Annotated in this window: 189 protein-coding genes, 8 tRNA genes, 2 rRNA genes and 2 pseudogenes (2 of these 201 only partly in view); 50 read left to right on the top strand and 151 right to left on the bottom strand. The window is 36.4% G+C overall.

The window, feature by feature from the left end; all coding sequences use genetic code 11:
* From B9O19_RS09075 to murJ, 4 genes are all read right to left on the bottom strand, one after another.
* Positions 1-108, bottom strand: the start of a protein-coding gene (locus tag B9O19_RS09075; RefSeq protein WP_102366115.1) for a DUF4330 family protein. It extends 375 nt beyond the left edge of the window; 108 of the gene's 483 nt are visible here — the first part of the coding sequence; it begins with the start codon at positions 106-108; the stop codon falls past the left edge of the window.
* A gap of 40 nt (positions 109-148) precedes the next feature.
* Complete coding sequence (locus B9O19_RS09070) at positions 149-1,252, bottom strand: glycosyltransferase family 4 protein (RefSeq protein ID WP_102366114.1); 1,104 nt, start codon at positions 1,250-1,252, stop codon at positions 149-151.
* A complete protein-coding gene (locus tag B9O19_RS09065) occupies positions 1,249-3,147 on the bottom strand; it encodes an O-antigen ligase family protein (RefSeq protein ID WP_158648969.1) in 1,899 nt (632 codons plus the stop codon). Before B9O19_RS09065 ends, B9O19_RS09070 begins: the two co-directional genes overlap by 4 nt.
* 61 nt (positions 3,148-3,208) lie before the next feature.
* Positions 3,209-4,783, bottom strand: coding sequence for a murein biosynthesis integral membrane protein MurJ (gene murJ, locus B9O19_RS09060; RefSeq protein WP_102366112.1), 1,575 nt, complete (start codon positions 4,781-4,783; stop codon positions 3,209-3,211).
* A 699-nt stretch (positions 4,784-5,482) separates the two neighbouring features.
* On the opposite strand from murJ, the gene B9O19_RS09055 reads away from it, so the two are divergent.
* The 12 genes from B9O19_RS09055 to B9O19_RS11735 all read left to right on the top strand — a co-directional run bounded on the left by B9O19_RS09055 (position 5,483) and on the right by B9O19_RS11735 (position 11,134).
* Positions 5,483-5,556 (top strand) — tRNA-Gly (locus B9O19_RS09055).
* Between the two features lie 44 nt (positions 5,557-5,600).
* A tRNA-Arg gene (locus B9O19_RS09050) sits at positions 5,601-5,677 on the top strand.
* Positions 5,678-5,695: 18 nt separating this feature from the next.
* Positions 5,696-5,772, top strand: a tRNA-His gene (locus B9O19_RS09045).
* A 5-nt stretch (positions 5,773-5,777) separates the two neighbouring features.
* Positions 5,778-5,852, top strand: a tRNA-Gln gene (locus tag B9O19_RS09040).
* Between the two features lie 16 nt (positions 5,853-5,868).
* A tRNA-Lys gene (locus tag B9O19_RS09035) sits at positions 5,869-5,944 on the top strand.
* 478 nt (positions 5,945-6,422) lie between these two features.
* The gene (locus B9O19_RS09030; protein WP_102366111.1) at positions 6,423-6,641 is read left to right on the top strand and encodes a hypothetical protein; all 219 of its coding nucleotides are present in this window, start codon (positions 6,423-6,425) and stop codon (positions 6,639-6,641) included.
* A 45-nt stretch (positions 6,642-6,686) separates the two neighbouring features.
* Positions 6,687-7,124 carry a hypothetical protein gene (locus B9O19_RS09025; RefSeq protein ID WP_179947304.1) on the top strand — a complete coding sequence of 146 codons (438 nt, stop codon included), beginning with the start codon at positions 6,687-6,689 and terminating at the stop codon, positions 7,122-7,124.
* Between the two features lie 18 nt (positions 7,125-7,142).
* On the top strand, positions 7,143-7,928 hold the full coding sequence (locus tag B9O19_RS09020) for a leucine-rich repeat domain-containing protein (protein WP_102366110.1): 786 nt from the start codon (positions 7,143-7,145) through the stop codon (positions 7,926-7,928).
* A gap of 25 nt (positions 7,929-7,953) precedes the next feature.
* Positions 7,954-9,057, top strand: coding sequence for a leucine-rich repeat domain-containing protein (locus B9O19_RS09015; protein ID WP_102366109.1), 1,104 nt, complete (start codon positions 7,954-7,956; stop codon positions 9,055-9,057).
* 126 nt (positions 9,058-9,183) lie between these two features.
* A complete protein-coding gene (locus tag B9O19_RS09010) occupies positions 9,184-10,113 on the top strand; it encodes a hypothetical protein (RefSeq protein WP_102366108.1) in 930 nt (309 codons plus the stop codon).
* A gap of 551 nt (positions 10,114-10,664) precedes the next feature.
* Positions 10,665-10,853 carry a helix-turn-helix domain-containing protein gene (locus B9O19_RS12295; protein ID WP_281254326.1) on the top strand — a complete coding sequence of 63 codons (189 nt, stop codon included), beginning with the start codon at positions 10,665-10,667 and terminating at the stop codon, positions 10,851-10,853.
* A gap of 119 nt (positions 10,854-10,972) precedes the next feature.
* Positions 10,973-11,134, top strand: coding sequence for a hypothetical protein (locus B9O19_RS11735; RefSeq protein WP_158648968.1), 162 nt, complete (start codon positions 10,973-10,975; stop codon positions 11,132-11,134).
* An 83-nt stretch (positions 11,135-11,217) separates the two neighbouring features.
* On the opposite strand, the gene B9O19_RS09000 is transcribed toward B9O19_RS11735, so the two are convergent.
* The 54 genes from B9O19_RS09000 to B9O19_RS11715 form a co-directional block, all read right to left on the bottom strand.
* Complete coding sequence (locus tag B9O19_RS09000; RefSeq protein WP_102366106.1) at positions 11,218-12,078, bottom strand: N-acetylmuramoyl-L-alanine amidase family protein; 861 nt, start codon at positions 12,076-12,078, stop codon at positions 11,218-11,220.
* A gap of 1 nt (position 12,079) precedes the next feature.
* Positions 12,080-12,328 carry a phage holin gene (locus tag B9O19_RS08995; protein WP_102366105.1) on the bottom strand — a complete coding sequence of 83 codons (249 nt, stop codon included), beginning with the start codon at positions 12,326-12,328 and terminating at the stop codon, positions 12,080-12,082.
* A gap of 15 nt (positions 12,329-12,343) precedes the next feature.
* Entirely contained in the window at positions 12,344-12,625 is a 282-nt protein-coding gene (locus B9O19_RS08990; protein WP_102366104.1) for a hypothetical protein, read from the bottom strand.
* Positions 12,626-12,636: 11 nt separating this feature from the next.
* On the bottom strand, positions 12,637-14,988 hold the full coding sequence (locus B9O19_RS08985; protein WP_102366103.1) for a polysaccharide deacetylase family protein: 2,352 nt from the start codon (positions 14,986-14,988) through the stop codon (positions 12,637-12,639).
* A gap of 2 nt (positions 14,989-14,990) precedes the next feature.
* Positions 14,991-15,119 carry an XkdX family protein gene (locus tag B9O19_RS08980; RefSeq protein ID WP_102364929.1) on the bottom strand — a complete coding sequence of 43 codons (129 nt, stop codon included), beginning with the start codon at positions 15,117-15,119 and terminating at the stop codon, positions 14,991-14,993.
* Complete coding sequence (locus B9O19_RS08975) at positions 15,112-15,540, bottom strand: hypothetical protein (protein WP_102364930.1); 429 nt, start codon at positions 15,538-15,540, stop codon at positions 15,112-15,114. The genes B9O19_RS08980 and B9O19_RS08975 overlap by 8 nt, the downstream gene beginning before the upstream one ends.
* 10 nt (positions 15,541-15,550) lie before the next feature.
* Positions 15,551-16,966 carry a leucine-rich repeat protein gene (locus B9O19_RS08970; RefSeq protein ID WP_102366102.1) on the bottom strand — a complete coding sequence of 472 codons (1,416 nt, stop codon included), beginning with the start codon at positions 16,964-16,966 and terminating at the stop codon, positions 15,551-15,553.
* Positions 16,967-16,968: 2 nt separating this feature from the next.
* Positions 16,969-17,517 (bottom strand): putative phage tail protein, encoded by a 549-nt coding sequence (locus tag B9O19_RS08965; protein ID WP_102366101.1) that lies wholly within the window; start codon positions 17,515-17,517, stop codon positions 16,969-16,971.
* 8 nt (positions 17,518-17,525) lie between these two features.
* On the bottom strand, positions 17,526-19,250 hold the full coding sequence (locus tag B9O19_RS08960) for a baseplate J/gp47 family protein (RefSeq protein ID WP_102366100.1): 1,725 nt from the start codon (positions 19,248-19,250) through the stop codon (positions 17,526-17,528).
* Positions 19,247-19,660, bottom strand: coding sequence for a DUF2634 domain-containing protein (locus B9O19_RS08955; protein WP_102366099.1), 414 nt, complete (start codon positions 19,658-19,660; stop codon positions 19,247-19,249). Before B9O19_RS08955 ends, B9O19_RS08960 begins: the two co-directional genes overlap by 4 nt.
* The gene (locus B9O19_RS08950; protein ID WP_102366098.1) at positions 19,660-19,983 is read right to left on the bottom strand and encodes a DUF2577 domain-containing protein; all 324 of its coding nucleotides are present in this window, start codon (positions 19,981-19,983) and stop codon (positions 19,660-19,662) included. Before B9O19_RS08950 ends, B9O19_RS08955 begins: the two co-directional genes overlap by 1 nt.
* Complete coding sequence (locus tag B9O19_RS08945; RefSeq protein WP_281254354.1) at positions 19,980-21,965, bottom strand: CHAP domain-containing protein; 1,986 nt, start codon at positions 21,963-21,965, stop codon at positions 19,980-19,982. Before B9O19_RS08945 ends, B9O19_RS08950 begins: the two co-directional genes overlap by 4 nt.
* Before the next feature lie 116 nt (positions 21,966-22,081).
* Entirely contained in the window at positions 22,082-23,332 is a 1,251-nt protein-coding gene (locus tag B9O19_RS08940) for a hypothetical protein (protein ID WP_102366096.1), read from the bottom strand.
* A 69-nt stretch (positions 23,333-23,401) separates the two neighbouring features.
* The gene (locus tag B9O19_RS08935) at positions 23,402-24,412 is read right to left on the bottom strand and encodes an N-acetylmuramoyl-L-alanine amidase (RefSeq protein WP_158648967.1); all 1,011 of its coding nucleotides are present in this window, start codon (positions 24,410-24,412) and stop codon (positions 23,402-23,404) included.
* A gap of 1 nt (position 24,413) precedes the next feature.
* Entirely contained in the window at positions 24,414-25,475 is a 1,062-nt protein-coding gene (locus tag B9O19_RS08930) for a LysM peptidoglycan-binding domain-containing protein (protein WP_102366094.1), read from the bottom strand.
* On the bottom strand, positions 25,475-28,015 hold the full coding sequence (locus B9O19_RS08925) for a tape measure protein (RefSeq protein WP_102366093.1): 2,541 nt from the start codon (positions 28,013-28,015) through the stop codon (positions 25,475-25,477). The genes B9O19_RS08930 and B9O19_RS08925 overlap by 1 nt, the downstream gene beginning before the upstream one ends.
* Before the next feature lie 200 nt (positions 28,016-28,215).
* Positions 28,216-28,635, bottom strand: coding sequence for a phage tail assembly chaperone (locus B9O19_RS08920; protein ID WP_102366092.1), 420 nt, complete (start codon positions 28,633-28,635; stop codon positions 28,216-28,218).
* Positions 28,636-28,652: 17 nt separating this feature from the next.
* On the bottom strand, positions 28,653-29,195 hold the full coding sequence (locus B9O19_RS08915) for a phage tail tube protein (RefSeq protein ID WP_172620958.1): 543 nt from the start codon (positions 29,193-29,195) through the stop codon (positions 28,653-28,655).
* Between the two features lie 13 nt (positions 29,196-29,208).
* Positions 29,209-30,543, bottom strand: a complete 1,335-nt coding sequence (locus B9O19_RS08910) for a phage tail sheath C-terminal domain-containing protein (protein ID WP_306560142.1) — start codon at positions 30,541-30,543, stop codon at positions 29,209-29,211.
* Positions 30,543-30,728 carry a hypothetical protein gene (locus B9O19_RS08905; RefSeq protein WP_102366090.1) on the bottom strand — a complete coding sequence of 62 codons (186 nt, stop codon included), beginning with the start codon at positions 30,726-30,728 and terminating at the stop codon, positions 30,543-30,545. Before B9O19_RS08905 ends, B9O19_RS08910 begins: the two co-directional genes overlap by 1 nt.
* Positions 30,718-31,152 (bottom strand): phage tail terminator family protein, encoded by a 435-nt coding sequence (locus B9O19_RS08900; protein WP_102366089.1) that lies wholly within the window; start codon positions 31,150-31,152, stop codon positions 30,718-30,720. The genes B9O19_RS08905 and B9O19_RS08900 overlap by 11 nt, the downstream gene beginning before the upstream one ends.
* Entirely contained in the window at positions 31,145-31,540 is a 396-nt protein-coding gene (locus B9O19_RS08895) for an HK97 gp10 family phage protein (RefSeq protein ID WP_102366088.1), read from the bottom strand. The genes B9O19_RS08900 and B9O19_RS08895 overlap by 8 nt, the downstream gene beginning before the upstream one ends.
* A complete protein-coding gene (locus B9O19_RS08890; RefSeq protein ID WP_102366087.1) occupies positions 31,540-31,923 on the bottom strand; it encodes a hypothetical protein in 384 nt (127 codons plus the stop codon). Before B9O19_RS08890 ends, B9O19_RS08895 begins: the two co-directional genes overlap by 1 nt.
* The gene (locus B9O19_RS08885) at positions 31,924-32,310 is read right to left on the bottom strand and encodes a hypothetical protein (protein WP_102366086.1); all 387 of its coding nucleotides are present in this window, start codon (positions 32,308-32,310) and stop codon (positions 31,924-31,926) included.
* A gap of 18 nt (positions 32,311-32,328) precedes the next feature.
* On the bottom strand, positions 32,329-33,351 hold the full coding sequence (locus B9O19_RS08880) for a major capsid protein (protein WP_102366085.1): 1,023 nt from the start codon (positions 33,349-33,351) through the stop codon (positions 32,329-32,331).
* 11 nt (positions 33,352-33,362) lie between these two features.
* Positions 33,363-33,974, bottom strand: a complete 612-nt coding sequence (locus B9O19_RS08875) for a hypothetical protein (RefSeq protein WP_102366084.1) — start codon at positions 33,972-33,974, stop codon at positions 33,363-33,365.
* A gap of 11 nt (positions 33,975-33,985) precedes the next feature.
* Complete coding sequence (locus B9O19_RS08870; protein WP_102366083.1) at positions 33,986-34,594, bottom strand: phage scaffolding protein; 609 nt, start codon at positions 34,592-34,594, stop codon at positions 33,986-33,988.
* Between the two features lie 175 nt (positions 34,595-34,769).
* The gene (locus B9O19_RS11730; RefSeq protein ID WP_154058652.1) at positions 34,770-34,961 is read right to left on the bottom strand and encodes a hypothetical protein; all 192 of its coding nucleotides are present in this window, start codon (positions 34,959-34,961) and stop codon (positions 34,770-34,772) included.
* A 223-nt stretch (positions 34,962-35,184) separates the two neighbouring features.
* On the bottom strand, positions 35,185-35,382 hold the full coding sequence (locus B9O19_RS08860) for a hypothetical protein (protein WP_102366081.1): 198 nt from the start codon (positions 35,380-35,382) through the stop codon (positions 35,185-35,187).
* Positions 35,382-36,944, bottom strand: coding sequence for a minor capsid protein (locus B9O19_RS08855; protein ID WP_102366080.1), 1,563 nt, complete (start codon positions 36,942-36,944; stop codon positions 35,382-35,384). Before B9O19_RS08855 ends, B9O19_RS08860 begins: the two co-directional genes overlap by 1 nt.
* Positions 36,931-38,424: a phage portal protein gene (locus tag B9O19_RS08850; protein WP_102366079.1), complete on the bottom strand. Its 1,494-nt coding sequence runs from the start codon at positions 38,422-38,424 to the stop codon at positions 36,931-36,933. The genes B9O19_RS08855 and B9O19_RS08850 overlap by 14 nt, the downstream gene beginning before the upstream one ends.
* A gap of 12 nt (positions 38,425-38,436) precedes the next feature.
* On the bottom strand, positions 38,437-39,663 hold the full coding sequence (locus tag B9O19_RS08845; RefSeq protein ID WP_102366078.1) for a PBSX family phage terminase large subunit: 1,227 nt from the start codon (positions 39,661-39,663) through the stop codon (positions 38,437-38,439).
* Complete coding sequence (locus tag B9O19_RS08840) at positions 39,653-40,117, bottom strand: transposase (protein WP_102366077.1); 465 nt, start codon at positions 40,115-40,117, stop codon at positions 39,653-39,655. The genes B9O19_RS08845 and B9O19_RS08840 overlap by 11 nt, the downstream gene beginning before the upstream one ends.
* A gap of 4 nt (positions 40,118-40,121) precedes the next feature.
* Positions 40,122-40,313 (bottom strand): hypothetical protein, encoded by a 192-nt coding sequence (locus B9O19_RS08835; protein WP_102366076.1) that lies wholly within the window; start codon positions 40,311-40,313, stop codon positions 40,122-40,124.
* Positions 40,314-40,436: 123 nt separating this feature from the next.
* Positions 40,437-41,105 carry a queuosine precursor transporter gene (locus B9O19_RS08830; protein ID WP_102366075.1) on the bottom strand — a complete coding sequence of 223 codons (669 nt, stop codon included), beginning with the start codon at positions 41,103-41,105 and terminating at the stop codon, positions 40,437-40,439.
* Entirely contained in the window at positions 41,102-41,743 is a 642-nt protein-coding gene (locus B9O19_RS08825) for a tRNA guanosine transglycosylase family protein (RefSeq protein WP_154058650.1), read from the bottom strand. The genes B9O19_RS08830 and B9O19_RS08825 overlap by 4 nt, the downstream gene beginning before the upstream one ends.
* Positions 41,744-41,862: 119 nt before the next feature.
* On the bottom strand, positions 41,863-42,333 hold the full coding sequence (locus B9O19_RS08820) for a ParB N-terminal domain-containing protein (protein ID WP_102366073.1): 471 nt from the start codon (positions 42,331-42,333) through the stop codon (positions 41,863-41,865).
* A 167-nt stretch (positions 42,334-42,500) separates the two neighbouring features.
* Entirely contained in the window at positions 42,501-42,944 is a 444-nt protein-coding gene (locus B9O19_RS08815) for a hypothetical protein (RefSeq protein ID WP_102366072.1), read from the bottom strand.
* A gap of 204 nt (positions 42,945-43,148) precedes the next feature.
* A complete protein-coding gene (locus B9O19_RS08810) occupies positions 43,149-43,358 on the bottom strand; it encodes a hypothetical protein (RefSeq protein WP_102366071.1) in 210 nt (69 codons plus the stop codon).
* Entirely contained in the window at positions 43,342-43,659 is a 318-nt protein-coding gene (locus tag B9O19_RS08805) for a DUF3850 domain-containing protein (RefSeq protein WP_102366070.1), read from the bottom strand. Before B9O19_RS08805 ends, B9O19_RS08810 begins: the two co-directional genes overlap by 17 nt.
* On the bottom strand, positions 43,659-44,087 hold the full coding sequence (locus tag B9O19_RS08800; protein WP_154058648.1) for a hypothetical protein: 429 nt from the start codon (positions 44,085-44,087) through the stop codon (positions 43,659-43,661). The genes B9O19_RS08805 and B9O19_RS08800 overlap by 1 nt, the downstream gene beginning before the upstream one ends.
* A gap of 5 nt (positions 44,088-44,092) precedes the next feature.
* On the bottom strand, positions 44,093-44,626 hold the full coding sequence (locus tag B9O19_RS08795; RefSeq protein WP_102366068.1) for a hypothetical protein: 534 nt from the start codon (positions 44,624-44,626) through the stop codon (positions 44,093-44,095).
* Positions 44,616-44,882 carry a hypothetical protein gene (locus tag B9O19_RS08790; protein ID WP_102366067.1) on the bottom strand — a complete coding sequence of 89 codons (267 nt, stop codon included), beginning with the start codon at positions 44,880-44,882 and terminating at the stop codon, positions 44,616-44,618. Before B9O19_RS08790 ends, B9O19_RS08795 begins: the two co-directional genes overlap by 11 nt.
* Before the next feature lie 105 nt (positions 44,883-44,987).
* Entirely contained in the window at positions 44,988-45,362 is a 375-nt protein-coding gene (locus tag B9O19_RS08785) for a hypothetical protein (protein ID WP_102366066.1), read from the bottom strand.
* Positions 45,352-45,492, bottom strand: a complete 141-nt coding sequence (locus B9O19_RS11725) for a hypothetical protein (protein WP_158648966.1) — start codon at positions 45,490-45,492, stop codon at positions 45,352-45,354. The genes B9O19_RS08785 and B9O19_RS11725 overlap by 11 nt, the downstream gene beginning before the upstream one ends.
* Before the next feature lie 116 nt (positions 45,493-45,608).
* Positions 45,609-45,971 (bottom strand): RusA family crossover junction endodeoxyribonuclease, encoded by a 363-nt coding sequence (locus B9O19_RS08780; RefSeq protein ID WP_102366065.1) that lies wholly within the window; start codon positions 45,969-45,971, stop codon positions 45,609-45,611.
* The gene (locus B9O19_RS08775; protein WP_102366064.1) at positions 45,971-46,810 is read right to left on the bottom strand and encodes a helix-turn-helix domain-containing protein; all 840 of its coding nucleotides are present in this window, start codon (positions 46,808-46,810) and stop codon (positions 45,971-45,973) included. Before B9O19_RS08775 ends, B9O19_RS08780 begins: the two co-directional genes overlap by 1 nt.
* A gap of 13 nt (positions 46,811-46,823) precedes the next feature.
* Entirely contained in the window at positions 46,824-47,249 is a 426-nt protein-coding gene (locus B9O19_RS08770) for a single-stranded DNA-binding protein (protein ID WP_320691049.1), read from the bottom strand.
* A gap of 313 nt (positions 47,250-47,562) precedes the next feature.
* Positions 47,563-48,117, bottom strand: coding sequence for a hypothetical protein (locus B9O19_RS08760; protein WP_102366062.1), 555 nt, complete (start codon positions 48,115-48,117; stop codon positions 47,563-47,565).
* Positions 48,114-48,737: a hypothetical protein gene (locus B9O19_RS08755; protein WP_102366061.1), complete on the bottom strand. Its 624-nt coding sequence runs from the start codon at positions 48,735-48,737 to the stop codon at positions 48,114-48,116. The genes B9O19_RS08760 and B9O19_RS08755 overlap by 4 nt, the downstream gene beginning before the upstream one ends.
* A 1-nt stretch (position 48,738) precedes the next feature.
* Positions 48,739-49,005 (bottom strand): hypothetical protein, encoded by a 267-nt coding sequence (locus B9O19_RS08750; protein ID WP_102366060.1) that lies wholly within the window; start codon positions 49,003-49,005, stop codon positions 48,739-48,741.
* Between the two features lie 41 nt (positions 49,006-49,046).
* Positions 49,047-49,400 (bottom strand): hypothetical protein, encoded by a 354-nt coding sequence (locus B9O19_RS08745; protein WP_102366059.1) that lies wholly within the window; start codon positions 49,398-49,400, stop codon positions 49,047-49,049.
* A gap of 182 nt (positions 49,401-49,582) precedes the next feature.
* Positions 49,583-49,759, bottom strand: a complete 177-nt coding sequence (locus B9O19_RS11720) for a hypothetical protein (protein WP_158648965.1) — start codon at positions 49,757-49,759, stop codon at positions 49,583-49,585.
* 68 nt (positions 49,760-49,827) lie between these two features.
* Positions 49,828-49,992 (bottom strand): hypothetical protein, encoded by a 165-nt coding sequence (locus tag B9O19_RS11715; protein WP_158648964.1) that lies wholly within the window; start codon positions 49,990-49,992, stop codon positions 49,828-49,830.
* Positions 49,993-50,114: 122 nt separating this feature from the next.
* On the opposite strand from B9O19_RS11715, the gene B9O19_RS08740 reads away from it, so the two are divergent.
* The 6 genes from B9O19_RS08740 (at position 50,115) to B9O19_RS08715 (ending at position 55,295) form a co-directional block, all read left to right on the top strand.
* Complete coding sequence (locus B9O19_RS08740; RefSeq protein WP_102366058.1) at positions 50,115-50,474, top strand: helix-turn-helix domain-containing protein; 360 nt, start codon at positions 50,115-50,117, stop codon at positions 50,472-50,474.
* Positions 50,475-50,543: 69 nt separating this feature from the next.
* Complete coding sequence (locus B9O19_RS08735) at positions 50,544-50,897, top strand: helix-turn-helix domain-containing protein (RefSeq protein ID WP_102366057.1); 354 nt, start codon at positions 50,544-50,546, stop codon at positions 50,895-50,897.
* A gap of 310 nt (positions 50,898-51,207) precedes the next feature.
* Positions 51,208-51,681 carry a helix-turn-helix domain-containing protein gene (locus B9O19_RS08730; RefSeq protein ID WP_102366056.1) on the top strand — a complete coding sequence of 158 codons (474 nt, stop codon included), beginning with the start codon at positions 51,208-51,210 and terminating at the stop codon, positions 51,679-51,681.
* Positions 51,682-51,755: 74 nt separating this feature from the next.
* On the top strand, positions 51,756-52,538 hold the full coding sequence (locus tag B9O19_RS08725; RefSeq protein ID WP_102366055.1) for a hypothetical protein: 783 nt from the start codon (positions 51,756-51,758) through the stop codon (positions 52,536-52,538).
* A gap of 191 nt (positions 52,539-52,729) precedes the next feature.
* The gene (locus B9O19_RS08720; RefSeq protein WP_102366054.1) at positions 52,730-54,295 is read left to right on the top strand and encodes a recombinase family protein; all 1,566 of its coding nucleotides are present in this window, start codon (positions 52,730-52,732) and stop codon (positions 54,293-54,295) included.
* A gap of 574 nt (positions 54,296-54,869) precedes the next feature.
* On the top strand, positions 54,870-55,295 hold the full coding sequence (locus B9O19_RS08715; protein WP_102366053.1) for a VOC family protein: 426 nt from the start codon (positions 54,870-54,872) through the stop codon (positions 55,293-55,295).
* Between the two features lie 407 nt (positions 55,296-55,702).
* Here the strand turns inward: B9O19_RS08715 and B9O19_RS08710 are convergent, their stop codons facing one another.
* The 4 genes from B9O19_RS08710 to B9O19_RS08695 form a co-directional block, all read right to left on the bottom strand.
* Positions 55,703-55,978 (bottom strand): zinc ribbon domain-containing protein, encoded by a 276-nt coding sequence (locus B9O19_RS08710; protein WP_102366052.1) that lies wholly within the window; start codon positions 55,976-55,978, stop codon positions 55,703-55,705.
* 34 nt (positions 55,979-56,012) lie between these two features.
* Positions 56,013-57,863 carry a serpin family protein gene (locus tag B9O19_RS08705; RefSeq protein WP_102366051.1) on the bottom strand — a complete coding sequence of 617 codons (1,851 nt, stop codon included), beginning with the start codon at positions 57,861-57,863 and terminating at the stop codon, positions 56,013-56,015.
* 81 nt (positions 57,864-57,944) lie between these two features.
* Positions 57,945-59,777: a 1,4-alpha-glucan branching protein GlgB gene (gene glgB / locus B9O19_RS08700; protein WP_102366050.1), complete on the bottom strand. Its 1,833-nt coding sequence runs from the start codon at positions 59,775-59,777 to the stop codon at positions 57,945-57,947.
* A gap of 1,196 nt (positions 59,778-60,973) precedes the next feature.
* Complete coding sequence (locus tag B9O19_RS08695) at positions 60,974-61,333, bottom strand: hypothetical protein (protein WP_102366049.1); 360 nt, start codon at positions 61,331-61,333, stop codon at positions 60,974-60,976.
* Between the two features lie 129 nt (positions 61,334-61,462).
* On the opposite strand from B9O19_RS08695, the gene B9O19_RS08690 reads away from it, so the two are divergent.
* From B9O19_RS08690 to B9O19_RS08675, 3 genes are all read left to right on the top strand, one after another.
* Positions 61,463-61,786 carry a helix-turn-helix domain-containing protein gene (locus B9O19_RS08690; RefSeq protein WP_102366048.1) on the top strand — a complete coding sequence of 108 codons (324 nt, stop codon included), beginning with the start codon at positions 61,463-61,465 and terminating at the stop codon, positions 61,784-61,786.
* 319 nt (positions 61,787-62,105) lie between these two features.
* Positions 62,106-62,363 (top strand): helix-turn-helix domain-containing protein, encoded by a 258-nt coding sequence (locus tag B9O19_RS08680; RefSeq protein WP_102366047.1) that lies wholly within the window; start codon positions 62,106-62,108, stop codon positions 62,361-62,363.
* 607 nt (positions 62,364-62,970) lie between these two features.
* Entirely contained in the window at positions 62,971-63,780 is an 810-nt protein-coding gene (locus B9O19_RS08675; RefSeq protein WP_102366046.1) for a class I SAM-dependent methyltransferase, read from the top strand.
* A gap of 270 nt (positions 63,781-64,050) precedes the next feature.
* Here B9O19_RS08675 and B9O19_RS08670 read toward each other — a convergent pair whose 3' ends face one another.
* The 7 genes from B9O19_RS08670 to B9O19_RS08640 all read right to left on the bottom strand — a co-directional run bounded on the left by B9O19_RS08670 (position 64,051) and on the right by B9O19_RS08640 (position 69,367).
* Positions 64,051-64,272: a hypothetical protein gene (locus tag B9O19_RS08670; protein ID WP_102366045.1), complete on the bottom strand. Its 222-nt coding sequence runs from the start codon at positions 64,270-64,272 to the stop codon at positions 64,051-64,053.
* Positions 64,273-64,423: 151 nt separating this feature from the next.
* On the bottom strand, positions 64,424-64,717 hold the full coding sequence (locus B9O19_RS08665) for a helix-turn-helix transcriptional regulator (protein WP_102366044.1): 294 nt from the start codon (positions 64,715-64,717) through the stop codon (positions 64,424-64,426).
* 294 nt (positions 64,718-65,011) lie between these two features.
* Positions 65,012-66,217 carry an MSCRAMM family protein gene (locus tag B9O19_RS08660; RefSeq protein WP_102366043.1) on the bottom strand — a complete coding sequence of 402 codons (1,206 nt, stop codon included), beginning with the start codon at positions 66,215-66,217 and terminating at the stop codon, positions 65,012-65,014.
* Positions 66,218-66,526: 309 nt separating this feature from the next.
* Positions 66,527-66,676, bottom strand: a complete 150-nt coding sequence (locus B9O19_RS08655) for a FeoB-associated Cys-rich membrane protein (protein ID WP_102366042.1) — start codon at positions 66,674-66,676, stop codon at positions 66,527-66,529.
* Between the two features lie 10 nt (positions 66,677-66,686).
* Positions 66,687-68,858 carry a ferrous iron transport protein B gene (gene feoB, locus B9O19_RS08650; RefSeq protein WP_102366041.1) on the bottom strand — a complete coding sequence of 724 codons (2,172 nt, stop codon included), beginning with the start codon at positions 68,856-68,858 and terminating at the stop codon, positions 66,687-66,689.
* Positions 68,859-68,911: 53 nt separating this feature from the next.
* Complete coding sequence (locus B9O19_RS08645) at positions 68,912-69,133, bottom strand: FeoA family protein (RefSeq protein WP_102366040.1); 222 nt, start codon at positions 69,131-69,133, stop codon at positions 68,912-68,914.
* Positions 69,134-69,154: 21 nt separating this feature from the next.
* A complete protein-coding gene (locus B9O19_RS08640; RefSeq protein ID WP_102366039.1) occupies positions 69,155-69,367 on the bottom strand; it encodes a FeoA family protein in 213 nt (70 codons plus the stop codon).
* A gap of 447 nt (positions 69,368-69,814) precedes the next feature.
* On the opposite strand from B9O19_RS08640, the gene B9O19_RS08635 reads away from it, so the two are divergent.
* On the top strand, positions 69,815-70,105 hold the full coding sequence (locus tag B9O19_RS08635) for a hypothetical protein (RefSeq protein ID WP_102366038.1): 291 nt from the start codon (positions 69,815-69,817) through the stop codon (positions 70,103-70,105).
* Positions 70,102-71,013, top strand: a complete 912-nt coding sequence (locus B9O19_RS08630; RefSeq protein WP_102366037.1) for a site-2 protease family protein — start codon at positions 70,102-70,104, stop codon at positions 71,011-71,013. Before B9O19_RS08635 ends, B9O19_RS08630 begins: the two co-directional genes overlap by 4 nt.
* 6 nt (positions 71,014-71,019) lie before the next feature.
* Here B9O19_RS08630 and B9O19_RS08625 read toward each other — a convergent pair whose 3' ends face one another.
* The 7 genes and pseudogenes from B9O19_RS08625 to B9O19_RS08595 form a co-directional block, all read right to left on the bottom strand.
* On the bottom strand, positions 71,020-72,096 hold the full coding sequence (locus tag B9O19_RS08625) for a 6-phosphofructokinase (protein WP_102366036.1): 1,077 nt from the start codon (positions 72,094-72,096) through the stop codon (positions 71,020-71,022).
* A gap of 61 nt (positions 72,097-72,157) precedes the next feature.
* On the bottom strand, positions 72,158-72,841 hold the full coding sequence (locus B9O19_RS08620; protein ID WP_158648963.1) for a TIGR03936 family radical SAM-associated protein: 684 nt from the start codon (positions 72,839-72,841) through the stop codon (positions 72,158-72,160).
* Positions 72,834-74,702, bottom strand: a complete 1,869-nt coding sequence (locus tag B9O19_RS08615) for a TIGR03960 family B12-binding radical SAM protein (RefSeq protein WP_102366034.1) — start codon at positions 74,700-74,702, stop codon at positions 72,834-72,836. The genes B9O19_RS08620 and B9O19_RS08615 overlap by 8 nt, the downstream gene beginning before the upstream one ends.
* A gap of 8 nt (positions 74,703-74,710) precedes the next feature.
* Positions 74,711-76,238 (bottom strand): annotated as a pseudogene (locus B9O19_RS08610) (helicase HerA-like domain-containing protein).
* 219 nt (positions 76,239-76,457) lie between these two features.
* On the bottom strand, positions 76,458-76,922 hold the full coding sequence (locus tag B9O19_RS08605; protein WP_102366033.1) for a superoxide dismutase family protein: 465 nt from the start codon (positions 76,920-76,922) through the stop codon (positions 76,458-76,460).
* Between the two features lie 336 nt (positions 76,923-77,258).
* Positions 77,259-79,658, bottom strand: coding sequence for an HAD-IC family P-type ATPase (locus B9O19_RS08600; protein ID WP_102366032.1), 2,400 nt, complete (start codon positions 79,656-79,658; stop codon positions 77,259-77,261).
* Positions 79,659-79,739: 81 nt separating this feature from the next.
* Positions 79,740-83,474, bottom strand: a complete 3,735-nt coding sequence (locus B9O19_RS08595; protein WP_102366031.1) for a response regulator — start codon at positions 83,472-83,474, stop codon at positions 79,740-79,742.
* Between the two features lie 708 nt (positions 83,475-84,182).
* Here B9O19_RS08595 and nrdD point away from each other — a divergent pair.
* The 7 genes from nrdD (at position 84,183) to B9O19_RS08560 (ending at position 88,811) form a co-directional block, all read left to right on the top strand.
* The gene (gene nrdD / locus B9O19_RS08590) at positions 84,183-86,303 is read left to right on the top strand and encodes an anaerobic ribonucleoside-triphosphate reductase (RefSeq protein WP_102366030.1); all 2,121 of its coding nucleotides are present in this window, start codon (positions 84,183-84,185) and stop codon (positions 86,301-86,303) included.
* 3 nt (positions 86,304-86,306) lie between these two features.
* On the top strand, positions 86,307-86,795 hold the full coding sequence (gene nrdG, locus B9O19_RS08585; protein WP_102366029.1) for an anaerobic ribonucleoside-triphosphate reductase activating protein: 489 nt from the start codon (positions 86,307-86,309) through the stop codon (positions 86,793-86,795).
* A gap of 22 nt (positions 86,796-86,817) precedes the next feature.
* Positions 86,818-87,330, top strand: coding sequence for a dUTP diphosphatase (gene dut, locus B9O19_RS08580; protein WP_102366028.1), 513 nt, complete (start codon positions 86,818-86,820; stop codon positions 87,328-87,330).
* A gap of 30 nt (positions 87,331-87,360) precedes the next feature.
* On the top strand, positions 87,361-88,116 hold the full coding sequence (locus B9O19_RS08575) for an AzlC family ABC transporter permease (RefSeq protein WP_102366027.1): 756 nt from the start codon (positions 87,361-87,363) through the stop codon (positions 88,114-88,116).
* Entirely contained in the window at positions 88,103-88,414 is a 312-nt protein-coding gene (locus B9O19_RS08570) for an AzlD domain-containing protein (protein ID WP_102366026.1), read from the top strand. The genes B9O19_RS08575 and B9O19_RS08570 overlap by 14 nt, the downstream gene beginning before the upstream one ends.
* Before the next feature lie 118 nt (positions 88,415-88,532).
* A tRNA-Ser gene (locus B9O19_RS08565) sits at positions 88,533-88,619 on the top strand.
* Between the two features lie 100 nt (positions 88,620-88,719).
* Positions 88,720-88,811: transfer RNA gene (locus tag B9O19_RS08560), tRNA-Ser, on the top strand.
* A 180-nt stretch (positions 88,812-88,991) separates the two neighbouring features.
* Here B9O19_RS08560 and B9O19_RS08555 read toward each other — a convergent pair.
* Positions 88,992-92,366: a cellulase family glycosylhydrolase gene (locus tag B9O19_RS08555; RefSeq protein WP_102366025.1), complete on the bottom strand. Its 3,375-nt coding sequence runs from the start codon at positions 92,364-92,366 to the stop codon at positions 88,992-88,994.
* A 245-nt stretch (positions 92,367-92,611) separates the two neighbouring features.
* Here B9O19_RS08555 and B9O19_RS08550 point away from each other — a divergent pair, with 245 nt between their 5' ends.
* From B9O19_RS08550 to B9O19_RS08540, 3 genes are all read left to right on the top strand, one after another.
* Positions 92,612-93,430 (top strand): AraC family transcriptional regulator, encoded by an 819-nt coding sequence (locus B9O19_RS08550; protein WP_102366024.1) that lies wholly within the window; start codon positions 92,612-92,614, stop codon positions 93,428-93,430.
* Between the two features lie 36 nt (positions 93,431-93,466).
* A complete protein-coding gene (locus B9O19_RS08545; RefSeq protein ID WP_102366023.1) occupies positions 93,467-94,261 on the top strand; it encodes an AraC family transcriptional regulator in 795 nt (264 codons plus the stop codon).
* 446 nt (positions 94,262-94,707) lie between these two features.
* Positions 94,708-97,314, top strand: a complete 2,607-nt coding sequence (locus B9O19_RS08540; RefSeq protein ID WP_245862911.1) for a PAS domain-containing hybrid sensor histidine kinase/response regulator — start codon at positions 94,708-94,710, stop codon at positions 97,312-97,314.
* A 455-nt stretch (positions 97,315-97,769) separates the two neighbouring features.
* Here B9O19_RS08540 and B9O19_RS08535 read toward each other — a convergent pair whose 3' ends face one another.
* The 14 genes from B9O19_RS08535 to B9O19_RS08475 all read right to left on the bottom strand — a co-directional run bounded on the left by B9O19_RS08535 (position 97,770) and on the right by B9O19_RS08475 (position 119,976).
* The gene (locus tag B9O19_RS08535) at positions 97,770-98,801 is read right to left on the bottom strand and encodes a hypothetical protein (RefSeq protein ID WP_102366022.1); all 1,032 of its coding nucleotides are present in this window, start codon (positions 98,799-98,801) and stop codon (positions 97,770-97,772) included.
* A 416-nt stretch (positions 98,802-99,217) separates the two neighbouring features.
* Positions 99,218-99,910 carry a hypothetical protein gene (locus tag B9O19_RS08530; protein ID WP_102366021.1) on the bottom strand — a complete coding sequence of 231 codons (693 nt, stop codon included), beginning with the start codon at positions 99,908-99,910 and terminating at the stop codon, positions 99,218-99,220.
* Between the two features lie 24 nt (positions 99,911-99,934).
* Positions 99,935-100,186: a hypothetical protein gene (locus B9O19_RS08525; RefSeq protein ID WP_102366016.1), complete on the bottom strand. Its 252-nt coding sequence runs from the start codon at positions 100,184-100,186 to the stop codon at positions 99,935-99,937.
* Between the two features lie 299 nt (positions 100,187-100,485).
* Positions 100,486-102,186 carry a stalk domain-containing protein gene (locus B9O19_RS08520; protein ID WP_158648962.1) on the bottom strand — a complete coding sequence of 567 codons (1,701 nt, stop codon included), beginning with the start codon at positions 102,184-102,186 and terminating at the stop codon, positions 100,486-100,488.
* A gap of 18 nt (positions 102,187-102,204) precedes the next feature.
* A complete protein-coding gene (locus B9O19_RS08515; protein ID WP_102366019.1) occupies positions 102,205-104,460 on the bottom strand; it encodes an RHS repeat domain-containing protein in 2,256 nt (751 codons plus the stop codon).
* 275 nt (positions 104,461-104,735) lie between these two features.
* Positions 104,736-105,752 carry a hypothetical protein gene (locus B9O19_RS08510; RefSeq protein WP_102366018.1) on the bottom strand — a complete coding sequence of 339 codons (1,017 nt, stop codon included), beginning with the start codon at positions 105,750-105,752 and terminating at the stop codon, positions 104,736-104,738.
* Positions 105,753-106,167: 415 nt separating this feature from the next.
* Positions 106,168-106,857 (bottom strand): hypothetical protein, encoded by a 690-nt coding sequence (locus B9O19_RS08505; RefSeq protein ID WP_102366017.1) that lies wholly within the window; start codon positions 106,855-106,857, stop codon positions 106,168-106,170.
* A gap of 39 nt (positions 106,858-106,896) precedes the next feature.
* Entirely contained in the window at positions 106,897-107,148 is a 252-nt protein-coding gene (locus B9O19_RS08500; protein WP_102366016.1) for a hypothetical protein, read from the bottom strand.
* 379 nt (positions 107,149-107,527) lie between these two features.
* A complete protein-coding gene (locus B9O19_RS08495; RefSeq protein ID WP_102366015.1) occupies positions 107,528-108,892 on the bottom strand; it encodes a stalk domain-containing protein in 1,365 nt (454 codons plus the stop codon).
* A 1-nt stretch (position 108,893) separates the two neighbouring features.
* Entirely contained in the window at positions 108,894-114,722 is a 5,829-nt protein-coding gene (locus B9O19_RS08490) for an RHS repeat domain-containing protein (RefSeq protein WP_102366014.1), read from the bottom strand.
* The gene (locus tag B9O19_RS08485; RefSeq protein ID WP_102366013.1) at positions 114,715-115,719 is read right to left on the bottom strand and encodes a hypothetical protein; all 1,005 of its coding nucleotides are present in this window, start codon (positions 115,717-115,719) and stop codon (positions 114,715-114,717) included. Before B9O19_RS08485 ends, B9O19_RS08490 begins: the two co-directional genes overlap by 8 nt.
* 12 nt (positions 115,720-115,731) lie before the next feature.
* Complete coding sequence (locus B9O19_RS08480; protein WP_102366012.1) at positions 115,732-118,809, bottom strand: RCC1-like domain-containing protein; 3,078 nt, start codon at positions 118,807-118,809, stop codon at positions 115,732-115,734.
* Between the two features lie 374 nt (positions 118,810-119,183).
* The gene (locus B9O19_RS11710) at positions 119,184-119,345 is read right to left on the bottom strand and encodes a hypothetical protein (RefSeq protein WP_158648961.1); all 162 of its coding nucleotides are present in this window, start codon (positions 119,343-119,345) and stop codon (positions 119,184-119,186) included.
* A gap of 22 nt (positions 119,346-119,367) precedes the next feature.
* Positions 119,368-119,976, bottom strand: a complete 609-nt coding sequence (locus B9O19_RS08475; RefSeq protein ID WP_158648960.1) for an accessory gene regulator ArgB-like protein — start codon at positions 119,974-119,976, stop codon at positions 119,368-119,370.
* A gap of 333 nt (positions 119,977-120,309) precedes the next feature.
* On the opposite strand from B9O19_RS08475, the gene B9O19_RS08470 reads away from it, so the two are divergent.
* Both B9O19_RS08470 and B9O19_RS11705 read left to right on the top strand, forming a co-directional pair.
* Entirely contained in the window at positions 120,310-120,999 is a 690-nt protein-coding gene (locus B9O19_RS08470) for a LytR/AlgR family response regulator transcription factor (RefSeq protein WP_102366010.1), read from the top strand.
* 527 nt (positions 121,000-121,526) lie between these two features.
* Positions 121,527-122,291 carry a sensor histidine kinase gene (locus tag B9O19_RS11705; protein ID WP_158648959.1) on the top strand — a complete coding sequence of 255 codons (765 nt, stop codon included), beginning with the start codon at positions 121,527-121,529 and terminating at the stop codon, positions 122,289-122,291.
* Between the two features lie 320 nt (positions 122,292-122,611).
* On the opposite strand, the gene B9O19_RS08460 is transcribed toward B9O19_RS11705, so the two are convergent.
* Positions 122,612-123,448, bottom strand: coding sequence for an undecaprenyl-diphosphate phosphatase (locus B9O19_RS08460; protein WP_102366008.1), 837 nt, complete (start codon positions 123,446-123,448; stop codon positions 122,612-122,614).
* A 233-nt stretch (positions 123,449-123,681) separates the two neighbouring features.
* On the opposite strand from B9O19_RS08460, the gene B9O19_RS08455 reads away from it, so the two are divergent.
* Positions 123,682-124,434, top strand: coding sequence for a class I SAM-dependent methyltransferase (locus tag B9O19_RS08455; protein ID WP_102366007.1), 753 nt, complete (start codon positions 123,682-123,684; stop codon positions 124,432-124,434).
* Between the two features lie 546 nt (positions 124,435-124,980).
* On the opposite strand, the gene B9O19_RS08450 is transcribed toward B9O19_RS08455, so the two are convergent.
* The 21 genes and pseudogenes from B9O19_RS08450 to B9O19_RS08350 form a co-directional block, all read right to left on the bottom strand.
* Positions 124,981-130,980: a pectinesterase family protein gene (locus B9O19_RS08450; protein ID WP_102366006.1), complete on the bottom strand. Its 6,000-nt coding sequence runs from the start codon at positions 130,978-130,980 to the stop codon at positions 124,981-124,983.
* A gap of 1,187 nt (positions 130,981-132,167) precedes the next feature.
* A 5S ribosomal RNA gene (gene rrf / locus B9O19_RS08445) occupies positions 132,168-132,284 on the bottom strand.
* A 133-nt stretch (positions 132,285-132,417) separates the two neighbouring features.
* Positions 132,418-135,270 (bottom strand): 23S ribosomal RNA (locus B9O19_RS08440).
* 882 nt (positions 135,271-136,152) lie between these two features.
* Positions 136,153-136,806 (bottom strand): fructose-6-phosphate aldolase, encoded by a 654-nt coding sequence (gene fsa, locus B9O19_RS08435; protein WP_102366005.1) that lies wholly within the window; start codon positions 136,804-136,806, stop codon positions 136,153-136,155.
* Between the two features lie 35 nt (positions 136,807-136,841).
* The gene (gene argH, locus B9O19_RS08430) at positions 136,842-138,209 is read right to left on the bottom strand and encodes an argininosuccinate lyase (RefSeq protein WP_102366004.1); all 1,368 of its coding nucleotides are present in this window, start codon (positions 138,207-138,209) and stop codon (positions 136,842-136,844) included.
* Positions 138,210-138,256: 47 nt separating this feature from the next.
* On the bottom strand, positions 138,257-139,471 hold the full coding sequence (locus B9O19_RS08425; RefSeq protein ID WP_102366003.1) for an argininosuccinate synthase: 1,215 nt from the start codon (positions 139,469-139,471) through the stop codon (positions 138,257-138,259).
* Between the two features lie 536 nt (positions 139,472-140,007).
* On the bottom strand, positions 140,008-140,691 hold the full coding sequence (locus tag B9O19_RS08420) for a GntR family transcriptional regulator (protein ID WP_102366002.1): 684 nt from the start codon (positions 140,689-140,691) through the stop codon (positions 140,008-140,010).
* Positions 140,692-140,837: 146 nt separating this feature from the next.
* Entirely contained in the window at positions 140,838-142,448 is a 1,611-nt protein-coding gene (locus tag B9O19_RS08415) for a mannitol dehydrogenase family protein (RefSeq protein WP_102366001.1), read from the bottom strand.
* Positions 142,449-142,459: 11 nt separating this feature from the next.
* Positions 142,460-143,520 (bottom strand): annotated as a pseudogene (uxuA, locus tag B9O19_RS08410) (mannonate dehydratase).
* Positions 143,521-143,603: 83 nt separating this feature from the next.
* On the bottom strand, positions 143,604-144,911 hold the full coding sequence (locus B9O19_RS08405; protein ID WP_102366000.1) for a TRAP transporter large permease: 1,308 nt from the start codon (positions 144,909-144,911) through the stop codon (positions 143,604-143,606).
* A gap of 2 nt (positions 144,912-144,913) precedes the next feature.
* Positions 144,914-145,468, bottom strand: coding sequence for a TRAP transporter small permease (locus B9O19_RS08400; RefSeq protein WP_102365999.1), 555 nt, complete (start codon positions 145,466-145,468; stop codon positions 144,914-144,916).
* Positions 145,461-146,483: a TRAP transporter substrate-binding protein gene (locus B9O19_RS08395; RefSeq protein WP_102365998.1), complete on the bottom strand. Its 1,023-nt coding sequence runs from the start codon at positions 146,481-146,483 to the stop codon at positions 145,461-145,463. The genes B9O19_RS08400 and B9O19_RS08395 overlap by 8 nt, the downstream gene beginning before the upstream one ends.
* Before the next feature lie 1,675 nt (positions 146,484-148,158).
* Entirely contained in the window at positions 148,159-149,181 is a 1,023-nt protein-coding gene (locus tag B9O19_RS08390; protein WP_102365997.1) for an NAD(P)H-dependent glycerol-3-phosphate dehydrogenase, read from the bottom strand.
* 1 nt (position 149,182) lies between these two features.
* Entirely contained in the window at positions 149,183-149,812 is a 630-nt protein-coding gene (gene plsY, locus B9O19_RS08385; protein WP_102365996.1) for a glycerol-3-phosphate 1-O-acyltransferase PlsY, read from the bottom strand.
* 20 nt (positions 149,813-149,832) lie between these two features.
* Positions 149,833-151,155: a ribosome biogenesis GTPase Der gene (der, locus tag B9O19_RS08380; protein WP_102365995.1), complete on the bottom strand. Its 1,323-nt coding sequence runs from the start codon at positions 151,153-151,155 to the stop codon at positions 149,833-149,835.
* A gap of 121 nt (positions 151,156-151,276) precedes the next feature.
* Positions 151,277-151,456 (bottom strand): 50S ribosomal protein L32, encoded by a 180-nt coding sequence (gene rpmF, locus B9O19_RS08375; RefSeq protein WP_102365994.1) that lies wholly within the window; start codon positions 151,454-151,456, stop codon positions 151,277-151,279.
* 93 nt (positions 151,457-151,549) lie between these two features.
* Positions 151,550-152,065 carry a YceD family protein gene (locus B9O19_RS08370; protein ID WP_102365993.1) on the bottom strand — a complete coding sequence of 172 codons (516 nt, stop codon included), beginning with the start codon at positions 152,063-152,065 and terminating at the stop codon, positions 151,550-151,552.
* A 114-nt stretch (positions 152,066-152,179) separates the two neighbouring features.
* Positions 152,180-152,386 (bottom strand): DUF1858 domain-containing protein, encoded by a 207-nt coding sequence (locus B9O19_RS08365; RefSeq protein ID WP_102365992.1) that lies wholly within the window; start codon positions 152,384-152,386, stop codon positions 152,180-152,182.
* A gap of 106 nt (positions 152,387-152,492) precedes the next feature.
* Positions 152,493-153,050, bottom strand: coding sequence for a hypothetical protein (locus B9O19_RS08360; protein WP_102365991.1), 558 nt, complete (start codon positions 153,048-153,050; stop codon positions 152,493-152,495).
* Positions 153,051-153,119: 69 nt separating this feature from the next.
* Positions 153,120-154,217: an acyltransferase gene (locus B9O19_RS08355; protein WP_102365990.1), complete on the bottom strand. Its 1,098-nt coding sequence runs from the start codon at positions 154,215-154,217 to the stop codon at positions 153,120-153,122.
* 39 nt (positions 154,218-154,256) lie between these two features.
* Complete coding sequence (locus tag B9O19_RS08350; RefSeq protein ID WP_102365989.1) at positions 154,257-154,745, bottom strand: acyl-CoA thioesterase; 489 nt, start codon at positions 154,743-154,745, stop codon at positions 154,257-154,259.
* A gap of 181 nt (positions 154,746-154,926) precedes the next feature.
* On the opposite strand from B9O19_RS08350, the gene nspC reads away from it, so the two are divergent.
* Both nspC and B9O19_RS08340 read left to right on the top strand, forming a co-directional pair.
* Entirely contained in the window at positions 154,927-156,051 is a 1,125-nt protein-coding gene (gene nspC / locus B9O19_RS08345; RefSeq protein WP_102365988.1) for a carboxynorspermidine decarboxylase, read from the top strand.
* 20 nt (positions 156,052-156,071) lie between these two features.
* Positions 156,072-156,761 carry a 4Fe-4S double cluster binding domain-containing protein gene (locus tag B9O19_RS08340; RefSeq protein ID WP_102365987.1) on the top strand — a complete coding sequence of 230 codons (690 nt, stop codon included), beginning with the start codon at positions 156,072-156,074 and terminating at the stop codon, positions 156,759-156,761.
* Positions 156,762-156,765: 4 nt separating this feature from the next.
* Here the strand turns inward: B9O19_RS08340 and B9O19_RS08335 are convergent, their stop codons facing one another.
* The 11 genes from B9O19_RS08335 to speD form a co-directional block, all read right to left on the bottom strand.
* Complete coding sequence (locus B9O19_RS08335) at positions 156,766-157,452, bottom strand: response regulator transcription factor (RefSeq protein ID WP_102365986.1); 687 nt, start codon at positions 157,450-157,452, stop codon at positions 156,766-156,768.
* Positions 157,453-157,471: 19 nt separating this feature from the next.
* Positions 157,472-158,608, bottom strand: coding sequence for a sensor histidine kinase (locus B9O19_RS08330; RefSeq protein ID WP_102365985.1), 1,137 nt, complete (start codon positions 158,606-158,608; stop codon positions 157,472-157,474).
* 33 nt (positions 158,609-158,641) lie between these two features.
* The gene (locus B9O19_RS08325) at positions 158,642-159,388 is read right to left on the bottom strand and encodes an ABC transporter permease (protein ID WP_102365984.1); all 747 of its coding nucleotides are present in this window, start codon (positions 159,386-159,388) and stop codon (positions 158,642-158,644) included.
* Positions 159,385-160,152 carry an ABC transporter ATP-binding protein gene (locus B9O19_RS08320; RefSeq protein WP_102365983.1) on the bottom strand — a complete coding sequence of 256 codons (768 nt, stop codon included), beginning with the start codon at positions 160,150-160,152 and terminating at the stop codon, positions 159,385-159,387. The genes B9O19_RS08325 and B9O19_RS08320 overlap by 4 nt, the downstream gene beginning before the upstream one ends.
* A gap of 49 nt (positions 160,153-160,201) precedes the next feature.
* The gene (locus B9O19_RS08315) at positions 160,202-161,353 is read right to left on the bottom strand and encodes a hypothetical protein (protein WP_102365982.1); all 1,152 of its coding nucleotides are present in this window, start codon (positions 161,351-161,353) and stop codon (positions 160,202-160,204) included.
* Between the two features lie 255 nt (positions 161,354-161,608).
* Positions 161,609-165,607, bottom strand: a complete 3,999-nt coding sequence (locus B9O19_RS11700) for a rhamnogalacturonan lyase family protein (RefSeq protein ID WP_207655124.1) — start codon at positions 165,605-165,607, stop codon at positions 161,609-161,611.
* A gap of 493 nt (positions 165,608-166,100) precedes the next feature.
* A complete protein-coding gene (locus B9O19_RS08305; protein ID WP_102365981.1) occupies positions 166,101-167,318 on the bottom strand; it encodes a saccharopine dehydrogenase family protein in 1,218 nt (405 codons plus the stop codon).
* A gap of 22 nt (positions 167,319-167,340) precedes the next feature.
* Positions 167,341-168,219, bottom strand: a complete 879-nt coding sequence (gene speB / locus B9O19_RS08300; RefSeq protein ID WP_102365980.1) for an agmatinase — start codon at positions 168,217-168,219, stop codon at positions 167,341-167,343.
* Positions 168,212-169,060 carry a polyamine aminopropyltransferase gene (speE, locus tag B9O19_RS08295; RefSeq protein WP_102365979.1) on the bottom strand — a complete coding sequence of 283 codons (849 nt, stop codon included), beginning with the start codon at positions 169,058-169,060 and terminating at the stop codon, positions 168,212-168,214. The genes speB and speE overlap by 8 nt, the downstream gene beginning before the upstream one ends.
* A gap of 23 nt (positions 169,061-169,083) precedes the next feature.
* Entirely contained in the window at positions 169,084-170,538 is a 1,455-nt protein-coding gene (locus B9O19_RS08290; protein ID WP_407937705.1) for an aminotransferase class I/II-fold pyridoxal phosphate-dependent enzyme, read from the bottom strand.
* A complete protein-coding gene (speD, locus tag B9O19_RS08285) occupies positions 170,534-171,316 on the bottom strand; it encodes an adenosylmethionine decarboxylase (RefSeq protein WP_102365978.1) in 783 nt (260 codons plus the stop codon). Before speD ends, B9O19_RS08290 begins: the two co-directional genes overlap by 5 nt.
* A gap of 119 nt (positions 171,317-171,435) precedes the next feature.
* On the opposite strand from speD, the gene B9O19_RS08280 reads away from it, so the two are divergent.
* A complete protein-coding gene (locus B9O19_RS08280) occupies positions 171,436-172,416 on the top strand; it encodes a calcium/sodium antiporter (RefSeq protein ID WP_102365977.1) in 981 nt (326 codons plus the stop codon).
* A gap of 102 nt (positions 172,417-172,518) precedes the next feature.
* Here the strand turns inward: B9O19_RS08280 and B9O19_RS08275 are convergent, their stop codons facing one another.
* From B9O19_RS08275 to B9O19_RS08245, 7 genes are read right to left on the bottom strand one after another with little or no spacing between them, the layout of a single operon-like run.
* Positions 172,519-173,541: a glycosyltransferase family 2 protein gene (locus tag B9O19_RS08275; protein WP_158648958.1), complete on the bottom strand. Its 1,023-nt coding sequence runs from the start codon at positions 173,539-173,541 to the stop codon at positions 172,519-172,521.
* Between the two features lie 20 nt (positions 173,542-173,561).
* The gene (locus B9O19_RS08270) at positions 173,562-174,587 is read right to left on the bottom strand and encodes a glycosyltransferase family 2 protein (RefSeq protein WP_102365975.1); all 1,026 of its coding nucleotides are present in this window, start codon (positions 174,585-174,587) and stop codon (positions 173,562-173,564) included.
* Positions 174,588-174,602: 15 nt separating this feature from the next.
* A complete protein-coding gene (locus tag B9O19_RS08265; protein WP_102365974.1) occupies positions 174,603-175,451 on the bottom strand; it encodes a metallophosphoesterase in 849 nt (282 codons plus the stop codon).
* Positions 175,452-175,487: 36 nt separating this feature from the next.
* Positions 175,488-178,130 carry a GGDEF domain-containing protein gene (locus B9O19_RS08260; RefSeq protein WP_102365973.1) on the bottom strand — a complete coding sequence of 881 codons (2,643 nt, stop codon included), beginning with the start codon at positions 178,128-178,130 and terminating at the stop codon, positions 175,488-175,490.
* Positions 178,127-179,563: a YveK family protein gene (locus B9O19_RS08255; RefSeq protein ID WP_102365972.1), complete on the bottom strand. Its 1,437-nt coding sequence runs from the start codon at positions 179,561-179,563 to the stop codon at positions 178,127-178,129. The genes B9O19_RS08260 and B9O19_RS08255 overlap by 4 nt, the downstream gene beginning before the upstream one ends.
* A gap of 40 nt (positions 179,564-179,603) precedes the next feature.
* Positions 179,604-180,977 carry an O-antigen ligase family protein gene (locus tag B9O19_RS08250; RefSeq protein ID WP_102365971.1) on the bottom strand — a complete coding sequence of 458 codons (1,374 nt, stop codon included), beginning with the start codon at positions 180,975-180,977 and terminating at the stop codon, positions 179,604-179,606.
* Positions 180,978-181,021: 44 nt separating this feature from the next.
* Positions 181,022-182,191, bottom strand: coding sequence for a CDP-glycerol glycerophosphotransferase family protein (locus tag B9O19_RS08245; RefSeq protein WP_102365970.1), 1,170 nt, complete (start codon positions 182,189-182,191; stop codon positions 181,022-181,024).
* 264 nt (positions 182,192-182,455) lie between these two features.
* Between B9O19_RS08245 and B9O19_RS08240 the strand changes: the two genes are divergently transcribed.
* Positions 182,456-183,481, top strand: a complete 1,026-nt coding sequence (locus B9O19_RS08240) for a glycosyltransferase family protein (RefSeq protein ID WP_102365969.1) — start codon at positions 182,456-182,458, stop codon at positions 183,479-183,481.
* Positions 183,482-183,520: 39 nt separating this feature from the next.
* On the opposite strand, the gene B9O19_RS08235 is transcribed toward B9O19_RS08240, so the two are convergent.
* The 13 genes from B9O19_RS08235 to B9O19_RS08175 all read right to left on the bottom strand — a co-directional run bounded on the left by B9O19_RS08235 (position 183,521) and on the right by B9O19_RS08175 (position 209,942).
* Positions 183,521-184,738 (bottom strand): glycosyltransferase, encoded by a 1,218-nt coding sequence (locus B9O19_RS08235; protein ID WP_102365968.1) that lies wholly within the window; start codon positions 184,736-184,738, stop codon positions 183,521-183,523.
* 26 nt (positions 184,739-184,764) lie between these two features.
* Positions 184,765-185,898, bottom strand: a complete 1,134-nt coding sequence (locus B9O19_RS08230; RefSeq protein ID WP_306560309.1) for a glycosyltransferase family 4 protein — start codon at positions 185,896-185,898, stop codon at positions 184,765-184,767.
* 17 nt (positions 185,899-185,915) lie between these two features.
* A complete protein-coding gene (locus tag B9O19_RS08225; RefSeq protein ID WP_102365967.1) occupies positions 185,916-187,526 on the bottom strand; it encodes a lipopolysaccharide biosynthesis protein in 1,611 nt (536 codons plus the stop codon).
* 109 nt (positions 187,527-187,635) lie between these two features.
* The gene (locus tag B9O19_RS08220; RefSeq protein WP_245862908.1) at positions 187,636-189,171 is read right to left on the bottom strand and encodes an HD domain-containing phosphohydrolase; all 1,536 of its coding nucleotides are present in this window, start codon (positions 189,169-189,171) and stop codon (positions 187,636-187,638) included.
* Between the two features lie 30 nt (positions 189,172-189,201).
* A complete protein-coding gene (locus tag B9O19_RS08215) occupies positions 189,202-189,549 on the bottom strand; it encodes an Hpt domain-containing protein (RefSeq protein WP_102365966.1) in 348 nt (115 codons plus the stop codon).
* Between the two features lie 19 nt (positions 189,550-189,568).
* Positions 189,569-190,738: a nucleotide sugar dehydrogenase gene (locus tag B9O19_RS08210; protein WP_102365965.1), complete on the bottom strand. Its 1,170-nt coding sequence runs from the start codon at positions 190,736-190,738 to the stop codon at positions 189,569-189,571.
* Between the two features lie 27 nt (positions 190,739-190,765).
* Positions 190,766-191,464, bottom strand: a complete 699-nt coding sequence (locus B9O19_RS08205) for a sugar transferase (RefSeq protein ID WP_102365964.1) — start codon at positions 191,462-191,464, stop codon at positions 190,766-190,768.
* Positions 191,465-191,799: 335 nt separating this feature from the next.
* Positions 191,800-192,396 (bottom strand): signal peptidase I, encoded by a 597-nt coding sequence (lepB, locus tag B9O19_RS08200; RefSeq protein WP_102365963.1) that lies wholly within the window; start codon positions 192,394-192,396, stop codon positions 191,800-191,802.
* 146 nt (positions 192,397-192,542) lie between these two features.
* A complete protein-coding gene (locus tag B9O19_RS08195) occupies positions 192,543-192,923 on the bottom strand; it encodes a hypothetical protein (RefSeq protein ID WP_154058646.1) in 381 nt (126 codons plus the stop codon).
* A 381-nt stretch (positions 192,924-193,304) separates the two neighbouring features.
* Positions 193,305-194,555 carry an SPFH domain-containing protein gene (locus B9O19_RS08190; RefSeq protein WP_102365961.1) on the bottom strand — a complete coding sequence of 417 codons (1,251 nt, stop codon included), beginning with the start codon at positions 194,553-194,555 and terminating at the stop codon, positions 193,305-193,307.
* A gap of 15 nt (positions 194,556-194,570) precedes the next feature.
* Positions 194,571-195,557: a TIM44-like domain-containing protein gene (locus B9O19_RS08185; protein ID WP_102365960.1), complete on the bottom strand. Its 987-nt coding sequence runs from the start codon at positions 195,555-195,557 to the stop codon at positions 194,571-194,573.
* Between the two features lie 826 nt (positions 195,558-196,383).
* Positions 196,384-205,260: a pectinesterase family protein gene (locus B9O19_RS08180; RefSeq protein ID WP_102365959.1), complete on the bottom strand. Its 8,877-nt coding sequence runs from the start codon at positions 205,258-205,260 to the stop codon at positions 196,384-196,386.
* Positions 205,261-205,652: 392 nt separating this feature from the next.
* Positions 205,653-209,942 (bottom strand): pectinesterase family protein, encoded by a 4,290-nt coding sequence (locus B9O19_RS08175; RefSeq protein WP_102365958.1) that lies wholly within the window; start codon positions 209,940-209,942, stop codon positions 205,653-205,655.
* A gap of 430 nt (positions 209,943-210,372) precedes the next feature.
* Here B9O19_RS08175 and ruvA point away from each other — a divergent pair, with 430 nt between their 5' ends.
* From ruvA to B9O19_RS08150, 5 genes are all read left to right on the top strand, one after another.
* On the top strand, positions 210,373-210,963 hold the full coding sequence (gene ruvA / locus B9O19_RS08170; protein WP_102365957.1) for a Holliday junction branch migration protein RuvA: 591 nt from the start codon (positions 210,373-210,375) through the stop codon (positions 210,961-210,963).
* Positions 210,964-211,034: 71 nt separating this feature from the next.
* The gene (ruvB, locus tag B9O19_RS08165; protein WP_102365956.1) at positions 211,035-212,054 is read left to right on the top strand and encodes a Holliday junction branch migration DNA helicase RuvB; all 1,020 of its coding nucleotides are present in this window, start codon (positions 211,035-211,037) and stop codon (positions 212,052-212,054) included.
* Between the two features lie 53 nt (positions 212,055-212,107).
* Complete coding sequence (gene metG / locus B9O19_RS08160; RefSeq protein WP_102365955.1) at positions 212,108-214,039, top strand: methionine--tRNA ligase; 1,932 nt, start codon at positions 212,108-212,110, stop codon at positions 214,037-214,039.
* Between the two features lie 134 nt (positions 214,040-214,173).
* Complete coding sequence (locus B9O19_RS08155) at positions 214,174-215,208, top strand: zinc ribbon domain-containing protein (RefSeq protein WP_102365954.1); 1,035 nt, start codon at positions 214,174-214,176, stop codon at positions 215,206-215,208.
* A 1,493-nt stretch (positions 215,209-216,701) separates the two neighbouring features.
* Positions 216,702-217,166, top strand: coding sequence for a copper amine oxidase N-terminal domain-containing protein (locus tag B9O19_RS08150; protein WP_158648957.1), 465 nt, complete (start codon positions 216,702-216,704; stop codon positions 217,164-217,166).
* 57 nt (positions 217,167-217,223) lie between these two features.
* Here the strand turns inward: B9O19_RS08150 and B9O19_RS08145 are convergent, their stop codons facing one another.
* The 6 genes from B9O19_RS08145 to B9O19_RS08120 form a co-directional block, all read right to left on the bottom strand.
* Positions 217,224-217,793: an ANTAR domain-containing response regulator gene (locus B9O19_RS08145; protein ID WP_158648956.1), complete on the bottom strand. Its 570-nt coding sequence runs from the start codon at positions 217,791-217,793 to the stop codon at positions 217,224-217,226.
* Between the two features lie 36 nt (positions 217,794-217,829).
* A complete protein-coding gene (locus B9O19_RS08140) occupies positions 217,830-219,128 on the bottom strand; it encodes a glutamine synthetase family protein (protein ID WP_102365951.1) in 1,299 nt (432 codons plus the stop codon).
* Between the two features lie 526 nt (positions 219,129-219,654).
* Positions 219,655-222,063 carry a SpoIIE family protein phosphatase gene (locus tag B9O19_RS08135; protein ID WP_102365950.1) on the bottom strand — a complete coding sequence of 803 codons (2,409 nt, stop codon included), beginning with the start codon at positions 222,061-222,063 and terminating at the stop codon, positions 219,655-219,657.
* Between the two features lie 157 nt (positions 222,064-222,220).
* Positions 222,221-222,421, bottom strand: coding sequence for a hypothetical protein (locus B9O19_RS08130; RefSeq protein ID WP_102365949.1), 201 nt, complete (start codon positions 222,419-222,421; stop codon positions 222,221-222,223).
* Positions 222,422-222,447: 26 nt separating this feature from the next.
* Entirely contained in the window at positions 222,448-223,419 is a 972-nt protein-coding gene (locus tag B9O19_RS08125; protein ID WP_102365948.1) for a calcium/sodium antiporter, read from the bottom strand.
* Positions 223,420-223,465: 46 nt separating this feature from the next.
* Positions 223,466-225,208, bottom strand: a complete 1,743-nt coding sequence (locus tag B9O19_RS08120) for a right-handed parallel beta-helix repeat-containing protein (RefSeq protein ID WP_102365947.1) — start codon at positions 225,206-225,208, stop codon at positions 223,466-223,468.
* Between the two features lie 186 nt (positions 225,209-225,394).
* Here B9O19_RS08120 and pheS point away from each other — a divergent pair, with 186 nt between their 5' ends.
* The 5 genes from pheS (at position 225,395) to B9O19_RS08095 (ending at position 229,770) form a co-directional block, all read left to right on the top strand.
* On the top strand, positions 225,395-226,414 hold the full coding sequence (gene pheS, locus B9O19_RS08115) for a phenylalanine--tRNA ligase subunit alpha (RefSeq protein WP_102365946.1): 1,020 nt from the start codon (positions 225,395-225,397) through the stop codon (positions 226,412-226,414).
* Positions 226,415-226,416: 2 nt separating this feature from the next.
* Positions 226,417-226,944: a P-loop NTPase family protein gene (locus tag B9O19_RS08110; protein ID WP_102365945.1), complete on the top strand. Its 528-nt coding sequence runs from the start codon at positions 226,417-226,419 to the stop codon at positions 226,942-226,944.
* A gap of 12 nt (positions 226,945-226,956) precedes the next feature.
* The gene (gene pheT / locus B9O19_RS08105; RefSeq protein ID WP_102365944.1) at positions 226,957-229,308 is read left to right on the top strand and encodes a phenylalanine--tRNA ligase subunit beta; all 2,352 of its coding nucleotides are present in this window, start codon (positions 226,957-226,959) and stop codon (positions 229,306-229,308) included.
* Between the two features lie 38 nt (positions 229,309-229,346).
* Positions 229,347-229,604, top strand: a complete 258-nt coding sequence (locus B9O19_RS08100) for an IreB family regulatory phosphoprotein (RefSeq protein ID WP_102365943.1) — start codon at positions 229,347-229,349, stop codon at positions 229,602-229,604.
* 90 nt (positions 229,605-229,694) lie between these two features.
* Positions 229,695-229,770 (top strand) — tRNA-Thr (locus B9O19_RS08095).
* A gap of 39 nt (positions 229,771-229,809) precedes the next feature.
* On the opposite strand, the gene B9O19_RS08090 is transcribed toward B9O19_RS08095, so the two are convergent.
* Positions 229,810-230,686, bottom strand: the 3' end of a protein-coding gene (locus B9O19_RS08090; protein WP_102365942.1) for an ATP-binding protein. It continues 1,988 nt past the right edge of the window; 877 of the gene's 2,865 nt are visible here — the last part of the coding sequence; the start codon falls outside the window, past its right edge — the gene reads right to left on this strand; its stop codon occupies positions 229,810-229,812.

Genomic DNA, 230,686 nt, shown 5'->3' with positions numbered 1-230,686 from the left:
GCTTGTTCCGCCGCCCATAGTGGACACCAAGTAGTAAGAACCGACTGCAATAATCGCGGCAATGACCAAAATAATTATAAAGTCTATTGCGTTAAACTTTGCTTTCATATCTCTTTCCTCCAATATATAATAGTTAATTTTATACCGTTTAATTAAGCAATTTCAAATAGATATCTTCAATCCTTTTGGTGTTCACCTCGGCGGTAAAACACTCGTTATATATCTCTAAACTTCTCTTGCTCATACTTTCATACAAACTCTCGTCCGTCATCAGCTTATGCAAAGTGTCAGCCATAGCGGCAGGGTCCTTTATAGGAACCATAAACCCGTTTTCACCATCCCGTATAACACCGGGATTACCGCCGAAATCAGTAACAACCGCCGGCTTTCCCAAACTCATTCCCTGGAGCAGTGAAAGACTGGTAGCTTCTGTACCGAATGAACAATTAGCCTGAATATCCATAGCGTTCATCAAAGGCTCAACATCATTTAAAAATCCCAGCATCTTGACAGTTCCAATCAAGCCCTCGTTTTTAATCTGACGTTTCAGCGCCTCAGCTGTATCTCCTGTACCGGCTATAAGAAATTTTGCTTTAACTCCGCGCTTTTTCAAAATCTTTGCGGCTTCAATAAAATATCTGTGCCCCTTGACCTCGGTCAGTCTCGCAACAATCGCAACCGCTTTTTCATCCGGCTCAATCCCAAATCCCGACCTGACTTTTTGTATATCCGCCGCCGGCTTCAACGCTTCAACGCCGTTTAATACAACGTCTATTTTATCAGCGCTGACGCCCGTGGCGGTCAGATTATCCTTTGCCGCCTCGGCAACAGCTATTATCCTGTCCGCGGTATGATTATTAATCCAGCCGTTTACCGCTTTGCCGGGGCCCTGAGAAATTTTCCTTGACGGCTCAAACACGCTGTGCCTGGTATAGACTGTTTTTATACGGCACTGTTTGGCCGCTATCCTGGCGGACATGCTTGCGTGAGTATGCACAATATCAGGCTTTATTTCCTTAAACAATTTTTTCAGGCTTCCAATAGCCTTCATATCCAGCGATTTTTCGGCCAGGTTGTCCATTTCATAAACCTTAACCCCCAAAGCTTCCGCCTCCGGCTTCAGCAGTGAGTTCTTAGGCAGGACAACAGAAACGTCAAACTGCTTTCTGTCAAAATATTTGAGAAAAGTTATTATACACTTTCCCGCTCCCCCGATATTCGAGTCAGAGGACACCTCTACCACTTTTATCACTCTTCCTCCACCGCCTTTACTGCTGATTCCTCTTTTTCGCCTTTAGCGATATACACGGCGGCGATACCAAGAGCGAGCACTATCCAAAATATTAAGAATACGCGGTAATTATAGAAGCAGTTATCAAACATTCCCTGAACACAGAACCCGGCAACTCCTGCGCCGATTGCTACAATCATTGCGCCCAGCTTACTGCCTTTGCCGGATGTTGACTGATAACCGTTAATCAGCTTCTTAAAGAACATAACAATAGTGGTTAAGAAAACGCCTATCCCCACTATACCTGACTCGACTAAAATCTGCAGGAACATATTATGTGAGTGAGGAGCAACGATACCGCTGTATGAATAGAACGGATATACCGACTTGAACGCCTGAGTTCCGGGGCCTATGCCCGAAGCCCAAAAATCTTTTACCATTGCCAGCGAGCCATACCAAATATATACTCTATACGAGGTTGACGAATCTTTCATATCTCCTACGCTGGCAATTCTGTTAATAATACTTTCCGGCAAAACCATAGGCAGGAACGGCAAAGCTATCAGCGCCAATCCCCAAATCTTTCCGCATACAAACGTAACGAACAGACCTGCGGTTATCATGAAACCAATCCAGCATCCGCGCGAGAACGTTAATATCAGAGTTGCAAACATAATGCCTGCCATGGCTATATATACCAGCTTAGCAAGTTTTTTCGGCTTCTGCCAAACTAAGCCTATGCAGACCGGCAGAACCAAAAGGATATACTCACCCAAAACATTCGGGTTTTCAAGAGTTGAATAAACTCTCATTTTTATATCGCTGAACATTTCCTCATCAACCCATGCGGCAGACGTATCCCAGCCGAAAATATACTGGGCAACGCCATAAAGGCAGACCAAGGCGCCTGACACAGCAAACACTGTCAGCACGTCAAACAACTGTTTCCTGGTCTTAACAGTGTTTATAACAACAAAATAAAACGCCATAAACAACAGATAAATTCCAAAAATACTCAAACTGTTAATCACAGCAAAAGAATTCAGGCTGGCAAACAAATATACAGCCAGGAACCCAAGCATCAAAAAGCCTACGCCTTCAAAACGCCATTTAAAGTTTCGGTCTGACACAGCCTTAACAAGAACTGAGAACAGACAAAGTCCCACAAGACCAACTATAGCCATAGTAGGCATGAGCGGCGCAAGAAATACAGTCAGATAAACTCCGGCCTGAACCGACCTGAGAATGAGAAAGACAACAAACAAGCCTCCAAGTATAACTATTGTATTAAGCGGGCTTGTAAATCCCCCTGCAACTCCGGCGGCAAATCCAATCACGGCTGCAAGCCACAAACGTCCGTTTGACTTTGTAACGTCCTTTTCAAAAATGTCATACTTAAAATCAATTCCGCTGAGATGCTCAATTATTCTCATTATCCAGGAACCCGACAGGAACTCGGTTAAATTAGCATTGGCGACAGACAAAACAGCTCCTAATATCAGCAGTGCATATACCAGCAGATTTGTCTGCTCTCCTCCTGCTATCGCAGGAACAACGGCTCCCAGTGTTATTCCGACCAGTAAAATACCGATGAATCTGGTATTAAGCGCCAAAATATTCTTTAGATAACAGTCGCAGGCTCTTACTATACAGCTTGTCTCTATCTTATTTTTCAGTTTTTCACAATACTTTCTTTGAAGCCAAGCGAAAAACGTAAACGGAGACCTCAAAATCCTTGCCGCAGCACCGTTCCCTAAAACATCCGAAGAAAAATGCTGGTTACGAAAAAAGTTGGTTATTCTGCTTCTTTTCCAAGCGCCCGAAATACCGTCGTACACTTTACGGAGGATTTTATAAACAAAGCTCTGCTTTATGTAACCCCAAATGAACAACCAAAAGGATTGAAAATATCCCATTTCATTCATGTCCTATTACCATTCCTTTCTTTATAAAGTATTTTTATTAAAACAAATCCCTCTAATCATGTTTTCTTCCAAAAATAAACTTCATTCCTATCATCATCTCCGTCACTTTAAGAATCCGAGCCAAGCCAAAATATACAACACATGCAGGCAGTGAAGCAACACACAGTTTAACTAAAGTCATTACCATACCCGTTCCCAATACGCCGTCGACAGCAAGGAATACATATTTGGCTGTTATAAACGCGAGCACACCGCAGATGAAAGTTTTCAGCAGGTTCAGCATAAAAGTGCCTGTTATCACGCCTTCACGCCTCTTGTTTATCATTATAAGCAATGCTGCGGCGATTGCCGTTGAGCTTATAGCGCTAGCCAGGGCCAGCCCTTCTATTCCTATATCAAAAACTAGAACAAATAAAGCGGCGCACCCGATATTGACTACAACCCCAAAAATTGATGTGAACATTGGCGTCTTTCCGTCCTGAATGGCGTAAAAGCTCTTATTCAAAACCTCGCATATAGAGTAACCGACCATTCCGAATGAGTAAAAGAATAGTGCAGACGCAGTTATACCGGTAGATTCAGCGGTAAACGCTCCGCGCTCAAATACGACTTTAATGATAGGGCTTGAAAGTGCAAGAAACAAGGCTGATACTATAGTGATTATAAAAACTATCCAGCCGACCGACGTTCTTGTTGTTGACGCAAAGGCTTCATTATTGTCATCAGCGTTAAGCCTTGATAACTTAGGAAAAATAAAATTCGTTATCGCGTAAGCAAACACTCCAACCATTATAATATATATCTTGTTTGCCCAGTTTAGAGCGGACACAGCGCCGTTTCCGAGACTTGAACCAAACGACATATTTATAACGTTGCAAAGCGGCTGAACCCAGGAGCTTATAAGAACCGGAAGCGCCAAAAGCGCTACCTCTTTCATGCTCCCATCTTTAATATTCCACCGAGGTTTATACCTATATCCGGTCTTAATCAGCCATGGAATTTGGAAAAACAATTGAAGAGCCCACGCCGCCAGCATTGATACAGCCACGCCCATAAGCCCCAGCTTGTCCCCAAATATAAGCAGATATGCTATCATAACACCGTTTGATACAACGCTTATCAAGGACGGAATAGTGAACTCACCATGCGACTGCAAAATTCCGACAACCACATAGGCAATAGCAGTGAAAGCTATAGACGGAAAAAGGACACGAAGCAATCTGGCAGTTTCTTCAACCTTACCCGGGACTTCAGCATAGCCGGGCACCATCATTTTAACTATAGGCTGGGCAAATACCGACCCCAAAATTGCGGCAAGAACTGCAACAGCCCCCACTATAGTGATAAAATTATTAGCAAAAGCGTCAGCGCCGGATTTTCCCACCTTTTCTAAATTTTTGTTATAAATCGGAACAAAGGTGGATAAAATTGCCACGCCCAGCACCATATCAAAAAATAAAAGCGGAATTTGGGTCGCGCTGTTGATAACATCGGAAGCATAGCCCTGACCATAAATCCCGGCAATAAGCATCTCTCTGAACAGACCCATAAATTTTGCAAGAAGTATAAGCACCGCCATAATACTGATTGACTTAACTGCCTTTCCGCCGCTTTCGCTCTTCGTCATATAAAATTCTCCAATTCAAATTAATACTAAAATATAAACAGTAGACCTAAATCAGTCTACCGTCATACATTATATACCAGAATTGCCTCAAAGTCAATATAACCCATCACAAAAACACATACTATAAATACGTTATGCTTCTATTTACTGAGATTATACTGTTTTTATTTTGCTGATTTGTTTTATTGAAGTATTTTAAAGAGAGACTAAATTTTTAATTGTTATCATTTATAAAACAAATCAATAACAAAAACATTAAGTTTGATATTATGAGCTTTATTGATTATTATATTGTTATTATTTTAAAGCTTTATAACAAAAAGAAAAACTTTTAATACATTTTTTTATTTTAAGCCTGTTTTAATTATTTCAATTTTTTTAGTATAATGAAGTATTAAAAGTTTAAAATCCGACTAGACTAAAATGAGATTTCAATAGTAGGTTAAATTCGAATTTTATCAGAATGTATTAAACAGAAAATATAAGAAACTGTATTACAATTACAAACTGTAATCAAAATTCTTTAAAGAAACCCATAAAAAAGTCGTCAAAAGTTATAGTAATTGCACAAACAACATTTTATTTTCTACACCCAAATTGTTTATAATGTTAATTTATAAAAAAAATAAAATTTTTTGAAAATTTTTCTTGACAAATTATTATATAGTTGATATAATATCAAAGTCGCAAAAATTGAACGCGGGTGTAGTTCAATGGTAGAATCTCAGCCTTCCAAGCTGATTGCGTGGGTTCGATTCCCATCACCCGCTCCACCTTTATAACCGCTTCCACAATCAAGCGGTTATAACAATTTTATGCGCCTGTAGCTCAGCTGGATAGAGCAACTGCCTTCTAAGCAGTGGGCCAGGGGTTCAAGTCCCTTCAGGCGCGCCAGCTTTTTATTTAAATATGGTGGGTATAGCTCAGTTGGCTAGAGCGCTAGATTGTGGCTCTAGAGGTCAAGGGTTCAATTCCCTTTACCCACCCCAAATACTGGGCCGTCGTCAAGCGGTAAGACACAGCACTTTGACTGCTGCATTCGTAGGTTCGAATCCTGCCGGCCCAGCCATTAAAAAACTAAATATGACTCATTAGCTCAGTTGGCAGAGCACTTGACTTTTAATCAAGGTGTCCGGAGTTCGAATCTCCGATGGGTCACCAAATCAATTAACATTCGAACAATTATTTTTTATTGATACTAGATTATTTTGTCAAATAATATGTATGTTAAAAAATAATTAGTTCCTGAGACACGTATAATGCGTGTCTCTTTTTTATGTTTAGAATATAAAATAAATTTATTTACTCTTTAAAATCGGGTAGACATAATTAGATTAATATGCTATATTTTATATATCTTAATTATTAATTTTTGGGGGGAAAATAATATGAATATTAAAAAAGACTTTCATTATATTAATATATAATAACACAAAATAAAAAATATGGAGCCATTTAACTTTGGCTCCATTTTCGCTTTATAATAGTTTATAACAAACATTTGTTAAAAATATACAAAATACATGTTTGTTTTTTGTGCAGTATTTTCAAATAAAAGTATTGACTTGTTTACAACTATATAGTATAATGTATTTGTAAACAAGAGAGAACAGAATAAAAATATAAAGGAGAAATAAAAATGAAAGTAATTTTTAAAAACAAGGAATACACACTAACGCAAGAAGCATATATAGCAGGAACTAATGAAAACAAATATTATGAAGCTGCTGCTATTGATGAAAATGGAAACAAATATATTGTTGTCTGGAACATATTAGATAATTATAGCCCAGAAGACGGAGATGATGAAGGTTGGGCTTGTGATTGGGAAGCTCCAACTAATGTTTATTCTATTTAAATTAACGGGTGGCTTATAGCCACCCTTACGCTAGGAGGTTAAAAAATGAAAAAAATAATTAATTCTAAAAAATATGATACAGAAAAAGCCAAAAAAATAGGTACCTATTGGTATCTAGAACCTGGAAATATAAACCATATATCTGAAACTCTTTATCGGAAGAGAACAGGTGAGTTTTTTCTGCATTGCTACGGAGGCGCTAACACGAAATATGCAGTATGTGTTATGTCTAATGAGTGGACTGGCGGAGAAACTATACTTCCGATAAGTTACGAAAACGCTAAAACCTTTGCTTCTCAAAAATTGACAGCTGAGGAATATGAATCAATTTTTGGGGAGAACGATGAATCAGAAATAATAAAATCCATACGTTTAAGTAAATCCACATCGTCCAAGTTGGACGATATAAAAGCAAGAACCGGGAAAAACTATGGTGATATTATATCGGATTTATTATCACTTTTAGAAAAAAATAAAAAATAAATTTAAAGGAGCAAAAACATGATAATAGAAAACAATATTTTAAAAAAAGTTTTTTATGAAGATATAGAAAACGGAACAGTAATAATTCCTGACAATGTTACAGAGATAGGCAGTGATGCGTTTGAAGGTCGCAAAAATTTAACATCTATTGACATTCCTAATAACGTTAAATATATTTGGAGCGGCGCATTTGCAGAATGCAACTTTTTAAAATCAGTACACATACCTGATGGGATCACATATATAGATAACTGGACATTCCGACATTGCACAGATTTAGAATATATAAATATTCCTAATAGTGTGAAACGAATCGGTGATTTAACGTTCGACGGTTGCACAAATTTGCAATCACTAATTATTCCTAACGGTGTTACAGAAATTGGAGCATGTGCGTTTTCTAATTGTGAAAATTTAAGTTCAATAAATATCCCAGATAGCATAAAACGCATAGGTGACAGCGCATTTGTTCATTGTGAAAACCTAATAAAAAAAGGAAATTTCAAAGCATGTGATATTATATGCGATGAAAATAAAATAACTTATTCATATCGTGATACGGAGTACGACATAGGCAGACAAATGCCTATTATTGATAATATAAAATGTTTTAGAAGAGGATATCATTATGTTAAAAATCTATACGATGTATTTAATTATTGGCATGGCAATTTAAGTAATATTGCTTTATTTGAGGTTGAACCGGGTGATATTATTGAAAAGGAGTTAATTGATGATATATATGTCACTAATACTATTAAATTGGTAAGACGTATTTCATGGAACGAAGCTTTGAAGATGTAAATAAAAATTAAAAGGAGGATTTATAATGAAAATAGAAAACAATATTTTAATTGAAGTAGACGATGAGGATATAATAAATGGAACATTTGATATTCCAGATAATGTTACCGAAATTAAGAATCATGCTTTTTGGGTTCGCACAAGTTTAGAAAGCATAACAATTCCTGATAGCGTTATCAAAATAGGAGATTGTGCATTTGAAACTTGTTATAATTTAAAAAGCATTAAACTTTCAGAAAACTTAGAAGAAATTGGAGATTATGCTTTTCAATTTTGTGAAAGTCTAGAAAGCATAGTACTTCCTGATAGTATAATCACAATTGGGTATCGTTCTTTCAAAGATTGCGAAAATCTAAAGAAAATTACGTTGCCTGAGGGATTAGCCTTGATAGGCGGTGAAGCGTTTAGAGGTTGTGAGAATCTTGTTAATGTAATACTCCCTGATAGTCTTAATTATATATCAGGCGGTACATTTCGAGAATGTACAAGCTTAAAAAACATAACTATACCTGATTGTATAGAATACATAGGGCGTGGTGCTTTTGAAAATTGTGAAAGTCTAGAAACGATAAACATACCAAAAAAAGTAACATGGATTGGGGATTATGCTTTTCAAGATTGTACAAATCTCAAAAGTATAAAAATTCCCAACGTAACAGTGATAGAACACTGTACATTTAGTGGCTGTATTAGTCTGACTAGTATAGTTATTCCACATAGTGTAATCTCAATAGAATCTTCCGCTTTTAGTGATTGTACTAGTCTGACTAGTGTAACCATGTCAAACGAAACGGAACGGATTGGGGATTATGCTTTTAAAAATTGTTATAATTTACAAACAATAATAATTCCTAATAATATTACCGAAATTGGAGAATATGCTTTTTGGTTTTGTAAAAGATTAGAAAGCATAATAATTCCTGATAGCGTTATCACAATTGGATTCGCCGCTTTTGCGGATTGCACCGGATTAAAAACATTAAAGATTTATAATAGCGAAACAGAGATTAAAAATCGTGTTTTCGCTGGTTGTAAAAATCTTAAAAATGTATCCGTTCCCGACAACATTAAAATCAACACTGACAAATTACCATATTATTGTTATGATTGTTTTAATTGTTTTGATTAATTTCAATATAGTATAGGGGTAGTTTTATGCTACCCCTTTTTTATAATATTTTAAAAAACTATCGACATAACTAATGTAATATTGTATAATAATAACATAATTAATTTTATTGAAAGGAAACTTTAAATGAAAAAATATACAATAGAAGATATTAAAAAATTAGAAAAAAACGAATATGGTATTATTGAATGTCCCAAGGGTGATTACAGCAGTATCAAGTTTAAAAAAGAGATTCTACCCCAAGACGCTATATATGTTTTTGAAGACGGCTGTGCTTTCGGGGACGGTAATGACTTTTCGGGTTATAAATTCAAAAATTATTGTTTTTTTTGCTCAGATAATAACTTTGGTAGTGGCTCAATATTCGGTTGCCATTGTACCTTTGGCAATAATAACACATTTAATAAAAACTGTACATTCGGAAGCAATTGTTCAGCTGGCGCTAATTGCACAATTGACAATAAGCCTGTGGATAATGAGTTTTTTCTACAGATTAATAAATATTTAGAAGATTTTGACAATTTTGAATGGGATTTTGAAGAACCATGTAAATCAGAATCTATAATATTTATGGTAGACCAAAATATTATAGAAAAAGAATTAATTCCAAAAATAGAAACGGAATTAAAATATTGGGATTATATAGACAAATCCTACGAAAACTCATTAGATAATTTTGTAAAAATAATTCTAAAAAAATTATCTATTCCATATAAAACACTAGATAAAAAATATAATCCGAAAATAAGACTTGACCAAAAGATATTTATATTTCAATTATGCGATTTTAATAGTCCGGATAATGTGCAATCAATTTCAAGTCTTGAAATATTTTGCGAAAGTTATGCAAAATACCATTCGGATAAAACAATAGGTGATATAGTATTAAAACACCTTGACAGCGATGTTTTTGGACATAGATTTATAAATAGTAATATATTACATGAATTTATAAATAACAATATATTATTCATAAATGGAAAGGATACAATTACGGAAAATTATTTTGAAGAAAACCGCAAAGCATTACAAAAAATATATGATTATAGCCAATAATATGTATATTAAAAAAATAATTAGTTAGTGAGACATGTATATCATGTCTCACATTTATTTTGTTCAATTTACATAAAATAAATGCGATATTTTTGTGCAGTATTTTCAAAATAAAACATTGACATTACACGCATTGCGTGCTATAATATAGACATACCAAAAGAAAGGAGGTAAAAAATTGTGGGATATAATTGAGAAGGTAGCCAAAATCTTAGCTTCAATCCTCGCTGGAATTTATAGCATGATAAAGATTATTGACTACCTCGAAAAGAAAAAGTAATACTTTTTCAAAAGGATTTGGGAGCTAAAGGCTCCCTCATCCTTACTAAATTTTATCACACAAAAACAATATGGTCAAGTTTTTAAAGAACAATTTACAAAGTATTTTTACTGTTATTTTAATGATATTATTCATTTCTGATACTAATTTTAAAAATATTAAAATTATAGACTATATTATTATAATTATGTCAGCAATAACACTGACATTTACTATCATAGAAATAATTTTAAGAAATAAGAAATAATAATTCATTAAAAGACAAAAAGGAGTGATTATAATAAATATAAAGGAGACCCGAAAAAAAGTAGGGCTATCACAAGTAGAAGCTGAAAAATATATTGGCGTTCCTCATCGCACATGGCAAGATTGGGAGCTCGGGAAAAGAACCCCTCCTGACTATGTCGAACGTTTAATAATTGAAAAGTTACTAAGATACAAAAGCGAAGATAAAAAGTAGACAAAAAATGAAGCTTTAATTTGTGCAATATTTTCAAAATAAAACATTGACATTGCACGCATCGCGTGCTATAATATAAGTAAGATAAAGAAATAAATAAATCTTAAGGAGATATTGAAATGTATAATAAAATATTTAAAACAACAATGAAAGTTTTCGGCAAAGAACAGGAAGTAACGATAAAAGTAAAACATAACGGTTTCGGGGAAGTATATGATTGTGAAGGATATTATGTTGGTTCGCTTAATGTTTACAAAACATTATTAATTTGTAATAAATAAAAAATTAAATTTTTTATGGTAATATTTATCTAATTGAAAAATAGGGCGGAGCTATTAAAAGCCTCGCCCTATTTTTCGTTTAATTACTTCCCATAAACCCCGGCGCGGTCGTTAATTATTAACATTCTCATCAAGTCATAAGTAAGCCCCAGCTTGCCCTCTTCATCACCTTTTAAAAATCCCTTGTCAACCAACTTTTGTATTGTCGGTCTAGCCCATTCCGGCATATTGTCGTCCACGTAATCATAAATTACAGATTTTGCAGTGTTTCTCAATTCTTCAAGTTCTGTTCCCATTTGGTTAATTATGTCATTCTGACGGTCGTTTTCTGCCTTTAATTCTTCATATTCTCTGCTCATTAGTTCGTCCTCGCTTTCCAATTTATATTCTATTCCTAAATAGTCGCATATACCTTTATATATCGCAACCGCACATTTATATTTTCCGTCCTCACTTGCTAAAAATCTGTTATCGTCATAATTGTCTATAAATGCAGTTTCTACCAGTATAGCAGGCATGTTCGTGTGTCTTATAACCGCAAAATTAGCGGATTTGACACCTCTGTTATACCTTTCCGTCTCCGCGGCCATATGCGGCTGTACGCACTCAGCTAACGCCCTGCCCTGAGTACTGCCTGTACAGTAATATGTCTCACAGCCATACGCTTTTGTATTTGCCGCATTGCAATGAATTGAGACAAATATATCGGCGTTCCAGCTATTGGCGGCGTTGTACCTACCTGCAAGACTGGCGTTTAACTCATGCGCTACCGTATCAGTTATATTTTCACGGCTCATTTTTACCGTTTGTCCGCTGTTAATCAGCATATTTCTAAGTAATACTCCAATTTGCACAGATACGTCTTGTTCTTTTAGTCCGTAACCTACGGCTCCCGTATCGTTTCCGGTTGGGTTGTGCCCTGGGTCTATGTATATCTTTGCCATTTTAATTATTCCTTTCTTTTATATTTTCTTTATATTCGTCTGCTTTTATAGCCGCCTGCGAAAAACTGTTATTCTTCCACCACGCTACAGCAGACGCACTAACTGTAAATATTATACTGACAATCTGATATATATCATCGTCCGCTATATTAAGCACCTGCTTACCGCTCATCGCTAATACCTGATTTGCCAGTGCCAGCAATAATACTATGGTTCTTGCTATTGTTCCGGCTGTTATGTTATTACTCATGTTCTTTTACCTCCTTTATTTTAATAAATTTGTAATTGCGAACCCTACAAATCCGCTTATAGTCGCCGTTATTAGTGCTGTAATTATAACCGTTAGAATCTGTGACGGTCGTCCGGCTATAACGTCTATTTTTTCTTTAACATCGGAAATATCTTCTTTTAGATATTTTGTTTCAACTGCCAAAGATTTAACCGATTGGGTCAGCTCCTCAATGTTGTCTATCCTGTGGTGAGCAGACTTAACGGAGGATTCAACCGCCGTCAGCCGCTCTCTGATTGCCGCTTCATTTTCGTCCATGTTCTGCCCTCCTAATTAGTTTTATAATATTCAATAGTTATTGTTTTCCCGGCAGTAATTCCTTTTGTGTACAAAAATAGGTATTCCGTGCCTGATTCTAACGTAAAATCACCCTCAAACGTATATATTGCGCTTGCGGCGTTAAACGTGCCTGTTGGCGCGATAAACATAACCGTGCCATTTTTATCATCTACATTATTAACTGCTGTTTTAAGCTGAAAAGTACAAGCATATTCGGCTTTCTCCACTGTTGCCCGAAAACGATACGCACCGGCTGATAAAGGAATACTGTACCATGTTCGTTCGATAGCTTCTGATTCAGAGGTGTGCTCTATTAATGTGCTGTAATTGCTTCCTATATGCAATGTTGCAATATCTGACGTTAGTGTTTCTCCTATACCGCTTGTCACGATACATCTGTATTTGCGTAAATTATGATATTGTTCCGCTATAAATTGCAATATGCTTGATGTGCCGTCTGCACAATTAGTCCATGTACCAACAGGGTTGTCGCCTCTCACATCAAGCCACTGCCATTTATAAGTCAAGCCTGTACCTTTTGCTATTATTGACATATTTGCAGTTTCGCCAACTTCTGTTGTTACATCTTGCGGCTGTTGTGTAATTTCTGCGGCTTCTGCCGCCGCTATCGCTGTTACTGTTAATGTGCAACTAAGTCCTTTATATTTTATATGATACGTATTTTCGCCCTCTGACAACGTTAAATCCGTTTCTTCTACAGCATAATCGGTTACAATGTTTTCTTTCCCGCTTGTCATCGTCACAGTTACTGTTATAAGCGACTTATCCAATGTGTCACCTGCTATGTTTTGTGTTTTTCCGTAACTTGCCGATATGCTTGCTTCCGTGTCCTCAAATAATCCTAATGCGGTAGCCCTTTGCACTATATATCTTACAGTATCATCGTCAGGCTTGCATTTTGTGTCACCATTTGGCATGACCCGGAACATATTGTCGCCATCGCCTGCGTAATACACCGGAGCCTTGAGCCTTGCGGCTTTAGAAAACGTTTCTATACGCATTTTTTTACTTATGGCATAATCAATAATATATCCCAATGTATCAGCACTGGGTTGATTTGCATTTGCGTGAGTGCATAATATAAGCCATTGCTTATTGGCAATGGCTGTGTCAATTTGAGATTTAGCACTTGCTAAACTTGTTGAACCGCTCTGCAATGTGTATCTTGATATTGCCATAGGCTCATTTATTTCATCATTTAGTCCCGTATCCCCACTAATCAACGTCATTCCATATTTGGCGTATCGTTTTGCAACCCTTTTTTTGATTGCTTGAGCCGTACCCCATGGATATACCATACAGTTATAATCAAGTCCATTTTCTCGAAACAATCTATCAGCGTCACCGAATTGATGTTCAAGTTGTTCTTCGTTTAAATTTTCGCCTGTTCGAAACACTTTAACATCATGACTATATGTGTGACTTTGCATATCAAATCCATCGTGAACAAGTTCTTTTATTTGTGTCCAGCTTAAAGCCTCGTAAGGGTCGCCGCTTGTCGTTGTACCTATTGGTGTTTCTGCTCTGCAAGCAACTACCGCAAAACTGCACCTAACACCCTTATCCTTATATATCGGTACAAAATTATTTAAAAACTCTATAGACCCATCATCGTCAACTATAGTAAGAACCGCTCCGTTATATACCTCATTGCCTATATTGTTACTATCATTCAGGTGATGATTGTATGTATTATTAATTTGTGTTTGGAGTTCCGTATTAGCAGTAGTGATTTTCGCACTGCTCCACGTGGTCTCTGATGAGGTTTCGGAATCATTTATAGCTGTTATATCTGCTCCGTCTTTGCCGTCTGCTCCGTTTATTCCGTCTTTGCCCGGCTGACCTTTTAGGCTTTCTAACCATTCACTTTCAGTTCCGTTAAATCCATTCTCTACGGCTATTTCATAAGCTGATTTTCCGTTTTTTTCTGTTCCTCCACCGCTATTATCTAATCTATCTAATATTTGCTCATATACGTTTTGTGTTGGTTCAGGTGGTGTTTCTCCCTCACAATATCCACTCTTTATAACAGATACTTTGCATGTGTTAGTTGTTATTCGCATTCCGTTATTCGTGCCATATGCAGATAAATTAAATCCAGGACTTTTTATAACTTCATGCGGCACAATCGCTATTTCGTTTTCATCCAAAAGAACATTATAGCTATATCCATCATATAAAAAAACAACTGTCTTTTTAGTGCCTTTCCATTCATCAGAAAAATTAAAACGGACAGCCAAATATTTTATGCTGTCCGCCACTATTAAATTTCTGCTGGTTCTGCGTAAAATTTGCGAATCAACTTTATAATCAATTATCATAATTATTCATTCTCCAACGCCTTAATTTTTTCTGCCTGCTTTTCCGTCAATACTCCGAGTGATATATAACGCATAAGCTGACTATTGGTTACATATCCTTTTTCGTATCTGTTTTTAATCTTTTCATACATTGCTTTCACCCCCTCCCAAAAGTTGTAATTCGAGGTCTGTTATGTATTGTCCCTGTTCGATTAATTCTAACTCTAAATCAGTCTGAGCCTGACCCAATGTTTTAATTTCATTAAGCAGATTTGCATTGTTAAGACGGGATTTTTCCAAAAGATATTTTATATATTCTGTTTCCCCCATTTCATAAGCCTGAATAATTTCTGTATCAAACGAGAACTCTTTACCGTCAAGCCAAATACAGTCTGATACATCAAGAGGAACAATCTCAGCTGGCAAGTCGCTGAGTTGCTGATGTAGTTCCAATGACTGATTAGTTTCAACCTCGTCCAAATGATAAAATTCAAGTTTTGTACCATTCTCATTTGTTACAACCGTTTTATATTTGCATATATGGCAAATACCATTTATTAGTCTGTATTCCATTTTAGACACCTCACTTTTTTAAATATGTAACTTTTAAATTAGGCAAACTTGAATCTGCTGCTATATCTCCAAATGTACCTTCGACATTATCAATATATATGTTAGTTAAATTTCCACACATAGAAAATGCGTTAGTGGCAAGAGATGTACAAGCATTAGGTATAAAGACCGTTTTAAGTCCATAACTAGCCCAAAAGCCTTGACTTTTAATTGTCTTGACTTTTGGCATGATTATTGTTGTCATGCCTGAATTATCGTCTATCGAACGTGATTCAACTGTTTCAAGATTTGGTGCATAAACAATTCCTTTTAATTTATTATCAGGATTATTATTGTCAGAGTATTGATATATTTGAGTTACAGTATCAGAAATAACGGTAATAGTGTTACCCAGCATTTCGAGTAATGGAACTATGTTAATCCCAGTATTAGCAAGCATTTGTATCAGCATTATCAAGCTATTATTTTGTTCCGTTATTTTTGATAGTAATTCAGTTGTGTTATTTTCCGCTTCATTGTCTAATTCATTAATTGCTTCAACGATGTTTGACCGATTAGTAGTATATAATCGGCTCAACCTGCCAACATCTTTCAAATAATATTCATCGTCTGTGGTATCATATCTAACTATTTTATATTTTCTAAATTGCAGACTTTCACTTTCGCTGTTACTGCCTTCGCATATTTGCACAGCATTTTGAGCCAAACTTTCCGCTACATCTCCTATTGCAACGGAATCAATCCCGGAAGCAATTGACCCATGTCCAATCGCCACACTGTCATTTGCCCCTTCTGCTCCTGCGCCAATTGCTATTCCATATTCTCCGGTGGAGCCTATACCACTTCCTATTGATATACTTCCGAGTTTTCCGGCCTCCGCTCCTCCGGCTATAAATCCGTTATTTGTAACTTTATCCGCTTTTTTTGATATTGACGTTATCAACTCATTTATCGCTGTAACGATATTTGTTTTAGCCGTTGTAGTAAGATTTGATAAATTGCCTATCTTTTGTTCTATGTTTGATATATTAGACATTGTTGCTATCGGAGAGAAATTACCCCAATTCGCCGGAACACCTAACACACCCAAACGGACCGAGACTTGATTTTCATGAAATAAAACTTGCATTACTACTGTTTCCTTTGTATCTTCTGCCGTATTAGTAGAGGAGACATCAAAAACAAAAAGCGTAAAATCTCCCTTTTGCTTCATGGACTGATTATTCCATATTCCTTTATAAAAACCTGGACTTATTCGTGTATTAAATACGCTTTCGGTGCCGTTCAGTGTCCCTATATCTTCTATTTCTGTTTTTGTATTTAAAACAGTGTCAATTTTATCAAAATTGTTATTAAAATCCATAATGTTATAAACATCTGTTAATGACGGTTTTTTTAAACCGTATATTTTTGTAGTTGTAGCCATGTCTAACCTCCCAAAACATTTTCTTTCAGCGCATAATGTGTAAATCTACCTAAATAATCATGCGTATATAATCCTAAAGTCTCATAGGTGTTATATAACAGCTTGACATCTATAATCATATTAAGCGGCACCATTTTTTCAATCATTTTTATAATTTCTGCTAATTGGTTTTTTCTGCTCAATGACAATCTGACCGTAACTTTATAATTTTTTACATCTATACTAACAGTAACATTTCCTTTGCCTACAAGCATTTCTAATCTTTCCAGCATTGTTATTTCCGTGTATGGCGTATCTCCAAAATATATAGACTTTATTCTAAATCTTCTGTCTTCTAACGTATCAGTTTCACGCATAGATATTTTTAATATGTCTTCCCAGCGTTTACACCCTTGCTCATTTAAAAAATTAAAGAAAAAGTTATTTAATAACTTTTCAATTTCTTTTTCGAGAAGCAAAAATTCAACGTCATACGTTTTGCATAATTCGGCAAAATCAATTATGTCATGAAAGAATTCAGGCAAATATTTTAATGTGTATATTTTCCCCATATTTTCACCTACTCCGTTATATATACCGCAGACACATTTTTAATATACGTTTCTATATCATTGGTATGTTGTGGATTGTCAGAAAGCTGTATATTAAGATATAATGAAGACGGGTCAACAGTTGACGGGAATCCCGTAACAATATGTTCTCTATTATTATATATACAAGTGAAATTCTGACGTGTAGTAAAATCAATTTTAAATTCTACAGTTACCCAATTTCCCAAAACTTTTTCATTTGCTATGTGCACCTTATCCACACCGTCGCTCGTCTTAGCACTACCGCCAATAATTTTTATTTCAGTTGTATTTGGTTCATAACCGCTTAACCGTCCGTATGTATATGTGTTTCCACCGTCGCTGTTTTTAATGATTTTATTACCGCTCAAATCAATATAGAAATTACCTAATCCCCTACTGTTTTCAGGCTGAAAAAGTTCAAACGAGACAGTTAAATATCCCGTTGCCTCTATGAAATCTGTTGGCTTTTTATCAAGAAGTCTAGCTATATCATAAGACCAACCGTTTCCATATACGTCTGAGCCGCATAAAAACTTAACAGCATTTCCGTTTCCTGATGGGTCTTTTGATATTTTGGCTTCTACCCCTGCATTTAACGACAACGGCTCCCAACCTGTAGAGCAATTAGAGACAAGTTTGCCGTCAGGCACCGAAAAATTATTTGTAGTCGCGTTCTCTCCATAAGGATATAATTTTATATCAACAACGTCTAAAACCCCATTCAAATTCAAAATTCTTTGTTCTATTTGTGTCATTCTAACGACTATATTATCAGGGTCTATATCTCCCCATGATTCGTTTAATTCAGCAAAATAATCTGATATAGTATTTTGATAACTTTCAGTTATATCGTTCCAGGTATAACCCTCTTGATACTCAATTTTGGAAATAACCTCTATTCCAACCGTTTCTACAGCTGATACAGTAACTCTATGTCCTATTGGTGCCATTCCAAAACCGTTGCCGCTGTTAACAACCGGGTCAATTAACGTTTGCACACTGCCAACCAACTCGTGAGACGGCTCGTTATATTCGCTGTCGCAGATAATAACGCCAACAGTACCGCCGCCTGATGGCGTTCTTATCAATCGGCAAGCTCCTACACCATTTATAGACCTGATATATCTCTTGTAGTCAGCACGGTTGCCGCCAAAAGGTGGGTTTAAAATAGTATCAAAATATCTGTTCCTAAATTTTTCCGTAGTCTCTGTGTCTGTACCATAAGTAGCAATGCCAACAATTTTAGCAACAGTTAATCCTTCTATGTCGGTTATGGGTATTAAGTTTCCGGTTTGATTGCCTTTACTCCCGGTTGTTTCACACATCATCAAATAATAATATAACCGTGCATTGTCCCCATCCCATTTGGGACTTTCAGACATTACTATATAATTTAATTCGCTGTCTTGTAAGCTGAATCGTGTTCCCTCAGGTATTTTCTTGTTAAATTCACCCCTAACAATGGCATAAGTGGCTTCATTCAGAGATAAATTTTTTATTTTTGCATGTCTCTTCAAATATTCTATGCTTGCGGTATCGGGAAAGGCTTCTTTTTCTATTGCTTGTAACATAAGATATATTTTTGCAAATTCCAAACTTGCCGGGGCTACAGCGTTATAAATCAATGAGCCTTGTCTTTTATCAATTTTGCTCGGCACTCTTTGCAACATTCTATTTGTTATATCTCCAAAATCATAGTTGCTAGTAATCATGCTTCTATCACCTCATTTATGTAGAGCGTATCTGATATTTTGTTCTTCACCGCAAAACTAACATCGTATTTGCCTCTTTCTATATGGTTAATTTTAAAATCTATAATGTCCGTTATCCTATCATCTTGTAATAATGCTTCACGTATTCTACATTGCAGTTCAGGCACAACAAAATCTTTTCTCATACCGTATAGAGGGTCAATATCTGTAGCATAATCCCAACTATATATTGGATAACGATACCTTTGAGTTAGTAAAATTAAGTGTATTGATTGCTGTAACGCTTTTACGCCGTCAATTGACCCAGCTATACGTTTGTTTTCCCAATCTATTTCATATGTTTTAGAGGGGTATATAACTACTTTAGTCTCAATAATTTTTTCTCTAGGCGTAGATATAACTGGTAACATTACACAACCCCCAATACAACATGTCTTTGACCGCCCTGCATTTTAAGCAGTGCAACTTTGTCTCCTACCTTTAGGCTGTTATCAATTTCTATTGTGTGTCTATGCGGCGGACTACCGCTGCTTGTAGTTGTATATGTTTTTTTATCAAAACATAGCGGTAGTATTATAAGACTTCCGCTTATAGGTTTTTCGTATCCAACATCTATTTGTAACGGCTCAGCAGAAACAACCGTCCCAAACACAGCGTTAGCCGGAACTGTTTCTTTAACAGCCTGAACGGCAACACGTTTTACCGCCCTTGTAAATTCTGTTATATCAATCATATAAATTGACCTCCTACTAAATGTAAATCCATAAAATGCTCTCCATTTTTAAATGTGTGTTTTGCACTAAAACATTCCATCCACTTTTTTTGAATTATGTCCCCTAAATTAAGCTCAACATATACCTGAGTTCCTCCTCTTACCGTTACATCTCCTAACGCTCCTTTTATATCAAGTTTTCTTATTTTATTAGTAGTAATTTTTATAATTTCCTCAGCTTTTTTTACTCCGTCTTCCCCCTCATCAAGGGTACTGCAATATTGCAGTACACCAAATTTAGGATATTCGGCAGACTTATCTCTGATATATACTTCTCTTGTACCTGTTTGGTCGTTGTCATAATATAGCTTAACTCTTGTATATGTACCCTCATTTATGGTTGTTGTATAATCAAAATCCTGGGCGGTAAAATCACATACAACATAATTTTTTTTGTACCAAAACTTAGGAGCCAAAACTAAAGAGCCAAAATTATCCCACAATAAAAAACGATAGCCGCCTTGTGCTACCGTATAATCTAAAGCATTTTCGATTATTTGAAAAACCTGAACATTGTCACAAACTGTAAGCGGTAACTTAATTCCGGTGTCTTCAAGTTGGCCATATGCTATTTTATAATCATTACAAATAGATTTTACTATTTCTGTAGCTGTACAGCCCTCAAATACAAAACAGTCACTATTCTTAAAATATCTTGTCTGGTCATAAGCAGTTACTTTTATATGATGTTGTTTTGTTCGTTGTTTTTGAAATATAAAACCGTAAAATGCAGGAGCACCCTTATATTTAAATATAACCTGGTCGCCCTCCTCAAAAGATATATACGCATCCTTGATAATAGTAAATTCAAGCTGTGCCGGACTTCCGTACGCTTCTGTTTCCCACGTTATTTCATCAACTACAACCGGTTTATATATAACTCCTTCTGCTCCTGATATATATAACTCTATATTATTTTGATTTAACATTTTTTTGCTGTTAAGAGGATTTTCTCTAAAATCTACACTGGCGCCTATATATGACATAGTCTGTATTGATGTTATACTTTTACCGCTATTGCTGTCAGCGACACCGCCCGTTCCGTCAAATCCAATAGCATATTCGGGATAATTAAAATAGTTTCCTAGATTGATAACTTTTAAAACCCCACCATTTGACGACGGGTTTTCATGCAATGGATTAGCTGACCAATTTGTCAAAAATTCAACAACAATTTGACCGTTTTCATGTCCCCATTTATTAGCCGGATTATTGTCCCAGTCTTCATATGTTTGACTTTTTTCATCACCTATTACAGCATTTATAACCCTACCGTCGGCACAATAAATATCTACATAATCACCAATATCCCCGAATGTGCTTGTCATTGCTACAACATAACGCTTGCCGACAAATCCATATCCCTCACCGTCAAAACTGTATTCATTGCGCTGTTTTGAAACGGTTATCAATTTCTTTTGCGCAGAATCAGAATTCCATGCAGAATATCCATGTTCCTCCCGGTTCCACGTTTCATATGTATATATTTTTCCAAGACCGCCGGGCAACTCAATAACTATTTCACGTTGCGGAGCTAAGGGAGCAGCACCAACACTAGAACCGTTAAAAGGCGGTGTCACATAACAATAATCTGAAACATTGCGGGTATTAGAAGCAACACTATTACTAGAGTTTCCCTCCACACTTGAGAAACTTCCATTTGCGGCGTCCGTTCTTACTATTCCTATATGTGAAGCCCAATCAACCCCGTTATAATCTTTTAAAAACAAATCCCCGATTTTTGGTGAATAGCCACTTCCTTTACCGTGAAATGTACCTTTTCCCTCATTTTCTGCCATGTATGCAAAAGCCGCCGCTGCGCCTTGAGTTCCATAAACACTGATTCCGGCTGTTTTTAAGCACCAAGAAACAAAATATGCACACCACGCTTGCCCGGTACTGTCATACTCTTTGTATACACCGCTATTTTCAGTGTATCCTATTTCCTTTTCTGCGATTTCTACTAACTGTTTTGCCGTAGCCAGTTTTGTTCACCTCTTTTTTCAATAAAAAAGACACCCTCTAAGGTGTCTTGAAAAATATTTATTTATAGTATATATTATAAGTAAAGTTTATCTATATTATTTTGAGCCTCTTTTATTATATCTTCTGGACTTTTACCGGGAGAAGTCGAAACAAAAACCTTTTCATAATCAGGAGAATTATTTATAGTAATATAATTACCGTTTTTTGATAGCACTATATCACTTTTTTTATACATTAAAATAGGAAACTTTTCTTGATATACAAACAAGTCATTTTCAAGGTATCTTCTACTAAACCCAATACTCATTAATAATTCTATATATGAATTAATTTGTTTTTCATTATATACATATTCATACGTAATAACACTGCTGTTAGAAACTAATTGTTTTTCGGTGTAATCAATGATTGATTCTAAATTATTTATCCCATATTTTAAACCAGAATATGCTCCATAATCAGGAGCCCAACTATTATTTCCATAATCATAATATATAATATCGTCTGGCTCTTCCCCTGAATACTCACTTGAAGTAGATACAAGAGAATCAAAACCATAAAATTTTACTGGAATAATATTGTTAAATATCGACCACCAATTTAATTCTCCAACATTTTCATTGTTAATTATATAACCAATATCTTCATGATGATAGCCACTTAAAGTTGTATTAAATTTACTCTTTCCAACAATAGTGGTAAAAACAAAATCATCAGCTGAATTCTCCCTATGTTTAAATATCCCATATTTATTATCATACATAGCTAAAGTACATGTTTCGGAACCAGCACTATAAGGAATAATAGAAGGAGTTATAAGTTCGGTAACCCTATTATTATCTATAGTTAAAATACCTAACCCATTATTAGGATAGTTCTTTGATGAAAACGCTAAATCTTGCACCCCGTCGTTATTAACATCAGTCATATAATATAATAAATCATTTACACTAATATATTCAGTTGTATCACCTGCCGGATGATTAAGAACTTCAATCTTTTCAACATTATTTAAATAATCACAATATATTTTCTTTTCATCTATTTTTAATTGTTCCGGTTGCTTATTCTCCTCTGAATACCCTTTTGACGTATCAATAATTACATTATCATTTTGAAAATCAACATTGAACTTATTCGTTGCCTGCGCTATATCTCTTAATTTAAAATAGCTATAACCGTCAATATTATAACCCTGTATCTGTTTTTGCTCTCCGTTAACATATATCGAATATGGATTATCGTATATTTGATTTACCGCATACACTCCAACTAAGCCACTTATAATTACTCCAACCAATAATCCGCAAACAAATTTTTTCAAAAAATTACCTCCCATATAATATATTGTAATTAATATATCATATGAGGAAAATATTGTCAATTACATTTATCATAACGGGATATAGTTTTCAGGTGTAGGACAATCTTTTCCGAAAATACCAGCTCGGGCAAAAATACAAATTTGACGTATCATGTCATCAGTCAACCCAAGTTCTCCGCTATCGTCTCCTTTTAAAATTAAAAATCCATTGTCAATTAAATATTCAATGGTTCCTATAGCATAAGACGGGAAATTTTTATCTATGTAATTGTATACCATTCGGCTTTCTATTTCAGACAATAATTCCTCGTTCTTCTGTATTTCGGCAAGAACTGCCTTTGCCCTGTCTTTGGCGTTATCTATGGCTGTATATGGTGTCTTATATTTATCAGGCACGTTCCCGCTTGTGTAATCCTGGTCTACCCAATATGCTATAGCCTCCGCTATATTGTCAGCTATAGCATTCCTTGTCTCTTCGTTGTATAATAATCTAGCGTCATTTGCATTATTTATTCGTCCTACGTGAGCCGTAACACCGCACATTATTTTTTCATTTTCATTTATTGGCAGATACCTTGTCAGCGTTATAGGTATTTTATATTCAGGCATATCAGTATTTTTCACAACTGTATTAAGTATAGTATCAGCTAAACTATAGCTCCATGCGTTCCACGTATCGTTATCAATACCCGGTGCATTTCTCTTTTCATAGTGACAGCTTATACCTCTTTCTGTACTGGTCTCTTTATTCCCGGACGGTTCAGAGCCTATCCCCAAATAAATGTAATAAGGTGTCTGCTCTCCTCCATCGTCCCATAGCTTTTCACTCTCATTCAGACGTATACGCAAGCTCTCCCACATATCTTCACTTTTCGTAGTTTCTTTTGTTTCCCGGCTTAAATGAGTTTCAAAAGATGAATATTTCTGTGAGTTCATAAATGTGTAATTATCAAGTGTTTCAGAAACTCTTTTTGCCACAAACCAGTTCATGTCTTGTTCACGCACTCCAAAATATGAAGCTCCTGCATTATTGCCGCTGTAATCTCTCAGAGGGTCAATGTACACTCTGCAAACACTCATATTAATCCCCCCAGTCTTTTTCATCTTCAGGGGTAGGACAGTCATTACCAAAAGCACCGGAACGGGCAAGAGCCGCTAAAATTCTAAGCATATCATCAGTTAAACCGAGTTCTCCGCTGTCATCTCCTTTTAACCAACCCTTATAATTTAAAAATCTTACTATTGGCCGAAATTCTTTCGGCATATTCTTATCAACATAGTTATATATCATATAACTGCTCATAGCGTTTAATCTGTTTTGATGTCCCATAACAGTCTGCATTATACTTTCGTATTGTGTCACTGTTAATCCCTCCTCAGTTATCTTGTTTACGTCTTCAACCTGTAACTTATTATCGCCAACATTGTTATTGGCGTTGTATTCATCGATATTCCCGAAACTGTCGTCAGTAAGTCGTATAGACATACCGGGGAATATCTGTGGTGGAGATACTCCCCTTTTTGCACATTCAGCATCTATGTTTTCTTTATTTATAGCGTATAGATAATCAATCAAATTTTGGTCTGCCCGTCCAAATTCTCTCATAGCTATAGTGGCTAAAGTGTCACCGTCTTTCACATCTACAACCCTGTTTATTCGCTTATCTGTACCCCGGACAATAGTATAATGCAATCCGTCTTCATCTTGCATAACGGTAGCGGTTGAATACTGTCTATATTTTTTAAAATTCAATTCGACTTTTACGTCTTGACCGTTAGTCGCTTCCTCGGTAACTGTATAATCTTCGAGTGTCACAGTTTCGTTCGTGTAATATGTATCTTCACCGCTAGGGAGTTCTCTATAAATATCAAGTTGGAACGGTAATAATTCGCTTTTTAAATATGCAAATAATTCTAAATAATGTAAAGGCGGAAGAAAACCATCTTCATAATTAGCGTATGGACGTTCTGTACACGGTAATTCAACCTCAAATGAAAACTCTTTCAATCCCGCTTTTTTAATAATATTTATTTCTCCGTCATCAACTAGTTCATACGTCTCATTTTTATTTACGATTTTAGTTGTAAAGGATGACGGCGGCACTGGTAATTTTGTTCCTGCCACAAAAAAAGAATAAGCCATTATGCTAATACCCCTTTCCACACAATTTCTGCGTTTTCTTCCATTCCTCTTGATAATTTCTTAATAAGATTATCAGTGCTCTCGCCATTTTGAACAACAATATCATTCTTTTGGGTTACAGTAACAGGAGCGTGAATATATGTACTGTTAGTAGTATTACTAGCTATAGTCTCACGCATTGCGCTGAAATCTTTTTTTCCTGAATAGTCCAGATTTGCTTTAAGGTCAGGCATTGAATTAGCCGTAACCACTGCACCCATATTAAGTGATGTGTTTTTGATAGCGTTTATTTGGTCTGCAAGTCCAAGATTAAATCCCTCAAATGTAAAGTTACCGAGTTCACGCATTACCTTTGACGGTGAATTTATGTTAAAGAATTGTTTTATAGCCCCAACCGCTTTTTCTCCCAACTCCTTAATCTTACTTGTAACACCGTTTATTTTATCCGCAATACCCATTATAAGACCGTCTATCATTTCATGTCCTTTTTGTAAAAATTTATCTTTCAAACCACTAAGATAATTAAGTATTTCCGTAAACTTGTCTTTGACATTGTTATATATTTCAACAACCTTATTTCTTACAGCTGAGAATATGCTGTTCCAGATACTAGAAACAGTGCTGAATATACTGCTTAATACGCCCGAAATTGCATTATATATACTGTTCCATATGCTCGACACTGCATCCCATATTGAGGACAATACGCCTGAGACGGCACTGTATATACTGTTCCATATGCTTGTTATAATGTTCCATATAGAGATTAGCACCCCTGAAACGGCGTTATATATTACGTTCCACACATTACTTATTACGTGAAATATTCCCTGCATTATGGTTGAAATTATTGTCCATATTATAGTGAATATCGTACTGATTAAATTCCATATAGCCATAACTATTGGAGAAATAGTATTCCATATAGCACCCCAAAATGTAGAAACAACAGTATACATACTGTTCCAAATGCCGACAAAAAAATTTTTTATCGTTGTAAATATCGAAACAATATTATTCCACAGACCTGTTACGCTGGAAACAATACTATTCCATATTCCTTTGAAGAAATCTGTAACATTCCCCCAAGCACTTTTAACACCTTCCCAGCAAGCACTTGCCGCATCTTTTATTTCGTTCCAATGTTCGACGACTAAAACTATCCCAGCCACTAATAAGGCTACAACTGCTATGATAGCCAAAACAATCCAGATTACCGGATTGGCATATGAAGCAATATTAAAAGCCCACATAGCTACAGTCATTGCACCAATAGCAACAGAAAGCCCAATAAAAGCCGCCTTAACTATATCTTGATGGTCTAATACCCATGTTATGACGTTCATAATTACATCACTGACCGTCACCATTGCTTCAGCTATTTTACCTATGTATTCTTCCAGCTTTCCGTTATTTGCAAGCTCGTTTATTTTTTCAAGAACTGGCTGAAACGCTTGCATAGCTCTATTTTTAAAATTTGTCCACAACTGACTAAATGTTAATGGCATACTAGCAAATTTAGCGTTTGTTTCATCAGCACACCCTAATAGTGCATTTTTTACCGTTTCAGCTGTTATTTGTCCTTCTGCTGCCATATCTCTGATGCGCCCTATTGGCACACCCATATAATTCGCTATACTTTGAATCAATGTAGGCGCTTGTTCAAATATACTGCGTAGTTCATCTCCCCTAAGAACCCCAGATGATAGTGCCTGTGTTAATTGCAATGTTGCATTTTTTGTTTCCTCCGCACTCGCACCGGATATAACGAATTGTTTATTCACTTGTTCAGCAAAATCAACGATTTGTGCAGTGTTTTCAAATGCGTCTTTTGCATTTAGTCCGAGTTTGGATACTAGGTCAGCCGTATCTTGATATGAACCTCTGGACTTTTGGGCAGAATCAAAAATTCTATCTTGCAATTCTTTAGTGCTTTGAAGTCCATCATTCATTAAATCAAGCCGAGCCTTTGTTTGAGACATGGTATCAGATAAGTTGATAATTTGTTTTACTCCCATAACAGAGCCTACAGCCGCCGCTACTTTTCCTAACACACCAACCATACCATTACCAGAAGAGGAACTTTCTTTCATTGATGTTGCAAGTTGTTTAAATTTAGATATACCAGTAGTTGTTGCGCTTACAATTTTATTTTTTACGTTCGATAGGCTTGTCACAAGACCTCTTAATCCTTGAATAGATTGAGTTGTGGCTGTAGAAAATCTTTTGGTTGAGTTTACAGCTGAATTCATAGAGCTTGAAACTCTGGATATGTTAGCTGATGATTGACCAATAGTCTTAACAGCATTTCCGGCAGATGTTGACGCTGTGTTCAACTTTTTAGCGCCCTTTTCTGCTCCGCTCAATACCGTTTTTACATTTGTTAATTCAGAACGTGCAGCGGCAATTGACTTTGTATCTACAAGATTTCCAGGCATATTCTGCATTCTCTCAAATCCGGAAATAAGAAGATTCATAGCATTATACATTGATTTAATAGGTGCGGTAACTTTATCCTGTATTTCTATTGCTGTTTTCATTGTTTTTCCTATAATAACCACCCCCTATTTCTTTTTACTGTTCTTTTTATTAATCTTTTTTATCTCCTCCTGATTTATCTCAATACACGCCGCAATGAAAGCCTGTTCTTTTCGGGACAAATTTAAATATTCTCTAGGTAAAAGGTGGAGTTCATGCAGACAGTAATAAGCATAGTTACTGTCTGCGTCTCCACCTTTTATTAGTTTTTTGCTTCTTTTACCTCATCTTCAAATATTTCATTAAAACCGTTTACATCTAATAATTTGTTAGAAAGGGCTGTGTACTCTCCGCTTGTCAACATGTTTCCCAAAACATCTTCCGCACAAGAAACGCCGTAAGCGTCCTGTATGTCAATCTCGTTCAAATCCGGCTTAACAACACATTTTGCCATCATCTTCTTTGTGTATAAAGCAGCATCTAAATCAAGACTTGACACCCCTCTTCTGCTGGAAGCTTTTTTTATCATACAATCGGTTTGCAGCAATTCGCTTTCTTTTGCCGAAAGTGCTCTAAGTTCCCATTCTAACGGATTACCGTCATCATCAACGAATCTGTTGCTCACCACGAATTTTATATTTTCAACCTTCTTAGGATTCAAAAACCCTTTTAATGTTCCCATCTTTTTACCTCCTATTATTAGTTGTTTCTATTATTGTTGTTATTGTTGTTGCTATTATTGTTTATTAAAAATCCTGTCAAAGCAGTAAAAGAATGAGTAATCTCAAAGTCCTCAAATGTGAAGTCCATATCCTCATCAAGATACCCGCCGTCAGCGTCAAATTTTGCTAGAATACCACCGTCTATATTACAGTCTTTAAGTGTTACTATTTGATACCCAGCGTCTGACGTTGGGTCACCGTTTTCAATTGTAATGTCAAAATAGACATCTTTTCCGGTATTCTTATAATCAGCCATCATTTCCCTAAATATTGAAGTGTTATAATGAAATGTTGCTGACCCTGTTCCTTTCCAGCCTGTAGATTTATTTCCTTTACCTGTTTTACCGAGTATCGGAATTTCTTCTTTTGTTTTTTCAAAGTTGGCTTCAAGGTTAATTGCTTGCATAAAGTTATAACGCTTAGTGCCATTAGTTATGGTGCATTTTCCTAAGTTAGCTTGCAAACTGTCCTTAGCTTTCATCACCACATTATTTGCTATGTTATAGTCTTTTTCATCCATTTATTTTCCCTCCTTACGAAACGTAAACAGTCATATATAGCTGTCTCATAGCTTCAATTGTTGTAATTGTATCAGTAACGATTACAGAGCCTTTTTTATCTCCTGCCTCGACTGTAACATCAGAAGATGCAAAGTTTTCAATTGCTCTTATATTTCTCAAATCCTCGTGTATTTTCACAATGTCATTTTTTAGTGAGGCTCTGCCCATATTATCATTCGGTGATATTCCCAGATATCTTGTGTTAAAAAGAACAGCTATGTCATTAGATATTTGGTCTGTTACCCGTATAGTTTGGTTGCGTTTAAAATCTTCCGACTTACCATCGGTTACAGTTACAAGACTGTTAACATCATCAAGCACACGGGTTTCGTTTCCAACTCTATGGAACGCCAAAAACCCCGACTGAATAAAGTTAGATAACTCCGTTTGTGTATAATTAGTGTCAACGGTATATTCCCCGTCATATTCAACATTTGTTAAAGAGCCATTTACACGGCACGCCGCTTCTGCTCCGCCTGTCCAGTAAACTAATTCATGCGCAGATTCAGAACCGTCAGCGACCTTGTTAGGCACTCTAATACAGCCCTCATAATCTGCCGGAATTTCATTTTCTGGGTCATGTATAACAACCTGAAATTTAATACCGTTTTCGTCTCTTAATCGCTTCACATAGTTTACATACAATCTCTTATCTGTTGTCTGTGTCAATGTGCAAATAAGAATATTAAACGAATAAGATTCTAACGAATCCAAAGCCTTTTGTATTGTGGCTCCTGACGAGGTTCCCTTAGTACCACCGGATAAAGAACTCCCAGATGTTACGGTTGGTACAACATTCTTTTTAAAATCAACATAATCATTATCAACAAGTCCGTTGTTTTCTGTGCTTGCTGATGTAATTTTTTCTATTTGCTGAACATCAACAACCGTACTGTTATAAATTGTCAAAACATTAAGACGGTTTTCATCATCTACCGATTCTTCAATTTTTATTTTATATTGATTTCCAGCTTCGCCCGGATATTTAGCTGTAGCATATGTATTTGTTGCTTTTTTGCCGCCTTCGCAGATATTATAAAAATACACAGTGTTTGCCTTGCAAAATATCTCTCGTATATTTTTCATTTTTTCTGAGTTGTACTCGTAGCCGAACAACTTTACAGAATTCTTCTGAAAATCCGCAGCTGTTACTTCAAAAACTCCTTCAGGAGAATAATCAAGCTCCATTGGTACGGCTACATAACCTCTATCAGACAAAGCCGCCGTCGCATTGCCAGTTGATATTACGTTGATATATGAACCTGGCAGAACTTTGTTCATAGTCGTGAAAGTACCTCCACCTAACATTATTTTCTACCTCCGTTCATATATTTTTTTATTGCATTTTCAACTTCCGAAATTGTATAGTATTTCTTCTCATCTAATAAGACATCAAGCAAATCACGTCTATTTTTGTATTTTGCAGACTGCAAAATAACGGATTTATTATATTTGTCTTTTACTTCCATTTCATCCGGCTTTTTAATTGCCATATTTCATACCTCCATTAATTTCTAAATTATTCATATACTCATTATCGGTCTTAACAATTTTCATCGGCACGTCATAATTGACAAAAACATGCAACACATCCTCAACAATCTGGGAGTTGATATTAGACCCATACAAATAACTTTTATCCTGTACTTGAATAAATGTAAGGTTTGTCATCAATTTATCCGCAATCTCTGACATCTCAGACTGACTGCCTGATTTTCCAGGAAAGAAATGAATATCAAATGACTGTTCGTGATTATATCTCAAACCTAGTGAAACCCTGTTTCTGACAGATAAATTGACAATATAAAAACAGGGCTTTTTCAAGTCCTGTTTTATTTCCTTAGTATATATTTTATAATTTTCTCCAAACAAGCTATACAACTTATTTGATATTCCTGCAATTGTTTCATTAGTCAAATACTTCACCTAGTTTCTGCAATAACCGTTTTTCTAGCAATTGTGGGACAATCCTTTCTATTTCTTTTTCAGCATTTGTCAGCATAAAACGCCCGGTTACCCAGCCTTTATGATTGGTTGTCCTGTGCCCATATTCAACATAGATTGCATAATCAGCTGTATTGTATATAACAGATACCCACACATTACCTTTCTTCTCTGCCGGCTCTATATTCCAAGCACGTTTTAATGTGCCAGTAGCTACAGGTGTATTTTTTTGTGTCATTCGTAACAGTCGTGCGGCAATTTCATTACAACATTCTTTTGCTAATCTGTCATATTCTGCATTTGTTAATTTATCTAGATTATCCCTAAACACTTTTAAATCATTAAAATTACAGCGTATCATTATACCCACTCCTCTACAAGAGACAATATAATTTCTTGATGATATGTGTACATTGCTGGTGTGCCGCTTTTTTCGTATGTGTTTGTTATATCGTTTTGGGTAATAACAAGCCTTGACCCCTCCGCTATTTCTATTTCAGGGGCACAGAAAAGTTTTATTTCCTGTGCAGTTTTAAATGCGCCGTCCTGTTCAGAAACTTTTGAAATTGTCTTAAAGGATATCCTGCATGGTATATCTTTGGCTAAGACTACATCATTTTCTATTTCGGTTATTTTGGTAACTTCGTTAAACACGCTTTTATTTCCGTACACAGTCATTCTGCCGTTCCACATGCTTGTAATTGCATTCTGAATCTGGATAGCTGTTGGCGTTTTAATCCTCATTTACCACACCAGCTTTCTATATCTTATCAAGCAATTGTAATCAGGGGAACGGAGTTCGTTTACCATTTTAAGAAATCTTTGCTCTGCTGTTGATGTTCCGTTAATGTTGAAATCAAGTTTTACATCTCCTTCCGAAATTGACGAACACGCTACCTCAAAATCAAAACTATCCGGCAAACTTCCGCTATTATATTTTTGATATAGGAACTCACCACATACGCTATGTATGAATGTATGTTTTAAGTCTTTAGGTATTTGAGAAATGTTGCAAAACCCTTTTATATGCTGTTCAACATTATCAATAATAAGATTTAGAATCATCTCATCAGAACCGTCAAATTCGTTGTAACCATAACTTTCAAGTGCTGTGTATATTTCATCTAACATATCCGTTCCCCTTTTCTGTTACGCTAATTTAACCTTGCTAATAATTAGGCTTTCAGGATACGGGAGAACCGGAATAAATACACCGCTCGCTTTTGTCCAAACCGCTCTCGGGTCTGGTGTCTCCCACTGCGTTAAGGTAATGTACTGCTGACTTGACTTTTCTGTATAAGGTCCCATATCCTCCTCTTCGGGAGTGGGTCCCCAAAGTCCGGTACCTATAGAACCGTCTAGACTTTGAAATAAAATAAATACATCTTCATCTATATAACGCTTTGTCTTGTATTTGTCTTTTGTGATTTTATATCTGTATCTATCATCGTTTACAGTTATTGTAAAGCCAAACATATTACTGAGCATTGTATTAAGCTGACCGAGCGAAACAAAAGTTCCAACTCCATTTACACCATACATAGCCGTCTGTACTGCCTTATTTTTGCATATCAAGGTTACTATCTTATTACTTGCAACACATCTGTTAACAGTATGACCGTTTTCTTTCGCAATATCAATCATTGACCGTATGTCCCCTAAAATATCAGCTTCGGGAGAACTCCAATCTACTGACATTCTATTTTCTTTAGGCACTCCATAATCAATGGTAAAATCAAGATTATTTTCCTTAACTGTCAGCTTACCAGTTGATAACGCTTCCATTTTTGCCACTTCAGTTCTTGTTTTTACGTTATCAGCAAGACGACCCATATCGTCAAATACATATGAAACCAATGCTTGCTCAGATACTCCGGTCTTTAGATACATTCGAGTTTTTTCAGACTGATTAATCTTTTCTTTAATCAATAATTTCTCAATTGTTACCTTTTCTAACGTCGGTCTTGTGCCTATTGCCGCTTCTGTATCAAAACCATGTACTTGCGCCATTGTTGGCAGATTAAGACCGTCAGTCAGTCTAAAATACTCAGCTTCTAAGTGCTGTGTCTTCAAATCAGGAAATAAAGTGTCCCCTAAATAGTTTCTCTGTATAGACAGATTTTGCGAAAATGACAATCTGTCTTTGTCTGAAATTAATTGTAAAATATTCATTTATAGTCCTCCTATACTAATTCTATTGGTACAGTAATCACAGCTGTATTTGTGCCGTCTGATACAGTGCAATCAACCGTTGTATTACCTGCCGTTACCTTAGTTGCTGTAACCTTATGAGTTGAAGACGACAATGCAACTGTAGCTACTGCCGAATCAGTGTTGCTGTCATCAATAGCAGTAATCGTTAGCTCACCACTTCCGTAGGCTATATCGCTACCGCTGAACGCGGTTGTTCCTGCTGTATACTCTTTGGGTTCAATTGGTTCTCTCATGATTACAGGTTCGTCAACAAAAACAAACCCCAATGCTGTAAGTGCTGTTTTTGCCGCCGAACTCAACGGAGTATGCAGTCTATTTTCTAAAACTCTTCCTGCAACCATTAGGCTGGCCGGTCTTACCCCATTGTCAGAGCCAACAGTTACGTCTACATCTTCAAAAATAAGACCTTTTGCGGTTGAATCATTCGCTGGATAAGGTGTACCGCCTTTCACCGTTTTATATCCATATTCATCAGCTTCAATATTTGCGTTGTCTACTTGTGCCGTTTTAAGCACCAAACCTACTTCCGATTCTAAAAAGTTAGGTCTAGTTTCTGTTCTTTTTATTGTTGTTAAAGCCATTACTTTCACTCCTATTCATTTTCGTTATTTGTAACGCCAAATTTAGCATTATATTTTTGTGCGTACATTGAGCCTACACTATCATCGTCAGACTGACCGCTTCCGGCACCTGGTACTTGCACAGGATTAACACCCTTAAATTTACCCTTGCTCGATTCGTCGGAACCGAAAAGAAAACTTGTTGTATCATCTTCTGCTAACGCTTTGATTTTATCGTCTATATCCTTGATATTGTCATTATCAAGTTCTAGTTCATCTAAATTAAAAAACGCCTTTACAGCCTTAATATTTTTAGCTTTAGCGTCTATCAAAGCTTTATCAAGAGCATAATCAATTTTTATATTCCTAAGTTCTTTTTCGTGATTTTCCTGTGCGGTTTTGTTTTCGTTCTTTAATGTCTCAATTGTATTTTCCAATTCCGCAACATCTACATTGTCCAACCCGTCCAGCTGGCTCTTTAATTCTTTTGCTTTTCGTTCCGCTTCCTTTTTATCCTCATTAACTGCGTTAAATCGGGAAAGCGGTACATAACTGTCCTTTATTTCCTCATTGTGAGCTTTGATAATTTTTGTTATATTTTCATCTTCTATCCCAAGCTCCTTTAAAAATGCTTTATCCATTAAACACTACACCTTTCTTGATTACATTTTTTATACGCGGTATAGTCCGCGGCTATCAGTCTTGTTCTTTTACGTCTGCAATACCAAAAAGACGAATTTTGCACATAAAAAAAGAGCCTTATGCGGCTCAATCATTATTAAATTTATTTCCAGTTGGCTCTCTTGCCATTAACTCTCAACCTCCCTTTTCGACCAATACATATTGACATACACCATCTTTATATGCTGCGCACTCTTCGCCGTCACACTTTCCAAAAGTAGAAGCGGTACACGTCGTTATTTTATTTTCTATTAGACTTCCGTCTTCGTCATAGATATATTTTGATGTTGTATTTTCAAATCTATTATCTTTATACGGGCACTTCATCTTTTGCCCCCCAAATATATAAATATTAAACAGAAAACTAGGAATATAAAGAATACAGTCAGCCAAATATAACTCGGTATGAAAACTATACTCCAACTCCAATTTAATAAATTGAACACCTTGCAGATAATAAAGACTACTTGTAAAATCGGTAACGCCCATTTAATCATAATTTCACCTCTGTTTTAAAGCATAATAAAAGCTCCGATAAATCGGAGCTTATTTATATTTCAGAATTTTGATAATAGAGGTCATCATATAGCCTTTGCAATAATATGCCCTCTTCGTTAATGTCGTAATTCTCATCAAAACCAATTTCTGTTATTTTATCATCTAAATCTAACAGGAGTTGATATATTTCAGTATATGACTTTTTCAAATATTTTTTCACAAGTTCTTTTTGTTTTTCAGTAATATTCATCACTTAAACCCCTTTCTTCTAGTTGTTGGGTTAACCTGTATTAACACTCCGGTATCAGGATTAACAGTAGCCGTTAATAAGTCGCCAATAAATCTTTGGCTTTTTCCATTCTTCAACTTTCTAATATCACCTAATCTTGCAGGATTTTGAAGCACGTCTAATACATCTTTGACATTTACGCCGTTACGCCTCTGCTCAACCGACCCTATTACTCTTGATATAAAATGCTTAGATTTATCTGTTATCTTTATTCCATTGCTTGTAATAGTGCCTATTAAGTTATCATCAATTTTTTTGCTGATACTTTTATATAATTCAAATGTAGCCAAAGGAGATAATTCACCGGATTTTATTGAACTCGAATAAGATGTAAACTGTCCCCACTCTTTTTTATTATACCTCATTTTCACAAATTCGTCAATAGTAGGCGCATTTAGTCCTAGAATTGTTACATATTTATTAAATAACTTACGGTCATTATCTGATATAGAATCCTCAACATATTTATTTTTCCATTCTGCATATTTTATATCACCCGGCACTGAGTATATATCCCCATCCTTGTCCCTCGCCGCCCTTGTTTCATTGACCGTAAATTCATCGTTAAAATACGGTATTGCAACAGTCCGGCAACGATTATGAAAAGGCGGTGCCGTAATCCCCGGCTTATACTCGGATACTAAAAAATGTGTCCCGTCTATATGTTGGCATATATCAGATGTTTTGTTATCTAAAGTTGCGTCGTTCTGATATTCTTTAACTCCCATTTCTCTAAATCCGTCCAATGTAGATTTTGATTTGAAAAATGCTGTTTCTGTCAATACAAGATTTTCGGCTTGATGTTTCTTCACCTCAAATCGTTTTGCTATCTTAGCGGCTATTTTTTTAGGCTGCTCCCCTCTGATAACTGACTGTGTTAACGTTGTTTCAAGTTCTCTCACAAGCTGGGGTCTATGAGTACCCCAAATTCTTTCACTGAAATTTTTGCCGTCGGGTGTCCAGGGCTTATGTATATAGTTTTCAATTAATTTTGTATCTAATTTTGCAAAGCTGCTCCCTACTCCAAAACCCTTTTGTATTTCAAAAATAGAACGATAATAGGTATCTTGATATATGTCAGTTATAAGATTGCTTATATCATCTAACTCATTACCCATTAATACCTCAACCTGATTCTGCATTTGTATTCTAAGGCTCTCTAGACGATTAATATGTACCCTAGCACTAACATTTTCAAGCTGTTTTACCCACTGTTTATTTAGGGCGTTTTCTTTGCCTTTCTGTATATACTCTTCCACAGTCCATTTAAATTCTTTAAGTTCTTTTGCATTTAATAATCTTTTTGCTTCTGTAAATGTTATTTTATTGTTTTCAGCAAATCGCATATACCAGTTATTTATATCGTTTGTTACCGTCTGCACAGCTTCATTGTACTGTTTTTCAAGATTGTGAAAGTATTCTATATTTTTATTACTTTGTACTTTTTCAAGATACAAAAAACGCCCCGACCAATATTCGCCGTTGCGTTTAAGTAACTTTTCTATTTTTTCATTCTTCGGCATTTCCTAAATCACCGCTTTCACCTCTCATCTGATTGACTAAGTTATTATACTCATCGTTGTTCGTTGTATTGTATTCCTCTTCAACTCTTCTCAATTCCTTTTCAACGTCATCTATCCAAGGCACTTGAGAAATTAATGTTTTTTGTGAAATTTGCACTCCTAAATTTTGAAGCATTGTCATTATTTCACTTTCGTTCATCATCATATCGCGGTTGAATACAAATTTTACTTTTTCGTTCGTAAAATCCTGACCTGTAGTATTGTATAAATACATATCAGCAAACCACAATAATTCTTTTAACGCTCTTTGAAATTCTAACTCCATACCATTAGCATCAAGGTCAATATCATTATATATGCTCTGTATATTCATTTGGTTTGCATTACCGCCAAGCCTGTCGTCTTTTGCATCATAACTCATTGCGTTTTCTATTAACGCTTTTTTTAATTGGTCTAGGATAGCTTTATAATTTTCGCTGTCCACCTTTACTTCTATAGTGCTTACATTTCCATCAATACCATTAACGGACCTTATTTTTACCGCTCCATACTGCGCAATATTATGTCGAAATTCTTCTAAATCCGCACCGTCATAATTAAGCAATACATATATAGTATTATAAGGGTCTTGAAGCATGTTATCTTCAAAATTTGACATTATTAGATTTATTGCGTCTTGTATTGATTGTACCCTTTCTATAAGCGGTTGTTCCTCGTAGTTATATTTAAATGGTATGAGCGGTATTTTATCCCAACTCAGAGATATAACATTATCATCTTTATCTTTGTATGTAAGATATGGTTCAGGTTCACGCTCAGAATCAATCACTAATTTTCCATTTTCATATATATAATATTCAATCCCCTCAGGCAAGAATATATCAACATGCTCCACATCTTTTTCGTTTTCCCCCTCATATGTTGGGATAACATATAATCTGCAAGCCATATCTATATATCTGTGCTCTTCATCTTGCCAAAATGGTAATATCTCAATACCTGAGAATATTTTGACGGAAAACTCTCCTCTATCGTTGATATACGGATATAGCCATGATATACCACAATTTAAAGCGTTTTTTGCCGTCTGTTTAAGTATTGCATGAAAATTTTCGTCAAATATCTTATTAAGTTCGTCGGTATATTTATCGTTATCCGTGTCAATTGCTATAGGGCGACCGCAAAGAAAATTAGACTTTTGGTCTACAGCTTTGCGATATTGATTATTAATTATTTTAGAATTAGGCAAATAGTGCTGTTCGGAAGCCTGACCGCCCTCTTCAATGGCAAGTCGCTTTTTTTTGAGTATCTCATGTTTTCCATCATAATAATTTATTCCTGTAAGCATTTTTTTACGCTTTTTGCTCTGCTTATATTTATTTAATTCTATTTCCGCTATTCTTTTCATAGTTGGCGCTTTATTTGCGCCTTTTGATATAATATTAATAATTCTCTGCGTTTCTTCGTAAAAATTAAACATTTTATCCTCCTGCTACTTAAAGCTAAATACATCTCCCTCTAATTTCGGGATAACCGCATATCGCATAGCGTCCATTAAGTGGTTAAACTTATCTATTGGTTTATTGATACTCTCTCCGTCTTTTTCGGCGTATGAGTAATTATTAATTTCGTTTATAAAGTTTCTGCATTTAGGGTGTATAATAAAGGTGAAATTCATAAGTTTTTGTATTCCGTACATAACCTCATGTTTGTACGCTCCCTCTATCCTTGATAATCCTAATTGCCTTAATTCTTCAATCGTTTGAGGTACAGCACTGTCACCTATTATTTTTTCTTTGCCGTAACCCATTAGTTGTATTTTTGGAGCCAATTCCATGTTGGTCAGTCCCCTTTCGTATAACTCGTCAAATACATATATCTCCTTATTTTTTTCGTCTACCAATCCGCAGAATAAAGCTGAAGGGTCGTTTGTGTACCCAAAATCAAGTCCAAACGCCGATACTACTCCAGGTCTTTTGCTAATTTCGTAAACATTAAAGAATTTCTCTACAAATTTCTTATATACGAGACCTTGAAGAACTCCCCAATTGCCTAATGTATATACATTGTGAAAATATGGGTCACTTTCGTCTTCTAACGCTTCTATATCCTGAGTTGTAAGAAATATATTATCTTTATATGTAGTCTTTAAAATAGATACTTTTTTATCTTCATATTTCTTGCAACCGTCTTCAACCTTATTGTCGAAAAAATCATTATAAATCCAATGTAATTTGAAAATAGGGTTGAAAGCCATAACAATACATTTGCTTATTTTAGACGGTCCACGCAAACGCTTCTTGAGTTGCAAATAATCATTTCTTTTGACTTCTGTAGCTTCCTCAATAAATATTCGTTCTATAACGCCCTTTCGTGGTGTTATACTCTTTAATTTCTCAACGTCATCTAATCCGGCAAAGACTATTTGCGCTTGATTTACCTTGTTTGTAATAACCATATCCGAAAAATTAAAGCTATATAAATTACTAAGTTCCATATAATTAATAGCTTTATAGATTTCATTAAAAACTGAACGTTTAATACTTTTGCCGACCGCTCTACATATAAGCCAATTACAACCATTCATATTATCAATAATAATTTTTTGACATAAAAAAAACGACTTTCCGCTTGAGGAACCGCCGTAATATATCTGTGTAAATTGTGGTTTTTGTAAATAAGGTATATATACCTTATTGACTTTTAAATTAATCTCCATAACTATCTTCCATATCGTTTGTTGTAGCCGGACTAATATTAATAATTATGTTTTGGTCTTGTGTATTGTCTTCTGTTGTTGGTTTATCTCTCCACTTATTTGGCTTACGATTTTTAAGCCAAAATATTTGTGCTGTAGTATCTCCAGGTATATGCTTTATAGTAGTTATAGTTTTTTCTCCACCTATACCATTCTCCTCAATCTTCTTTTCTTCTACTATGTAACCTAGCGCTCGTTTAAGCAGTGCATTCTCAACCTCTAAATCTACTACCTCTTTACCCTTTTTTAAGGTCTCGTCTATCTCTGCATATTTATTTTTCCACTCATACAGGGTACAACACGCTATACCCATGTTATGCGCTATTTGCTCATCAACCAATCCATCTCTAGCCCAGCCCTCTATTAATAATAAATTTTCAGGTTTCAACCATTTTTTATATTTGCCCTTTGCCATAACCTCACCATTTCCCTGCCTGCTTTAATTGCAAAATCGTTCTTAAAGCAGTTACATCCGGGGGAATATATTTTTTTGTTACTTTTATTCTCCCAGTATTTTCATTATTCTTATTTTTTATAAACTCTTTTTCTTCAATTTCAAAACCATAAGCACGTTTTTCTAACGCTTCTTTTATTTTGGTATCTATTTCCATTTGACATCGCACCTCTAAATCATGTATAATGGTGCAGGTAGCAATCTCGGCCGAGAAGGGCTATCTGCGTTAGAGGTAGGTGCTCTAGCGTAAGTGTGGGGCGTTACCAGCACCCCACACTGCCTAATTTATTTCTTTTATATTTTTTGTCAGAAAATAAAAAAACGGCGTATCAAGTGCCGCTATTATCAACTTAATTAGATACTGCCCTATCAACATACCTATTAGAGTAATCTGATTGTTAAATATCCAACCAAATCCAAATCCAAAAGCTATCGTTATAAAAATTAATGTGTCTACAAATTGGCTTGTCATTGTACTTGCATTATTCCATATCCAGCGACCACCTTTTGTACTGCCATGTTTTTTAATATACTTATCTCGCAATCTATGAAATATATGAACATCAAGATTCTGACTTACTAGATAAGCAGTTAAAGAACCAATCACGAATATCCAATTTTGTCCTAATATTTTTATATATGCTTGTTGCATTTCTGCGTCAATAAAAGGTAAATATTTCCCAATAATAATTATAATCGTAGCAGCTATCTGTGAAATAAGTCCTAATCTTACTATATGATTTGCTTCATTTTTCCCCCAAACCTCACCGACTACATCTGTAATTAAAAATGTTATAGGATAGCATAAAACCGCACAGGGTATCGTTATCACTGAACCCCAAAACGGAATACCGGTATTAATGATTTTACCTGTTATTACATTTGAAATTATTAATGATACTACAAACAATATTGTTAATATTGATAAATTCTTTTCTGTTTTTCTCATACTACTCTCCTTGTGTTTAGATATTTTTGAAATTTCACCCATTCTGAAAATGACCGCATAGCCATTATAGATAGATTTAATTTTTTCCCATTTTTTATTATGTCATATTTCATTATCTTACCGTCAAAATAATATAGATATCCTCCTCTCACAACTCCTGTGCACCAAGTTGAACTATCTACGCTATAAAATGGATAATCATATATATGCTTCATTTGCGTAAAGCCAAGACCATGAACTTTTGTTCCTCTTGCATTCGCATATTTAACCATTTTGTTTATCAACGTATATTCTGTCTTCTTTATATCACCATTCGCGAAACCGCCTATTGCTATATAATCATATTCATCGACCATTCGTTTGAAATAGTCTATACCTCTTGACTTATGCCACACAGGTATAGACTTAATACCAGTTTGGTTCTCAATTTTTTTACGCCAAATTTCAACTTTTTCAAGACCAAATATACAGTCAACATCCATCTCAAAAAAGTATCTTACATTGTATTTTTTTATATGGCAGATGTACTTTTCTATATATTCCTCCATTTGTTTTTCTGTTATAGACTTTCCATTCATATATGAAAATGCTCCACTGTCAAGAAGAAAATTATCCGTGCCAACATCATTCTGAACCATTGCGCAACATTTTTCGCCTGAATAAAAAGTCTCTAGTAAATATAATGGTCTACAACATTTTATCATTTCTTTTCTTTGTTCTTTTTTAACGCCACTAGTTGATGTAGCAAGATATATTCTCATAGTTCAAAAATTTCTCCGCAATGCGGACATTTAATAGATTTCACTTTAACATTTTTTACTGTCTCATCTGTATAAAAATCATCATCTGAAATATCCAATGTTTCTCCCAAATCAGGAAATTCAAATTCTGAAATATCTATATCTAAACTTTTTAATTCTTTTTCAAGCATTTCAAAATCCCAACTTGAATATTCTGCCGTCTTATTGTCTACCAATCTATATGCTCTTATCTGCTCCGGTGTTAAGTCATCAATAACTATACATGGTACAGATTCACAGCCTATTTTTAACGCGGCTTTATACCTTGTATGGCCTGCGACTATTACATTATTACTATCAATAATAATTGGCACCCTAAATCCGTAATCTGTTATGCTAACTGCTACTTTCTCAACAGCTTCATTATTATTTCTCGGATTATTTTCATATGGCTTAATTTCTTTTGTTGATTTATATATTATTTCCACAATTAATTACCTCCATTAACATCACAGCCGCCCACCCCTCAGCATTTATTTATGATGTATCATTCCCACAAGACCTAAAATCGCAATATAAAAAGCCGTCCCCATAAGGTAACGGCTCATAGAAAAAAATTTAAAAAGGAGAAATTTTTTATTTCCTACATTATACACTATATCACACTTTCAATGTGACATTCAAGGACATCTTTAACTTTTCGTAGCGCTTTTTCATGCAATCTCAGTATTTGTCTGTATGAATATCCAATATTTTGTGATATATTCTCCCATGTCTCGAAATTAATGTATCTTGATATGAGTATGTTTTTATAGATGTTGTTTTCAACTTTCATTATTGCATTTGTTATTTGTTTCAAGATTTCAAATAAATCTGTCTTATGACAGTCTATCTGCCTGCAGTAATCTGCGTATGTAATTAATTTATTCTCTGTTCCATTCCCGTGACTTTCCTGTACCCTTTCCGATAGTGTTATTGTCGTACCCGTCACTATGTCATAAGCGCGCATTTGCGCTTTTTCTAAAATTCTTATCGTCTCTCGTAGTTTATAACCACGATTTAACCACTGTTTTGTTTCTTCTATAGTCACACCCTGCATATTTAACACTCCTTGACTTTATCACTATTATGTGATATAATATGTTTATTATTTTTCGAGCGTCCTCGCATATGCAGGGCGTTTTTTTGTTTAAATAATATTATTTATTCATATTATCAACTAAGTTTTTACATTTAGAAATAATCTCATTTTTGTAACGCAATGCATTTGTTACCTTCTAAAACAATTTTTCATATGTAATTTCTACTCATTATTATCGCCTTTCTTTTTCATCATTTTTTGTATATTGTTCTTTTCATCTTGCTTAAGTTCGGATAATATTTCTGCATATACTTCTAGACACAATTCCACACTCGGTATTCTTAATATATCCTCTAAATTTTTGAGATTTTCTAAAGTTTGCCTTTTCAGGTCATATTTATGAGCTTGATAAAATTCATTCTGATAATCCATTTTGTGCCTCCTTGATTCTTTCGGAATTTACATAACAGTCATAGCGATTTATTTTATCACGAATTTCCAACGGTTCAAGCTGTAAAATAACATAACCTATAGTTAAGTACTTAGAATATTTTTCCACGCTAATAATATTAGCTAACGCAAAACGTCCTGTATATTCTCCATGCTTATATTCATTTAGTGCAATACAATCCCCAGCAATGTAATCTCTGTCATTTTTTCTAACTTCATATGATTTTTTCCCTTTTATTATTTTGTTAAAATATTCCGGTTCAATCTTTACTGCGTGTAACATTATTTTTCCTCCTCGCCCAAATCATCTAAACTAAAGACAATGCCTCTACAATATATTTCTCCGTCTTCCATTATATCAAATGTTTTGTGGGGTATATCGGTTAGATATGACCATGAAACATTTGACACACACCACTTAGCCCATATTATTTTGCATTTATTACGTTCCTCTTGTATGTATTTACAGTCTTCACAAGCAGGACAAATAAAATCGTCCTCCGGTGAAAATAATCCGTTGCTATTAATAAATGCTACGCCACCTTCATAACACCCTACCTCATCTTGTATTACGCCGTCAAATATCATTAAATCATCACTACGATTATAGACGATAACTATGTTATTTTCTTTAGCTAATCGTCTTGTTTCAGGTGTTACCTCGTCTAGATATTCTCTGCCATTAAGCATTTCCACTATTTTATCAATCATATTAATCACTTTTCCTCCGTTTCTTCATACGCTCCAATCCATGGCTGATAATCTCGCAAATACCAAACTAATTCTCCGTCTTTGTCCAGTTCTTCAATAGCTTGTTTGGCTATTTTTTCAGAGCTGAAATATGTAGTCCCCTCAATTTTCAATGTTCGTGACTGATTTACATCTACTTCATTATAAGTGAAGTCATAATATAAATACCATTTTGTTTTAGCGCATAGATTCCAATTCAAAGCACCTTTATTATGTTCTGCCGCAAATCGTTCTAATTTCGTTTTTATTTTTCTAGCTCTAAATCTATCTTGAGCCAATTTTTTATCCGTAGACATAAGTCCACAGTCAAAAAAAGTTTCGTCACATTTATAACCATTCCATATAAAATTGTCTATATCACCGTTACTAAAATTTACTGCATAAAACTCTTCACAAGCAACAGGTTTTTCAAGTCCTGTGCGTGTAAATAATCTATTGTATTCAGTATCAGAAATTTCATAATCAACAGTTTTCCCATTAGCTACTAATTTAACATTCATTTTCATTCTCCTTTGTCTGTATTGCATTTAGATAATCATTTATTTTTTGGTTTATTACCTTTTTAGTTTTTTTCTCAAGTTTAGGCCGTATATCATCAATGACATCATCTATTACCTCAATAACAAAATTAGGTGGTACTATATGTTCATTTAACGCATTAAAATCGCTTTCTACAGCGTTTAAAATTAAATTCTTAATCCCTTGTCTTAACTCTGTCATATCTTCTGTTGTTAATATTTCAAGTATTGCTTCCATTGTGCCTCTCCTTCCTTATATTCTCACAACAAAGATGGTCGCCTTCACCTAGCGACGTGAAATTTTCGCAACCCCAACATTCTTTTTGTTTATAATCTTTCATTTTCATATTCTCCTTATCTCCTCTATAACATTCGTCCTGGGTATATAGGTTCTATTTTGCTGTTTTTTCTCTGCTTTCCTTACATCTCCTAATAACCGTTGTAAGGACCCTATAATTGATTTATTATCTTTTACCCATATTGATATTATTTTTGTTGTTTCTGTCATATCCTTTGCAGTTCTTCTTTGGCGGCGTATAGATTGTAATTTAGTTGCTAGTCTCGCACGCTCTTTATATTTAACCGGGTCTATTTCCATTTTATGTAATATATCTTGCGTAGCTTCATCGCATTCTTTTAACATATCTCTGGCAATATCATACATTTGACATTGCTCTTCCATGTATGATAAAAAATCAGCTATTTTATCACTTATCATCTTTTGTATCCTCCTTTTCAATCACATTTTTTGCATACCACTTACAAACAAAACAATCTATTCCATCAGGAGCTTTGCCGCACAACGTAGGGCTCGGCACTTTCGGCGGCTTAGTGCATTTAGTTTTCAATTTTAACTTTCATCTCCTTTGCAAGCTGTTTTATTACGTCTCCCCCAAAACTATTTTGGGTTAACTTTATAAATTCTTGCACCGTCATTTTGTCGTTTTTAACATCAATGTTGTTATTATTCTTCGTAAATCGTAACTTCTACCCTGGGGTTTGCTTTATCAAAAGCAACCGTATCCACCAAACCCATTACATATTTCTGACTGTCGTTTGGTATAACTCCGGCGGTCTGCAGTGCGTCCAGTATATACTTTTTACCGGAGTATATATTGTCAAGGTCCCGTCGTCTGTCTTTCTCAACCCATAAAAATTCTATGTATACCGGCGTTTTTGCTTTGCCTATCCGCTGTTTCCGTATCTCAGAAATTATCTGAGTGTCAATCCGCTTCTTAAATGTCGCCGCCTTATATTTGTTGTGCCTGCATACGTTGATATAATCATTAAGGCTCGGCAGCCTGCCGCTTATCGTAAATTTTATCATCAATATTCCCCTAACATGTTATCATATAATTTCTTTTCTATTTCCTCATAATTAGTCTTGTTAGTATCCGTATAATTATTAAACTTGCTTTTAGCTACGCTGACAGTATTAGTCGTATTATTTTTAAGCGGATAGACTGACTTCCAGCTATTTTCAATTGATTGATTAAGTATTTCAATCTGTGTTTCTACGTCCCCCATTTTAGAAACTTTAGTGATGAGTAATTTTAATGCTTTGTCCGTCATAGGTGCCTTAATCATCTTTCGCATTTTTATAAATTCTCGCAATGTATCTTTTAATTCTTCATTTTCAACAAGAGAATCTATTATCTCATCATACCCGGTTTTCTTTCTTCTTTCTTTCTTTTTATTAGATGTAATATTAAATGTATTATTATATGTATTATTCTCTTTAACATTTTTGTTAATAGGTGGCGCACTTTTTTGTATAGGGGTCTTAACATTTTTGTTAACACCCCTTAACATTTCTATTGGTGGGGTATTATCATTTTTAATAATAGGGTCATAGCATTTTTGCTGAACAATTGTCTTGTTTCCAGTGATTGACAATTGTCTGCATTCAATTTCTTTTGTCCCGCTTTTATAAAAAATATTGCTTGTTAAATACCCCTTATCACAAAGCATTTTTATCCACCTAGAGACCGTAACGGTTGTTACGTTATATAAATCAGCAAAATATCTGTTTCCAGCCCAACAATAGCCTTTTTCGTTTGTCAGAGCCGTTATTTCTCCATACAATAGCTTCGCGTTGGCTGGCAACTTATCATCATACCTCACATCTGCCGGAATGATAGCATAATACGCTTTTTGTTCTTCCATTTTCTACACTCCCTTAAAATGGCAAGTCATTAGGTAAGTCGTCAAGCACCTCAAAATCATCAGCCGCCTTTTGAGGTGTTGAATTTTGTTGTTTAGGGCGACTGTAACCGTTATATTCATCTCTCGCCTTTTTTGTTTCACCAAAGTCTAGTTCATTCGCTATAACCTCAGTAACATAATTCTTTTTGCCGTCTTTCCCTTCCCATGTGCGAGTTGAAATTCGACCACCAACAATCACCATCATACCTTTATTGAAATATTTACCGAGGAACTCAGCCGCCTTGTTCCACGCTATGCAATTTATAAAATCCGTCTTTTGGCTGTCGCCATAACCGCTGGCGACAGCCACGTCAAAACTGCATACTGGCTTATTTGTGCTCGTGTATCTGAGTTCCGGGTCCCTGGTTAACCGACCCATTAATATTACTTTATTAATCATTTTTATTCTCCTTTTGAGATTTTTTTATATATAACTACAACCGAAAATTTTTCTAAAATCGTTCTCGCTCCAACCATATACTTCCATAGCCCTTATTTGGGCTATTTCTTGCAATTTAACTCTGATATAATAGTTTTGGTGTGCACTGTATTCCCCGAATATATGACATTTATTGTGGTGCAAATAAACCGTCAAACCATATTTTTCCGACGTATCACGCAGTGCACCGCCAAATATATGGTGCTTGTCTAAATGGTCTCCGCATTCGCTCATTTCGCATATATAACAATGCGATTTATCTTGTTGTATAATGCTATCCATTTATTTTTTCGGCTTCCCATAATGATTTTAGTTTTGAAATTTCGTCCGGGGTTATTGTCTGAATACCCTGTTCTCTGCAATCCTCAATTACGCTGTCTAATAATCTTGACATCTGTTTTGTATTGTATGTACTACTACCGTAGTAAAGATTTACGATTACAAAACCATCTTTATTAGATTCGTCCACCCTTTCGGCTATCCAGCCAACACCGTTCATCTGCCACCCTTTGATTAACGTATCGGCGGCACTTTCGTTAATTTCCGCAACACGATAAACGTTAGCATTTAAAATATGCTGACGGTATACAGATTCTTTGTCCACGCCTATTTTATCGGCTAATTTGCCGCATAATACCCATAGATAAGCGTTAGCATTCAGCGACCTTTTTTTACGGTGTTTTTTAAGCTCAATGTCTAATAACTTACATTGTGACAGCTCATCATAAGCGAGCTTTAAATCGTTTTTTTCATTGACGGCAAGTGTTAATTTGCACTCGCCGTCTAAAAATCCCATACTTACGTCCCTAATTGTTCCGGTCAATCTCATTTCTTATCCGCTCCAACTTTTTTAATTGACCCATCAAGCATTGTTATACATTTTTTAAAATTAGTATAATCAAATTCATTAAAATTCGAACATTTATAAAATTTAGAAATTTCCTGCTCTGTCGCATTTCTGCCGCACACGGTGTTATATTCCTCTAACTTTGCTTTTAAGGTGTTGACCGCTGCTATATTTATTGTCTTCGGCGGTTCATCAATCATATCATCAATCTGTTTTGCGATAGATTCATTCGTACGTTTTGCTGGTTTACTTTGGTTTAAAAGTGCATTTCCCAATTCTTCAGCACTGCACATACTAACATCAATACCTATCCCGAGATTGGCTAATGCTCTGCCCCAGGCGGACGTTTCGCAATTTTCTATGTATGAAGTTTTGTTAATAAAAGAACTTCCTGCGTCCTCGTAAGCATAACCCGTAGCAATCGGAAAACCGTCAGGGTTGTTAATTGTTGCACACATAACAACACGCTTTTCCGATAATTCCACGATAGTTGTTATCAATCCATAATTAGGATAATTTTTCCTGAACGCCTTTACTCGCTCATTAACAAGCACATACGGCTTGCCTTTTATATCTACAGTATTCAATTTTTCTTGTGACATATTATATTCCTCCTAATCGCTTATTTTCATATTCTTCGTCCAGCTTGTCATAATATCCATAGGGCAGTTCTTCCTCCGGCTCATCGGTCTCAACATAATTGCCACTGTAAAACAGCTCTAAAAACTCAGGAATAATCTCTTTAACAAACCAGTCAAAGTCAGGAGAATTTTCGTTGATTATCCCAATACCGCAGCGGTTCAGCGCATATGTAAGCCTATCCTCAGGCTCTATTATTTCTTTAGTTAATAAATTCTGTATCCTGTTCATATTTTCTCCTTTTCACAACTTGACAAATCTTTTATTATATGTTATATTGATATAGATTTCTTGTTATATATATTTTTTAGTCCGGTTTGTGGTTCCGCACAGCCGGACTTTTTATTTTTCTTTCTTTGATTTTTTTCTTCTACCGTTTGAGATGTTCTGCTACACTCTTCGTCAGCAAAGTCCCACTGCCGATTATCCGGCTTGATTACGACCTTGCGCACGTCCTCTTCAATAGGTGTTGTTTTTTCATAATCATCTACAACATTCAAAAAAGAAAAAAGTATCAGTATAATCGGGAATATGTAAAGTATAGGGTTAAAATCTAACGCTTTAAGCATTACTAATAACACCGTACCTACTGCCGCCGCTGATACTCTTATTATCCATTTATACATTTGACTTCACCTCCTTATAAATATTTAATATTTTAAAATTAGGGAAACTCGCTATAAATATTTGTTTCGCCTTTTCTGTTGATTTGGCGTCAACATTGCATAATCAATCTTAATCATAGGCACCCCATCATCAGGCATATAGCTATATTTAATTAGATATTTTTTCATAACCCCACCTCTTTTCATACGGCGCGATTTACTTGCCGTTTATTATTTTTTTCAATAAATTCAGGGTCTGACGATAATTTTTTATATTTTTCACAACAAAATTTAGCGAGAAAATTTATAAAATCGTCCGGTATCTTATCTATATCAATTGTATTTTCTACTACTTCAACCGATTTTTCTGTTGCTCTCATTTTTTATCACTTCTTTCTAATTCTATTTAATAAATATGTATTGAATCAACAAGCCTTTCTATAATGCCCTAAGCGGGACGATTTTCATGTTTTAAATTAATATTTTTTTTAGAATAATTTATTTTTTTTGCTTGCATTCCAGCAATAAATGTTGCAATTATAAAATTATCCTCTTCCGATGATTTTTTTATAAAATCAATTATTTCTTTTTTATAATTATCTTTGTTATACATATTGAACACCTCCATTCTCGACTTGACTAACTACATATTAACATTGATTTACTACATTGTCAAGAACTTTTTCTTGACTTACTACATTTTTTTTGATATGATAAATGCAACGAGGTGATACGATGAATTTATCAGATAGAATTAAAATTATAATTTCAGAAAACAGTTTAAAACAGAAAGAGTTTGCCAAAAGCATAAACGTCACAGAAAGTTATATTTCAAAATTACTACGTGGCGAAAGTGGGGTGTCAAACTCAACCGCTACTCTTATTGAAGAGTTATACGGTTATTCAATTGATTGGATATTGAACGGTTCCGAACCAAAGTTTAGCAAAAAAAACAATACCAAGGATTTTACGCCAATACAGAGAAAAATTATTTCTGATATAGAGCAAATGGATGAATCAGATTTAATAGCTGTAAAGGCATTTATTAAATCTTTGGATGCGTACAAAAGGTCATTTGATAAAAATGAGCAATAGTTAGCAATAAACAATATTATTTTTTAAGTATTATTATGTATATATCAATCCACGTAGGAAGGTGATATAATGACTATAAGCGAACGATTGAAATATGTCCGTAAAATGAGAGGTTTTACTCAAGAATCTTTAGCTGCCGCTATTGGAGCTTCTCGCGGTGTAATTACTAATATTGAATATGGAAAGGTTGAACCACAACCATTAGTGATACGTGCAATTTGTGAAACACTGCATATAAATGAACAATGGCTTATAAATGGAAATGGTGCAATGGAGACTCTTAACGAAACCGAAAAAAGTTCTCACATACTCTCTGAAATATATAATTCTGCTAAAGAACTGTCTAGTGAAGAACAAGACTTCATTTTAGATATGATTAAGACCTTTCAAAAACACCGTGAAAATATTACTGATGATAAGTAATAAATACCTCAATTCCATTAGAGCATAAAGAATAATATTTTTATGCTTTTTTGATATAAAAATTTGTAACCACTCCTTTATTTTTAAAATTACTCAACATATAATTTATTGTACGCATTTGTGTTTGCTTATTAAAATTATATACCCGTTTTGAGTATATGTCAATATAATAATTACTCAAATAACTTATATTATTTTTGGCAGTTTTACACAAACATACTTTTCACACTAACTTTATTATAAAAATGAGTTGACATTTACGTAAATCGAGTATATAATATTAATACCATATATATGGAGGGTGTAAAAAATGAATAGGTTAAAACAATTACGCACAGAACATGGATTAAGTATGAGGGAAGTTGCTAACCGTATTAATGTACCTTATACTACGTATGTTAATTATGAAAAGGGAATAAGAGACCCTAGCACGGAAGTATTAGCAAAGTTAGCAAAATTTTTTGAAACTACCGTTGATTATTTGTTAGGTATTAGTGATAATGTATCCGGTAATAATTTTAAACTGCCGGAAATTGAAGAAACTGAGAGCGGATTAATTTTTAGCTTTGGCGGTAATAATGAAAAAATTGAAATTTCGCCGGAAGATGCTAATAAGTTTAGAAAGATATTTGACAAAAAAATACCTAACCTTAATGATGAATATGAAGCTATTAGAATTAAAGGTGAAATTATTAAACTTCTGCAAACCGCAAATCTTAATATTCAACAGCTTAAAGATATAAAAGTTATTATAAATGCTTTAAGCAATGTGAACGAAGAATAGTTTTGGTATTTATTTCCTCTTTAAATTACATATTTTCCATGTTATAATATTATAAAAAATAGGGAGGAAATAACGTGGAAACAAATGATATTAAATCACTTAATAAGTTAGCCTACTCAATATTGAGTAAAGCTAATGTAGCAAAACTACCGGTAACAGCAGATTCAATTTTAGAAGCATATAAAATTGAATCTAAAACATACTCTGAAATAAAAGACGACAATATAAAAAATGCAATAGATTTTAATAAAAATACAACATTAATAAACAGCGGGGGAAATACAGTATTATTTTACAACGATAAAATAATACATAAAGATTACTTAATAATTAAATCTATTGCATTATTTCTTTTGGACGATAACAAAAAATTTGAGGGAATAGCTGAGATATTAACCCTTCTTATCATGACACCGCCTGTAGTTTTAACACGCATTGGAGTATTTGACGTAGAGGAAATAAGCGAACTATGCAATGTTCCGCCACATAAAATACACCAATATTATGATTTTTACAAAGACGTATATCCTGAGCCGGGAATCAAAACGTTAAAATTATTTAAGCCATTTATACGACAATGTAAAAAACAACTTAAATATAGTGTTATCCTAAAAACTTTTGCCGGGATTATAAAAAATCACGCATATAAAAAACTTCAAAACGAGACAGACCAAAAATACATAAATATGCGAGAAAAATGCGAAGTTGTCTACGTAAAGCATAAAGATAAAATATATCACGGTCACATATGTGAGAGTATAATTGACGAGATAGATGTTGATATTTCAAATCTTTACGAAGAAAAGAAGCATAAACATAGACCGTGCCCCTTATGTTTTGATTTAAGCAAAAAATAAACTAGTAAAAAGTCACATATACTCATATTATGTGACTTTTTTACTGTTTTTTTATCTAAACATTTGTATATTATTGACATAATAACTCGTTAGACTTATAATTCATTTATTGTATGTGTAATAAAAATGGGCGTGAAAATGAGTGAACAACAAGCATTTTTGAAAATATAACATAATAGGAGCGTAATACGATGTCAACAAATAGAGCCGTAATATATGCCCGATATTCAAGCAATAAGCAGACAGAACAATCCATTGAGGGACAGTTAAGGGATTGTTACTCATATGCAGAAAAACATGATATAACTATTATTGGAGAATATATTGACCGCGCTTTATCCGCTAAGACGGATAATAGACCGGAATTCCAAAGAATGATAAAAGATAGTGCAAATGGGGCGTTTAACATAATCATTGTATGGAAGTTGGATAGATTTTCACGAAACAGATATGATTCTGCTGCCTATAAAGTAAAATTGAAAAAAAACGGGGTTAAGATAATTTCAGCGATGGAAAACATATCTGATAACCCTGAAGGAATATTAGTTGAAAGTCTGCTTGAAGGTATAGCAGAATATTATTCCGCCGACCTTTCAGAAAAAGTAAACAGAGGAATGCGAGAAACAGCGTTAAAATGTCATTCAACAGGTGCCCCGGTTCCTTTAGGGTATAAAATAGAAGACAAAAAATATATAGTAAATGAAATTGAATCACCAGTAGTAAAAAAAATATTTACTATGTATGCAGATGGGTTCAGCGCAAAAGATATTTGCGATTATCTAAACGAACACGGTTTTAAAACTCGTAGAGGCGGTCAATTTAATAAAAACAGTCTACGCACCATGCTTACAAACAGAAAATATATAGGTATCTATAAGTATAAAGATATAGAAATACCTGGCGGAATACCGCAAATAATAGATAATGAATTATTTGAAAAGGTGGGAAAAATGATGATAAAAAATAAGCGAAACGCAGCCGCAAGCAAACCAAAAGAAAAATATCTATTAAGCGGAAAAGTAATTTGTGGTTTATGCGGAGACAAAATGAACGGAGAATCCGGGAAAAACAAAAGCGGTCGTGTATATAGATATTATAAATGTGGCAAGCAGAAACGCAATAAAAACGATTGTCCAAAACATACTATTGATAAATATTACCTTGAAGACACAGTAATAAATGCAGTAAGGTCAATTGTATGTAATGATAAAATAATTGATAGAATAGCAAAAAAAGCCGTAGAAGCCCAAATGTATGACGACACACCCCAAATAATAAATTCGCTTGAGCAAAAATTAAGTGAGACAGAAAAACAGATTGAAAATATATTAAAAGCAATAGAATCAGGAATCTTTACAATTTCGGTAAAAGATAGATTACTTGAACTTGAGAAAACAAAGGATATACTAAAAAGCGAAATAATAAAAGAAAAAAATGACAATCCATTTTTGGATTATGATACTATAAAATTTATTTTGTCGCAATACTCCAACGGAGATTTTAAAGATGAGAAGTTCAGGCAAAAACTTGTTGATGTGTTAATCTATAAAGTGATTGTATTTGACGATAAAATTTACATATTATACAACTTTTCGAAAGATGACAATACAAAAGACCGCTACGAAGATATTATAAAATTGATAGAAAAATCGACTGCCGCGCAAAATGGCTCACCAAATGTTAAGAGAATGAGACAAGCCCTTTGTTATTATGGAGTTTGTCTCATTTTTGTTTATTCGTTAAAATGTTTTTTATAACTTGTCAGACACCTTGATTATTTTAGGTTTTTCTACTTAATCAAGGTGTCTGTTTTTTTAGTCTTTTTTCCTTAAAATCTTAATATTATAGGAGTTAAAAAAACTGTATACATATTTATAGGCATACATCCACTAAATATTTTGTATTAAGTGGCAGCTCTCTTGCTGAACTGCAAATTATGCACAGCTCACTTGAAATGGTAAGACATAATATTAACATTTATCAACAAGCCTTAATAAAAGATTTTTTAAATTGAAATCCTTTAGATATTAATGCAAATGTTATAGAGGAAAAAAATCAATAAAAATGAAAGAAGGAAAAAATATCATAAAATATATTTTTTGTATTGTAGCAAAATAATATTTATGGTATATTTAATTTGTTGATTATTTTGTTTAGGGAAAAATTTAATAAAATAAGTTTTGTGTGCTTTGTCGGTTCAAGTTCGACCTTAAGACCATTATAAATACACAAGGTGTAAATCTTTTTATTAAGGTTTGAACCTTTTCTATTATAATTGCTTTAACACAATAGAAGTATATAAAAAATATTCTTAATTTGGAGGAACATATTATGAGCGATAAATTAAAAATTAAAATGTACGCATTTACAGTAGACTGTAAGGAACCTTACGAATTAGCAAAGTTTTATGCGGATTTGCTTAAGTGGGAAATAGTATTCAATGACGATAACTATGCTTGCGTGGGCGCTCCTGGAACGGAACAAGGCGCGTATCCCGGGATAACTTTTCAAAAAAATACCGATTATCAACCGCCTGTATGGCCGGCGGAGCCTGACGCACAGCAGACTATGGCGCATTTGGATTTCGCTGTTAATGATTTGGAAAAGTCTGTTCAATATGCGATTGATTGCGGAGCCATCCCCGCAAGCAAACAATTCTCTGATGGCTGGAGAGTTATGCTTGACCCTGAAGGACACCCGTTTTGCTTATGCCAAATGAAGTCATTAATTGAAAGCGCCAATTTTGCCTTGCTGTAAAATTTACGGTATAACAAAAACTCTTGAGTATAAATACCAATTTTAATATGTTGATATAATATCAGAGAGAAGTATGAAATTAATATATTATAAATTCTATCAGTCGGTACTCTTCTTAATTAATTGGGAAGAAACGAATTAAAGTTGTTTTATAAATAACTCACGGAGTGTTATACAATACACAATTCCGGTGTTTTATAACCTATATGTTTTTTATATAAAACATTGTTTTGCTTATGTAAAACATGAGAGTGCAGTCAAAAGTGCGGTCAAGGACAAATACTTATTTTATTTTTTGTATAATGAAAAATAAGAAAAGCCCAATTATGAGCAGAATTCAAAAAGTTAGACAAAAATCTAATAATTTGAATGCGCTTCATTTTTGGGCTTTTTCTATATTATAAAAATTAATTTTTCCAGCGTTCAAGTGTAGAAAGATAGGCTTGTAACTCTTTTCTTGCTGTGTCAGCAGTGAAATCTTCCCCTGTTTCTTTGTTCCATTCTTTGAGATATTTAAGGTTGCTTTCAATCATTTCATCAAGAGTTATATCATTTGTGAACGCTCCGTTTTGATAACAATAAGCGCAGTATTTCCGCGTTATGCTTCCGTCAGATTCAGTTCCCATTTGTTCCGGTGTTTCAAGCGGCATACCGCAGCTTTGACATATCGGAAATTCATTCATATAAAAACTCCCCTTTTATATATGCTTATTTATTTTATTCAGCCGGCACTGCCTGGTATCTTCCCATAAATAGTATGTCGCCGCTCTGATTGTCCATTATTATAAACGTAAACGGTTTATCTATTGTGAAGTCAACCGGTTCAGGCGGTAGAGCAGAACCAGCCATTCCTATTGAGGTCACAGCTGCAGCTTCGGTTCCCCTTTCATCAACATTTATAAACGTCTTATGAATTACTTCATTAACAAACACATTTGCGCCCAAAGGCAGATTTATAAACATATTTTTAAAGTCAGCCGTATTTTGGTTAAACGCCGTATTGATTCCCAGTTGTTTTAACAAGCAGTCACCGTTTGTACTGCCGATTTTCTCATCATATTCTATCTTAAATTTCGGTATAGACAGATTTATATAATTAGAACTCAGTTTTGATAGATAATTATCATAATCGATATTTCCGCCGTTATCCATACTGATATACATCGACGTTTTGTTTCCTTTGTATGGAAGCTCCACTATTTGAACATTTTCGTCGGCATATGTGTCATAATAACCTCTATCATTCATAAAATCAGTCTCGGTCCGCGTGCCGTCTGCATTGTTAAAAACAGATTTGGCTGTATTCTCAGTCATAAATTCATACTGCCATGGAGCTTTAAAGTATACGGCATTTATCAGTTCTGCCAAAAAGCCGCTGTCTTCTATTATAGTGGGTATTTTTCCATTTGTCTTTTCTGACGTCCAGCCGTTAATTCTTTCAACAGCATCATCGTTGTTTACTGTTTCAGAAGTGCCGTAATAGCTGTCTTTTACAATGGCTTCAAAGTCAGGACTAAACGCCGCGTCGCTTCCTGCGTAATAATCTTTATTCAGCCATATAGAATTTGCAATATTAAATTCAACGCTCTTGCCGTTTCTTAATTCGTTAGAAAGTTTTTTGTATTCTTCAAATTCAGCGTCGCTATAGTCACCGTTGTTTAATTTGTCAGAGAGCTCATTGTAGCGTGCATAATCAAAACCGCCGCTGTATTTTTCAATCAATGCTTTTGTTGCGGCATTAAATTCGTTTAAGTCTTTGATTTTTAGAGTGTCGAGTATTTCAGCCTTTGTTTCGCCGTCAGCGCCGTTGGCAGCCATAGCCAAAGCGGTTTTTACCGAAAGCGGCGAAAACATATAGTTCTTGCTCTTGTCCATTTTGCTGTTCATATTGTAGGCAAAAGCGTTTTGACTTTCCGGATTTGCTGTTGGAACCGGAGCGGATGAAACCACCGGGTGGTTATTAATATTCCCGTCTATAAGCAAGAGGTACATCGTTTCATTGTTTGTCAGCTTTAATCCCATCGCCAAATCTATTACAACCGACGCGTCTCTTCTTGTTATGAATTGTTCAGGCTCATAATCAGGAATCAATGATAAAAGACCAAGTTCATAAGCATTTGTCAAATACTCTTCAGGGGTTTTAGCCGTGCTGATATCCAGTCCGTTTTTATAGTCTATAAGTTTAACAGTCGCTGTGATATAATCAATAAACTTTACTTTTTCGGATTGGTTAAAGGTATTTGTGTTTGAGGCCAATATACCCAATTCATACAGGTGGTTAACAGCAGTGTCCGCATATGAGCCGTTTTGCTCTGCAGCCGTGTACGGCTTGTATCCGTCGGCGCGTGCCAAAATAACTGCCATTTCGCTGTTGATTAATTCATCGAAAGGTCTGAACGTGCCTGTGTCGTCGCCCATGATAATCCCGGAATCTGTTAGTCTTTCAAGAGCTGCATTGAGATTTGTGTCACCGTAATCAGCATCACTGAAGGTTAAGGCGAAAGCGGAAATATGTAATATTGATAACAAAAATATTACGGATAATACAGTAGAGATAAGTTTTTTCATATTATCACTCCTTAAAATTTGGTTATATATTTTAGACTCTTATAAATATATTAGGTTCCCGAAATATGGAAAATAAGCAAACTATTTTTGCCCGGTTAATTCTTTGATTTTTAATATTTGTCCTGAGAACGGCGGCATATTTACTGAAATATTTGTGTTTCTGTCTTCGGTTATTTCTGCCTTTATTTCAGTGGTTCCGGTTTTTATACTGCCGCTGTAAATATCAGCCTCAGTGTTTATTATAAGTTCTAGGCTGATTTCATTTTCTATCTCAAACTCAAATTCTTCAACGGGCACATCGGAAAAGTTGAGAAAAACAATGTATCTGCCGTCTTCGCCGCAGCCTCGTTCGTATATTGCCAGCGCTCTGTCTTTGGTTCCCATTTTGTGCCATGTGAAAGACTTGCTGTTATACTCGCTGTTATAGAGCGCAGAAGTGTTTACATATACACGGCTGATGTCGCGTATGTATCGCATAAATGAATCATGAAGAGGATATTTCTTTAAAAACCAGTCCTGTTCGCGCTTTTCATCCCATTCTCTGAACTGACCGATTTCGTTTCCCATAAAATTCAATTTCTTTCCCGGGTGGGTGTACATATACATATATAAAAGTCTTGCCTGAGGAAATTTTTGTTCATAACTTCCCCACATTTTTTGAATAATTGTAGCTTTTCCGTGAACAACCTCATCATGGGACAGAGGAAGCAAATAAAGCTCATTGTAGAAATATGCCATAGAGAATGTGAGCTTGTTTATGCTTTTTGTTCGGTATAAAGGCGGAAGTTTAAAAAATTCCAGGGTGTCATTCATCCAGCCCATGTCCCATTTGTAGTCAAAGCCAAGACCGTCATATTCAACGGGAGCGGTAACTTTAAGATAATTTGTACTGTCCTCGGCAATCAGCATTATTCCTTTATGACGTTTTTTGAGTCCCTGGTTCATTGTTTGTATAAATTTTATGGCGCACTCGTTCACGCCGCGTTTCACATCGCCGAGCCAAAATATTGCTCTTGATACCGCGTCCATTCTGAGACCGTCAAAATGGTATTCCTTCAGCCAATAATTGGCGGCGGACTGGAGAAAACTCCGAACCTCGCCCCTGCCAAAGTTGAAATTATAACTTCCCCATTCGCTGCACCCCACATGGTCGCTGGGATATTCATACAAGGCTTGTCCGTCAAATTTGCCGAGACCATATCCGTCAACCGCAAAATGGATAGGAACAAAATCTAAAATAACTCCGATATCGTTATTATGAAGGTGATTTATCATCTGCATCAGTTCCGCAGGGGTTCCGTATCTTGATGTGGGGCTGTAAAAACAGGTGTTTTGATAACCCCAGGATTCATCTGCCGGGTGTTCGGTTATTGGCATAAGTTCCACATGTGTATATCCGTTTTCTTTTAAATATGGAACCAGCATTTCTCCGGTTTCAGTATAAGTGTACCATGAACCGTCCTCTTTTTGCCGCCATGAAGCAAGATGAAGTTCATATATATTAACCGGGTTGTTATAGCCCACGTCACGCTTAGCCATCCATTCATCATCAGTAAACTTAAACTCATCCAGTTCACGTATAATAGATGCTGAACCCGGTCTTAGCTCCATGCCGAATCCGTATGGGTCAGAATGTTCAACAAATTCGTCAGGAGTGGAATAGACCCGGTATTTATACATCATATTGGGTTTTACATCGACAAAAGTTCCTTCAAAAAAATTACTGTTTTTAGGCCTTATAAGGTCGTATTCGAGCCAGCCGTTGAATTCTCCTATTAATGTCACACGCACGGCACGAGGAGCATACACTCTGAATGTATACCCTGAATCTGCTTTGTGTGCGCCCAAATATGTATAATCATCAAAGGAGTTGCCGTCATAAAAATCTTTTAGGTTAAATAATTGATTTTCCATATATATTATTTATACAGCTGTATGCTGTATTTCCTCCTCTCGCTTTTAATTATTATATAAAATTATTTTAAATTAAGAAAAGCGGAAGATACTGTGTTTCCGCTTTAGTGTGTATAAAACATGTTAAAAAAAGATAATTTTATTTATAAAAACGCCATAATAGACATTTGTCTATTATGGCTATATTATAGTATATATTTATATATTTTTCAAGCGACAATATAAATTATTTGTATATTATCGCAAAAACTGAGATATTTATTTTCAAATTTCCTATATTTATAAGTTGTTACTAAAGATATTTAATACATCATGTCCAATATCCGAAGCTCTTTGCATATAACCCCATATAATATATATTATTTTACTTATAATAGGTGTTTGAACCATTTAATTATTACTCAAAAGACTGGTGTTGTAGTGAACATCGGAAGGGCGCATTTATGCATCGCGTTAGGTGGGCTATAATCTGAACACGCAGTGTTCAATATATCAAGAAAATATTTATAAAAATTAACTTTGTATGTGACTCCATATAATATATATTATTTTACTTATAATAGGTGTTTGTACCATTTAATTATTACACAAAAGACTGGGTTTGTAGTGAACATCGGTAGGGCGCATTTATGCGCCTCGTTAGGTGAGCTATCATCTGAACACGCAGTGTTCAATATATCAAGTAAATATTCATAAAAATTAACTTTGTATGTGACCCCATATAAAAAATTTTATTATTACATAATAGGGTGTTTGAACCATTTCTTTTTCTCGCAAGAAAAAGAAACGCTTCACCAAAGAAAAAGTGCTTGCTCGCTTAGGTCGCCTGCGGCTCCAAGGGGCGCTCACACTCCGCTCATTTCACCATGAAGCATGGCTTCATGATGAAAAAAGCCCCGTAACTTCCCGTTGACTTTGTGAACTGCCGTGAATAAAGATGTTCCGAGTTCTAATTGATTTATTTATCAGAAAAGCAAGATTTTCCTTTTAAATTAATTCACAAAAAACTGGTTTTTCAGTGAACATCGGTAGGTGTGACCCCACCTGTGAAGGTGGGTGTGAGCTTTAATAACTCTTTATCCATAAACCTTCAATGTCAATAATATGAATACTCAAACGCGGCATAACCGCCTTGTTAGGTGAGCTATCATCTGAACACGCAGTGTTCAATATATAAGTCATTATATTATACTAAACTAATTATTTTTATTTTCATCTTTAAATTGTTTTTGTATTCCTAAAATATCATTAATTAAATATATCATATTATTTTGTAAGACAGGTTCTAAATTAAAGAACAATCTTATCAGTTTATCCAAGTCTTGATTTGTTGCAAAATCGTTATTTTGAAACGCAAAATAACGAGGGCATTGAGTATAATTACATTTTAAGCATTTATCTTTATAATTTTTATCAATACAACAGAGTAAAAAATCGCATTCGTTACAACAGCACGGCACAGGATTTCCGCCTTTATAAAAATATTTTCCATTCCCTAAACAATCTTTCCCTAAGTTTCCGGGGGTTAAAACTATTCCTGTTACATCAATAATCATTTGCGACACTCCATTACTTATATTTAATTCCACATGACATGACTTATATTCTACATGCCATTCCATGGCAACAAATAAAAAAATCAAATATAATATAATTAATTTAAAAGTAAATAGGGAGAAAACGAAATGTTTGAGGATTATATAAGAGAAAGAATAACAGAATTGAGAATGAGAAAAAATGTATCAGAAAGATGTATGAGTTTAGATATGGGACGTTCACAAGGATATATAAATCATATAACATCAGGAAAAGCAATGCCATCCATGAGCGAATTTTTTGAAATATGTAGATATTTGGGAATAACGCCATACGAATTTTTTAATGAAAATATAAGGTACCCTGAAAAAATACATAAAATAATAGAAGGAATAAATAAACTTAATGAAAAGGATACAGAACTGATAATTAATCTTATAGAAAGTTATAAAGATAATAATAAAAGATATTAACAAATCCGCGACTGCGCACCTAACGAGGCGCATAAATGCGCCCTGCCGATGTTTGCCAAAACAACAGTTTTATTAGAGAAAATAAATAATATATCGGAATATCTTTATTCACGGCAGTTCACAAAGTCAACGGGTAAGTTACAAGGCTTTTTTCATCATGAAGCCATGCTTCATGGTGAAATGAGCGGGGTGCGAGCGCCCCTTGGAGCCGTTAGGCGACCTAAGCGAGCAGTACTTTTTCTTTGGTGAAGCGTTTCTTTTTCTTACGAGAAAAAGAAATGGTTCAAACACCTATTATAAGTAAAATAATAAATATTATATGGGGTCATATACAAAGAAAAATAATAAGTGTATTGAATTTTCAACTGAATATAAGTATCTAGGATTATCAATATCTTATTTCAGAAAATTAAGAAGATTAACCCAACAACAGCTTGCAGATAGAATGAATATAAATTATGAGACAATAAGCAGAATAGAAAACGGATATACAGGAATTTCGTCAGATATGTTATTTTCGTTGTCGAAAGCACTTGAAGTGCCGTTAAGCGAATTGTTTGAACATGCAAAATTATAATATTAACAATTCCGCGACTGCGCACCTAACGAGGCGCATAAATGCGCCCTACCGCTGTTTGCCAAAACAACAGTTTTTATTAGAGAAAATAAATAATATATCGGAATATCTTTATTCACGGCAGTTCACAAAGTCAACGGGAAAGTAGTAGGGCTTTTTTCATCATGAAGCCATGCTTCATGGTGAAATGAGCGGGGTGCGAGCGCCCCTTGGAGCCGCAGGCGACCTAAGCGAGCAAGCACTTTTTCTTTGGTGAAGCGTTTCTTTTTCTTGCCAGAAAAAGAAATGGTTCATACACCTTATTATGTAATAATAAATTTTTTTATATGGGGTCATATACAAAGTTAATTATAATAAATAGTTTCTTTATATATTGAACACTGCGTGTTCAGATGATAGCTCACCTAACGAGGCGCATAAATGCGCCCTTCCGATGTTCACTACATACCCATTCTTTTGTGTAATAATTAAATGGTTTGGTTTTTAACATAATGGTTTAATATATTAATATTTTAGTAGAATTATAGAGTATTATAAAATCTTATATTTAATTTTTATCAAAAACATGTTATAATTATATTGAAATGTAAATAAAGGAGTGGTCATTATGTTTACCCTCGCTCATAAAATTAAATATAAGTTAACTCAATTTTTGGCCGCTCTGCCATTTGGCAGGAGACGCTGTATAATTTGCGGCAAAAAATCTCTCTATTTTTTACCTTGCGGTCAAAATGAGGATATATTTCAAAAGATAAATATTATCGGCGGCGGATGGAGAAAAAACTGTAAGTGTCCTCATTGTAAGTCTTTAGACAGATATCGGTGGACATGGTATGTTATCGTGAATTTTACAGACATTTTATCAACTGAATGTAAAGTTCTGCATATAGCCCCTGAACCGCAAATAGCCCAAAAGATAAAAAAGATAAATCCGAATTGTACTTACATAACCGGTGATTTAGCTAAAGGGCGCGCAGACTATATTATGGATATAACAAATCTTCCCGTTGAGAGTAATACATTTGACTACGTGATTATCAATCATGTTTTGGAACATATTTCTGACGAAAATGCTGCGCTCTCAGAAATAAAACGAGTATTAAAACCGGACGGAAAATTTTTGTTTTCTATTCCTATTGCGAAAGACAGAAAAACTTTTGAGGATAAAACAATCACTTCCTCCGCTTCCAGAATTAAAGCCTTTGGTCAAGACGATCATTGCCGGCTTTACGGCAATGATGTTTTAAAACATTTTGAATCTTTTGGATTTAAAATACAAATATACACCCCTCAAGAATTATTAGAACCCTCTAATATCAAGAAATTGGGCTTTCTTCCCGATGACAGGCTGTTTTCAGCGGAATTAAACAAATCAAGTGAATTTGCAGATAATAATTTTCAGAACATTTTGTTGTAATATTAAGATAAGGCAGATAAAAATAGTGATTTTGATTACAAGTCACTATATAAGTTTTTATTTAAGATATAAAACAAATTTCATATTATAAAAAACTTATTTATTAAAAGCAAATAGAAACAATATTACGGCTTCAATAATACATTTACTAAATTCTTACATCATAAAATTCATAATAAATTACTAACTGTATCTAATTTTTAAAAATAATTTTACATACCTCAACAGCAGGACAGCATATTACTGACCTGCTGTTTTTATATACACTGCTTATTTTATAATAATATCTAAAAAATCATAGATATATTTCGGTTCCATATAAAGAGCCTCGCACAACCTGGTAAATCTAAGAGCTTTTTTTGCCTCATCAAATAAATCCGGTAGGTATTCAACACAATCGCTGTCTTTATAAACCTTTACTGCATACGACGTGTAACTGCCAATGTCTATATGATGGTAGCTTTCTTTTTCATATGTATATCTATATATCATACCGCAGACTGTCCCCGCCGGCACACATTCTTATTTTTCGAGTGTATATTATGATACATAATTCTATAAATATCAAAAACATTGATGTATTTTAAATAAAACTTTAAATCAAAACTTTCTAAATACACTTACTTCGCATCCTTAGTCAACCTTAAATGTTTACAATATCCATTTCTCTGTTTGGATCCATATCCGGAACTACATAGCCGTTAGCTATTAATTTATCTACAAAATCATCTATTTTGACATCAAATATTTTTAATATATTAATAAAATTTAATACTGTTGGAACACATCTTCCATTTTCTAAATTTGCATACTGCCTGCAGGAGATTCTGCATATCTCAGCCATAACCTCCTGACTTATTTCATATTCTGACCTTATTTCATATAAAAGCCCGCCAAATGTTGATTTAACTATCTTTTCCATTTCAATATTGTTCATTAAATTCACTCCTGATAAAATATAGAATAATTTTATCAGAATTTGCCATATTTTAACAGGTAACACGTTTCAGAAAAACGCTTTTAGATAACGAAATATATTCACTTAATTTGATAAAATATATTCAAAATATATAAAAGGCAAAAATTAGTCCATTATATGAATGCAAAAAATCATTTCATTAAAAATAAGATACTATAAAAAATTTTATTTTCCCGATTAATATTTATAATATGTAAACCACAGCTAAAAGCTGTGGTTTAAAAACTTTAACTTATTTTCTCAGCCTGCATTTTATTGAATCAGAAAAAATGCGTTTTCACTCGGCGGCAAACCGGGTTCGGTTTGTTTTGCCAATATTGCGTCTCCTTTAGTAATTGTCACATTAACCGGAACATTTACACTCCAGTTTCCGCAAACATCAACTGCCGTATAAACTTGAGTTCCGTCAGAAAATGTCACTGTTATTTCAGCCCCCGGAACACCGGTGCCGTTTACACCCCTGTAACATTCACTTACAGACGTAATGACCGGACGCTGACTACGCTCCTCCCGAGTATTATAAACCTTAAAATTCTGAATCGGGAGCCCATTAACTGTTATTGAACCATTATTAGACACAATAACATCATACATCTTATTATCCAGCTTATAACCGTCAGGCGCTATTGTTTCTCTCATGGTATATATTCCCGGAACAAGTGTGCCAAAGTCTACATTGCCATTATAATCCGAAACCGCTCTTGCGCCATTTGAAAGTCTAAATTCTGCCCCTACAAGTCCTAATGTGCCGTTTTGGTCAGTCTTTTTAAAAGTTAGTCCTTCAGACGGCTGATTTTCTATTTTAAATTCACCCATAGGAATTCCATTGATTGTTATTTTACCACAATTAGATACTTCGACATAATAAATCCGTGTATTCGGCACGTATCCACCCGGGACGCTGCTTTCAACCAAGGTGTATTTTCCCGGAGACAGATTGTTAAATCTAACTGTGCCATTAATACCGGATACCGCTTTCTGACCATCAGACAACGTAAATACGGCGCCCTGTACTGGCAAACCTGTTACGGAATTAACTTTTAAAAAAGATAATGATATAAGCGGATTATTACATAACTCACCGCATTCTGAACTCTTTCCGTCTATTATTACCTTTCCGTTTGGTTCAACTATTATCTGATGAACCTTGTCATCCAACTGGTATCCGTCAGCTGCTGATACTTCCGCCAATTGGTAGCACCCCGGCATAATTGACGAAAAATTCAGCGAACCATCTGTACCTGATGTTACAGTTTCAATTACTTTTCCATTCTTGCATATTGCATAAGACGCCCCGGATATTGGTTCGCCGGTTACACAATTACGGACATAAATAGTAAACGAAACATCTTCAGGCTGGTTGCACGGATAATTGCCGCACTGACAGCATGCTTTACAGCAATGACAGTTTGGACAGCGTGCTTGACGACGATAACATACATTACAAAGTGTTGACATATTACTACCCCCTCATTTCCATATTATGTCTATCCTCCATTTTTCGTTCTTTTTTTCTTAAAAAATCTACATTATTTTATGCCATATCCATATTATAAAAAAGTAACCTATTTACTATAAAGCTCTTAGACAAATAAAAAAGAACACATTTCATGTAATGATCAATCACAAATAAAACATGTTCTTTTTATCTTTATTCTTTGCAAAATGGCTAAATTTCACATAACATAAACAAACAAAATCTGAACAGAAGAACTTTATTTTTTCATTCCCCTTTAAAAAATAACACAACTCCTCTAAACGTTAAATTCAATCCTTATGACAATATTTTGACATTCCGCAGCTGTCGCATCCACATCCGCAAGAACCTTTGCCGCGTTTTTTCTTCCTGACCAAGTGTATTACTATTGCAGACACAATGGCCAAAAGAATAATTGAAACTATTATTGTTGAAATCATAAAACCACCTCTAAACTCTCATAACTTTTCTGTTAACCTTTAAGGTATTTGATTCTTTTCCGGGTCTGAACAGCAGATATATGAATGCTGAAATAATCAATAGAGCTGTCACCGTCCACACACCAAACTCTCCGCCCGTGAACAAGTTTCCGATTTGATAAATTGCAAGGGCTGCAGTATAAGCAAATACCGTCTGGTATCCGATTGCAAACCAAGTCCATTTAGCGCTGTTCATCTCGCGCTTAATAGCTCCTATTGCTGCAAAACACGGCGCGCAAAGCAAATTAAACACTAAGAAAGAGTAAGCTGCTATCGCGGTATAGCTTGCAGCTAAGGAGCCCCAAATCTCTGCTCCGTCTTCTGCAACTTCGCCAAACCCATATAAAACTCCGAAAGTTCCGACAACATTCTCTTTCGCAATCAAACCTGTAACAGCGGCAACAGCGGCTTTCCAGTCACCCCATCCAAGAGGCGCAAATATTGGGGCGATAACTCCGCCTATCTTTGCAAGCACTGAGTTATTTAAGTCTTCTACCATTCCAAAGCTTCCATCCTCAAATCCAAAGCCCTGAAGGAACCATAGAACTATGGTTGACAGCAATATTATTGTTCCGGCTTTCTTTATAAACGACCAGCCGCGTTCCCACATACTTCTTAAAACATTTGTCACTGTCGGCAGATGATACTGCGGCAGCTCCATAACAAACGGAGCCGGATCCCCGGAAAACATCTTTGTCTTTTTAAGAATAATACCTGAAACCACAATAGCCGCTATACCAACAAAATAGGCGCTTGGTGCAACCCACCATGCCCCGCCGAACAGAGCTCCTGCTATCAATGCTATAATCGGCAGCTTAGCTCCGCAGGGTATAAATGTGGTAGTCATTATAGTCATCTTCCTGTCGCGGTCATTCTCGATAGTTCGTGAGGCCATAATACCCGGAACACCACAACCGCTTCCTATCAGCATAGGTATAAACGATTTGCCTGACAAACCAAACTTTCTAAAAATTCTATCCATAATAAATGCAATTCTTGCCATATATCCGCAGCCTTCTAAAAACGCAAGGAATATAAACAATACAAGCATCTGAGGCACAAATCCAAGAACAGCTCCGACTCCGGCAACTATACCTTCAAGGATAAGACTGTTTATCCAATCAGCGGTACCTATTGCATTTAGCAGGTTTTCCAACAAAACCGGTATTCCCGGAACCCAAATGCCAAATAAATTCCAGCCTTCGCCAAAAACACCGTCATTTGCCCAGTCAGTGGCCCAAGCACCTACAGTGGTTACCGACACATAATACACTATCAACATAACAACAGCGAAAATCGGCAGTGCCAGCCAGCGGTTTGTTACCACTCTGTCTATTTTATCAGAAGCTGTAAGCTTTTTCTTCTTATTTTTCTTATAACATCCGCCAATAATTGACGATATGTACTTGTATCTGGCGTCTGTGATAATACTTTCAGCGTCATCATCCAATTCTTTTTCAGCTTTAGACACTATATCCGAGACATCAGGAACTATATTCATTAAATTCCTAATTTTATTATCGCCCTCAAAAAGCTTTATAGCATAGAATCTCTTTTGTTCATCAGGAACATTTATACCAATTCTTTTTTCGATTTCTGACAGCCACTCTTCAAGACGGTTGTCAAAACTATGTAATATCTTAACGCCGCTGTTTCTTTTCGCTGTCTTTACAGCTTTCTCCGCGGCTTCCTTTACTCCATTTCCTTTCAAAGCCGAAACCGGAACTACTTCGCATCCCAGCTCTTTTCCCAGCTTACCGAAATCTATTGTATCGCCGCTCTTTTCAACTACGTCCATCATGTTAACAGCGACAACAACAGGAATTCCAAGTTCAATAAGCTGAGTTGTCAAATATAAATTACGCTCAATATTACTGCCGTCTACGATATTCAAAATCACATCAGGATTATCATTAATCAAATAGTTTCTAGCTACCACCTCTTCAAGAGTATACGGAGAAAGCGAATATATTCCAGGCAAATCCATAATACCTACATCTTTATGGCCTTTTAGCTTTCCCTCTTTTTTCTCAACAGTTACTCCCGGCCAGTTTCCCACAAACTGGTTCGCACCCGTAAGGGCATTGAACATTGTTGTTTTCCCGGAATTAGGATTTCCGGCAAGCGCAATTTTTATTGACATCTGCATTTACCTCCTATATTACAACCGTTTGAACCGGCTGCAACCAAATAATTTTAGTTTACTTCAATCATTTCGGCGTCTGACTTTCTGATAGAAAGCTCGTAGCCCCTAACCGAAATTTCAACCGGATCCCCCAGCGGAGCCAGTTTGCGGACAAAAACATCAGTTCCTTTAGTTATACCCATGTCCATAATTCTTCTCTTAACCGCACCTTCTCCGCGGAGCTTTGAAATTCTGACAGTCTCCCCAACTTTCGCGTCTCTTAACGTTCTCATTTTAACATCTCCTTTTAATTTTTAAACCATGATTCTGTTTGCCATTGATTTATCAATAGCTATCCTGGTATCTTTAACATTGATAATCATATTGCCTGATAACTCAGAAACGACAGTTATTTCTGCCCCCTCAACGAATCCCAGATTTTGAAGAAACCTTCTGACTTCATCCTTACCGCCCACTTTTATAACCCTCTTCTTTTCACCAATCACAGCCATAGATAAAGGCATCATGGTTCCCCTCCTTTCAAAAAATATCTTATTTTTATTATATTTAAATTGATATTAGTTAGCTAATACTAACCATACGGTATAAAATATAGTTAGCTCGCGCTAACCTCTATAAAAAGTATATCATCGCTCCATAAACCTGTCAAGCAAATTCTAATAAAAAAGTGTTTTTTTGGCTATTTGCATAATTTTGTTAAAAATAAAAGGCAAAACATAGTTAGTGTTTGCTAACTATATATAATCACCCAACAATTAATATATATATCTATAAGGCATATTATCCGATGGTTTCTGAACTATACATTTAAATATAAGATAATCTCATTACGATACCATAAAAATAAATCCAATTTAAAAGGTCATACTTGTCTCCTCAATTCAATATACTTATATATACTCAAACGGAAAGGAGGAAATAATATAACCGCACGGTTATATTATAAATATAGTATGAGAGAAGAACTGAGGAGAAGAGGTTCTTTTTCCGAGCCAAACCGCAAGAACAATATAAAGAATGACCGTTTTGAATTAAGAATGAAACTTATATTAAAACAATCTATCGCCGTGGCGGTAATAATAATCGGCGGTATACTTATAAACAGGTCGGGATTCGAGTTTGGACGAAACTGTATATCCGCTCTTGGAAGAGCTGTAAGATATAATTTTGACTTTATTGGTCTCTGGAACAGCATTTGTGGATTTTTTTCAGAAATATGGCAATTCTGGAGTGAAATATTTTGAAGAAGTTAAAAAACATTTTTTCTGCTCTCCAAACGCACCTTTGGCTTATACCAATAGGCAGTCACCTTGCAGTAAGCCCGCTGTTTTTTTTACTGGCCGCCGCTTCAATCTTAGGCGGCTACGGAAACCTTTTCTTTATTGCATATATCTCCGCTTTTCTGCATGAATTGTCCCATGTGTTTTGCGGAAAAAAACTTGGCGTATCTATCGTCAGAATCGAAATTCTGCCATTTGGAATATGCGGAAAATTAAGCGCCGGGTTCATTAAAAATCCATACAAAGAAGCTGTAATCGCCGCAGCCGGACCTGCATTCAGCGGCGCACTGGCAGCACTGCTCTATATGCTAAACAAAAATCCAATGCTGTCTGTATACAGTGAAGCTATAGACTACGGTATAAAAATAAACCTGTCTCTTATGATACTTAACCTAGTGCCGGCTCTTCCGTTAGACGGCGGACGAATAGCAAAAGCTATTATATCAATAAATTTAGGAGCCGTTCGGGCCTCAAACTTAATGCTGAAAATCAGCAGAGTGCCAATAATCGGAATGCTGCTTGTTTCAGTATGGCTGCTCCTTACCAACGACTTCAATCTGTCGCTGATACTTATAGGCGCTTTTCTGCTGGGAAACTTGAGTATTGAACAAAAAAATATATCATTAATATCACTGAAAGAAATATTGTATTACAAAACACGGCTTAAAAGAACCGAATTTTGTCAGGTTACAAGGATGGCAGCCCATGAATCAGTTCCCGCAAGACTGTTCCTGCGGAAACTGGGCTGCTATAAATATCATATAATTGACGTCATAGATGACGATGGAAAAATAACAAAAACCGTAACGGAAGGACAGCTTTTAAACGCCCTTATAAGTAAGAGCATAAGGCTGTCAATGGGTGAAATATAGAAGGTTCTAGTCTCCGAAACAGATACCTAGTTCTCTGCCTGTTACAACCTCGTTGGAACCGGGGCTGACGCATTTCAGTTTTCCGGCAACCTCGCTCAGAGGAACCGGAACAATTTCATTATTCTGCAAAGCCACCATATAGCCATATTTATTTTCGGAAATGAGCTGAGCAGCGCTGGTTCCAATCCTGGTTGTAAAGACTCTGTCATACGGACAAGGGCTTCCTCCTCTTTGAAAATGCCCGGGAACACATACGCGGATTTCGTGATTAAACTTTTCTTTTATCTCATCCGCTACACGGTAAGCAATTGAAGGCTGTACCATCTCAGCCCTTCTCTGCTTAAATTCTTTCTTTTTCAGCGCGGCCTCCTCTTTCGATATGGCGCCTTCCGCCACGGCTATAATAGAAAACTTCTTGCCTGATTTTTCTCTTTTGTTAAGCTCGGCAACCACGCTGTCTATATCATAAGGAATTTCCGGCAGCAGAATAACGTCCGCTCCTCCGGCAAGACCGGCATAAAGAGTCAGCCAGCCCACTTTGTGTCCCATAACCTCAACGATAAACACTCTGCCATGAGACGTAGCTGTAGTATGAATCCTGTCTATAACATCCGTTATAACGTTAAGCGCACTATAGAAACCGAACGTCATATCTGTTCCCCAAATATCATTATCTATTGTCTTTGGAAGACCAATGATATTTAGACCTTCCTCGCTCAGTAAATTCGCAGTCTTATGAGTGCCGTTTCCGCCCAATACGACAAGACAGTTTAAACCCATTTTCATATAGGTATCTTTCATCTTCTGAACCTTGTCTACATTGTTCTCATCAACATCCCTCATTCTCTTAAACGGCTGACGCGATGTCCCTAAAATAGTTCCTCCAATTGTCAGAATCCCTGAAAAGTCGCGGGGTTCCATTTTTTTATACTCGCCCTCTATCAGACCATAATAACCGTCCTGAATTCCATAAATCTCAACATCGTTCTGGAATCGCTCATATAAGGCTTTTCCAACAGCGCGAATGGCAGAATTCAGCCCCTGGCAATCGCCTCCGCTTGTAAGAATCCCAATTCTTCTCATAATTATTCCTCCAATTTTCTGTTAAACAGATTTAATATCATTTTCACCAAAATTCATAGATTTACTCAAATACTTTTAGACCCTCTTTTTCACTGATATAAATCTCAGTTCGGTGTATATCATAACTTATTATATTTATTTCCGTCGCTAGATAGTCCGACAACGCCTTTACCGCAATTTCAGGTTTTAAGTTTTTTTGACCTCCGGCAGACAAAATTAGTTCCATTTGCAGTATACTGCCGTCACTGCTTTCTGAATGTTCCGAAATACTGTAATCAATTATGAAATCCATTAAATTTACAGGCTGTTCGCCTTTCTTTTTGGTCTTTTTCATAATCGTATATTCCGGCATATCAAAAAATCCCTTGACTTTTTCATCGGTTATGACCTTATCCGATATAATTTTAACCTGATACTTTGCGGAAACTATATCATTAGCGCTGTCTTTTATGTCTCCCACATTTAATATCCGCATATCAGGCGGCAGATTATTATTGAGGCGCTCCATTATTTCACTGTCTTTTATTCCGTCTTCAAAATCAATGTCCACGAATTCACTGTCGCTTGTGACACCTATTGACAAAGGAAGTGAAAACGTTATCTTTTGATGAGGATTAAACCCGTTTGAGTATTTCACAGGAAGTTCCGCCCTCATAATTGAACGTGTAAAGCATCTCAGCAAATCCAAATGTGAAATATACTTAGCCATGTTTAACTTCGAAAATTTAAGACGTCTTTTACTCAAAACAGACACCTCCTCCAAAGCTGGCTGCTCCGCAGCCGCTGCACTTTTCGCGGCAGGTTGGAGTTGTCTTCTCCTCATACGCCCTCTTATGCTCCTTTATCAAGAATGATTTCGGAACTCCGATATCAGCGTAATCCCATGGCAGAATTTCATCATATCCTATACGGCGTAAAGCGTAAAACTCAGGGTCGATTCCATTTATTCTAAAGGCTTCCATCCACTTGTCAAAATCAAAAAAGTCACTCCAGCCGTCAAACTTGCAGCCAAGTTTCTGCGCAGTTATCAAAACTTCTCCCAGCCTTCTGTCACCTTTGGCAAAGACGGCTTCAAGAAGACTGATATCACTGTTATGCCAGTTATAAACAATTTTCTTTGAACCAATATGTTCTTTTAAATATTTTGCCTTTTCCTCCATTTCGGAAATCTTATTCTGAGGTTCCCATTGGAACGGAGTGAAAGGCTTCGGAACAAAAAATGAGGTACTAATCGTAACGCTTACGCTTCTGCCTTTTCTCTCCTCAACCGGTATGGAGAAGAAGCCCTCGTCAATAACTTTTTTGCCCAGTTCGGCAATCCCTAATACATCTTCATATGTTTCAGTGGGCAGACCCAGCATAAAATACAGCTTGATTCTGTTATATCCGCCTCTGAACGCTATATTGGAGGTTCGTATTAAATCACTCTCCAAAACATTTTTATTGATAACATCCCTAAGTCTTTGCGTTCCCGCCTCAGGAGCAAAAGTCAATCCGCTCTTTTTAACCTTTTGAACTTTCTTCATAAGCTCCATAGAAAAATTGTCAACACGGAGGGACGGAAGCGAAAGATTGATACGCTTGTCCACTGTTATATCCAGCAGCTTATTTGTAAGCTCGTCCAAATCGGTATAATCGCTTGTACTGAGCGATGACATTGACATTTCTTCATATCCAGTGTTTTTTATGCACTCCCCGGCAGTCTCAACCAGCTTGTCAACACTTCTTTCGCGCACCGGTCGGTATATATACCCTGCCTGACAAAAACGGCACCCTCGTATACATCCCCGGAACAGCTCCAGCATTATTCTGTCATGCACGGTCTCCATAAAAGGCACGATAAGTTTTTTTGGAACATAAGTGTTATCCATATTGAGGATTATACGTTTTCTAACCTGTTTCGGTACCCCTTCACGGTTAGGTTCAAATCTTGAGATAGTGTTGTCATCATTATATTCTACGTCATAAAACTTTGGCACATATACTCCGCCCAAAGGTATTATTGACATAAGAAAATCATCACGGTCTGTACTTCCGCTGTTTTTCCATTCTTTATACACATCCATAATCTCGCTGTTAACTTCCTCACCCTCTCCGAGGATAAAAAAATCAACAAAATCCGAAAGCGGCTCCGCATGATACGCGCATGGTCCTCCGCAGCACACAAACGGGTCACCGGCTGTTCTTTCTGCCGTGCGCAGCGGCACTCCTGCGAGGTCAAGCATATTCACTATATTAGAATAGCTCATTTCATATTGAAGCGTAAATCCTATAAAATCAAAATTTTTCACCGGAACATAACTTTCCATCGAAAGCAGGGGTATTCCCTCTTTTCTCATCTCCTGCTCCATATCGTCCCACGGAGCAAACACACGCTCACAAACGGTATCCTCACGCTCATTCAGCATATGATAAAGAATCTTCATTCCCAAATGCGACATTCCAACCTCATAAACATCCGGGAAACAAAACGCAAAAGTCAGCATATCGTCCGACCACTTCTTATGCACGCTTCCAAATTCGTTTCCGATATATCTGGCCGGTTTCTGCACGCGCTTTAAACAACCTTCATATTTGATTTTATACTCGTCAGTAAATCTGCTCATAATTCCCCCTATTTTTTTAGCGAGCCTAAAAGACCGCGAACCAAAGAATTTACAGCGGTTCGTCCCGCGGAAGTCAAAATACTTTTAGCCACCTTTTCAATCTCATTATAACGCTTTTCTCTCTGTTTTTCTTCTCTTAGCTCAGCCTTGGCTTCTTTTATAGCTTCAGCTTTCATTTTAGCCTCTGTCTCTTCCTGCTGCCTGTTTATTTTCTCTTCCTGCGCCTTATTTTCAGCAATTTCACTCTTTTCCGCTTTGGCTGAAAGTATTTCATAAGCCGATTCCCTATCTATTACAGTATTATATTTTGCACCCATATCACTGGAAGCTATCATCTGAGCCATAATATTATTGTCAACAGGTCCCATCAAACTTTGAGGAGGCAGAATGTTAGCCCGCTCCACCATAGAAGGAACGCCTTTTTCATCAAGAAATGATATTAAAGCCTCGCCGGTTCCGCACTCGGTAACGGCCTGTTCAGTATCAAACTTCGGATTTGGTCTAAACGTTTGCGCAGCAGCTTTAACCGCTTTCTGCTCGCTTGGAGAATAGGCTCTGAGAGCGTGCTGTATTCTGTTTCCGAGCTGAGATAATACCGTATCGGGTATATCTATCGGATTCTGTGTTATAAAAAATATCCCAACGCCCTTAGAACGTATCAGCCTTACCACCTGCTCTATTTTTTCCAGCAGTTCTTTTGGGGCGTCTTTAAATAAAAGATGCGCCTCGTCAAAGAAAAACACTATTTTAGGCTTGTCCATATCTCCGGCTTCCGGTAGAATCTCATACAAGTCTGAAAGCATCCACAGCATGAACGCAGAGTATAAATCAGGCTGCAAAAACAGCTTTTCGCAATTTAATACATTAATATATCCTCTGCCGCTGCCGTCAGTTTTAAACCAATCCTTAACGTCCAGTCCCGGTTCCCCGAAAAGAGAGTTTCCTCCCTCCTCCTCAAGTTTGATTAAACTGCGCTGTATAGCACCGATACTTGCTGTCGTTATATTACCATAGGTATTTTTAAAATCTGACGCGTTGTCTCCAATATATTGAACCATAGACTTTAAATCTTTCAAATCTAACAATAAAAGTTTTTGGTCATCAGCAATCTTAAATATAATATGCAGAATTCCCTCCTGCACATCATTAAGCCCCAAAACTCTGGACAGCAAAAGCGGTCCCATTTCAGAAACAGTAGTACGTATCGGAGTACCTTTGTTCCCGAACACATCCCAATAATATGTAGGATATGACTGATACTTAAAACCCGCATCGCTCAATCCAAACTTTGCTATTAACCCCTGCATTCTTTCACTGTCAGCTCCCGGCTGGCTCATACCGGAATAAGTCTCCTTTTATATCTGCGAGAAAAACAGGCACTCCGGCATCGCTAAAAGATTCAGCCATCACCTTTAATGTAATCGTTTTCCCTGTACCGGTAGCTCCGGCAATCAAACCGTGACGATTTGCCATCTGCGGAAACAGAAAAATAGGGTTTTCATTTTTACCCATCCAAATTTTATTTTGATAATACATAGCTTATGTATATGACTAAACTCGTATTTAATCATACTCCCCTTTCTTTTATATTTTCATTGATTAACCCAATGCTGCCGCCGAACCGTAAGTATGGCGGCAGCAAATTATATTCATAAAACATTATAAAAGATTATGTTTTAATTCTTTCGTTTTATTATAACATATCTTTTTAAATAATAAAACCTAAATATTTATGTTTCGATAAATTTTACATACCTATAACGCTTTTATAACGCCGCAGGCTATTTTTTCCCCTGAGTTTCCACTGGGCTGGGAATGGAAGTCATCAGGCTTAAGATGGATAACCACAGTTCTGCCAATAATTTCGGTCGCAGTAAAACGGTTGGTTAAAAATGACATATACGCATACCCGTCGTTTTCAAATAAAGGCGGCAAATCTCCCGCATGGTACGGATGCGGACAATCCCCCGGATTATAGTGTCCCTTAGTGTTTGAAAACGGTTCCTGTCCATTGCTTCCGCAGTCTTCGCCCTCGTGTATATGAAAGCCGAAAACACCGGAATCACATCCTGTTTCTCCCGTAGGCAGACCATATATATCTGCCGTGACCAGCACGCCGTTCTTCTGCTGTCTGAATATTACGCGCCCTCTTATCCCCGGATAGTTTTCGCCGCCTGATATATCGGCAGCAGAATTTGGTTTATAATTTGCTTTGAACATTTTATATTGCACCTCCTGTTAAATGTATGCCAAATACATCAAAACCAGCACAATAATAATTAATATAGAAACAAAACAATTCTGACGGATATAATCCGTCAGAACCGTAAAATTATAATAAAACTTTTATCCGCTAATATTATTAATAAAATTATATACTTAATGAAGACATTTCACTTAAAACGAGCAGTTTGTATATATATTTACATTATTAATTTATATGCTTTAAAAAGCACAGCATAGAGACAATAATATTGATATATAAAACAAATCCCGGCTAATGCATCAGCATTAGCCGGGTAATAACAAAATCTGATTTTGCTTATTTCTTAGGTTTTATCTTCTGTGCACAATGCCCAGAACTTTATCTATCTTTGAGCGCCAAAACGACTTATCAACAATCAAGCTGAAAAATCTCAGCACCGGGTCGGCAACCAGCGCAAACACTGCCAATAACATTATGCACTGAACACTCATTGCTGTTATACCAAACAATGGTCTTAAGAAAATTACACAGCCTATCCAGCCTGCTATCATAGCGATAATCAAAAGCCAGTGCCGCCAGTTCATAGGTTTTGAAATACGATACAGTATCATAAACCCAACAACGGATATAAGCACTGTGCAGGCGGTTGAAACGCTTTCCTCATCTATATTAAACATACTGCAGAACACTACTAAAGCACTGACCACTAAAAAATCGGTTATACCGGCCGGAGCAGCCTTGGTAAAAACATTCGTTAAAAACCGTCCTTTTATCAAGCTCTTGTTTGGTTCCAGTGATAAGAAAAACGCAGGTATTCCAATCGTAAACATTGCCACCAGCGAAACCTGTGAGGGTTCCATGGGGTAACCATTCACCGCAATCATTGAAAACAATGAAAGCAGCAATGAAAATATATTTTTAACCAAAAACAAACTGGCTGTTCTCTCTATGTTGTTTACAACACGCCTTCCCTCTCCTACAACTGACGGCATTTTAGAAAAATCCGAGTCCACCAAAACAAGCTGAGACACCTGAGAAGCCGCTTCACTTCCGGATGCCATGGCTATACTGCAATTCGCCTCCTTGAGCGCCAAAACGTCATTGACGCCATCTCCCGTCATTCCAACCGTTTTTCCCTGAGCTTTGAGCGCTTTCACAAACTGTCTCTTCTGCTCGGGAACAACACGTCCAAATACGTTATATTTAAGACAGGCGTCATATATGTCCTGGTCAGTTGTAAGACTAGTCGCATCAACATACTTATCCGCTTCCTTAATTCCGGCCTCCTCCGCAACTCTGGACACTGTGACCGGATTATCACCGGATATAACTTTTACATCAACTCCTTGTTCAGCGAAATACTGAAAAGTCTCCTTTGCAGTTGAACGTATCGGATTCGAAAGCAGAACAAAACCCAAAAGCTCAACATTATCCGTTAAGGCTTTGCCTGTCATTTCTCCAAGATATTTAACAAACGCTAAAACTCTATAGCCTTCCTCAGAATATTCGTATACCTCCTCGGCATAATTGTCAAATTGCTCTCTGAGCACAAACTCAGGCGCACCCAAAACATAGTTCTGACCGCCCAAAATACATCCGCTGTACTTATACTGAGAAGAAAACGAAAACACTTTTTCAGGTTCAGCTTTTGTAGTCTTTGTAAAAAATTCCTTCATGGCTTCCATAGTAATATTATCGCTGCTCATAGCGGAAACCATATTGCTTAAAAGCGCAGTAATACAATCTAAGTCCTTTCCCTCTGCCGGCACCAAGCGGCTGACTTTCATAGTATTCTCGGTTATAGTCCCGGTCTTGTCCACACACAAAACGTCAACTCTTGCCAGAGTTTCAATACACTTCATATTTCGAACCAAAACTTTTTTTCTCGCAAGACGCATAATGCTTACAACCATTGCTACACTTGCCAAAAGATATAATCCCTCAGGTATCATACCTATCACGGCGGCTACCATTCCGGTTATACTATCGCTGAATGTCGCCCCCGCAAAAAACATCTGCTGAATAAACAAAGTCAGACCTATCGGAATAATTATAATGCCTACAATCTTAACAAGCTTATCCAAAGAGCGAATAAGCTCAGATTCTTCCTCACGCTTATCTTTTGTCGCCTTTAGCGTCAACTTAGAAACATAAGACTCTTTTCCGACTTTCAGAAGTCTGCCCCTGCATTCACCGGAAACCACAAAACTGCCTGACAGCAATTCATCTCCGGCTTTTTTCGCTATCTCCTCGGATTCTCCGGTGATAAGAGATTCATTAACCTGAACGTTTCCCGAGACCACCACTGCGTCAGCCGGTATCTGACACCCTGCCGAAAATATCACTAAATCATCAAGAACAAGGTTTTCTACGGGTATCGTTTCCTGCACACCGCCTCTTATTACGGTGGCTTTCGGGTCGCTTATTATTTTCAAACTGTCAAGCGCCTTTTTAGAGCGAAATTCCTGGGCTATTCCTATCACTGTATTAAAAAATATAACGCCCAAAAACGTCATATCCTTGAAAGAGCCTACAATAAGAAGCAATAGAGCTAAAATAACAAATATCAGATTAAAATAAGTAAATACGTTACTTTTAACAATCTCCCCATATGTTCTGGTAGATGAATCCACAGATTCATTCACCGCTCCCTTCCCCACTCTCTCCCTTACCTGCTGAGGACTCAGACCATTTTCTGAATCATACTCCTCATCTTTCCAGGCAGGATCAAATACATCGGAATTCTCCATACTAACCTCCAAAAAATATTTTCTGCAACCAATAAATATTATAATTATTAATGTAATTCAGTTCTCAAAATCATTAAAACGTTACACCCGTCCTACTAAAATTTCAAGCGTCTTATAAACCTCCTCAGGTTTTATCGGCTTTGATAAATGCGCATTCATCCCTGCATTAATTGAGTTCTCTATATCAGTATCAAACGCGTTTGCCGTCATAGCAATTATAGGCACTGTTTTTGCGTCGCTTCTGTTTAGACTCCGAATTTTTTCAGCAGCTTCAAGCCCATCCATATTCGGCATCCTTATATCCATCAAAACAGCGTCATAATAACCCGGTTTGGATTTTTTAAACATATCTACAGCAATCACTCCATCCTCTGCATGCTCAACAACCATTCCGCGTTTTTCCAAAAGCTTAACGGTTATCTCTGTATTTATCGGATGATCCTCCGCAAGCAAAACTCTTCTGCCGCTTAAATCACAAGTATTCTTTGAATCTCTTTTTAAATCAATAAATTCTCTTATTTCTTCCGCTCCCGGCTCTGAAACCGGTATCTCCACAGTAAAAGTGCTTCCTTGATTTATAACGCTTTCAACTTCTATGGTTCCGCCCATTAGGCTGACCAAATTTTTCGATATCGCCAGTCCTAATCCAGTACCTTCCTGAGACGAAGAAAATTTATTTTGTTCCTGCTCAAACGGATTAAAAACACGGCTCAAAAAGTCTTTGCTCATACCCACGCCGTAATCACGGATAATAAACTTATTATATTCCTTACCGCCTCTATTCAAAGATAACGCGGTAAATTCTATCCTGCCGCCGTTATCAGAAAATTTTATAGCGTTGTTTAAGAGATTTATTAATATTTGCTGTGTACGCATAACATCAATTTTTGCATATTTTCTTTTAAATTCTGACCTGTCAAACACAAAGTCAATATTCTTTGCCTGATATAATGGTTTTATAATAGACATAATAGTAGAAAAAAACTTATCCAGCTCTGCTATTTCGGGATTCAGCTTAACTTTTTGACGTTCAATCCTGGACATATCTAAAATATCATTAATCAGTCCCAATAGATATTTCCCGGAATCATTTATCTTCTTAAAATACTCAGTCATTTCAGGATCTTTAGAATCCTCAGCGCCTAAACTTGCCAAACTTAAAACAGCATTCATCGGAGTTCTTATCTCATGGCTCATCCTTGATAAAAAGTCGCTCTTGGCAGCATTAGCTTGCTTTGCCTGTCTAAGTGCGTCTTGAAGCTGCCGGTTTTTTTCCTGTTCCTGATTAAAAACATCAGTTATATCGCTGCGTACAAAAACTATTATATCACACCGCTCATTCAGATAATAAATCCTATGTTTCACACGTCTCTTTTCATTAGGATTCCTCTTATTGTAAACCGAATGAATTATAGAAAACTCATCTTTGTTTATAAGCTCTTTTTTTATGTTTTCAACGTCGAAGGCTTTAAAACATTCCTCCTGTTCCTCCGGTGGAATCATAGCGGGTATATTTACCATATTGCTTTCCGTATAATCTCGTGGTTCAGTTCCTGGAAGAGCTACGGCGTCTTTTTTATAATTCAGCATTTTAACAATATTAGTTTTCAAATTTAAGTATGAAATAAAGTCTACTTCTTCCTCAATTGCGCTCTCAATAACTTCCTTTTTTAATATATCATCGGTTACATCATGAGTATAAACAAAAGCATAAATCTCCTTAGACCTGGGGTCTTCAGCCATACTGATATCCGCTGAATAATATTTAATTCTATCTTTCCCATCCGGCGGCGTAATGCAATAAACAACCTCATATTTTCTGCAATCATTATAATAATTATTGAGCATAGTCGTTTGATTAAACTCTTTTTTGCATATTTCTATGTCCTTATCTGACGCCATAAATTCATACATACCTGACACTGCGTCGCTTAATCTGCAATTCTGCTTAATTATATTGCGGTGACCGTTATTGGTAACCGCCTCAGCTATAGTATCCTTAGAAACATTATATGTAATACTGGATACAGAATCAGCCTCAAGGGCGCTCTTTCTTGCAAGCTCCTCTTCGAACCTTTTTTCAGCTTCTTTTTGCTTGGTAATATCTATAGCTGTGACAATAACTTTTGTCCGCTCTTCTCCTTTGCCCGGGATTGATGTAAAATTCAGCCTCTCCCAGCGGTAACCGTCTTTAAATTTATTCTTTATCTCACAGGTTCCTTCGGTTTTTCCAGCCTTAGCTTCATTATAAAAACGTTTTAAATCCTCAACGCTCTCGGGCGCGGTAATGTTCATTTCAATCCATGAGTCAGGATAATTTTCCATAATATTCTCCGCGTCAAAATCATTTTCAAACGGAGAAGTCCAGACAACGCAGCCTGTCTCCGGGAAATACTCCCATAATTTTATTTCTGAATGTCTTATTGCCTCATTCAGCATCTTTTCACTGAGTTCAAGATTTTTATATGCTTCATTAAGCTTAATACTGGCTTTCTTAGATTCATCAACATCTGAAAAAGAAACGTAAAAGACTTTTTTATCCCCGTCTTTTTCAGACAAGGTGCCGCGCATATTAATCCATTTTAAAACGCCCGGTTCGCTTGTCTCAACACGAACCGTACATTCTCCTATCTGTCCGCATTCATTTAAAGAAGCTATTTCACTTAAAATTTTCTTTTTGTCATCAGGATAAATATAGTTTAGACTATGATTTTTCTCAATACTCATAGAATCTTCCATATTCCGTCCCAGCATTTTATAATAGCCTTCATTGAGAAAAGACACCCTGAACTTGCCGTCTTCCATCTCGCATATTCCGGCGCCGCCCGGGAAATTATTAATCAGGTCATTACGCTTTTTATAAGCAAAAAAACTTTCTGTATCCTCGCTTATGTATTCAATATATGCAGGAATACCATTCCAATCTATGAGTCTGGCACTGTTGCAGTAATGCCTTGTCATATCCCTGTTAAACAATTCGCATACCAGCAGAGAGTTATAACTCAAATTTTCCTTCCGGCAGAACTCACAGCGTTCTCTGCGGCCAAAGAAAACCTCATAGCAATTTCTGCCTAAAATCTCACCGCTGTCACACAGTCCTAATCTATACATGGCGCTGTTGGCATAGAGTATTTCATCATTACTTACCGATGCTACAAAAACGCCGGTCGGAGAATCATCGATTATTTTCCGATACATTTTAGCTTCGTCCGAACCCTCCGAAAAAAGTGCGGCAAATACCGGATAACCGTTCTCCTCACGTATTCTAAACGCATTGAGGTGTATCCAAGTATGAACATTATTTTTCGTATTTAATCGAAAATTTATATTCATATTAGGATATTTATTATTTAACACTCTTTCATACATTCTCATAAACCGGGGCAAATCCCCCTTATATACACACTTTTCAATTAAGTCTCCGTCTGATACCCAATTGTCATATTCATCTTTGGTCATATCCAAAAGCTTTGGCACTCCGTCGCTGTAATACAAAGTTTCTATTCCGTCAGGCATAATCTTATACACAACAGTATTTACAAGACCGTTTAAAATCTTTTCATTTTCCATATTCTTATTAATTATTTTTTTCGTTTTAAGAAGTTTGTTTACTAGAAACACTAAACATATTAACAAGATTAAAATGACGCAGCACATCACCGTTATTAACATCAGGTTTTGGCTGTACAAATTCTGCCGCCCTGCGCCGTTAACCATTGCATAACAAAACGAACCGTTAAGCGGAAACAAAAATAAAACACTAAACATAAGTGCTTTTAGAATAACTTTTTTTATGGAACAAATTGACTTTTTCATTTGCCGTTCTCCAAAATTGCCGACAGGATATGCTTTAAAATATAACCATCAGCCTTTATTTTCTATCAAGCATTATACATTATTCAAACCTGAAAATCAAGGAATTTAATAAATGTTTCCAGTTCCTTAATAATTAAATCCAAACACTATTTATTTCTTATTTAGGTTTGGAATTATTTTATTTTTAATTTATATCTGAATTTTATCTATATTATATTTTCCTCTTGTCTTGATTTCCTGAATATGCTATAATCTTTTTTACATGTAGTTTAACGACCGGTTACAGTAACGTTACAAAAAATAATATTACCATATTTTTCATACCGAAATTTTTATTAATTGACAATATTTTAGTAGTTTCAATTAAAGTTGTATTACAAAAAGCAAATAGTTTTTATAGAAGTGCCGTTATATAACGCTTTATTGATGTTACAAAAAAGTCATGAAATAAGACAAAAAAAGCCATTGTATTTTTTTACAACATATGTTATTATACTATATGTTGTGTTAGTAAATTTACATTTAACGCAAAATGTTGTGATTCGAGAAAAATTCCCGAAATTTCAGTTTTAAGTAATAAAGCATTAGAGATTTAAATATATTGCCAAATACATATATTTAAACAACAATTTTACGTTACAGTTTTTCCGCACAAAAAGGTTTACCGGACTTAAATCCGCACAATAGTATAATTTAGGAGTGTTTTGTATGATTAAAATTATTAAGAAAGACGGAACAGAAGAAGATTACAACGTAAAGAAAGTAGTTGTCGCAGTAAAAAAATCAGCTAACCGCGCCTTAGTTGAGTTTACTGATGAAGACATACACAAAATTTGTGCCTTCGTAGACAGCAGGGTTCTTAATATGCAAAAGGATAAAATCCATATCGCCGAAATGCACAACATAGTTGAGGGCGCGCTTGATATGGTCAATCCTGTGGTAGCCAAAAGCTACAGAGACTACAGAAACTACAAACAGGATTTTGTTCACATGCTGGACGAAGTCTATCAAAAGAGTCAGGCAATTATGTACATAGGAGACAAAGAAAATTCAAACTCGGATTCAGCTTTAGTTTCCACCAAACGCTCACTCATTTTTAACCAGCTCAACAAAGAACTTTATCAAAAGTTCTTTATGACTGTTGAGGAACTCCAGGCTTGCCGCGACGGCTATATTTACGTACACGATATGTCCGCAAGGCGAGACACTATGAACTGTTGTCTGTTTGATGTTAAAACTGTTTTAAGCGGCGGTTTTGAAATGGGCAACCTTTGGTATAACGAACCCAAAACTTTAGCGGTTGCTTTTGATGTTATAGGCGACATTGTATTGTCAGCAGCAAGTCAGCAATACGGAGGTTTTACAGTTCCTGAAGTAGACAAACTTTTGGCTCCGTATGCTGAAAAAACATATGCCCAAAATAAAGCCCGCTATTTAGAAATGGGTTTGTCTGAGGAAACAGCTGAACGTGAAACTATAAAAGATGTGCAGAGAGACTATGAACAGGGCTTTCAGGGCTGGGAATATAAATTTAACACTGTTGCCTCCAGCCGCGGCGATTATCCGTTTATAACGGTCACCGCAGGTCTCGGAACAAAACGCTTTGAAAAAATGGCAACCATCTCACTCTTAAAAGTTCACAAGAACGGTCAGGGTAAAAAGGAATGCAAGAAACCTGTATTATTCCCTAAAATCGTATTTCTTTATGATGAGAATCTTCACGGACCGGGCAAAGAGCTTGAAGACGTGTTCAAGGCCGGAGTTGAATGCTCCGCTAAAACTATGTATCCTGATTGGCTGTCTCTTACAGGCGATGGATATGTTGCCGGTATATACAAGAAATATAACAAAGTCGTATCTCCTATGGGATGCCGTGCTTTCTTGTCACCGTGGTACGAAAAAGGCGGCATGAATCCCGCTGACGATAATGATAAACCGGTATATGTAGGAAGATTTAACGTAGGCGCAGTAAGCTTAAACCTTCCAATGATATACGCTAAGGCCGAAAAAGAGAACAAAGATTTCTATGAGGTCCTTGACTATTATTTGGAGCTTATAAGAAAGTTACATATACGCACTTATGAATATCTAGGAGAAATGCGGGCTTCCACCAATCCTCTCGCTTATTGTGAAGGCGGATTTTACGGAGGACATTTGGGTATTCACGACAAGATAAAGCCGCTGTTAAAGACGGCTACCGCCTCTTTTGGAATAACTGCTCTAAATGAACTGCAGCAGCTTCACAATAAAAAATCTTTGGTTGAAGACGGACAGTTTGCTATAGAAGTCATGGAACACATTAATAAAAAGGTAGCTCAGTTTAAAGAAGAAGACGGAAACCTTTATGCACTTTACGGAACGCCCGCTGAAAACTTGTGCGGTCTGCAGGTAAAACAATTCAGGAAAAAGTATGGCATAATAGAAAACGTTTCCGACCGGGAATATGTCAGCAACAGTTTTCACTGTCATGTTTCAGAAGATATTTCTCCTATCAGAAAACAAGATTTGGAAAAAAGATTTTGGGACCTTATGAACGGCGGAAAAATTCAATATGTAAAATATCCTATTGACTATAATAAAAAAGCAATAGAGACATTGATTCACCGGGCTATGGATATGGGCTTTTATGAAGGAGTTAATCTCTCGTTGGCATACTGCGACGACTGCGGTCACAGCGAGCTTGAAATGGACGTATGTCCTAAGTGCGGAAGCAAAAACCTCACTAAAATCGACCGTATGAACGGATATTTGTCATATTCGCGCGTTAAGGGAGACACCCGGCTTAACGATGCGAAAATGGCTGAAATTAAAGACAGGAGAAGTATGTAAGATATGCGATATCATAATATAACCAAAGACGACATGCTGAATGGAGACGGTCTGAGAGTGGTGTTATGGGTAGCAGGCTGTGAGCACAAATGCGAAGGCTGTCATAACCCAATAACCTGGGATCCTGACGGAGGACTGCCTTTCGGAGAAGATGAAAAGTCAGAAATTTTTACAGAACTTGACAAACCACATATATCCGGTATAACATTTACAGGCGGTGATCCATTATATCAATCTAATATAAATGGGGTTGAAACGCTGGCAAAAGAAATAAAAGAAAAATATCCGGACAAAACTATTTGGCTCTACACCGGATACAATTGGGAAGACATAAAAGACTTGACGGTTATAAGATACATAGATATACTTATTGACGGAAAATTTGTGAAAGACAAACTGGATCCAAAACTACATTGGCGCGGAAGCACCAACCAAAGAGTTATAGATGTTAAACAAAGCCGCGATGATATAGTTTTGTATACAAAAGCATAAAATCAACATAAAGGAGACGATTATGACAGGTATAGCAAAATTTGAAAAAGTCAGTATAGAACAGTTTACCGAAGGATGGAATAACTGCTTCGGCAGTACTGATATAGATAAAATTAAAAAAACTTATGAAAGTATAAAACTCCCAAAACGCGCAACAGCAGGAAGTGCCGGTTATGATTTTTATTCGACTTTGGATTTTGAACTAAAGCCAAATGAAACAATAATGATACCTACCGGAATAAGAACAAAAATAGACAACAGCTGGGTCTTATGCCTTTACCCCAGAAGCGGGCTTGGTTTTAAATTTAGACTTCAGCTAAATAATACTGTCGGAATAATTGACAGCGACTACTATAATTCTGATAACGAGGGTCATATCTTTATAAAAATAACAAACGACACAAATACAGGAAAAACTGTTTCGCTAAAACAGGGGGACGCTTTCGCACAGGGTATATTTGTTCAATACGGCATCACCGTTGACGATGATGCGACAGGTGTAAGAAACGGCGGCTTTGGAAGCACCGGAAAATAAAATTCAGGAGACAAACAAAAACAAGTTATTATGAAATCCAATACAAAAGAATTTATAGAAAACAGATACTCTCAAGGTGTGAGAGATGGAATACCGATAGGTTTAGGATACCTGTCGGTATCCTTTACGTTCGGGATAATGGCGGCAATGGGAGGACTTCCTGTGTGGGCGGCGCTTCTTATTTCAATGACAAATCTTACCTCTGCAGGACAATTTGCCGGGCTTTCCCTTATGCTTGGCGGAGCTTCTTATCTCGAAGTTGCAATGACGCAGGTTGTAATCAATATGAGATACGCTCTTATGTCAGTCTCGGTATCTCAAAAGCTATTCGGCGGCATCGGAGGATTAAACCGTATGGGAATAGCTTTTGGCATAACTGATGAAATTTTTGCAGTATCCACAACTAAGCCGGCTCAATTGGGACCCAAATATATGTACGGACTTATGACAATACCATATATAGGCTGGGCTCTAGGAACACTTGTTGGAGCAGCCGCCGGTATGCTTCTGCCTGAATCAATCAGAAGCGCGCTTGGTATCGCCATATACGGAATGTTTATAGCCATTGTTGTTCCTCCGGCAAAAGATAATAAGGCTGTTTTATATGTATTATTTGGAGCTGTGCTTCTCAGCTCGTGCTTTAAGTGGTTTCCTGTTCTTAATATGGTATCGAATGGTTTTGTAATAATAATCTGTGCACTTGTATGTGCCGGTCTGGGCGCTTATTTCGCCCCAATTGATACAGATGAAACTAATGGGAAGGATGGCATCGATGGACAACCTTAAAATTTTAATATATATAGCTGTTATGGCCGTTCCTACTTACTTAATACGAATGATACCATTAACAATAATAAGAAAAAAGATTAAAAACCGTTTTCTGTTATCCTTTCTTTTTTATATGCCATATGCAGTTTTAGGCGCCATGATATTCCCGGCTATACTCTATTCAACCTCTAGCATATATTCTGCTGTTATAGGCTTTGCAGCAGCAATAGCGCTATCATATATGCAAAAGAGCCTAATAACTGTTGCCTTATTATCAAGCCTAGCAGTGTTTATAACCGAAGCTGTAATTATGTAGAAAAAAAGTCATATAAAAATTAAAAAAATTTTAAAAAAAGTGTTGACAAACCTTTCTAGTATATGGTATACTTATCAAGTCGCGACGTGATAGGTTTGTCCTAAAAGTCGTATAATACGGAGAGGTGTCCGAGCGGTTTAAGGAGCTAGTCTTGAAAACTAGTGATGCGAAAGCACCCAGAGTTCGAATCTCTGCCTCTCCGCCATTCCTTTTTATAAAGGCGCTATGGCACAGGATAAACTTCTGTGTCGTTTTTTTCAAATTTAATACAGAGCGGTTTAGTTAAAATTAACTGCAGCGAATTCGGAGATGTACTCAAGTTGGCTGAAGAGGTGCCCCTGCTAAGGGTATAGGTCGTTAACGCGGCGCGAGAGTTCAAATCTCTCCATCTCCGCCAAAAAAACCATTGCTTAAAGCAATGGTTTTTTATTATTTAATCCAATATGATTCTCATCCATAAAACTAATAAATTATTTAATAAACTTTATAAAAAAAGCTTCTGTCAAATTTAATTATAAATAATCATTTTTCTAATTCTAATTATATACCAACTTTACAATCTATAATAATATAAATATTAGTATGATAAAGGCATTGATATTGGTATTATCTCATCAGTATTTTTCCATAAAAATGCTTTCAGTGATATATTTGGTTCTTCACTATTTATATAATCCATAAAATCATAAGTTCCTGTTCCGTTAATCTCTTTCATATCAGTCTTTAACAAAATGTCAGAACCATTGTATAAAGCTAAGATAAGTTTTGCCTCTCCTTCGCCCTCTACTGATACCTCAACGTTATTTGCATTTCTATTAATACTAACTATTGAATACTTAAAATCATCAACTTCCGGATAAACCAATTGCTCAAACGATAAAGTAACATCTTTTATCGTATATACTTCTTGTGTTCCCAAATTATTATACGCAATAAGGTTAAGCTTTGATCTATCTGCGTCAGCCGGAAAACCTGTAAAAATAAAGTCACTAGAACCAACAGACGATTTTGTTCCTTGTGTAATTGTTTGATTCTCATAATCAATTAGAAGCGAGATTTGATATTCTATAGTTCCATCTTGAAACTTTCCGCCAATATTTAATTTTTGGTGCCCTTCTATATCCTTAGAACCGCTGCAGTTAGCCAAAGTTCCATCAATCATATCAAGCTGATTCCATCTTTTGTATATTCTCAAACGTGTATATCTCGAACTGTCCGAACTTGCCTGATACTCAACAGGAATATCTCCTCCCAGTATATCTATAAATGCAGTATTACTAATGTTTTCCGGAGATACTACAACCGTGTAATTTAATCTTATCGTCTTTGAATTTTTAAAATCCTGACGTTCTTTATCAGTCATTTTTTCAAGAAAATCAATTACTGTAATATTATCAGTTGGACTAATGCTTTCACACGCTTTAATATTTGTATACACCATTTGTGCAGCTAATACATTTAAACTCGTTTCATTATCAGGAATAATATTAACTTCTTGTGACGACTCCTTTACTCTCATAACATCACTCATAGGCGTAAATTTTACTATATAATCTCCGTTCGGGATACCACTTATAGATTCACTGTATATATTAACATTTGAAGGAACAGATACAGAAGAACTCTTTACTAAAGCGCCCTTTTTATAGAACTTTATAACAAAAGTTTCGTCATCTTTATATTTATTGTCAAGATAAAAATTACACTTAACACTTCCGGAACCATCGGTATTAATATAAGGACTGATATTAAATTTTACAGTTGATGTTAAACTATATCCGGTAATTTCATTATAGGCTGTTACCTTTACACTTGACTCAACACTTGCTTCTCCATACGCGGGCCTAATAACAGTAATGGCTCCTCCATCATTCACATATGAATATTTGTCGTTGGTATTTGTCTTCCATTCAAACTTATACCCATCCACAGTTGGCAGTGGAATTGTATCAGATTTTCCATCGTCTTCAAACTTTAAAGATTTTATTGTCTCCTCAATCTCCTGGTAATATGGTTCAGCGTCTACAACCTCTATATCTATTTTCTTTTTAAGACCGCTTGCAGATTGAACCGTCACCTGTGCTTTACCTATTTTGACACCTACCATTTTTCCAAATTTATTTACTGTAACAATAGAATCATCATCTGAAACATATATTAAATCATCATCAGATTCTGATGGTAATATTTGGGCATTTATATATTCCGCTCTATTTTCACCTATTTCATACTTGTCTTTAGCAGTCAATATTTCATTTGCAGGAACATCAGAAATTGACGGCTTTACAGTAACAGCAAATGTTTTTTCACAGCTTCCGCTCTGAGAAAAAGCCGTAATTGTCACAGACCCTACAGCTCTTGCACGCATAATTCCTCTATGTACAGTAACTATACTATCATCTGATGACTTCCATAACAATACATCATTTGTTTCTGCAGGCTCAGTATTAAAATTTAGATTTTTAACCTCACCGTATTCCAGTGTTAAACTATCAGGCAGTCCGCTTATATCAGTTATTTTATTAATTTGAGGATTTTCAATTATATCTGTCAGATTTACATCATTTAAATTCAACTCGGAAGGCTCAATATAATGTCCCCTCATCATACTATCGGTAATATTCTTCCATATCGGTTTATTATTGACTCTGTCCCATATAGAAAAGTCTCCTCCTGTTCCATTGTCCCACACACAAGGAACAGCACCACAAACTTTGCTTCCTTTCGTTACTATTTCATCATAGTATCCTCGCTGTATATCATTTGCCCCCGAAGGATTACCTTGAAACTCGTGATATCTATTTCCATATTCAGCTAATATAATCGGATAATCAGAAAACTTTTTACATATTTTTTTCAAAACATTAATAACTTCATAAGCTTCATCATATTTCCAAGATACAGCAGTATTGTTTTTATAAATATGGGTTGTAAACATCAATCTATTATCAATATTATATGTATCTTCAGGCATAATGAAATTATCCTCAGTTCCCCCATTTGCATAATGGGATGCAACCGACAAATAGCGATAAAGATTGTTTGATCCGGTTGAGCGAACCACATTTACAAAGATTTGATTTAAGTTAACAATTATAGGTATATCATAGGCTTTAGCCTGACTGGAATTTTTCATATCCCCTTCCATACATGTCAGTTCATTTATTGACTCAAAGATTAAATGCTCATCATAGTTTTTAAAATATGAAGCAATACTTCTCCACGTTCCTTCAAATTTTTCATATACACTATCTATGTCGTCTGCCGCAACGCGAAGCCATCCGTATTGTTCAGCGCCGTCATGATGTATATTTATTATTGCATACATATCCAAATCAATACAGTAGTCAACTATATCCTGAACTCTTGAAATCCAATCCGGATTTATAGAATACCCATCTTCATCATCAATCATTGTTCCCCACGTAATCGGAATACGAATTGTATTAAAACCAGCATCATGAATAGATTTAATCATTTCTTTAGTAGTCACATTGGGTTGCCAGCCTGTTTCGCACGGAATCATATATCCGTCGCTCCAATCGTTGCTCGTTCCATCCATAGTGTTTCCAAGATTCCAGCCTACTCCCATTTCATTCACAACTTCATTCTTATCTAATAAACGAAAACTTAATGGATCTTCAGGCTCATCAGACTGCACAAATTTTAATCTTGATTTCTCTTTTTCCAGACTTCCTCTTGCTGTAGTCATGTCCACTTCAGAAGCTCCGGAATTATTATATATCTTCCATGCGTTTTCTAACGCTTCATTAAACACATCCCATGTTTCATTTATATATTTACTTTGATCCATACTGCTGCAGTAATCTAAAGATAGTTTCAATAATTCTCTTGCTGAAAGCTTACTGGGATATTCTGCGCAAACAGGCGTAACCGCTAATGCCATCACCATACACATTACTGCTAAAACACAAAACAATCTTCTTATCATCTTAAATTCTCCTTTCAATTTAAAAATTAATTTTTAGATGATTTCAACCGGTTTATCTAAAGTCAATATAACATATCCGTATTTTATTAACAAGACAAAAAAGGAGCAGTTTCAGACAAAGATTGTCAACTTTTTATTTAACCATTTGTATTCAATTTTTGTCTTATTCATCTCTGTTTTTGTCTTGTTTTAATCTTTCTTGTGTGTTAAAATTAAAATAAAGAATATTTAAAGGCGGTGTTATAATGTCAAACGAGCCATATTATGAACTCAATACAAAAGATATTCGTATTATTCATAACAAACGCGAAGTTAAATTTCTGCCTCATATCCATAATTCAGTTGAAATAATATACTTATTCAGCGGTATACAACATTTAATTATAAACGAACAGACATATATTTTAAATACCGGAGAAGCTGTACTCATACCTCCTGGATATGTGCACAGCTGCTTTCGAATAGATTCTGAGGAAAACAACAAATATAATAAAAACGCCGAATTTGTTAGTATCATTTTTAAATCACAGCGTATACAAGAATTTAAAGAGTTTTTCGATAACTACACCTTTAATCAATACAAAATATATAAAAATCAAATAGATGATTTCATGTCACAAATTTTCAAATACATGATAGAAGATTTTTCTGAAATTCGTCAGTTTTTCTACTGTACAATAGCAGTAAAAAAACTCATTAATCAACTTGAGCCAATCCCAATTAATAATAATAATATAAAAATCAGCAATGAATATAAAATAATATCATATATCGAGGAACACTACCGTGAAAATATAACTCTTGACACACTATCAAAAGAATTATATATTAATAAATTCACTGTTTCTAAAATTTTTTCTGAGCAAATCGGAGTTAATTTCAGAACTTACCTAGGCATAATAAGAAGCAATATTGCTGCAAAATTAATCCGAAGTACCAACGACTCACTCGAAAACATCAGTACCATGTCTGGTTTTAGCAGTGTACGCACCTTTGACCGAACATTTTATAATAATTTCAGAATAACTCCCAGAGAATACCGTAAAAAACTGATTATAAAATAATATAAAATATTGTATTTATAATATGGGGTGTAAAATATGAATTCAGATTTTAAACTTATAAACGGTCTTAACATTTATAAATTAAATAACTCTATAAATACTAAAGGACATATTCATGAACAGCTTGAAATTTGTCAAGTCATTGAGGGTAGTCAAAAAATTAAAATTAAAGACAATGAATATATTCTTAATACAGGTGATACAGCTATAATATTTCCGGAATACCTTCATAGTTATTCTACATGCGATAACATAAAATCAAAAATTTTAATTTTAAAATATGAACCCGAGATATATAAACAAGTTTGTCCAAATATACATATACTGAAACAAAAAAACTATAAAATTTCCCAAAATACAGCCGGTGATAAATCAAAGATGATATTTAACCAAATCTTAACACAGACAGATAATATTATATTATTAAGCTGCAGTATGATATTGTTATCCGACTTAATAGAAAGTATAGATTTGGTTCAAACAAATAAACTGGGTTCTCTTAATCTAACGTGCAAAATATTAAAATATATAGAAACAAGTTTTAATAACGACATTACTCTCAAAGATATATCTCATAAATTTGGTGTAAATCCTCATATAATAACAAATATATTTTCTGATAAACTAAACACTAGCTTTAACATTTATATTGGTATGCTTAGATCTGAACATGCCGCAAAGTTAATTCGCTCAACACAACTGCCTCTTACTGTTATCGGTGAATTGTCGGGTTTCGGAAGCTCCCGCACATTTAACAGAGTATTCAAGAAAAATTTCAATATAACACCAAAAGAATATCGCACTCTACATAAAAAAACGTCAGCTATGTAAACAGCCTTAATTTGTACAGTCCGTACAGATTAGGGCTGTTTTGCCGCTATTTTATTTTCCTCTGCAATAAAATTAATTAAAAATCAGAATTAAATAATATCTTGCTTTTATATTTAATACGTGTTATAATAAACGTTAACAAAATATGGTGCAGCTATTACATATACATAAAATTGTTATTTAGGCACAAAAATTTAAAATTGTTTTAGAAACTTGTATATATATAAATTATATAACAAGTTGGTTTGTGTTGTATTTTTTTAATTAATAAAATATTACCATATGTACAATCAAAATAACAAGGGAGATATTTTGAACACTTGTATATATAATTTTTAAATGTCCAAATTTAATGTTTTTTCTATTAAAAATTATGATCGAAAAATAACCTGCCTTAAATCATCTAATAGCGAAAATATTCTCGGGGGACAAAGGAGTATATGTTAATGAGTAAGCAAAAAAGAAAAAACAAACTCAAAAAAGTAGTAATGTTTATAATTTGTGCATTTTCTATATTTCTATCCACATTCAGCATTTTTTCTACTTATCAGCTTCATCAAACAGCTTCAATGATTTATAACCACCCTTACACTGTCTCAAATGAGTCTCGTGCAATGCGGTCACGTTTGCTGGACATGAAAAGTTTTCTGTTAAATATTGTCGCGGAACCTTCATGGGAGATAGATAATGTTCAGCAATTATTAAACGGCCGTTATAATATGCAATATAATGCAATTGAAATTATTACCAACCAATATCTTGGACCGAGTGAAGACACCATCCAACTGCTTAATGCAATGAATGACCTAAAAAACACTCAAAATGATTCACTGCCTCTTATTTTACCAATGACTAAAGAAGAAACAGCTTTATATGTAGAGCAAAATATATATCCTAAATATGACGCTGTAGACGCAGCGCTAACAAAAATCATTGCGTTTGCGGATCAAAAAATTAAAGGTTTAGAAAAACATTCCGCTAATACAGCAACCACAGCTATCCTTTCTTCTTTATTACTCACTATCTTCCTGCCGGCTTACTTTTTATTTGCTTTTTGGCGTGAAAGAAAAAACATTCGCGAGATTCAATACCGCGAACACTTGTTTGATATTCTTTCTTCCAACGTAGATGAAGTTTTCTTAATCTATAACAAAGAGCATGCAGAATTAGAGTATGTCAGCAATAACTGTCAGCGTGTTCTCGGTATAAAAGAACGCTCTATATTTAAAGAAACAGATTCTTTGTTGAATCTGATTATCAATGAAGATAAAACTGATTTTATGGAGTTTATTAAGCCAACTGGAACAACGTCAAGCAAAAGCGTTGAATTCAGAATGAAGAACCCATCCGGACAAGTACGCTGGATTTTGGCGCAAAGCTTCCCTCAAATCAGTCAAGATAAAATAGTTCGCTATATTGTTTCTCTTTCTGATCGAACTGAAAAAATTATTAAAGAACAGGCTTTAAAAGACGCCCTGATAAACGCTCAGAATGCCAACGCTGCAAAGCAAAACTTTCTTTCTAGAATGAGCCATGAAATTCGGACGCCAATGAATGCGATAATTGGAATGACTACTATCGCGGGCGCCTACATAGAAGACAGGAAGCGCGTAGAAGACTGTTTGGAAAAAATCGGATACTCATCTAAGCATCTCATGACACTTATTAACGACGTTCTTGATATGTCAAAAATTGATGAAGGAAAAATGACTATCGCCCACGAGATTTTTAACCTGGAAAGCGTGGCTGAATCAATCACATCAATCATATATCCGCAGGCTGCAGAAAAGGGTATAACATTTTCAATGCCTTTGATAGACCTAACCGATACAATATTAATTGGAGACTCGCTTAGACTAAACCAAATTCTGATTAATTTGCTATCCAATGCAATAAAATTTACGCCGCCTGGCGGCTCAATCCGCATGGAAATACGGCAGATACAAAAGAAAAACGGGCGTATACGTCTGCGTTTTACAGTAAGTGACACCGGTATAGGCATGAGTGAAGAATTTGTAAAACGTATATTCCTTCCTTTTGAGCAAGAAAACACTTCCGCAAGCAATCAATTTGGAGGCACAGGTCTCGGAATGTCTATCTGCAAAAATTTAGTTACGCTTATGGACGGGACTATCTCGGTTAACAGCGAATTAGAGAAAGGCAGCACTTTTAAAGTCGAATTAGACTTTGATACTGCAGAATCTAAAGAAGAAAAGTCTTCATACAATCATCGAGTACTGGAAGCATTAAAAGTTCTTGTCGCTGATGATGATCGTGATTGTTGTATCCATACTACATTGCTTCTTGAGAATCTTGGAATCAAATCGAAGTGGGTAATGACCGGAGCAGAATGTGTTGATGAGGTTCTGTCAGCACACAAGGTTGGAGAAGAATACGACGTATGTCTTATAGACTGGAAAATGCCGGACATGGATGGTATTGAAGTGACACGCCGTGTTCGTGAATTTGTAGGTCCTAATACAACGATAATTATTATTACTGCTTATGATTGGAGTTCTATTGAACAAAAGGCTCGAGAAGCCGGAGCCAACGCATTCCTTTCAAAACCTATATTTGCTTCCACACTTTATAATACGCTGCTGACTGTAACGGGAATTGAAAGAGCAATAAAAAACAATAAAGATAATCAGCCAAATCCCGTTTTAAATGGTCTCAATGTATTGCTGGCAGAAGATAATGAGCTTAACCGTGAAATTGCTGTTGAACTTTTGAAAATGACAGGTATGAAAATTGACTGTGTAAGCGACGGAAAAGAAGCTGTAGAACGCTTCACAACAAACGGTGACGATTATGACATAATTCTTATGGACGTGCAAATGCCTTATATGAATGGATATCAAGCAACAGAAGCTATTCGAAAATCCGGACATCCCAAAGCTAAAACAATTCCTATTATTGCAATGACAGCAGACGCATTTCATGAAGATATGGTAAAAGCAGGCGAAGCTGGAATGAATGGGCATTTAGCTAAACCAATAGACTCTGAACAGCTTTATAAAATGATAGAATCTTCTGTCTCGGCAAAGAGTTAGTTACATATAAATCATTGTTTAAATAATTAAATAAAAAACGTTACGATCTAAATTTTCGTAACGTTTTTATTTATTATTTAAACAAGTGAAATATTTTATTCTTATAAGTAACAGCTCTATTTCTGTTAATGAAATACATAAATATATCAACATATAGCAGTCTTCTTTAAACTGCTATATTCATCCGTCTTACTGACTTATATCATTTTTATCAACTTAATATGAAAAATTGTTTTACGGATTTTAATATAAACATTTAAATAATTTAAACAATACTAGATTTACCATAGCTTAACAACACAAAAAATTGATTTAACTAATTTATAAATAAACCAATTAAATATTTTACTTTAAAGAATTATTAAATATCTGTATAATACAGTTTTATATTTAATATACAGCTTGTTCTTCTTGCCTACAATTTATCAATTTGTTAAGATGTAATTTGAATATACTTATTTTGTCAAAATTATAGTATTACTGCTTTCTTCATATTCTACTTTATATCCTATTGCTTCACAGAATTCTCTTACTGACACATATGTATTATCTATATCATTTCCAAAATATTTTTCATATCTTTCAATATCATATTTTTCTACTATTTTGCTAAATTCGGTCTTGCTCATGTCATAAAGAAAACAATTTTTTAGACCAAAATAACTTATTATAATTTTGTCATTTTCTAAATAATAAGGAAATACAGGTTCGCTATACTTATTTCCATTTATACATAAGTATAAGTCTTTTTTTCTCGCTTCGAATCCCCCATTATTAATTATATATTCTTTATAAGTTTTTCCGATGTTTTCTTTATCGCACTTAGCTTCAACAGGATAGGATTCACTATCAATAAAGTGTAAATTCATTTCACAATTCAGTAAATTTGATATAATATTTTTATATACATCTACATTAATAGGAGAGTAAAAAGTGTATTTATCACTTAAATTAATTCCATCTATTAATCCATATTCCATTGATTTTTGCCATAACTCTTGTTCTGTAAATATGTATTTCCAGTAATTACATTCACATTTGTTTTCAGATTTTTCTAAACAACGAATACACAAAGTCAAAACTTCGCCAATAGTAGCCTTATCATATGGTCTTAAATAATATCCTCTTCCTTTTATATCTGTCTCTAGTTGTATCATTCCTATTCTCAACGCATATTCTATATAGTCATAATCATAAATATGCAGCCCTCTTTCTTTGTAATCTAAAAAGTTATTCTCTATTCCCATTATTATTCCATTTTTATCAATTTTTTTCTCATTCAAACCTATAATTTTCATTATGTTAACAATACAATCTTCTCTTGTAAAACTATCATTCTCATAGTTTTCATACAATATTAATTGTTCTGTCAGTTCATCAGTATTTATTTCTGTTCTCTCTTCTGCATATGTTTTTATTGAGTAACCTTGAAACATTATGCCTGTTATTAAAATAAAAACTATTATTTTACTTATATTATTATTCATTTTATAACTCCTTTTTTAAAGTGTAGCATGATAATACTCTTGCACCTAACCCCTGTTCTTTTCTTAAAGCATTTTCACTTATTTGATTCGGATCAGGCAAAATAAGTTGTCTTAACAATATTTTATCTTCTATAATTTTGCCTAAATTTACTTACGCATAAAAAACTGAAACGGAGCTATATATTTCTTAACTATTTAAATAAGGTATTTAATGGATTTTTATTTCAAATGATCAAGTAATTTTTATATATTCAAAAACTTTCCGGTGTTTTTTACTCCGTTTCAGTTTTTTATGCGTACTCTTGTCCAACTTTTTTTGGTTTACCGGAGGGCGTAAATTAATTTACGTCCTCAAAATTTACTTACTAAACATTATTTTTTAAAGTTATCTTAATTTATTATTTTATTAGGAACCTTTATTCTCTATAGCCTTTTTTCCAATCATCTATGAAATACATATTTACATATCCCCAGTAGCCGGTCTGAAATCTTGGTATGTATAAAATAGTTCTCACTATTTTTGAAAATTCTTTCCATGTTATATTATCGTCTAACTCTTCCGGTTCAATAAATACTGACGATGATGAAATTAAATTCCCATAGTTTATCATCCTACATTCTTCAGCTAAATCTAAATAAAATGAATCTGATAAATCATCTTTATAAAGAAGTTCACTATTTAAAGTCCTTAATGCCATAACTATTACATCTCTATATGTAGCTAAATCTTTAATATTAGCTTTATGTAATCCATTTTCTATATCTCCTTTAAATATACTACCTTCTACTCCACAAACTACTATTGTACATTCCTCAGTACCATTTTCAATATCTTCAAATTCCCATCCAAGTGTTGAACATATACTCTCTTGATTATTCCTAGGTTCTAAGTCATTATCAATATAAACCAAACATGAGAGTGTATCAACAACCTCTGCCCTTGTTACTAAATCGTTTATATCTTTTTCTCTATATTCTTTTGGTACTATTCCCAAATCACATATTATTTTAAAATCTCCATCAGCCCAAAATTGACCTATTTGTGCATTCACTGTTATACTTGATAATAATATACATATTGCAATCATACATCCTATTGATCTTTTCATTTTTTACACATCCTTTTTATTTTTTTAGTTATAAACATCTAATAAATATTCTACTATATTGGGTCCTCTGCTTCTCAATATTGCTGCTGATACATAATCACCTATCCTTTTTTCTTTTAAATCACCCATATCTGATTCTGGTGAAAAAACAGAATTACTTGTTACTGTCAAATCATATGGAAATTGACCATATCCATTTGTTCCTATCACTAAATCTGTATTTTCACTTCTTGTTTCATAAGACTTTTCAGCTCTAAAAGCATCTTCTATTGTCATAGCAAACGCTTCTCCATATTGTTTTTCTGTATAACTTTTTATTTTTAGTTTTGTCGCTTCTACACTTAATTGTTTTTAATATACTTACTTACGCATAAAAAACTGAAACGGAGTTATATGTATTTCTTAACTATTTAAAAAGGAAGTATTTAATGGATTTTTATTTTAAATAGTTAATTATTTTTATATAAGCAAAAACTTTCCGGTGTTTTTACTCCGTTTCAGTTTTTTATGCGTATGCTTGTCCAACTTTTCGGAGTTACCGGAGGGCGTAATGATTTACGCCCTCCGCAACAATTTTAGTTTGAATAAATATCTACCCTTTGCAATTCTTCGTCCCATTCCACCTGACAGCCGAATGCTTCTGATATTGCTCTCAATGGCACCAATGTCCTGCTGTCTCCTACTAATCTTGCAGGTACATCCAGTTCTATGTCTTCTCCATTTTTCTGCATTTTATTACTGTCAATTGTCACCGACACTGTTATTCCATTCTTTGTTGCTGTTGCTGTTCGAGTTTCATTTTCCCATTCTACTTCTGCTCCCAACGCTTCAAATATTGCTCTCATCGGCACTAATGTTCTGTCTTTTTCTGTTATTGGTGTTATATCAAATTTGAGTTGTTCATTATTTAAATATATTTTTATTTCATTGCTATTTTCATATTGAGGTATTTTATCCTGATTTACAAATTTAGGAGAATTGTTTAACTTTACAGTTTTATGGTTAAGAACAAATATAGTATTTAATTCTCCAACATAATATACTGTATTATTTTGCTTTAATTTTGTATGACCAGTAAAACAACATACAATGTTATTATTACCACCAATAAATTCAGATACAGTACTTTCATCGTCTGTACTATTTTCATATAACAATATCTCTCCAATTTCGGTTAAATTCCTATTATAAAAAACATTTTCAAGTCTAAGTAAATTCTCACCATAACTAAAACATTTGTCATACAAATTATTACCTTGTATATATTGTTTTAACTCTTTACTACCAATAACCTGCCCATCTGGAGAAACTAGTTCTATAAATCCAGTATTGTTCTGATTTTCGTTTAAATACCCGTCGAATAAAACCATACCACTATCCAATATTCTAAAATTTTTATAATACGTTCCATGTTCAATTATGAAAGTATTAGTATATTTAAGTTCATTATCCCTTCCATACATATATGCATTTATTTTGTCAAATTTATCGTTTTGGTTTGATAAAAAGGTATAAACTTTTATTGATGATTTTGAATCATATCCTATTAATTCTCCGCTGTCAGGCAGTTCTATCTTGTTCTTTTGACAAGGAACCAAATCCTTATCAATTATATATTTTTTACCATTTAGATTGTATTCTGCATAACCATTTGAAAATACCTCATAATTTTCTTCTTTATCATATTCTGTTGCTATACTTGAATGATATTTTACAAAATCACCTTTTGTACTAAAAATAACATTACCTGTATTATCAAAAAAGAAATTTTCTATCTCTCCATAATTATTCTCTTTGCTAGCAAACCCCATACCATCTTTAAAAATTGTAGCAAAGTTGTATATTGGTGGAACAACCCAATTATATGACTCGTTTATATATCCATATTTATCATCTATCTTTACCCTTGCTATACCATCATAAAACAAACCATTCAATAAATCATCATTTTTATTATAATACCTTATTGAACCATCATATCCGACTAACGCCATATTCCATTTATCAACAGAGTTTTCATTATCGTCTATTCCGTAAAAATCTATCCATATTCCATTTTCATCTGCATAATAAATATTTACAGCTCGAGCATCTAAAATGCAATCATCATATTTTATGGCATCTTTAAGTTTAATTACATGATATTCGCTATCAATTTTATTTGCAAATGTTTCATTATGTTCATTATAATCATTTTCAATGTTTGAAAAAACTACCATATTTACGAACAAACATAACGGTATAAGAATAATAAGTATTTTTTTTAATAATTTCATTTTCATCACCCAATCTTTCTATTCTATATACTCCCAGCCAGGAGCGTATTTATTTAATATATCTTCATGATCCGAATATGCAAGCCAATTATTAAAACCATTATTTTTATAGTTATATAACATCATAGCAAAATCCACTGGTTGTGCAAAACTTCCATTCGACATAATACTCCCAGTATTTTTTATAGGTTTCCCTTTATTGAAAGGTTTACTGTCAAAATAAATATCATATAATTTAAAACCACCATGACCAAATTCATGAGCCGCTACATTTTTTAAGTTTCTTATACAATTTGTTACTGCATAATCATATTGGATTTGAATTTCCTCTTCCGTAAAATCATTATCAACAATTCTCGTCGGTTTAGTACAATTTAAAGTAATATCACCTGTATTAACATCAGTCACAGAAGTTTGAATAGATTCCGTAATTGTAATTTTAATGGTTTTGTAAATTGAATTATCTGCAACTACCACTTTTGTATAAATGCTTAGATTGCCCATTTTGCCACTCCAAGCCTCATTTATACCCGATATAGCAACCTCAGAATATTTTTTACCTGTATCACCAATTTCTTCATCTGCCAATTCACCTTCAATTGTCACGTTTGCCGTAATATTTATGTTGTTACCATTTCTTACCACACTAATAGCATTAAGTTTCTTTTCTTCCTTTATAGTTCCACCATTGAGTACAACATTTTTTAACATATCCTCATAGGACAAAACTCCATCTTGATAAGCATGAATTGCGCTATTAATATTTATTCTTTCCTGTCCAACAACTTGACCTTGATTTGAACAATAATCCTGTATAGGATCTTCATCCTCAACATTTACCAGCCCGCTTGGGTCAACAAAGTTTACAGGATTATTACCGCAGTATGAGTACCAGTTCTGTCCGTCCATTACCGGGTCTTCTTGTGTGAATCTTCCTGTTTCCGGGTCATAGTAACGGTTCCTTAAGTATATCAATCCTGTCTCTTTGTCTGTATACTGTCCATTATATCCGTATACTGTTCCCGTTACTTCCTTTGAGCCTCCAAACGCGTCATACTCGTATCTCGTCAGCATCTTTGTTTTTGTGTTTTCTAAACCTGTTATGTCTCCGTGTGCATTATACTGATAATAACTTATTCCCGCATTATCTTTCTGCGCTATCAGGTTTATTCCCATATAGTATACCGTTGGATTCTCTCCAGCTTCGCTCACTATATTGCTTCCATCCCAGCGGTGGGTCGTTGTCTTTCCGTTTACTGTTTTGCTCTCTCTCCTTCCTGTCGGGTCATATTTATATATTGCTTCCGTCTTGTCGCTTTTCATTCCTATCAGCTGGTTTCTTCCGTTATAGCTATAATACCTTACATATTCCTCGTTTTCAAAATATCCTTTTCCCAGCTCTATTTCTCTTTCCTCTCCTTCTATTATTCCGTCATACTCTTCTATTCCTTTAAACAATATGTTTCCGTTGTTGTCATATTCGTATGATGTTATCTTCTCATACATGCTGTTTATCGGATTCGTCTCCCTTTCCTCTTTCAGCCTATTGTTCTTATCATATTTATATTCTATCTCCGACGCTTCCTCGTACACATCGCTGTTTGACTTTAATATCCTGTTTCCTCTCGTGTCATACTGATAATATGTATTATTATAATCCCATTCATCTTCTTTGGGCGAAACTACATTTTCAGTTATCAGCTGTCCTATTCCATCATATCCATAGTTTGTTATCTCCTGTCCCGACGCTTTTACAGTTTGATTTCCTGCCAAGTTATAGCTGTATGTATAGCTCTGACCTGAACTATTTTTCATCTCTGTCACCAATCCGGCTTTGTTATATGTATACTCGCTTGTTATATTCCACCTTGTCTCCTTTGTCAGTCTTCCATTTGCATTATACATATACCCTGCGCTTACTGTTCCGTAATCTACTTCTATCAGTCTGTCCAATATGTCATATGTATATGACCCTGTCAGTATTGTGTTTGTTCCTGCTTTTTGTGTATAATTTTTCCTGTTTCCGTTTACGTCATAACTATATGTATTCTGAATATTCCCTTGGCTTTCTGTTTTCATATAGCCATAGTCGTCATAGGTGTATTTTATCTCTTCCTTTCCTTGTTTGGTTGATATCAGAAGATTATTCTTGCTGTATGCATTGATTATATCTTCATCTCCTGTCACCTTGCTCGTCAAAACGCTTCCATACGCATTATACGTATTTACTGTTTCATTTCCGTTTTTGTCCGTTTGTTTGGTTGGCAGTCCCATCAGGTTATATTCACTTATTATATCTTGTTACGCATAAAAAACTGAAACGGAGTAAAAAACACCGGAAAGTTTTTGAATATATAAAAATAATTAACTATTTAAAATAAAAATCCATTAAATACTTCCTTTTTAAATAGTTAAGAAATACATATAACTCCGTTTCAGTTTTTTATGCGTACTCTTGTTCTTCACTCTTCAACTTGTCAATTCGTTAGGATGTAATTAAATTACATCCTAACAAACTTTCTCGTATAATAAAGTTTTCTTTGTTATATTTAATTTGTTAAAATTATAGTATTGCTACTTTCCTCATATTCTACTTTATATCCTATTGCTTCACAGAATTCTCTTATTGACACATATGTATTTGTTCTATCCTTAAATTTTCTTTCATATCTTTCTATTGAATTGTCTTCTATTATTTTATCAAATTCTTCCTCACTTAAATTATAAAATAAACTATATTTTATAGTAAGATAGTCCATGAAAATTCTATCATTGTATAAACGGTATAAAAATATTGGATTATCATAAGCAGTTTCATTTATACTGAAAAAAAGTTCTCGTTTTCTAACTTCAAATCCTCCATTCTTCAATATTATATATTCTCCATAAGTTTTGCCATCATATTTTAAATCGCATCCCGATTCTTCAGGATATGACTCATTATCTGCATAGTGTATATTAATTTGACATTTTAATAGATTTGAAATTATTTCTTTGTACTTTTCTACATTTATTAAATCATTTAACCCATCAAATTGAATTTCGGTTTCGTCAATTAAATTATACTTTGACGCCTTATCATACAATTCTTCATCTGTAAAAATATAATCCCAATGTTTTTTATCACACCCTTCTCCAGACCTTTCTAAACATCGTACGGACCAAGTTAAAACTTCTCGTATTGTAGCCTTATCTTTTGGTCTTAATTCCCACGCAGCATTATTTTTTAATTCAAGCTGAACCATTCCAATTAACCACGCATAAGAAATATAATTATAATCATACGCATTTAATTTAGCATCGTAATCTATAAAAGGTCTGCCTAAATATATTCCACTTAATTCAATAACATCTTCCGTCAAACCTATAATTTTCATTATATTAACAATGCAATCTTCTCTTGTAAAACTATCATTTTCATAATTTTCATATAATATTAATTGTTCTGTTAGTTCATCAGTATTTATTTCTGTTCTCTCTTCTGCATATGTATTTACTGAAGTGCTTTGAAATAACGCACAAATAATTAAAATAAAAACTATTATTTTACTTATTTTTTTATTCATTTTATAACTCCTTTTTTAAAGTGTAGCATGATATACTCTTGCACCTAACCCCTGTTCTTTTCTTAAAGCATTTTCACTTATTTGATTTGAGATGGGCAAAATAAGTTGTCTTAACAATATTTTATCTTCTATAATTTTGCCTAAATTTACTTACGCATAAAAAACTGAAACGGAGCTATATATTTCTTAACTATTTAAATAAGGTATTTAATGGATTTTTATTTCAAATGATCAAGTAATTTTTATATATTCAAAAACTTTCCGGTGTTTTTTACTCCGTTTCAGTTTTTTATGCGTACTCTTGTCCAACTTTTTTTGGTTTACCGGAGGGCGTAAATTAATTTACGCCCTCAAAATTTACTTACTAAACATTATTTTTTAAAGTTATCTTAATTTATTGTTTTATTAGGAACCTTTATTCTCTATAGCCTTTTTTCCAATCATCTATGTAATATTCATTAATATATCCTCCATATGCTGTCACAGTCTTTGGAATATATAAAATAGTTCTTACTATTTTTGAAAATTCTTCCCATGTCATATTGTCATCTAACTCTTCAAAATCAATTGCTACTGACGTTGATGATATTACAGTCCCATAATTTATCATTCCACATTCTTTTGCTAAATTAAAATAATCTACTTCATCATCGTCTTTAAAAAGTAGATTTCTATATAACGCTCTTAAGGACATAAATACTACATCTCTGCATGTTGCTAATTCTTGAAGATTGGCCTTATGTACTCCATTTTCTATATCTCCTTTAAATATTCTCATAGATGCTCCCCAAAATGCTATAGTACAATCTTTAGAGTTACTTTCAATATCCTCGAATCTCCAACCAAGATTCTCATATATTCCATCTTGATTATCCTGCGGAATCAGATAATTATCGGCAAAAACAAGACATGAAAGTGTATGAACAACTTCCGCCCTTGTTACTAAATCATTTATATCTTTTTCTCTATATTCTTTTGGTACTATTCCTAAATCACATATTATATTAAAATCTCCATCAGCCCAAAATGGTCTTATTTGTGCATTCACTGTTATACTTGATAATAATATACATATTGCAATCATACATCCTATTGATCTTTTCATTTTTACACATCCTTTTTATTTTTTTAGTTATATAATACTTTAGTTATAAACATCTAATAAATATTCTACTATATTGGGTCCTCTGCTTCTCAATATTGCTGCTGATACATAATCACCTATCCTTTTTTCTTTTAAATCACCCATATCTGATTCTGGTGAAAAAACAGAATTACTTGTTACTGTCAAATCATATGGAAATTGACCATATCCATTTGTTCCTATCACTAAATCTGTATTTTCACTTCTTGTTTCATAAGACTTTTCAGCTCTAAAAGCATCTTCTATTGTCATAGCAAACGCTTCTCCATATTGTTTTTCTGTATAACTTTTTATTTTTAGTTTTGTCGCTTCTACACTTAATTGTTTTTAATATACTTACTTACGCATAAAAAACTGAAACGGAGTTATATGTATTTCTTAACTATTTAAAAAGGAAGTATTTAATGGATTTTTATTTTAAATAGTTAATTATTTTTATATAAGCAAAAACTTTCCGGTGTTTTTACTCCGTTTCAGTTTTTTATGCGTATGCTTGTCCAACTTTTCGGAGTTACCGGAGGGCGTAATGATTTACGCCCTCCGGAATTTTTCAGTTTATGTAAAAATCCATCTTTTTAATTCTACACTCCATAATTTCTAATAGCCAAATATTTGCCTATTATTAAAATAACTAATCAATAAATTGAAATTTATTATTTATATACCTCTCTTTTCCGTCAATAACAACTTTTGCTCTGCCATTAACAAACGATTCAGCATAATCATACCTGTTTTCTGTTGCATATTCTCCGGATTTATTAATATATGTGAACTCATCTTTTTCATCAAAACTTGCAAAAAGCGGTCTGGGTAAATTTCCTTTCGTTTGAACAACCGCTAAACCTTCAGAAAAATTATTACCGCTTACAAATGTTTTATCGCCAAACATCTTATTACCTGATTTATCAATATACCATGCTCTAAAAACATTATCTACCGTATCATAAACACATGCGCTTCCATCCTTAAAATCTGTCGACATATAATAATATTCAAATGGTATAACTAGCTCTCCTTTGACATTTATATAACCATATCCATCAAATCGGTCAGTCCCCGTACAAATTACATCTCTTGACTTTACCAATGCTAACCCATCAGAAAAATTGTTCGCCTCAGTGTATGATGCTTCAATTACAATATTTCCATCTGTATCTTTATATCCATATAAACCTTTATCTTCAAATACTTCAAGATTATTATTGGCTTCATTATTCTTTTTTAATTCTATATTATCAACACATTCTCCCTTTGTGTTTATTCTATATGGATATGGATAAAAATCAGATTTTACTATTGCAATCCCATTCTGAAAATCACCTGCTTCTGTATATATATCAGGTATTACAAAATATCCATATTCGTTAATATATCCATAATATTTTTTTGAAGAATATTTATTACTTTGACTCGCTGCAGCTAGACCATCAGAAAATTTACTGCAGTCAGAAAAATATCCATATTCATTCTCAGGCATATCTTCTCTATTAAAATAGTAATATCCAAACCACTCATCACAAGATATGTCTCCAACATGCCACTTATCAGGCAGATTTGAGTCATCAATGATATCAACAATTGAATATTCATCATCCCATCTAACCATACACCCCAAAGCTTCCGAGACTGCTCTAAGAGGAACATAGGTTCTGCAGTCATCTACTAACCTTGCAGGAACATCTAATTTTATAGATTCTTTATTTTTTATCATTATATCACTGTTTATTGTTACGGATATAGTAATATTATTTTTTGTGGCTATAACTGTTTGATTGTTCTCATCCCAATCAACGTCTGCATCTAAGGCTTCAAAAATCCCCCGCATAGGAACCATAGTTCTGTTATCTTCTATAAACGGATACATATCAAGGTTTATTTCATTATTATTTATGTAGACTTTTATTTCGTCGTTATAACTTAACTTTTCAGAACCAAAACAAGTTAGAGACATCATTAATACTACAATTATTATACTTACAAAACGTATACATTTCATTTTACTTCCTCCAATCTGGTGAATATTTATCCATTATATCAGGATAACTACTATACTCTACATCTTTATTAAATTTATTTGATACTGATACTAATAACATCCTTAAATCAAGAGATTTGTTTGAAACTGTATAATTCGCATTACCCCACATTATTGAGTCAACACATGCTGAATACTTTCCTTTGTCATGTAAATCTCCAAGTCTCAATCCATGACCGGTTTCATGAACACAAACATATTGATACCGATCATATTCTGTAAATCTATTAACAAATTGGGATTTATGATAATCAAAATCTACTATGTATGTTTTTTTACCAGGTTTATGAGAAACATATCCTGAATTTTCTCTACCTTCTCCAGCTTCTTCTACCATACTTTCATAGCTTAAAAGTTTATATTCTTCAACCTTACATTTATTTTTGTCAAATTCAATAACTTTCGTATTTATAGTAATTCCATCAACCTCTCCTGACCAATATTCTTCAATGCCTTCAATGCATAATTGTTTATATGTTTTACCTGTACTTTCAAACACTTCGTCACATCTATCACCAGAAAATTCAGCTCTAATAATTATATTTACATTATTCCCATTTATTTCATATCCTACACTAGGAATAATACCATTATTACTTATTATATTATCAATTAAATCATCTTCAGATAAGAAACCATCCTTATATGCCTGAATAGCCGAATCCATATTTTTTTGTTCTTGTTCTGTATATTGCAACGATTCATCTAAAATTGAATTATCCTTATACCAATATCCAGATTCTAACCCACTTGGGTCAAAAAAATTCACAGGATTATTACCACAGTATGCGTACCAGTTCAGTCCGTCCATTACCGGGTCTTCTTGTGTGAATCTTCCTGTTTCCGGGTCATAGTAACGGTTCCTCAAGTATATCAATCCTGTCTCTTTGTCTGTATACTGGCCGTTATATCCGTATACTGTTCCCGTTACTTCCTTTGAGCCTCCAAACGCGTCATACTCGTATCTCGTCAGCATCTTTGTTTTTGTGTTTTCTAAACCTGTTATGTCTCCGTGTGCATTATACTGATAATAACTTATTCCCGCATTATCTTTCTGCGCTATCAGGTTTATTCCCATATAGTATACCGTTGGATTCTCTCCAGCTTCGCTCACTATATTGCTTCCATCCCAGCGGTGGGTCGTTGTCTTTCCGTTTACTGTTTTGCTCTCTCTCCTTCCTGTCGGGTCATATTTATATATTGCTTCCGTCTTGTCGCTTTTCATTCCTATCAGCTGGTTTCTTCCGTTATAGCTATAATACCTTACATATTCCTCGTTTTCAAAATATCCTTTTCCCAGCTCTATTTCTCTTTCCTCTCCTTCTATTATTCCGTCATACTCTTCTATTCCTTTAAACAATATGTTTCCGTTGTTGTCATATTCGTATGATGTTATCTTCTCATACATGCTGTTTATCGGATTCGTCTCCCTTTCCTCTTTCAGCCTATTGTTCTTATCATATTTATATTCTATCTCCGACGCTTCCTCGTACACATCGCTGTTTGACTTTAATATCCTGTTTCCTCTCGTGTCATACTGATAATATGTATTATTATAATCCCATTCATCTTCTTTGGGCGAAACTACATTTTCAGTTATCAGCTGTCCTATTCCATCATATCCATAGTTTGTTATCTCCTGTCCCGACGCTTTTACAGTTTGATTTCCTGCCAAGTTATAGCTGTATGTATAGCTCTGACCTGAACTATTTTTCATCTCTGTCACCAATCCGGCTTTGTTATATGTATACTCGCTTGTTATATTCCACCTTGTCTCCTTTGTCAGTCTTCCATTTGCATTATACATATACCCTGCGCTTACTGTTCCGTAATCTACTTCTATCAGTCTGTCCAATATGTCATATGTATATGACCCTGTCAGTATTGTGTTTGTTCCTGCTTTTTGTGTATAATTTTTCCTGTTTCCGTTTACGTCATAACTATATGTATTCTGAATATTCCCTTGGCTTTCTGTTTTCATATAGCCATAGTCGTCATAGGTGTATTTTATCTCTTCCTTTCCTTGTTTGGTTGATATCAGAAGATTATTCTTGCTGTATGCATTGATTATATCTTCATCTCCTGTCACCTTGCTCGTCAAAACGCTTCCATACGCATTATACGTATTTACTGTTTCATTTCCGTTTTTGTCCGTTTGTTTGGTTGGCAGTCCCATCAGGTTATATTCACTTATCACGTCCTGTCCCAGCGCGTCTGTGGCTTTTGTCACATTTCCAAATCTGTCATACTCATAGGTTTGATACGTTGCTTCTTCCGGCAGGGTTCCATACAAATCTTCTATCTTGCTTGTCTGACCGGTTACCATTTTTACCACATTCCCTGCTCCGTCATACGCATACTGCGTATATATGTCCCGCTCACCATCGTTTATCCTCACCGATACCAGCCTGTTGCGGTTATCATACTCGTTTTCTGTCTCAGTATAGCTTGAAGCTGTCACCTGCTGCTTTGTTTTTATCACGTTTCCGTTTGCGTCATAATATGTCAGACTTTTTGTGGTTGTCGTTTCATCAAACGGCGCTTCGCAGGCTATTGCTCTTCCCAGTATATCATAACATACCGTTGTTGTATTGCCTTCATAGTCTGTGCTTGTCAGAGCATTTCCGTAATCATCATACTCAGCGGTTACATAACTACCGTCCGTCTGATATACTTTAGTGGGCTTACCCATATAATTATATTCAGCTTTGCTTGTATAGCTTCCCAAATTCTCCATATAAGTTCGTCCGCCAAGAGTCTCCGTCACATTCCCGGCATAGTCGTACTTATATGTGTTTTTGTTCAGCACTGTATCGGTTCCGTGCTTATAGTAAGTCTCTGACACTTTATTTCCAAATCCGTCCAATACAGTTTCAACTGTCGGTTTCACATATGTCTCATCCCCTGTATATGTCGCTGTAACCGTTTGGCTTGCTCCGCCCAGCAGGTTTATATTCTGAGCAGTCTCTTCATCGGTCAGAAATTTATAGTATGCTCCGCTATACCCTGCTGAAATTCTTATTTGGGACAAGCCTGTCACATCAACAACGGTTCCTTTTGTCTTTCCATACGTCATTTTTTCAGTAAAATATACGCTGTTGTCGTCCTGAACAGCTGCATCATAGTTCCTCGATGATTTGCTGTAGAATAAAACTGTTAGCTTTTTAGCATTTGAAGGAACGTTTACTATATTAATTCCCTCACCCAAACTTTGGTATCCCTCTCCATAACTATATTGATAGTTGATTTTATCTAAAACTGTATCATCCTCTTTGCTGGTTTGAGTCTTTATTCTGTCGAACTGGTCATAAGTATAATTTTCCTTTACAGCCTTTCCTCCGATATCCTGATATGCTGTTTCGCTTACTTTTCTGCCGTGGTTATCGTATTTATATTCTGCAGCCAGCTTGTTTAAATCATTATCAAAATAAATCTTATCCATATAGCCAAGCGGAGAATAGTCTTTTGTTGTTACATATCCGTTTTCATCAGTAACCGTAACACTGTTGTCAGAAACGTTATAGTCTATTTTTTTGTTTGTTTCATCAGGATTTATTTGTCTGATCACCCTTCCTAAGTTATCATACCAATATACAGTTGTATTCCCCATAGCGTCAACAGACGATGTTAAGTTGCCCAGCCAGTCATAATTCTGCACTGTTGTCACCGACTTACTGCTGCCGTCATTATCTTTAACGTTATTAACGGTTGTCGTTATGCTGAATGAGCCGTCAGGATTATATGTATAGCCAAACTCTGTAGTAAGCGGTTCTCCTACTGTAGGTGTGACAGTTTGGCTTGCTATGGTACCATCGCTATTATATGTATATGAAGTAACTGTCTTTTGAGAGCCGTTTTCAAAAACTTCTGACTTTAAGATACTTTTTCCGTCCGCGGTTATGGTATTACTTACTTTCATTTTAGTATTGCTGTCTTTTTGATATTCCTTTGATAATAATATACCATAATTATTATCATATGTATATAATGACTCTAACTCTCCGTTCATAGTATACGTAGGAAGATTTCTGCTGTTATACTCATTATAAGCTATATTTACCATGTTATTGTCATAGGTAGTTATTGTGCTCTTCAAATATGCCTTTCTGCATTTCAGCATATTTTCTTCCGGAATTGATGATAAAAGATTCTGAGAAGTATAGGAATACTTATATTCTTCCGTATATTTTTTGCCTTCAATTTGTCCGCTTTTCTCAAACAGTCTGCCGGCATAATCATAACTATAAGTCATACTTTTTTTACTTCCGTCGTCATATGTGTCCTCAACTGTAACACTGCGTTCTTTATTATCTACATAACTTTTCTGGGAAGCTTGTTCAAACGAATATGTTCTTTCATATTTTTCACTGCCGTCTTCATATACTTTTTCTTTATTTATATGATAATCACAATGCGAAACCACATTCGCCCCAATACTGGAAGCAAACTTTTTAACTGTTGGAACAGTTTCGTATTCATACTCTACCGAAGCATTTGTCGGAAATGTAACCTTCTCAATTTTATCATAATAACTTACTTCACCGCTCCTGACAAAAAGCATTGTACTCTTATGCGATACGTATTCTGTAGTCTCATAAGAAACGCCATTATACTTCTTAACATTTAAAATATATTTCGAATAACAATCCAGCAGACCGTATGGGTCTCTGTCACTGTTTACCCTTGAGAGGCTGTATTCTACGCTCTTAGTAAAGTTCCCATTTGAGACAGTTATACCTGCCTGCGACACGTGTATATTTCTGCCATAAGTATCAACTATCGTCACGCTTCCGTCAGCGTTGGAAGTATAACGGACGGCATTGCCGTACCTATCGATAATTGCGGCAGGCAAAAAGTATGTTTTCAAGGTTTGTTCGTAATAATATGTCTTCCCCTCACCGTCTGTTATTGTTATATCATAGTTAAATCCTAAACTATGCGTCTGAAGTTCATCATATACCTGAGCTGTATATTGGCTGTCTGAATCTGAAACTTTACAGCTTCCCGGTTTATATATCCAGCCTGAATCTTTCGATTCTTCTTTCAAATATGAAAAATTCATTGTCTGACCGTTTTCATCTTTAAATAAATACTTATATTTCATATCAGAGGCTTGTTCTGACTTGTTTACCAAAGTCAACTGAGGCATTGACACATACCAGCCATAACCTATTTCAATATCGGTAGCATGCACTGTGGTTGTATAAAACTCATTAGGTACTTCGCTCATTTTTACTGCAGCCTTACTTTTATCTCTAGTGAACAATACTCCGGATGTATCCTTTATAGTTGAGTATTTATAATATTTTTTACCTATGGCGTCAGTCTCAATTGTATTTAATTTTGAAGACTCGGCATAAAAACTGTCTACCAAATCCTCCTCTTTATCAAACGCTACATATATTGTCTTTGAATTACCGTTTAAAACATATGTAAACACATACATCGGACTTGTTTGAACGCTTCCCCCTCTGGCAAATACTCTTGTTCCGCTGTAACTGACAGGTCCTCCGTTTACATAATGAGTACGCCTAATATTAACATCCATACCATTTCTTCCTGGCAGACTCATATCCACCTCATTTATATTAACATTTCCGTCACTCAGCGACACGTTGCCGCCGGGAGCTATAAATGGAGTTTCATAATCCGCTCCGTACTGCTCTATCAAGTTTTGGGTTAACGATTGTTCATACAACTCATCTGATGTTGACGCATAACATGTGATTCCTATCATACTTACTAATATTGACACTATACATATTATTAATCTGCATTTTATCTTATTCATCAAACACAACCCCCAAATCTTTATCTATTCTCCCTTCTAATATTCCCTCATTTATCAGCTGTTTTACCAGTTCCGCATTTTTTTCATTTCTTTTTTCCACCAGTCTTTCAGCTGTTTTCTCATCGGATAAAATCTCTGAAGCAGATTCCTCAATCTGTTTATTCTCAAGCGCCGCAAGCTCTTTGCTGTTCAATATACTCTCGTCAGATTTTTCATTTTCACTTATTCCAAACAAATTGACCGGCTGACTTATACTTGTGCCATATACTTCGTTTATAATGTTTATCATTGTATCTCCGCCGGCAATTCTGTCTAAAATTTGCTTAATTGAATAAACTCCTTTGCGGCTCAAAATATTTGCGTTCTGTATATCTGAAACAGTTACTCCCAAAGAAAGATAATTATTTATTTCCTCAGATTCTAAAACCCCATGAACATTTTTTGTGATATTATTATAAGCATTCTCAATCCAAAAACGCCCGCCTTCATAATCGCCTTTTTTATTATATATCTGTTCAATTATGGTTATATCTTCACAAGTGTCAGCCCAAAAGTATGCTATGTCTAATATACTGTTTGGGTCGGCTCCATTGGTAATAAGACCGGCTATATACTCAAGCTGTTCATTATTAAGACCATAAATATCTCTTAAATATAAATAAGATGCCAAAATATCAGCTATACTTTCAGTATCTGAAATATTTGATTTCAATATCTCAACCATGGAATAAAAGTTGGATGGGTATAGTGCGATGGCCTTATCTGATAAATCCGTACTTATAACAGATTTATTTTGATCATCATTTAAAGATATTGAATCTGTCTGCACACTGTCTTTCTGAACTAAACTTTTTTCAGATTTCTCAGATGAAAATACTTTTGACAATGCTGATTTTATATCTATATTTTGATTATTATACGCACCGCTTGCCACTGCTGCAACAGTCCCCGCTGCAAGAACTAAACATATTCCTAAAATAATAATTTTCTTTTTCATACTCCGCCCCTCCTAATATAACAATGAACAAACAGTTTCGCAGGTTTCTTTGGCTTTTAAGACTATTCCGTTTACAAATCCTGTGAACTGCCTGCCGGCCGGTATTTGTTTTGTTGTCTCAAATTTTATGATTCCCGGTCCGGCATACGTGATTTTTATATCACCATATACAGCTCCGCTAAGCGTTTCGAATGTTTTCGATCGTGATATTGCATCCACCATTTCAAAACGACTTCCATCATACTCAAACTCAAACTCAGTTCCGCTTATTTGAGTAGCATTTTTAGCGGTGATATTAATTATGTATTTTTTTCCTTTTTCAATATTTAAGGTCTGAGTTTTCAACGTTTTATCTCCCGGCTGTCCCTCCTCCTTTTTTAAAACGCAGAAATCATATTTAAGCTCTCTTATTACTTCTCCGTAGGAAACAAGAGCGGTCAGCGTTACCTTTTCATCTTTTGCATAACTGTTTGGTCTTCGCACGCTTCCCTGTTCTGAAAGATAAAAAGCATTGCTGCTTGTCCAGGATACTTGCATTCCATTCTGCATCATGACCGGCAGCTGTATGTTTTCAGTCAGGTTCTGCGGAATATCTTTCATATATTTATTTAGCTCTCTCAAATCTTCAGCATAATAATCCTCAGCAACTATTTCAGGTGTCTGTGAATATACACCCAATCCCCCAACTGCATTTGAGCCAAACGAGTACATCCTTCCATACTTATCAACCGCAATTGTAAATCCGTCAGAACCGACAATCTTCTCAATATTTAAACCATTCAAACTTGTAATTTGTGTCGGAACCCTGCATGTACCAACGGACACAGTACCAAGCTGATGATTTGCTCCGCTTCCCCAGCCCCAAACAGTTCCGTCCGACTTTATTGCGTAGCTCTGATAAAACCCTGCATTTACATATTTTACATCTGACAAATTAACCTTTACTGCAGTTGATTTATTATCTTTGTTTCCTATTCCCAACTGCCCTACGCCGTTATTGCCCCAGGCGTATACATTGCCCATACTTGTTAAAGCAATACAATGCTGCGGTCCTGTTTTTACATCCTTTATGTATTCACCATCTTCAAGACTAATGTTCAGTTTTTTCGGCGACGGGTTATCCGAGAATGTACCGTCTCCCAACTGACCCTTAGAATTGCCGCCCCAAGAATACACGCCATCATCCGCAATAGCGATTACAGAATTTTCACATGCGGTCACATACTTAAAGTCGGCTTTATCCGTGATTTGTATTGGAATATCAGTATTATTAAGTTCCTCCGGAGATATACCCAACTGACCTTTATCATTTTTGCCAACGCCCCATAACGTTCCATCATTCTTAATAAACAGACTGAACTCTGTGCCGCCTTTAATCTGTTTAACATCAGTAATACCAGGCAATTTTTTTATTATCTTAACTTTTCCGTCAAGTGAACCCATAGGATAATTTGAGTTGCTTCCCCAACACCAAACGTCTCCGTTTTCATCAAGCACTAGATTATGGTTTTTTCCTCTGGAAACACTTACCGCATTTTTGATTTCACATTTTTCATCAACATTATAAGGATACGATACTTTACTCATACTCCCGGTTTCATCAGGATAATATCCTTCACCCCATGCGACTATGCTCCCTGCCGTATCTATAGCTAAGGTTTGCGCCCTGTATGAGTCAATATCCACAATATCGTATTTATACTCACTCATTATTGGATTTACACTGTCTCCGGTGCCAACGTTATATTCACTCATATATCCCCAGTGCCAAAAAGTTCCGTCACTTTGATACGCATAGCTATTGCTTCCTAAGGCAATTGAAGCACAGTCAGCAGGCAAATTTATTTCTTTTGGCCACATTTGAACTCCAATATCATTTGTTCCGTCCAAATACACTTTACCGTTTGAGATATACAGCGTCATATTATTTCCGGCTTCAACATCCGTTACATCTATACCGGTATTAATTGGATATTGGGAATATGTTCCGCCGCTCTGCAGATTAACACCAAGCTGACCCAAACTGTTGTCACCCCAAACATACATCTTTCCATTTATTCCTATTCCAACAACATGGTCTTTACCCGCTGAAATTTTGGTAAAGCAAATCATATTTCCCTCTGCGTCCACTGAACTTCCAAGCTGACCTTTATCATTTTTTCCGCAGCCGATTATCTCACTGTCTGTACCGCTGTAGTATGTCTGGTAATCTCCCACTTCAGATAGTTCTGAAAAATCTGTAACAAGTATTGGTACTAAAGAATTAGAACTGTCAGTTCCGGAGCCAAGCTGACCGTAACTATTATCCCCAAACGCATATATTTTTGTGCCATTCTCGCTGTTTTCAATAACAGCATGTTCAAGCCCTGCAGAAATCTTTTTAATGCTGCCTTCCATTCCAACGGCTGCAAGAACAGGCAGATTACTGCTTACATTTGTTCCGTTTCCAAATTGTCCTTTTGAATTGTCTCCCCAGGCATATAAATATCCGTCAGAAGTCAGCGCATATGAAGTATTTCCCCTTGTTTCAACCTGTGCAACAGTTTTATCTCCCCAAGCACCCGTCACATCAACAAAATCATTTGTCGGCTCATTATTCCCGGTTCCAAGCTGTCCGCAGGTGTTGTCACCATATGCCTGAACCTTTCCGTCGCTTATACGCAAACTGTGGTTTAAACCGCTCACAACAGAATACCGGACAACAGAATTAAGCACCAAAACAGACCCCTGTTCATTTTGGTTAGATTCTTGAATGTTATTAGTTATTAAAGTTTCATCTTGCTCTGTAACTTCTGATACTTTTGGAGAAGGAACCGCCGATGGTTGAACATCCTCAGTTGAAAAATCTTTACTAGTATTTTCTGTCGGAGCTTCTGTCGGTTTTTCCCCTAAATTATCAAAATCTTCAATATCTGCATTTTCATCAAAATCTTTAGATTCATTAACGCTGATTTCAAATCCACCTGTTGACGCTTGTGAGCCACTCTCTGCTTGTCCTTCATTCTCGGCAAACACATATACGAAATTTACCATTCCCGCTAATATAGCTATAATAAGCGCTATACTCAGCAATTTTTGATTTTGTCCCATACCACAATACTCTCCCTTTGCTATAAAAATTTAAAATAAAAAAATTAGGACTGTAACGATGTAAAAAATAACATCTGCCACAGTCCTAATTAAAATATATTTTGTGTTTTCATTCTTACTACCTAAACCTTATACAATAAACTTATATTTAAAATTTTGACTCATATATCATAATATAACTTGAAAACACAATTAATATATTTGAGCTCATTTAGTATTAATATGTTTAACTGTTATTATAGCAAACATAAAAATCCTAGTTTACTGAACTTGAATTTATTTCCGGTAAACTCAATATCAGCATTATATACATCACCAAACAGAAACTTTATCGCATTAATTTTGAACCTATTTCCGGTAGATTCTAAACAATACTAATTGTTTCTTTGTCTCTCAGCAAACTCCCGCAAATTTGCTGGTGCCTTTGGCTGATATATTTTCCAACCACATCTTCCATCTGTATATACAGCCATGAAAGCCGCAATAGCGCAGATAGTTCCACCAAATCGGTACATAAATTGTTTTAACTTATTCATGATTTTTCTCTCCTTTTTAAATTTATATTGAATTAACTTTTTCTTTTTTTCTCACAAAGAATTGAATCATGACCGACATAGATACCATAAACAACCCCATACTTCCAAATGCACAAAGCTTAACAACAAACTTAACTGATGGGAAAATACTTAATAAAAGTATAACAACTGCCAAATAAATTAAGTATAGCAGCCTTGTTTTTTTGCGAAGACGCTTAAAATCATTTTCGTCAAACGGTTTGTTCTTATGGTCTATAGGAGCAAATATCCAAAGCAAAATCCCCGCTGCTGTTAGGCACGCCCCTATTAAGTAAAAAGAAATACCGGTTGAAATAGTTTTACCAACAAATAACCCTATCAAATATATAAAAGTAAAACTAATAATACATCCATAATGGGTGTTTGCATGATAACCACCGCCAAATGTTCTGAAAATAATAAAACTGAATACGAAGGCCATACTTTCTAAAAATTCACCTGATATAATTGCTATAGGTATTATAATCAGCCAGCTTATTATTTCGGAAACAAACATTTCAAAGCCGTAAGAATATATTTCACTGTCATATTCTTTGATTAAACCATTTCTTACAAAAAAATTTGTCAGTCTTTTAGAAATGCTTTCTATCAATTTGCTTCCTCCCATTTCTGCGGGTAACTTTTTTCAACATTTTTCTCTAATTAAATTATAAAGTATCGGCATATTAAAATCAATATACTGGGACGTAAACTTATTTTATGGTATAAATGAATTTTCGGCAACAACTTTCCTGGTAAATTTTACCAAAATTATTTTCACTCATTTATTCATTTTCCACAAATTTTTAATTTTGTCGATATTTGAATTATCATAAAATAGTTTTTTCATAACGTTTAAAGAATTATCCACATTTATGACTTTTTACATTGGTTGACACTTTCGCATGTGTGATATATAATATTTTATGAAGTTAGGAGAGCATTTATGAATGTTTTAATTTATGAAGATGAAAATATATATATTGACAAATTACGCATAGTATTAAGCAAATATAATGTAAGTTTAACAGTCTGCTCTACAGCAGATGATTTTTTAAATTGCAGCCAAGTATTTGATATTGCTTTAGTTGATATAGAAGTTGAAGGATTAGACGGTCTTAATGCTACAAGGATTTTAAAAACACGTTCAAAGAACTGTATAGTTGTTGCGTATACTCATTATGACGGTTACGCTGTCAACGGTTACAAATATGGAATTGACAGATACATACTTAAAACAGCAACTATCGAAGAATTAAGCAATGAAATAGAGATAATTATAAATGAATACTTTAAAAACAATAATAAAGTGCAGATAGTTAATAATGGAATACATTACAATATTCTTTTAAATGATATTGTATATATTGAATCGTGTCATAATAGTTTATGTATACATTTGCTAGATAAAGATTTTACTATACGTTCAACTTTTTCTGATTTGTTTGACACATTAGACTGCGATTATATCGTTCGTGTACATAAAGGATTTGCTATTAACCTAAAAAATATATTCTCTGTTTCAAAAACGCAGGCTGTTATGATAAACAAAGAAGTTGTACCAATAGGTAAATCATATAGAGAAGATTTTGAGAACCAATATTTTAAATATAGTGTTAAAGAGGGAATGTTATAATGAGCCTTATACTTGATATATCTATAGTTATTATTGAATTTATAGCCTTAACTATTATTTTTAACTATGCTTTTAAATTCAAAAAGTTTTCTGTTTTATCTTTTTTGGGGGCACTTATACCATTTTTAATATTGTGTTTTACTTCAACATTTCATTTAAATAGTAACGCTAATTTAATAATTTCAATAATTTGTTATACAACATTCTGTTTTTTCTCATTTGAGGATAAAGCAACTAAAAAAATAGCTGTAGTAGTAATATATTACGTTTGTTATATAATTTCGCAAACGGCTACACTGCTTATATTATCTCAACTATTTGATGATACATATTCAGATATATTAAATACCGACTTTTCACTAATATTAGCTGCATGCTCTACAACAATACTAACGCTGTGTTTGGCTTTTCCAATGATTAAAGTGTTTATTAAAAAACAACGCAATCTTCCTATTAAGTATTGGATACTAATTATACTTTGTCCTTTAGTAACTATATTAATTGTTGTTATTATTGACGCTATATTGATGAAATCACAATTTACCAACTATGCACTGTTAGTTATACCATACATAGGTCTTGTGTATATCAATGTCGCCATATTTGATTTGTTTGAAACCTATTCTGCGCAATTAAAGTATGGCATTGCTCAAAAAACTATAGAGCATTACAACAAGAACTATACTCTACTCAAAGAAAATGAAAAAGAAATTCGACGTTTAAAACATGATATACGCAAACATTTGGATATTGTATATTCGCTGGTTAAAAATGGAGATACAGACACCGCTTTAACTCATCTTTCAGATATCAAAAACAAAAACTATTCTGATACCTTTGTAGTATATACCCAAAATCAAACCATAGATTCTATCATAAACATAGAAATTAAAAAGGCAAAATTAAAGAATATCAACTTTAAGATAGATATGGAACTTGGACACGATATAACTGTAAGTTCTTCAAACATCACTACAATACTTTTTAATATTCTTGATAACGCAATTGAAGCCGCTGATAAATCCGAAGCAAAAGAAGTTTCTCTTCACATACACAGCGACGCCGGAATGATAAAATTTATAGTTAAAAATTCAACTGTCAAAGGTCTGTTATTTGACCCTGACAACTGTAAAACCGACAAAGAAAATTCTTCTGAGCACGGTTATGGCATAAAAAGCGTTAAGAAAGCTGTCAAAGACATGAATGGTATTATAAAATATTCAAACGAAAATGACAATGTAATAGTTTTCATTTCTATACCTCAGAAACTCTCAGACAGTGAAGAAAATTAAAAAAGTATTATAATAACATGAAATTTGGTTCCAAAGAATAATTTGGCTCATCAGCTTAAAATTTGGTACCGAAGACTAAAATTGTCATATATCCGAAGACACTCGTCATGTAATGCGGAGAACATTATATAGAACGAGAATATGGCTATATTACAACATATTAAAAACATCTTACCACTAAAAAAAGACCCGCTGTATGAACCGATCTTCCAAAAGTTAGACCAAAAATCTAACTTTTGAGAGTTAGCTCAATACACAGCGAGGTCTTTTTTATATCTCACTTTCATATCTAATTATTTTATAACAATACCAAAACATAATCAAGCGCCAAAGAACAAAAAGTATGCAATCACAAGAGCGCCTAAAACTATACGATACCAGCCAAACACTTTAAAGTCATGTTTTTTAACATAATTCATAAGGAATTTTATTGACAGCATTGATACCACAAACGCAACCGCCATTCCTAAAATCAGAATTATAATTTCGCTTGAGGTAAATGCCATCCCGAATTTTGCAAGCTTTATTGCGCTTCCTCCGAACATGGCCGGTATAGCCAGGAAGAAAGTAAACTCAGCGGCGGTTGTTCTTGAGATGCCCAAAAGAAGGGCACCTATTATCGTTGCGCCTGAGCGTGAAGTCCCCGGAAATACTGCCGCAATAAGCTGGAATACTCCTATTATAAACGCGGCTTTATATGTAATTTCAGAAATATCATTCACTTTCGGAAGCTTATTCTTATGCGCATTTTCTATCCATATAAATAGAATACCGAATACGATAAGCATTATTGCAACAGTCCAGTAATTATAGAACCAAGCGTTAAAATAATCGTCAAACAGGATACCTATAATCCCGGCAGGAATAGACGCTACCAAAATTTTAAGCCACATTATTATCTTCTCTTTATCTACTCCAAAGCCGCCTTTAAAATGAAATGGGAAAATAGTTTTCCAAAACATTACCACGACCGCAAGAATCGCGCCGAGCTGTATAACAACCAAAAATATTTCTTTAAACTCAGGAGTTACATTTAAATGAATGAATTCATCAAACAGTATCATATGTCCGGTACTGCTTATCGGAAGCCATTCTGTGACCCCTTCAACAATGCCCAGCAATATCGTCTTAAGTATTTCTATAAAACCTAAACCCACGAGCAAAATCCTCCTTTAAATTTCAATTAAATATTGCGCCTTTTAAATGTATATGACGCTCAGAATTATATTATATACGCCAACCCAAATTATAGCAATAGTTTTTTAGAAACTTAACTAATTTTTTAGAAACTTTTCATATTTTTGATTTTAATGAATCTATCTTGGTAATTGAAATTCAATATATCTAATGATATAATAGCAGAAGTTAAAAAGGATTAAGGAGGATGAATATGGACAATACAAATAAATTCACCGGCAAGTCTTCTGTCTACGCCTCTTCACGACCTAAATACGCTGAACAATTTATTCAGTATCTAAAAAACTCGGCAGGATTGGGTCTAGAATCCATCGTTGCAGATATTGGTTCCGGAACCGGCATTTTATCATCCCAATTACTGGATATAGGCTGCACAGTTATAGCTGTAGAACCAAACGATGATATGAGAAATACGGCTGAAAAACTGCTTGGAGGAAATGAAAGATTTAACTCCGTTAAAGGAAGCGCGGAAAACACTGCTCTTGAAGACTATTCTGTAAACTATATAACAGTAGGTCAGGCGTTTCATTGGTTTGACCATAAAAAATTCAAAGCTGAATGCAAAAGAATCTTAAAACCCGGCGGAAAGGTAATACTGGTCTGGAATTCCAGAGTTTCATCCAATAAAATGATAAAAGAAAATGCGGAAATATGTCAAAAATATTGTCCCGGATTTACCGGATTCAGCGGCGGTATAAAAAATATGGATTCGGCTGTTTCAAACTTCTTTGATACTAAGTATAAAAAGAAAGTATTCCAAAATGATCTTAAATTTACTAAGGAAAAATTTATACAAAGATTAAAATCTGCCTCATATATGATTTCTGAGGATTCACCGAATTACGAAGCATATATATCAGCGCTTGAAAACTTGTTTGATAAATACCAAAAAAACGGATTTCTTACTATGCCAAATGAAACAAAATCATACGCAGGTGAAATATGAGATTTGAATAACAAAAAAAATTGGTTAAACTAATCAGCCTAATGTTTTTATAGCTTAACAATTTTATATTATTAGCAGGAGATATTAAAACAAAAAATCCACATCACTCTTTAGACAAATAACTTTTATCGCTGCTTAAATAGATAGCTTTCCACCTCTGCTTAACCTTTATTTTATATTACTGGTGTGCACATCTAGCTTTCGCCTATCATTTTTAATATTTTGATATAAAGCTCGGCTAAAGCCGAGCTTTTAGTATATTGATAAGCAGTTTCGAAAAATTGTGCAAAATGTGCAGCTCCCTCAAATTATCATCTGTTAGAAAAACTGCTGAGGAAAGGAAAATGTTTTGAAAACAACTCCTGGGACCACAATGCGTTCTTATCCGCCCACGGACGCGCGGATTAAAACATTGGCTTTTGCACATATCTCTAAACGCTTCAAACTTTACCGACAGTAAGAAAGCGCAGCTTTCGCTGCGCTTTCTAATAAATATAAAAGAATCAAAATCCGTTAATTTTTATTGAAGAAATATTTAATATCTTCTTACTTAAATTCTGTAAACTCAACTGTTATATCACTGATGACATAATTATTTGCACCTGCGCTTCCCGGATATACTGCGAGACACATATTCTCTCGGTCAACATCAGCTTCTTCAGGGAATCCGGTAAACGTATAGTCATTCCAGCTTGCCGCCTCTGTAACCTTAGCAGAGGCTGTCATAACACGGTTTTTAAAGTCTGTAACTACTTTTACCGACTGTGGCTTATATGAGTTCTTAGCTATACCTTCTCCGGCACATTTTAGCCATTGATGCTCGGTATCCTGTGAACCGCTTCTTGACGCCTGGGCAAAGTCGAGCATATTCATCTGATCCCAACGACCCATGTTAACTCTGTTTATGCGTATAGGATTAGCATTCTTATTTAAAGTTCCCGGTATTCCCGAAAGAACATCAATCATACATCCCATATCATCCTGCTTATAAGGCTTATCGGCAGAGAATGTCACAGTATATGAAACAGTAACCGAATCACTCGTTTTTACTCCCTCTGCTAACTTGGAAAGATTCCAGTATGCGCCGTCAGAAGTTCCGCTTGGGCTTGAAACTGTATATGAACCATTATTATTAACAACTGAAGCTCCGCTTCCTATGGCTGTTGGGTCAGTAGTAATATTTAAAACGGTATGGGTCAATTTTCCAACGCTTGAATCAACCATTTTAATATCTCCTTTTGCCCCCGATATTTCTACCGTGCCGTCTGCAGGGACTGTAACCTTATAATCAGAGCTTTCGGCATCTATAACCAGCTTATAATCACCAACAGGTATACCTTCAGCCTTATATGACGCCGAAGTTGTTCCCGCCTTTATTATTGCAGAAGCTGTCTTAATCACTGCCTTGCCCTTATAGAGCTTAACGCTGATAGGAATATCTGTTTCAGGCGCTCCGCTCGTACTTGTTACAGTACCGTTTACTTCAAACACATTTTCTTTATCTGTTGTCGGATTAATTGTTACAGGTATAACCGCTTTTGTTCCAATAGCATTCGCGTCAGCATTTCTAACATACAAAATTATTTCGGTTTCTATTGGTTTCTCACCGCTGGCCGGTCTCGTAACAATAATCTTTGTTCCGTCTTCACTTACTACAGCATATTCAGACTCAGATGCCCAGCTAAATTCATAACCGTTTGGAGCAGACGGGAGCACAACCTCTGTGCTCGTTCCTTCCGGAATTTCAACGTTAGTTGCTTCAGCAACGCTGTTTACAGATTTATAATCCTCAGCTGTCCCTGACGGATCCCAACCGTCAGTACCGCATGTATAACTATAAGGATTATATTCAAGCATTGTCCACTCGTCCAGTAATTTACTCTGTCTTAAATCTCCTGAAATTTGTATAGGATAACCCTTTATGTCAGTTGAGCCAAACTCTCCAAATCTTGCATTCTCCGGCGGATTATCACTCATTGTTGCCCACCCGGATTCACTTATCAACGACTTTGCATTGTATCCCGGTCGTGAGCTTGTGCCAATTTTAGTGTTAATATATATCGCTTCTCCATTTGGATTCCACGGTCTGCCAAATGCTCCTGCAGTTGCAGTTTCAGAGCCCGTTACCTTACAATTATAGAATACATAACCTTTTTGTGTTGACTGGCTTGGCGCCGTAATATATCCCGAATCTGTGTCTGTGGATTTAGAAGTTTCCTTTATTGGTCCGGCATTCCAATATAACTCACAATTATTGAATACTGCCGTCGCACTTCCGCAGATATAATCAACAGTTCCGCCTATTTTACAATTTTCAAAATAAATTCTGTCATTGTTTATTCCCATAGTATCCTGCTTAGACATAATGGTACAATTTTTAAATACTATTCTGTCAGCCTTAGTATTTATTGCGGCTGCTCTTTCTCTCAAACTCGGCTTTGTATCCTTAATTATAGGTGAACGCGACTGAATCCAGCCGTTTATTGTTTCGTCATCTACACCGTTATTCAGCTGTTCATTAAGCCATGCTCCTCTGTCAAATGAACCTTCGGCAGGAGCCATATATTCGTTCAACTCCTCCTGAGTGTAATACTCATTAAACGAGTTTTCGAGATACAAACCTTCACAAGCAAAATTGTCGCCGTTTTCTTTTACCACTAAGGCCGGACCCCAATCCTTAGGAGCGTTTTTGGTAACCCCTCCGTCAATTACATCAGGATTGTAATATCCGCTCTCATCACAGCTGTCATACAAAGTATTAGTTCCATAGTACCATGTAAGCTTAACTTCTCCCTGAGAATTAGGCTGTTTCTGTAATGTTATATAAGGAACATTTATAACTACCTGTTCACGATATGTTCCGGGAACAACATTTATATAAATTCTTGATTCCTCATTTGACGGCGGATTAGCAGAAACTGCAGCAACCGCTTCTCTAATTGTCTTATAAGTTCCGGCAGCAGGTTCAGATTCTTTTGAACCATCAACCGTAATGGTTCTTGCCGGGTCAGTTGTAGGTACAGGCTTATCAGTTGGAGCGTTTGTCGGCTCTATAGTCGGAACAGGCTTTTCACCTATTGTTCCAACACCGCTTAAAGGTGTAATTGAATTTGTTCCGTCCCAAACATATATCTTTACAAATTGACCATCCTGAGGCTTAGCGTAATCAAATTCATATCTATTTGAGCCGGTTATATCATATTCACTTGAATTTATTAATTCCTCTTGATTCTGAGAATCATATGTACCAATCAAAACCTTTGCTTTAGGCTCTGACTCTGTTCCATTATATGTAACATCAACACATAACTTATCATTCTCATAATAAGACGCATTTATATCATAAACATGCGGAACATTAGGCGCAAGTGTTGGTACAGGAGTATTACTCGGAACCGGGCTTCCTTTAATCGGCTGTTCTGTTGGCTCAGGAACAGATGTTGGATTCAGTTCATTTCCAAAATTCTTTATTGTATAATCCTGACCTTCGGCAGCTGTAAATGACAATAAAGTATTATCACTGCTGAGTTTAGCTTCTACCTTATTTCCATTTGCGTCAAATATCTCAGCATTTGCAGCATACTCGCTTCTAATTTTCATTTCCTTATTCTCTTTAGCGTGTATAACTGCCTCTCTTGGAACATTGTTATCCCACTTCAAATCTACGGTTGCGCCTTCGCGGGTATTAAATCCTTTGAAAGAACCTGTCTTCCATCTTTCAGGAATTGCCGGAAGCAGATTTATAGTTCCGTCATGACTTTGGATAAGCATTTCTATAACACCTGCGGTAATACCATAGTTTCCGTCTATTTGGAAATTCGGATGCTGGTCAAAGAGATTCGGTGATGTTCTTGTTGTAAATAACTGTTCAAGCATCTTAGACGATGTGTCGCCGTAAAGAGCTCTTGCATTAAGAGATATTCTCCATGCTACTCCCCAGCCCTGACCAGAACCGGCTCCACGTGCTGTTGTAGAATCCTGAAAAGCTTTAAAAATCTTTTGCTCATTTTCATTTTCACTATACGCGCTCAAATGCGTTCCAGGATACATTTCCCATAAATTTGAGCAATGTCTGTGACTACCATTATTGCTGGCAGTATGATCATAAACACCTGTTTTCTCATTTGTAAACGGATTTATAACCTGCCATGTTGCATTTCCGCTTGAAATATCAAAGCTCACGTCTCCGCGTACCCATTCTCTTATCAGACCTGCATCGTCAATAATATTTGGAGCAATTTTTCCTTTTTCATCAGCTAAATATGATGAAGGCATCTGCTCATTAATCTTTGCAAGAAGCTCTGCGTTTTCACTTGTCTTTCCAAGTATTTCTGACGCTTTCTGTACCATATCATAGAGGTTTCTGACAAGCTGTGTATCCATTGCCGGTCCCGGTTGAACTCCGCCCTGCTCAGGCGAGCATGAAGCCGCTGTTACTAAGTACCCTGTCTTGGGGTCTACAACCAAAAACTGTGTAAAGAACTTAGCAGCTCCAACCATATAAGGATATACTTCTGCTAAATACTCAGTATCTTTATTGAAATTATAATACTGCCAAGCATGGTCAAGCAGCCAAACACCACCTGTCGGCCAAAGACCTGCCGTTGCATTGTCAATAGGCTGTGTGCCTCTCCAAAGGTCATAATTATGATGCATTACCCACGGATCACCAGGCTTGTACTGGTCGTCTCCCCTGTCATTTGTAATGCCATACTGATATGCAGCCGTTATACTTCCGCTCTGAGCCAAGTCGTCAAACGTATCTATAAGCGGCTGTTCGCACACATCAAGTCCAAGAGGCTGGGCGGCCCAATAATTCATCTCTGTATTTATATTAATTGTATACTTTCCATTCCAGGAAGCTGAAAGCGCAGCATTCCATTTACCTGTCAGATTAAGCGGCTGGCTCTCAGGTATATCTATCTCGTCACTGCCGGTAGCTTCTCTTCCTGCTCTCGAGCCGCTGATAATCAAATACTTTCCATAGTTAAAATCAAGTGTTGCCAGCTGATTATCACCTTCCGAATAAGTTGAATAAACACCGTTTGCATTAGCTTTTTCCAGACTTGAGTCAGCTCCGGTCAAAAATCCCGACTTACCATCTATATCTTTACGAATACGCTTTTCTGTAGGTGTATTACTATATTCATCTGCGTATTCAGTATCGTTCTGAATAGTAAGATCGGTTTTGTCAAACTGTTCTTTAAAGTCAGCGATATGTCTTGCTTTTATCTCTGAATATGTTCTCTTCTTAACATTTGCTGAATATTTGTCACAATCTTTACCCGGCTTTGTATTGTCAAGATTTAAATAATCAACATAATTTGTAGCTCCGACAACATATATATCGGCGCTGTTTCCCCCCACTACTGAAACGGAAGTATTATCTTTTGCAACTGCAAACCTTGTGTCCTTATCTCCGTCTAAAAACATGTGAGCTTCAAATCTGATTGCGTTTACAGTTCCTGGTTCATTGTCGTCTTTGCTTCCATTATAAACAGAAGCAGTCAATTTAACTTCATTGTCACTGATTTTTTCATACTTATAGTAATCAGTTTTTTGATTATGATATGTATGTAACTCAGCTAAGAAATTTAATTCTTCAGTTGACTCAACATGAGTTGCAACAACCTGGTCAGGGTAACTTGCAAAAGATTCACGTTTATAATGCTCACCGTGATAATCATACTCAACAGTAACTACGCCTGTCTTCATGTCAAGACGCTTAACATAATTTTCAGCCTGTTCATGGTGCTGTCCAAAATCAAGATAAACCTCAACAAATGATTTATATGCTCTTTGTCTGTTTGGACTTCCTAAGAAAGTCTCCTCAACCATTCTTTCCATACTCCATCTGTCCTGAACAGCCTGTTGCTCTTTTGAATTATCTATATTCAGTGACTGATATGAAATACTTTTATTAGCAAAATCGGGGAACTTTGTTCTAAAAGTCTCATCACCAACAATAGCGACAGCTGAACCGATTTCCGCCGGAGTACCATCTGCATTCGCACCGCGGAAATACTTCCAGTCATCCTTAATACTTCCGCTGGTCGGATTCTCAACGCTTATTTTTTCTGCATTGGCAGTCTGAGAAATTTTCGTAAGTGTGTTTCCGTTTTCATCTTTTAGAGTTCCATACGGTGACCCATCCCAACAAGTATCTTCGTTGATTTGAATAACTTCTTTATCAATTCCTCCTGCAACCATACCCGCCATGCGACCGTTTCCTATCGGATACGAATTTGTCCAGCAGAATTCAGAATATGCCCAGCCCGTAAACTTATCGCCATTAGCTGCATAAGGATTCTGCATACTCACATTACTTTTAGAATCTGCATTTGGATTAACTTCGGCAGCATTACCGTAAATTCCGGTCTCCGCCAATACATTTTCAATCGGATTGTCAGTCCACATTACAGTTTCCGGGTCATATCCTTTTTGAGAAGGATATCCTTCAAGGTTGACATCAGCAGCTGCCGCGGCAGCCATCGAACTGCCTAACATCATAACAGACATAACTAAAGCTCCTAATCTCTTAAACATTTTCTTTCCTCCCAACAATATTTTTTATTTTATTATATACCAAACAAGTAAATATTTTTAGGTCCAGATTAAGAATATTTTTATAGGTCCAGTACAAATTAATAGAATTGAGTATATATTCAAATAATATTCATTCGTTTTTAATATATAGAATGAAGCAAAAAAATAAAAAATAATAAACATTTTTTATTTTTCAATAATTTATAAAAGTAAAATCTCTGTCTGAATAATGATATAATAAAATAAACATCTTTTTTATATGATTTATATAAGAAGAATGCAAACTAAACTAATTGTTTTAAGAAATAAAGTAAAGTATATATTTGAAAAACAAAGTATATATTCATAAAACTAATGAGTTTTACATGATATATATTCCACCTTATAAACCTGCTATCCTATATAATAAATAACTAATTACATATAAAGCTACACTAAGATAAATAATTCAAATATATGAATTATTTCATATAGATTATGATATTTTTATTAAGTACAATATATATGCGTATTTGTATAACTTTTGTGAGACATAAATTATGATATTTGCATATTGAACACTGCGTGTTCAGATAATAGCTCACCTAACGCGGCAACCTGCGTTTGCCCTGCCGAAGTTCACATAACATTACTTTTAAAATTAATGATTTTGGTATTAATATTAGTTTCTTGTTACCTGAATAAACAAAAGTATATTATATAGTAATAAAATTCTATATTACTTAAAACCAAAATAAAGCTAATCAATATATATAAATAATAGAGTAAAAAAAAGTGTGTTTGCGAACATCGGAAGGGCGCATTTATGCGCCGCGTTAGGTGAGCCATCATCTGAACACGCAGTGTTCAATATACAAATATCATAATTTATGTCTCACAAAAGTTATACAAATATTTCGCACATATCATACTTCATACAAATACATATTTTAAAACCGTTCATAAATATATGATTTAATTCCATCATAAATTAAACAAAAGTACAGCCACAATTGATATTGCAGTTTTGATATAACAAGCTAGTTTCATTATACACACTTTTTAAGTGCGGTCACTATCCATCACAGCTTAACAATTTATTGGTATCTCATAACACACATCATTCAGATGCAGAGACAGCAATTCAATATATTATTTGTTCGAGCATAAAAAAAGCACCTGAACTTTCGTTCAAGTGCTCTGATATGTTTTGGCAGCGTCTTATGTTCCCGGGCAGTCACCCGCCAAGTATTTTCAGCGCTGAGAAGCTTAACTTCTGTGTTCGGTATGGGTACAGGTGTGACCTTCTCGCTATTGCCACCAAATATGACTACACTTTTTTAAAAGTGTATGTTATACAAACTAATATATTATGTTTTTCAATTGAAAAGAGAAAGTAAGAAGCTTTCTTACTCACAACATAGTTCATAAAACTCTCGCCTTACTTCCTATGTCTTTTAGGTCAAGCCCTCGACCTATTAGTATCGGTCAGCTTAATGTGTTACCACACTTACACCTCCGACCTATCAACCACATAGTCTACGTGGGGTCTTACTTCTTTTAAAGAATGGGAAATCTTATCTTAGGGGGGACTTCACGCTTAGATGCCTTCAGCGTTTATTCCTTCCGTACTTAGCTACCCAGCCGTGCCTTTGGCAAGACAACTGGTACACCAGTGGTACGTCCATCCCGGTCCTCTCGTACTAAGGACAGCTCCCTTCAAATTTCCTGCGCCCGCGACAGATAGGGACCGAACTGTCTCGCGACGTTCTGAACCCAGCTCGCGTACCGCTTTAATGGGCGAACAGCCCAACCCTTGGAACCGACTCCAGCTCCAGGATGCGATGAGCCGACATCGAGGTGCCAAACCTCCCCGTCGATATGGACTCTTGGGGGAGATCAGCCTGTTATCCCCAGGGTAGCTTTTATCCGTTGAGCGACGGCAATTCCACTCTCTTACCGCCGGATCACTAACTCCAACTTTCGTTACTGCTCGACCTGTTCGTCTCGCAGTTAGGCTTGCTTTTGCGTTTGCACTCTTCGTACGATTTCTGACCGTACTGAGCTAACCTTTGAACGCCTCCGTTACTCTTTAGGAGGCGACCGCCCCAGTCAAACTGTCCACCAGACATTGTCCCCCGACCGGTTTCACGGCCGCAGGTTAGAATTCCAGTATCACAAGAGTGGTATCCCAACATTGACTCCACACAAACTGGCGTCTGTGCTTCTCTGTCTCCCACCTATCCTGTACATGCAATACCAAAATCCAATATCAAGTTACAGTAAAGCTCCATGGGGTCTTTCCGTCTAGTCGCGGGTAACCGGCATCTTCACCGGTACTACAATTTCACCGGGTGTGTTGTTGAGACAGTGCCCAAATCGTTACGCCATTCGTGCGGGTCAGAACTTACCTGACAAGGAATTTCGCTACCTTAGGACCGTTATAGTTACGGCCGCCGTTTACCGGGGCTTCAATTCAGACCTTCGCTTGCGCTAAGTCCTCCTCTTAACCTTCCGGCACCGGGCAGGCGTCAGCCCCTATACTTCATCTTTCGATTTAGCAGAGACCTGTGTTTTTGCTAAACAGTCGCTTGGGCCTATTCTCTGCGGCCTGCGCTAGCAGGCACCCCTTTTCCCGAAGTTACGGGGTCAATTTGCCGAGTTCCTTAACAACACTTCTCCCGCTGGTCTTAGGATTCTCTCCTCACCCACCTGTGTCGGTTTACGGTACGGGCACCTCATCAATACACACAGCTTTTCTCGTCAGTGTACAATCATCCACTTCGCTACTTAATTTTCGCTCCCTTTCGCCGCACTCGACCATCGGTGCGGTTGGATTATGTTCCTGCGTCCCTGTGCTTAACAATTTCGGTGGCTACGGAATTTCTACCGTATGTGCATCGACTACGCCTTTCGGCCTCGCCTTAGCTCCCGGCTTACCTTGAGCGGACGAACCTTCCTCAAGAAACCTTAGGTTTTCGACCATTATGATTCTCACATAATTCTCGCTACTCATTCCGGCATTCTCTCTTCTATCTCGTCCACATGTCCTTCCGGTCATGCTTCTCCCTATAATAGAATGCTCCCCTACCAATGTAACCTAAGTTACATTCCCAAGCTTCGGTATAGGTTTTAGCCCCGTTAAATTTTCGGCGCCTATTCACTCGACTAGTGAGCTATTACGCACTCTTTAAATGTATGGCTGCTTCTAAGCCAACGTCCTAGTTGTCTCTGCAACTAGACATCCTTTTCCACTTAAACCTATTTTGGGACCTTAGCTGTGGGTCTGGGCTGTTTCCCTTTCGACCACGAAACTTATCTCCCGTAGTCTGACTCCCGGACATCATTTTTGCGGCATTCTGAGTTTGATAGGGTTCAGTAAGCTATACGCCCCCTAGCCCATTCAGTGCTTTACCTCCGCTAAACTAATCCGAGGCTAGCCCTAAAGCTATTTCGGGGAGAACCAGCTATATCCGAGTTCGATTGGAATTTCTCCGCTACCCACAGCTCATCCCCGCATTTTTCAACATACGTGGGTTCGGTCCTCCACCAGATTTTACTCTAGCTTCAACCTGTCCATGGGTAGGTCACTCGGTTTCGGGTCGTATACATGCAACTCTTTCGCCCTATTCAGACTCGGTCTCCCTGCGGCTTCGAACCTTAAGCTCTTAACCTTGCTACATACATACACTCGCCGGACCGTTCTACAAAAAGTACGCCGTCACACTTTAACGTGCTCCGACTGCTTGTAAGCACACGGTTTCAGGTTCTCTTTCACTCCCCTCCCGGGGTTCTTTTCACCTTTCCCTCACGGTACTGCTTCTCTATCGGTCATTAGGTAGTATTTAGGCTTGGATAGTGGTCTACCCTGCTTCCCACCGGGTTTCTCGTGTCCGGCAGTACTCTGGATCCTGCTCGCTCTTCGTCAATTTCGTTTACGGGGCTCTTACCCTCTTTGGCTTGACTTCCCAGTCAATTCTACTATCAACTCCGAATGCGTTTCGCAGTCCTCAACCCCGACAGTATTACTACCATCGGTTTGGCCTCTTTCCCTTTCGCTCGCCGCTACTCAGAAAATCTCTTTTGATTTCTCTTCCTCCGCCTACTTAGATGTTTCAGTTCAGCGGGTCTCCCCACATATACCTATTTATTCAGTATATGCTGACAAAGTATTGCTTTGCCGGGTTTCCCCATTCGGAAATCTGCGGATCTATAGTCATTTGCACCTTCCCGCAGCTTATCGCAGCTTGTCACGTCCTTCTTCGGCTCCTAATGCCAAGGCATTCTCCATGTGCTCTTCTTCGCTTGACCTTCGTCGTCGCAAACTTCGCTGTTCCGTTTACGGCTTCGCCGTAAATCTTCACCGCTTCGTTGCTCCTCCTCTTCCCACAAAACAAGTTTTGCGGGAGTACTGAGTTTCAACTCTTGTTTGCTCCGCTTTGTAGTGAAATATTACTATTTCACGGTCGCTATTTAGTTCTCCTTAGCGATTAATCTTTCGATTAATTTTAATCATGTGAGTAAGTTTTGTTAATACTTTCTTAGAATAGTTTTTTTACAGCTCCTATCTCTAGTCGCTGCATTCCCAGTTACCCTTGTATGAATCTCTTCATACGCGCGTTCTTTCTGAAAAAACCTGATCTTGTATCTATTTTCATAAATACTCATCATTTTTCCGTAATATATGACCTGTATCATATACTACGTCAAAGTATCTTTCATAATTATTTCTAATCATTACTCCTTACTCTTCTCTTTATTCAATTTTCAAACATCTTCTCAACCTATCTTCTCAGATGGTTGAAAAACAAATAGTGAAAAAGTCTTTTGAGANCTTTTTTTGAACTTTTTTTATTTTTTCTGTTCTTTTTTGTCCCTTAAGTTTCAGCCGGCCTTTTTGCCTTCTCCGGTTCCTTTTTTACTCTCACAGTATTCTATCTTTCAGCTTTTCTTGCCTCAACCGAAAGCTTTATTATCTTATCATATTCTTACCCTTCTTGTCAATCCTTTTTTACCCTTAACTTTTTACAAATACTTAACCTATTATTTATCACTTCTTTGGATATTTTGCATATTTATTCCCATTTTGATTATATATGACGTTTTATGTCATTTCACTTTTACACCTATTTAACACAAAACAGCGCTTCCATTAAATGAAAGCGCCGTTTTGATAAACACCTTTAAATATTATTAATCTTTAGGAACTGTCTCCCAGTCTTTTAAGAATCTGTCTATTCCTATATCTGTCAAAGGATGTTTAGTCATCTGCATTATTACCGGATACGGTATTGTAGCAATGTGCGCTCCGCATCTTGCCGCTTCAATTGCATGAATAGGTGTTCTGATGCTTGCGGCAATAATCTCTGTATCAATTGCATGGATATCAAATATTTCAACAATTTCCTCAATCAAAGTCATTCCTGTCTGTCCCACATCATCAAGTCTGCCGAGGAACGGACTAACATATGTGGCTCCCGCTCTTGCTGCAAGAAGAGCCTGTGCAGCCGAGAAAATTAAAGTTACATTTGTCTTTATTCCCTTTGCAGTAAGTTGTTTAACCGCGCCCAAACCTGCCGGAGTCATAGGAATTTTTATAACTAAATTTTTATTGTTAATTGTCTTAACGAGCTCTTCAGCTTCTTTGACCATTCCTTCTGTATCAAGGCTTATAACCTCAGCGCTTATAGGACCGTCAACTATGGTTGTAATCTCTTTTACAACATCAATAAAATTTTTCCCTTCTTTTGCTATAAGAGACGGATTTGTAGTAACACCACAAATTACGCCCATATCATTTACTTCTCTTATGTAATCAACATTGGCTGTATCAACGAAAATTTTCATTGTTTTCTCCTCTTCCTGCAGTTAACTGCTATATTTTAATTATTTTTATATTTTTCTATAACCGCTCTCACAGTTTCAACAGCGGGCCCGCCCGTCAGTTTTCTCTGATTCACACAGGCTGTTAGGGATATTTCTTCATATATATCATCATCAAACAAAGCTGAAAAACTTTTAAACTCTTCTATGGTAAGCGAGTCTATAACTTTATCCTTTTCAATGCAATAAGCCACCATTCTGCCAACAACAGCATGCGCATCCCTAAACGGCAGACCATGCTTAACCAAATAATCAGCAACATCAGTCGCATTTGTGAATCCGCCTTTTGCACCGGTCAGCATAGCATCTTTATTAACAGTCATAGTTGCAAGCATTTTTGAAAATACCGGCAAGCACATTTTTATTGTGTCAACCGCGTCAAAAATCTGTTCTTTATCTTCCTGCATGTCCTTATTATACGCAAGAGGTATGCCTTTCATGACAGTAAATAATCCAATCAAGTCGCCATATACTCTGCCGGTTTTTCCTCTCACAAGTTCAGCCACATCAGGATTTTTCTTCTGAGGCATAATACTGGAGCCTGTGCTGTAAGCATCATCCAATTCAATAAATTTAAATTCGTGCGAACTCCATAGAATAATCTCTTCAGACAATCTGCTGAGATGCATCATAACGGTCGACAAATCAAAAGCTAACTCTAACACAAAATCCCTATCCGACACTCCGTCTAAGCTGTTTTGTGTAACTGAATCAAATCCCAACTTCTCTGCTACAAAATCCCTGTCCAGGTCATATGTTGTTCCGGCTAAAGCACCGCTTCCCAAAGGCATAACGTTTAACCTCTTTCTGCAGTCTGTTAAACGCTCGCTGTCTCTTCTCAGCATTTCATAATAAGCCATAAGATGATGAGCAAATGTTATAGGCTGAGCCTTTTGCAGATGGGTGTAACCCGGCATTACTGTTTCAAGGTGCTTCTCTGAAATATTAAGTATAACCGACTTCAAGTCTTCTATATCACTAAGTATTTCATCAATTTCATCACGCAAATACATACGTATATCCAATGCGACCTGATCATTTCTGCTTCTTCCGGTATGAAGACGTTTTCCCACATCGCCTATTCTGGAAATCAAGATCGTTTCAATATTCATATGTATATCTTCGGCATCTATTTCAAACTCTACCTTATTATTTTCAATATCCGCTTTTATCTCATCAAGCGTCTTAACAATCAACTCGGCGTCAGCCTCGGGAATTATGCCTTGGCGACCCAGCATTTCTGCATGAGCCTGACTCCCTTTAATATCCTGAGCATACATTCTGGCGTCAAAACGTATTGATGAATTAAAATCGTCAACCAATGTGTCTGTAGATTTTGAAAAACGTCCGCCCCATAATTTTGCCATAATCTTTCTCCTGTACTTCAGTTTATAGTAATCAAATTATTTTAACCTTATTTCTTAAATTTCTTATTCATCATAGCTCTGACCTTTAGCGGCAGTCCAAAGAGATTTATAAATCCTTCGCTGTCCTTATGGCTGTAAAGCTCATGACTATCTCCGAAACTTGCAATATCCTCATTATACAGTGAATATGGAGATTTGGTTCCGGCAGGCGTAACACAGCCCTTATATAGTTTCAATTTAACTTCACCGGTAACGGTTTCTTCCATTGAATCAACCATAGCTGAGAGAGCTTCTCTCAAAGGTGTATACCATTTTCCGTCATATACCAGCTCTGCAAATTTAATTGCAGCCTGACGTTTAAATGCCTGAGTATCCCTGTCCAAACACAAAAATTCCAATTCCTGAATAGCGGCATAAAGAATTGTTCCGCCCGGAGTCTCGTATACTCCTCTGGATTTCATTCCGACAAGTCTGTCTTCAACAATATCCGCAATACCTATACCATTTTTTCCGCCAAGTTCATTAAGTTTTTCAACCAATGGGCGGGGATCCATCTTTTTACCGTCAACAGAAACAGGAACGCCCTGTTCAAATCCTATAGTTACGTAGGTTGGCTTATCAGGAGCTTTTTCAGGCGATACGCCCAGTTTTAAAAGACTGTCAAGCTGAGGCTCGTTTGCGGGATCCTCAAGATCCATACCCTCATGGCTGATGTGCCAAATATTTCTGTCTCTTGAATATAAATCTTTCTTTGTAACAGGAACATCTATATTATGCGCTTCAGCATAATCCACAGCGTCTTCACGAGACTTAATATCCCATATTCTCCAAGGAGCAATAATTTTAAGCTCAGGAGCCAAAGCTTTTATTGTCAGCTCAAAACGAACCTGGTCATTACCCTTGCCGGTTGCACCGTGACAAATAGCAACGGCGCCTTCTTCTTTCGCTATTTCAACCAGTCTTCTGGCAATAATCGGACGTGCGTGAGACGTACCCAAAAGGTACTTACCCTCGTATATTGCACCGGCTTTCAAAGTCGGAAAAATAAAATCTGAAACGTACTCATCGCGCAAATCCTCGATATAGAGCTTTGAAGCGCCCGCTTTTTTTGCTCTTTCCTCAAGACCGTCAGTTTCCTTCCCCTGACCAACATCACCGCATACGGCTATAACATCATAATCATAATTCTCTTTAAGCCACGGAATAATGATAGAAGTGTCAAGTCCGCCGGAATACGCCAGAACCACTTTTTCTTTTGCCATTTTAAAGACCTCCAGTATTTACTTAATTTACTTTATATCTATACTTCCTGAATATTATATAACAAATAAAATTCATTTGCAATAATAATTTATAATTAATTGGAATATTTTTATTATGAATCAGATTGTCAAAAGTTTTATTTAAAATACTATTAAAAATTACTCTACGATTCTGTAAACTTACTATTAACAATGAAACACGTTTTTTATAAAACGTAGTTTTGTCATCAAAATAATCATATACCTCACAAATAATGAAACTATTAATTACAAATATTTTGTTCCAAACTAACATTATAAAAGATTACTCTATTTTAAATATACTATTGGTATGATGATATTCATACATCTCTTATAAATTTGACGTGTCCTATTAAAAACGTTTAATACGTTAGTTTATAAATAAGTCTAGAAATTATATTATCATAATAATCCTGCAATATGATATGCACCCCAAAAGTATCTGACTTTTGGGGTGCATATCATAAATTCTGTTTTTTCAAAACTAATACAAATTAATATATCTATTTATATTACTAATCTTCTTTTATATACTCAGGATGAATCTTTTTAAGTTTTTCAAGATCGGTTTCATAATTCGACAAATGATTTGTTATTATATTTGCCGCTTTTTCAGCGTCGTGCTCTTTTATTGCATCTGCGATACTTTTATGCTGCTGATAAATTCCCTGACATCTCTCACGTTTTAAATTCAATTTTCTAATCCTGTCAAAATGTATTTGAATATTATGTATCAGCTCATAACTTCTGCTCCTATTTGCTATAGCCGCAAGCGTTTTGTGAAACTCATTATCAAGACCATAAAACTCACGTCTTTTATTGTGCTCCAAACAAAGCCTCTGTTTAAAAAGCTGTTCCTCCATTGGCATCAACATAAAAGAATCTTCGATTTCACACAATATTCTCGAAATTTCTTTTTCCAGTATTAATCTAAGAAACCGAGCCTCCTCAACCAAATCAAGGTCAATAAGAGAAATAAACGTCCCTATCTGAGGTCTTATTTCTAAAATATTAACCCCTTCCAATTCTATAAAAGCTTCCCTGATTGGAGTACGGCTTAAATTCAGTTCCTTGGCTATTTCAGTCTCACTAATTTTATCCCCCGGTGCAAGTTCCAAAGAGATTATATTTTCCTCGAGAACACGCAATGCGTATTCTCTGTTTGTTTCTTTTTCATTTTTCTTTGGCGTGACAGTCATTAGTGATACCTCCAGACAAAACGCCTATTTATTAATAAATTTCCATAGCAATTCTAACACATAAAAATTTTTATGTCAATAAATGAAAACTTTTTAATAGGATAATTACATATATATAAGCCGGAAGAAAAACTTCCGGCTTAATCTTATCCTAAATATTTAATCAGAGTATTTTTTACAGCACCGGGCCCGGCGTTTAATTCCGAAAAATACTTTTCTACCAGCTGACCTAATCCCACCTCATATAAATCTACTCCGAAAATCTTTTTATCTTTTAAAAGCTTTTCTATTTTATTATGAATACTGTCTAAGTCAGTACAGCCAAACTCAATGTCTTTCACAATTCCTCCGGCATAATCAAGCATAGGGTCCGGGCTTGGCTCAAAAACATTGCCGCTGTCGTCTATACCCATTAAATATCTGCACCATCCGGCCAATACCAGTGGGATAAATTTAAGCTCTTTTATTTTATCAAGCTTTTCATACGCCTTTATAGTTTCCCCGAATCTTATCGGCAATTTTTGTGAAGTATCGCAGGCTATTCTTTGCGGTGCGTCAGGAATAAAGGGGTTCGGAAGCCTTTCATTTATTGTCTCGTCAATAAACTCTTTAGGTGAAATTATACCCGGGTCAACTACTACCGGCAGTCCTTCATCATATCCTATCTTTTTTATCAGTTTAACAAGATTATCGTCTTTCATCTCGTCACTAATTTTATTATAACCTAAAAGACAGCCGTATATTGCAAGACAAGTATGAAGAGGATTAAGACATGTGCAAACTTTCATTTTTTCAGCTTTATCAACTGTCTCAGCGCTTGTATAAATTATTCCGCCTTCATTAAGAGGAGGTTTTCCCCCTGCAAAGCTGTCTTCAATAACCAAATACTGATACTTCTCAGCATTTACAAACGGAGCGACAAAAGTATGCTTTTTTGTTTCAACAGGCGCAGCATTTTCTATTCCGTCAGCTTCTAAAATCTTTAAAACCTCATCAGACGGTCTTGGCGTTATTTTATCTATCATGCTGCATGGATATGAAACACTATATTGTATATACGGCAAAAATTCGCCGTCTGCTAAAAGATTGTTAACCCAACTCTTAGCAAACTCATAAACTGCTTCTTTAAGTTTTATTCCATTATGGGAACAGTTATCCATACTCACCAGGGTTATCGGTCTTGCACCATTCTTATATCTATGATAAAGAAGTGCGGCCAGGCGGCCCATATACGTCTTAGCGTTTTCAGGTCCTTTTTCGAAATCGGCTTTTACTCCGTCATAAAATTCGCCCTTAGTGTCTTTTAAATTATAACCCTTTTCTGTTATAGTGAACGACGCCATTTCCAAACTCTTTGAAGAAAAGATTTCTTTAAGCCGCTCTGTATCAGTCTCGTTATCAAAATCAAAAGTTAAAGCCTCCGCTACGCTGGCTATAACTTCTTTTGAAACAGTACCGTCAGTATTAAGCGTTACAGAAATAGTCAGATTATCAAAATCTTTAAAACTCTTATCTATAATCTCATAATCATAACCTTCAGCTACAATTATACCTCTGTCCATTATGCCCTTGTTTAAAAGTTTCTGGCAAACCGCCGCCGGAAATGCTCTGAAAATATTTCCGGCTCCAAAATGAACCCATATTGGATTTTCTGAAGTTTTCTTAATCATTTCGTCTATATTATACTCAGGCAAAGTATAACCCAGCTTTTCCCACTCACTTTTATTCTGAACAATTGAGCGTCTTGACAATTTCATAGTGTTTCCCCCTACTCTTTTTCAATAGCTTCCAGAAGTCCGTTCAGGTATGTCGCTCCCAAAGCTCTGTCGTATAGACCATATCCCGGCATCGCAACCTCGCCCCAAATCATTCTTCCATGGTCAGGGCGTATAGGACCGTCAAAACCGGTTTCATATAGCGTCTTCATTATTTTATACATATCCATAGAACCATCTCTCGAAAGATGTGCCGCCTCCTCAAATTTCCCCGGAGAATGATGACGCAGGTTTCTTATATGAGCAAAATGCACTCTGCCCTTTGTCGCCTTGATAATGTCACATATATCATTATCAGGGTTAGAACCTAGAGACCCTGTACATAAAGTTAAACCGTTAAACTTACTGTCTACCGCATTTAAAAGTTTTAAAATATTTTCCTTATTATTTATTATCCTCGGAAGATTAAACACAGGCCATGCAGGGTCGTCGGGATGTATTGCCATCATTATACCATGTTTTTCGCAAACCGGCTGTATTTTTTTAGAAAATATACAAGATTGTCAAACAGATTTTGTTCTCCTACATCCTTATAAGCTTCAAACAGCTCTTTTACATGTGCCAGTCTCTCAGGCTCCCAGCCCGGCATTACAAATCCCTGACTGTTAGAATCTATCTGCTTAAACATCTCGTCCGGGTTTATTTCATCTATTTTATCCTGGTCATATGAAAGTACAGTTGAACCATCGTCACGCTTTTTTGCAAGCTCTGAACGGGTCCAGTCAAAGACAGGCATAAAATTGTAGCACACCAGCTTTATATCAGCCTTTGCCAAATTCTCAAGCGTTGTTATATAGTTCTCAATATATTTGTCTCTGTCCGGCAGACCGATTTTTATTGAGTCATGAATATTAACGCTCTCTATTCCTTCTACTTTTAACCCCGAAGCTTCAACTTTATTTTTCATTTCCATTATATCTTCATACGTCCAGGCTTCCCCAACAGGAATATTATATAAAGTTGTTATTACCCCTGTTACTCCGGGAATCTGTCTTATCTTCCAGAGTTCAACGCTGTCATTGCCCTCGCCAAACCATCTCAGTGTCATTTTCATATTTTATTCTCCTATCTGCCCCATCAATTTATTTTATTCGCAATGCACGGGGCAAACAATGCGAAAGTTAAATTTATATAAATTTAAAATCCCATAAGTCTCGGTAAAAACATTGAGATTGCCGGAACAAAGGTAACAAGCAGAAGTACCAATATAATAACCCCATAATATGGGAGGAGCGGTTTTATAACCCTCTCAATAGATGTTTTTGCCACCCTAACTCCAACAAACAAAATGTTACCTACAGGAGGTGTTATTGTTCCTATACATAAGTTAAATACCAGCATAATTCCGAACTGTATTGCCGTCATTCCTATCAAATCACTGGTAACTACCGGTAGGAATATTGGCGTAAATATCAATATTGCCGGTGTAATATCCATAAATGTTCCGACAACTAAAAGTATAACGTTGATTATAAGCAAAATAACAATTTTATTATTGCTTATTCCAAGCAAAGCGTTTGAAATCGCCGCAGGAATACCTGTAAACGCTAAAATCCACGCCATTATACTTGAAACGCCTATCAGAAAAACAATGATACCGGTTGTCTCTGCACTGTCTTTAAATATTTTATATAAATCTTTTATCTTTATTGTTCTGTAACAAAACGACAGAATCAAACTATACACCACCGCAACTACAGAACCTTCGGTAGCCGTAAATATACCGGCAATGATTCCGCCTATAACGATAACTATCAAAAGCAAACTTGGTATAGCGTCCATAACTATCTTCACAGCGTCTTTAGCTTTAACGCGGCGATTGCTTCTATATCCCTTTTTTCTGGCAATAAAGAAAGCCACCACCATACAAGCAAGCCCCCACAATATGCCCGGGATATATCCGCCCATAAACAAGGCCGCAACAGAAGTTCCTCCGCTTACCAAGGAATAAGTAATTAATACGTTACTCGGAGGAATTAGCAGTCCGGTCGGCGCCGTTGCAATATTTGCCGTTGCCGAATACTCAACATCATAGCCTTCCTCTTCCTCAATAGGACCTATAATTGAACCCATTGCCGAAGCAGAAGCGACGCCCGAACCCGAAATCGCTCCAAACATCATATTAGCTACTGCGTTTGTATGTGCCAGAGCTCCCGGAACCCTGCCGGTAAGCAGTAATGCAAAATTTATCAGTCTCGTCGCAATTCCGCCCTTATTCATTATATTTCCCGCTAGAATAAAGAACGGTATCGCTATCAAGGTAAATACTGATATTCCCGAAAACAATCTTTGCGCGCCTGTCAAAACTGCCGCGTTGAAATCCATTATCGGAAGGATAGCAAGTATAGATGAAATACCAATAGAGATTGAAATCGGTACTCCTGCAAGCAGCAGGACAATTAAAACTACGCCCACTATTAAACCTGAAATTGCTGCTATTGACATAATTACTTATCCCCCTTTACTATTGCTTTTTGTACGACAGCGCTTTTATTGCTGATAACTGTCTCCTTTTTTGCACTCAGAGGTTTAACCTCCTTAGCGCGGAGAAGTTCATATATATTTATTACTCCAAACAATATTACAAAAATTCCGCATATCGGAACTATAACATAAATCATGGACATTGGTATTCCAAGCGAGGCTGTAACCTGAGTCATTGTCAGCTTTGTTATGCTTGTTCCGCCGTAAATCATGATAAGCGCCGCAAACAATATAACTAAAAGCTCTGAAAAAATATATATCCATCTTAGGGCGTTTCCCGAAAACTTATCAGCTAGAAAACCCATTCTCATATGTTCTCTTTTTGCGAATACGAGAGCGGCGGCCAGCAGCGCCAGCCAGGTAAATGAATACGTTAAAAGCTCTTCTGAAACGGTACTGGGTGCATTAAATACATATCTTGTTACGATTTGATATGTTCCTACAATTGTTATAAACGCAAACATTATGACGCATATAACCTCAAGAATCTTAGTCAGAATATTTTTAAGTTTAATCATTACTGCCCGCCTCCTTTTGTATAGCATCATAAATAGGACGAAGCTTTGGATTTTCATTTAATATTTCTTTATGCAGAGGAAGAACTTTTTCTCTGAAAGCAGTAACATCTACTTCTAAAAATTCAACGCCCATTCCTTTGGCAATATCTTTTGCTTCTTCCACAGCGTCACTCCAGCTCTCACGCTCAGCTCTGTTGCACACCTCAGCCGCTTCATCAAATACCTGTCTTTCCTCAGGCGGCAAATCCTGCAAAAACTTTAGGTTTGCGATAAGCATATCCGGCACCATCTGATGTTCGTTATAGCTGTAATACTTTGCCACCTCACCGTGCTTATTATTAGTAAGCGCAAGCTCATTATTTTCTGCTCCGTTTATAACGTTCTGCTGTATTGCCGTATATACTTCCCCAAATGACATAGGAGTTGCCGAGGCGCCAAAAGCTTCCATCATCTTAACGTTTGTCGGGCTTTGCTGAACTCTTATCTTTTTACCCTTTAAATCATCCGGCGTTCTTATAGGGGTAGTGGCGTAAAAGTTTCTGACTCCTGCGTCAAGCCATGTCACCGCTTCAAATCCTGACGCGTCAGTGGATGTAAAAATTCCTTTCATCATCTCATCGTTTTCCATTATGCTGTGATAATGCTCTTCACTGTTGAAGAGATATGGGATACTGAATATTTGGTAAATATCGTCAAAGGTTTCAAGATTTCCTGTGCTGGCCACGCAGTAATCAATAGCTCCTGTCTGAACCAGTTCAATAGCCTTAACCGACGCTCCCAAAATCTCATTGGGGAATATTTGAATATCGTACTTGTCACCAAGTCTTGACTCAACATATTCTTCAAATGCGAGAAGCCCAATATGATCAGGATGCGTCTCTGACTGTGAATGTGAAATTCGAACTATCCGCTTGCCTGAAAATGCGGAGCCGGAGCAGCCCGATACGACGAAAGCCGCTGCCGCAATTAAAGCAAAACTTAGCATTAAAGCCGTCAAGCGTTTTAACTTTTTCATAATCTTTCTCCCCTTACAAATTTAGTATAGTTGTATACTTTGCATTCTAGTATACAAGTTTCTTACAATGTTATTCTACTACCTTAACACACATATGTCAACAGGTAAAAGTCAACAAATCTGTTTTCCTCTTTTTAGCTATAATTACCACAAGCGTTTTAAATATGGCTCGGTATAAAAAATTTTTATTAGCCTTTAAGACACACTGTTTTGTATTTTACATACATCTCTATTGTTAAGATTTAGCAATTCCCATTTTATAACTTTACATTTTAATCTTTTCCATATATCCAAAAATACTTATCATATTATTTCCAAATAATTATATTTTATAAGCATGTGATAAAATAGTTTAATAATTGAATCTATAGCTTCAAACAGATACTGTTGGCATTTAACCTCATCATATTTTTAACTAATCCCTGAAATAAAATTTTTAACTTTTTTTAAGACTTTTAGATTTACAATAATAAATTAGCAGAAAATTTACTAAATAATTATTATTGCCAAAAAACTAGATTAACGCGTTAACCTTTAATATAAAATTTAATAATTATAAAAGTAAAAAATTAATATAACGTAATAGTGATTTAAAATAAACAATAACATTTTTAAATTGCATTGTTAACCAATTAAACTAACTTATCAGATAAATAAATATTAAGGATTAACATTATGAAAATAATCAGACTTATGTAAAAAGACTTTAACGCTCTGCTTTTAGGATAAAAATAACCAATATAAAATTCTCTTATAAGTACGGAAATAGCAAATAAGTAAAAACCTTATATTAACAAACCTTCAGAATCCGCAATAAATCAATATAAATATTTTTATTTCAATTTCAGCCTCTTTTTAAAAAAATAACTATTATAAATATGGATTCAGCAACCTTTCTAAACTATTAAGTATAAATTTTGCACTTGTCGATACAGCACTCTTTTTAAACTACTACGTATATTTTTATACAGTTGTCGATTCAAGCACTTTTAACTATTAAATGTAATTTTTACACCTGTCGATTCAACACTCTTTTTAAACTACTATATACATTTTTATAAAGTTATCAATTCAGCACTCTTTATAGACTATTATGTATATCTTTTCAGCTGTTGATTCAGCAATCTCTATAAACAATTTAAATCGCAAATAACAAAAAAGGTTTTAGCGCCCGGGTCTGGCGGGCGCAACTGGGTTAGGCAACAATCGAATAAAATGTATAGATATTAAATGGGTTTAAGTTATCAAGAAAATATTTTCCGATTTTTACACTACGTTAAAATAATATTATCATTAATATAATTTCACAACATTACGGTCTTGTTGTTTTATATTGTTACTTTGTATAGCCTAGCCCAGTTGCGCCCGCCAGACCCGGGCGCTAAAACCTTTTTTGTTATTTACAATTTTAATTTCGGATGTTAAAGTAATATTATTTATCTTTATTCCAGATATTGAACTCAAAATTAAACTCATTATATTACTTAAAACTATTTATATCTGTTCAATACAAATAATAAAACCTTATATGTTATCGTGTACTTTTTAATCAATAAAAATTGAAACTATATAATCTCCCGGGATATAACGGATAAATTATTAGAATAATAAAAAAACCTTTTGCACTGGCTGCTGCCATAACGCAAAAGGTTTTTTATACTTTATTATAAAACTTTTATTTTACAGTACCTAAAAAGTCCATTTCTGTCTCATGCTTCTTATCACGTCCCATAAGATTTTTGAGCGCCATGCCGGGAGCCATTCCCTCAAACAGTACCTTATAAGCCTCGTTAACTATCGGCATCTCAACACCGGCTGAATCAGCAAGCTCTTTGGCCGCACGGCAAGTCTTTATTCCCTCAACTACCATTTTTACCTCATCGCGCGCCTGCTCTGGAGTTTTTCCCTGACCTATCAAAATTCCGGCGCGTCGGTTCCTGGAATGCATACTTGTGCAAGTCACTATCAAATCGCCCACACCTGATAATCCATTAAAAGTCTCGTGCTTTGCTCCGAGAGCCACACCCAAACGAGACATTTCAACCAAACCCCTGGTCATTAAAGCGGCTTTCGTGTTGTCTCCAAGCCCCATACCGTCAACAATACCGGCACATAAAGCTATTACATTCTTCAAAGAGCCGCCAAGCTCTACGCCCAGCACATCCGTGTTGGTATAAACCCTAAAGTTTGGATTCATAAAAATATCCTGTATAATTTTTGCGGTTTCGCAATTTTCACAAGCCACAACATTTGTAGTAGGTATATCTCTTGAAACTTCCTCAGCGTGGCTCGGTCCCGACATAACAACAACTTCACAGTTTGGAATTTCTTCTTTTATTACTTTTGAAAGTGTTGAGTGCGTCCCCTCTTCCAAACCTTTGGAAATATTAACAATTATCTGCCCGTCTTTTATAAATCCCGACATATTCTTTGCGGTTGTTCTTATAGCATGCGACGGAGTTGCCGTTACAATAACATCCGCATCTTGACAGCACTCTGATAATTCAGAAGTAAACCTTACGCCGTCCGGGAATTTAACTCCCGGCAAAAACGGCTTATTTTCTCTATACTTTTTTAAATCTTCGCTTTCCTCTTTTAAGTAAGACCACAAGGTAACTCTGTGACCATTTTTCGCCAACATTATAGCAACGGCGCTTCCCCAGCCGCCGCTTCCTATCACACTGATATTCGCCATAATCTCATCCTTTCTTGCTTCCCAGCTTATTTTCAGTACCGTTTATCAAGCGCTTTATATTTGCCCTGTGCATAAAAACAGCAAGCACAGCCAAAATCACACAGAATAGTATATACGCAATATCTCCGCCTCCGAAAATTAAAGACAAAATAACTAACAGAACTGAACCTAAAATACTTCCGAGAGACACATATTTGGAAACCGCCATAACTATTAAAGCGAAAACCAAAACTATTAATCCTATCCACCAATTAGCAAACAGCATCGCAACCATAGAAACCAAAATACCCTTGCCGCCATGAAATCCAAAATATATAGGGAAGTTATGCCCCAAAACAGCGCAAACGCCTGCAACATAAACCGGTGTGTTTCCATATACACTGTCAATCCCAGTCATATTTGAAATTAACATTGCAATCAGAATCGCGGCAACTGCCTTTAGACAGTCGCAGACCGTCACAATTGCCGCCGCCTTTTTGCCATATGTTCTCAGCGCATTAGTAGCCCCTGCGTTTCCGCTGCCTTTTGTTCTTATATCTTCACCGCCAAAAATACGTCCGACTATTATAGCGCTGCTTACGCTTCCTATAAGATAAGCAATTACCCCAATTGCTATCAGCCACAATATTTCCATTTTACTCTCTCCTTAGTTTTCTATTTCTTCTTGCCTTTTTCTCTTATTATAAACTTGATTGGAGTGCCCTCAAATCCGAACCTCGCTCTGAACTGGTTTTCTATATATCTGACATAAGAATAGTGGGCAAGCTTTGCGTCATTGACAAATAATACAAACGTGGGCGGTTTTATATCTGCCTGCGTCGTATAGTATATTTTCAGCCTCTTTCCCTTATCGCTCGGCGGCTGAACCGCTGAGACAGCCTCGCCCAAAACATCATTTAAAATACCTGTTGATATACGTTTTGTATTCTGCTCGACAACTTTATCCATCATCTCAAAAAGGCTGTCCACCCTCTGACCTGTAACTGCCGAAATAAACACAGACGGGGCGTACATCATAAAATTAAAGCCTTCTTTTACTTTTATCTTAAAGTTTTTCATGGTATTTGTTTCTTTCTCAACCAAATCCCATTTATTTACAACAACTATACTTGCCTTTCCGGCTTCATGAACATACCCGGCAATCTTAGTGTCCTGTTCGGTTATCCCTTCCGCTGCGTCTATCATTATAAGACAAACATCCGCTCTGTCGATTGCATTAAGGGAACGGCTCACACTGTATCTTTCAACATTCTCATTTATACGGCCGCGTTTTCTCATACCGGCGGTATCAATCAACATATATTTTTTTCCGTCCCGTTCATAAAACGTGTCTATTGCGTCTCTAGTGGTTCCGGCTATATCGCTTACTATAACTCTGTTCTCACCGAGTATCTGATTCACCAAAGAGGATTTTCCGGCATTTGGTTTACCGACAATAGCAACATGTATAACATCCGACTCGTCGCTGTTCTCGTTATCCTCCGGAAAATACTGAACTATCTCATCTAACAAATCTCCGACGCCCAAACCATGAACGGATGAAACCGGCCAGGGGTCTCCAATACCAAGGTTATAAAACTCGTATATTTCCATTGGCGGATCACCGGGGTTGTCCACCTTATTAGCCACCAATATAACAGGCGTGCCGCATTTCTGAAGCATAGCCGCAACGTCTTTATCAGCAGCGGTCATGCCGTCTTTGACGTTTACCATAAACACAATAACATCAGCCATATCTATAGCGAGCTCAGCCTGAGCCTTCATCTGCTCCAGTATTACGTCATCGCTTCCGGGTTCAATTCCGCCCGTATCTATAAGGGTGAAATCCCTGCCGCACCATTCAGCGTCAACATATATTCTATCTCTGGTAACACCGGGCGTATCCTCAATTATTGAAATACGTCTTCCAGCGACCTTATTAAAAAAAGTGGACTTTCCCACATTCGGACGTCCTACAACAGCTACAACAGGTTTCATATTCTGCCTCCTCAAAGCCTAATTCTATATTGTAGTATACCACAATAATTTCCATTCATCAAGAATTTATTTTCAACAAAAAACACCGTGCGCCGAGCACACGGTGTTAATCAAGCCAAAATTATTCGCCAACCGAAATAACTTCTTTTCCCTTATAAGTCCCGCAGGCCTTACAAACCCTATGAGACAGCTTGAGTGCTCCACACTGAGGACACTCTACCATACCTGGTACAGAAAGCTTCCAGTTTGCTCTTCTCTTATCTCTTCTAGCCTTTGACGTCTTTCTCTTTGGAACTGCCATTTATGCCACACCTCTTTCCAATTCATCAAATATTTATGAGGAAATCCTCGAAACAGTGTTACTTAAAGAAACGCTGCATTTTCTACTTATTAACTAATCTATGTCCAAACTGTTGAGTATATCAAACCTAGGGTCAACTTCCCTTGTATCGCATGAACAGCTGCCGTTATTAAGATTAGTTCCGCACTTGAAACATAATCCTTTGCAGTCCTCTCGGCACAAATGCTTTATCGGAACGTTAAGAACCATATTTGAATAAACATACTCGTCCAGCGAAATTATATCTCCTGATAAGTAATTTATATCCGAATTTTGATTTTCTTCATCCTCAGAGTCGGAAAATCTTTCAATTTCTTTGAATCTTTCAGATATATTAAAATTCATCTCGCTTGAGAACTCTTCCGCACATCTGTCACAGACAAACTGAAGCTTTGCCGTGCCTTTTGCTTCGAGTTCAAAAGTTCCTCCAAAATTACGAATTACTCCCAAAATTTTTACGGGCTCCAGTATCTTAAAATCATCACCGGGCATTCCCGCAATATTTACTTCGCAGTTAATAGGTATCTCTTTACCTTCATAATTCTTAATCGGAGCTATATTAATATCCATTTATATCACCTAAATCCCTAAAGAAAACACAAACAGACAGCGATTATTATATCTAATCACGGCCTGTTTGTCAATATCTTTTTACAAATTTCTTAAAAAATATTTAAATTCACGCTATTTTGAAGCCAAGTAACTGTTAATCTTGCCAACCAACTCGTCACAATCTACACCGTGAACCATGCATGCCTGCTCAATGCTCTCACCGCTTGAAGAAGGACAGCCCAAACAGTGCATTCCAATTTGAATAAAGAAATCCGCTGTTCCCGGATCCATCTTTAAAACATCTATAATAATAGTATCTTTGGTAACCTGATTTGCCATAAATATTAACTCCTTTCAAAATCTGTAGCTCTATTATACCCTATTTTCAATAAAAATCAAGAGTATTTTACAAACTTTTCAGCTATTCCAGTATTTACTACATTAATCATTTAACAGCGTCCACAGCATGTTCCCAAATTGTATGAGCTATTTTATCAGCTTCCTTGTATTCTTCAGCCATAGACGTAAGCTGTGAAAAATCGCCGTTATCCGCTGCTTCCACTCTGGATTTAAGACCTTCAAAAATCTTATATATCGTTCCGACAGTTTTTGTCAGTTCATCATGAGCTTCTTTCTGATCTTCACCGCAAAGCATAGCTGCCGCTCCCACTTCACTGTACCAATGTTCAGTGCTGTCAAGACCCTTTTCATATAAGGCTTTCCACTCTGCGTAGTTATCCTGCGATAAGCTTCCTACACCGTTTAGAACCTTATCCATATCTCCGTTCACGAAGGCGCCTACCTCGTCAGTAAATGAATTGATATAGTTTATATACTTGTCCCCTACCAAACTGCCTGAACTGCTGTTTTGCGAAGATCCTGATGAATCAACACTCTTTTTTGAAGATGTATCACCGTTTCCGCAGCTGCTTAAAACGCTTGCCAGCATTATAACTACCGCACCAAAAACAATCATATTTTTTATATTTTTGCCAAATTTCATATTTTGCACCATTCACCTTTCATGATGATATTGTTCATTATAACACATCGCCGCATAATTGACAAGTTTTTACACCGCACTTTTTATTCCGGCTAACCTTGTTTTGATAAACCTGAATATAGTTATAGCTCCCGTCTTTATTACCCACCAAAGCATCCAGAAAATAAATGAACCAAGATAGGCTGATAGGGCTATAGTCCAAAATCTTTGCACTACATTGCTCATTTTTATTTCTGTCAAAAGATAATCATTCAGCCATAAAATTATCAGGCAATGCGATAGATAAATGTTATAACACTGGGAATCCAAAGCCTTTGTGAACCGGGCAAGCTGTTTTCTTTTGTCACATATCCAGCAGAACAACATAAAGAAAAAAAGTATTGCCGATGCACAATAGAGAATATGTACTTCTTCCATCCATGGTACAGCCGTATTATATGTAGCATACGCCAAATAAATATCCAGGAATCCTGAAAATAAGAATAGCGCTGTAATTAAAATTTTTCGGTTCAGTATAATCTCTTTAAACTTTTGATAATTCATTCCAACATAGCATCCGCATACCCAGTATAACAAATATTTTGTAAAAATAACATCAGAGAACTGAAACACATGATTCGGCAAGATTATGTATAGTATATTCGATAAATTATATCCCAAAACTACCGAGATTAAAACCGAAAAAGCTATCCCGACAGCCGGAGTGACACGCCTTAACGCATAGACCCATAAAGGCATTAATATATAAAACTGAACTATTATAATAACAAAATAAAAGTGACCCACTAAATCTCCGCGCCACCACGCATGAAACAGCCCGTCCCACGAAAATTCAAAATAATGGTGGTTTACAAAAAAAATATAGAATATAAACACCCACAAAAGATAAGGTAAAATCACTCTTGTTATACGGCCCTTGTAGAATTTAACATAATCAATTTTTTTATCTGTCAAGAACAGCTTCACACCGCTCAGAAAAATAAATGCAGGCACAACAAAAGTGCTGAATCTCCAAGGTATAAAGACAGCATTAAAAGCAGTATCCAAACTGGTAGTCTCACCAATTATGACTGAAGCACAATGAATAAATATAACAAGAAACGCACAAAAAATATTCATATGCGAAAGTTCCGGTTTCGCTGTCCGCCGTGCAATTTGCCGTCCCATCTCTTATTCACCACCTGTTAAACAGATATATTATTTTAACTAGTTAGCGTTTATTCTGCGCCTTTCGCTCCTGAGCTCACCGCGTTTTTTAGCGAGTTCCCACTCCATTTTATCCTCGTCAGTTTCAAGTATAAGTCCAGGAACTTCAGTCGGTCTGTCATCATCGTCAAGGGCTACCAAAACCAAATAAGCTTTATTAATGGTTCTCTTCATGCCGTTCAAATCTTCTACCATAGTGCGGACGCACACTTCCATTGAAGTCCGTCCCACATGGGTTACTTTTCCCGCAAGCACCAAGGTATCGTTCGGATATGCCGGCGCTCTGAAACAGAGAGTGTCAACCATAGCCGTGGTTACCTTGCATCCGCTGTGTCTCCTGGCAACAATTCCGGCCACAACATCTATCCACTCCATCAGCCTTCCGCCGAACAATCTTCCGTATCCGTTTAAGTCAGGAGACGTAACCATTTGCACTTGTTCAGTATATGAATACGAAACTTTTCTATTTTTAACTACAGGTTCTGCCATTTTTTTCATCTCCTCTTGAATTACAGAACAATTCACTTTAGATAGTATACCATTTTCAATTCAATATATCAACGTCTGTAATATTATTGTTAACAATTCATATCGGCAAATTTCATAGAAATATTGATAAATTCTGCTCTTTATGATATATTAATTAGAAATAAATTAATGAGGTAATCAAATGAAGCAAAGCGATATAAAAACACCATATTATTTAATTGATGAAAATTTAATTATAAAAAATTTAGAGATTTTAAAAAGTGTTTCAGACAAAACCGGAGCAAAAATTCTGCTTGCACAAAAAGCGTTTTCAATGTATTCATTGTATCCGCTTATAGGAAAATATCTTGCCGGTACCACAGCAAGTTCTCTGTTTGAAGCTAAACTGGGCCACGAAGAAATGCCGGGCACAGAAACTCATATTTACGCTCCGGCTTACAGCGATGAAGATTTTTCTGAAATAATAAAAATCTGTGACCACATAGTTTTCAACTCATTTTCCCAGTGGAATAAATATAAAAATATTGTGTCAGGAACAGGAATTGAATGCGGTATAAGAATAAATCCTGAATATTCTGAAATTGAAACTGACATATATAATCCATGCTTTAAAGGCTCCAGAATGGGAGTCACTTTAAGAAACTTTGAACACAGCAACCTCGACGGAATAAGCGGACTTCACTTTCACACTATGTGCGAGCAGAATTCTGACGTTTTATGGAGGACCGTTCAAAAAGTAGATGAAAAATTCGGAAAGTATATAAAAAATATGAAATGGATAAACATGGGCGGAGGTCATCATATCACAAGGGAAGATTATGATATAGAACTTCTGTGCAAATCTATAAATTATTTTTCTGACAAATATGGTGTCGCCGTCTATTTGGAACCCGGAGAAGCAGTTGCTCTCAATGCCGGATATTTGACATCAAGCGTTATGGATATAATAAATAATGAAATTGATATCGCAATATTGGATACTTCGGCAGCATGCCATATGCCGGACGTTTTAGAAATGCCTTATCGCCCCAACGTTATTGACGCCGGAAATCCCGGGGAATATCCATACACTTACCGTTTGGCCGGTCCAACCTGTCTGGCCGGTGATATTATCGGCGACTACTCCTTTAAAGAACCTTTAAAACCCGGTGATAAAATCACCTTTTGCGATATGGCTATTTACACCACTGTTAAAAATAACACTTTTAACGGTATAAACCTGCCCAGCATAGTTCTGAGACATCAAAACGGAGATACGGAACTTATCAAAACATTTGGGTATCAGGACTTTAAGTCAAGACTATAAATTTAAGATAGGAAATTGTTATGAAAGAAAATATTCAAGAAAAAATAATTGATTTTTTAATAAACAACGGCGCCGGACAAGTGGGATTCTGCCGCCTAGACAACGATGATTTTGGCACAAACGATTTTAATTTAAAATATGCCATATCATATACAATACCGCTGTCTGACGCAGTAGTGGAGCAGATAAACGATAAACCCACGCATACATATTTCCACCACTACAGGTCAGTAAACACATTGATTGACAATAACTCTTTAAAAACCGGTCTGATACTTCAAAAAGCCGGATATAAGTATGTTCCTGTCCCTGCCTCTCAGTCCGTCAATGGACTTAAAGGAATATTTTCGCATAAATATGCGGCTGTAAAAGCAGGTTTAGGCTATATCGGCAAGAGCGGTCTGTTTATTTCAAATATCAACGGACCCAGAGTTCGGCTCGGAACAATTTTGACCGACTGCGATGAATTTGATTTTAATACAAATATTTTAGAATGCCAATGCGGAAGCTGTACGCTTTGCGTAAAAGCCTGCCCCGCAATGGCTATCACAGGTGAAACGTGGAATCCCGGGGAACCGAGAGAAAAAATCATTGACGCTCTAGCGTGCAGCCAGCATATGAAAAAAGCATACCAAAATATAGGCCGCGGAGTTGTGTGCGGTATATGTATGAGGGTATGCCCTAAAGGATTTTCCAAATCCACAGAATAATATGCTAAGCTCTGAACCTATATCCTGCGCCCCAAACGGTTTCAATGTACTTATTTTCAGAGTTCTTCTCAATTTTGTCTCTTATTCTTTGTATATGAACAGTAACCGTTGAAGCGTCTCCGAATGCTTCCAGACCCCAAACGCGGTCAAAAAGCACCTCTTTGTTAAAAACTATATTTGGATTTTCAAGAAGAAATAAAAGCAAATCATATTCTTTTACGGTCATTATTACTTCTTTGCCGTCACTGAACACCCGTCTTGACCCTTTATCTACTTTAAGCCCTCTGATTTCTATTATCTCCGGCTTCACAGCGTCAGAGCCGCTTCTGAGGGTCTTGTATCTTGAAATATGGGTTTTAACTCTGGCAACCATTTCTGAAGGAGAGAAAGGTTTAGCTATATAATCATCAGCGCCTAGCCCGAGCCCTCGTATTTTGTCTATATCTTCACTTCTGGCAGATAAAAATATTACTGGAACATCTTTAACCTTTCTAAGTTCACCGCACACTGAAAAACCGTCGCGCCGAGGAAGCATAACGTCGATTATCACAAGGTCATAATCATTATCCAAGGCCTTTTTAAGCCCGGATTCTCCATCATTTGCCAACTCACATTCAAATCCGTTGGCTGACAAATAATCCATCTCAAGTTCAGCAATACTTTTATCATCCTCAATTATTAATATTTTCATATAAACCAATCCTTTTGTCTTAATCTTCCAAAATATACTTTTTCAGTCTTATATAAACAGTTACTCCATTCTTATCGCCTCCGGAACGCATCCATATCTTTCCGCCGTGTTCTTTTATTATTCTGCAAGCTATAGAAAGACCGAGACCATTACCTGAAACGTTTAAATTTCTTGCCGGGTCAGCTCTAAAAAACGTCTCAAACACTTTCTTTTCTTCCTGCTTACTTATCCCAATTCCATTGTCTGAAAAACTCAAAATTACCCAACCGTCATTTTCTATTAACTCAACACTTAGTTTTCCGGGAATATCAGGCTTTCTGTATTTTATAGAATTGCTTATTATATTGGAAAGCACCCTGTTTAATTTTTCACAGTCAAACCTTACATATATTTCTTCACAGCCGCTTAAATTTTCACCAATATCAAGCTCTATACCGGCTCTTGATAAATCAATTGAGAATTCCTCCAGCACTGAACGCACAAAACCTCTTATATCCCAAACCTGTATATCGTACGGCGCACTGTCTAAATCCAACTTAGAATACTCCGAAAGATTATTTACCATAGCCTCAAGGGTATTAGCCTTAGTCTGTATCGTGTTAAGATAACGCTCCAACATTTCCGGCGTATCGGCTACTCCATCCTTTATCCCCTCAACATATCCTTTTATTGAGGTAATAGGAGTTTTTAAGTCATGCGAGATGTTGGCTATAAGCATTCTGTGTTCTGTCTCTCGCTTTATTTCTTCATCTACAGATTTTTTCAGCCTGACTCTTAAGTTTTCAATCGAATCATAGACTTCTTTAATTTCACGGTCACCTGAACATGTAAACTCATAGCTGAGGTCGCCTTCCGTCAAATGTTCCATAGCGCCGGACATTTTTTTAAGCGGCGCTATTATACTTTTTGACAGATATGCCGTTACTCCTATACAACAAGCAAGAACAACTACAATCAATATAAAAAGCCAAACCAGCAGCAATCTAAAAATCATAGGATTATTAAGGCTGGGAGTAATACCGTTAATTTGAATAGATATACTTGGTACATAACTTAAAACAAGTACGAAAATAAATGCTGATATGAGCACCATAATGAAAATCGGCAATACCAGCATTACAATCGATGATAACATAAGTTTCTTTTTAATTGACATATATCCGCCTCCGTAATCCAGCGGTTTATCTTATCAGCATTCCTTAAACCTAAACAAATAATAACCTACAGCAGTAAAGGTTAATCCGTAACCCAGCATAAGCAAAATTTTGCTGAATAATGCTGATATTGGCAGTCCGGCGCCTAACCACAGTTTATGCCACTGCATATATCCGGTAAATACTAATCCGCTTAGATTTGAAAAATAAATTCCCAGCACATTCAGGCCTATATATACTATTATAGCCAAAAACATCGCAAATGTCGAGTTTTTTACAAGCTGATTTATCATAATTGTCATAAGCGCCAAAACTGCCAAAGGCACCATATCCAAAATATATGCCCATACTGCATATCCTAAATTCACTACGCTTCCTGAAACAATAATATCAAATATGCTTGAAGATATCAGAACTACCGCCATATTTACAGCAGCTATAGTAATAACTGCCAAAACCTTTCCTACAAAAACCTTATATCTTGCTGTGGGGCGCATAAACACCGCGCGTATAGTCTTGTCCTGAAATTCTCCCGCAAACAGGTCGCACGAAGCAAGCATTATAATAAATGGAACTATAGCCTGAACGAACAACGTCATGAGCGAAATAGGAGAACTTATATTATTCATGGTCCAAGTTCCCTTTGAAATAGACGTCACTATCAGTTTTGAAAATACCGCTACAGCGCAAATCAAAATTTCTATTATTATAAAAACTATGTATTTTTTACTGCTCATCAGCTTAGCGCATTCATTCCTGTAATTAGCCAGCAATCCACTCATATTACACGCCTCCTTTCAGTATCCTTAGCGTTGCCTACTATAGAAAGAAAATAATCTTCCAACGAAGGGAAATTTTCAAGAACTTCCTCCATACTGTTCATAGCCAGCAGTCTGCCGTCATATATAACTGCTACCTTGTCGCATAGTTTTTCAAGTTCTGACGCAACATGTCCGGATATTAAAAAGGTTGTTTTATTTTTTTCAGACATTTCTTTAATAACACTGCGGATATGAACAACTCCTTCAATATCCAGCCCGTTAGTAGGTTCATCAAGTATTACAAGTCTAGGACGCGGCAAAAGAGCCAAAGCTATCCCAAGCCTTTGACGCATTCCCAGCGAGAAGCTTCCGGCTTTATCCTTAGAGTATTTATCAAGACCTACTAATGACAATGCATTATTTATAGCCTCTGTTTCTGTTCTTTTATCAGGATATTTATAAAACCTAGCCGCAGCTTTTAAATTCTGATAAGCGCTCATTCTGTCATAAAGTGCCGGAGTTTCTATCAAGCATCCAACACTCTCCATTGCAGATTCGAAATCATCATCTATATCATATCCAAAAATCTGTATTTCACCTTCGTCAATCCTATTCATGCCTATTATTGATTTCATAGCCGTTGTTTTTCCCGAACCGTTAGGACCCAGCAAACCTACAATATCACCCTCATTAACATTGAGGGTGATATTGTTTACTCCGCGGCCGTTTCTGAATAATTTTTTTAAGCTATGAACTGATAGAACAGTATTATTCTTATTATCCATATTTAACTGCCTTTCTGATTCTTAAATTGTTATACACGCACCGTTTTTCTTATGCCGCGTCATTAACCGCTTCTGAGCTTTCATTATTCACTACGGTAACAACATTTCCGTTTTCATCTCTAAGTTTTCCATCGCTGCTTACAGTATAAGTCGAAAAAGTACCGTCTTTATTATTTGCTTGAAGATTGACTGAACCGTTTATATCGCCTTCAACATCTTCATCACTTTCTGTTATAGTCATATGACCTGAACCGTCTTCTTCCACTGCATACTTAGTTGTTACGCTTACAGACATATCCTCATATTCATCAGCGTTCACTCTCTCAATGCTGGTTGTTCCATAATCTTTAAATGCAGCGTCTAAACTCATATTTAAATTCTTCTGAGCTCCTGAGTTGTCATAACCTGTCAAAACAACTTTACCGTTAAATGCGGAGATTCTTCCGGCATTATCAATGGATACGCTGCCGCTTATTGTATTCACGTACGGCTCATTTTTGTTCAGGAACATTTCAGACATTGTCTGGATATTAACGTTTTCTTCATCGAAGATTTCATTAGAATTTTCATAGTTTGCTCTCAATGACGCGTTAAATAATGAAAATGCTGCTGTCATATATTTAGGAAGCTGTTCCCCTGTCATGTTAATTGTATAAGTTCTGTTTCCGTCATTTGAATCAGTGAGAACTATATTATTTTTTATGTCGCCTATTAAAGTATCCGCCAAAGTTTCAAGGAAGCCAATCTGTTTATCCAAAACTTCTGTATTCGTAAACAACTCTTCAGAAATATCCCTGTCACTCATTTTGTACTTTGTTTTGTGAGTCTCCGGACCTTCATCGGTATTATAAGTGTATGATGATAATCTGTAACCGTCTTGAATAGTCATTAAATTGTCAGTATCCACCAGTGTTCCGGTTTCATCATACGATTGTGACGAAGTCTGCATTTTTACATCCCCGCCGGCATCTTTTTTTATCAGCGCTTTTCCGCCAAAAAGATTTGAGCCTTCCAAATCAGCTGAAACGTTTATATCCGCAGTAACATTGTCAGAAGAGAAAAAGGTATTTTTTGCAGCTTCTTTAACCACGCCATATCCATTGGCGTTGTCAAAATTAGCAAATACCGCCATTCCCAGGACTGCAACTCCAACGCCTATGCACGCCGCAGCTCGGATGATTCTGTTTCTTGTCTTTTTCATACATTTGCCTCGCTTTCATAATTGATAGATTTTTTGTTTTGAGTTTTGAGTTTAGATTTAACATATGTCTCAATCTATGTTAAGAGTATAAATCCCAAAAATTGAAAACAAATAAAGCAATTATAAAATATTTATAAACTAAAATAAAGTTTTTATTAATTGATACATTAAAAACACTCCCCCGGGAAAAATTTGATATTATCCGCCAAAAGTTAGACACTTATAGAGAGGTATATCAGTTCCCGGGGGAATTAACTATTTACTTATACTTTTTGAAAGAGGTTCTATTCCGTCTGTTGAGTTCCAAACAAACACCTTAATTTCATTGGTTTCCGATACGGCTAATGGTACGAATATATTGGATGAATCTCCAACATTCATTGTTATATCACTGGTTTCAACAGCGGTCAAAGCCCCTGTCTCCCTGTCATACGCCGCTGCAATTATTACGTTCGATCCGATTCCTTCTTTATTTTTTGTTAGATTTATATTTATGCCATTTTCAGCTTCCGCTATCGAATTCAAAGTATACATAAATTCAGAAGCCGGCTGAACTGTAGGAGTTACTTCAGGAACCTCCGAGCCCCCCTGGACACCCACGGTAATATTATCAATACCTAAGCTGTTTGCAGAAGAACCACGAGTAGAACATTGAACTTTTGTAGGCAAAAGCTGCGGAACCTCATCAATTTTTTTAGTACCGGAGCCAAGCGTAACCGTTCCTCTCAATGTATAGTCAGAACTGTCAGCTTCTTTAGTATAAACCTTTACTTTATTATCGCTCTTTGTATATTCAAGTTTTAAGCTATACCATTTATTAGGACTGAAACTAAATCCGGAAATCTGAGTATCCTTAGGCTTTGTAGCGGAAGCGCCCATAGAGAAATAATCATTTAACTTCAGCGTTCCGCCTTCCACTGTCATCACTTCAAACACTCTGCCGTCTTTAGCAGTAGTATATGTATTATCCGGGTTGGCATTATTTGAATCAAATATTCTAAACAGCGGTGTATCCTTAGCTGTGTCTCCGCTCATGAAATCTTCTTCAAATATTATCTTATCTCCGTCTAAAACAGTTTCCGGCAAATATGACCAGCCGTCCTGACCGGCGCCTTTATCAGTAAACTGAATATAGTTATTTCCTTCAGCTCTTTGGGTTATTGCAGGCGGCACAGCGCCGTCAGCAGCCGATGTTCCGAAATCTATATTTATTGATTTTCCGTTATTATTTGAGATAGTATTATTATCATCACTATTTCCATAAATATCCCCTGCCTTTAGATTGTCAAAATCCCAGCTTTGTCCAATTATAGGAGCGTCTGTCGGTAATGGTGTAGCAGTGGGTTCAGCTGTTGGTTTAGCTGTAGGTGTTGGTTTTGTTGGGTCAAGTGTCGGCGGCGGTGACGGCGGAGTTACAGAATCCGCCCAATACAATACATCTTTTACCTTCGGCGACCAGGTTACATTGCTAGAAGCAATCGAACCTATCTCAAGAGAACTAAAGTCTGCAGAATCAATGGATATATTTTCAATAATATATCCATTTTCACCGGAATCGTCGCTCAATATCAATTTAGCTGTTCCATTTGTTAAATCAAGGGAAATTTTAATTCTCCAGTTCGAAGAGCTTCTCTTGGTTATATTGGGCGAGCCAAAGACTGTTCCTGATGAAATATTTGTTTTTGCTCCTGTTCCTGAATAATAATAGGCCTCATTTGCCCCTGATTCCGAATATTCCTGACCTATTGCCAAAACTGTTTTTTCTGTTGAATCCAATAGCTTAATCTCATAAGTATAAGCTCTTCCTGTCCAATTCCATGCACCTCCGGCGTCTTTAGTACCGCCTGTTCCAAATGCAAATTCCAGTTCAGCATTGCCGCCGTATGCCGTTTCAAAATCAGCTTTGAAGCTTCTGCCTCCATCAGAGCTGTCTTGTGTAAACTGCCACTCTTTTGAACTTGAGAAAGTTAAAGCTGCTCCTTCACTTCCGTCATATACAAATTTTGAACCTGTTTCGTCATTACTGCTGTCGTATATATACTGCTTAGCTTCAAGAACTACTTCAAGCGCAGCTCCGCTGTTTTCAGGCACTTCAAATGCCCCTTTACTCAATATATACCTATCTAGTTCTACCTCATAATTATGGGTTCCCGGAAGCAGTCTTGCAGATACCATTCCATTTTCATCAGTTGTCATAATCTGACTGTCTATTTTAACACTGGCGCCTGAAAGCAGATTTCCGCTGCTATCTTTCACGGTCACTACACTCTCAGGAAGCGGCGCATAGTATAAATTAGGCTGAACATATTCTGAAACATCTTTGTCATATCCTATGTAATAACTTTGATGCGGAGGCTGATTATACGCGGTATTCTGCCAAGCTATAGCACTGCGGTATTGGCTGTCGTGCATAAATGTTGTAAACTTATAGTCGGTCGGACTGATAGAAGCAAACACACGCAAAGCTGAATTGTCAGAATGCCTTAGTATTATTTCCTCTCTCCAGTCACCAAACAAATCTGCCTGCAGATTTGGATTAGTCTTCGTGCTGTTAATAAACTTTACAGAATTATTAGTATAAATAGTCCAGAGTCTGCCAAACGATAGGGTATCGTCATTCCACTTACTTATTCTGTCGCCGTTAAAATGCTCACGGTACAAATCCCCGTCCCAATAAATCGGAAAGTTAGGATATGAACCATCATGCAAAGTTGTTTTGCTGATTAATTCGCCGCCAATAGTACGTACACCAAAAGCTGCATCCCAAGCAAGAACTCCATATTTAGGACTGAAATAATCCATTACTCCTCTTCCGTCATCACCGCTCGCTTTAAAATGCCATGTCTCTTTTCCTGCCGCATCTCTAAATCCGGTTCCCCAGTTAGGTTTTTCTTCTAAAACTCCGAAAATTTCCTGTTTGCCGTCATTGTTAAAGTCTGAAACGTGAATAGCATCTCCATGTCCCCATCCTGTTGAATGAGCCACAGTTCCGTCATTATCTATAGCAGCGCTGCCGTATACTATCTCATCACAGCCGTCGCCGTCCAAATCCGCTACGGAAACATTATGGTTACCCTGTCCCGCAAGACTGCCGTAACCTGAGACCGTGCTGTCACATCTCCAGCGCTTATTTAAGTTCTTTCCGTCCCAGTCATATGCCACTACAATAGCTTTTCCATAATATCCGCGGGCAGTTACAAGACTCGGATGTACTCCGTCAAGATAAGCTGTGCATGCCAAAAATCTGTCTACTCTGTTTGTCTTGTCACTGGTCTTTCCCCAAGTAGTGGTATCTCCTCTTCCCGGGTCATAATCAACCGTCTGCATTGCCGCTCCGGTCTGACCGTTAAAGATTGTCAGATATTCAGGTCCGTCAATGATAAATCCGCTTGAGTTAACATAAGACGCCGAATTATCAGCGCTTTTTATTGCCTCTGTAGTTCCTGCCTGTGTTACATAATTACCTGCTCCGTCTATAGTTCCGGGCGCTGTTTTTACCGCTAATTCAGCCCTTCCGTCTCCGTCATAATCATAAACCTGGAATTGAGTATAGTGTGCTCCGGCTCTGATATTAACTCCCATATCGATTCTCCAAAGCTGGGTTCCATCCATTTCATAGCAATCCAAATATACTCTGCCTGTTTTTCCTGACTGAGAATTATCCTTTGAATTATTAGGATCCCACTTCAGAATTATCTCATACTCGCCGTCGCCGTCAACGTCACCAACCGACACATCGTTTGCTCCGCCTATAGGACTGTTTGACTTTCCGCTGTCATATACTATCTCATAATCACTTGCCGGTGACGGAATATTCAGCGGTATATCAAAATATGTATACGGAACGGATTCCTGTCCCTTATCAGCATGACCTGCCAATATGGTTATAGGTTCACATTTCTCGCCTTCCTGTCCGTTAATTACAGGCGCTATTGTATACTTATCCGTCTCTGAACCTTCAAGATCAGTGTAATTGGTATTGTTAATGAAATCTACCAATTTTTGCTCGTTTTTATAAATGTTAAAAACAGTATCCATGGGCTCGCTTCCTAATAGCCTCCAGCTCAAATAAACTCCGCCTGACGGTGCCGTAGCTCCAAAAGCACCTCTGTCTAATTTCTCCATCTGCCTTGGCTGCTCTGAACTCTGCTGTATTTCAGAATTCAATTCAGGACCATCCTGAACTGCCATTGCAGGAATACATCCTGCCAACATCATGATTGACAGTATAACGCAAAATAACTTTTTCTTCATAAAATTAACCCTCCAATCGAAAAGATATATACAAATTATACCACTCTTTTTATAAATTTTCATTATAAAAAGGCGGCATAATTTACAGTTATTTTGCTTTTTTATTTGACTAAACAAATTTCAAGTTTCATATACAGCTATTTTGTTTGAAATATTACTGTTTTATAATATTTTTTAAGCTTTTAATAGAAGAACAAAATCACAAAATAAATACAATGATGAGACAGGTAATATATATTTTTTCAAATCTGTTTCATAACTATATTTTTGTAAATATATAATTAATCTGCAAAAGTTCCACTGTACTCCAATACATTATGAAATACATCTATTTCGTTCGCAAAATCAAACTTGCCGCATTTTTACTTTTCAAAAATTTTTATTTACTTTAATCTGAAAAGTAACAATTATTTACGCTATAATAAAATTGTTTTCCCTAAAATTATATATAAAAAATCCGGAACAATTTTGTCCCGGAATATATTATATTTAGCTAATCTACTAAAATAGGTGCGTAGTCTTCCTTCCAGGGAAGTCCAAACTTATTTAAATCCTCCATAAACGGGTCGGGATCCATTTCTTCAACATTATAAACCCCCGGCTTTTTCCACTTTCCGCTGAGAACCATTGCAGCGCCAATCATTGCAGGAACTCCAGTAGTATATGACACCGCCTGGGAGCCGACTTCTTTATAGCATTCCTGATGGTCGCAAACGTTATAAAGATAATATGTCTTTTCCTCCCCGTCCTTTTTCCCGGTGAATATACATCCTATATTGGTTTTACCCACAGTTCTGGGTCCCAATGAAGCCGGGTCAGGAAGCACGGCTTTTAAAAACTGCAGCGGTATAATTTCACGGCCCTCATAAATTATCGGTTCTATTGACGTCATTCCAACGTTCTCCAAACATTTTAAATGCGTGAGATAACTCTCTCCAAATGTCATAAAAAACCTGATACGTTTTATACCTTTTATATTAAGCCCTAAAGATTCAAGTTCTTCATGATGAAGCAGATACATATCTTTAACGCCTACTTCGTCAAAATTATACTCCCGTTTTATTTCCATAGGCTTTGTCTCTATCCACTTGCCATCCTGCCAATAGCTTCCGTTTGCCGAAACCTCACGAATATTTATCTCCGGATTGAAGTTGGTTGCAAACGGATACCCATGGTCGCCGCCATTGCAGTCGAGTATATCGATATAATTTATTTCATCGAATATATGCTTTTGAGCATACGCACAGAACACACCGGTCACCCCAGGGTCAAAACCGCTGCCCAAAATGGCTGTTATTCCAGCTTTCTCAAACTTTTCACGGTAAGCCCACTGCCATTTATATTCAAACTTGGCAGTATCGGGCGGTTCATAGTTTGCAGTATCCAAATAATCCACTTTAGTTTCAAGACATGCGTCCATTATAGTCAAATCCTGATACGGCAGCGCGACGTTTATTACTATTTGAGGCTTATATAAATTAATTAACTTTATAAGCTCGTCTACGCTGTCAGCGTCAACCTTAGCAGTCTCTATATTAGTGCCGCTCCCGACTTTTTTCTTGTATGCTTCACAGCGTTCTTTCAGGCTATCACACTTCTCCTTCGTTCTGCTCGCTATCATAATATCTGAAAAGACTTCAAAATTTTCACAGCACTTATGTGCCACCACACCGGCCACTCCGCCGGCTCCAATTATCAATGCTCTGCTCATTTTATCCTCCTAAAAACATATTCTATCTTCCGCTTAATGCTAAAAGTAATTCTCGCAATATTTTGCACGCAATTGCTGTACTGGCACCGCTTTGATCATAATGCGGACAAAGCTCCACCACGTCAGCTGCTATTATATTCAGACCGCCGCACACTTTAATCACCGCGTCCTGAAGTTTCTTATAACTTATGCCGCCCGGTTCCGGCGTACCGGTTCCCGGAAATACCGAAGGGTCTAATACGTCTAAATCCACAGTGAAATAGACAGGCAAGTTTGCTTCTTTTAACTCACATATTAAGTCGTCAAGACCATTTAAATCAAACTTATTTATAGTATTATGTTTCTTTGCCCACTCAAACTCATACTTCTCTCCGCTTCGTATACCAAACTGCCATATCTTTTTATCGCCTAAGAGTTCTGAACATCTACGTATCACCGTAGCATGACTGAGTTCCACTCCGAACATTTCATCTCTTAAATCAGTATGTGCGTCAAAGTGTATTATTCTTAAATCATCGCCGTATTTATCATAACAAGCCCTTACCCCGCCAAGCGTGACTAAATGTTCTCCGCCAATCATCACAGGGGTTTTGTTTTCTTTAATAATCTCAGCAGCAAAATCTTCAATTATAGATAACACCTGCTCAGTATCTCCCAGCGGAAGTTCTAAATCGCCGCAGTCAAATATTTTTGTATCGGTTAAATCCCTGTCCTGATAAGGGCTGTAGGTCTCAAGACCCCAGGAATCGGCTCGCATGGTCTGAGGTGCAAAACGCGTTCCCGGTCTGAATGACGTCGTTGAATCAAACGGCGCACCGAAAACACATATACTTGACTCCTCATACTCAGCGTCACAGCCTAAAAAAACCGGCAGATTTGATATAATAGTATTATCAGGCATTCTCAAGCAACTCCTTTACATAATTCGGAAGGGCAAAACTGCCCTTATGCAGGTCAGTATTATAATATTCCGTCTTTATCCCCAATTTATTCCATTTGTCAGCATCCAAATCCTCCAAAGGGTCAAACTTATTAGACGCAAACCCAAACAGCCAGTGACCTGACGGGTAGGTCGGAATATGAGCCTGGTATAGCTTATGGATTGGGAAAACCCCTTTTATTCTGCTGTGAGCCCGAACTAAAGAGTTAGCATAATTATCGTAATATGGGCTTTCGTGCTGGTTTACAAATATTCCATTCTCATTAAGAGCTTTTGAACAGTTTCCGTAAAACTCTCTTGTGAACAGACCTTCACCGGGACCAAACGGGTCTGTGGAATCCACTATTATTAAATCATATTCATTCCTTTTTGACCTGATAAATTTTAAACCGTCCTCATAATACACCGTAACGCGTTTGTCTTCAAACCCCACTCTCATACCGGGGAAAAACCTCATTGAAACTTCAACAACTGCCCTGTCTATCTCTACCAAATCAATATTTTCTATTCCTTCATACCGCACCAGCTGTTTTACAGTGCCTCCGTCTCCGCCGCCTATCACTAAAACATTTTTTATTTCAGGATTAACAGACATCGGCACATGGGTTATCATCTCGTGATAAATAAACTCGTCTTTTTCAGCCACCATCATTAAGCCGTCAAGCGTTAAAAATGTTCCAAACTCCTTTGAGGTCATAACATCTATTCTCTGATAATCAGTTTTTCCGGTATATAATTGTTTGTCTACCCTTATTGAAAATTTTACATCTTCGCTATGATTCTCAGAATACCACAGTTCCATCTTTTCACCCCTTTTATCAACTGCTAAATAACATTTATATAATCTATATTTATATCCTCGGCGCCGGTCATAAAACAGCCCTTCTCTTTAGCATAAGCAATATAATCAAGTATATCGGGCGTTATCATTTCACCGGGAGCCAATATTGGGATTCCCGGAGGATAACACATAACAAACTCACTGCATACCATCCCGGCACTCTTCTCTATAGGAACAGATTTTTTATCCGAATAAAAAGCTTTTTTTGGCGTCATTATCACTTCAGGTGAAATATACTCATGGTCGAACATTCCGGCACTTGGCTTTCTATGTATCCTCTCTATCTCACTCAGTGACGAAATAAGACGCTCAATCATCAAAGGAGTATCTCCGACTGAAATAATCGCAAGTATATTCCCTATATCGCCAAACTCTATTTGAATATCATAATAATCCCTCAGCATGTCATATACTTCGATACCCGCAAGCCCTATATCCCTGGTGTGTATAGAAAGCTTGGCCAAGTCAAAATCATATATTGCGTCTCCATCCACCAGATCCCTGCCAAACGCATAATATCCACCTATTTTGTTTACCTCTCCCCTGGCATAATCGGCAAGTTCCAAAACCTTTCGGTATATTTCCTTTCCGTTCAAAGCTAGATTCTTTCTTGAAAGGTCAAGAGACGACATCAAGAGATATGAACCGCTCGTTGTTTGGGTCAGGTTTATAATCTGTCTTGTATACCCCTCGCTCACATAGTTATTTATAAGCAAAAATGAGCTTTGAGTGAGAGAACCACCGTTTTTGTGCATACTTACGGAAGCCATATCAGCTCCGGCTTCCATAGCACTGACAGGCAGATTATCACCAAAATAAAAGTGAGTTCCATGAGCCTCGTCAACAAGAACCAGCATACCGGCTCTGTGCGCTATTTCCACTACCTTTTTTAAATCACTGCATATTCCGTAATATGTGGGATTATTCACAAAAACTGCTTTTGCGTCAGGATTGTTTTCTATAGCCTTTTCAACTTCCTTTACGCTCATTCCTAAAGGTATCCCCAGCGCCTTGTTCACTCCGGGATTTACATAAACCGGTATGGCGCCGTTCACGACCAAAGCATTAATAGCGCTTCTGTGAACATTTCTTGGAAGTATTATTTTTTCTCCTTCTTTTACTGCCGCAAATACCATTGCCTGAACAGCGCTTGTTGTGCCGTTTACCATAAAGAAAGCGTGTTTTGCGCCGAACGCTTCGGCGGCAAGTTCCTCCGCCTCGCGTATAACAGACACCGGATGACAAAGGTTATCCAGCGGCTTCATAGAATTAACATCTACGTCCATACACTGCTGACCCAAAAATGAGGTCAGCTCAGGATTTCCTTTGCCTCGCTTATGTCCCGGAACATCAAAAGGTACAACACGCATTGATTTAAATCTTTTTAACGCCTCATAAATAGGGGCTTTGCTTTGCTCCAAACCATCAGTCCCCCTAATATATATTCTTTCCGCTGAAAATCTCAATCATCTCACGTCTGAGACTGTTGCTGATGTCAAGTCTAACCTTAGGCTCTAACTCATATACATCAGTTTTAAACAGATAATTCTGCAAATCTATATCTTTAATCAGCATTCTTGTGTGAAAAATATTCGACTGGTAAACATTTACGTCTATAGCGTCATATTTCTCCAATGTTTTTCTGTCTATAAAGTCCTGTATTGAAGTAATATCATGATCAATAAACAGCTTTTTTCCATCCAGGTCGCGCGTAAATCCCCTGACTCTATAATCAGCTGTTATGATATCTGAATCAAAACTGCCTATTAAATAATCCAAAGCTTTAAGCGGAGATATTTTACCGCAGGTAGAAACGCATATATCCACTCGAAAAGTTGAAATAGCATTATCAGGATGGTATTCAGGATAAGTATGAACTGTTACATGGCTCTTATCCAAATGCAGCATAACCTCATCAGCCGTAATATGGCTAACAGGAGGCTGTGAAGGAATCATAGACTCATCGCTTATCATAAGATTGACGCTGGCTCCCTGAGGGTCATAATCCTGCTTTGATATACTAAGAACGTTCGCTCCAATAATATCTGTGACATCGCATAGAATTTTTGTCAGACGCTCAGAATTGTACTGTTCGTCAATATACGCAATATAATCCTTTTGTTCGCGCTCACTCTTGGCATAGCACACATCATATATATTAAAACTCAAAGTTTTTGTCAGATTGTTGAATGCATAAAGCTTAATTTTATCCTGCATATGTCACATCTCCTTGCACATTTTAGGAATTTTATCAAGGAAACAATTATACTATATAATAGAAAGTATTTCAATACATTTAAGGCAAAATATTTTTATTTTATGAAAGGAACTTTTAAATGACTATTACTGTTTTACTTTTTCTTGTTGGCCTGTTTTTAATAATAAAGGGCGGAGATGTATTTGTGGACAGAGCCGTTTGGATTGCAGAAGTATTTAACATACCAAAGTTTATAATCGGCGCGACAATTGTAAGTATAGCTACCACCTTGCCTGAAATTTTGGTTTCCACCATTGCAACGTTTTCAGGCAACAACTCAATAGCTATGGGCAACGCCGTCGGGTCTGTGACCGCCAATACAGCAATGATTATGGCTATAAGCATAATATTTCTAAGTTCAACAATAGAAACCAAAAATTTTAAATTCGGTATGATATGTCTCATATCTTCAGCATTCATCCTTATGATGATATGTAAAAACGGTACGGTATCTGCGCTCGGAAGCCTTCTCGCTTTTGGAGTGGTTATTATATTTACTTGGAACAACCTTTCTTCATCAAAACAGAACTCAGTTCTTAAAACCAGCAACGGAAATGTAATCCTTCCGGCGATACCTATAATAAAACCGACTAAAAAGCAGGTTTTTATAAATTCATCATTATTTGTGCTAAGCGCTGCAGCCATTACAGTAGGAGCCAAACTCCTAGTCGAATCAGGCACAGATATAGCAAAAGCATTAGGTGTATCCGAAAGGGTTATCGGGCTGACAATTATCGCCATCGGCACCTCTCTCCCTGAACTTGTTACGACTATTACCGCCATTGCTAAAAAACACAGCAGTCTGTCAATAGGTAACATAATAGGAGCTAATATAATAGACCTTTCATTAATAATACCAATATGCTCATTTATATCAACAGGAAAGTTCGGCGTACCTCTGACCTTTGAACCGCAGTATGAAATGCTTGATATTCCAATCTGTCTTGGATTTATACTTATTGCGTGCCTGCCTCCGCTGCTTAAAAAGAAATTTTACAAATTTCAGGGGGTCGCTTTGCTAGTATTATATTTCCTATACATAGGTTTTTCGGTACTTTAAAAAATAAATATTGGCTCATTCAGCAAATTGCTGCTTTTTTACCATAAAAATATGCACCACTAAAAGTTAAACACTTTTTATGGTGCATATTATATCTAATTTTTATCTTATATATTTTTTATTTTTTCTAAGCGCAAAATATACTACTATATAAAGCAAAAAATAATGCTTGCTTTTCATAAGTTTAAACATTGTAGAATCAGACTTATAATCTTTATCCGGCATCTCTTTTACACATCTTACAGAAATTTCTTTAAATCTTTTATACCGCTCCTTAAAGCTTAACTCCCATTTTGGGTTAAAGAGAAGCATCATGCTTTTTGTTGTGCTCTGGATAAAGCCTGAACAAATATCATTCAATACCTGACGATTCTCAGGATTCCAGCTATATATGTATTCCATTCTGAATCCGTTCAAACTACTGACTATTTCAAAATAATCAATCGGGAATTTATTAAATGCCAGCCGCATATCATTGGGATAATGAATATAAAATATCTCATCAATTAAGGCTATCTTTTCAGCCGAATTCACATAACGCATTACAAATACTTCATCCTGGTTCCGTCTTAAAGCCGGGAACTCAACATTATTCGACTTAATTATATCCAGGCTGAAAATCTTATTCCACGGCGCACCCTGAACTTCCCATCTGCGTTTATCGCCTGTGAATATGTCATAATTCTGTCTCACATAACTCCCGGTAAAAACTTCGTTTGGATAATCATTGAACTTTCTTTCAGTCCCATCGCTGAATATCATTTTATAACCAAACACTATCATATCGCAGGAATATTTTTCAAACTTTTCTATGAGCGACTCAATTGCGTTCGGCACCATACAATCGTCAGCGTCCGGAAAATAAGCGTATTTTCCTGCTGCATTTTTTATTCCGGTATTACGAGCCGGACCCGACCCCTGATTGTCCTGATGAAAAACCTTTATTCTGTTATCTTTAACCGCCAGTTCTCTGCACACTTCCAGACTATTATCCTTTGAACCGTCATCCACAAGAATAAGTTCAATATTTTGATAAGTTTGATTAAGTACCGACGGAACCGACTTTCTTAAATGTTCACCCATATTATATACAGGCATAATTATGCTTACGAGAGGTTTTTGCATAACATTCATCCCCCAATGTTTTATTTTGCGTTGTTTTTTATTTCACTCATTACCTTTAAATCCTCAATAATGCAAAGCCTGATTATTTTTTTATCAACTAAATATTTATACTTTCTAAAATCAGGCTCAAACTCTCTGCAGGGAAGTTCATTATTAAAAACTTCCACAACGTTTTTTACCGCTTTATATCTTTTAAACACTTTATATCTTGGAATAGCGAGAAACAGCATTTGAATATATATATCAAAGTTTACCGCCAAATTTCTGCATATTTTCTCCAAAACTTTTTTATTGTCTCTATTCCAATTATAAACTACATTCATCTGTAAATTTTTAAAAGCTGCAACGCTTTCAATATAATTCTTTAAATACTTTTCTCCCTTTTTAACTATCCCAGACATATAATAATAATAAAGCACGTCCTCAATAAAACATACCGAACCGGCATTTGACAGAAACAAAATATTAAACGCTTCATCTTCGCTCTTACTGATTTTAGGAACAGATAATTTATTATTCTTTATAATCTCAGCCCTATACAGCTTGTTCGCCATACTGCCATATATACCATATTCACTGTCACGGTCAATAAACTCATCATAATTTTCACGAATATATTTACCGCTGAAATATTTAGGCTTATACGATTTTCTCATTATACATTCATCTTGACCGTTCACCCATTCATATCCGCAAACTGCCATATCAGCCCCAGTATTCTCAATAGCAGAAACAAGCTTTTCCACGGCGTTTTCCTTGATTCTATCATCAGCGTCCGGAAAGTAGTAATACTTACCGGACGCATGTGACATTCCTGTGTTTCTCGCTCCGGCTGCTCCTTGGTTTTCTTGATGATAAACTCTTATTCTAGTATCTGCAGCTGCCAATTGCTGCATAACTCTTAAACTGTCATCAGCAGAACCGTCGTCAATCATAATTATTTCTAAATTTTTATAAGTTTGATTTATAAAAGTCTTGGCGGAAGTATATAATACTTCCGCCATGTTATAAACCGGCACTATAATACTAACTAATTGTTCTTCCATAACCAGTCCCCTATACTAATACCAGCATAAATCTACAACGCAAAGCTCCGGTTTATTATTGATTCTCGGAATAATATGCGAGCTTCCAAGCCCTCTGCTGATAATCACATTACTGTTTCCTATTTGATGAAAACCGTCAACAAGCTTGGGGAAGAATCCCTGTCCCGTCGCATAAAGTCCCCCAACAAACGGAATTCGCACCTGACCACCGTGAGCATGACCGCAAAGAGCCAAATCTATAGGATAATCTTCTAAAATTCCCATAAACTCATCGGGATAGTGAACCAGTAAAAGTTTAAAGTAATCTTCCTCAATATACTTATCAAAAAATTGATGACCATATCTCTCAAACTGCTCCGGTCCCTGAGAAAGTCCGCCTATGTTCAATTTTGTATCCTTTATGTCAACTATTTCAGACGCGTCGTCTAAAACATGTACTCCAACAACCTTAAGGTCTTTGGTTATATTAGAATCTTTAAATAATTTAGCCTCGTACTCATTATTTCCCAAAGCATAGTAAACAGGTGCAATATTCACGAGCTTTTCACAAAGATTTGTCACAACGCTGTAATCGTCATTTTTCAGATTGTTCATATCACCCACACATGCTATAATATCAGGAGTCAGCTTATCAATCTGTTCCACAAGCCTTATATTATCCTTACCAAACTCTTTAAGGTGCAAATCTGCAAGCACGACTATGCGGATATTGTCTGAAACCTTATCTGAACGCACCTGATAAAATGTTACATCTATTTCAGATTGGTTCAGTAAATTAAACGCACAGACTGCGAGGACAATTATCAATATTACCGCAATAATACGCCACTTATATTTTGAAAACAATTCAAAGTATTTCTTCATAGACTTATCTCTCCAATATAACGGTCTCTGATTTTATTATTTTTTCTTTTTTGGAGCATACATATCAAGATTCAAGCTCTTTGGCTCCTCAGACTTTTTGCTCCGATATGATTTTTTCACTCTCGGCTTAGGCGCATAAGGATTATTATCATCAATTTTCGATATGACGCTTGAATCTTTAATATTATTCGTACTTTCTCTTACAAGAACCTTAACTTCTTCGATATTTTCTGAGGTATCAGAAACCATATCGTGTTCAACTTTAGTATTCAATTTTGCCTGAATATCTTTTTTTGGTTCATCTACGCTTTTAATATTATCAGGTTTTGACATAACAGATTCTTTAGAATTAGAGACGTTATCTTTATTAACATTAGACACCGTTTCTGTTACAGCCTTATATTTCACATTCGACTTATCATTCTTAGAATCCGTCCACTCAATAGAAGGATAGCTATCCGAAATATTTTTTGAGTTATATTTGATGCCAGAGGAACGTCCGGGAATAGTTTCTTTTTTCTCAGACGCACGTTCCGCCCTTATTCCTGCCATAACAGCATCCGTTACCAGCTTAACTATCTCCTCATTATACACTCCTCTGCTATTCTGTTCTGCCCCTGTATAAATATCGCTTTTGACATCTTGGCTGACAGTTTTAGTATGCTTAACAACACTGTTTTTTGAACCACTGTGATTTTTATTTTTGCTGTGTTTTTGTGGATTTTTACTTATCGTTGTATCGCCTGCACATGTGCTGTTGTCATTAGGTCCGTTTTTGGGAGACTTATTCTTTGGATTTACTCCGCCTCCGGGTCCATCATCGTCTCCGCCGTCATTTCTGTCATCATAATTTTCTGCTCTTTCACTTTTAATATTTGTATTTGCATTTATATCGCGGAACGATGCGCTTATTAAACCTCTTGCGTCATATATACCCTTATTTCTTGTTTCTTCAATAGCATAAGAAAATGCTATATCCTGTTTTGGATTTTGGGAATTATAATGCTCAACATAACTCGTCAGAACATCAATAAACATTTCGGCCTTTTTATAACTGCAGTTTTCAAACATACACATAAACTGGTCGCTTCCATTATAGCCTACAAAACCGTAGTCTTCAGCAGTCTCACGCAAAATCTGTCCAAACTCTCCAAGCAGAGTATCGCCTGCTGTTCTTCCTATTTGACTGTTTACTGCCTTCAAAACATCAAGGCGGATAAGTATAAAGGTAAAGTTATCAGGCAACGGTTTTTCTTCATACTGATTTATCAGCATATCACACTTTGCACGATTCGGCAGCTTAGTCTTTCTGTCCATATACATAAGATATTCAATAAAGTCCTGCATACGACCGAGCAAAATAGCGCCGAGACAGCCGCAAATTAAGAACAACACTACAGCTATCATTAAATAAAGCTTAATATTTATTCTCTCGTTCACATTAATACTGGTGAGAGAAGTAATATTTGACGCGCCTAGATATTGATTGAATTCATCTACTGTCTTTTCAACAATTTCATAATTCTTATCCAGACTGTCAATAAGTTCTTTCATATTGTTTTGTATCTCTTTTATTGCTTCGTCAGCATTTGAAGCCGGCTCAGCCGTTTCAAAGATATTTAAAAGTTCTTCTCTGTGTTCTTTATCAACCTGCGTATACTGGCGGTCAATTTCAAGAGAAACATACTGATTTATAAGTGCGTCATATGTAGTTTCAGTATTAATCTGATGTTTGTATTCATCTTCATATACATCCTTTAATATATAATCGCTTGTATTATCAGAATCAGTACCCTTTCCATAGTGGTACTGTATACCCTCCTTACTTTTTTGACTGTACTGAGTTATAAGAGCATAAAGCGGGTCTATTTTTTCTGAAAGGTTAGCTAAATCAATCTGATACTGGCTTATTCGGTTTCTATAATCTTTAATCAAAACTGATTGGTCCTTAGACACTTTTTGATTTAAAATCTTAGAGTACAACTCAGGAATATTATAGTTCAGCTCCTCTTTATACATATTATAGAGGTCGTTAAATGAATATCCTGTAGCCGCAGACCTAAAAGCCGGATAATGAAACTTTTTGTCATACAAATAATTATAAATATCAGTAGCAGAGGTATCCAAGATTTCTGCGCTCTCAATATAATCATAACTGCCGCTTTCAATATTTGAAGCATTATTCGGCAAAACTGTCTGATTTATATATTTTTCTCCGTAATTAATAAAATAATTTTTTAAAATAGAATCAAGAACGCTTGCAGCATACCCTTTGCTGTAATCACTTCCAACGCTGAACGTAACTAAGTAATCAGTCGGATGATACACATATTCTTCTCCGTCTTTTAGTATCGCTTCTTTTCTTGACTCTTCATCTGCCGGAATAATTGGCTCCACAGCGCACTTAGAACGAATAGAATCAGCTCCGGTATTTAAATCCAAATCCTCAAGAACTCCGGTTATTACCTTTGACGAATAAATCTCACTGACATCCAAACTATCTCCGCTGGGAGTCAAACCATTGCTTGCCTCTGAATTAGAATATCTTAAAACAGTCTGCGCCGTATACGTCTGTTTTGACATAGCATACTGATAAACGAGAACGGCGCCCAAGATACAAACAATCACAATCAAATATTTCCATTTTTTTATATATCTTAAAATTTCAAAGTTTCTCATACGTGCGCCCTCCTATTTCTAAGCTTTCTTTTGCTCATAAAATAGAACAAAGCACAAATTAAAACAAAAAATACAGCGCCCAAAGCTATTACCTTTTTAAGTGATAACTTCTGAACTAAAGATAGCTCTACGTTTTTAAATGTTAAATAATCCTTAGTTTTATATTTAATATATTCCCTGTCTGTGGCAAGTGCAATCTCAGAAATATTTTTAAACTCATTATTTATATTTTTGAGCATTTCCTCAGCCTTTTCATAATCCCCAACAGCCGGAGTTCTCTCACTTAACTTATTTATTATATCTGTATTTATCTCAATTTCTTTTAACGTGTCCTTTGCCGCTGACAAATGAAATTCAGCATCTTTTGCCAGATAATCAATACCTATATTGGTTCTGGACATATAATATTCGTTTTTCTCATTGACAGCCGGTATCATAACAGTTCCTATCATAGCTTCATCGTATTTTGATATGCCGTCCTGACGCACACTGTAATCCGCCATAGATTTTTGATACTGCATATCAAGAACAGAATTTTTATAATACAAAGTCTGAATAAACTGCTCCTTTTCCTTAGCAAGACCTGTTTCAAGAACAAACGATTTATATTTTGAAATGTCATATTCCAGCAAGTTTTGTACCATTCTCTTTACCGTCTGGAACGTCTGTCCCGTCTCTACTGATTTGTATGTACCATTTTCTGAAACTCTGCCGGACAAATACTCATCCATTTGATTTGCTAATATTGTAAGCTCATCGCCTATTTCAACATATTCCATATCGGTTATATCAGCCATATTATAAGTAAGCGCAGTCTTTTTATCGGCATAATTCTCGTGAAATACATCATTATAAGCTTTGCAAATCATGGTCATAATATCTTTAGCAGAATATTTTTTTGCTTCTTTATTTTTGGTATACGAAACATTAAAACTTGTTGAGATAAAATAATTGCTCTCCTCGGTATTAATAGCTTTTGAATTTGCGTTCCCTACAGAAATATGCTCTGAAAGCTGCTCAGGAGTTATATCTCCTGTGAGTCCCAAATATTGTATCGCACGTTCTAAAACCGCATTTGATTTTAGCTCATACATATTAAATCTTGTTGAATTTGGATTAAGACCTTTAGAACCCTCCTCATAATTCAAAGACATTGTAGTATTTACGGTGTTTCCGCTTTGATACGCAAAAAAGACACACAAAATCAACATAAATGCTATTGTAGAAAAAATAATCTTAAACTTCTTTTTCCATAACAAAAACACAATAGTTTTTGTCGATGAAAGCCCAAGTTTAGCAGGGTCTTTTTCTGCAACTACAGCTGTGTTTTCCATATATTCTTTTTTATTCAAAACAGATTTTTTTATATTCATATTTTTGAATTTTCCAAAATCTTCTTTAATATATTCCTTTAACTTTTCAAAAATTATCAATAAAATCACCCAACTTAGTAATAATGACAAGACTTTCGTCTTACCGCAGTTTATGGTTTAGCTTTTTCTTATATAAAGTTACACTTTCTTCTCCGCGCTTTGATAAAATCTCAAATTCACTCTTTTCCCCATCATTTAAAACAACAAGCTTTCTTTTAAGCTTCCCTTTTCCCAAACTGTTCTCCTTTCCAATGTGAAGAGCATAACACATTGGAATCAGCCGCAAAACGGTTCCTGTATAGAAATAAAATAATGTATTGTCAGTCATATAAGTCAAAAAGATATATAATTCACAAAGAAAAAATAATCTTACCGTTTCCAGTCCAAACTTTGATTTTATCCAATTATATTGAAAAATCAGAGTATACCATCCCCAGGCAAAAAATCCCCAAAATCCCATTTCAATATACACACGCATAAAATCATTATGCAAGTCAATCATGCCGTTAAAGGCTTTACCGCCTTCCTGCCTGATTTCTGCCATCATCATATGGACATACTCAAAGCCGTGACCAATATAAGTCGGAGAAATCTTATAATATTTGTCAACAGCTCCATATAAAACATTTCTGCCCATTACATCCACACCGAGTTTATCCATTATCATCATAAAAATATTATATTTTATGCTGAATAAATATAAAAATGAAAAAATCACTCCGCATATAAGTATAGTTTTCATTATACCAAACTGCACACGGGGAGTAAGCTTTTCAAGCCCCCATGCAGCCAGCAGCATTAAAAAACAACTAGCTATAGCGATTCTCTTAAATCCAAGACCGAACAAAAACAAAGCCAAAATTATATTTATGACTTTCATCTTCTTTGAACTTATCTTATCAAAGAAAATAAAGTAAATCAGAAAAAATCCATAAGTAAACGTTACATCATGAATTTCTAACCCTTTCATATATCCTTCCGCAGTTCCGCCCTGGGTTAGAAAAACGGTTACAGATGATACTATTTCTGAAATCGGATACCGCGGAACCAAAACCAAAGCTATAGCAAGATTGCCCAGCGCCAGCCCCCAGAACATATAGTGTATGCCTTTTTCACCAAACAAATATGCTGCAGCAAATATATTAAGTATCATTATAAACTGAAATACTATTTTTGAACAGCCCCTCATCATATATGACACTGTTTCAAAATTAAGTATCCATATTATAAAGGAATAGACAAGCACAACAGTAAGCCATATTCCATACACAACCATAAATCCGGATATATTGCCGAGATTATTAAAATCTGCCGTAATAAATATTACAGCCGCTGCAAGAATAACTGTAACCAGCGTTATTGCTTTTGCATTACTGCTTCCAAATCCCGAATCAAGAACAACCGCCAAAGCGAAACAGACAATATAAAACGCCGCAAGAATTTTAGAATTTTGCCTGTTCTGCAAATTAGACATAAACATTATTCTCCTTGTCTGTTGATTCGAGCCGGCCAAACTTTCTACAAAGACAATATTGCATTAAAGTTACGTTCACAGTTGTTATCGTCTCTAATCTCAAAAAATGTTTCGGCTCTCGCTTTATACATATCATCAACTAAAAATCCGTCGTTCACCTTTTCTGCTAAATAATTTATAACCTCATCTTCGGTCTTCAAAACCGGACCAAAACCATCCCCGCCATAGTCAAAATAACCATGTGCATAATGAATATCATCAAATTGATAATAAACTATTGGTTTTCCCATATATGCAAAATCAAAAAATACACTTGAAAAATCTGTAATCAGCATCTTAGAATTCATAAGCAATTCCTGTACATCATAGTCGTTAAACGAAGCGATTATGACTCTCGGACTCACAGAATGAAAATCTTTTAAAAATCTTTGTATTTCAAAATGAGGATAAAAAACAAGTTCAAGGTCGTTTTTGTCAAGATAATCAATTAAATTCTGATTATTAATAAAACTTTGGAGTTTTCTATAATACTCAGATTGAGTAAACTTATCACGGTTCCCCACCGCACACACGTCGATACGCCAAGTAGGCATTAATAATATTCTATTTTTTAGAACACACGGTTTATTTAAAGCGTCATATCTGCACAATCCGAGATATTTCACGACACCGCTGGGATATCCATATCTTTTAATAACTGCTTCATATTCAGGACGTGCTCCGCAAACAAATAAATCAAGTTTAGTTTTCGGATAAAACATCCACTCAATATCATTAACTATTATACCATGCTGAAGAAATACCAGCTTTCCCCTGATGAGACCCAATTTCTGAAAACGGTTGTAACTCAACACATCAGGCGAATATCCAAAAATGTGACTGCTTATTTTATATTCAGAAACTGCAAAGAGAAAATGATGTTTTAAACTTTTATATTTGACGATATTACCAAGTTTAGCAACTTTATGGTAATCCGCCGAATTTTTTTCAATTATATAATACGCTTTAATTTCAGGATGATTTTCTCTTATATATTTAAAAAAATGGTACCCATTATCTCTGGCGTCTGAGCCGCGCTCAGAAACTATCCAAACATCACGGTATTTTGGGAATAAGACTTTTGCTATTCTCCCTATTGGATAAAATATAACCAAACAGAAAAGGTACCATATATACTTAGGCGCGCGAATAATCAATCTTTTAAAATGACTCATTAACTACCACCTGTCGTTTCTGCTTCCGCCGTATTATTTATTCTTTAAATACCAAATCATTGATATTTATTTTAAATATTATACCACTATTTAGGCGTTATTGCAAGCGTCTTAAACAATATTCTCCGAATATATAACAAAAAACGTTCCCTTTTCAAAAGTTTTCAGTTTTATATTATTCGTTGAATAACTTCCCGGTTATATTGACAATTGGAAATTTATTTTGTAAAATAAAAAGAGTTTGATATCATAAGGAGAAATAATATGAAAAAGAATATAGTGCTTGCCGATTGTGTAACTGACGAAGTAGCCTCCCTGCTCAACGGTCTTAACAAAGAAACTGACCTCAATTTTGAATGTAAATCCATAATTGCAAACTGGGGGAGCAGAGGAATTTTTAATGTTATCAAACGTTATTTAATGTATTTTTATATAACTTTTTTGTATTTTCTTAAACGTGACCAATATAATTATATTTTAGGCTGGCAGCAATTTTACGCTTTGGTATTCTGCTTTTGGTGCAGAATTTTTAGGACTAAAAAGAAAAATAAAGTTGTTGTTATAAATTTTACATATAAACAAAAATCAGGATTTTCAGGACGAATATATAAATGGTTTATGAAAACCTGTCTCAGCGGAGACTATATTAATTTTATACACGTTCCGTCACAAAACTACGCAAATCAATGCAGCCGGGATTTTAATATACCACTCAGCAAGTTTATTGTTACTACTTTCGGAATAAACGATATGTACGGTCAATGGAAAGATTCGGAAAAACCTGAAAAGATAAAATCAACAGATTATGTGTTGGCAATTGGACGGTCAAACAGGGATTATAACTTTCTTTTGGATTCCTGGCAGGGTATTAACGAAACTCTTGTTATAATATCAGACACGTTTAAACCTAAAGTTTTGCCCGATAACGTTTTATTAATAGATGATATAACCGGAGACGGGCAATATCCATTTATAATAAACTCTAAAGCCGTGATTCTTCCAATAGACGACGGCAGAATATGTTCGGGAGATACAGTTTTACTGACATCCATGTCATTTAAAAAAATAATAATTGTTACAAAGCCAAGCACTTTGAGTGAAATGTATATTAAAGACGGTGAAAACGGTCTGCTTATAACAAAAGATAAATCAAGCGTACATAAAGTTATCTCTGATATTTTTTATACTGACAAATATAATTATATCGGAGAAAATGCAAGGAATTCATTTTTAACAAACTTTTCAAGAGAAAAAATGGGCCGAGTTATTGGCCAAGCTATAATAGGATAAATTAAAAGCGCGGATAATTCCGCGCTTATTTCAGTTATTTTACTTTTTTATAATTTCGGAATATATTTCTTCTATCTGCCTGCCATACTCGTCAAGAGTTGTCATTTGAGTTCTTTTTTCCTCACAAAATTTACTCATTTTTTCACATAATTCTCTGTCATTATAAAGCGTGCTTGTTGCTTCAGTCAAAGCTTTGGAACTAATCTCTTCAAGAATTATTCCCGTTCTTCCGTTTTCTACAAGTTCAGGCATTCCTCCGAGAGGCGTGCAGATAACCGGGGTTCCAAAAGATTCTGATTCCAAAATTGAAAGCGGACAATTTTCATACCATATTGAAGGATAAATTGAAAACAGCGCTTCCGCTATCAATTTATGCAGTTCTTTTCCGGTTTTGAACCCCACAAATTCCACATTAGGAATCCCTTTACAAACATTCTCCATAGGTCCAATCCCTGCAACTTTAAACATAATATTGGGAAGAGACTTGCAGGCTTCAATAAATATATCAACTCCCTTTTCTTCAGATAATCTGCCAAAAAATAAAACGTAATTCTTTTTTGTGTGTTCAAAATCAAATTTTGGAAGTTCTATGTAGTTATGTATTGAAACTGTTTTTCCTTTATATATATATTCGCCAAGCCTTTTCTTTTCAAGAAGTTTGCTTTCTAAAAACCTGCTAGGACATATATATTTATCAACTTTTTTATACGTCCCCTTAATAGCGTAAAGCCACGCTTCAACTGCACCGATTATGCTTTTAATCCTTGAATAGTGTATACACTTTCCTTTAATACAATTTATCTTTGAGCCGTTAAGGCATTTTTCACAGGGGGTCTTTTTATATAGGTCAAACATAAGATGATTAGGACAAAGCATTTGTAAATCATGTACGGTTTGAACGATTGGAGTTCCATGCTTTTTTATCTCATCAATAATTGAAGGGGTAAGCTGATAATTGATATTATTCATATGAACAATATCAGGCTGAAAATTTTCAAGCACTTTTCTGAGCTTTTTTCTTGCCTGAAATGAATATATTATTCTAAACGGATAAAGAAACTTTTCCGCTCCGCTGTCATGAAAGTCCATATTTTGTGTGTATTGCTCTGCGGAATTATGCACCACATTATTCTTATCGTACATACCAAAATACTCAACTTCATGACCGGCTCCGCTCAAATATTCACCCAGCTTTAAAGTATATGTCTCTGCACCGCCTTTCGGATACAGGTACTTATTTATTAATAATATTTTCATTCGCCGCACCTCGCTATACCGCCAAATTATTTTCCTTTTTTATAAAGCGCTGTCGTTTGATCTGCAATTTTTTCCCAATCATATTTTTTTAAGATAGTTTCAAAATTTTCTTTTTTCCATATATCAGAATATTCGCCTTTTAAAATTTTATCCAGCTTAACCGACAAGTCCTGAATATCTCCATGCTTAAATGAAGGCATATACTCGCCTACAACTTCCATATTCTCAGGTATATCACTGACAAGGCACGGAACGCCATAGCTCACAGATTCCAGCAAGCTCATTGCCAACCCCTCTATATCGCTTGGAAGAACATAAATATAACAATTCGAGAACAACTCATCGAGCAATCTTCCTTGAACAAAGCCGGTCAAAATTATTCTCTCATCCTCAGACGCCATCTTCTTAATCTTTTCCACATACTCATTGCCCGGAGTTAAATCTCCGGCAATTACCAACTTCTTATTTGTCTCAACAGCCTTAAAAGCCTCAATTAAATAATGCAAACCTTTTTCAGGCACAATTCTAGCTAAAAACAAAATATAACCGTCTTTTTGGAGACCAAATATTTCACTTATATCCCGAGCAGGATAATCCGCATTTTTCTTGACAATGCCATTAGGAATCAAGTGTGTATCCCGTCCATAAGTTTCTTTAAAATACTTTTGGTTATTATTTGACAATACTATTAATTCGTCAGCATATTTTGAAGCACATTTTTCCCCAAGCTTCAGATATTTTGTTGAGAAGCCGCCCCATTTGGCACGCTGCCAGTCAAGCCCATGTATAGTGGCAACCGTATGTATACCAAAAAGCTTAGGAAGCCACATCATAGCGCACGGTCCTTCAGCATGGTAATGAATACAGTCATAACCTCCAAACAGCGCACGAAAACTTGCCAGCACTGAATAAACAAAGGCGTTTAAAGCGCTAACCTTAAAAGTTGGGATTTGAATTATCCTGATACCTTTATATTCCCGAGGCTGTTTATACGCTTTGCCAAATCTATCTTTGCGATTATATACGTCAACTTTTAAACCCCTTTCAACCATTCGTACCGACAGCTCTTCTACCACAACTTCAATACCGCCTTCACGCGATGGAACTCTTTTATGTCCAATCATAGCGACTTTAAATCTTTTTTTATCTTTCCGCATCATAGCAACACCTTTCAATATTATGCCTTGCCAAACGGCCTTTTTTTATATAACCGGCTAATAACCGGCGTCAGTGCGGTATACATTTTGGTAACAAACTTCCACATAAGTTCCTTTAAATACACGTATTCCTCTGTTCTGCAAAAGAAGACATAATTCATACACAATGGAACGAATATGGATACCGCCGCCTTTAAAACAAAATCTATGTATAAACTGCCGACAGCAATTTCTGCGCTTATAAACTTCGCTAAAAGCATAATAACAATACCTATTCCAGAGTAAAATATAAATCTAAAATAATATTTTCCGGAATTGATTTTAAAGCGTTCAGTATAAAGCAGACGTATTTTTAAAATAATTTGTATTACCAGAGATGCCAAAGTTCCCAAAAGAATTCCTAAAGTTCCAAACTTTATTCCAAGAATAATAGAAAGAATTAGATTGACAACACTGCCTGCTATAGAAATATTTTTATCCTTGGCAAACAAACCGGATACGGACATAAACCTCCAAAGAGGATTTCTTAACACGGTTAAGAAAAAGTTTACACACAAACAAAATACTACCATCAGACCAATCATAGAATCTGCATTATACGTATATTCCAATCCGTACATTATCCTGACAAGCGTTGACGAAAGACAATAAAGACAGCTTGCAAACAAGGAACCAAAAAAATAATTAATAAATGTTAACTTTCTAAGCACCTGGTCACACTTATCACGGTCATCCTCAGCCATCAGATTTCCTACGCTTCCGGCCGTCGCAGCGTCAACCTGATCAATAAGTTTTCTCAGTCCCATGGCCAATGTCGAATATCCTGTATAAATACCGACCTCATAAGTGCTTACCAGTATAGAAATCAAAATGTTATCAGTCGAATTAGTTATTTTACCTGAAAGACTTCCAATAAAAATATTCTTTACATTTTTAAATACCATTCGCTTTTCGACGTTCAGAAGTTCATCCTTCCTGATTAAAAACGGATACATCTTATCTACCTGACCTGAAATAACTATGTTGGTGGCAAGGGTAAGCAATATTTCCACAATCAGATATAAAATATAATTATGAAAAACAAATAAAAGAATTATGTTAATAATCTCAGCAACAATTTTAACAATAGTAGTAACCTTTGAAACTATATATACCTTTTGATCCGCATTAAGCAAAGAACTCTTATATGAGAACAAATAAGAAGACGCTGTCTGAGTTAGAAATAACACAAAAACAAGCCGAATATATCCGTCAGACACATCGACCTTTGTAACAATATTCTGAATAAACGGAACCAGGCAGAGACCTATTCCAAACACAGCCAAAGCTATATTACGGTAGGCTGTTTTATACATATTCATCAGCTTTACAATCTTCTTTTCGTCCCTTTCGGCAAGAGGTTTGTAAAGACTGTAAACTATAGCCGAACCAACACCCATTTCGGCAAGTGACAGTATTGCAATTACCTCTGTGAATAAACCGTTTAAGCTGACTGACAGAATTCCAATCTGACGCACCAGAACGATTCTCACAATAAATGTAAATGCAACGCTGACAAACTGAGAAATGACGCCATATAACAAGTTTTTAGCGCTTTTCTCACTTCTTGTAATATCCGTCCTACTCTTCATATATTCACTCTTTCTACCAATATGTTAAAACGTTAGTTACCGTTCATAAAACTATTTACAATATGAGTATAATTAACTTGAATAAAACTTATCTCTAAGTATATAACACTCAACTATTTACAAGTTTACCGACAAACCCATCTGACTCACCGGAATTTTCATTGGAATAGTGCATATATATACTAATATTCCGGCTTACCGGACTTCCGTTTTTATCCCGAACTTTTATCCTGCAATTTAAAACCGGATTATTAATATTAAGCTTATTCACACTATTCATTAACTTTTCTTTCTCCTCCGGGGTCATTGAAGGATCCTCATAGAAAAATTTCTGCGCATTAGTAATCAACCTTGCTTTTCCAAACTCTTTAGCATAGGTTTCCGAGAATTCAATTATATCATTCTTTTTATTGTATTTAAAAATCACATCATCATCTAAAACTGTAAAACTGTCTTCTTTATCAGCATTATCATTTTTACATGTTTTATCAAAATTTTCAGAGTTTTCAAGTTCAAGCTTTGAACTCACTTTTTTCCTCTCATATTGTGGAATTTCTAAATTTACTTTGTTTTCAAAGGCCATTTTATCTAAAATATCTTTTAGCTCCATATGACAATTTTTTAAGCACTCAATAATATCAGGATTAAACTTTCCGCATTCCCCGTTTAATATCATATCAACCGCCTTTTCATGTGAATACGGAGGTTTATATACCCTCTTGCTCGTAAGTGCGTCATAAACATCGGCAACAGAAACTATCTGAGCGGATATAGGTATCATGTCTCCAACAAGTCCGTCCGGATATCCGCGGCCGTCCCAGCGTTCATGATGGCTCCTGCAAATATCATAATAATACTTGTACATAGGACTGCATTTTATCATATCTATACTGTCCAGTATTTTACAGCCGTTGACCGTGTGTTCTTTCATTATTTCAAACTCTTCCGCAGTTAGCTTCCCGGGCTTATTTAATATATAGTCAGGCACGGAAATTTTGCCAACATCATGCATTGTGGATGCCGCCGAAATATTTTCAATCTCCTCATGAGCATACCACTTATTTCCTACCTGCTTCTCCAACTCAATTAAAAGAGTTTTTGTTATCTGCCTTATTCTGCATACGTGTTCACCCGACTCTGAGTCACGGAACTCAATCGCCGTAGATAAAGCGTCAATAATAGACGCATTTGCTTCTTTAAGCTCCTGAGATTTTCTTTCTATTTCTTCAGTCTGCTCTTTTACACGCTTTTCCAAGTTTATACGATAATCATAAAGTTCTATTGAGTTTTGTATACGGCACTTAATAACATAAGGGTTAAACGGCTTTTCTATTCTGTCGACTATGCCATTCTCAAACCCTCTGACTAAGGTTTCATTACTAGTGTCCGCTGTAACAAAAAATATAGGAACAGATGGTATCAGCTCCTCTTTTTTTATTTGTTCCAACGTCTCAAGACCATCCATTACGGGCATGACAATATCAAGAAGCACAGCGGATAAATCAGGATTATTCCTAATCGTTTCCAACGCCTCTTCCCCATTCTCAGCCTCCAGCACATTGTAGCTATCAGCAAAAAGTTCACTGAGAATAATCCTATTCATCTCTACGTCATCAACAACCAAAACTTTTAATTTTCCAGGCACAGCCGCACCTCCTCCCAGCTATATTAAACACTACAGCTGTTTTGCCAACTCACAAACTTTTTTCTGTTCAATCTTAAGTTTTTCAAAATCTTCATCCAAACTATCATAAATATTGGCTCTAACATTATCCACCATTCTCTGTCCGATTTTCTGAATCTCACTAAAGCCTAGATTTCCGGCAACTCCCTTTAAAGTATGAGCGGCTATCTCAATTCCGCTGTAATTCTGTTCAGCCATAGCAGTTTGGAGCTCATTAAAAGTGTTATCGTCTATATACTTCATAGTACATTTTGCTGCCAAATCCATATTACCGACAAATCTTGCCGACACCTCATCCTTATCAATTCCCAGCTCGTCCCAAAATTCGATTATAGTCATTTATATTTCTCCTCTCTGTCTAATCTCTCCTATATATATCTCTTGTATAAACCTTTTCACTTACATCTTCAATCTCATTGGAAAATCTATTGGCAACAATAATATCCGAAAGTTCTTTAAATCTATCTAAATTATTTATAACTTTCGCTCCCATAAACGTTTTGCAGTCTCTTAAGACAGGCTCGTAAATTATTAAACTTACTCCTGAACTTTCTAACCTTCGAATAACGCCCTGAATTGATGATTGCCTGAAATTATCAGAATCAGTTTTCATCGTTAATCTGTATATTCCAACAACTTTTGGTTCTCTTTCAAGTATCCTTGCGGCAATAAAATCTTTTCTGGTCACATTAGCGTCCACAACTGCTTTCATAATGCTGTTAGGAACCTCACCGAAATTGCTCAAAAGCTGTCTGGTATCTTTAGGCAAACAGTATCCCCCGTAACCAAAAGACGGATTATTATAATGGTTACCTATTCTGTCGTCAAGGCAAATTCCTTCTATAATTTCTGATGTTTTGAGTCCTTTAATTTCCGCATACGAATCAAGTTCATTAAAAAAAGCTATCCTCATAGCCAAATATGTATTGGCGAAAAGTTTTATTGCCTCCGCCTCTGTCGAACCTGTAAACAATACCGGAACATCCTTGTTCTCTGCCCCCTGCTTTAACAATTCGGCAAATATCTCCGCCCTTTTTGATTTTTCTCCAACTATTATACGTGAAGGATGAAGATTATCATATAGCGCTTTGCCTTCTCTTAAAAACTCAGGTGAAAAAATCAGCCTGTCTGTTTTATATTTTTCCCTCATCATCTCTGTAAATCCAACAGGCACCGTAGACTTTATAACCATTACAGCAGTATCAGAATATTTTAAAACCTGTTCTATAACACTTTCAACAGACGATGTATCAAAATAATCCTTCTTTGTATCATAATCTGTCGGAGTCGATATTATTACATATTCAGCTCCGCTAAACGCTGTCTCCGGAAGATTTACAGCACATAAATCCAAATTTTTATTAGCAAGATATTCGCTGACGTCCTTATCAACTATAGGCGATATTTTTTTGTTTATCATATCAACTCTATCAGTATTTATATCAAACGCAGTCACCTTGTTATGCTGTGAAAGCAACACAGCGTTTGAAAGACCTACATATCCAATACCCGCAACGGTAATACGCATAATTCCACATCCCATTTATTTTTCTAATCAATAAGCACCATCACCATTAAACACTGCCGGGATAGTCTTTAAAATTATTTTAAAGTCACACCAAATACCTTGGTCATTTATATATTCCAAATCCATATCTATCCATTTTTCAAAACTAATTTTGCTTCTTCCCCCGCATTGCCAATAACACGTAAGACCCGGTCTTACCTTAAGTCTCTGCATATCGTATTCACTATACATAACAACCTCGCTTGGAAGCGGAGGGCGCGGACCAACTATACTCATATCACCGATTAAAATGTTTATAAGCTGAGGAAGTTCATCAATACTATACTTTCTAATAAAACGCCCGACTTTAGTAACCCTCGGGTCGTTCTCTATTTTAAACACAGGTCCGCTGGCTTCATTTTTACTCTGAAGCTCTTTTAACATCTCTTCAGCATTAACGACCATGCTTCTAAATTTATACATCCGAAAAGCTTTGCCGTCTTTACCAATTCTTTGCTGCATAAAAAAAACAGGACCACCGTCTTTTTTGATTGCAATAGAAACCGCCAAAAATAAAGGTGATAAAAAAATAAGAGCAAGCAGTGAACAAATAATATCAGCAGCTCTTTTTACAAACAAATACCACAAATTTTTGTTGGGCTGAATATTTTTAAATATTTCATAATGCTCTTTTTTAACAATATTATGTGCAGGGTTATACTCTCCCCTGTAAATCTTTCTTGCCATTACGTTTCCCCCTAAAAGTTCGTGGCTTACCAATTTTATACAAATCCCGTCCCATATAGGTTTATAATAACACAATTCTAGAATAAATACAAGATTTTTCGTAATATATTAATAAAATAATTTTATTTAATTAAAAAAATCAAACAATTTTTACCAATTTATCCATTAATATGAAACACTAAACTTATAATACCGCTTAATATTATATGCAGTAAACATTTTTTTGACATCATATTGCTGTAATTTTAGATAACAAAAAGAGCCAAATTGATATGCCCCCCAAAAGTTAGACCAAAAATCTAACGATTAGGAGGTTGGTTCAAATATGGCTCTTTTTATTTTATTTTTTTAAAAATAATTCCAAAAACAGAGGAAGTAGATATAGGTCCGAATTCCCGGCTGTCACGGCTGTTGTTCCTATTATCCCCCATCACAAAGACATGATCTTTTTCAACAACAATAGGAGTTCCGGCGCCATATTTTCCGTCTTCTATCAAGGAAGTTATATACTTTCCTCCGGTTTTAGTCTTTTCGCTAACATATGGCTCGTCAATCATTTCATTATTTACATAAATATCTCCGGAATTAAAATCTATATAAACCGTATCTCCTTCAACAGCGATAATTCTTGAGACAACAGCATTTTTTCTGTCTTCATTAGAATAAAATGTTATTATATCATTTTTCTGATAGTTTTGATTTGTTTTATTAATCAGCCAGCTTTCCCCTTCCCGAATTGCCGGTTCCATACTGGTTCCTGAAACCGTAACAACTGATATAACAAAAGTTTTAATGAAAAACATAGCTAACATAACCACAACAACGGCGCCAATTATAATAAACGCCCATTTAAATGCCGGATTATTTTTCTTATTTATATCTTTATGAACACCATTACTTGCGGCAACAGTATTAGCATCATTAAGTTTCATATTTTCGCACTCCAAAATTCAATATTGGATTATTGCCGCCCGCCGGCGGCTCATTATTGTAGATATAATTATAAAACAATAAGCTGTTGTTGTCAATATTACTTTAGAATACATAACCTATACTATAACAATATTAAATAAGCAAACTATATAATATATTTTAAATCATTAGGCAAAACTCTATCTTTTGCCATCATTTCCATTTGTACAATACATTCGCTCACAGTGGCAAATCTCTTTCTGGCTGCAAATTCATCGACTATCTCCAAGTCCTTGTCCAGCATCAGCGCTTTTATTCCATATGGAAGATATTTATTATTATCTATCGTCATTGAATATTCTACAGTCACCGGTCTGCCGTGAAATTTTGTCTCATAATGACATTTTAGAAAACCCTCAAACAAACATTTTATACAATCAGTTGAATTATAAATATTAACTTTCTTTTTTATAATATTAAACAACTTATTTTGATCTTTCATTATAGGTTCTTCAAACGCTTCACTTTCCATTGTTCTCTCACTCACTCTCCAAACTATTTCTCATTTGATTTTATATTTTGCCGCAAATCAGAATAATACACTTATTTTGTTTTATAAGCAAACTTTAAAATATAATATTTTAAAAAATTGCATAACTAGCATAAAAACGAAAACTATTAATTATTTCAAATTTTTATCAGCAATAATTTTGTAACATTTTAAGCTGAGATAAATTAAATTTCAACGATATTAAACTAGTTATTCCGTTCCGAACTTAACGACGTGCAAAAATAACATAACTGATAATATAATAAAAAAACCTTGTAATCTAACAATTTTAAAATTTATATATTATTATTCTATGCACGGCTAACTAAAATTAGACATAAAAAGAGGCAGCTGCGCTGCCTCAAATAACTTGAACAATTAATCACTCTTCACAGAAGTTTTTTCACCAAACGGAAAACCACATTCCGGACAGAATTTCGGCAAACTGCTTAGTTCTGAGGATTCCCATCCACAATTGCCGCATTTATAAAACGGTCTCTTTGCTCCGCATTCTATACAAAATTTTCCATGGTTTTTGGTTCCGCATTTACATACCCAGCCATCATCAGACATTTTAGAATCAACTACAGGTATTTCAGGCTGTTTATTATCAGAATCAGCGGTTTGTCTGTTAGGCATCATTGTATTCATCATATTCATACCCATCATTCCAACCACAGCGCCGGTTATATCACCGCCATTAACGCCGCCGGACTGTTTTCCCATATTTTCGAACATAGCTGACTGTGCCGCAGTCATACGCCCCTGAATAGCACCTTGAGTGTTTCCAAGCATCACGGCAGTGTCAAACTCCTCAATTCTAGCGCGTGATTTGTCATCCGGAGTGATTTTTTCAATCCCCACCGAGATAATCTCCATGCCGCGCCCCTGTTTCCATGGGGAATCTAATATATTACTCATAAAATCAGATAATTCCATTTGGTGCGAGGGAATCTCACTGAACTTCACACCTTGACCGGACAGCTTATTAACTGACGTATCCAACGCTGTCAGAAATTCACTTCTGCATTGTTCTAAAAGTTGTTCGCTGTTATAAGTGTCACTGACGTTTCCGGCAATGCTGTTATAAAACACTAACGGGTCAGTAATTTTAAATGTAAACATACCATAATAGCGAATATATAACACCGTTTTATAATATGGGTCATCATAGGCCATTGGCTGTGCAGTTCCGTATTTATTTCCTAATATCTCTTTTGTGTTAATATAGTAGACGCGCTGGTCGTTTCCTGTATCGCCGCCAAAAGTAAACCTCTTGCCAACTTTTCGAAACGATTCTCTTAGACCTTCAGAAAAATTACCATTCAGCATTGATGGCTCTGATTTACTATCAAAAGTATAAGCTCCAGCTTCACAGGTAAAATCAATTATTTTCCCTTGCTCTGTCACAATCATTGCCTGACCTTCATTTACTACCAGCAGGCTGTCTTGAGTTATTATATGTTCACTGCCTTTAGTATTGCTGGATTGATAGTTGGTTGTGTTAATTCGTTTTCGTCCTAACTGCAGCAGCGTCTCCTGAGCCATACTGTCACAAACAAAATATTCTTTCCATTGATCAGCAAGCTCTGAACGAAAAGCTCCTGAAAAAGCTTTAATAAGTCCCATTACTATATCTCCTTTTTATAGATTTTCACCAATAAATTTACAAAGTACCCAATTAAAAGTTCCTGATGTGACAATTGACTTGCAATAAGGACATTCCCCAGCGGAGGTTATTTCTGTAGGCGCTCCGCAATTAGGGCAATTGGTAACACTCAAAGATTCAGGGTGCTCAGATGTTTTTGTTCCAATTGTCCGCATAAAAGTCAAAGTATGAATCATTTCCCATAAATGTGTTGTATTGCCGGCAATAATTTTTCCGGTTGCCGTTTCTTTAACATAGTCTATCATATTTGTAAGCATTTTTACCTCTACATATTCATAACTTTGATCACGATAAACTTTATTGATAAAGCTGTCTTTTACAGCAACACGTTCCAAATAATTAACAGTGCCGTTGCGGATATATTCATCCAATTGCTGAGAATGCTCTCTAAAGAGCTGCTCAGACTCAAATGGTCTTATCATTTTCCAATCCTGTTTAGTCCAAGCGACATTCAAAGTTATAAATACTTCGCGGGCCCATGCAAGAAATGCCTCCTCAGAAAAATTAGTATCCGTCCGCTGAATCTCAACCGATGGGTTTACAGATGGTTTAACATACCCGCCTCTAGGCGCCGACGGGGCGGCAATATTGCCGGTATTAGCATCATAGCTATTATTTTTTATAATCGATATAATACATATAATTAATAATATTACAATTCCAATTGATATAAACGAAATGTTGCCAAAATTGCCGCCATAACCTCCATAACGCATGTAACCGCCGTAACCTCCACTGTATCCGCCGTAATCCGAGGAGCCGCTGTATCCTCCTCCATAACCGCCAGAGCCGCTCGAATAATCGTTTTGGTTGCCAACTCCCGTTGGAACAAGACGATAACTATAGCTTGTATTTCCCTCATCAATATATGTTGAGACAGCATATGCCACGGTGCAGACACACATTAATACAACAATAAGAAATATACAAACTTTATACACCTGAGAAATTCGTTTTTTCATTATATTTCTCCTTTAAAACTCGAAATATCTAAATAATAAAGCATAATCTGTTTCTCTTAATACAATATAACACAGTGAATTCATCTTGTCAATAATGCGCAAAAATCATATATACTTTTTATAATCATTGTAAATATTTAACATTATATTCTTACAATTTTAAGTAATAAATCAAGTTATGGGATAATAAAAAGTATATAAAATGTAGTTTTGTAAGCATCGGTAGGTGTGGCCACACTCTTCTTAAAAAAGTGTGTTATACATGTTATCTTGTTTTGTCATTGCCTACAATGTCTATGCCCCCACCTGAAGGATGGGGTAATACAAAGAAGTGACTTGTTTAGATTAGCCTGCAATGTAAATAATATGAATGCGCAAATAATAATTTGAATACGCAATACAGATGAAATCTGCCGCGTAAGACGCGCAGCCGTGGTAAAGTTTTTAATTAAATTGGATTCTAAAAAACTTTTTTATGTATGTTCACGCTCCGCGTGATATGGCAGTCACCTAACGAGGTGTGCACAAGCACCCCCTACCGATATTCACTTTAAATGCCGTACATAAGAAAATAATTATTTAATTATTTATTACAAATGTTGTATGTTAAGAATTGAAGGCGTGACTCCGCTTGTAAAACGGATGTGATCCATAGAGATTTGGACAGTCCGCCTACACCTTAACCTTCTTCCGTTTCTGTTATTAAGCAACACAAATAAAAAACCGTCAGAACTATAAAAGTTCTGACGGTTTACTTATTATAATAGCTAATATCATATAAATTATTCTATTATAAATATTTTTTATTTAAAACAAACGACAAAAACTACAATTCCTGACTAACAGTAAATGAATTTATATATAAGTCAGCTGAAACAGTACCGGCAGTATAACCGTTTCCGGTTTGACAAATCATGATATTTGAAATCGCTCCCTGTGCAGCAAGGTCAGTAAACGCAGAGACCGTGTCACTGTCATGACTCGCCAAAACATTATCCCCTTCGGAAAGTGTTATCGTTACATTATTTGTATTATAATCAAATACAGATACTAACTTATATTTTTTATCTTTTGTCAGTTTTAGTTTATCATCTTTGTTTCCGGCATTTAAATAAAATTTTGATTTTGTGCTTCCAAATTTGGTTTGGAAATAAGCAAAATTCTTTCCATTTACCCTATTGAAATTAATATCAGCCGCAGAGCTCTCATTTATAGCAGTAAATTCAGTTGTTATTGTGATAACTCCTGTAGTAATATTGCTCGGAGCCTCCCAAGTTACACTATTCTGTCCTGCTGCTGCGTCTTTCACTTCAATAACTTTTTCACCATTAACCTCAGCTACAGATATATCGCCTTCTGCTGCAGTTCCTAGCCCGGCCTTTAAACCGGCAACTGTCTCTCCGTTAGCTATATTACCTACAGGTATATCAGTTAAATCAAGTGTGAAATTTATTGGTTCAACCGGTGGATTGGTCGGAGCTTCTGTTGGAGCTTCTGTTGGGCTTAAAGATTCAGGATATGTTACTGTAATTGATCTCCAATAATTCCCGCTTGGATTGCCTGCAACTATATCGCATGTTCCTGCCGCCGTCACTGTTTCACTTTGGTTTGAACCGGTCTTTGTTACTCCATTAATAGTGTATGTTCCCTCTTCTGAGTAAATATTGTTAACTGTTACAACACTATTCTCAGCTACAGGAACCGTAAACTTAGTTCCTGTATTAACCTGTGCCCAATCTGTCCAGCTTGCATTAGCAAACTTTCCGTTTGTTGTATCAACAGCGAACTTCACATCAATTTTAGCTGAACCATTTACAGCTTGATATACCAAAAACTTATTAACACCCTGCCACTGAACTGTAGGTGCTCCATTTTGTCTCTGGAAATCGTATACAACCGTTCCTGACAGAGCTTCTGTGTTTTCAGCAAATACAGGTGTTAATGTCACATCGTCCTGTACCGTATACTTTGAACCAATATCAAAAGTATCTGTTCCGTCAGTCCAGCCTGTCAATGTTTTGCCCTCAAGATAAACTGTTCTGTTAACAGGAATTTCAACCTCTGTACCAACCGCTTCTTCAATGGCGTCCGGTGCATCTCCTTCCGCTCCTGTATCTCCCAAACTAAAGGTAACAGTCTTATTTGAAGCCGGAGTTGCGCTCGGCTCAGGAGTTATACTTGGCTCAGGGGATACCGTTGCGTCAGGGTCATCTGTTGCTCCAGGTGTTGCTGTAGGATTTGTAGATTCAGGATATGTTACAGTAACAGATTTCCAGTAGCTTCCGCTTGGACTTCCTGCAACTATATCACACGTTCCTGCCGCCAGCATTGTTTCACTCTGGTTTGAACCTGTCTTTGTTACTCCATTAATCGTGTATGTTCCCTCTTCTGAGTAAATACTATTAACGGTTACAACACTATTCTCAACTACAGGAACCGTAAATTTAGTTCCTGTATTAACCTGTGCCCAATCTGTCCAATTTCCATTAGCAAACTTTCCGCTTGTAGTATCAACTACGAATTTCACATCTATTTTGTCGGATCCGCTTACTGCTTGATATACTAAGAAATTACTAACACCCTGCCACTGAACTGTAGGTGTTCCGTTCTGTCTCTGGAAATCATACACAACCGTTCCTGACAGAGACGCTGTATTATCAGCAAATACAGGTGTTAATGTCACATCATCCTGAACCGTATACTTTGAACCAACATCAACAGTTGTTGTTCCGTCAGTCCAACCTGTTAATGTCTTGCCTTCAAGATAAACAGTTCTGTTTACAGGAATTTCAACCTCTGCACCTGCCGCCATTTCAACAGCCGCCGGAACATCACCCTCTGCAACCGTCTCTCCTAAACTAAATGTAACCGTCTTATTTAAGTTAGGTGTTGCGGTAGGTTCTGAAGCGTCTTTTGTTGTAACAGATAAGCCATGAACATATATTGAACCGCTGTCAATAGTAAATACTAATGTTTTAGCCTCACCGCTATAGTTAAACTCAATTGAATCCCCATCGTTAGCGGTCTTTAATGAAGCCGAAGCAGGAGCCACTCCCTCAGTAGAAGCTGTAATTGTTGCTGAAGCATAAGCACAGCCTTTAAATACGATTGCAGAGCTGCCTTCAGCAACAGGAATCTCTACTGTCATTGCGCCTGCGCTCTGCTGAACGCCATGCTGAGTATCATGGAACTTAACGCTTCTGAAAGTAAGCAGTCCGTCAGGAGCTACTAAGGTATCAAATCCAATTGCAGTTGACTGCGGAACTATGCTGCCGTCCCCAAAGTTGTATGTTCTGCTTCCCGCTGCCGGTTCAGCAACAACTGCAACCGCGTTTATAGTTGGCGCAGCATTATCAGATGTTATTTTCGTGTCAGCAGGAATTGTATATGCGCTGCTTCCGCCTAAAATACCGGTAACATCAATACTCTTGCCCGCTTGAAGAGTTGTAGTAAACTTTCCGTCTTTAATATCTAAAGCAACCAGCTCGCCGCCCATTTTTCCAATGAGTTTAATTCCTTCGGCAGAACTGTCAGCAGCTGTCAATCCTGTAATCATACCATTTATTTCCATCGATGGCTTAGCCGTTGGTATTTCTGTTGACGGATACTTAGGTGAAACAATTGAAACAGAACGATAAAATCCTCCAACTTTCAAAACAATATCAATTGTTTTCTCTAAACCATAATAAGTATACGACTTATTACCGCCTGTAAATGTTTCACCGTTTATCGTGTACTGCTCAGTTCCATAATATGTGTCGCCCATAGTTATAACGCTTCCGTTAACAACCGGAACAGTAAGAGTAACCTCTGGGTTTACTGCTATCCAATCGCCATGGTCTGAGCCGCCGAATTTTCCGGTGTCAGCTTTTATTGTCATGGTCTTGCCTGCATTCTCTGAATCTTTCACTGTATAATCATATGATTCTCCAGCGTTTACAACCTGCGTAAAACCATTGTTTTTCTGGAAATCCCAAGTAGCTGTCAAATATACTTCTACAGCGTCTTCACCTTCAACCGCTGCTGTAAACTTAGAACCGAGGAAGTTTCCTTTTGAGCCGGCAACTGTTGCATAATATGTTTTACCCTTTTCAACGGCTATATCTTGTTTTACAGCAACATTGGTTCCCGGAAGACTAACGCTTGACTCGGCATTTCCCATATAGAAAGTCTTTCCGCTTCCTGGTAAAGCATATACTGTCCATGTTCCGTCTCCGGGAGCAACAAACTTCAGTCCGTTCTTTCCGTCAGGAACAACTCCGTTTGACCAAGAGCCGTTATTTGAGCCGCTTGACAGACCCATTGGGAAGTTTATGCCGTCAACTGTTCCGCCGTTGCCTTGCTTATCCGGTGAATAGAGGATAGTAAGACCTCTCATGAGGTATGTGCCCTGAGGTGTTCCTACCTCTGACGGGTCAGCTTTCCAGAATGTTGAATAAGCCTTTGACTTATCAGTATTTGCCGCTACAGCAATATTGTCATATGTGCCTTCAGCAAATAAAATCGATGCTATTCTGTTACTCTCAGTTATTTCTGTCTTAGCGGTAGTTTCAGTTGGGGTTCCGCTGTTTACTGTTACACTAACAGTATTATCAGTTGTATTAATAACAGCTTCAACTGTATTCCACTTTCCGCTTTCAAGACCCTCAGGAACAATTGCTAAATAATCCGCTCCCGCCTGGTCTTTAAGCGTTACAATGCCGGATGTGTTTCCGTAGACATCGTATGAAACCTTAACTATACCACCGGCTAAAGGCATAATATTAAACGCTGTCTCAGACGGATTTGTAACTGCATATCCGGAGTTATTTCCTCCTCCGATAGCTGTCAAGTTTCCGCCGATTTTCGTCGTCTTGTTCTCAAAATCAGCATACAATATATCAGCTTTATCCGTGGGAATTGATACATCATATGATACCGTTTCTTTGAGCAATGTCGACCCCTTTACGCATTGGATAGTATAAGTTACATTTCCTATTCCATTACTTTCTCCGTATGGGTTTCTGATTATTGTTCCGTCATCATTAATAAATCCTGAATATTCAGCCCAAACTTTAACGGCTACGTCACCTGTTGAATCTATTTCAGGAATAACAACAGTTCTGTCAAGTACAGCGTCACCGTTTTCAGCTTTTTCCTGATAATTAGAATCAATAGCGTCCTTTGCAGCCTGCATAGCCGCATTAAACACTGACGGGTCAATTGACGGGTCTCTAGTAATAGTTATGTTTATAGTCTTGGAAGTTCCGATAAGCTTATTATCAGAACGTCTGATATAAGCAGTAATCTCAGCCGGTATTGTATCACTAACCGGTCTTATAACTGAAACTTCGCCGTTTTCACTGATATTCAAATACTCGTTCTCAGACTCAAAGTGAACATCATAACCATCAAATCCTTCAATAAATGAAGGAAGTGTAAAGTCACCTGATACCTCATATGAATCTGAATCCAATTTCTTGATTGTGTCGCTCTCAGGAAGTTCTAATGTCTTTATCTTCTCTTTTACCGGTCCCCACATTGTCTTTGCAGCCATTGGATCCCAGTCATCGCCCTCTCTAATTAAATAATCATAAGGGTTGATAGCGAGAACTTCCCATTCGTTCGGAACGAGACAATTTCTCTTATCAAGATTTATTGGATTGCCGGAAGCGTCAACCGTACCATATTCATAGTATCCGGATTCTTTAGCAACTGTCGACCAGTTGCCCCATCCTGAATCCATAACAGCAGGCTTAGATGCTCCGCCAACAGTTATATTATCAATTTTAACACCTATTGCGGCTGTTGGTGAATCTTTACCGCCCCACGGTCTTCCGAAATCACCCTGAGCAAAATTAGCATTTGCTGTAGAAGCACCTGATACTTTTCCGCCCCACATCAAATATCCATACTTAGTAGAAGCATTCTTGCAGGCAGTCACATGTCCGCCGGCTGTCTCGCCGCTCTTTGAATATCCTGCCCAATTAAAGTTACAGTTGTCAAACACAAGTGTATTTCCGCCGAATATATAGTCGGTCTGTCCCTCTATTGTACAGTTCTTGAAATATACACGGCTTCCTTTAGAACCTGAATACAATGTATCCTGACTGCTCTTGAATGAACAGTTATAAAATTCAACCTTATCGTTATCTTCTATCGCTATAGCAGCGGCTCTTTCAGTAAACGATCTGCTATATACATCGCTTTCTAAAGTTCTTTCAGGCTTACCGCCGGTGTCGCTGTAAACTCCTCCAACCGGTGCCGGTTTAACACCGTCATCAATTTCTTCTTCTGTCACATATCTGTTAAATGAATTTTCAAAAATCAAATCTTTACCAATGAAGTTGCCCGCATTCAAATGCGTTGAACATCCCCATCTTGCTACTGCCTGATTAAGAGCGTCTCTGCCAAGCGCCTTATTTCTCTCATAAGCTTCCTTGCTGTAATATCCGTCTGTATCTGCGCTGTAGTACATGTATCCGATACCGTAATACCATGTCAGCAGAACATCGCCTTCTGTGCCATCCATCTTCTGCATCGTAAGATAAGGAACAGTTATATCAAGCTGTTCACGATAAGTTCCCGGAACAATATTGATTTCGATTCTGTCCGCCTCGCTGGCATGATTGTTTAGCTTTCCGGCATATACCAAAGCTTCGGAAACAGTCTTAAAAGTTTTTTGAGCTTCATCTGTATCCTTTGAACCGTCAACAGTTAAAACATTTTCCGGATTCGCTGAAGGACCGGGAGTTTGGGTTGGCTCAAATGTAGCCGGAGGAATGGTCGGCGGTCCTGGAGTTGGTGTCTCGGGAGCCACTGTCGGTGTAGGCTGATCATGATCAGCTGTAGGCGTAGGACTTGCCGGAGGCTCTGTTGGGTCAGGAGTATCACCGAACGTAACATTTACATCAACATTCTGTCCAGGCATAATGAACTTTCCGCCTGCCGTTGCAATATCTGTTTTATCCTCAGCCACTACTTTTACATTTGGATATTTTGCCGCATCATCCGATACTGCGTCAACAACAACTTCTGCGCCCTGCTGTACTAAATATTTTGTTGTGTCTATCGGCAATTCAGTAAAGCTGAAGCCATAAATATTCGGCTTTGAACCATCAAGGAACAAATAATATGTAGCACCGCTCGTCACATCAAATGTTACTGTTGTCTGAAGAGTACCCTCTCCTTGAGGATTTAAATGGTTATATTCTTTTCCGTTCACAGCGTCAGTCAAGTATTCACCTGATACACCATTTTCCGTAATTCTTACTACACTGAGAGGCTTAGTCTGTCCCCAGCCTATAGCTACTTCAACACGTCCGTCCGCAGCAGGCTTAAAGATATAGAATGCACCGCCGTTTGGAGGACTGTCCGGGGTTCCGTTTGATCCTTTATCTGCACTTGAATAATTCTTAGCATTCTGAGTTCCTGTAGATGTCGCGTCATAAATTACGCCTCCAATCATTACAGGCTCAACAACAGCCGTGTTAAACACATTATCTTTTATATCATCAGCTGTTCCAAAGGTAACCTTAAGCTTTTCACCCACTGAAACTTCTTCGCCCGGCTGATATGTTTTTGTCCCATCAATTTTATAATTAACACCTTTAGCTAATGGATACGGCTCTCCGTTTGGCTGTTTCAAAACTGCCGTTCCGCCAGTTACGCTAACTGTTGACATATAAACAGGATTAGGAGTCGGAGCCATTGTCGGTGAAGCAGTAGGCTCATCCGGTCCAATTGTTGCTGTCGGTGTCGGTGTTGGCTCTTCCGGCTTTTCTGTTGCTGTCGGTGTTGGTGTCGGCTCTTCCGGTTTTGCTGTTGCTGTTGGAATTGGTGTTGGTTCTTCCGGTTTTGCCGTTGCTGTTGGAATTGGCGTTGGTTCTTCCGGTTTTGCCGTTGCTGTTGGCTCTGCTGTCGGTTCATCCGGCTTTACCGTTGATGTCGGTTCCGGAACAGCTGTTGGCACAACACTATTCTCAATAACTACCCTAAATACAGGATTATCACTATCCGTGTTTGTTGTGTTAATAACAAAATCATAAACACCATTTTGTAATCCTGACAAATAATCCTTATTTATTGTCAATGTATTTGTATCAGAATTATAGACATAATCATTGCTGCTCAATGGCTTATCGGACAAACTCACACCATCAAAACTGTCTTTTTCAGCAAATTTTATAACAGTTGATGCTTCTGTATCGTTTGAATCAATGGTTACAATTTGCGGTTCTATTGAAGCTGTACCGTTAATTTTAACCGGATATGCTAATTCTGCAAACTTTTCACCGGTGTACGGCGCTGCAGCAGTAGCTACTACCATCAAAATATGTCCTTGATCCGCTTCCTGAACACTATAAGTTTCAGAATCTGCACCCTCTATAGGTTCAAAAGCTTCGGTGCTTATATCCCTATACCACTGATAAACTACATATTCTTTGGCTGCTTCCGGAAGCACATTTGCTGTCAATGTATCGCCAACATATACGTTAGGTTGATCGTCTATCTCAACAGACTCAAGTTCATAACTTGGAGTTGCTGTTGGTTCAGGATTAGCAGTTGGACTTCCGTTGCTGACAAATCCGGCATAAAACTTCATAGATTTTGTTATTCTCTTGCTGTCAAAATCATAAGCTTCATTATTTTCTGCGTCATTTGCAAGATTCTGCGACAAATACCATCCAACAAAGTCAAACCCCTGTTTTGACGGCTCCTCAGGTCTGTTTGATTTCTGCAAATAAGTATTCTTTGTTATAGTCTTTGTTGCATAAAGTTTTGAATCCACATAAAACGTAAGCTTAACATCAGATGACGGAGAAACATTGCCGCCTGAGCTTCCGCCCGAATTGGGTCTGAAATATGTATTATCAGGTTTTGCTGTAGCGTTTGGCGTTACAACATTACTTATATTTGAAGACACATTAGCGTTTCTGGACATATTTACAACACTGCCGGAAACCTGTGAACCTGTAATAGTAACATCTCCGCTCACCTGAGGAGAAATAACTATACTCTGAGCGACTATTCCATTCAAAGTTACGCCGCCCGTCTTTATCATAACTATTCCGCCGGCATACTGAGGGCCGTATGAACCTGGCTCCGTAATGTAAAGCTTAATCATATTATCAATAATCTTAACAAATTCTGCTCTTGATATATAATCTTTAGGACGTATGGTTCCATCCTCATAACCGCCGATATATCCTGCGGCTGTCATTGCACCGACATATCCTGTTGCATAATCAGAGATATTTTGGTAGTCCGCGTATTGTGTAATACCGGCCTGAGAATTTTCAACCGTCAAACCATATGCACGGGCAAGCATTGTCATTGCTTCTTCACGAGTCATATAATTATTCGGAGTCATTGTGCCGTCTCCGTTACCGGTGAGAGTACCGGCCGCAACAAGTCTCAGCACTGCATCAGCAAACCAATCTGAAACTGACACATCTGTAAATTTGTTGTTAGCCTTGTCTATATAGCCTATTACATTTTGAGTCACCTGCGCTACCTCTGCGCGGGTTATTGCGTCGTCCGGTCTGAAATAGCCGCCGTCGCCCTGAATAACTCCATACCCTGACCAGGTATCAATATAGCTTGCAGCCCAATGTCCCTCTGTATCATTGTACTGTGCCGCTGAAACAACAGTCATACCGAAAGTGGTCAAAACCATTGCAACAGCTAATACCAAAGCCAGTGTTCTTCTAAAGGATTTCATATCTAAAACCCCTCCTTATTATATTTTATTATTATTTTTCAATAAATGTGGTAATAAATCTGTAAAAAACTTTAGTCACTTTCATATATATTAAACATTTTACTATAATTTGCACTCGTTGTCAATTATATAATTGTAATATTTTGTTTAAAATAACGGTATTTTTGCCATCGAGGTTAAACCATGCAAAAAAATTTGAATTCATTATAAAATATCTGTAGTTTTTTGTCTACGATGTTAAATAATTAACGCAATTATTCTGTCTATTATTTTATTTTTAATAAAAATTTTATGTATTTAATTATAGTTCATCAAATAAAAAAACGATTGGATTGCTCCAACCGTTTTTTTGTTACTTTATATAATATAAAAATTCAAATCTTATTAAACGTTTAGTTTGCTGCAACATAATGAACAGGAGTCCATCCATAAAAATAATCTTCAGGACTTGGAATTTCTGTTGCTTTATCATTTGGATTATCCCTATCAGCAGTCAAATCTGTAGTGCTGTTAATATTATGTACATAGTTAACATAAAGTTTCGATGTACTCAGCTCTCCGCCCATTTTTGTCCAGCCGTTCGGTTTTGAGACTCCGTCTAAAGTAACGTCATTAAAGAAAACTGCGCATCTTGCACCGCCCCAGTTTCTTCCGAAACCGCCGGGAGCAAATTTCATACCGCTTATATTACTGTTCTTAACTGTACAGCCTGTGAAGAAGTATCCTGGGTCAGTTTCAGAACTTGTTTTACAAGCTGAAATATAACCGCCATTTGCCTTATCCGAGTAACCATACCATGTTAAATTACAATTTTCAAACACTACGCTGTTACCGCCAAAAATGTAATCTGTATTACCCAAAATATCACATTCCTTTAAATAAGCTGTGCCGCCGGTATACAAAGTATCCTGACTTGACACCATCTTGCAGCGGTAGAACTCCACGTTATCTGCATCAATTGCTACAGCAGCAGCTCTTTCAGTAGAGTCTTTTATAGTAACTTTTGTGCCTTTCTTTCTTGTAAAATTCTTTTTATCCGGTCCGCCCGGTTCAACGCCGTCAGCTATTTCAGCATCCGTTACATATTGATTAAATGTATTTTCAAAATCAATATTCTCAGCCAGGAAATTATCCGCTGTAATACGAATAGTAGCGCCCCATCTTGTTGCAGTATTCTTCGTATCCTTTGCAGCTGCACAATCAGCATCATAATAATTATTGCTGCCCATTGAGTAATAAACATATCCTATACCATAATAATTTGATACGACTGCCGGATTCGATTCATCAGCACTCTTAATTGTGATATTAGGAACATCAACTATTACCTGACCATAATATGTTCCAGGGTCAAGAACTATAGTTACAGGATTTGAAGTTAAATCCTCATTAACTCTGCCTGTCATAGTACGGATTGAAGCCATTGCCTGATTTATATCCTTATACTCTTTGTCAGATCCAACATATACAGTATCAGCATATGGCACCGCTTCTCTGTTTTTCATAAACAAAACATTTTTGCTTGGCTCATCAACTACAACCGGAAGACTATACGATGTTGACTTCGGAGAAAAAGTATATCCATCTCCGCCGCTAATAACAGATACATCATAGGTTTCTCCTGTAAACAGTGAAACGTTATAGTTACCATCTGCGTCAGGAACAGCTGTAGCGTACGGTTCAGACTCACCGGACTTTGTGAAAGCCAAAACAGCATTTATGGAATTGTCATATGGTTCAAGACTGTTTTTCAAATCATTTGAGAATATAGTGTAGGCTTTGCCTGTTACATTAATATCCTGAGGAATATATGTTTTTGTTTTGAATGCGATATTATCAACGCCCAAAACTGCGCTTCCTCCGCCGGGAGTATATGCGCCAACTTTATTTATTGCAAGCTGAGGCACTGTATCCACTTTTTTAGTTCCGCCTGTATATCCAAGCTCAATTGAACTTCTTAGCGTATAATCTGCCTCACCATCATTCTTTGTATAGATAGAAACTATATTGTCAGCTTTTGTATACTCTACTTTTACTCCATACCACTTATCCGGACTATAAGTAAATCCGCTTATTGGTACACTTACAGCCTTGTTGTCAGAACCAACTGAAAAATAGTCAACAATGGCAAGAGCTCCTTTATCGGCTGTTTTAAGTTCAAACACACGTCCGTCGCTGGAATATGTGTTGTTTGCATCAGCGTTGTTAGTATCAAAAAATCTCATTAATATAGTATCTTTTAAAGTATCGCCTTTTTTGAAATCTAATTCAGCTGTAAATCTATCTCCATCCATAGGTGATTCTGCAGCATAAGACCAACCATCCTGCTTTGCTGTTCCTGCTGTAGTTGTATCATTAAACTCAAGGTAATTATCCCCGTCAGCTCTTACTTTTACAGTTGGCATAATGGTATCAGCTTCTGCAACGTTTACTATGATATTTTTGCCGTTTGCATTACTTATTGTATCACCGGTATTATAAGATGTTCCGCCGGCAATGTCATTAAAGTTCCAAACCTCACTGGTTACAGGACCAGAGGTAGGACCTTCCGAAGGAATAGGACTTGCTGTAGCTGTTGCTACAGGTTCATCTGTCGGGCCTTCTGTTGGTTCTGGGCTTGATGTTACCACTGGCTCTTCCGTCGGGCCTTCTGTTGGTTCAGGGCTTGCCGTTACCACAGGTTCTTCTGTCGGACCTTCTGTTGGTTCAGGACTTTCTGTTACCACAGGTTCTTCTGTCGGACCTTCTGTTGGTTCAGGACTTTCTGTTACTACAGGCTCTTCCGTCGGGCCTACTGTTGGTTCAGGACTTGCTGTTACTACAGGCTCTTCCGTCGGACCTTCTGTTGGTTCAGGACTTGCTGTTGCTACCGGCTCTTCTGTCGGTCCCTCTGTAGGTTCTGAAGGATTAACAGTAGCAGTCGGTTCCGGTTCCTCTGTCGGCACTGGACCTGCTGTAGGACCTCCGGTAATAGAAACCATAAACATTGGGTTGTATACAGCGTCTTCAGATACAATAATTGTGAACGCACTTAATCCATCTGTTAATCCGGCAAAATAATCTTTCGAAATTGTCAGCTTTCCAGTTTCTTGATTATATGTGTACTGTTCAGCGTTCAGCATCTTTCCGCTCTCATCTGCAACTCCGATTACATTCATACCTTCGCTGAGGGTAAGGGTGGTTGACGCGTCGTTTCCATAAGATACTGTAACTCTTTCAGGATATACCGAAGGAGCATCCTTTGCCAAAACTAATGAAGAAACATCATAAATGGTTCCATTATATTTATTTCCGTCACCTGTAACTACTACCTTCAAGTACTTGCCCTTATCAGCTTCAGTGGCTGTATATGAGCTCTTTGTCGCGCCGGAAATTTTTTCACCTGTTCCATGGCTTTCTGAAGCTCTGTACCACTGATAAGAAACATAATTTTTAGCAGCTGCCGGAGCAAGATTTGCTGCCGTTAATGTATCGCCTACATATACGTTAACGTAATCAGTTTTATTACCTACCGCAATTTCAACGTCTGTCAAATCAGAACTGCTTATATGACCTGCATACAAATTATAATTTTTGTTAACAGCTGAAACCGATGGGTCAAATGTTGTACCGCTGCACTTTTCAGCTGCAGCTTTTGAAGTATACCAAAGACCATCCCAGTTACTCTCTTTAGGAGTAGGAATAGCACTCTGAGACAATTTCTTTCCTTTTGTTACACTCTTTGTTTTAACTGTACCATAATTATCGCCGTAATAAAATTTTACAGTAACAGTGTTTGCGCTTGTTCCTCCGCCTGAATTGCTTCCGCCATTGTTTCCGTTAATAATTACATTAGGATTGCTTGAAGCGTTAGGGCTTACAACATTTCCTGAATTAGATGTAACGTTAGCTGTTGAAGACAAGTTTATAATATTTCCTGAAACCTGAGAACCCATAATAGTAACATCTCCGTTTACCTGAGGTGATACTACCATTCCCTTAGCGATAATACCGCTTAAGGTAACTCCGCCTGTCTTAATCATAACCAAACCGCCGACGTACTGGCTTCCGTATGAACCAGGCTCGGTAATATAAAGCTTTATCATATTGTCAAGAATCTTAACAAACTCCGCTCTGGAGATATAATCCTTAGGACGAATGGTTCCGTCTTCATAACCGCCGACATAACTTTCAGCTGTCATGGCTCCAACATATCCTGTTGCATAATCAGAAATATTCTGATAATCAGCATACTGGGTAATACCGGCCTGTGAATTCTCAACTGTGAGTCCATATGCACGGGCAAGCATTGTCATTGCCTCTTCACGCGTCATATAGTTGTTTGGAGACATAGTTCCATCACCATTTCCCGTGAGAGCTCCGGCAGCTGCCAGTTTCAATATAGCGTCAGCATACCAATCTGATGCAGATACATCAGTAAATGTATTGGCAGCCTTATTAACATAACTTATCACGTTTTGAGTTACTTGAGCTACTTCAGCACGCGTGATAGCGTCGTCAGGTCTGAAATAACCTCCGTCGCCCTGTATAACTCCATTGTCTGACCATGTGTTTATGTAGCTTTCTGCCCAATGCCCCTGCGTATCACTGTATGACGCCGCTGAAACGACAGTCACACCCATAGCTGTCAGAACCATTGCCAAAGCTAACACCATTGCTAATGTTCTCTTTAAGGTTTTCATTTAAACCCTCCTTGTTGTAGTCAAAGCAAGAATATACAATCCCTCTAACTTAAAAACAATCTGTTTACTCCTGCTATGCTTATATAAATTAATTATTTTAACTTTTAAGGCAGCATTGTCTTTTTACACTCAAAAGACAAAAACTGCATGTGTTATTTTACAGCATTTACTCAAATTTGTCAAGTGAAACCACTCTATATAATACCGAAAAACCGCTGGTTTTATCTGTAAATTTGCCATTTTAACAAATCAAAACCCGTTTTGTAATTTTTTTAAAACATAAAATTAGCCCTCATTTTATCAAGAACAATCCAAACAAGTATCTTTCTCTTTACAGACATAAAACTGTGTAATTTGGGCTTGCTAAAGACTGAAATATTTGTTATAATTAAATTTATGCAAATAATTTTAAAGATTAGGCAGGATAATTATGTTCCATTATATTGAAGGAAAACTGGCATTAAAAACTGACAGCTTTGCAGTAATAGAAACCGGAGGCATAGGATATAGAATATATTCCACCCGCCCCTCGCTGGAAGCTTTGGGTGAAATCGGGTCAAAAGCGAAGTTATACACCTATTTGAATATAAAAACAACATCTGATATATTATCATTATATGGATTTGCCACACAGGAGGAAAAAAATATTTTTGAAATGGTTTTGGGAGTAAGCGGAATAGGCGCTAAAACCGCCGCTAATTTGTTATCTAATATATCTCCCTCAAAATTTGCTCTTACTGTTGTGACCGATGACGCTCAATATCTAGCTAAAAACACGCCAGGTTTAGGACCAAAAGGCGCAAAGCGTCTCATTCTCGAGCTTAAAGATAAATTTAAAGATGCAGACATATCCGATATGCCGGCTGAAGAAATATTCTCTCCCGAAATGGTTGACGATAACGAGGCCGTATCGGCTTTGGTGGTTCTTGGGTACTCTCCTGAAGAAGCCCGCAGAGCACTGAAAGGAGCAACAGGGTCTGCCGAAGAAATGATAAAATATGGATTAAAAAACCTACTTTAGTATACTGAACGGTTATACTAACATAACAAACACATAAACCGACATGATGAATAAAGAAACGAGTGAAACATATGGCAATAACTGACAGTAACGAAGAACGCATAGTTTCCACCGGGGAAACCAATGCCGACACTGAAATTGAATACACGCTCAGACCTAAAATTCTTTCAGAATATATCGGGCAAACAAAAGCAAAAGAGAACCTTAAAGTCTTTATTGAGGCTGCAAAAATGCGGGGAGAACCTCTTGACCATGTTCTTCTGTACGGGCCGCCGGGGCTTGGCAAAACCACTCTTGCAGGCATAATCGCAAATGAAATGGGTGTTAACATACGCATTACCTCCGGTCCCGCTATAGAAAAACCGGGCGACTTAGCGGCTCTGCTCACCAATCTTTCACAGGACGACATATTATTTGTTGACGAAATACACCGAATGAGCAGAAGTGTGGAAGAAATATTATATCCGGCTATGGAAGATTACGCTCTCGATATAATAATAGGAAAAGGTCCGTCCGCACGCTCCATACGGCTTGACCTTCCTAAGTTCACTCTTATTGGCGCAACAACCAAAGCCGGTGCTTTGGCGGCTCCGCTAAGAGACAGGTTCGGCGTTATCAGCCGTCTTGAGATGTATAAACCAAATGAACTGAAAACTATTATTAAAAGAAGTGCAAGTATTTTGAATATAGATATAGACGATGAGGGCGCATCTGAAATTGCAAGGCGGTCACGCGGAACTCCGCGAATAGCCAACAGATTGCTGAAAAGAGTCCGCGATTTCGCCCAGCTAAGCCAAGACGGCGTTATATCCAAAGAACTGGCTGACCACGCATTGAATAAGATGGAAATTGATGACCATGGGCTTGACGCAATAGATAAACGAATGCTTTTGACGGTTATCAATCAGTACGGAGGCGGACCTGTTGGAGTTGAAACACTAGCTGCAACAATCGGTGAAGAAACTGATACTATAGAGGATGTTTATGAACCTTATTTGATGCAGATTGGTTTTATTAACCGCACTCCCAGGGGAAGAGTTGTCACTCCTTCCGCGTACGAACATTTCGGTATACCCTTCGGTGACCGATAGATTGATAGACCGTCTATCCTATATTTATCAATAAACTTAAGGAGAGATTTATAATGTGTGATAAAGAAAAATATTATATAACTACCGCTATCGCTTATACCTCAAGAAAACCCCATATCGGAAACACATATGAAGTTGTGTTGACCGACGCTATTGCCCGCTTTAAAAGATATATGGGCTATGACGTCTGTTTCTGTACCGGAACCGATGAACACGGACAAAAAATACAGGAGCTGGCTGAAGCTGAGGGAATAACCCCAAAAGAATATGTTGACCGTGTTGCCGGTGAAATTAAAAAAATTTGGGATCTTATGAATGCAAGCTATGATAAATTTATTAGAACTACTGACGGCTATCATGTCGAAACTGTTCAGAAAATATTTAAAAAACTTTATGACCAAGGCGATATATATAAAAGCAGATACGAAGGCTGGTACTGCACTCCATGCGAATCATTCTGGACAGATACTCAGTTAGTTGACGGTAAGTGCCCGGACTGCGGACGCGAAGTTCATAAACAAGACGAGGAAGCTTATTTCTTCAAAATGAGTAATTACCAGGACCGCTTAATGAAGCATATAGAAGAAAACCCAAACTTCATTCAGCCTGAATCACGCAAAAAAGAGATGGTAAATAACTTTTTAAAACCCGGTCTTCAGGATCTCTGCGTTTCCAGAACCAGTTTTGACTGGGGAATACCGGTTTCATTTGACGAAAAACATGTCGTATACGTGTGGCTTGACGCACTTACCAACTATATCACCGCTATAGGCTACCGCGGCGATGAAAGTTCGCCTGAGTTCAGCAAGTATTGGCCTGCCGACGTCCATATAATCGGTAAGGATATATTAAGGTTCCACACAATATACTGGCCTATTATTTTAATGGCCTTAGGTCTTGAACTTCCTAAACAAGTATTCGGCCACCCCTGGCTTTTAAACGGTGAAGATAAGATGAGCAAATCTATAGGCAACGTAATTTATGCTGACGATTTAGTAAAACATTTTGGTGTTGACGCAGTAAGATACTATCTGCTCCACGAAATGCCATACGCTCAGGATGGAACTATAACCTATGAAATTTTAATAAACAGATATAATTCTGATCTTGCCAATACACTCGGCAATCTCGTGAACAGAACTGTATCAATGGTGAATAAATATTTCGAAGGTATTATACCCGCTCCCGGCAACAGTACTGATTTTGACAGTTCACTTTCAAATACTTGCATAGAATGCAGTGAAAAAATCGTCAAAACTATGGATACACTGAGAGTTTCAGACAGTCTTGACCAAATTTGGAAAATAGTTGACCGTTCTAACAAATACATTGATGAAACAACACCATGGATACTTGCAAAAACAGACGAAGGAAAAGAAACTCTAAAAACTGTAATGTACAATCTTATAGAAGCGATAAGATATATCACATCTCTTCTACAGCCCTTCCTGCCTGATACTGCCTCTGCAATAGCAAAACAAACCGGTGCTGACGAGTTGTCATACGCAAGCCTTAAAAACTTCGGAGCAACTAAACCCGGAACCAAGGTCTCAGAAGCCTCGCCTATATTTGCCAGAATAGATTTGGATAAAAAACTTGAAGAACTTACTGAAGAATTCGGTGCAGAACAGGAAACTCAACCTGAAATTGAACCGTTTAAAGAACCGGTAACCTTCGATGACTTTGAAAAACTAGATATAAGAGTCGGCAAAGTTAAAGTTTGCGAAAAAGTTCCTAAATCCTCCAAATTACTCAGATTTGAACTGGAATGCGGAGGCGAGACAAGACAAATATTATCCGGAATAGCAAAATATTATAAACCTGAAGACCTTATTGGGAAGAATCTGCTCTTCATTGCAAATTTTCCTCCGCGCAAAATGATGGGTTTAGAGTCAAACGGAATGATACTGTCGGCCGAACACGACGGTAAATTGGTTTTAACCTCAACGCTTGATGATATCCAAAGCGGCGCGTCAATAGTATAATTATTTCTAAAAAATATAATAATTTATTAACAATTATGTAATCATTCCTAGATAAAAGATGCTATAATTATTTTATAAGAAAGATTTTTAATAAACTTGAATATTATTAAATAAATTAGAACGGAGTGAGGATAATGTTTTGCAGTAATTGCGGAAAGAAATTACCGGATGACGCCAAATATTGCGACGCATGCGGCACAATAGCAAGATCTGACGAAAAGGAACAAAGCTCTTATTCGAAGGACAGCACCACATATCAAAGCAATAATGACCCTATCGAAAATACAGAAAGTCCGTTTACTAATGCGGCTTACAATTTGGGAGTTACACAGGCACAGAACGGATACATTGAACAACCTATTTCTTATCAGCCAAATAATCATAAAAAACTGTGGGGCAGAGAAATAACTATACCGATTGCCGCTATATCTCTTGCAGTTGTTTTGGTGTTTATTGGATTTTCTGTCTACAGCACTTTTAAAACCCAAAGATATGGCGCACAAGATAACCGTGTTCATCAACAGTACGGCGCCCATAATTATGGAAACATCCCGGACAGCGGCGGCTATGACGAATATGGTGACTTTTTTAATCAATACGGTGATTATTTCGGTAAATACGGCGGCGGTTATAACTATGGAAACGGAAACAACAATGGCAGCGGCGGTGATTCCGGCGGCGGTTATAAAGGATACGGAAATAATAATGGTTCAGGCGGCAACGGCGGTTATGGAAACGGAAACAACGGAACTCCCGGGAACAACGGCGGCGGTTATGGAAACGGAAATAACGGCGGTTCAGGCGGACAGGTGAGCGATCCTCTTCCAACCGACAGAAACGGCAATTCCGCTTCAAGCAAAGATTACGAGTGGCCGACCGGAGACGGAACATATGAATTCTATGCAAAGTCTACTATACCCAAATTTGAAAGTGTTACCGGAAAAACTATGACAGCTTCAGAGACTGATAACAGCGGCAATACTTACTATAAATATGAAATGGATATGGACGCTTATAACAAGTATCTTGATGCTTTAAAAAACGCCGGATACTCACAGACAAAGTTTGACGCTCAAGGCAAAGATTCCTATGTTGTATACGAAAATGGTAACCAATATTTGATTATATATCTTATGAATTCTGAAAATCAAATAGTAATTATGGCTTAAGACACTATTCAAAATGCCCGCATATAAAGCGGGCATTTTATATTCTATAAAACAATTCATTATAAAATTTAAAATTTAATATCAGATAACTCTATTGAATTTTGTAATATACAAATGGTCTATATTGTAATAATAGTTTACTTGAAAACCAAACAGGTGTGACCATACTTGTTCAAAATAATATATTAATAGATATTGTTTTTTATATGCCAATAACGTCTGAAATTGTGGCATAGTAAGCATAGGAGGGCAGATGAAATCTGCCGCGTAAGGTGCGCAGCCGCGGAAAAGTTTATTATAAAAAGAATTATGACAAACTTTTTTAATTATGTTCACGCTTCGCATGAGATGACAGCTCACCTAACGAGGTGTGCGCTTGCATACCCTGCCGATGTTCACCAAGAGACACTTTTTTAAGATATTAATTCTAAAAAATTTTCAAAAATAATGCGGTATAGCAAGCTTCGGAATGGCGTACGTAGTACGCCGCGTAAGGTGCGCAGCCGCGGAAAAGTTTATTAGCAAAAAGGATTATAACCAACTTTTTTATATATGTTCACGCTTCGCATGAGATGACAGCTCACCTAACGAGGTGTGCGCTTGCACACCCTGCCGATGTTCACCAAGAAACACTTTTTTAAGATATTAATTTTAAAAAGTTTTCAAAAATAATGCGGTATAACAAGCTTCGGAAGGGCGTACGAAGTACGCCGCGTAAGGTGCGCAGCCGCGGAATAATTTATTTAATAAAAAGGATTATAACAAACTTTTTTATATATGTTCACGCTTCGCGTGAGATGACAGCTCACCTAACGAGGTGTGCGCTTGCACACCCTGCCGATGTTCACCAAAAAACACTTTTTAAAATATTAATTCTAAAAAATTTTAGAATAATGCGGTATAGCAAGCTTCGGAAGGGCGTACGAAGCACGCCGCGTAAGGTGCACAGCCATGGAAAAGTTTATTATAAAAAGATTTTAGTAAATATAAATTGTGTACTCAAGCCTCACGTGATATAATAACAATTAGGAATTCTAGCATATCCTACTAACGTTCACTAAAAACACCATTAACCTTTCCGTTTAGTTTGTTGCAGTCTTTCCAAGGTTTAAATATAAAAAGTAATTGTGAATAATACCTATCTTACAGGAGTAGTCACAATCTCCACGATGCTTATACCCCATACGTTTTTATATAATTTTATATTAGATATAACCTAAACATTTCTTTACACTTTATTCGAGCAACTACAATATAACATATAAAATATTTCACTCCATTACACTTTATATTTCACTCTGTAACACCATTTAAAATCATTAAACTTCAACATATAAAATACCGTTTATTCTTAAATTGATTTACAAATATATCTATAATATTTTTATACACTCTGTAAAAAAATGACTTATCTGAAAACTATAAAAACACCCTTGAAATTTTTCATCGATTATGCTATAATTAATGAACAATATATTATGGAGGAGTTTTATATGAAAAAACTAGCGGGATTTTTAGCAGTTATATGTGTGTTGACAAGCTTTTCACAAGCGGCTTTTGCGGCGGCTCAAAGTATAGTTATTAACGGAAACGTTGCAGAGATACCGGCTGAAATGGGTGAAATTATTGAGCAGGACGACAGAACTTTCGTTCCTATCAGATTTGTTTCTGAGTCTATGAATAAGACGGTTAAGTATGATGAGAATACTAATGCTGCTCTAATTCTTGATGGTTCTGAAATGTATATCGTTCAGGAAGGTTCTTATAACATATTCAGAATTTCTGACATGGGTCAGACTGTTGTAACACCAATGGATACAACTGCTTTTGTTAAACAATATGACGGTATTGGCGGACGTATGTATATTCCGCTTAGATTCCTGGCTGAAGCATTTGGCTATACAGTTGGATGGGATGAGGCAACTCAAACAGTAACCATTGATTCGCCTCAGGTATAAAGTTAATAAAAACAAAAACAGCTTCATTATTGTGAAGCTGTTTTTTATATATAAAAATTACAAATATTTCTTTATAATATTTTCTGCAATCCTTGCCTTACTTTCCCGGCTGTCCATTGCCTGTTTTTCTATGTATCTATGAGCATCTTTTTCACTGTATCCCTCTTTTTCTATCAAAACACATTTTGCCCTGGAAACCATTCGCAATTCTTCATACTTCTTTTCATATTTTGCAATTTCTTTCTCCATCTCAATAAATCTGTTTGAAAATCCCAGTGCTAATCTTACCGCACCCATAAAAGTTCTCTGCTGCAAAGGTTTTGGAATTACAAATATCCCGTCTCCCTCCACTCTTGAAGCAAGCATATCCGCAACGTCGGATTTAGCTATTAATATTACTGATGAATGTGTGCTGTGAATAAAATCAGAAGCGAGAGAGCTTCCCTGTTCATCTTTAAGAGGAGCATTTATGATAACAAGCTGATATGATGAACGCAAAACTACACGTCTGGCTTCAACTCCGCTTGACGCAAAATCTATGTTATTCATAGCAAACCGTCTCAATATAAGAGCCAGCGCGTCTCCGCTCTTTTGAGATGCCGAAACTATAAGAATTCTATTGTACAACGGCATAACCTCCCAAATAATTAATGGTAAATTTTATTATATAGAGCCGAAATACAAATCGCGTTCATATTGCTCCTTAACTCTCGCCTTGACATATTTGTCATATTCAATTTTCTTATTTTCAATATAGGTAGACAGAATATTTTCAGGTAAAACATTTTTCAGAAAATCACTATCCTTCGCATAATTCACTGCCGTCTCTAAGTTTTGAGGCAAACATTCAAGACCTTCTATGTCTTCTTTATAGGTCACGTTTACAGGTTCTCCCAAAATCATCTTGTTTTTTATTCCGTCAATCCCGGCATAAATCATCAATGCAAAAACAAGATAAGGATTCGCTCCGCCATCCGGCGAACGGAGTTCAAGTCTGCAGTCTCCTGCCAAATTCTTTGGTATACGCATTAGCTGCTGTCTGTTCTGAGGTGACCATGTTATAAATTTAGGAGCTTCAAACTCTCCAAATCTGCTGTATGAATTCGTTAAAGGATTCAAAAATAGAGTAATCTCCTTAATATGGTTAAGTATGCCTGCCATAAATTGTCTGCCAGTCTCATTATTATAATCTATAACGCTGTTTCCGTCCGTATCATAAAGCGAAAGATTTACAAAAATACCATTTCCATTCTGTCTTTGCAAAGGCTTTGGCATAAAAGAAGCGAAAAGTCCGTTCATATGCGCAATTGTCTTAACCAAATTTTTAAATGTCATTAGATGATCCGCTGCTTCTACCGGTGCGCCATATTTAAAAACTATCTCGTGTTGCCCGGGGCCTGCCTGATGATACGAACTTTCGGGTTGAATACCCATTTCCTCCAGCGTAAGACAAATTTCTCTCCGAATATTTTCTCCCTTGTCTACCGGAGCCACATCATAATATGTGCCGTTGTCATGCGGCTTGTTTGTTGGATTTCCGTATTCATCCAACTCAAAAAGATAGAATTTACACTCCGAACCGATATCGCACGAGTATCCGAGCTCTTTCAAACAATCTACCGAACGCTTTAAAATATTTCTGGAATCGCCCTCAAACGTTCTGCCGTCAGGATAACAAATATCGCAAAATATTCTAAGAACCCTATCCTGCTGTGGACGCCACGGCAAAATTTCTGCGGTTGAAGGGTCAGGTTTAAGCAAAAGATCGCTTTCGCCAATATTCATAAACCCATTTATTTCGGAAGCATCAAAAGTGACTCCATACTCCAAAGCTTTTGGAAGTTCTGTCGAGATAATTGATATATTTTTCATACTGCCGAAAATATCAAAAAATACAAGTCTGATAAATTTGACGTCGTTTTCCTCCACATATTCCATTATATCATCAAAAGAAAAAAGCATAAAATAGCCTCCTAAAAAACTGCGCTGAAATTAATATATAGTTTACTAATATAACACGGAAAGATATTTATTCTAGTCATATATTTTGAAGTTATGATAACATAAGATAAAAACATTGTCAATTAATCTTACCGATTGTATAAAGATATATTTTCATAATATTATATTTATTAATCTGATTATTAAGAATAAATATTGAGTTATATATTGAATACTTCATGTTCAGATGATTGCTCTCCTCACGCGGTGCATGAATGCACCCTACCGATGCTCTCCTTAACGGATGCTCTTTTGATTTTATTTGTTATGTTTTTATAATCTCTTTTATTTTAAACACTTCGTGTTTAAGTGTAAATCATCTTATACGGTACAGTTATTAGCTAAGCACACCTCATATGGTTTTTGATTGTTAATCAAATTATGTTTTTTTATTAATATATGAATGTATTATTTTTTCAATTATTAATAAACGAATTTTAAAAGCCGATTCAGATTTGAACTGAATCGGCTTTTATAAACTATATCATTACATTACTGCCGCTTTCGGCACATGCTTCTGCTCTGCTCTAACCCTTCTGTCAGACAATTTCACACATATTACTGTCATGTCATCATTTTCAATACCATTTTCAGCATTTCTCTTAACAGCCTCGTCTAGTATTATCTGCGCCAATTCTTTTGGCGGTATCTCCATGTCTATTACCTCAACCAGTTCCCTAATCCAATTGTCTTCCGCCGCTGATATTACGCCGTCACTGGTCATAACTACCATAGACCCGTTTTCCAAAGTCCTGGCAAACGTCTCAATATCGCCGATTGATACTATTCCTATTGGCAATGATGCCGCGCGCACAGTCTCTGTATATTCTGTATGTTTAATATAACTGGCTTCAGCGCCGTTTTTGATAAATTCTATCTCACCAGTATACAAATCTATAACGCACATATCCACAGTTGCAAAAGCATCCCTGGCTGACTTCATCACCATTACTGAATTAACCAGCTTGACTGCTATTGTCTTATCAAAACCGGCTTCCAAAAAGCTTCCCAAAAGTTTAACAATAGCGTCGCTTTGGATAGCCGCCTTGTGTCCTGTTCCCATACCGTCGCTTATAGTTACCGCAAGTTTCCCGCCGCTCAAATAGTTCGTATAGTGCTTGTCTCCGCTTTCTCCGTTACTTGAAAGGCTTGCCACCCCAATACTGGGATCAAAACCTTCTACCTGGCAAAAACGTATACAGCACTTTCCGCTGTCTGAGGTATCACACTCATTATACGGCACAGCCACATTGATTCCAAGGACCTTTTTAATTACGGGTTTTATTCTCTTTTGGCAAACTGAGAAATCATCACAGTCAAGCACGCTGATTTCTACCATATATTTTCCATTCTTGTCACAAACAACGTTAACTCGCTGGGCTGAAATTCCCATATCGTTTAAAACTTCTTTTATTTCATCCGCCGACCTGATATCAAAACTCTTTTCGCCGCATATTTCCGACGCGGCATTCTTTATTATTTCAGAAATTCCCTTAAACTGCTCACTCGTAAGCTCTCTGTTCTCCTGAAGCTTATTTTTCCAAGTTCTGTTTATTTTATAAATCTCAAACAGCCTGTTTATTTCCGTTATCAACGGAAGCAAATGTACACACTTATCCGAAAAACATTTTGGAACATCACTGAGCTGCAGACTGCCTTTCCGCTCCATTATCTCCAAAAATTTAAACATAGCTGCATATGTAGCATTAAAATCCTTTTTCCAGCAAAAATTCGCTCTCTCACAGTTTTTACACACTCTATCCGCCGCCGTGTCAAACAGCAGCGAGATATCACTCATATCCATGCCTGTCTGCTTGTCCGACATTGAATCAAATGTCTTTGAAATATCATAGAACGAATCAGATATACACATAAGTTTTTCAGTAACATACATTCTAAAACGCTCAGTATCGTCTGAATTGTCAACATTAAAATCAGTTACTTTCTCACCTATTATAACAGCCTTTCTGGGAAGAAAGTACACAACAGCCGCCGCCAAAACCAACTCATATATATTTGGTATATGCGTTTGTCCGCCGGGTATACCCATATACAGCATTATCCCTAAACCGCATACACCAAGACAAAGGCAAACAACCTTTCTTCCGAACTGAGCTGAAACACCGCACAGCAGGCCGCAGATTGTGAGTACTGCCACAAACTCCGGAAATAAACCGCCGATTCCTAATATAATCCCGGAACATATTCCCGCAACGGCGCCATGAGTCAGACCATGTCTTGACAAAGACACTACCCCGATTAAAACGCATGCCAAAAAGTTAGATATATTAAACGTATCCAAAACAGTGATTGACTTTGTACTGAGCAAAATCACACCTGCCATTATACATAAGCTTATCTTTTCATCTGTCAGCAGTGAACGCGACAAAAACTTATTTTCAAGCAGAACATCCCTACTTCTGTCAAACACCATCACTCCGACTGCCATAAGCATTGTATCGCAAATTATAAGTATTAGACCCGCAACCGTAAAGCCTGTCCACATTAAAACGCCAAACTCACAAAGAAACAAGGCTGCCGCTGAAACAATAGCAACGAAATACAAAGACGGTTTTTCGTTTCTTTCTATAACGAATAAAACCGTCTCAAAAATAACACAAGCAGATATGTATCTTAAAGCAAGTTCAAAATCAAAAAGAAGCAGATAGCCAACAGACACAAAAATCAAATTAATGACGCTTTTTAGTGAAAACTTTCGGTCAAGCGTCAAAAAAGACAAACCAAACGGCGCCATTCCGCTTATAGGCATTGCCCCCGCAAACAATAAGCCCAAAAGCCGCACCGGAATATCCCAAAATTTTAAATCGATTCCTTTCCGCTTTTTTTGCTGTACCTGCAGAGAAGTCTCAACAGACACCAATTCTGTGTTTCTCATAATAAATACCTCCGTAACCGCATTAACATTTCATTACGAAAGTATTATAAACAAGTTACAAGGCAAAATTTGTCATAAACAGTTCCCTAATAAGAAAAATATATAAAATTTTTTATATCGCTGTAACTTCGGAGATATTAATCTCTAAAAAAGGCCATTAACTCCTGTCATTGTCGTCTTTTACCTTTCTTCTAATAAGCATAAGCGCCAAAGCTCCTACACAAATCGCCAAAACCATGTACTTTTTTACTTCTTCCTGAGTTACTGGGTCAACAATCGGAGTATAACAAGCCAGCAATATCAAGACTATCATAGCAAACCAAACTCCTGCTATGATATAAAATGTTTTTCTCTTCATGAAATCTCTCCTTATATTTATTTTACTTAAAATACTTCACGCATAACAGCATATGTCATATATCCAAGATATGTCAACACCATTAAAATACCTGGAAGTCTCTCTATCTTATTTCTAAAATACGTGACTAGGTAAATTATCAAGCAGAATCCAATGAACAAACTTAAATCTATAACGGAGAATCCCGAAACTTTAACAGGACTGACAGCTGCGGATAATCCCAGCACACCTAATATATTAAAAATATTAGAACCGATAACATTACCCATTGCCAAATCATTTTCACCCTTCCGCGTCGCCACCAAAGAAGTCACAAGCTCAGGAAGAGATGTCCCCACAGCCAAAATAGTCAGTCCTATTATTGTCTGGCTCAAACCAAAAGCGGCGGCTATATCACTTGCGGAATCCACTACCAAGTCTCCGCCCACCACTATTCCTGCAATACCTAAAGCTGTATAAAAAACGCTTTTAAGAGGCGACATTGTCTTTATTTCTTCGTCTCCGGGAAGGCCTGTCCTGCCCTTTACAGCTGAGTATACTAAAAATCCAAGATACGCCATAAGTCCGGCAAAAAGAATTATGCCCTCTGTTCTGTTGATAGTAAAACCTTTTCCCCCAATTATCAAACTATTTAAACAAAAGAAAAGCAAAAGAGCAGCTATACCAATAGAAAACGGGAAATCTCTTTTCCGCAAATCAATTGACACCGGAAGACTCTTTATGACCGCACAGCCTCCTGCCACTACCAAAAGATTGAATATATTTGAACCCAGCACATTGCTTATTACTATATCATTTTGACCCTTTATAGCTGCACCCACGCTTACCGCCATCTCCGGCGCGCTGGTTCCCATAGCAACAATAGTCAGTCCTATTATTATACTTGGTACTTTTAGAAGCTTCGCTATTGATGAAGTGCCGTCAACAAACAAATCTGCTCCTTTTATTAATAAGAAAAAACCCACCAAAAGCCATACATACATTAAAATATTATTCATCATCTCTCCATCTTTCTGACATAATTTATAGTTTTATTATTTAAAATTATCTTATAGCTCCATAACCCAGCGCATTCAGTTCAGTAGAAAAATTGTTCTGCTTAGGAGACTTAAATTTAGGGTCTACACCGGTTATCTGTTTAGAAAGCTGTTCCGCCGGAAGCATATCAAACCAACAGTTATACCCTGAAACACTATTCGGGTCATACCAATAGTTTGCTCCAAAATTGTTAGTGTCATTATACGGACCAACACCTTTATAAACAAGTTTTCCGTCCTCGTCTGCAAAAGAAAATACAAGTCCATTCTCTCCGCCGTAAATTATATTCTGTGATATTATATTATCTTCTGCCTGCTGCACCATTATCCCGACAATATTATTATATAAGGTATTATTAACAAAATCGCACTGTTTTGTCCAGCCAACCTTATTATCATAACCTCCGAAACAAATTCCTGCCAAACCCTTGCACTCAGAAATTATATTATTATTTACAGACACATTATATGATATATTATACGGCGCCCGTGTAGACTCACTGGCTACTTCAACTCCTATATCACAATTATAGATATTATTATCTAATATTTCAATATCATGTCCTCCGTCAATATATATTCCCGCACAGCACAAGTCGTAACCTGAACCATCTTTATAACCCTCATTGCCATAGGTTGAAACATTATAAACAGTATTATCTCTAAACACGCCGTTTCTGGCACAGTCCAGTTCTTTTGTTTTGCATGTTCCCTCATAGCCTATCGCGTCGAGACCTATATTATTGCAATCATGAATTATATTATTAGACACTCTGAAACCATCCACGTTTCCGTTTAGAGTAACCGTTTCACTCGTATAAGTTTTGCAGTTATATATTTCATTCCCGTCAATAATCACATTTGTTACCGGGTTTACATTTTTAGCATAAAAGACCACTGCAAAGGTATCGTCATTATTGCCGTCTATATCATGTATTTTATTATTGCATACCGCAAAATTCTTTCCTGATTTAGAGGTTGAATTTTCGCTGTATATTCCGCCCCAGCCGTTTTGAAGCTCTAAATCTGATATTATAATATCGCTTGACGAAGACTCAAGTTCAATTATATTCTCGTTCAGCTTTCCGCCTCCGTCTATCACCGCATGCGCGCCGGGAGCCGCCTTTATTGTTATCGGCTCTGCCACTGTGCCTTTTACGCCCACATATATATTTTCTTTATAGGTTCCCTCCATAAGATAAAGGGTTTTTCCAGGCGACAATTTTGACACACCAAAATCAACCGTTCTGAATGGCTTTGCAAACGTTCCGTCTCCGTCTGAATCACTTCCTTCAACAGATACAAAAACTGAATTTGCATCATCTCTGTAAGTATAAAGTTCGTTAGTGAGTACTATCATCTCCGAAATAGGTTCTGCACTCTCAAAATCTCTCCAAACAAAGACTCGTACTGATTTTACAGTTCTATCTGCACTGTCCAAACTAAGAACGCATTCTGCCGTTTCCCCCGGAGCAATATTTAAATCACCGGTACTGCTGATACTTATGATATTATCTTCCTCATCATACGCTGCCATTAATAGCACCTCAGAAGAATCCGCACTGTCAGTATTCTTAATTTCACTTGTTATAAACTTATCTGAGTACGAAAAAACATCATTTCTTAATGTCAATCCGTTTTGATTTTTCACCGTTACTTCCGGCTGGGCTTGTCCTGCCGCAAATACTAATGTTATACACGACATCAGAACTACAATCACAGCACCGGCAAATTTTAAAATATTCTTCATTTATGATTCCCCCTAAGGTATCTATTGGAATAATAATACACCAAAACCGTATAAAACACAAGCTAAAATCACAGTAAAATAAACTTGCATACTTAAAAAATACCTTAAAAGCCTTGAAATATTAGGAATTGTGTGTTAAAATTATTTGAAATAACGTTGTATAATTATATGGGAGGTATTATATATATGAAAGAACAGCTTAGCGCTATCAAAACCAGCGCCGAGTCAGCGCTCGAAAAAGCACTGGATTTGACTGAGCTTGAGAATCTCAGAGTCAAATATCTTGGCAAAAAAGGCGAGCTCACATCTCTGATGAAGGGTATGGGCAAACTTACGCCGGAGGAACGCCCTGTTATAGGACAGTTAGCCAATGAGGTCAGAGGCTTTATCGAAGGAATACTTGAGGAAAAGAGTAAAGCTCTCATAAAGCTGGCAAAAGACAAAAAACTCGCTTCTGAAACCATTGACGTCTGTCTGCCTGGCAACAGACCCGAACACGGGAAAAAGCACCCCATTACTACTGTTTTAAATGACTTAAAGGATATATTTATAGGAATGGGTTTCACTATAGCCGAAGGTCCTGAAGTTGAACTGGATTACTATAATTTTGAGGCTTTAAATCTTCCGCCTGACCACCCTGCAAGAGATACCCAGGATACATTTTACATCAATGAAGATACTTTGCTTAGAACACAGACCTCTTCAGTTCAGGTTAGAGTTATGGAAAAACAGCAGCCCCCCATACGTATAGTTTCACCGGGCAGAGTATATAGAAGCGATGCGGTTGACGCCACACACTCACCAGTTTTTCATCAAGTTGAAGGGCTGGTTGTGGACGAAGGCATAACTATGGCAGATTTAAAAGGTACTCTTGAAGTGTTTATAAAGAGACTTTATGGAGAGGACACAAAAGTTAGATTCCGCCCTCATCATTTCCCGTTCACCGAACCTAGTGCAGAGGTTGATATATCTTGTTTCAGCTGTAAAGGCGAAGGCTGCAGAATATGTAAAGGCGAAGGCTGGATAGAGATACTTGGATGCGGTATGGTTCATCCCAAAGTTTTGGCTAACTGCAATATAGACCCTGAGAAATACTCAGGTTTCGCTTTTGGAATAGGTCTTGAGCGTGTTGCTATGTTCAGATATGGTATAGACGATTTAAGATTGTTCTATGAAAACGATCTCGGGTTCTTAAAGCAATTTTAATTATGAAACGCGTAATGATAATTGGATTTTCAGGCGCAGGAAAATCTACTTTGGCTCGGTTTATAGCTAATAAAATAGGGACGACCCCTACGCATCTTGATTCGCTCCACTGGCTTCCGGGCTGGGTGGAAAATACTCCTGAAATTGAGTCTGAGACTCTTCAAAATGTGCTGAATCAAGATAAATGGGTAATCGATGGAAATTATTCAAAGGTTCTATATGATAAAAGATTAGAGCTGGCGGATACTATTATATTTTTGGACTTTAACCGATTTTTATGTTTTAAACGAATACTCAAACGCTATTTTAACTACAAAGGCAGAACCCGTGAAGATATGGGTAAAGGCTGCGATGAAAAAATTGATTTTGAATTTGTAAGCTGGGTACTTCACAAAGGAAGGAAAAACAGAAAAAAATACCTCCGCCGTCTTGATGAAGCCGGCAGGAAATATCCGGGGAAACAAATACTTATATTTAAAAACCCGAAGCAGGTTCAGAAGTTTACTGAGAACCAATGTTCTAATATTTAGGAGGAAACAAGTATGAATTTACCATTATCCTGGTTAAAGGATTATATGAATACAGACGGCATCAGCGAGAAAGAGTATGCAGACAAACTAACCATGAGCGGTTCTATAGTTGAGGGCATTGAAAACCCCGGTGCAGAGTTTAAGAACGTTGTTGTTGGGAAAATAGACAAAATTGAAAAACATCCAGACGCAGACAAGCTGGTTGTTTGCCAAGTAAACGTCGGAGAAGACGAGGATATACAGATAGTTACCGGAGCTTCCAACGTATTTGAAGGCGCTGTTGTTCCTGTTGCAAAACATAAAAGCACACTTCCCGGCGGTATTAAAATCACAAAGGGTAAGCTAAGAGGCGTTATGAGTTATGGTATGATGTGTTCAACTGATGAATTGGGCATTTCAAAGGAACGTGCTTCCGGAATACTGATTTTACCGGATGATACACCTATAGGCGAGGACATAACCGAAACTTTGGGTCTTAACGAAAGCGTTGCTGAATTTGAGATTACCTCCAACAGACCTGACTGTATGAGCATCATCGGTCTTGCCCGCGAAAGCGCCGCAACCTTTAACAGAGAGTTTAAAATACCTGAAATAAAACCAACAGGAAACAATGAAGACGTTAATGATTATGCAAAGGTTGAAATTGCCGACCCCTCCATCTGTCCGCGCTATACGGCAAGAGCTGTTAAGAATGTAAAAATCGGCCCATCGCCCCAGTGGATTCAGCGCAGACTGACTGCTTGTGGTCTTAGGTCTATCAATAACATTGTAGATATAACAAACTATATCATGCTTGAATATGGTCAGCCGATGCATGCTTATGACTTAGATAATATTGAAGGCAAAAAAATAATAGTCAGAGACGCGTCAGACGGTGAGACGCTTGAAACTCTTGACGAACAGCCGAGAGAACTGAAATCCGGTATGATAACAATAGCTGATGAAAAAAGGGCAATAGGCGTGGCCGGAGTCATGGGCGGAGCCAACACTGAAGTTACCGATACTACCACAACCGTTCTGTTTGAAAGCGCGAACTTTAATCCTATACTTGTAAGGCGTGGAGCAAAATCTTTGGGAATGAGAACTGACGCTTCAGCTCTGTTTGAAAAGGGACTTGATTCTGAAAACTGTTTAAACGCTATAAACCGTGCCTGTGAACTGATTGAGGAAATGGGCGCCGGGGAAGTTATAGGAGGCTGTATAGATATATATCCAATCAAAAAGACTAAAACAGTTCTGCCTTTTGAACCTGAAAAAATGAACAAATTTTTGGGGACTGATATACCGGCCTCTGATATGGCTGAATATTTAAAGAGACTGGAATTTGAGGTTAACGGTTCAAATGTTGAAGTTCCGACATTCCGCGGAGATATCGAAACAATGGCGGATATAGCCGAAGAAGTTGCCAGAATATATGGATATAACAATCTTCCTACTACCATGATGAAGGGAAGAGTAACAATCGGCGGAAAAACACTTAAACAAAAAACCGAAGACTGCATAAGAGAGCTTCTGACTGCATATGGTATGTATGAGACCATGACTTACTCTTTTATTGACCCCAAGGAATTTGAAATGACAAAGGTACCGGCCGATAATGTTGTCAAAATAATCAATCCTCTTGGCGAAGAAAACAGTATCATGAGAACCAATATGCTCTCGTCGGTAATCAAAACTTTAAAGATTAATTATAACCGCCGGGTTCCGAAAGCAAAAATATTTGAGCTGGGTATGACCTATATTCCGGTTGAAAATCAAAAACTTCCTGACGAGAAAATTGTTGTGGCGCTGGGTATGTACGGCGATGTAGATTTCTTTGATCTTAAAGGAATAGTGCAAAATCTTCTTGATGACCTTGGTATCAAAAACGCTGAGTTTGAAGCCGACACAGAGTCGCCGGCATACCATCCGGGAAGATGTGCTAAAATATGCGCGGGCGGAAAAATTATCGGAACAATCGGTCAGCTTCACCCTGACATAGCCGAGAACTTTAAGCTTGACACCGATATATATTGCGGAGAGCTGGATTTTAACACCATAATGGAATTTTCAACATTCGAAAGAGAATATAAGTCTCTTCCAAAATTCCCGGCTTCAAACCGTGACATTGCGCTGGTTATAGATAAGTCAATAAGCGTTGGCAAAATAGAGAAAATATTAAATGACACAAAACACGGAATTTTAGAAAGTTATAAACTCTTTGATGTATATGAAGGACAGCAGGTAGGAGAAAATAAAAAGAGCGTTGCGTATTCTCTAACCTTTAGAGCTCCTGACAGAACACTTACTGATAACGAAATAAATGACGTCCTAAATAATATACTTGAAAAACTTAAAAATTGCTTAGGCGCTGAACTTAGATAATCAATATAATATATTTAATATAAAGGCAGGTGAAAACTATGGAAAATCAGGAAACAGTTAAATTTAATGTTGAAACAGAACGTGCTGACCCTAAAAAAATAATACTGTCTGTATACCAAGCGCTGTCTGAAAAAGGATATAATCCTATAAATCAAATCGTGGGATATATTTTGTCAGGTGACCCGTCTTATATAACGTCATACAACGGCGCAAGAAGTTTGGTCCGCAAACTGGAACGCGATGAAATCTTGGAAGAACTTGTGTCCAACTATGTTAAAGACAAGCTGGACGAATAACTTTATAAATTTCTAAAATAAGCTGATTTTGACATCTAAAAATTGCACTTGACATTTTAAACAAAATAATATATAATATTTATCGTTGTTGCCGATATAGCTCAGTCGGTAGAGCGATTCACTCGTAATGAATAGGTCAGCGGTTCGATTCCGCTTATCGGCTCCACGAAAAAAGCCCGCAGCCTTTAGGCAGCGGGCTTAATTTTTACTTTTTTAAGATTGAATCTGTTAATGTTTTATAAAGCTGTTCAGCGTCAAATGGTTTTGGCAAAAATCCTGTCATTCCAGCTTCTGCCGCTTTCTCTCTGTCCTCTTTAAATGTATTTGCGGTCATTGCCAAAATAGGAACTTCAGCCGAGTCTTTTCTATTCATTTTGCGAATTTCAGCTGCAGCAGTCAATCCATCTTTTTCAGGCATATTTATATCCATCAAAATAGCACTGTATTCGCCGTCCGAACTTTTTGCAAACATATTGACAGCCTCCTGTCCATTTGGAGCTCTATCCACGGATATTTGCTTCATTTTTAACAGCTCTGTGGCAATTTCGGCGTTTATATCATTATCTTCTGCTAACAGAACACGCATATTTTTCAAAATATTTTCATCTAAAACAATATTTTTTGTTTTATCAGCTACGTTATTTGGTTCACTCAATTTGCCACTATATATTGGAAGTTCTATGATAAAATAAAATTCCGAACCCTTGCCGGGCTCACTTTTTACTTTTAAATCTCCTCCCATTAAACTTACAAGACTGCTACTTATAGAAAGACCTAGTCCTGTTCCGGGAGCTCTTAAATTACTTCCTTCCGCCTGTTCAAAAGAATTGAAAACCCTATCAATATCTTTCTCATTTATACCCACGCCTGTGTCTTTTACACTAAATTTAAGCTTTGATTTATTCTCGTTAATTCTTGACTCTGTAACTGACAGCCAAACACTGCCCCCTCTGTCGGTGAACTTACAAGCATTAGACATCAAATTCGCAAGCACCTGATTTATACGCATTTTATCCCCTAAATAACATGTATCTTCAAGTTCACAAGTTACGTCAAAATTTAAATTCTTCTCGCTTATCTGT

This window comes from Monoglobus pectinilyticus (assembly GCF_002874775.1).
In the GTDB taxonomy this organism is placed as follows: Bacteria; Bacillota; Clostridia; order Monoglobales; family Monoglobaceae; genus Monoglobus; species Monoglobus pectinilyticus.
The sequence above is the reverse complement of the archived record's forward strand: the minus strand, read 5'-3'. Positions and strand labels throughout refer to the sequence as shown.

Bases quoted from the DNA above. Each gene is read 5' to 3' on its own strand.
- B9O19_RS08990 (WP_102366104.1), bottom strand. From the start codon at position 12,625: ATGGACGAAAATGAAGCGGCAATCAGAGAGCGGCTGACGGCGGTTGAA.
- B9O19_RS08735 (WP_102366057.1), top strand. From the start codon at position 50,544: ATGACTATAAGCGAACGATTGAAATATGTCCGTAAAATGAGAGGTTTT.
- B9O19_RS08250 (WP_102365971.1), bottom strand. From the start codon at position 180,977: ATGTCTAATTTGCAGAACAGGCAAAATTCTAAAATTCTTGCGGCGTTT.
- B9O19_RS08880 (WP_102366085.1), bottom strand. From the start codon at position 33,351: ATGAATATTTTACAATTAATTTCAGACAAAGACAGATTGTCATTTTCG.
- nrdG (WP_102366029.1), top strand. From the start codon at position 86,307: ATGCGATATCATAATATAACCAAAGACGACATGCTGAATGGAGACGGT.
- B9O19_RS09020 (WP_102366110.1), top strand. From the start codon at position 7,143: ATGATAATAGAAAACAATATTTTAAAAAAAGTTTTTTATGAAGATATA.
- B9O19_RS08935 (WP_158648967.1), bottom strand. From the start codon at position 24,412: ATGAGTGTTTGCAGAGTGTACATTGACCCTCTGAGAGATTACAGCGGC.
- B9O19_RS08480 (WP_102366012.1), bottom strand. From the start codon at position 118,809: ATGGGACAAAATCAAAAATTGCTGAGTATAGCGCTTATTATAGCTATA.
- B9O19_RS08330 (WP_102365985.1), bottom strand. From the start codon at position 158,608: ATGTCAATTAAAAAGAAACTTATGTTATCATCGATTGTAATGCTGGTA.
- B9O19_RS08515 (WP_102366019.1), bottom strand. From the start codon at position 104,460: ATGGGACTGCCAACCAAACAAACGGACAAAAACGGAAATGAAACAGTA.
- B9O19_RS09030 (WP_102366111.1), top strand. From the start codon at position 6,423: ATGAAAGTAATTTTTAAAAACAAGGAATACACACTAACGCAAGAAGCA.
- B9O19_RS08965 (WP_102366101.1), bottom strand. From the start codon at position 17,517: ATGGGGAAAATATACACATTAAAATATTTGCCTGAATTCTTTCATGAC.
- B9O19_RS08315 (WP_102365982.1), bottom strand. From the start codon at position 161,353: ATGAAAAAGACAAGAAACAGAATCATCCGAGCTGCGGCGTGCATAGGC.
- B9O19_RS08230 (WP_306560309.1), bottom strand. From the start codon at position 185,898: ATGATGCGGAAAGATAAAAAAAGATTTAAAGTCGCTATGATTGGACAT.
- B9O19_RS08600 (WP_102366032.1), bottom strand. From the start codon at position 79,658: ATGGAGAATTCCGATGTATTTGATCCTGCCTGGAAAGATGAGGAGTAT.
- B9O19_RS08270 (WP_102365975.1), bottom strand. From the start codon at position 174,587: ATGGAAGAACAATTAGTTAGTATTATAGTGCCGGTTTATAACATGGCG.
- B9O19_RS08405 (WP_102366000.1), bottom strand. From the start codon at position 144,911: ATGTCAATAGCAGCAATTTCAGGTTTAATAGTGGGCGTAGTTTTAATT.
- B9O19_RS08905 (WP_102366090.1), bottom strand. From the start codon at position 30,728: ATGGCAATTAAAAAGCCGGATGAAATGGAAGTAAAAGACAAATATAAT.
- B9O19_RS08245 (WP_102365970.1), bottom strand. From the start codon at position 182,191: ATGAGTCATTTTAAAAGATTGATTATTCGCGCGCCTAAGTATATATGG.
- B9O19_RS08550 (WP_102366024.1), top strand. From the start codon at position 92,612: ATGTCAAACGAGCCATATTATGAACTCAATACAAAAGATATTCGTATT.
- B9O19_RS08350 (WP_102365989.1), bottom strand. From the start codon at position 154,745: ATGGCAGAACCTGTAGTTAAAAATAGAAAAGTTTCGTATTCATATACT.
- B9O19_RS08775 (WP_102366064.1), bottom strand. From the start codon at position 46,810: ATGGAAGAACAAAAAGCGTATTATGCTATCATTCCGGCAGATGTGAGG.
- B9O19_RS08655 (WP_102366042.1), bottom strand. From the start codon at position 66,676: ATGATTTCAACAATAATAGTTTCAATTATTCTTTTGGCCATTGTGTCT.
- B9O19_RS08450 (WP_102366006.1), bottom strand. From the start codon at position 130,980: ATGTTTAAGAGATTAGGAGCTTTAGTTATGTCTGTTATGATGTTAGGC.
- speE (WP_102365979.1), bottom strand. From the start codon at position 169,060: ATGGAACTGTGGTATTCTGAGAATCATAGCGAAGATGTAAAATTTTCA.
- B9O19_RS08305 (WP_102365981.1), bottom strand. From the start codon at position 167,318: ATGAGCAGAGCATTGATAATTGGAGCCGGCGGAGTGGCCGGTGTGGTG.
- B9O19_RS08395 (WP_102365998.1), bottom strand. From the start codon at position 146,483: ATGAAAAAGTTAAAACGCTTGACGGCTTTAATGCTAAGTTTTGCTTTA.
- B9O19_RS08790 (WP_102366067.1), bottom strand. From the start codon at position 44,882: ATGGAAGCAATACTTGAAATATTAACAACAGAAGATATGACAGAGTTA.
- B9O19_RS08100 (WP_102365943.1), top strand. From the start codon at position 229,347: ATGGAAAATCAGGAAACAGTTAAATTTAATGTTGAAACAGAACGTGCT.
- B9O19_RS08540 (WP_245862911.1), top strand. From the start codon at position 94,708: ATGAGTAAGCAAAAAAGAAAAAACAAACTCAAAAAAGTAGTAATGTTT.
- der (WP_102365995.1), bottom strand. From the start codon at position 151,155: ATGAAACCTGTTGTAGCTGTTGTAGGACGTCCGAATGTGGGAAAGTCC.
- B9O19_RS08260 (WP_102365973.1), bottom strand. From the start codon at position 178,130: ATGAGAAACTTTGAAATTTTAAGATATATAAAAAAATGGAAATATTTG.
- B9O19_RS08535 (WP_102366022.1), bottom strand. From the start codon at position 98,801: ATGAATAATAATATAAGTAAAATAATAGTTTTTATTTTAATAACAGGC.
- B9O19_RS09015 (WP_102366109.1), top strand. From the start codon at position 7,954: ATGAAAATAGAAAACAATATTTTAATTGAAGTAGACGATGAGGATATA.
- B9O19_RS08495 (WP_102366015.1), bottom strand. From the start codon at position 108,892: ATGAAATGTATACGTTTTGTAAGTATAATAATTGTAGTATTAATGATG.
- B9O19_RS08830 (WP_102366075.1), bottom strand. From the start codon at position 41,105: ATGAGAAAAACAGAAAAGAATTTATCAATATTAACAATATTGTTTGTA.
- nrdD (WP_102366030.1), top strand. From the start codon at position 84,183: ATGATTAAAATTATTAAGAAAGACGGAACAGAAGAAGATTACAACGTA.
- B9O19_RS08975 (WP_102364930.1), bottom strand. From the start codon at position 15,540: ATGGAATACAGACTAATAAATGGTATTTGCCATATATGCAAATATAAA.
- B9O19_RS08640 (WP_102366039.1), bottom strand. From the start codon at position 69,367: ATGATGCCTTTATCTATGGCTGTGATTGGTGAAAAGAAGAGGGTTATA.
- rpmF (WP_102365994.1), bottom strand. From the start codon at position 151,456: ATGGCAGTTCCAAAGAGAAAGACGTCAAAGGCTAGAAGAGATAAGAGA.
- B9O19_RS08890 (WP_102366087.1), bottom strand. From the start codon at position 31,923: ATGAGGATTAAAACGCCAACAGCTATCCAGATTCAGAATGCAATTACA.
- B9O19_RS08755 (WP_102366061.1), bottom strand. From the start codon at position 48,737: ATGTCACAAGAAAAATTGAATACTGTAGATATAAAAGGCAAGCCGTAT.
- murJ (WP_102366112.1), bottom strand. From the start codon at position 4,783: ATGACGAAGAGCGAAAGCGGCGGAAAGGCAGTTAAGTCAATCAGTATT.
- B9O19_RS08835 (WP_102366076.1), bottom strand. From the start codon at position 40,313: ATGGAAATAGATACCAAAATAAAAGAAGCGTTAGAAAAACGTGCTTAT.
- B9O19_RS08980 (WP_102364929.1), bottom strand. From the start codon at position 15,119: ATGTATGAAAAGATTAAAAACAGATACGAAAAAGGATATGTAACCAAT.
- B9O19_RS09025 (WP_179947304.1), top strand. From the start codon at position 6,687: ATGAAAAAAATAATTAATTCTAAAAAATATGATACAGAAAAAGCCAAA.
- B9O19_RS08225 (WP_102365967.1), bottom strand. From the start codon at position 187,526: ATGAAGAGTAGGACGGATATTACAAGAAGTGAGAAAAGCGCTAAAAAC.
- B9O19_RS08970 (WP_102366102.1), bottom strand. From the start codon at position 16,966: ATGGCTACAACTACAAAAATATACGGTTTAAAAAAACCGTCATTAACA.
- B9O19_RS08365 (WP_102365992.1), bottom strand. From the start codon at position 152,386: ATGGCAAATCAGGTTACCAAAGATACTATTATTATAGATGTTTTAAAG.
- B9O19_RS08605 (WP_102366033.1), bottom strand. From the start codon at position 76,922: ATGTTCAAAGCAAATTATAAACCAAATTCTGCTGCCGATATATCAGGC.
- B9O19_RS08570 (WP_102366026.1), top strand. From the start codon at position 88,103: ATGGACAACCTTAAAATTTTAATATATATAGCTGTTATGGCCGTTCCT.
- nspC (WP_102365988.1), top strand. From the start codon at position 154,927: ATGAAGCAAAGCGATATAAAAACACCATATTATTTAATTGATGAAAAT.
- B9O19_RS08920 (WP_102366092.1), bottom strand. From the start codon at position 28,635: ATGGGAACATTAAAAGGGTTTTTGAATCCTAAGAAGGTTGAAAATATA.
- B9O19_RS08125 (WP_102365948.1), bottom strand. From the start codon at position 223,419: ATGAATAATATTTTAATGTATGTATGGCTTTTGGTGGGTTTTTTCTTA.
- B9O19_RS08150 (WP_158648957.1), top strand. From the start codon at position 216,702: ATGAAAAAACTAGCGGGATTTTTAGCAGTTATATGTGTGTTGACAAGC.
- B9O19_RS11715 (WP_158648964.1), bottom strand. From the start codon at position 49,992: ATGTATAACAAAGATAATTATAAAAAAGAAATAATTGATTTTATAAAA.
- B9O19_RS08360 (WP_102365991.1), bottom strand. From the start codon at position 153,050: ATGAAATTTGGCAAAAATATAAAAAATATGATTGTTTTTGGTGCGGTA.
- B9O19_RS08705 (WP_102366051.1), bottom strand. From the start codon at position 57,863: ATGAAAAAACTTATCTCTACTGTATTATCCGTAATATTTTTGTTATCA.
- B9O19_RS08520 (WP_158648962.1), bottom strand. From the start codon at position 102,186: ATGAAATTATTAAAAAAAATACTTATTATTCTTATACCGTTATGTTTG.
- B9O19_RS08925 (WP_102366093.1), bottom strand. From the start codon at position 28,015: ATGAAAACAGCAATAGAAATACAGGATAAAGTTACCGCACCTATTAAA.
- B9O19_RS08625 (WP_102366036.1), bottom strand. From the start codon at position 72,096: ATGAGAAGAATTGGGATTCTTACAAGCGGAGGCGATTGCCAGGGGCTG.
- B9O19_RS08215 (WP_102365966.1), bottom strand. From the start codon at position 189,549: ATGACTATAATCGAATTTTGGGACGAGCTGGGAATTGATAAGGATGAG.
- B9O19_RS08780 (WP_102366065.1), bottom strand. From the start codon at position 45,971: ATGATAAAATTTACGATAAGCGGCAGGCTGCCGAGCCTTAATGATTAT.
- B9O19_RS08265 (WP_102365974.1), bottom strand. From the start codon at position 175,451: ATGAAGAAATACTTTGAATTGTTTTCAAAATATAAGTGGCGTATTATT.
- B9O19_RS08470 (WP_102366010.1), top strand. From the start codon at position 120,310: ATGAATGTTTTAATTTATGAAGATGAAAATATATATATTGACAAATTA.
- B9O19_RS08825 (WP_154058650.1), bottom strand. From the start codon at position 41,743: ATGGTTCAGAATGATGTTGGCACGGATAATTTTCTTCTTGACAGTGGA.
- B9O19_RS08740 (WP_102366058.1), top strand. From the start codon at position 50,115: ATGAATTTATCAGATAGAATTAAAATTATAATTTCAGAAAACAGTTTA.
- B9O19_RS09010 (WP_102366108.1), top strand. From the start codon at position 9,184: ATGAAAAAATATACAATAGAAGATATTAAAAAATTAGAAAAAAACGAA.
- B9O19_RS08695 (WP_102366049.1), bottom strand. From the start codon at position 61,333: ATGATTATTGATGTAACAGGAATAGTTTTAACCCCCGGAAACTTAGGG.
- fsa (WP_102366005.1), bottom strand. From the start codon at position 136,806: ATGAAAATTTTCGTTGATACAGCCAATGTTGATTACATAAGAGAAGTA.
- B9O19_RS08710 (WP_102366052.1), bottom strand. From the start codon at position 55,978: ATGAATGAATTTCCGATATGTCAAAGCTGCGGTATGCCGCTTGAAACA.
- B9O19_RS08675 (WP_102366046.1), top strand. From the start codon at position 62,971: ATGTTTACCCTCGCTCATAAAATTAAATATAAGTTAACTCAATTTTTG.
- B9O19_RS08985 (WP_102366103.1), bottom strand. From the start codon at position 14,988: ATGATAATTGATTATAAAGTTGATTCGCAAATTTTACGCAGAACCAGC.
- metG (WP_102365955.1), top strand. From the start codon at position 212,108: ATGTGTGATAAAGAAAAATATTATATAACTACCGCTATCGCTTATACC.
- B9O19_RS08180 (WP_102365959.1), bottom strand. From the start codon at position 205,260: ATGAAATCCTTTAGAAGAACACTGGCTTTGGTATTAGCTGTTGCAATG.
- B9O19_RS08860 (WP_102366081.1), bottom strand. From the start codon at position 35,382: ATGAATATTACTGAAAAACAAAAAGAACTTGTGAAAAAATATTTGAAA.
- B9O19_RS08745 (WP_102366059.1), bottom strand. From the start codon at position 49,400: ATGTATAAATGGATAATAAGAGTATCAGCGGCGGCAGTAGGTACGGTG.
- B9O19_RS08800 (WP_154058648.1), bottom strand. From the start codon at position 44,087: ATGATTGATAAAATAGTGGAAATGCTTAATGGCAGAGAATATCTAGAC.
- B9O19_RS08485 (WP_102366013.1), bottom strand. From the start codon at position 115,719: ATGAAAAAGAAAATTATTATTTTAGGAATATGTTTAGTTCTTGCAGCG.
- B9O19_RS08670 (WP_102366045.1), bottom strand. From the start codon at position 64,272: ATGATATATAGATATACATATGAAAAAGAAAGCTACCATCATATAGAC.
- B9O19_RS11705 (WP_158648959.1), top strand. From the start codon at position 121,527: ATGAAATCACAATTTACCAACTATGCACTGTTAGTTATACCATACATA.
- B9O19_RS08930 (WP_102366094.1), bottom strand. From the start codon at position 25,475: ATGGCTTATTCTTTTTTTGTGGCAGGAACAAAATTACCAGTGCCGCCG.
- B9O19_RS08660 (WP_102366043.1), bottom strand. From the start codon at position 66,217: ATGTCAACACTTTGTAATGTATGTTATCGTCGTCAAGCACGCTGTCCA.
- B9O19_RS08130 (WP_102365949.1), bottom strand. From the start codon at position 222,421: ATGAAGAGAAAAACATTTTATATCATAGCAGGAGTTTGGTTTGCTATG.
- B9O19_RS11735 (WP_158648968.1), top strand. From the start codon at position 10,973: ATGTATAATAAAATATTTAAAACAACAATGAAAGTTTTCGGCAAAGAA.
- pheT (WP_102365944.1), top strand. From the start codon at position 226,957: ATGAATTTACCATTATCCTGGTTAAAGGATTATATGAATACAGACGGC.
- B9O19_RS08500 (WP_102366016.1), bottom strand. From the start codon at position 107,148: ATGACAATAGAAGATGCTTTTAGAGCTGAAAAGTCTTATGAAACAAGA.
- B9O19_RS08415 (WP_102366001.1), bottom strand. From the start codon at position 142,448: ATGAAATTGTCAAGACGCTCAATTGTTCAGAATAAAAGTGAGTGGGAA.
- B9O19_RS08205 (WP_102365964.1), bottom strand. From the start codon at position 191,464: ATGGCAAGAAAGATTTACAGGGGAGAGTATAACCCTGCACATAATATT.
- B9O19_RS08490 (WP_102366014.1), bottom strand. From the start codon at position 114,722: ATGAATAAGATAAAATGCAGATTAATAATATGTATAGTGTCAATATTA.
- B9O19_RS08370 (WP_102365993.1), bottom strand. From the start codon at position 152,065: ATGGATATTAATATAGCTCCGATTAAGAATTATGAAGGTAAAGAGATA.
- B9O19_RS08185 (WP_102365960.1), bottom strand. From the start codon at position 195,557: ATGAAAAAACGAATTTCTCAGGTGTATAAAGTTTGTATATTTCTTATT.
- B9O19_RS08190 (WP_102365961.1), bottom strand. From the start codon at position 194,555: ATGGGACTTATTAAAGCTTTTTCAGGAGCTTTTCGTTCAGAGCTTGCT.
- B9O19_RS08850 (WP_102366079.1), bottom strand. From the start codon at position 38,424: ATGTTTAATTTTTACGAAGAAACGCAGAGAATTATTAATATTATATCA.
- B9O19_RS08280 (WP_102365977.1), top strand. From the start codon at position 171,436: ATGACTATTACTGTTTTACTTTTTCTTGTTGGCCTGTTTTTAATAATA.
- B9O19_RS08840 (WP_102366077.1), bottom strand. From the start codon at position 40,117: ATGGCAAAGGGCAAATATAAAAAATGGTTGAAACCTGAAAATTTATTA.
- B9O19_RS08525 (WP_102366016.1), bottom strand. From the start codon at position 100,186: ATGACAATAGAAGATGCTTTTAGAGCTGAAAAGTCTTATGAAACAAGA.
- B9O19_RS08575 (WP_102366027.1), top strand. From the start codon at position 87,361: ATGAAATCCAATACAAAAGAATTTATAGAAAACAGATACTCTCAAGGT.
- B9O19_RS08785 (WP_102366066.1), bottom strand. From the start codon at position 45,362: ATGATAAGTGATAAAATAGCTGATTTTTTATCATACATGGAAGAGCAA.
- B9O19_RS09000 (WP_102366106.1), bottom strand. From the start codon at position 12,078: ATGGCAAAGATATACATAGACCCAGGGCACAACCCAACCGGAAACGAT.
- B9O19_RS08235 (WP_102365968.1), bottom strand. From the start codon at position 184,738: ATGAAAATATTATTAATAAATAAGTACCTGTATCCGAAAGGCGGTGCA.
- argH (WP_102366004.1), bottom strand. From the start codon at position 138,209: ATGGCAAAATTATGGGGCGGACGTTTTTCAAAATCTACAGACACATTG.
- B9O19_RS08555 (WP_102366025.1), bottom strand. From the start codon at position 92,366: ATGATAAGAAGATTGTTTTGTGTTTTAGCAGTAATGTGTATGGTGATG.
- B9O19_RS08770 (WP_320691049.1), bottom strand. From the start codon at position 47,249: ATGATTAATAAAGTAATATTAATGGGTCGGTTAACCAGGGACCCGGAA.
- B9O19_RS08885 (WP_102366086.1), bottom strand. From the start codon at position 32,310: ATGTTAGATGAAATATACACAGCACTTGAAAGTTATGGTTACAACGAA.
- B9O19_RS08120 (WP_102365947.1), bottom strand. From the start codon at position 225,208: ATGAAGAATATTTTAAAATTTGCCGGTGCTGTGATTGTAGTTCTGATG.
- B9O19_RS08175 (WP_102365958.1), bottom strand. From the start codon at position 209,942: ATGAAAACCTTAAAGAGAACATTAGCAATGGTGTTAGCTTTGGCAATG.
- pheS (WP_102365946.1), top strand. From the start codon at position 225,395: ATGAAAGAACAGCTTAGCGCTATCAAAACCAGCGCCGAGTCAGCGCTC.
- B9O19_RS08320 (WP_102365983.1), bottom strand. From the start codon at position 160,152: ATGGATAATAAGAATAATACTGTTCTATCAGTTCATAGCTTAAAAAAA.
- B9O19_RS08455 (WP_102366007.1), top strand. From the start codon at position 123,682: ATGGACAATACAAATAAATTCACCGGCAAGTCTTCTGTCTACGCCTCT.
- speD (WP_102365978.1), bottom strand. From the start codon at position 171,316: ATGCAGGATAAAATTAAGCTTTATGCATTCAACAATCTGACAAAAACT.
- ruvA (WP_102365957.1), top strand. From the start codon at position 210,373: ATGTTCCATTATATTGAAGGAAAACTGGCATTAAAAACTGACAGCTTT.
- B9O19_RS08875 (WP_102366084.1), bottom strand. From the start codon at position 33,974: ATGGCTTTAACAACAATAAAAAGAACAGAAACTAGACCTAACTTTTTA.
- B9O19_RS08815 (WP_102366072.1), bottom strand. From the start codon at position 42,944: ATGCAGGGTGTGACTATAGAAGAAACAAAACAGTGGTTAAATCGTGGT.
- B9O19_RS11700 (WP_207655124.1), bottom strand. From the start codon at position 165,607: ATGAAGAAAAAGTTATTTTGCGTTATACTGTCAATCATGATGTTGGCA.
- B9O19_RS08950 (WP_102366098.1), bottom strand. From the start codon at position 19,983: ATGATTGATATAACAGAATTTACAAGGGCGGTAAAACGTGTTGCCGTT.
- B9O19_RS08355 (WP_102365990.1), bottom strand. From the start codon at position 154,217: ATGGGACGGCAAATTGCACGGCGGACAGCGAAACCGGAACTTTCGCAT.
- B9O19_RS08845 (WP_102366078.1), bottom strand. From the start codon at position 39,663: ATGGAGATTAATTTAAAAGTCAATAAGGTATATATACCTTATTTACAA.
- B9O19_RS08155 (WP_102365954.1), top strand. From the start codon at position 214,174: ATGTTTTGCAGTAATTGCGGAAAGAAATTACCGGATGACGCCAAATAT.
- B9O19_RS08680 (WP_102366047.1), top strand. From the start codon at position 62,106: ATGGGGTCATATACAAAGAAAAATAATAAGTGTATTGAATTTTCAACT.
- B9O19_RS08135 (WP_102365950.1), bottom strand. From the start codon at position 222,063: ATGAGAAACACAGAATTGGTGTCTGTTGAGACTTCTCTGCAGGTACAG.
- B9O19_RS08760 (WP_102366062.1), bottom strand. From the start codon at position 48,117: ATGAGATTGACCGGAACAATTAGGGACGTAAGTATGGGATTTTTAGAC.
- B9O19_RS11730 (WP_154058652.1), bottom strand. From the start codon at position 34,961: ATGAAGTGCCCGTATAAAGATAATAGATTTGAAAATACAACATCAAAA.
- B9O19_RS08645 (WP_102366040.1), bottom strand. From the start codon at position 69,133: ATGAGAACGTTAAGAGACGCGAAAGTTGGGGAGACTGTCAGAATTTCA.
- B9O19_RS08510 (WP_102366018.1), bottom strand. From the start codon at position 105,752: ATGAATAAAAAAATAAGTAAAATAATAGTTTTTATTTTAATTATTTGT.
- feoB (WP_102366041.1), bottom strand. From the start codon at position 68,858: ATGTCAATAAAAATTGCGCTTGCCGGAAATCCTAATTCCGGGAAAACA.
- B9O19_RS08720 (WP_102366054.1), top strand. From the start codon at position 52,730: ATGTCAACAAATAGAGCCGTAATATATGCCCGATATTCAAGCAATAAG.
- B9O19_RS08420 (WP_102366002.1), bottom strand. From the start codon at position 140,691: ATGACTGTCACGCCAAAGAAAAATGAAAAAGAAACAAACAGAGAATAC.
- B9O19_RS08210 (WP_102365965.1), bottom strand. From the start codon at position 190,738: ATGCGTATTACCGTTGCGGGTATTGGATATGTAGGTCTTTCAAACGCT.
- speB (WP_102365980.1), bottom strand. From the start codon at position 168,219: ATGCCTGATAATACTATTATATCAAATCTGCCGGTTTTTTTAGGCTGT.
- B9O19_RS08140 (WP_102365951.1), bottom strand. From the start codon at position 219,128: ATGCTTTTTTCTTTTGATGATATAATGGAATATGTGGAGGAAAACGAC.
- B9O19_RS11710 (WP_158648961.1), bottom strand. From the start codon at position 119,345: ATGAATAAGTTAAAACAATTTATGTACCGATTTGGTGGAACTATCTGC.
- B9O19_RS08110 (WP_102365945.1), top strand. From the start codon at position 226,417: ATGAAACGCGTAATGATAATTGGATTTTCAGGCGCAGGAAAATCTACT.
- B9O19_RS08795 (WP_102366068.1), bottom strand. From the start codon at position 44,626: ATGAATGTTAAATTAGTAGCTAATGGGAAAACTGTTGATTATGAAATT.
- B9O19_RS08955 (WP_102366099.1), bottom strand. From the start codon at position 19,660: ATGTTACCAGTTATATCTACGCCTAGAGAAAAAATTATTGAGACTAAA.
- B9O19_RS08855 (WP_102366080.1), bottom strand. From the start codon at position 36,944: ATGCCGAAGAATGAAAAAATAGAAAAGTTACTTAAACGCAACGGCGAA.
- B9O19_RS08750 (WP_102366060.1), bottom strand. From the start codon at position 49,005: ATGAACAGGATACAGAATTTATTAACTAAAGAAATAATAGAGCCTGAG.
- B9O19_RS08690 (WP_102366048.1), top strand. From the start codon at position 61,463: ATGTTTGAGGATTATATAAGAGAAAGAATAACAGAATTGAGAATGAGA.
- B9O19_RS08810 (WP_102366071.1), bottom strand. From the start codon at position 43,358: ATGGATTATCAGAATGAATTTTATCAAGCTCATAAATATGACCTGAAA.
- B9O19_RS11720 (WP_158648965.1), bottom strand. From the start codon at position 49,759: ATGAGAGCAACAGAAAAATCGGTTGAAGTAGTAGAAAATACAATTGAT.
- B9O19_RS08240 (WP_102365969.1), top strand. From the start codon at position 182,456: ATGAAAAAGAATATAGTGCTTGCCGATTGTGTAACTGACGAAGTAGCC.
- B9O19_RS08595 (WP_102366031.1), bottom strand. From the start codon at position 83,474: ATGAAAAAGTCAATTTGTTCCATAAAAAAAGTTATTCTAAAAGCACTT.
- B9O19_RS08545 (WP_102366023.1), top strand. From the start codon at position 93,467: ATGAATTCAGATTTTAAACTTATAAACGGTCTTAACATTTATAAATTA.
- B9O19_RS08805 (WP_102366070.1), bottom strand. From the start codon at position 43,659: ATGTTACACGCAGTAAAGATTGAACCGGAATATTTTAACAAAATAATA.
- B9O19_RS08325 (WP_102365984.1), bottom strand. From the start codon at position 159,388: ATGAGTGGATTGCTGGCTAATTACAGGAATGAATGCGCTAAGCTGATG.
- B9O19_RS08505 (WP_102366017.1), bottom strand. From the start codon at position 106,857: ATGAAAAGATCAATAGGATGTATGATTGCAATATGTATATTATTATCA.
- plsY (WP_102365996.1), bottom strand. From the start codon at position 149,812: ATGGAAATATTGTGGCTGATAGCAATTGGGGTAATTGCTTATCTTATA.
- B9O19_RS08335 (WP_102365986.1), bottom strand. From the start codon at position 157,452: ATGAAAATATTAATAATTGAGGATGATAAAAGTATTGCTGAACTTGAG.
- dut (WP_102366028.1), top strand. From the start codon at position 86,818: ATGACAGGTATAGCAAAATTTGAAAAAGTCAGTATAGAACAGTTTACC.
- B9O19_RS08400 (WP_102365999.1), bottom strand. From the start codon at position 145,468: ATGATTAAACTTAAAAATATTCTGACTAAGATTCTTGAGGTTATATGC.
- B9O19_RS09065 (WP_158648969.1), bottom strand. From the start codon at position 3,147: ATGGGATATTTTCAATCCTTTTGGTTGTTCATTTGGGGTTACATAAAG.
- B9O19_RS08895 (WP_102366088.1), bottom strand. From the start codon at position 31,540: ATGATACGCTGTAATTTTAATGATTTAAAAGTGTTTAGGGATAATCTA.
- B9O19_RS08615 (WP_102366034.1), bottom strand. From the start codon at position 74,702: ATGAGCAGATTTACTGACGAGTATAAAATCAAATATGAAGGTTGTTTA.
- B9O19_RS08635 (WP_102366038.1), top strand. From the start codon at position 69,815: ATGAGAGAAGAACTGAGGAGAAGAGGTTCTTTTTCCGAGCCAAACCGC.
- B9O19_RS08910 (WP_306560142.1), bottom strand. From the start codon at position 30,543: ATGTTAGGTGGAGGTACTTTCACGACTATGAACAAAGTTCTGCCAGGT.
- B9O19_RS08870 (WP_102366083.1), bottom strand. From the start codon at position 34,594: ATGGATAAAGCATTTTTAAAGGAGCTTGGGATAGAAGATGAAAATATA.
- B9O19_RS08340 (WP_102365987.1), top strand. From the start codon at position 156,072: ATGAAAGAAAATATTCAAGAAAAAATAATTGATTTTTTAATAAACAAC.
- glgB (WP_102366050.1), bottom strand. From the start codon at position 59,777: ATGGAAAATCAATTATTTAACCTAAAAGATTTTTATGACGGCAACTCC.
- B9O19_RS08425 (WP_102366003.1), bottom strand. From the start codon at position 139,471: ATGGCAAAAGAAAAAGTGGTTCTGGCGTATTCCGGCGGACTTGACACT.
- B9O19_RS08275 (WP_158648958.1), bottom strand. From the start codon at position 173,541: ATGCAAAAACCTCTCGTAAGCATAATTATGCCTGTATATAATATGGGT.
- B9O19_RS08715 (WP_102366053.1), top strand. From the start codon at position 54,870: ATGAGCGATAAATTAAAAATTAAAATGTACGCATTTACAGTAGACTGT.
- B9O19_RS08995 (WP_102366105.1), bottom strand. From the start codon at position 12,328: ATGAGTAATAACATAACAGCCGGAACAATAGCAAGAACCATAGTATTA.
- B9O19_RS08665 (WP_102366044.1), bottom strand. From the start codon at position 64,717: ATGAACAATATTGAAATGGAAAAGATAGTTAAATCAACATTTGGCGGG.
- ruvB (WP_102365956.1), top strand. From the start codon at position 211,035: ATGGCAATAACTGACAGTAACGAAGAACGCATAGTTTCCACCGGGGAA.
- B9O19_RS08530 (WP_102366021.1), bottom strand. From the start codon at position 99,910: ATGAAAAGATCAATAGGATGTATGATTGCAATATGTATATTATTATCA.
- B9O19_RS08915 (WP_172620958.1), bottom strand. From the start codon at position 29,195: ATGGATGAAAAAGACTATAACATAGCAAATAATGTGGTGATGAAAGCT.
- B9O19_RS08960 (WP_102366100.1), bottom strand. From the start codon at position 19,250: ATGATTACTAGCAACTATGATTTTGGAGATATAACAAATAGAATGTTG.
- B9O19_RS08730 (WP_102366056.1), top strand. From the start codon at position 51,208: ATGAATAGGTTAAAACAATTACGCACAGAACATGGATTAAGTATGAGG.
- lepB (WP_102365963.1), bottom strand. From the start codon at position 192,396: ATGAAACTTAATGATGCTAATACTGTTGCCGCAAGTAATGGTGTTCAT.